This is a genomic window from Streptomyces kryoterrae, from assembly GCF_054072135.1.
This window is the reverse complement of sequence record NZ_CM133358.1, coordinates 2,350,497-2,581,182: the sequence shown is the minus strand read 5'-3', so window position 1 is coordinate 2,581,182 and position 230,686 is coordinate 2,350,497. Positions and strand designations below refer to the sequence as shown.

At 70.8% G+C, this 230,686-nt stretch carries 182 protein-coding genes, 11 pseudogenes and 1 riboswitch (1 of these 194 running past the window's edge); of the genes and pseudogenes, 120 read left to right on the top strand and 73 right to left on the bottom strand.

The genetic code is table 11. The annotated features are described in order from the left end of the window. Positions 1–22: 22 nt before the first annotated feature. From ACW4TU_RS10810 to ACW4TU_RS10795, 4 genes are all read right to left on the bottom strand, one after another. On the bottom strand, positions 23–703 hold the full coding sequence (locus tag ACW4TU_RS10810; RefSeq protein ID WP_457427005.1) for a response regulator: 681 nt from the start codon (positions 701–703) through the stop codon (positions 23–25). After that, a complete protein-coding gene (locus ACW4TU_RS10805) occupies positions 700–2,439 on the bottom strand; it encodes an ATP-binding protein (RefSeq protein ID WP_457427003.1) in 1,740 nt (579 codons plus the stop codon). Before ACW4TU_RS10805 ends, ACW4TU_RS10810 begins: the two co-directional genes overlap by 4 nt. Before the next feature lie 143 nt (positions 2,440–2,582). Beyond that, positions 2,583–3,521, bottom strand: coding sequence for a sucrase ferredoxin (locus ACW4TU_RS10800; RefSeq protein WP_457427001.1), 939 nt, complete (start codon positions 3,519–3,521; stop codon positions 2,583–2,585). 73 nt (positions 3,522–3,594) lie between these two features. Then, entirely contained in the window at positions 3,595–4,851 is a 1,257-nt protein-coding gene (locus tag ACW4TU_RS10795) for a citrate/2-methylcitrate synthase (protein ID WP_457426999.1), read from the bottom strand. A 98-nt stretch (positions 4,852–4,949) separates the two neighbouring features. On the opposite strand from ACW4TU_RS10795, the pseudogene ACW4TU_RS10790 reads away from it, so the two are divergent. Then, positions 4,950–5,081: pseudogene (locus tag ACW4TU_RS10790) on the top strand (citrate synthase/methylcitrate synthase); the annotation flags it as partial. Positions 5,082–5,406: 325 nt separating this feature from the next. On the opposite strand, the gene ACW4TU_RS10785 reads toward ACW4TU_RS10790, so the two are convergent. The 3 genes from ACW4TU_RS10785 to ACW4TU_RS10775 all read right to left on the bottom strand — a co-directional run bounded on the left by ACW4TU_RS10785 (position 5,407) and on the right by ACW4TU_RS10775 (position 7,699). Then, positions 5,407–6,183: an IS3 family transposase gene (locus tag ACW4TU_RS10785; RefSeq protein WP_457426997.1), complete on the bottom strand. Its 777-nt coding sequence runs from the start codon at positions 6,181–6,183 to the stop codon at positions 5,407–5,409. Further along, positions 6,171–6,458 carry a transposase gene (locus tag ACW4TU_RS10780; RefSeq protein ID WP_457426995.1) on the bottom strand — a complete coding sequence of 96 codons (288 nt, stop codon included), beginning with the start codon at positions 6,456–6,458 and terminating at the stop codon, positions 6,171–6,173. The genes ACW4TU_RS10785 and ACW4TU_RS10780 overlap by 13 nt, the downstream gene beginning before the upstream one ends. A 74-nt stretch (positions 6,459–6,532) precedes the next feature. Then, positions 6,533–7,699 (bottom strand): citrate synthase, encoded by a 1,167-nt coding sequence (locus ACW4TU_RS10775; protein ID WP_457430024.1) that lies wholly within the window; start codon positions 7,697–7,699, stop codon positions 6,533–6,535. A gap of 684 nt (positions 7,700–8,383) precedes the next feature. Here ACW4TU_RS10775 and ACW4TU_RS10770 point away from each other — a divergent pair. Next, positions 8,384–8,755 (top strand): DUF1330 domain-containing protein, encoded by a 372-nt coding sequence (locus tag ACW4TU_RS10770; RefSeq protein WP_457426993.1) that lies wholly within the window; start codon positions 8,384–8,386, stop codon positions 8,753–8,755. A 167-nt stretch (positions 8,756–8,922) separates the two neighbouring features. Here the strand turns inward: ACW4TU_RS10770 and ACW4TU_RS10765 are convergent. After that, a pseudogene (locus tag ACW4TU_RS10765) lies at positions 8,923–9,271 on the bottom strand (transposase); the annotation flags it as partial. Positions 9,272–9,524: 253 nt separating this feature from the next. On the opposite strand from ACW4TU_RS10765, the gene ACW4TU_RS10760 reads away from it, so the two are divergent. Both ACW4TU_RS10760 and ACW4TU_RS10755 read left to right on the top strand, forming a co-directional pair. Beyond that, entirely contained in the window at positions 9,525–11,024 is a 1,500-nt protein-coding gene (locus ACW4TU_RS10760; RefSeq protein ID WP_457426991.1) for an MFS transporter, read from the top strand. Positions 11,025–11,851: 827 nt separating this feature from the next. Then, complete coding sequence (locus tag ACW4TU_RS10755) at positions 11,852–12,421, top strand: TetR/AcrR family transcriptional regulator (RefSeq protein WP_457426989.1); 570 nt, start codon at positions 11,852–11,854, stop codon at positions 12,419–12,421. A gap of 25 nt (positions 12,422–12,446) precedes the next feature. Here ACW4TU_RS10755 and ACW4TU_RS10750 read toward each other — a convergent pair whose 3' ends face one another. Together ACW4TU_RS10750 and ACW4TU_RS10745 are read right to left on the bottom strand one after the other, a co-directional pair. After that, the gene (locus ACW4TU_RS10750) at positions 12,447–12,797 is read right to left on the bottom strand and encodes a hypothetical protein (protein ID WP_457426987.1); all 351 of its coding nucleotides are present in this window, start codon (positions 12,795–12,797) and stop codon (positions 12,447–12,449) included. Positions 12,798–12,878: 81 nt separating this feature from the next. Next, positions 12,879–13,097 (bottom strand): annotated as a pseudogene (locus ACW4TU_RS10745) (3-hydroxyacyl-CoA dehydrogenase); the annotation flags it as partial. Positions 13,098–13,344: 247 nt separating this feature from the next. Between ACW4TU_RS10745 and ACW4TU_RS10740 the strand changes: the two are divergent. The 5 genes and pseudogenes from ACW4TU_RS10740 to ACW4TU_RS10720 all read left to right on the top strand — a co-directional run. Continuing rightward, positions 13,345–14,046 (top strand): SDR family oxidoreductase, encoded by a 702-nt coding sequence (locus tag ACW4TU_RS10740; RefSeq protein ID WP_457426985.1) that lies wholly within the window; start codon positions 13,345–13,347, stop codon positions 14,044–14,046. A 98-nt stretch (positions 14,047–14,144) separates the two neighbouring features. Then, the gene (locus tag ACW4TU_RS10735) at positions 14,145–15,023 is read left to right on the top strand and encodes an alpha/beta fold hydrolase (protein ID WP_457426983.1); all 879 of its coding nucleotides are present in this window, start codon (positions 14,145–14,147) and stop codon (positions 15,021–15,023) included. 591 nt (positions 15,024–15,614) lie between these two features. After that, complete coding sequence (locus ACW4TU_RS10730) at positions 15,615–16,712, top strand: NmrA family NAD(P)-binding protein (protein ID WP_457426981.1); 1,098 nt, start codon at positions 15,615–15,617, stop codon at positions 16,710–16,712. A 377-nt stretch (positions 16,713–17,089) separates the two neighbouring features. Then, positions 17,090–17,536 (top strand): ester cyclase, encoded by a 447-nt coding sequence (locus tag ACW4TU_RS10725; RefSeq protein ID WP_457426979.1) that lies wholly within the window; start codon positions 17,090–17,092, stop codon positions 17,534–17,536. 6 nt (positions 17,537–17,542) lie between these two features. Then, positions 17,543–18,020 (top strand): annotated as a pseudogene (locus ACW4TU_RS10720) (DNA polymerase III subunit alpha); the annotation flags it as partial. Here ACW4TU_RS10720 and ACW4TU_RS10715 read toward each other — a convergent pair. Both ACW4TU_RS10715 and ACW4TU_RS10710 read right to left on the bottom strand, forming a co-directional pair. Then, positions 18,013–19,359, bottom strand: a complete 1,347-nt coding sequence (locus ACW4TU_RS10715; RefSeq protein ID WP_457426977.1) for an aldehyde dehydrogenase family protein — start codon at positions 19,357–19,359, stop codon at positions 18,013–18,015. The pseudogene ACW4TU_RS10720 and the gene ACW4TU_RS10715 sit on opposite strands and share 8 nt — an antisense overlap. Positions 19,360–19,422: 63 nt before the next feature. Then, positions 19,423–20,466, bottom strand: a complete 1,044-nt coding sequence (locus ACW4TU_RS10710; protein WP_457426975.1) for an NAD(P)-dependent alcohol dehydrogenase — start codon at positions 20,464–20,466, stop codon at positions 19,423–19,425. A gap of 150 nt (positions 20,467–20,616) precedes the next feature. Between ACW4TU_RS10710 and ACW4TU_RS10705 the strand changes: the two genes are divergently transcribed. Beyond that, positions 20,617–20,970 carry an ArsR/SmtB family transcription factor gene (locus tag ACW4TU_RS10705; RefSeq protein ID WP_457426973.1) on the top strand — a complete coding sequence of 118 codons (354 nt, stop codon included), beginning with the start codon at positions 20,617–20,619 and terminating at the stop codon, positions 20,968–20,970. Between the two features lie 584 nt (positions 20,971–21,554). On the opposite strand, the gene ACW4TU_RS10700 is transcribed toward ACW4TU_RS10705, so the two are convergent. Beyond that, the gene (locus ACW4TU_RS10700) at positions 21,555–21,773 is read right to left on the bottom strand and encodes a hypothetical protein (RefSeq protein ID WP_457426971.1); all 219 of its coding nucleotides are present in this window, start codon (positions 21,771–21,773) and stop codon (positions 21,555–21,557) included. A 108-nt stretch (positions 21,774–21,881) separates the two neighbouring features. On the opposite strand from ACW4TU_RS10700, the gene ACW4TU_RS10695 reads away from it, so the two are divergent. The 7 genes from ACW4TU_RS10695 to ACW4TU_RS10665 all read left to right on the top strand — a co-directional run bounded on the left by ACW4TU_RS10695 (position 21,882) and on the right by ACW4TU_RS10665 (position 30,625). Further along, positions 21,882–22,994: an alkene reductase gene (locus ACW4TU_RS10695; RefSeq protein WP_457426969.1), complete on the top strand. Its 1,113-nt coding sequence runs from the start codon at positions 21,882–21,884 to the stop codon at positions 22,992–22,994. Between the two features lie 220 nt (positions 22,995–23,214). Next, positions 23,215–23,940: an NADPH-dependent F420 reductase gene (locus ACW4TU_RS10690; RefSeq protein WP_457426967.1), complete on the top strand. Its 726-nt coding sequence runs from the start codon at positions 23,215–23,217 to the stop codon at positions 23,938–23,940. Positions 23,941–24,774: 834 nt separating this feature from the next. Beyond that, positions 24,775–26,523 (top strand): CocE/NonD family hydrolase, encoded by a 1,749-nt coding sequence (locus ACW4TU_RS10685; protein ID WP_457426965.1) that lies wholly within the window; start codon positions 24,775–24,777, stop codon positions 26,521–26,523. After that, complete coding sequence (locus tag ACW4TU_RS10680) at positions 26,520–28,163, top strand: AMP-binding protein (protein WP_457426963.1); 1,644 nt, start codon at positions 26,520–26,522, stop codon at positions 28,161–28,163. Before ACW4TU_RS10685 ends, ACW4TU_RS10680 begins: the two co-directional genes overlap by 4 nt. Beyond that, positions 28,160–28,954: an enoyl-CoA hydratase/isomerase family protein gene (locus ACW4TU_RS10675; protein ID WP_457426961.1), complete on the top strand. Its 795-nt coding sequence runs from the start codon at positions 28,160–28,162 to the stop codon at positions 28,952–28,954. Before ACW4TU_RS10680 ends, ACW4TU_RS10675 begins: the two co-directional genes overlap by 4 nt. After that, positions 28,951–29,709, top strand: coding sequence for an SDR family oxidoreductase (locus ACW4TU_RS10670; protein WP_457426958.1), 759 nt, complete (start codon positions 28,951–28,953; stop codon positions 29,707–29,709). Before ACW4TU_RS10675 ends, ACW4TU_RS10670 begins: the two co-directional genes overlap by 4 nt. 292 nt (positions 29,710–30,001) lie before the next feature. Then, positions 30,002–30,625 carry a TetR/AcrR family transcriptional regulator gene (locus ACW4TU_RS10665; RefSeq protein ID WP_457426956.1) on the top strand — a complete coding sequence of 208 codons (624 nt, stop codon included), beginning with the start codon at positions 30,002–30,004 and terminating at the stop codon, positions 30,623–30,625. A 633-nt stretch (positions 30,626–31,258) separates the two neighbouring features. Here ACW4TU_RS10665 and ACW4TU_RS10660 read toward each other — a convergent pair. After that, positions 31,259–32,137, bottom strand: coding sequence for an alpha/beta fold hydrolase (locus ACW4TU_RS10660; protein WP_457430022.1), 879 nt, complete (start codon positions 32,135–32,137; stop codon positions 31,259–31,261). Between the two features lie 523 nt (positions 32,138–32,660). Between ACW4TU_RS10660 and ACW4TU_RS10655 the strand changes: the two are divergent. Together ACW4TU_RS10655 and ACW4TU_RS10650 are read left to right on the top strand one after the other, a co-directional pair. Then, positions 32,661–33,435 (top strand): annotated as a pseudogene (locus ACW4TU_RS10655) (IS110 family transposase). Positions 33,436–33,536: 101 nt separating this feature from the next. Next, positions 33,537–34,584, top strand: a pseudogene (locus tag ACW4TU_RS10650) (citrate/2-methylcitrate synthase); the annotation flags it as partial. Between the two features lie 54 nt (positions 34,585–34,638). Here ACW4TU_RS10650 and ACW4TU_RS10645 read toward each other — a convergent pair. Together ACW4TU_RS10645 and ACW4TU_RS10640 are read right to left on the bottom strand one after the other, a co-directional pair. Beyond that, on the bottom strand, positions 34,639–34,878 hold the full coding sequence (locus tag ACW4TU_RS10645; RefSeq protein ID WP_457426954.1) for a hypothetical protein: 240 nt from the start codon (positions 34,876–34,878) through the stop codon (positions 34,639–34,641). 266 nt (positions 34,879–35,144) lie between these two features. Then, a complete protein-coding gene (locus ACW4TU_RS10640; RefSeq protein WP_457426952.1) occupies positions 35,145–35,642 on the bottom strand; it encodes a DUF6082 family protein in 498 nt (165 codons plus the stop codon). A gap of 380 nt (positions 35,643–36,022) precedes the next feature. On the opposite strand from ACW4TU_RS10640, the gene ACW4TU_RS10635 reads away from it, so the two are divergent. Beyond that, complete coding sequence (locus ACW4TU_RS10635; RefSeq protein WP_457426950.1) at positions 36,023–37,120, top strand: CobW family GTP-binding protein; 1,098 nt, start codon at positions 36,023–36,025, stop codon at positions 37,118–37,120. Position 37,121: 1 nt separating this feature from the next. On the opposite strand, the gene ACW4TU_RS10630 is transcribed toward ACW4TU_RS10635, so the two are convergent. Further along, a complete protein-coding gene (locus ACW4TU_RS10630) occupies positions 37,122–39,578 on the bottom strand; it encodes a DNA gyrase/topoisomerase IV subunit A (RefSeq protein WP_457426948.1) in 2,457 nt (818 codons plus the stop codon). 398 nt (positions 39,579–39,976) lie between these two features. Between ACW4TU_RS10630 and ACW4TU_RS10625 the strand changes: the two genes are divergently transcribed. The 4 genes from ACW4TU_RS10625 (at position 39,977) to ACW4TU_RS10610 (ending at position 44,764) form a co-directional block, all read left to right on the top strand. Further along, entirely contained in the window at positions 39,977–41,326 is a 1,350-nt protein-coding gene (locus ACW4TU_RS10625; protein WP_457430020.1) for a M16 family metallopeptidase, read from the top strand. After that, positions 41,323–42,711 (top strand): M16 family metallopeptidase, encoded by a 1,389-nt coding sequence (locus ACW4TU_RS10620; protein WP_457426946.1) that lies wholly within the window; start codon positions 41,323–41,325, stop codon positions 42,709–42,711. Before ACW4TU_RS10625 ends, ACW4TU_RS10620 begins: the two co-directional genes overlap by 4 nt. Positions 42,712–42,925: 214 nt before the next feature. Next, a riboswitch (cyclic di-AMP (ydaO/yuaA leader) is annotated at positions 42,926–43,093 on the top strand. Positions 43,094–43,106: 13 nt separating this feature from the next. After that, positions 43,107–43,880, top strand: a complete 774-nt coding sequence (locus ACW4TU_RS10615) for a M23 family metallopeptidase (protein WP_457426944.1) — start codon at positions 43,107–43,109, stop codon at positions 43,878–43,880. A gap of 188 nt (positions 43,881–44,068) precedes the next feature. Continuing rightward, positions 44,069–44,764, top strand: a complete 696-nt coding sequence (locus ACW4TU_RS10610) for a GntR family transcriptional regulator (RefSeq protein WP_457426942.1) — start codon at positions 44,069–44,071, stop codon at positions 44,762–44,764. 172 nt (positions 44,765–44,936) lie between these two features. On the opposite strand, the gene ACW4TU_RS10605 is transcribed toward ACW4TU_RS10610, so the two are convergent. After that, positions 44,937–45,218, bottom strand: coding sequence for an HPr family phosphocarrier protein (locus ACW4TU_RS10605; protein ID WP_006379745.1), 282 nt, complete (start codon positions 45,216–45,218; stop codon positions 44,937–44,939). Positions 45,219–45,397: 179 nt separating this feature from the next. Between ACW4TU_RS10605 and ACW4TU_RS10600 the strand changes: the two genes are divergently transcribed. The 5 genes from ACW4TU_RS10600 to ACW4TU_RS10580 all read left to right on the top strand — a co-directional run bounded on the left by ACW4TU_RS10600 (position 45,398) and on the right by ACW4TU_RS10580 (position 52,380). Next, positions 45,398–48,241, top strand: a complete 2,844-nt coding sequence (locus ACW4TU_RS10600; RefSeq protein ID WP_457426940.1) for a bifunctional acetate--CoA ligase family protein/GNAT family N-acetyltransferase — start codon at positions 45,398–45,400, stop codon at positions 48,239–48,241. Positions 48,242–48,281: 40 nt separating this feature from the next. Further along, positions 48,282–48,869, top strand: a complete 588-nt coding sequence (locus ACW4TU_RS10595; protein ID WP_006379737.1) for a DUF5998 family protein — start codon at positions 48,282–48,284, stop codon at positions 48,867–48,869. Further along, positions 48,869–50,059 (top strand): alkaline phosphatase family protein, encoded by a 1,191-nt coding sequence (locus ACW4TU_RS10590; protein ID WP_457426938.1) that lies wholly within the window; start codon positions 48,869–48,871, stop codon positions 50,057–50,059. Before ACW4TU_RS10595 ends, ACW4TU_RS10590 begins: the two co-directional genes overlap by 1 nt. A 92-nt stretch (positions 50,060–50,151) precedes the next feature. Beyond that, a complete protein-coding gene (locus ACW4TU_RS10585) occupies positions 50,152–50,802 on the top strand; it encodes a thymidine kinase (protein WP_457426936.1) in 651 nt (216 codons plus the stop codon). 195 nt (positions 50,803–50,997) lie between these two features. Then, positions 50,998–52,380, top strand: a complete 1,383-nt coding sequence (locus ACW4TU_RS10580) for a C40 family peptidase (RefSeq protein WP_457426934.1) — start codon at positions 50,998–51,000, stop codon at positions 52,378–52,380. A gap of 19 nt (positions 52,381–52,399) precedes the next feature. Here the strand turns inward: ACW4TU_RS10580 and ACW4TU_RS10575 are convergent, their stop codons facing one another. Beyond that, positions 52,400–53,203, bottom strand: coding sequence for a VOC family protein (locus ACW4TU_RS10575; RefSeq protein ID WP_457426932.1), 804 nt, complete (start codon positions 53,201–53,203; stop codon positions 52,400–52,402). A 380-nt stretch (positions 53,204–53,583) separates the two neighbouring features. Here ACW4TU_RS10575 and ACW4TU_RS10570 point away from each other — a divergent pair, with 380 nt between their 5' ends. Beyond that, on the top strand, positions 53,584–54,435 hold the full coding sequence (locus ACW4TU_RS10570; RefSeq protein ID WP_457426930.1) for a sulfurtransferase: 852 nt from the start codon (positions 53,584–53,586) through the stop codon (positions 54,433–54,435). 117 nt (positions 54,436–54,552) lie between these two features. Here the strand turns inward: ACW4TU_RS10570 and sepH are convergent, their stop codons facing one another. The 3 genes from sepH to ACW4TU_RS10555 form a co-directional block, all read right to left on the bottom strand. Next, on the bottom strand, positions 54,553–55,578 hold the full coding sequence (sepH, locus tag ACW4TU_RS10565; protein WP_457426928.1) for a septation protein SepH: 1,026 nt from the start codon (positions 55,576–55,578) through the stop codon (positions 54,553–54,555). 406 nt (positions 55,579–55,984) lie between these two features. Then, the gene (locus ACW4TU_RS10560; protein ID WP_457426926.1) at positions 55,985–57,304 is read right to left on the bottom strand and encodes a D-arabinono-1,4-lactone oxidase; all 1,320 of its coding nucleotides are present in this window, start codon (positions 57,302–57,304) and stop codon (positions 55,985–55,987) included. Beyond that, the gene (locus ACW4TU_RS10555) at positions 57,264–58,502 is read right to left on the bottom strand and encodes an MFS transporter (RefSeq protein WP_457426924.1); all 1,239 of its coding nucleotides are present in this window, start codon (positions 58,500–58,502) and stop codon (positions 57,264–57,266) included. Before ACW4TU_RS10555 ends, ACW4TU_RS10560 begins: the two co-directional genes overlap by 41 nt. Positions 58,503–58,650: 148 nt before the next feature. On the opposite strand from ACW4TU_RS10555, the gene ACW4TU_RS10550 reads away from it, so the two are divergent. Together ACW4TU_RS10550 and ACW4TU_RS10545 are read left to right on the top strand one after the other, a co-directional pair. Further along, positions 58,651–59,778 (top strand): ferrochelatase, encoded by a 1,128-nt coding sequence (locus tag ACW4TU_RS10550; RefSeq protein WP_457426922.1) that lies wholly within the window; start codon positions 58,651–58,653, stop codon positions 59,776–59,778. Positions 59,779–59,786: 8 nt separating this feature from the next. Further along, positions 59,787–60,602 (top strand): inositol monophosphatase family protein, encoded by an 816-nt coding sequence (locus ACW4TU_RS10545; RefSeq protein WP_457426920.1) that lies wholly within the window; start codon positions 59,787–59,789, stop codon positions 60,600–60,602. A gap of 202 nt (positions 60,603–60,804) precedes the next feature. On the opposite strand, the gene ACW4TU_RS10540 is transcribed toward ACW4TU_RS10545, so the two are convergent. Continuing rightward, on the bottom strand, positions 60,805–60,978 hold the full coding sequence (locus ACW4TU_RS10540) for a hypothetical protein (RefSeq protein WP_457426918.1): 174 nt from the start codon (positions 60,976–60,978) through the stop codon (positions 60,805–60,807). 434 nt (positions 60,979–61,412) lie between these two features. Between ACW4TU_RS10540 and ACW4TU_RS10535 the strand changes: the two genes are divergently transcribed. The 4 genes from ACW4TU_RS10535 (at position 61,413) to ACW4TU_RS10520 (ending at position 64,947) form a co-directional block, all read left to right on the top strand. Further along, positions 61,413–62,066, top strand: a complete 654-nt coding sequence (locus ACW4TU_RS10535; protein WP_055615445.1) for a response regulator transcription factor — start codon at positions 61,413–61,415, stop codon at positions 62,064–62,066. Between the two features lie 6 nt (positions 62,067–62,072). Further along, positions 62,073–63,323 carry a sensor histidine kinase gene (locus ACW4TU_RS10530; RefSeq protein ID WP_457426915.1) on the top strand — a complete coding sequence of 417 codons (1,251 nt, stop codon included), beginning with the start codon at positions 62,073–62,075 and terminating at the stop codon, positions 63,321–63,323. A 393-nt stretch (positions 63,324–63,716) separates the two neighbouring features. Then, a complete protein-coding gene (locus ACW4TU_RS10525) occupies positions 63,717–64,013 on the top strand; it encodes a DUF4193 domain-containing protein (RefSeq protein ID WP_006380512.1) in 297 nt (98 codons plus the stop codon). A 13-nt stretch (positions 64,014–64,026) separates the two neighbouring features. Then, a complete protein-coding gene (locus ACW4TU_RS10520; RefSeq protein ID WP_457426913.1) occupies positions 64,027–64,947 on the top strand; it encodes a hypothetical protein in 921 nt (306 codons plus the stop codon). 108 nt (positions 64,948–65,055) lie between these two features. On the opposite strand, the gene ACW4TU_RS10515 is transcribed toward ACW4TU_RS10520, so the two are convergent. Next, a complete protein-coding gene (locus tag ACW4TU_RS10515) occupies positions 65,056–65,529 on the bottom strand; it encodes a DUF3093 domain-containing protein (protein ID WP_457426911.1) in 474 nt (157 codons plus the stop codon). A gap of 58 nt (positions 65,530–65,587) precedes the next feature. Between ACW4TU_RS10515 and ACW4TU_RS10510 the strand changes: the two genes are divergently transcribed. The 7 genes from ACW4TU_RS10510 (at position 65,588) to ACW4TU_RS10480 (ending at position 72,174) form a co-directional block, all read left to right on the top strand. Beyond that, complete coding sequence (locus ACW4TU_RS10510; protein ID WP_457426909.1) at positions 65,588–66,172, top strand: PaaI family thioesterase; 585 nt, start codon at positions 65,588–65,590, stop codon at positions 66,170–66,172. An 11-nt stretch (positions 66,173–66,183) separates the two neighbouring features. Beyond that, positions 66,184–66,735 (top strand): dUTP diphosphatase, encoded by a 552-nt coding sequence (gene dut, locus ACW4TU_RS10505; RefSeq protein ID WP_457430019.1) that lies wholly within the window; start codon positions 66,184–66,186, stop codon positions 66,733–66,735. A gap of 1 nt (position 66,736) precedes the next feature. Continuing rightward, positions 66,737–67,510 carry a DUF3710 domain-containing protein gene (locus tag ACW4TU_RS10500; RefSeq protein WP_457426907.1) on the top strand — a complete coding sequence of 258 codons (774 nt, stop codon included), beginning with the start codon at positions 66,737–66,739 and terminating at the stop codon, positions 67,508–67,510. A gap of 183 nt (positions 67,511–67,693) precedes the next feature. Further along, complete coding sequence (locus tag ACW4TU_RS10495) at positions 67,694–70,306, top strand: sensor histidine kinase (RefSeq protein WP_457426905.1); 2,613 nt, start codon at positions 67,694–67,696, stop codon at positions 70,304–70,306. Then, positions 70,303–70,986 carry a response regulator gene (locus ACW4TU_RS10490; RefSeq protein ID WP_457426903.1) on the top strand — a complete coding sequence of 228 codons (684 nt, stop codon included), beginning with the start codon at positions 70,303–70,305 and terminating at the stop codon, positions 70,984–70,986. The genes ACW4TU_RS10495 and ACW4TU_RS10490 overlap by 4 nt, the downstream gene beginning before the upstream one ends. A 66-nt stretch (positions 70,987–71,052) precedes the next feature. After that, the gene (locus ACW4TU_RS10485; protein ID WP_123763560.1) at positions 71,053–71,451 is read left to right on the top strand and encodes an OB-fold nucleic acid binding domain-containing protein; all 399 of its coding nucleotides are present in this window, start codon (positions 71,053–71,055) and stop codon (positions 71,449–71,451) included. Positions 71,452–71,454: 3 nt separating this feature from the next. Continuing rightward, complete coding sequence (locus ACW4TU_RS10480; protein WP_457426901.1) at positions 71,455–72,174, top strand: DUF3159 domain-containing protein; 720 nt, start codon at positions 71,455–71,457, stop codon at positions 72,172–72,174. 159 nt (positions 72,175–72,333) lie between these two features. On the opposite strand, the gene ACW4TU_RS10475 is transcribed toward ACW4TU_RS10480, so the two are convergent. After that, complete coding sequence (locus ACW4TU_RS10475) at positions 72,334–73,011, bottom strand: potassium channel family protein (RefSeq protein ID WP_329269919.1); 678 nt, start codon at positions 73,009–73,011, stop codon at positions 72,334–72,336. Next, the gene (locus ACW4TU_RS10470; protein WP_164411214.1) at positions 73,011–73,682 is read right to left on the bottom strand and encodes an NAD-binding protein; all 672 of its coding nucleotides are present in this window, start codon (positions 73,680–73,682) and stop codon (positions 73,011–73,013) included. The genes ACW4TU_RS10475 and ACW4TU_RS10470 overlap by 1 nt, the downstream gene beginning before the upstream one ends. A gap of 442 nt (positions 73,683–74,124) precedes the next feature. Here ACW4TU_RS10470 and ACW4TU_RS10465 point away from each other — a divergent pair, with 442 nt between their 5' ends. Together ACW4TU_RS10465 and ACW4TU_RS10460 are read left to right on the top strand one after the other, a co-directional pair. After that, positions 74,125–76,173: an APC family permease gene (locus ACW4TU_RS10465; RefSeq protein ID WP_457426898.1), complete on the top strand. Its 2,049-nt coding sequence runs from the start codon at positions 74,125–74,127 to the stop codon at positions 76,171–76,173. Between the two features lie 110 nt (positions 76,174–76,283). Next, positions 76,284–77,612, top strand: a complete 1,329-nt coding sequence (locus ACW4TU_RS10460; protein ID WP_457426896.1) for a class I SAM-dependent RNA methyltransferase — start codon at positions 76,284–76,286, stop codon at positions 77,610–77,612. A gap of 247 nt (positions 77,613–77,859) precedes the next feature. Here the strand turns inward: ACW4TU_RS10460 and ACW4TU_RS10455 are convergent, their stop codons facing one another. Together ACW4TU_RS10455 and ACW4TU_RS10450 are read right to left on the bottom strand one after the other, a co-directional pair. Next, entirely contained in the window at positions 77,860–78,528 is a 669-nt protein-coding gene (locus ACW4TU_RS10455) for a nucleotidyl transferase AbiEii/AbiGii toxin family protein (RefSeq protein WP_457430017.1), read from the bottom strand. Positions 78,529–78,533: 5 nt separating this feature from the next. Next, positions 78,534–78,926 carry a hypothetical protein gene (locus ACW4TU_RS10450; RefSeq protein ID WP_457426894.1) on the bottom strand — a complete coding sequence of 131 codons (393 nt, stop codon included), beginning with the start codon at positions 78,924–78,926 and terminating at the stop codon, positions 78,534–78,536. 28 nt (positions 78,927–78,954) lie between these two features. On the opposite strand from ACW4TU_RS10450, the gene ACW4TU_RS10445 reads away from it, so the two are divergent. Beyond that, on the top strand, positions 78,955–79,605 hold the full coding sequence (locus ACW4TU_RS10445; protein WP_457426892.1) for a transposase: 651 nt from the start codon (positions 78,955–78,957) through the stop codon (positions 79,603–79,605). A gap of 447 nt (positions 79,606–80,052) precedes the next feature. Here ACW4TU_RS10445 and ACW4TU_RS10440 read toward each other — a convergent pair whose 3' ends face one another. Then, a complete protein-coding gene (locus ACW4TU_RS10440) occupies positions 80,053–80,541 on the bottom strand; it encodes a flavin reductase family protein (protein WP_457426890.1) in 489 nt (162 codons plus the stop codon). 2,377 nt (positions 80,542–82,918) lie between these two features. After that, positions 82,919–83,338 (bottom strand): annotated as a pseudogene (locus tag ACW4TU_RS10435) (FMN-binding glutamate synthase family protein); the annotation flags it as partial. A gap of 238 nt (positions 83,339–83,576) precedes the next feature. Between ACW4TU_RS10435 and ACW4TU_RS10430 the strand changes: the two are divergent. The 4 genes and pseudogenes from ACW4TU_RS10430 to ACW4TU_RS10415 all read left to right on the top strand — a co-directional run bounded on the left by ACW4TU_RS10430 (position 83,577) and on the right by ACW4TU_RS10415 (position 86,043). Beyond that, positions 83,577–83,747, top strand: a complete 171-nt coding sequence (locus ACW4TU_RS10430) for a hydrophobic protein (RefSeq protein WP_457426888.1) — start codon at positions 83,577–83,579, stop codon at positions 83,745–83,747. A gap of 170 nt (positions 83,748–83,917) precedes the next feature. After that, entirely contained in the window at positions 83,918–84,268 is a 351-nt protein-coding gene (locus ACW4TU_RS10425) for a PRC-barrel domain containing protein (RefSeq protein WP_392653497.1), read from the top strand. Positions 84,269–85,007: 739 nt separating this feature from the next. Beyond that, positions 85,008–85,391, top strand: a pseudogene (locus ACW4TU_RS10420) (LLM class oxidoreductase); the annotation flags it as partial. Between the two features lie 19 nt (positions 85,392–85,410). Continuing rightward, entirely contained in the window at positions 85,411–86,043 is a 633-nt protein-coding gene (locus ACW4TU_RS10415) for an HAD family hydrolase (RefSeq protein WP_457426886.1), read from the top strand. Between the two features lie 85 nt (positions 86,044–86,128). Here the strand turns inward: ACW4TU_RS10415 and ACW4TU_RS10410 are convergent, their stop codons facing one another. The 10 genes from ACW4TU_RS10410 to ACW4TU_RS10365 all read right to left on the bottom strand — a co-directional run bounded on the left by ACW4TU_RS10410 (position 86,129) and on the right by ACW4TU_RS10365 (position 97,767). Continuing rightward, entirely contained in the window at positions 86,129–88,510 is a 2,382-nt protein-coding gene (locus ACW4TU_RS10410) for a carbohydrate binding domain-containing protein (protein ID WP_457426884.1), read from the bottom strand. Further along, on the bottom strand, positions 88,507–89,019 hold the full coding sequence (locus tag ACW4TU_RS10405) for a hypothetical protein (RefSeq protein ID WP_457426882.1): 513 nt from the start codon (positions 89,017–89,019) through the stop codon (positions 88,507–88,509). Before ACW4TU_RS10405 ends, ACW4TU_RS10410 begins: the two co-directional genes overlap by 4 nt. Before the next feature lie 71 nt (positions 89,020–89,090). Then, the gene (locus ACW4TU_RS10400; protein ID WP_457426880.1) at positions 89,091–90,074 is read right to left on the bottom strand and encodes a glycoside hydrolase family protein; all 984 of its coding nucleotides are present in this window, start codon (positions 90,072–90,074) and stop codon (positions 89,091–89,093) included. A 44-nt stretch (positions 90,075–90,118) separates the two neighbouring features. After that, complete coding sequence (gene arfA / locus ACW4TU_RS10395; RefSeq protein ID WP_457426878.1) at positions 90,119–91,645, bottom strand: arabinosylfuranosidase ArfA; 1,527 nt, start codon at positions 91,643–91,645, stop codon at positions 90,119–90,121. 44 nt (positions 91,646–91,689) lie between these two features. After that, positions 91,690–92,763, bottom strand: a complete 1,074-nt coding sequence (locus ACW4TU_RS10390) for a lactonase family protein (protein WP_457426876.1) — start codon at positions 92,761–92,763, stop codon at positions 91,690–91,692. A gap of 46 nt (positions 92,764–92,809) precedes the next feature. Then, positions 92,810–93,784, bottom strand: a complete 975-nt coding sequence (locus ACW4TU_RS10385) for a sugar kinase (RefSeq protein ID WP_457426874.1) — start codon at positions 93,782–93,784, stop codon at positions 92,810–92,812. Further along, positions 93,781–94,452 (bottom strand): bifunctional 4-hydroxy-2-oxoglutarate aldolase/2-dehydro-3-deoxy-phosphogluconate aldolase, encoded by a 672-nt coding sequence (locus ACW4TU_RS10380; protein WP_457426872.1) that lies wholly within the window; start codon positions 94,450–94,452, stop codon positions 93,781–93,783. Before ACW4TU_RS10380 ends, ACW4TU_RS10385 begins: the two co-directional genes overlap by 4 nt. Before the next feature lie 98 nt (positions 94,453–94,550). Next, positions 94,551–95,372, bottom strand: coding sequence for a carbohydrate ABC transporter permease (locus ACW4TU_RS10375; RefSeq protein WP_457426870.1), 822 nt, complete (start codon positions 95,370–95,372; stop codon positions 94,551–94,553). Then, positions 95,372–96,415, bottom strand: a complete 1,044-nt coding sequence (locus ACW4TU_RS10370; RefSeq protein WP_457426868.1) for a carbohydrate ABC transporter permease — start codon at positions 96,413–96,415, stop codon at positions 95,372–95,374. Before ACW4TU_RS10370 ends, ACW4TU_RS10375 begins: the two co-directional genes overlap by 1 nt. Beyond that, the gene (locus tag ACW4TU_RS10365; protein ID WP_457426866.1) at positions 96,412–97,767 is read right to left on the bottom strand and encodes an extracellular solute-binding protein; all 1,356 of its coding nucleotides are present in this window, start codon (positions 97,765–97,767) and stop codon (positions 96,412–96,414) included. The genes ACW4TU_RS10370 and ACW4TU_RS10365 overlap by 4 nt, the downstream gene beginning before the upstream one ends. A gap of 498 nt (positions 97,768–98,265) precedes the next feature. On the opposite strand from ACW4TU_RS10365, the gene ACW4TU_RS10360 reads away from it, so the two are divergent. The 11 genes from ACW4TU_RS10360 (at position 98,266) to trpD (ending at position 111,892) form a co-directional block, all read left to right on the top strand. Then, on the top strand, positions 98,266–99,315 hold the full coding sequence (locus ACW4TU_RS10360) for a LacI family DNA-binding transcriptional regulator (protein ID WP_457426864.1): 1,050 nt from the start codon (positions 98,266–98,268) through the stop codon (positions 99,313–99,315). After that, positions 99,312–100,079: an SDR family NAD(P)-dependent oxidoreductase gene (locus ACW4TU_RS10355; protein WP_457426862.1), complete on the top strand. Its 768-nt coding sequence runs from the start codon at positions 99,312–99,314 to the stop codon at positions 100,077–100,079. The genes ACW4TU_RS10360 and ACW4TU_RS10355 overlap by 4 nt, the downstream gene beginning before the upstream one ends. A 404-nt stretch (positions 100,080–100,483) precedes the next feature. Further along, entirely contained in the window at positions 100,484–101,629 is a 1,146-nt protein-coding gene (dgoD, locus tag ACW4TU_RS10350; protein WP_457426860.1) for a galactonate dehydratase, read from the top strand. A 107-nt stretch (positions 101,630–101,736) separates the two neighbouring features. After that, a complete protein-coding gene (locus ACW4TU_RS10345) occupies positions 101,737–102,021 on the top strand; it encodes a hypothetical protein (protein WP_457426858.1) in 285 nt (94 codons plus the stop codon). A 957-nt stretch (positions 102,022–102,978) separates the two neighbouring features. After that, positions 102,979–103,200, top strand: coding sequence for a hypothetical protein (locus tag ACW4TU_RS10340; RefSeq protein WP_457426856.1), 222 nt, complete (start codon positions 102,979–102,981; stop codon positions 103,198–103,200). A gap of 821 nt (positions 103,201–104,021) precedes the next feature. Beyond that, on the top strand, positions 104,022–106,997 hold the full coding sequence (locus ACW4TU_RS10335) for an AfsR/SARP family transcriptional regulator (protein ID WP_457426854.1): 2,976 nt from the start codon (positions 104,022–104,024) through the stop codon (positions 106,995–106,997). Positions 106,998–107,125: 128 nt separating this feature from the next. Further along, positions 107,126–108,163 (top strand): 2,3-diaminopropionate biosynthesis protein SbnB, encoded by a 1,038-nt coding sequence (gene sbnB, locus ACW4TU_RS10330; RefSeq protein WP_457426852.1) that lies wholly within the window; start codon positions 107,126–107,128, stop codon positions 108,161–108,163. Positions 108,164–108,200: 37 nt separating this feature from the next. Then, positions 108,201–109,721, top strand: a complete 1,521-nt coding sequence (locus tag ACW4TU_RS10325; RefSeq protein ID WP_457426850.1) for an anthranilate synthase component I family protein — start codon at positions 108,201–108,203, stop codon at positions 109,719–109,721. Continuing rightward, positions 109,718–110,308 carry an anthranilate synthase component II gene (locus ACW4TU_RS10320; protein WP_457426848.1) on the top strand — a complete coding sequence of 197 codons (591 nt, stop codon included), beginning with the start codon at positions 109,718–109,720 and terminating at the stop codon, positions 110,306–110,308. The genes ACW4TU_RS10325 and ACW4TU_RS10320 overlap by 4 nt, the downstream gene beginning before the upstream one ends. A gap of 257 nt (positions 110,309–110,565) precedes the next feature. Then, entirely contained in the window at positions 110,566–110,763 is a 198-nt protein-coding gene (locus tag ACW4TU_RS10315; RefSeq protein ID WP_457426847.1) for a hypothetical protein, read from the top strand. A 49-nt stretch (positions 110,764–110,812) separates the two neighbouring features. After that, complete coding sequence (gene trpD / locus ACW4TU_RS10310; RefSeq protein WP_457426845.1) at positions 110,813–111,892, top strand: anthranilate phosphoribosyltransferase; 1,080 nt, start codon at positions 110,813–110,815, stop codon at positions 111,890–111,892. 205 nt (positions 111,893–112,097) lie between these two features. Here trpD and ACW4TU_RS10305 read toward each other — a convergent pair whose 3' ends face one another. From ACW4TU_RS10305 to ACW4TU_RS10295, 3 genes are all read right to left on the bottom strand, one after another. Further along, complete coding sequence (locus tag ACW4TU_RS10305; protein ID WP_457426843.1) at positions 112,098–113,366, bottom strand: cation:proton antiporter domain-containing protein; 1,269 nt, start codon at positions 113,364–113,366, stop codon at positions 112,098–112,100. After that, positions 113,353–114,024: a flavin reductase family protein gene (locus tag ACW4TU_RS10300; RefSeq protein ID WP_457426841.1), complete on the bottom strand. Its 672-nt coding sequence runs from the start codon at positions 114,022–114,024 to the stop codon at positions 113,353–113,355. Before ACW4TU_RS10300 ends, ACW4TU_RS10305 begins: the two co-directional genes overlap by 14 nt. A gap of 120 nt (positions 114,025–114,144) precedes the next feature. Continuing rightward, on the bottom strand, positions 114,145–115,761 hold the full coding sequence (locus ACW4TU_RS10295) for a tryptophan halogenase family protein (protein WP_457426839.1): 1,617 nt from the start codon (positions 115,759–115,761) through the stop codon (positions 114,145–114,147). Between the two features lie 286 nt (positions 115,762–116,047). Between ACW4TU_RS10295 and sbnA the strand changes: the two genes are divergently transcribed. From sbnA to ACW4TU_RS10170, 25 genes are all read left to right on the top strand, one after another. Beyond that, entirely contained in the window at positions 116,048–117,094 is a 1,047-nt protein-coding gene (gene sbnA, locus ACW4TU_RS10290) for a 2,3-diaminopropionate biosynthesis protein SbnA (RefSeq protein ID WP_457430016.1), read from the top strand. 81 nt (positions 117,095–117,175) lie between these two features. Further along, positions 117,176–117,439: an acyl carrier protein gene (locus ACW4TU_RS10285; protein ID WP_164324315.1), complete on the top strand. Its 264-nt coding sequence runs from the start codon at positions 117,176–117,178 to the stop codon at positions 117,437–117,439. Next, entirely contained in the window at positions 117,436–118,692 is a 1,257-nt protein-coding gene (locus ACW4TU_RS10280; protein ID WP_164324317.1) for a beta-ketoacyl synthase N-terminal-like domain-containing protein, read from the top strand. The genes ACW4TU_RS10285 and ACW4TU_RS10280 overlap by 4 nt, the downstream gene beginning before the upstream one ends. A gap of 38 nt (positions 118,693–118,730) precedes the next feature. Beyond that, positions 118,731–119,825 (top strand): beta-ketoacyl synthase N-terminal-like domain-containing protein, encoded by a 1,095-nt coding sequence (locus ACW4TU_RS10275; protein WP_457426836.1) that lies wholly within the window; start codon positions 118,731–118,733, stop codon positions 119,823–119,825. 46 nt (positions 119,826–119,871) lie between these two features. Further along, entirely contained in the window at positions 119,872–120,615 is a 744-nt protein-coding gene (fabG, locus tag ACW4TU_RS10270) for a 3-oxoacyl-ACP reductase FabG (protein ID WP_457426834.1), read from the top strand. 28 nt (positions 120,616–120,643) lie between these two features. Then, positions 120,644–121,363, top strand: a complete 720-nt coding sequence (locus ACW4TU_RS10265; RefSeq protein WP_457426832.1) for a 2-hydroxychromene-2-carboxylate isomerase — start codon at positions 120,644–120,646, stop codon at positions 121,361–121,363. After that, positions 121,360–122,805 carry a condensation domain-containing protein gene (locus ACW4TU_RS10260; RefSeq protein WP_457426830.1) on the top strand — a complete coding sequence of 482 codons (1,446 nt, stop codon included), beginning with the start codon at positions 121,360–121,362 and terminating at the stop codon, positions 122,803–122,805. Before ACW4TU_RS10265 ends, ACW4TU_RS10260 begins: the two co-directional genes overlap by 4 nt. Then, the gene (locus ACW4TU_RS10255) at positions 122,802–124,061 is read left to right on the top strand and encodes an FAD-dependent monooxygenase (protein ID WP_457426828.1); all 1,260 of its coding nucleotides are present in this window, start codon (positions 122,802–122,804) and stop codon (positions 124,059–124,061) included. Before ACW4TU_RS10260 ends, ACW4TU_RS10255 begins: the two co-directional genes overlap by 4 nt. A gap of 168 nt (positions 124,062–124,229) precedes the next feature. Next, positions 124,230–124,451, top strand: coding sequence for an MbtH family protein (locus ACW4TU_RS10250; protein WP_457426826.1), 222 nt, complete (start codon positions 124,230–124,232; stop codon positions 124,449–124,451). 32 nt (positions 124,452–124,483) lie between these two features. After that, positions 124,484–129,562 (top strand): amino acid adenylation domain-containing protein, encoded by a 5,079-nt coding sequence (locus ACW4TU_RS10245; RefSeq protein WP_457426824.1) that lies wholly within the window; start codon positions 124,484–124,486, stop codon positions 129,560–129,562. Then, on the top strand, positions 129,559–136,014 hold the full coding sequence (locus ACW4TU_RS10240) for an amino acid adenylation domain-containing protein (RefSeq protein WP_457426822.1): 6,456 nt from the start codon (positions 129,559–129,561) through the stop codon (positions 136,012–136,014). The genes ACW4TU_RS10245 and ACW4TU_RS10240 overlap by 4 nt, the downstream gene beginning before the upstream one ends. A gap of 14 nt (positions 136,015–136,028) precedes the next feature. After that, positions 136,029–137,009, top strand: coding sequence for an ornithine carbamoyltransferase (locus tag ACW4TU_RS10235; RefSeq protein ID WP_457426820.1), 981 nt, complete (start codon positions 136,029–136,031; stop codon positions 137,007–137,009). Then, positions 137,006–138,427: an MFS transporter gene (locus tag ACW4TU_RS10230; RefSeq protein ID WP_457426818.1), complete on the top strand. Its 1,422-nt coding sequence runs from the start codon at positions 137,006–137,008 to the stop codon at positions 138,425–138,427. The genes ACW4TU_RS10235 and ACW4TU_RS10230 overlap by 4 nt, the downstream gene beginning before the upstream one ends. Positions 138,428–138,579: 152 nt before the next feature. Beyond that, positions 138,580–139,368, top strand: coding sequence for a Tat pathway signal sequence domain protein (locus ACW4TU_RS10225; RefSeq protein ID WP_457426816.1), 789 nt, complete (start codon positions 138,580–138,582; stop codon positions 139,366–139,368). A gap of 104 nt (positions 139,369–139,472) precedes the next feature. Then, the gene (locus tag ACW4TU_RS10220; RefSeq protein WP_457426814.1) at positions 139,473–140,699 is read left to right on the top strand and encodes an inositol-3-phosphate synthase; all 1,227 of its coding nucleotides are present in this window, start codon (positions 139,473–139,475) and stop codon (positions 140,697–140,699) included. After that, positions 140,696–141,979 carry an SCO3242 family prenyltransferase gene (locus tag ACW4TU_RS10215; protein WP_457426812.1) on the top strand — a complete coding sequence of 428 codons (1,284 nt, stop codon included), beginning with the start codon at positions 140,696–140,698 and terminating at the stop codon, positions 141,977–141,979. The genes ACW4TU_RS10220 and ACW4TU_RS10215 overlap by 4 nt, the downstream gene beginning before the upstream one ends. Before the next feature lie 917 nt (positions 141,980–142,896). Next, a complete protein-coding gene (locus tag ACW4TU_RS10210) occupies positions 142,897–143,814 on the top strand; it encodes a sugar phosphate isomerase/epimerase family protein (RefSeq protein WP_457430014.1) in 918 nt (305 codons plus the stop codon). Continuing rightward, a complete protein-coding gene (locus ACW4TU_RS10205; RefSeq protein WP_457426810.1) occupies positions 143,811–144,506 on the top strand; it encodes an EboA domain-containing protein in 696 nt (231 codons plus the stop codon). Before ACW4TU_RS10210 ends, ACW4TU_RS10205 begins: the two co-directional genes overlap by 4 nt. A 30-nt stretch (positions 144,507–144,536) precedes the next feature. Beyond that, positions 144,537–145,394: a TatD family hydrolase gene (locus tag ACW4TU_RS10200; RefSeq protein WP_457426808.1), complete on the top strand. Its 858-nt coding sequence runs from the start codon at positions 144,537–144,539 to the stop codon at positions 145,392–145,394. 9 nt (positions 145,395–145,403) lie between these two features. Beyond that, positions 145,404–146,564, top strand: a complete 1,161-nt coding sequence (gene eboE, locus ACW4TU_RS10195; protein ID WP_457426806.1) for a metabolite traffic protein EboE — start codon at positions 145,404–145,406, stop codon at positions 146,562–146,564. 71 nt (positions 146,565–146,635) lie between these two features. Beyond that, positions 146,636–147,949: an alkaline phosphatase family protein gene (locus ACW4TU_RS10190; RefSeq protein WP_457430013.1), complete on the top strand. Its 1,314-nt coding sequence runs from the start codon at positions 146,636–146,638 to the stop codon at positions 147,947–147,949. A 31-nt stretch (positions 147,950–147,980) separates the two neighbouring features. Then, complete coding sequence (locus tag ACW4TU_RS10185; protein WP_457426804.1) at positions 147,981–148,796, top strand: 4'-phosphopantetheinyl transferase family protein; 816 nt, start codon at positions 147,981–147,983, stop codon at positions 148,794–148,796. A 138-nt stretch (positions 148,797–148,934) separates the two neighbouring features. After that, complete coding sequence (locus ACW4TU_RS10180; RefSeq protein WP_457426802.1) at positions 148,935–149,615, top strand: hypothetical protein; 681 nt, start codon at positions 148,935–148,937, stop codon at positions 149,613–149,615. Positions 149,616–150,288: 673 nt separating this feature from the next. Further along, the gene (locus ACW4TU_RS10175) at positions 150,289–151,068 is read left to right on the top strand and encodes an ABC transporter ATP-binding protein (protein ID WP_457426800.1); all 780 of its coding nucleotides are present in this window, start codon (positions 150,289–150,291) and stop codon (positions 151,066–151,068) included. Continuing rightward, the gene (locus ACW4TU_RS10170; RefSeq protein WP_457426798.1) at positions 151,068–153,629 is read left to right on the top strand and encodes an ABC transporter permease; all 2,562 of its coding nucleotides are present in this window, start codon (positions 151,068–151,070) and stop codon (positions 153,627–153,629) included. Before ACW4TU_RS10175 ends, ACW4TU_RS10170 begins: the two co-directional genes overlap by 1 nt. Before the next feature lie 79 nt (positions 153,630–153,708). On the opposite strand, the gene ACW4TU_RS10165 is transcribed toward ACW4TU_RS10170, so the two are convergent. Further along, positions 153,709–154,707, bottom strand: coding sequence for a TauD/TfdA family dioxygenase (locus ACW4TU_RS10165; protein ID WP_457426796.1), 999 nt, complete (start codon positions 154,705–154,707; stop codon positions 153,709–153,711). A gap of 194 nt (positions 154,708–154,901) precedes the next feature. On the opposite strand from ACW4TU_RS10165, the gene ACW4TU_RS10160 reads away from it, so the two are divergent. Next, entirely contained in the window at positions 154,902–156,095 is a 1,194-nt protein-coding gene (locus tag ACW4TU_RS10160) for a 4'-phosphopantetheinyl transferase family protein (RefSeq protein WP_457426794.1), read from the top strand. Between the two features lie 75 nt (positions 156,096–156,170). Further along, a complete protein-coding gene (locus ACW4TU_RS10155) occupies positions 156,171–156,707 on the top strand; it encodes a hypothetical protein (protein ID WP_457426792.1) in 537 nt (178 codons plus the stop codon). Positions 156,708–156,828: 121 nt separating this feature from the next. Here the strand turns inward: ACW4TU_RS10155 and ACW4TU_RS10150 are convergent, their stop codons facing one another. After that, the gene (locus ACW4TU_RS10150; RefSeq protein WP_457426790.1) at positions 156,829–158,670 is read right to left on the bottom strand and encodes an AfsR/SARP family transcriptional regulator; all 1,842 of its coding nucleotides are present in this window, start codon (positions 158,668–158,670) and stop codon (positions 156,829–156,831) included. Between the two features lie 293 nt (positions 158,671–158,963). Here ACW4TU_RS10150 and ACW4TU_RS10145 point away from each other — a divergent pair. Continuing rightward, positions 158,964–159,305: pseudogene (locus tag ACW4TU_RS10145) on the top strand (EfeM/EfeO family lipoprotein); the annotation flags it as partial. 662 nt (positions 159,306–159,967) lie between these two features. Here the strand turns inward: ACW4TU_RS10145 and ACW4TU_RS10140 are convergent. After that, entirely contained in the window at positions 159,968–162,637 is a 2,670-nt protein-coding gene (locus ACW4TU_RS10140) for an ATP/GTP-binding protein (RefSeq protein WP_457426788.1), read from the bottom strand. 85 nt (positions 162,638–162,722) lie between these two features. Further along, positions 162,723–163,547 carry a GntR family transcriptional regulator gene (locus ACW4TU_RS10135; RefSeq protein WP_457426786.1) on the bottom strand — a complete coding sequence of 275 codons (825 nt, stop codon included), beginning with the start codon at positions 163,545–163,547 and terminating at the stop codon, positions 162,723–162,725. Positions 163,548–163,662: 115 nt separating this feature from the next. Between ACW4TU_RS10135 and ACW4TU_RS10130 the strand changes: the two genes are divergently transcribed. Continuing rightward, a complete protein-coding gene (locus tag ACW4TU_RS10130) occupies positions 163,663–163,926 on the top strand; it encodes a hypothetical protein (RefSeq protein ID WP_457426784.1) in 264 nt (87 codons plus the stop codon). 108 nt (positions 163,927–164,034) lie between these two features. Further along, positions 164,035–165,828: a zeta toxin family protein gene (locus ACW4TU_RS10125; protein WP_457426782.1), complete on the top strand. Its 1,794-nt coding sequence runs from the start codon at positions 164,035–164,037 to the stop codon at positions 165,826–165,828. 308 nt (positions 165,829–166,136) lie between these two features. Here the strand turns inward: ACW4TU_RS10125 and ACW4TU_RS10120 are convergent, their stop codons facing one another. Both ACW4TU_RS10120 and ACW4TU_RS10115 read right to left on the bottom strand, forming a co-directional pair. Beyond that, on the bottom strand, positions 166,137–169,883 hold the full coding sequence (locus ACW4TU_RS10120) for an nSTAND1 domain-containing NTPase (RefSeq protein ID WP_457426780.1): 3,747 nt from the start codon (positions 169,881–169,883) through the stop codon (positions 166,137–166,139). A 401-nt stretch (positions 169,884–170,284) separates the two neighbouring features. After that, positions 170,285–171,829, bottom strand: coding sequence for a hypothetical protein (locus ACW4TU_RS10115; RefSeq protein ID WP_457426778.1), 1,545 nt, complete (start codon positions 171,827–171,829; stop codon positions 170,285–170,287). A 160-nt stretch (positions 171,830–171,989) separates the two neighbouring features. Between ACW4TU_RS10115 and ACW4TU_RS10110 the strand changes: the two genes are divergently transcribed. From ACW4TU_RS10110 to ACW4TU_RS10085, 6 genes are read left to right on the top strand one after another with little or no spacing between them, the layout of a single operon-like run. Next, complete coding sequence (locus ACW4TU_RS10110; protein ID WP_457426776.1) at positions 171,990–172,760, top strand: hypothetical protein; 771 nt, start codon at positions 171,990–171,992, stop codon at positions 172,758–172,760. Then, positions 172,757–174,652 (top strand): SIR2 family protein, encoded by a 1,896-nt coding sequence (locus ACW4TU_RS10105; protein WP_457426774.1) that lies wholly within the window; start codon positions 172,757–172,759, stop codon positions 174,650–174,652. Before ACW4TU_RS10110 ends, ACW4TU_RS10105 begins: the two co-directional genes overlap by 4 nt. Next, positions 174,649–175,467 (top strand): phytanoyl-CoA dioxygenase family protein, encoded by an 819-nt coding sequence (locus ACW4TU_RS10100; protein ID WP_457426772.1) that lies wholly within the window; start codon positions 174,649–174,651, stop codon positions 175,465–175,467. The genes ACW4TU_RS10105 and ACW4TU_RS10100 overlap by 4 nt, the downstream gene beginning before the upstream one ends. Continuing rightward, entirely contained in the window at positions 175,464–176,198 is a 735-nt protein-coding gene (locus ACW4TU_RS10095; RefSeq protein ID WP_457426770.1) for an SDR family NAD(P)-dependent oxidoreductase, read from the top strand. Before ACW4TU_RS10100 ends, ACW4TU_RS10095 begins: the two co-directional genes overlap by 4 nt. Next, positions 176,179–178,002, top strand: a complete 1,824-nt coding sequence (locus tag ACW4TU_RS10090) for an NHL repeat-containing protein (protein ID WP_457426768.1) — start codon at positions 176,179–176,181, stop codon at positions 178,000–178,002. Before ACW4TU_RS10095 ends, ACW4TU_RS10090 begins: the two co-directional genes overlap by 20 nt. Before the next feature lie 10 nt (positions 178,003–178,012). Then, complete coding sequence (locus ACW4TU_RS10085) at positions 178,013–179,101, top strand: hypothetical protein (protein WP_457426766.1); 1,089 nt, start codon at positions 178,013–178,015, stop codon at positions 179,099–179,101. Positions 179,102–179,159: 58 nt separating this feature from the next. On the opposite strand, the gene ACW4TU_RS10080 is transcribed toward ACW4TU_RS10085, so the two are convergent. Then, entirely contained in the window at positions 179,160–180,143 is a 984-nt protein-coding gene (locus ACW4TU_RS10080; RefSeq protein ID WP_457426764.1) for a TauD/TfdA dioxygenase family protein, read from the bottom strand. 178 nt (positions 180,144–180,321) lie between these two features. Here ACW4TU_RS10080 and ACW4TU_RS10075 point away from each other — a divergent pair, with 178 nt between their 5' ends. Next, entirely contained in the window at positions 180,322–181,635 is a 1,314-nt protein-coding gene (locus ACW4TU_RS10075; protein WP_457426762.1) for a Gfo/Idh/MocA family oxidoreductase, read from the top strand. Between the two features lie 5 nt (positions 181,636–181,640). On the opposite strand, the gene ACW4TU_RS10070 is transcribed toward ACW4TU_RS10075, so the two are convergent. Both ACW4TU_RS10070 and ACW4TU_RS10065 read right to left on the bottom strand, forming a co-directional pair. Continuing rightward, entirely contained in the window at positions 181,641–183,149 is a 1,509-nt protein-coding gene (locus ACW4TU_RS10070; RefSeq protein ID WP_457426760.1) for an alpha/beta hydrolase, read from the bottom strand. Positions 183,150–183,577: 428 nt separating this feature from the next. Then, positions 183,578–184,552: a TIGR01777 family oxidoreductase gene (locus ACW4TU_RS10065; protein WP_457426758.1), complete on the bottom strand. Its 975-nt coding sequence runs from the start codon at positions 184,550–184,552 to the stop codon at positions 183,578–183,580. Between the two features lie 333 nt (positions 184,553–184,885). Between ACW4TU_RS10065 and ACW4TU_RS10060 the strand changes: the two genes are divergently transcribed. Together ACW4TU_RS10060 and ACW4TU_RS10055 are read left to right on the top strand one after the other, a co-directional pair. Further along, entirely contained in the window at positions 184,886–185,557 is a 672-nt protein-coding gene (locus ACW4TU_RS10060; RefSeq protein ID WP_457426756.1) for a hypothetical protein, read from the top strand. A gap of 224 nt (positions 185,558–185,781) precedes the next feature. Continuing rightward, the gene (locus tag ACW4TU_RS10055) at positions 185,782–186,468 is read left to right on the top strand and encodes a sigma-70 family RNA polymerase sigma factor (RefSeq protein ID WP_457426754.1); all 687 of its coding nucleotides are present in this window, start codon (positions 185,782–185,784) and stop codon (positions 186,466–186,468) included. A 28-nt stretch (positions 186,469–186,496) separates the two neighbouring features. Here the strand turns inward: ACW4TU_RS10055 and ACW4TU_RS10050 are convergent, their stop codons facing one another. Further along, complete coding sequence (locus tag ACW4TU_RS10050; RefSeq protein WP_457426752.1) at positions 186,497–187,000, bottom strand: MarR family winged helix-turn-helix transcriptional regulator; 504 nt, start codon at positions 186,998–187,000, stop codon at positions 186,497–186,499. Positions 187,001–187,172: 172 nt separating this feature from the next. Between ACW4TU_RS10050 and ACW4TU_RS10045 the strand changes: the two genes are divergently transcribed. After that, positions 187,173–187,691, top strand: a complete 519-nt coding sequence (locus ACW4TU_RS10045) for a YceI family protein (RefSeq protein ID WP_457426750.1) — start codon at positions 187,173–187,175, stop codon at positions 187,689–187,691. Between the two features lie 18 nt (positions 187,692–187,709). Here the strand turns inward: ACW4TU_RS10045 and ACW4TU_RS10040 are convergent, their stop codons facing one another. Both ACW4TU_RS10040 and ACW4TU_RS10035 read right to left on the bottom strand, forming a co-directional pair. Further along, positions 187,710–189,452 carry a hypothetical protein gene (locus ACW4TU_RS10040; protein WP_457426748.1) on the bottom strand — a complete coding sequence of 581 codons (1,743 nt, stop codon included), beginning with the start codon at positions 189,450–189,452 and terminating at the stop codon, positions 187,710–187,712. Between the two features lie 145 nt (positions 189,453–189,597). Next, positions 189,598–193,743 (bottom strand): bifunctional nitrate reductase/sulfite reductase flavoprotein subunit alpha, encoded by a 4,146-nt coding sequence (locus ACW4TU_RS10035; RefSeq protein ID WP_457426746.1) that lies wholly within the window; start codon positions 193,741–193,743, stop codon positions 189,598–189,600. A gap of 294 nt (positions 193,744–194,037) precedes the next feature. On the opposite strand from ACW4TU_RS10035, the gene ACW4TU_RS10030 reads away from it, so the two are divergent. From ACW4TU_RS10030 to ACW4TU_RS10015, 4 genes are all read left to right on the top strand, one after another. Continuing rightward, positions 194,038–194,427: a cell division protein SepF gene (locus ACW4TU_RS10030; RefSeq protein WP_457426744.1), complete on the top strand. Its 390-nt coding sequence runs from the start codon at positions 194,038–194,040 to the stop codon at positions 194,425–194,427. Between the two features lie 92 nt (positions 194,428–194,519). Continuing rightward, on the top strand, positions 194,520–195,692 hold the full coding sequence (locus ACW4TU_RS10025) for an ATP-binding protein (RefSeq protein WP_457426742.1): 1,173 nt from the start codon (positions 194,520–194,522) through the stop codon (positions 195,690–195,692). 89 nt (positions 195,693–195,781) lie between these two features. After that, entirely contained in the window at positions 195,782–196,099 is a 318-nt protein-coding gene (locus tag ACW4TU_RS10020) for a nucleotide pyrophosphohydrolase (RefSeq protein WP_457430011.1), read from the top strand. A 159-nt stretch (positions 196,100–196,258) separates the two neighbouring features. Then, positions 196,259–196,732, top strand: coding sequence for a DUF6099 family protein (locus ACW4TU_RS10015; protein ID WP_457426740.1), 474 nt, complete (start codon positions 196,259–196,261; stop codon positions 196,730–196,732). Between the two features lie 139 nt (positions 196,733–196,871). Here ACW4TU_RS10015 and ACW4TU_RS10010 read toward each other — a convergent pair whose 3' ends face one another. After that, positions 196,872–197,042, bottom strand: a complete 171-nt coding sequence (locus ACW4TU_RS10010; protein WP_457426738.1) for a hypothetical protein — start codon at positions 197,040–197,042, stop codon at positions 196,872–196,874. 268 nt (positions 197,043–197,310) lie between these two features. Here ACW4TU_RS10010 and ACW4TU_RS10005 point away from each other — a divergent pair, with 268 nt between their 5' ends. From ACW4TU_RS10005 to ACW4TU_RS09995, 3 genes are all read left to right on the top strand, one after another. After that, positions 197,311–198,234: an LLM class F420-dependent oxidoreductase gene (locus tag ACW4TU_RS10005; protein ID WP_457426737.1), complete on the top strand. Its 924-nt coding sequence runs from the start codon at positions 197,311–197,313 to the stop codon at positions 198,232–198,234. 200 nt (positions 198,235–198,434) lie between these two features. Beyond that, positions 198,435–199,928, top strand: coding sequence for a 3' terminal RNA ribose 2'-O-methyltransferase Hen1 (locus ACW4TU_RS10000; RefSeq protein ID WP_457426735.1), 1,494 nt, complete (start codon positions 198,435–198,437; stop codon positions 199,926–199,928). Beyond that, on the top strand, positions 199,925–202,519 hold the full coding sequence (locus tag ACW4TU_RS09995) for a polynucleotide kinase-phosphatase (protein ID WP_457426733.1): 2,595 nt from the start codon (positions 199,925–199,927) through the stop codon (positions 202,517–202,519). The genes ACW4TU_RS10000 and ACW4TU_RS09995 overlap by 4 nt, the downstream gene beginning before the upstream one ends. A 125-nt stretch (positions 202,520–202,644) precedes the next feature. Here ACW4TU_RS09995 and ACW4TU_RS09990 read toward each other — a convergent pair whose 3' ends face one another. Both ACW4TU_RS09990 and ACW4TU_RS09985 read right to left on the bottom strand, forming a co-directional pair. Then, complete coding sequence (locus ACW4TU_RS09990; RefSeq protein ID WP_457426731.1) at positions 202,645–203,544, bottom strand: NAD(+)/NADH kinase; 900 nt, start codon at positions 203,542–203,544, stop codon at positions 202,645–202,647. Next, entirely contained in the window at positions 203,541–204,542 is a 1,002-nt protein-coding gene (locus ACW4TU_RS09985) for an SPFH domain-containing protein (RefSeq protein WP_457426729.1), read from the bottom strand. The genes ACW4TU_RS09990 and ACW4TU_RS09985 overlap by 4 nt, the downstream gene beginning before the upstream one ends. 200 nt (positions 204,543–204,742) lie before the next feature. On the opposite strand from ACW4TU_RS09985, the gene ACW4TU_RS09980 reads away from it, so the two are divergent. Together ACW4TU_RS09980 and argF are read left to right on the top strand one after the other, a co-directional pair. After that, positions 204,743–205,969 (top strand): arginine deiminase, encoded by a 1,227-nt coding sequence (locus tag ACW4TU_RS09980; protein WP_457426727.1) that lies wholly within the window; start codon positions 204,743–204,745, stop codon positions 205,967–205,969. A gap of 136 nt (positions 205,970–206,105) precedes the next feature. Beyond that, entirely contained in the window at positions 206,106–207,113 is a 1,008-nt protein-coding gene (gene argF / locus ACW4TU_RS09975; protein WP_457426725.1) for an ornithine carbamoyltransferase, read from the top strand. A 243-nt stretch (positions 207,114–207,356) separates the two neighbouring features. Here the strand turns inward: argF and ACW4TU_RS09970 are convergent, their stop codons facing one another. Continuing rightward, positions 207,357–207,809 carry an ATP-binding protein gene (locus tag ACW4TU_RS09970; protein WP_457426723.1) on the bottom strand — a complete coding sequence of 151 codons (453 nt, stop codon included), beginning with the start codon at positions 207,807–207,809 and terminating at the stop codon, positions 207,357–207,359. Between the two features lie 295 nt (positions 207,810–208,104). On the opposite strand from ACW4TU_RS09970, the gene ACW4TU_RS09965 reads away from it, so the two are divergent. Both ACW4TU_RS09965 and ACW4TU_RS09960 read left to right on the top strand, forming a co-directional pair. Further along, on the top strand, positions 208,105–208,935 hold the full coding sequence (locus tag ACW4TU_RS09965) for an enoyl-CoA hydratase family protein (protein ID WP_457426721.1): 831 nt from the start codon (positions 208,105–208,107) through the stop codon (positions 208,933–208,935). Continuing rightward, positions 208,932–211,337: a bifunctional salicylyl-CoA 5-hydroxylase/oxidoreductase gene (locus ACW4TU_RS09960; RefSeq protein WP_457426719.1), complete on the top strand. Its 2,406-nt coding sequence runs from the start codon at positions 208,932–208,934 to the stop codon at positions 211,335–211,337. The genes ACW4TU_RS09965 and ACW4TU_RS09960 overlap by 4 nt, the downstream gene beginning before the upstream one ends. Before the next feature lie 20 nt (positions 211,338–211,357). Here the strand turns inward: ACW4TU_RS09960 and cysC are convergent, their stop codons facing one another. The 3 genes from cysC to ACW4TU_RS09945 all read right to left on the bottom strand — a co-directional run bounded on the left by cysC (position 211,358) and on the right by ACW4TU_RS09945 (position 214,633). After that, complete coding sequence (cysC, locus tag ACW4TU_RS09955) at positions 211,358–211,927, bottom strand: adenylyl-sulfate kinase (RefSeq protein WP_457426717.1); 570 nt, start codon at positions 211,925–211,927, stop codon at positions 211,358–211,360. A 117-nt stretch (positions 211,928–212,044) separates the two neighbouring features. Further along, positions 212,045–212,860: a PaaX family transcriptional regulator gene (locus tag ACW4TU_RS09950; protein ID WP_457426715.1), complete on the bottom strand. Its 816-nt coding sequence runs from the start codon at positions 212,858–212,860 to the stop codon at positions 212,045–212,047. 102 nt (positions 212,861–212,962) lie between these two features. Continuing rightward, positions 212,963–214,633 (bottom strand): AMP-binding protein, encoded by a 1,671-nt coding sequence (locus ACW4TU_RS09945; RefSeq protein WP_457426713.1) that lies wholly within the window; start codon positions 214,631–214,633, stop codon positions 212,963–212,965. Positions 214,634–214,780: 147 nt separating this feature from the next. On the opposite strand from ACW4TU_RS09945, the gene ACW4TU_RS09940 reads away from it, so the two are divergent. Then, positions 214,781–215,938, top strand: a complete 1,158-nt coding sequence (locus tag ACW4TU_RS09940) for an acyl-CoA dehydrogenase family protein (protein ID WP_457426711.1) — start codon at positions 214,781–214,783, stop codon at positions 215,936–215,938. Then, the gene (locus ACW4TU_RS09935) at positions 215,935–216,333 is read left to right on the top strand and encodes a RidA family protein (protein WP_457426709.1); all 399 of its coding nucleotides are present in this window, start codon (positions 215,935–215,937) and stop codon (positions 216,331–216,333) included. Before ACW4TU_RS09940 ends, ACW4TU_RS09935 begins: the two co-directional genes overlap by 4 nt. 28 nt (positions 216,334–216,361) lie before the next feature. Here ACW4TU_RS09935 and ACW4TU_RS09930 read toward each other — a convergent pair whose 3' ends face one another. Next, complete coding sequence (locus tag ACW4TU_RS09930) at positions 216,362–216,550, bottom strand: DUF5999 family protein (RefSeq protein WP_457426707.1); 189 nt, start codon at positions 216,548–216,550, stop codon at positions 216,362–216,364. Between the two features lie 291 nt (positions 216,551–216,841). Here ACW4TU_RS09930 and ACW4TU_RS09925 point away from each other — a divergent pair, with 291 nt between their 5' ends. Beyond that, positions 216,842–217,297: a DUF6299 family protein gene (locus tag ACW4TU_RS09925; protein WP_457426705.1), complete on the top strand. Its 456-nt coding sequence runs from the start codon at positions 216,842–216,844 to the stop codon at positions 217,295–217,297. Positions 217,298–217,340: 43 nt separating this feature from the next. Here the strand turns inward: ACW4TU_RS09925 and ACW4TU_RS09920 are convergent. After that, positions 217,341–217,613: pseudogene (locus ACW4TU_RS09920) on the bottom strand (M24 family metallopeptidase); the annotation flags it as partial. Here ACW4TU_RS09920 and ACW4TU_RS09915 point away from each other — a divergent pair. Next, on the top strand, positions 217,611–218,159 hold the full coding sequence (locus ACW4TU_RS09915) for a hypothetical protein (protein ID WP_457430766.1): 549 nt from the start codon (positions 217,611–217,613) through the stop codon (positions 218,157–218,159). The pseudogene ACW4TU_RS09920 and the gene ACW4TU_RS09915 overlap by 3 nt on opposite strands. On the opposite strand, the gene ACW4TU_RS09910 is transcribed toward ACW4TU_RS09915, so the two are convergent. From ACW4TU_RS09910 to ACW4TU_RS09890, 5 genes are all read right to left on the bottom strand, one after another. Then, entirely contained in the window at positions 218,057–219,160 is a 1,104-nt protein-coding gene (locus ACW4TU_RS09910; RefSeq protein ID WP_457426703.1) for a PDR/VanB family oxidoreductase, read from the bottom strand. The two genes, ACW4TU_RS09915 and ACW4TU_RS09910, sit on opposite strands and share 103 nt — an antisense overlap. 23 nt (positions 219,161–219,183) lie before the next feature. Next, complete coding sequence (locus ACW4TU_RS09905) at positions 219,184–220,095, bottom strand: metal-dependent hydrolase (RefSeq protein ID WP_457426701.1); 912 nt, start codon at positions 220,093–220,095, stop codon at positions 219,184–219,186. A gap of 90 nt (positions 220,096–220,185) precedes the next feature. After that, positions 220,186–221,118 (bottom strand): alpha/beta fold hydrolase, encoded by a 933-nt coding sequence (locus ACW4TU_RS09900; RefSeq protein WP_457426699.1) that lies wholly within the window; start codon positions 221,116–221,118, stop codon positions 220,186–220,188. After that, positions 221,115–222,260 carry an MBL fold metallo-hydrolase gene (locus ACW4TU_RS09895; RefSeq protein ID WP_457426697.1) on the bottom strand — a complete coding sequence of 382 codons (1,146 nt, stop codon included), beginning with the start codon at positions 222,258–222,260 and terminating at the stop codon, positions 221,115–221,117. The genes ACW4TU_RS09900 and ACW4TU_RS09895 overlap by 4 nt, the downstream gene beginning before the upstream one ends. A gap of 4 nt (positions 222,261–222,264) precedes the next feature. Then, on the bottom strand, positions 222,265–223,185 hold the full coding sequence (locus ACW4TU_RS09890; RefSeq protein WP_457426695.1) for an SDR family oxidoreductase: 921 nt from the start codon (positions 223,183–223,185) through the stop codon (positions 222,265–222,267). Positions 223,186–223,337: 152 nt separating this feature from the next. Here ACW4TU_RS09890 and ACW4TU_RS09885 point away from each other — a divergent pair, with 152 nt between their 5' ends. Further along, positions 223,338–223,979, top strand: a complete 642-nt coding sequence (locus ACW4TU_RS09885) for a TetR/AcrR family transcriptional regulator (protein WP_457426693.1) — start codon at positions 223,338–223,340, stop codon at positions 223,977–223,979. Between the two features lie 435 nt (positions 223,980–224,414). On the opposite strand, the gene ACW4TU_RS09880 is transcribed toward ACW4TU_RS09885, so the two are convergent. Continuing rightward, entirely contained in the window at positions 224,415–224,537 is a 123-nt protein-coding gene (locus tag ACW4TU_RS09880; protein ID WP_457426691.1) for a hypothetical protein, read from the bottom strand. Positions 224,538–224,956: 419 nt separating this feature from the next. Here ACW4TU_RS09880 and ACW4TU_RS09875 point away from each other — a divergent pair, with 419 nt between their 5' ends. Then, complete coding sequence (locus ACW4TU_RS09875; protein WP_457430009.1) at positions 224,957–225,769, top strand: oxidoreductase; 813 nt, start codon at positions 224,957–224,959, stop codon at positions 225,767–225,769. An 81-nt stretch (positions 225,770–225,850) separates the two neighbouring features. Next, positions 225,851–226,369, top strand: coding sequence for a nuclear transport factor 2 family protein (locus tag ACW4TU_RS09870; RefSeq protein ID WP_457426689.1), 519 nt, complete (start codon positions 225,851–225,853; stop codon positions 226,367–226,369). A 236-nt stretch (positions 226,370–226,605) separates the two neighbouring features. Here ACW4TU_RS09870 and ACW4TU_RS09865 read toward each other — a convergent pair. Further along, positions 226,606–226,864: pseudogene (locus ACW4TU_RS09865) on the bottom strand (PIG-L deacetylase family protein); the annotation flags it as partial. Positions 226,865–227,103: 239 nt separating this feature from the next. Next, positions 227,104–229,446, bottom strand: coding sequence for an MMPL family transporter (locus ACW4TU_RS09860; protein ID WP_457426687.1), 2,343 nt, complete (start codon positions 229,444–229,446; stop codon positions 227,104–227,106). A gap of 155 nt (positions 229,447–229,601) precedes the next feature. Here ACW4TU_RS09860 and ACW4TU_RS09855 point away from each other — a divergent pair, with 155 nt between their 5' ends. Further along, the gene (locus tag ACW4TU_RS09855; protein ID WP_457426685.1) at positions 229,602–230,249 is read left to right on the top strand and encodes a TetR/AcrR family transcriptional regulator; all 648 of its coding nucleotides are present in this window, start codon (positions 229,602–229,604) and stop codon (positions 230,247–230,249) included. A gap of 286 nt (positions 230,250–230,535) precedes the next feature. Here the strand turns inward: ACW4TU_RS09855 and ACW4TU_RS09850 are convergent, their stop codons facing one another. Then, positions 230,536–230,686: the end of an acyl-CoA dehydrogenase family protein gene (locus tag ACW4TU_RS09850; RefSeq protein ID WP_457426683.1), read on the bottom strand. The gene runs 335 nt beyond the window's last position; 151 of the gene's 486 nt are visible here — the last part of the coding sequence; the start codon falls outside the window, past its right edge; it ends in the stop codon at positions 230,536–230,538.

The following is a 230,686-nucleotide window of genomic DNA, read 5'->3' as shown; positions in this document are numbered from 1 at the left end:
CACAACTCCGCGGCGCTCGCCCTCAGGGGCGGGTCGCCCACACATAACGGTGTTCGGGGCGGCCCGCGTCACCGTACTTGAGGGTCAGCCTGGCCCGTCCCGTGCGCTCCAGCAGCTTCAGATAGCGCTGGGCGGTCTGGCGGCTCACCCCGGTCCGTTCGGCGATCTCCTGGGCCGACAGGGGGCCTTCGGCGTTCACCAGGGCTCGGCGCACGAGTTCGGCGGTGGTGGGGGAGTGTCCCTTGGGCAGCTCGGGCTCGGGTCCGGAGGACAGGGCGCCGAAGATCCGGTCCACCTCGGCCTGTTCGGCCTCGCCACCGCCGTCGAGGGTGCGGCGCAGCTCCGCGTACGCCTCCAGCTTGGCGCGCAGCCCCGCGAAGGCGAACGGCTTGACCAGATACTGCAGCGCCCCCTGCCGCATCGCCGCCTGCACGGTCGACACGTCCCGGGCCGCCGTCACCATGATCACGTCCGTCTCGTGGCCGCGCCGGCGCATCTCCTGGACGACGGAGAGGCCCGTGCCGTCGGGCAGATAGTGGTCCATGAGGACGAGGTCGAGGTGCGGCAGCGCCTCCAACCGCCGCAGTGCCTCGGCCGCGCTGTGCGCCGCTCCCGCAACATGGAAGCCGGGCACCTTCTCGACATAGGCGGCGTTGACGCGTGCCACCCGGATGTCGTCGTCCACGACCAGGACCTCGATCATCTCGACTCCTCCTGTGTGGGGGACGCACCGGGGGCCAAGGTGATGGCCGGGGACGGTTCCGTGTCCGGGACACGCACGTGCTCCGCCTCCGGGACGTGACCGCGTCGGGGTTCCGCCGCCGGGTCCGTCTCCGCGAGTGCCTCGGGCAGTACGACCGTGAACTCCGCGCCCCCGCCCTCGGCCTCGTCCACGCGCGCGCTGCCACCCTGCCGCTCCGCGAGCCGGCGTACCAGGGGAAGACCGATTCCGCGCTTGCCGTGCGCCGGGGGCTTCTTCGTGGACCATCCCTCCGTAAAGATCAACTCGCGCTGTTCCGCCGGGATTCCGGGGCCCGTGTCGCACACCCGGAGGACCGCGGTTCGGCCCTCCGCGCGCAGTTCGACCTCCACGCGCGCGTGCGCGGTGCCGGCCACGGCGTCCAGCGCGTTGTCGACCAGATTGCCGACCACGGTGACCAGTCCCCTGGGATCGATCAGCCGGTCCGGGAGCAGGGTCCGGTCCGAGACCCACAGGGCGACACCGCGCTCCGCTGCCACGGTGGCCTTGCCGACCAGCAGTGCGGCGAGCAGCGGATCGCGGATCTTCTCGGCGACCTGCTCCGCGGTGGCCCGATGGTCGCCCACCACCTCGCCGATGAACTCCGCGGCGTCGTCGTACATCTCCAGTTCGAGCAGGCCCAGGAGCGTGTGCATACGGTTGGCGTGTTCGTGGTCCTGGGCGCGCAGGGCGTCGAGCAGACCGTGCGTGGAGTCGAGTTCACGGCCGAGCTGCTCCAGCTCGGTGCGGTCGCGCAGGGTGGCGACGGCGCCGCCGTCGTCGGTGGGCATGCGGTTGGCGACCAGAACGCGCTGGCCACGCACAGTGAGCAGGTCGGTTCCGGTCACACGTCCGGCCAGCACATCGGTCGTACGTCCGGCACCGAGCGCCTCGTCCAGGGAGCGGCCGACAGCCTCCTCGCCGATGCCCAGCAGGCGCTGTGCCTCGTCGTTGAGGAGCCGGACCCTGCCCGCGCGGTCCAGGGCGACGACACCCTCACGGATGCCGTGCAGCACGGCCTCGCGCTCCGCGAGCAACGCCGCGATGTCCGAGAAGGCCAGGTCCCGGGTCTGTCGCTGCACCCTCCGGGAGATCAGCCAGGCGGCCAGGGCGCCGACGGCCATGGCGCCGCCCGCGTAGGCGAGCAGCCCCGGAATCGCGTGGAACAGCAGGGCGCGGACGCTGTCGTACTCGATGCCGACCGAGACCGCCCCGACGACTCTGCCGCCGGTGTCGCGCAGTGGCACCTTGCCACGGGCCGAGCGGCCCAGGGTGCCGCTGTCGATCTCCATGACCTCCTTGCCCGCCAGGGCCTGGCGGGGGTCGGTGGAGACGACCCGGCCGATCTCCTTCGGATCCGTGTGCGACCAGCGCACGCCATGCATGTCCATCACCACGACGTACTCGGCCCCGCTGGCCTTCCGGATCCGCTCCGCCTCGGTCTGCACCGGCCCGTCGGCCGACGGCCTGCTCGCCTGCAGGTCCGCGGCGATCTGCGGCTGGGCCGCGGTGGTCTGCGCGATCGCCAGCGCCCGGCGCATCGCCTGGTCGTCCAGCTGATCGCTGAGCGGGGCGAGGAACAGCCCGGTCGCGAGCACCGCGACTCCCGCGGCGATCGCCACCTGCATCAGCAGCACCTGCGAGAACATCCGCCGCGGCAGACCGAGGCGCAGGCGGCGTCCAGGGGGAGTGGGGCTCATACCCATGACGGTACGGGGATCAGCGGCCCGTGCCGTAGTGGGGTGTGACGTGGATCCCTTGATCAATGTGTGTACAGGTGTGCATGGGTGTGTACGAGGTGCTTGACGGGTGGACCGCGGGCGGTACGGGACGACGCGGGCGGTCAGCGCGTCGGAGCCGTGGACTCCAGTTCGCGCACGGCCACCACGTCGATCCGCGCCGGCGAACCCAACGCCGATCCGCAGCTCTCCGGGCGAGGCGGCAGCGAGGCGCCCTGGGTCACCGCGACACTCCACCGGCGCCCGTCCGTGTGAGCGACGGTCACCTCCCAGTGCGGTGCCGAACCGTCCGTCCGTACGACGCTCAGCGCGTCCGCCGCGTACTCGCGTGCCGCTGAGCGGACGGCCAGTTCCGCGGCCTGTCCGGGTCGCTCCCAGGCGGAACAGCCGCGACAGCCCTCCACGACGACACGCCCTTCGCGCACGCCCTGGAGGACCTCCTTGACGTGCGGGGCCTGGACGCGGCCGTACGCGTATCCGTACGGCAGGACGAGCAGCGTCGGGGAGAACCGGTGGCCGCCGAGGTGCGTGACCTCCCAGGCGCCCTCGACCCCGGAGGCGGCCAGTTCGGCGGCGAGAGGGCGGCCGAGCAACGCGCAGCAGCGGTCGCGCTTGCCGTTGGTGCAGACGAGCGCGAGGGGGTCCCCGGTGTGGGGCCGCCCCTGGAGTGCGGCGTCGAAGGTCTGGGGGGCGCCCTTGCCGAGCGCGGCGAAGTCGAGGTCGAGCAACTGCTCGGGGGCGCGGGTCGTGGCGCTGTGCAGCCAGACGTTCCCTGGCGAGGTGTGGGCCGCGTACACCTGTCGTACGGCGGGTGGCCCGAAGTCGGCGTGCCGGCCGGGGCGGCGGATCAGCGCGATCCGTACGCCGGTGCCCTCCGCGGCCTTCTCCAGGGCGCGCCCGAGGGCGGGGTCCAGGTGGCTCATGGTGAGCGCCTGGGCACCCCACGGGCCCGACTGCTCCAGCAGCAGCCACGTCCTCGCGGTCGCCGCGGTTCCCGCGATGGGCTCGTCGAGGTCCCGGGAGACGGTTGCGCACCTACTCACAGAGGTGAGCCTAACCTGACTTGACGCGAGGCGACTTCCAGCCGCGCGGAACGGGTGGTTCCGGTGTCTCGGGCTACTCCGGGAGCGTTTGGGGAGGGCGCTCTCCGACGTAGATTCCGGACGGGCGCATCCGCAGCGGGCGCTCGCCGTACTCCTCCAGTGCGTGTGCGATCCAGCCGGCCGTACGGGCGACGGCGAAGATGGTCTCGCCTGCCGACGCTCCCATGCCGCAGGCGACGGTGAACACGGCCAGGGCAAGGTCCACATTGGCGTGCAGGGGGGTGTGACGGGCGGTGGTCGTCACGATGTCGCGGGCCGCGGCGAGAGCGGGCGCGGCGTGCGGCATCTCGTCGAGGAGCGCGAAGAGGGCACGCGCGCGTGGATCCTCACCGGGGTAGAGCCGGTGGCCGAGCCCGGGGACGCGGCGGCCCGCGCGCAGCTCGTCCGCGACCACGGGAGCCGCGTCGCCCTCGTCGAGCACGTCGAGGAGCATCCGGTGTGCCAGGCCGCTGGCGGCGCCGTGAAGGGGGCCTTCGAGGACGCCGAGTCCGGCCGAGACGGCCGCGTAGGGGTGCGCGCGAGCGGATGCCGCGACGCGTACGGCGAGGGTCGAGGCGGCCAGGTCGTGGTCGACGAGGAGGCCGAGTGCTGTGTCCAGGGCGTGCAGTGACGCCTCGTCGGCGATCCGGACGGTGAGCCGGGCCCAGAGGCGGTGGGCCAGCGGACCGTCGTCGCGGTGGCCGGGTGCGCGTGGCGGCAGGGCGGCGACGAGGGTGGGGATGAGGGTGCGGGCGGTGCCCAGCACGGTGCCCTCGGAGAGGTCGAAGCGGAGCGGATCGACCGCTGCCGCGGCGATGGCGGCGACCCGGAGCCGGTCGACCGGGTCACTGTGCTCCGGCAGCGCGTTGACGGAGCGGCGGGCGGCGGCGACAGAGGCCTTGGGCGCGGTGAAGATGGCACCGGGGCGCAGGGTGCCGGTCCACAGCCATTCGGCGACTTCTTCGTAGGAGTGGCGTGCGGCCAGCTCGGCGGCGTCGACGCCCCGGAAGTAGTACCGGTCCTTGTCGATGAGGGTGAGCCGGGTCCGTACGGACAGCTCGCCGCCCGAGGTCGAACTCCCCGCGCTCTCCCGCTTGTTGCGGCGGGCGAGCCCCTCCACCTCCGTGGCGTCGAAGGTGCTGCCCCGGCCCCCGGGATCACGTCGGCTGCTGAGCTGACCACGACTCACGTACGCGTACACGGTCTCGGGCTTCACACCGAGCAGTTCGGCGGTCTCCCTGGTGTTCAGCCGGCGGCTGGGGTGGTCGGGGGCGGGTTCCTGATCGCGCATGTAGGTCACCGTATCCGTATGGACTATGTATTGATTCAATCAATATTGACATCGTTTTCATCAATCATGGACAGTTGAATCAAGTTCAGGGAGGAAACATGCCGAACAATCGGGCCGCAACAGCCGCAAACACCGTTGTCGACGTACCGCGAGGACTCGCGGGCGTCGTCGTCACCGACACCCGAATTGGTGACGTCAGGGGGCGCGAGGGCTTTTACCACTACCGCCAGTAAATCTGCCGCACCCTTTCTGACCTGGGCTTATGAGGGTTAAAGCGGCTGTGACCTGCTAGGACGGGTTGCAGAGGCGATCGGAGGCAGTCAGAGGAAAACGCTCTGATTCGACCCCGGTACGACCCGGGTCGCTCGGAGGCAGTCAGAGGCAGTGCCTCTGCAAGCTGCTTCTGGGAGGCCCGAGTTGACGGAGATCGATCAGGAGCGGCGACCTCGACGGCTCTCCGCTCCTGCCTTGGTCGAGTTGCGATGGGGACGCCTGCCTCCAGAGCGGGGCCAGGCATACGAATGCTGTCAATCCCCTCGAACTGTGGAGACCTTCCTATGCAGCCAGCTCCTCGGTGAAGCTGGCCCAGTAGTCGTGTTCGTAGTCGATCGGGCTCTTCCAATGGCACACGCTGTGTAGCCGACGGGTGTTGTAGAAGTCGGTGATCCAGGTCGCGATCCTGATCCGGGCCGCGGCGCGGGTGGCGAAGGTGTGCCGGTGGACGTACTCGACTTTGAGCACGCTGTTGAACGCCTCGCTGACGGCGTTGTCGAAACAAGATCCGACGCGGCCCATGGACTGGAAAACGCTCAGCCGGTGGCAGGCCCGGCGGAACCTCCGTGAGGCGTATTCCGCCGTGGCCAGGTACAGCTTGCCCTCGCCGGTTTCGATCTCCGTCATGTCCCCGCACCAGACCAGGTCGGGTGCCTCGGCGCTGAAGTCTCGGCGCACGAAGTCCGGGGCGGCCGGCCGCTTCCCCGGGCAGGTCAGCCCCCGCCGTCTGCGTACCTTCCGCGCGGCCAGGCCGAGCTCGGCCATGATCTTCGCGATGGTGTTCACCGAGACCCGCCAGCCCTGCCTCACCAGCCTGATCCAGATCTTCGGCGAGCCGTAGGTGCCGCCGGAGTCGTCGAACTCTCCCTTCACCGCCTCGACCAGACGCTGTCTGCGCAGCTCACGCCGGGTGGGCTGGTGGGTGCGGTGTTTGTAGAACCACGACTCGCTCACGCCCAGGGCGCGGCAGGAGACGCGGTGCGAAATGCCGTGCTCGGTCCTGAAGTCGCTGATCACCCCGACGACGGACGCCGGGTCCGCCACGGCTACTTCACCCACAGGACCATGCAGCGTTTGAGGACATCACGCTCCAAGCCCAGCTCCTTGTTGTCCCGCCTGAGCTGGGCGTTCTCCCGCCGCAGACGCTCCAGCTCGTCACTTCCGCCGGCCGGTGCGGTCCCTGCCCGGCGGGCGTGGGAGACCCAGCTCGCCAGGGTGGTCTCGTTGATCCCCAGGTCTTCGGCAACCTCCGCGATCGTCTTGCCGGTCTCCATGACGATCCGTACAGCTCCCTCACGGAACTCCGGCTCGAACTTCCGTCGCTTCTCCGCCATGACTCCCAACTTCCCCTGCAGTCACGGTCTCTACGCTACGAGGGGAGGGACAGAGGCGTATTTGCGAGCCAGGGTCAGGCGACGGTCGGTACCGCCACTGGCGCTTGCGGTCCGACGTACCGTGCCGCCGGACGGATGATCTTCGAATCCTGCGCCTGTTCGAGGATGTTCGCTCCCCAGCCGACCACTCGCGCGGCCGCGAAGGTCGGGGTGAACATCTGCCGCGACAGGCCGCACAGTTCCATGACCACGCCCGCGTAGAACTCGACATTGGTGTGGAGTTCGCGGCCGGGCTTGAGTTCCGCCAGGATTGCCTCCACGCGCTGTTCGACCTCGACCGCGAAGTCGACCAGCGGACCACCGAACTGTTCCGCGATGCCACGCAGCATGCGGGAACGGGGATCCTCGGTGCGGTAGACGGGGTGGCCGAAGCCCATGATGCGGTCCCCGGCAAGGACGTGTTGCCGGATCCACGGATCGATACGGTCCCGGCTGCCGATCGCATCCAGCGTGTCCAGCGCACGGCTCGGAGCGCCGCCGTGGAGGGGGCCGGAGAGTGCCCCCACCGCGCCGGCCAGGGCGGCCGCCACGTCAGCCCCGGTCGATGCGATCACTCTCGCCGTGAACGTTGATGCGTTGAATCCATGGTCAATGGTCGAGATCAAGTACTGCTCGATCGCCCTCGCCCGGTCCGCGTCTGGTTCCGAACCGGTCAGCATGTAAAGGTAGTTCGCGGCGTACGGCAGATCCGTCCGCGGTTCCACCGGTTCGAGGCCCTGCCCGAGCCGGTACAGCGCCGTCAGCAGCGTGGGTACGGCCGCTGCGGCCGCGACCGTGTCCGCGCGCCGTTGGTCGGCGTCGATGTCGTACACCGGCCGGAACCCCTTCGAGGCGCCGAGCAGGGACAGTGCGGTCCGTAGACCGGCAAGCGGCCCGGAGGCGCCGCTCGCCGCGGCGAGGGCGGGCAATACGGCGCGCACGTCATCGGGCAGGCGGCGGAGTTGTGCTGTCTGTGCGGCGAACGCGGACAGTTGCGCAGCCTTCGGCAGTTCGCCGTGGACCATCAGGTACCAGACGTCCTCGAAGCCGCGGGTCCGCGCAAGGTCGACAGCTGAGTATTGGCGATAGTGGTAAAAGCCTTCCAGTCCTCTGACGTCACCGAGTGCGGTGTCGGTGACGATGACACCCGCGAGGCCCCGCGGTACATCGATCGAGGTGGACGCGGCTGGGTTGGTAGGCATGTTCCCTCCTTGAACTTGATTCGACTGTCCATGATTGACGTAGTGCACGTCAATATTGATTGAATCAATGTAATGCGATGTGGCGTGGCATCCGCGAGGGAGTGCGGGCTGGTGATCGCGCACATGGGTCCTCTGCTCGGCGCGCAGGACGCTCCGTAGCAGAACACTGCCGCGTGCTTGGGTGAGCCGCGGCCAGTCCAGCGCCGGTATGCCCGCGAGGACAAACCCTGTCATCGGCTACGACAGCCCGAGTTCAGGCTCAGTAGCCAGGGCGGGAGGTGGCAGCACGGCCGGCGGCCGTGGTGTCAGCCACGAACAGCCAGTCCGCGCGGACATCGGGGGCAATCGAACGGCGCTCTTCCGCTGGAACTTGCGGTCGAAAACCGATCGGTTTACGATGAGGCTGAACCGATCGGTTTTTCGTTGCGGAGGCGGGCGCGGCCATTTCATTGCTGGGAGTACGAATGGCTTCCCCGCGCGACACCGAAGGGCGGCATGCTGAGATTCCCGCGACCTTATTCTTCAGACGAGCGCTAAAAGCGTGTTCTTCATAGCCGGTCGCTGGGGTGGCGCATATCGCGACCCACGTCAACATCATCAACCATAGGCCGGCGTCCTGCTGCCAGCCCAGTGCCCGCCTAGAGCGGCAAACACCAGTTTTCTGAGACCGAAGAGAGTATTGGCATGAGTGAGAATCCGCAGAACAAGAAGTTTTACGCCCTGAATATGTTTGACGTGGTCGACGTGGAGAAGTACCTTGCGTATTTCAGCCGTCTGCCCGAAGTGGCTCCGAAGTATGGTGGCCGAATTGTGGCGTTTGGCCGATTCCGGGACAGCGTAGCCGGTGACCTCGCACCGCGGCAGGTTCTGTTTCTTGTTGAATGGGAGTCCGAAGAGGCGTTCAACAGCTTCCGGGACGATCCGGACTTGGCCGACTTGCATCCGCTGCGGGAGAACGGGACGGCGTCCTATGTCTGGCAGACGTTCGATGGTTCCGATATGAGTGACCCCGCCAGCGTTTCGCTCGATGACGTACTGGCGGTGCTCAAGCCTTGACCTCAGCATTTCGTGACGGCTCGCCAGTTGAACTGGCGAGCCGTTTCGGCTTGTTGGGCTGATGGGCGGGCAGCGTGAGGGCCCGGCTGCCGCGCCGGGTGCCCGCCGGGTTCCACGGCTCCGGTGGGGTTGTGCTGTTCGCAGGGGAGGGAACGTGCTGGCCGGCTGGGGTTCGGCAGGGCTTCGAGCTGGGCCAGGGTCTCGTTGCTCACACTGCTCCATGGCCAGTGGTGGGCGAGGCGGAGGGTGCGGCGGCGGCCGGTGGTGACCCGCCGGGCGGCGGTGGAGAACAGCCGCAGGCGGAGCTTGGCGCGGTTGCGACAGGCGAGGCTTGCCGGTCAGGGCGAGCATCGGCATTCAGGCGAGCTGGTCCAGGGCGATCTGGATGCTCTCCAGTCAGATCTGGTTCTGCGCCATGTCGTGGAGCGGGAAGTTGTGCAGGCCGGTGGCGCGGGCGGCGCAGATGCCGTCTTTGGCGCGGGCGCGCCGGCGGTGACGCAGTTCCAGGGCGGCGACGCCCCAGCGGCGCGGCACGGCATGTCGACGCGGATGCGGTCGCTCTGTTCGTGGAACGGCTGCGCGGATGTCGAGCAGCCGGTCAGGCGTCGAGACAACACCGGCGGCAGGCGCGGGCGTCGGTGCTCTCTGGTTGCTCACGGGTCAGAGACACCTCGTTCGCTTGCGTCATTGAAACCGATCTGTTTTCCTATGTGGAAACAGATCGGTTTCCGGCCAGTCTGCAGCCCATGACCAGCAGCAAAGGGAAAACATGACTACCACCTTCGACCGTGGGGCACCCGCTTCCGGGAAAACAGACCCGGGCCGCCGCGGCTCACATGCCGTGCGCTGGTGGGTGCTCGTCGTGCTTGGCGTGGCACAGCTCATGGTCACGCTCGATGCGACCGTCGTGAACATCGCGCTGCCCGAAGCGCAGCATGACCTCGGTTTCAGTGACGGCAGCCGGCAGTGGGTCATCACGGGGTACGCCCTGGCGTTCGGCAGTCTGCTGCTGCTCGGGGGCCGACTCGGTGACCTGTTCGGCCGGCGTACGACCTTCGTGACCGGCCTGATCGGTTTCGCGGCCGCATCCGTCGTCGGCGGCGCGGCCACCAGCTTCGACATACTCGTCGCGGCACGCGTGGCCCAGGGACTCTTCGCCGCGCTGCTTGCACCCGCGGCGCTCTCACTGCTCAGCGTGACCTTCACCGACCCGGCCGAAAGGCCGAAAGCCTTCGGCATCTTCAGTGCGTTGTCCGGTGCGGGCGCCGCAGTCGGACTCCTGCTCGGCGGCATGCTCACCGAATGGGCGTCATGGCGCTGGGTGATGTACGTCAACGTCGTCTTCGCGGGCGTCGCGCTGGCCGGTGCGCTGTTGTTGCTGGCCAAGCCCGTGGTCACCGCGCGACCCAAGATCGACATTCCGGGCGCAGTCGTGGTGAGCGCCGCGCTGTTCGGCATCGTCTACGGGTTCGCGCACGTCGAATCCACCAGTTGGACCGACCCGGTCGCCCTTGGCTCCATGATCAGCGGCGTGGTGCTGCTCGCGGTGTTCGTCTGGCTGGAGCTCAGGGTCGCGCATCCGCTGCTGCCGCTGCGCGTCGTGCTGGACCGGACCCGAGGCGGTTCGTTCCTGGCCGTGTTCGTCCTGGGCATGGGGATGTTCTCGATCTTCCTGTTCCTGACCTACTACCTGGAGGCCAGCATCGGCTACTCGCCGATCGAGGCCGGTCTGGCGTTCCTGCCGATGGTCGGCGGCATCGTCGCCTCGTCGACCACGGTGCCTTCGCTGCTGCTGCCCAGGGTCGGCCCGAAGATCGTGGTCAGCGCCGGCTTCCTGGTCTCCGCGTCCGGCATGGCTCTGCTGACCCGGCTCACGCTGGACAGCGCCTATGTCGCCGACATCATGCCGGGCATGATCCTGCTGGGCCTCGGTATCGGTGCGGTGATGACCACCGCGTTCCAGGGTGCGACCGCGGGCGTGCACCACGAGGACGCGGGCGTCGCCTCGGCGCTGATCAACACCAGCCAGCAGGTGGGCGGCTCGATCAGCACGGCACTTCTCACAACCGTTGCCTCATCGGCCGCGACCGACTACCTGTCCTCGCACCAGCCCGGCGCGCTGACCGCGGCCCAGGCCGGGGTCGAGAGCTACACGGCCACCCTGGCGTGGGGCGCCGGGATCTTCGTGGTCGGCGCGGTACTCACCGCGTTCCTGATGCCGAACAAGGCTCTGGCGCCATCAGAGGGCGAGCCCGTCATCGCCCACTGAGTCCGATCCGACGAGGAGCGCAGTGATCACAACAAGTGGCACTGGGAAATGTCTTGTTGCCTGCGATGACTGGTGCCCTCCAGGCGCAGATCGGCGAAGGAGGACGGGGCGTCTCCGAGATGGCCCCACCTCTGCCCCCGCGATCCGTCTTGAGGAATCTGATCATCGCAAGTAGCGGGCACTGTCCGTCAACACGGCCTCGGATCCGAGATGTGTGAATTTACGCAGCTGATGGGCACGCTGGTCATGCCGGGTGCGGTAGGCCTCATAGGGTGGCTGCCTCCTGCCTCCTGCCTCCTGCCTCCTGCGTTCTGCGTTCTGCTGCCGCTGTACTCGGCGTGCGCCATCGCGGTCTCCAGGATCGGTGCGCTGACCTCCTTGCCGTGTTCGGCAAGCCCCGGCATGTTGGTGGTCACGTCGTTCTGTGTCGCGATGCGCTGTCCGGCGGTCGGTGCCACCACTCGCTCAAGTTGCTGCCCGTCTGCTGCGCTTCCTCACGGAGTCCGAGCCGCTGCGGCGGATCACCGGCGGTGTTCGCTCGATCCTCTGCAATAGCGCCCAGGTGGCGCGGGCCTGGACCGGGGCTGGGTGAGGATGGTCGTCGGCCTCATCGCGGCCACACTCTTCCGCTTCGGGAGTGACGGGCTGGTCCCGGCCGCCAGGGGCCGCGACGCGACCCCGCCGAGGCGAAGCCCGAGAAGAGCGCAGCCCGGCGTAGCGGAACCCTACTGACATGCCCGCTCGCGGTGGGCGGTGCCACGGTAGCCCTGGCAAAGCGGCAAAACCGATCGGTTTTCATTTCGTCCGCGTCGAGTTAACCTCGCAGTATGACCACCGTAGTGAAGCCAAGTACCAGAGAGCGGCTGCTGGAGGCAGCGGCCACGCTCACCTACCGAGATGGTGTCGGCATCGGCATCGACGCCCTGTGCAAGGCAGCCGGAGTGTCGAAGCGCTCCATGTACCAGCTGTTCGAGAGCAAGGATGAACTGCTGGCAGCAAGCCTGGAGGAACGCGCCGCCGCCTTCGTGGCCGGGCTCCTGCCCCCGGCGGACGACGGCCGTTCACCCCGCGAGCGGATCCTGTATGTCTTCGAGCAATTGGAGTCGCAGTCGGGTGCGCCCGAGTTCCGAGGCTGCCGGTACCTGGCTGTCCAGGTTGAACTCAAGGATCAGAGCCACCCCGCAAGCCGGGTGGCCCACCGGATCAAGGCGAACCTGGCAGGTTTCCTCCGTGCCGAGGCCGAGAAAGGTGGCGCGAGTGATCCCGACCTGCTGGCCCGGCAGCTGATCCTGGTCTTCGACGGCGCCAGCGCCCGCGCGGGAATCGGTGCCGACAAACTGCCGGGGCTCATCGCGCCCACAGTGACCACCCTGCTCGACACGGCAGGCATGCGCTGACGCATCGCGTTTCCGGAACGCTCCCTTACTGTCCGGTGCTCAGGGGAAGCCCAATGGCCGCAAGGGCGTTGCCGAGCATGCCGCAGGCGAAGAAGCTCGCGATCTCTTCGCTATCGGCGCCGAGCGACAGGCGCATGGCCTCCCAGATCCTCATCCAGCCGGCCCGGACGAGTTCACCGATCAGGTCATCGCCCTGCGCCTCGGCGGCCGTCACGATCGCGTATCCCCGCATCTGCATCAGGAGCGTTTCGGGGTGCGTCGAGATCGGCTGGTTGTAGGCGCGAGCGGCAGAGGCCGGCTTGGTCAGAGTCCGCTGGCAGGCCAGCGGCAAGGCCCACCGAACCGACTGCCGCACGGCCTTTGCGCTCTGCATCATTCGAGGCAGGCCGGGGAAAACGTCTTCACGGCCCGGCTGCGAAGCATCCGCCTCGACGGCGCCCCGTGCCCGTCTCGTCGGTCAGCGCGGTGCCATGCGGATGGCGCCGTCGAGGCGGATGACCTCGCCGTTGAGCATGGGGTTCTCGACGATGTGTCGCGCCAGGGCGGCGAACTCGGCCGGATCGGCGAGGCGCGTGGGGTGAGGGACCTGTCGCCCGAGGGAGTCACGGGCCTCCTGGGGCAGTCCTGCCATGAGCGGGGTGTCGAAGAGGCCTGGTGCGATGGAGACCACGCGGATGAGGTGCTGGGGTGATGGCGATGCGTCAGCGCAACTCTGCGGCATCGAGTCCCGCACCCCAAGGCGCACTGCTCACCGGTTGACCGTCTGACGCTGCGGCGGCCGAACGTGATCGCACATCTACCCGAGTCCGGCCGGTGGGGGCACCCGGGAAGCAGTTCCTGCTTTGACTTGCGTCATGAAACTGATCGGTTTACTGTACGGGAAACCGATCAGTTTCCCGCCTCTTTCCACTTTGGAGTACGTCATGACTGCACTCAAGGGCGCGAACGTCTTCGTCACCGGCGGCAGCCGCGGGATAGGCAAGGCCCTGGTGGAGGAGCTCTATGCGCGTGGGGCCGGCAAGGTGTACGCCACGGCCCGCGACCCGCGCAGCGTGACGCACCCGGACGCGGTCCCGGTGGCGCTGGAGGTCACCGACCCGACCTCCGTGGCGGCGGCCGCCGCGCAGGCGGACGATGTCACCGTGCTGATCAACAACGCGGGTGCCGCGGTCGGCGCGTCCTTCCTGGACTCTCCGGTCGACGACGTGCGCCGCGAGTTCGAGACCAACTTCTACGGCCCGCTGCTGCTCACCCGGGCCTTCGTGCCGGTCATCGAGCGCAACGGCGGCGGCCACCTCCTCAACGTGCACTCCGTGCTGTCCTGGCTGGCGCTCGGCGGCTCCTACAGCGCCTCCAAGGCCGCCCTGTGGTCACAGAGCAACTCCCTGCGCCTGGAGCTTGAGCCACGCGGCATCACCGTCACCGGACTGCATGTCGGCTACGTCGACACCGACCTGGCGGCCGGCGTCGACGCCCCCAAGTCCGACCCCCGTGACGTCGCCGCACTCGCCCTCGACGGCGTCGAGACGGGAGCGTACGAGGTGCTCGCCGACGACATCTCACGGCAGGTCAAAGCAGGCCTCGCCGGCGACCTGGCCGACCTGTACACCCAGCTGGCCAAGTAGGCCGCAGACCACGGTGAGGGTTGTGGCCGCGCCCCACCCCGCCTGCCCGACCGTATCCGCATCACCCATACGCAGTTCACCCAGAAGGAAACGGCGACATGTCCGACCAGGAGTCACGTCCCACGATTCACATTCCGGGGACCACCAGCCACACCATCGCCCCGCGCGCAGGAAGCCGCAGCCGCGAGGGCACCCTGCGCTACCTCAAAGCGGGCACCGGTGCTCCCCTGGTCCTGCTGCACACTCTGCGCACGCAGGCCGAGCACTTCCGCCACCTCATCCCGCTGATCGCGGATCAGTACACCGTGTACGCCCTCGATCTGCCGGGGATGGGCTATTCGGAGATCGTGCCCGGTGCGTCGTACGAAGAGCCGGCGCTGCGCGCGGGCGTCGAACGGCTCCTCACCGAACTCGACCTCCACGACGTGACGTTGGTCGGGGAGTCGTTGGGCGGGGTGCTCGCCCTGACCACCGCGGCCGATCTCCCGGAGCGGGTACGGCGCGTCGTCGCGGTGAACCCGTACGACTACCGCGATGGAATCGCCCGCTCCGGTCTCCTCGCCCGTGTGGTGGTCGGCGGGATCATCGCTCCGGGGGTGGGTCCCGTGATCGCCAGCCAGGAGCCCAAGCCCATTCTTCGCAGAATCCTGCAGGGCGGCGTGGGTGACAAGGCCGCTTTTCGGGAGGACTACCTGGACGAGCTTCTCCAGTCAGGCAGGCGTCCCGGCTTCCCGGCCGTTGCCCGCGCTCTGTACCGGAACATGCCCAGCCTCATCGCGGCCCGCTCGCGCTACCCCGAGGTCAAGGCCCCCGTCCATCTCGTCTATGGGGAGAACGACTGGTCGCGGCCCTCGGACCGGGAAGCCAACAAGCAGCTGCTGCCCGCCGCCGACTTCATACAGGTACCGGGAGCAGACCACTTCATCGCACTGGAGAACCCGGAGGTGGTGGCCGACCTGCTGAACGCGGTCGCGTGACCGCGACGGCCTGAATGGAGCGCGCGGTCGACGGGCCCCTCCGGTCATTGACCCGGAACATGACACGGAACTGGGCCATACCATCGGACGGCGCCGAATGCCGCAGGTCGTACAGCTCCTTCGCAAGCGGCGTGTTAGTGAGGCAGGTGACGGGGGAGCGCGGGCTCTGTGTCAGGCCCGATGGCAGGGTCGGCCGTGGCGAAGGCGACGTGCTCGCCCCACGGGGCCACCGGATGCGTGTCGGCCCGATCGACCTTGCGGCCAGTCTCCAACCCGACTTCACGATCCCCAACTTCCTCATCCTTGAACTGGCCCTGGCCTCCTGGTAGTCCGCGGTTGGTCCTCTCTCCGAGCGCACAGGTGCCTCCGCGCCAGGCGATGGCCAAGATCTGGATACGGGCGCTTGCCGCTAGAAACCGATCGGTGTACCGTGCTGGAAACCGATTGGTTTCCGCTGTCCCGTGGCCCACGCCCGCGCGGCGTCAGCCAGCCGGTGCCCTTGATCGCCAAGTTGTTGTAGGAATCAGCCCCGAACGCGCCGGCAACAGCGTGCGCTGAGCGCGTCCATACTCAACCTCGGAGTCAAAGATCATGTCTTCTCATGCCACCTCGACCATCTTCGTAGTAGGCGGCACGGGGGCTCAAGGGATGCCCATCGTTCGTGCTCTCGTCGCCGACAAGAAGTACTCCGTCCGGGTCCTCACACGGGACGCCACCTCTGCCCGGGCCCAGGCTCTCCTCGCGCTCGGCAACGTCTCCATCCTCGAAGGGTCATTCGCCGACGAGGACGTGCTGCGCGAAGGATTTCGCGGCTGTGACGGGGCGTTCATCAACATCGACGGGTTCAACACCGGTGAGAAGACCGAGACCTACTGGGCCTTCCGCAGTTACGAGATAGCGATCGAAGAAGGAATCAAGTTCTTCGTCTACGGAAACCTCGACTACGCCCTCAAGAAATCAGGCTACGACTCCAGGTTCCGCACCGGCCACTATGACGGCAAGGGTCGCATGGCCGAATGGGTACTGTTCCAGAACGAAAAGAACAGGGACCGGATGGGGGCAGCGGTCTTTACGTCGGGTCCCTACATCGAGATGGTGATCTCGCCACTCACACCCATGCAACCCGCCATCGAGGACGGTGTTGTCACGTGGCGAGTCCCGCTCGGCGAGGGCGCCGTTCCGCATGTGGCTCTCGAAGACTGCGGATTCTATGTCCGCTGGCTCTTCGACCATCCGGAACGGGCCAACGGCATGGACCTCGAAGTCGCCATCGAGCACATGACCTACACCGAAATGGCCGCCGCGTTCGAGAAGGTCACCGGACATCCGGCGCAGTACATCGACACCGATCTGGAAACATACTGGAACAGTCCGGATCTGGAGGGGATCGCTGATCACCCTGCCGGATACAACGCCGATCCCAACGACAAGAGCACCATGAGCTTCCGCGACAATTTCACGGGCTTCTGGAACGTGTGGAAGCACGGAATCATCACCAGGGACTATGCCCTGCTCGACGAAATCCACCCCAACAGGATCAGAAGCGCTGAGGAGTGGTTCCGTCGCGAAGACCAGTTGGGAAGGGAACTCGGTAAGGGAAGCCTCTGGGAGAGGGTCCAGCCAGAGAACTGGAACATGGACTCCGCCGTCCTCAAGAGCAGCGCAGATTTCAGGACGGGCAAGTTGTAAGCACAAGTCGTAAACGGGAGATCGAACGGCGGCTTGGTATCCGCTGCGCGACGATTTGAATAACCGCGCACGGCCCTCGGTGAGCAGGCTGCGAGCTGCCGGCCGGTGGTGCAGACCGCAGTTCGGTGAAGCGTTTTCGGGCCGATCAGCAGTTCAGTTCCCGCACGATCTGCGTCGCCCGGGCTGGCCCGGCGTGGTCAGGAACCAGGCGATCGGGCACCCCGGTAGGAGAGTGTTCCGGGTCACTCGCGCTCGCTCCATTAGTTCAATTGAAGTAACTGGTTCGGCTGCGGAACTGTAGCCGGGGCAGCCCGCACCACAGACCATGGAGGACCTCATGACTGCGATCAGCACGGCCAGTACCTCAAGCGAGATTGATGCGCTCGGCCACGAGCACCGCGTTACCGGTCGCCGCGCGCAATCTTGAGCTGTACGACACCGGCGACGGCGCCGGGGCGGACGAGGTGTTCGCCCCGGATGTGATCGACCACAACCCCGCTGGTGACGCCGCCTCGGGCATCGACGGCATGCGAGCGCTGATCGCCACGGTCCGTGACGGATTCACCGGCACGCAGCACCGGATCCTGTTCCAGCAGGAGCTTGCCGATGGCTGGGCGGTCCTGCACTGGCGGGTGACCGGGACCCACACGGGAGACGCCTTCGGGTTCCCCGCCAGCGGTAACCCGGTCGACATCAAGGGCACCGACATCGTCCGCGTGATGGACGGCAAGATCACCGAGATCTACCACGTCGATTCTGTGTCAAGTCCAGCCGTGTTGCCCGCAGCTCTCTACGGCTTCGTGAGGGACCGAGGCGCGCAGTGAAGGCGTTCCAACGACGCCAAGCATCTGCAGTCGCTGCACGCTGGTCAGCCGGTCTTCGTCGCCGGTGTGCGCGCTGCCACCCATACCCCGCCGATCCCGTCCGGCAAGCGCGTGATCTCCGTGACGCTGCAGGACGGCTCGGGCATGATCGACTTGGCCTTCTTCGAGGACAGCCACGCGGAGCGCGCGCAGAAGACCTTCCATTCAGGGCTGCTGCTGCGTGGCACCATCGAGCGCAGCGGTAACCGCCGCACCGTGGTCGGCCAGGCGGTCTGGGACCTCGAAGAAGTCGCCGCGGCCCGCCGGGACTTGGCGCCCGAGGCGGCCCTCACGCTCCTCGGCCGCGCCGGGCCCGCGCAGCACCGCGCGGCGCCCGCCGAGCGGGCCTTGCCCGACGGGACGGCCGGTGCCCACCTCCACCCGTGGAGTGATCTTCAGCCCTGCGGGGAGCCGCTCGGTGGACCTGCGGCGCCTCGCTAGCTGAGCGGCACGTCCACGACAGCCTTGAGGTGGCTGAACGCCTCGAGGGAGTACAGACCGTGGTAGCGGCCCATTCCGCTTTCGCCGACGCCACCGAAAGGCAGGCCAGGCAGGAGCACGTGCGTCCCCGGCTGCCCCGAGGCGAGGCCGCCGGAGGACGTCTCGTTCACCAGGCGTGACTTGGTGGCCTCGGAAGTGGTGAGGGCGTAGAGCGCGAGCGGCTTGTCGCGTTCGTTGATGAAGTCGATGGCGGCGTCGAGGTCGGCGACTTCGATGATGGGGAGGATCGGACCGAAGATCTCCTCCTTCATGACCGGTGATGCGGGGTCGACGTCGGTGAGGACCGTCGGTGCGATGTACAGGTCGTCACGGTCGTGCTGGCCTCCCACCGCCACCTGGCCGGAGTCCAGCAGACGGGTGAGCCGGTCGAAATGCCGCTGGTTGACGATCCGGCCGTAGTCGGGTGCGGTCTGCGGTGTGGAGCCGAACTGGGCTTCGAGCGCCTTGCGGAGGGCGGGAACCAGCGCGGCAGCGGTGGCCGAATCAGCCAGAACGTAGTCCACTGCTCCGCACGACTGTCCCGCGTTGAAGAACTTGCCTCCGACCAGCCGCTTCGCAGCCTCGTCCACGTCGGCGTCGGGCGCCACGAAGATCGGACACTTGCCCCCGAGTTCAAGCGTGACGGGTGTGAGGTTCTTGGCTGCCGCGGCCATGACGATCCGGCCGACCGTGCCGTTGCCGGTGTAGAAGATGTGGTCGAAGCGTTGGGCCAGGAGGGCCGTGGTCTCCTCGGCGCCTCCCTCGACCACGGTGAGGACGGCGGCGTCGAAGTACTGGCGCAGGAGGCGGGAAAGCACCGCCGAGGTGCGCACCGAGATCTCGCTCGGCTTGGCCACCACGGCGTTTCCGGCGGCCAGTGCGCCGATGATGGGATCGATGAGGAGGTGCACCGGGAAGTTCCACGTGCCGATCACCAGGACGACCCCGAGCGGGTCGTACTTGGTGTGAGCCGTTGTCGTGGGACCGAAGAGGGCAGGAACCTCCACAGGGCGGGGCTGAAGCCAGTTCTCGAGGCTCGCCAGCGTCTCGTCGATGTGACCGACGGTGAGGTCGATCTCCGCCATCTTCGCGTCGGTGGCGTTCTTCCTCAGGTCCGCCCAGAGCGCTTCTAGCAGCTCCTTCTCGTTTTCGACCAGCATCGCCCGCAGCCGCTGCAGCTGGTTGACGCGCCAGTCCAGTCCGCGGGTGACGCCGGTGTTGAACGTCGCGCGAAGGCGGCCGACGACCTCCGCAGCCGGTTCGCTCTGGCGCGTCCTGGACTCGTTCGCCTTTGTTGCGGTCATGGGGTGTGCTCCGTTCTTGATGTAAGTCACATGTCAAAGCGGGTGCGGTGGGTGCGGTGGGTCTCAGATGGTCGCGTTGTCGATCACGAACCGGTAGCGCACGTCGCTGGCTTCCATCCGCGTGAACGCCTCGTTGATCTCGGACGCGGCGACGAGTTCGATCTCCGCGCCGAGGCCGTGCTCGGCACAGAAGTCGAGCATTTCCTGGGTCTCGGCGATGCCGCCCATCGCTGAACCGGCGAGGGTCTTGTTGCCGTAGATGAGGGAGAAGAGGTTGAGGGAGATCGCCTCCTCGGGGACACCGACGTTCACCAGCGCACCGGGCATCTTGAGCAGGCTGAGGTAGGCGTCGAAGTTCAGCGGCGCCGAGACGGTGGAGAAGATGAGGTCGAAGGTGCCGGCCAGTTCCTGGAAGGTGGCCGGGTCGCCGGTGGCGTAGTAGTGGTCGGCGCCCAGGCGCAGGCCGTCGTCCTTCTTGCGCAGAGACTGCGACAGGACGGTGACCTCCGCGCCGAGCGCGTGTGCGATCTTGACGCCCATGTGGCCGAGACCGCCGAGGCCGAGGATGGCGACCTTCTTGCCGGGGCCCACACCCCACTGCTTCAGCGGGGAGTACATGGTGATGCCGGCGCACAGCAGCGGCGCGGCCACGTCGAGGGAGAGGCCGTCGGGGATGCGCACGACGTAGTTCTCGTCGACGACGACCTTCTGCGAGTAGCCGCCGTATGTGACTTCGCCGTCACGGCCGATGGCGCCGTACGTGGGGGTCATACCGCCGTTGGTGCACATCTGTTCAAGGCCGGCCTTGCAGTTGTCGCACTCGCGGCAGGAGTCGACCAGGCAGCCGACGCCCACACGGTCGCCAACCTTGTACTTGGTGACGCCGGGGCCGACCTCGGAGACGACGCCTGCGATCTCGTGGCCCGGGACCATCGGGAAGATGGCCTTGCCCCAGCCCTCGCGGGCCTGGCTGACGTCGGTGTGACAGACACCGGTGAACTTGATGTCGATCAGTACGTCGTGCTCCCGGACCGCGCGACGTTCGATGGTGGTGCGCTCCAACGGAGCCTTGGCGGCAGGGGCTGCGTACGCGGCGACAGTGGTCATGCCGTGGTTCTCCTTGCAGGGAGGGGGAGGGGGAGGGGGAGGGGGAGGGGGAGGGGCACGCCCGGCGGCCTTCTTCCGGCCGGGCCTGCTCCTTCACCGTAACGCATGTTCGCGTGAACACGAACATGAAGGGGGCGTTACCCTTCCCTCATGGCCAGCCGTACCGCATCTCCGCTCGTTCACCCCGACCCGGACGACTTCGACCTCTTCAAGGTCATGAGTGCACTGACCGACGAGACGCGGCTCGCCATCGTCGTCGGACTCGCCGCCTCACCCGGCCTGGCCTGCAGTGTCTTCAGGCAGGACGTCACCGCCTCCGTGCTGACCCGCCACTTCCGCGTCCTGCGCGAGGCCGGCGTCATCCGGCAGCACGACGTCGGCACCCGTCGCTTCAACACCCTGCGCAAGGAAGAACTGGACCAGCGGTTCCCCGGACTGATCGACCTCGTCCTCAAGGAGGGCGCCGCCCGCGTGACACCCCGCGCGGACACCGACAGCGCCTGACACCCGTGCAGCCCGGCCCGGACCCGGACGGGACGGCCCGGCGACCGGCGGACACATCCCGCAGACCCGCCGGCGGGAGACGGGCCCGCCGGCTGCACCGCTCGGCGTCGTATTGACGCCGCGCTTCGCCGGAACTCGTATGACTGGCCGCCACCGAGGCGGTGGCGCACCACCTACGCCCGCCGTATCGACGGTGGGGCCAGGCCGCTAGGGAACCTCCTTGGGGCTGCCCGTCACCGCCTCGCTCCCGCCTGTGGGCCGTACGGTTTGCGAGGTCCACCAGGCCGACGGGCGATGCGCCGGGCCAGGATTCTGTGCAGTCGGCTCAGCATCAGGCTCCCGCGGAAACCTGCCCACACTGTCCGGGCGGGCAAGCCTTAGGTGATAAGCCTCATGGTTGACCCAAGGAGACGCGGTTTTCCAAACCGGCGATCCAGGCCGGCCCGCTTCGGCACACAGACCGGGATACGTTTCCAGAAAGCTGGGTCCAGCCGCTACGGAAGGCCGGATCGGCACCGGTTCGGGATGTGTCCGCCGGTCGCCGGGCCGTCCTGATCGCGTCCACGCAGGGGCGCCTCGAAGCGTCAGGCGCTGTCGGTGTCCGCGCGGGGTGTCACGCGGGCGGCGCCCTCCTTGAGGACGGTGACGTCCTGCCTGAAGACGCTGCAGGCCAGGCCGGGTGAGGCGGCGAGTCCGACGACGATGGCGAGCCGCGTCTCGTCGGTCAGTGCACTCATGACCTTGAAGAGGTCGAAGTCGTCCGGGTCGGGGTGAACGAGCGGAGATGCGGTACGGCTGGCCATGAGGGAAGGGTAATAGTGACCCATGTTCGCGTTGATGCGTACATGGGCTACAGTGAAGGACCGGAATGGCCTTCCCCCCGCTCTCCACCGCATTGCAGAAGGACACCCATGCCCGTCAACACCTCAGAAATTTCCCCTGTTCCGTCACTCTTCTCCCCGGTCACCCTCGGGAAGATCGAGCTCGCCAACCGCATCGTCATGGCACCGCTGACGCGGGTCCGGGCCGGTTCCTCCGGCATCCCCGGGGACCTGATGGTCGAGTACTACCGGCAGCGGGCGAGCGTCGGAATGATCATCACCGAGGGCACCTACCCCGACCACGCGTCGCAGGGATGGGTCGGCGCGCCGGGTATCGCCACCGACGAGCAGGCGGCCGGCTGGCAGCGGGTGTTTGAGGCGGTGCACGCCGAGGGCGGCCGCATCGTCCTGCAGATCATGCACGCCGGCCGCGCCGCACACCCCGACGTCAACGGCGGCCGTCGCGTTCTCGCCCCCAGCGCGATCGCCATCGACGGCAAGACGTTCACGGGGAAGGGCGAGCAGCCCTACCCCGTACCGGAAGCGATGACCACCGCAGAGGCCCAGGCGGCCCTGGCGGACTTCGTCGCCGCGGCTCGCCGGGCCGTCGAGGCGGGAGCGGACGGCGTGGAGATCCACGGCGCCAACGGCTACCTGCTCCACCAGTTCCTCTCCCCGGCGGCCAACCAGCGCACCGATGAATACGGCGGCTCGCCGCAGAACCGGGCTCGCTTCGTCGTCGAGGTGGTCACGGCGGTCGCCGAGGCCGTGGGTGCCGAGCGGGTCGGGCTGCGGATCTCGCCGGAGATCAGCCTCGCGGACGTCTTCGAGACCGACCGGGACGACGTCCTGGCCACCTACGGCACTTTGGTGGACCAGCTGCGCCCGCTGGGCCTGGCCTACCTCTCCGTACTGCACACCGAGCCGGGCGGCGAGCTGGTCCAGGAGCTGCGGCAGCGCTTCGACGGCAAGCTGCTCGTCAACAGCGGCTTTCTCGGAGGGCAGACCACCCGCGAGGACGCGATACAGCGGATCGAGGCCGACCACGCCGACGCCGTAGTCGTGGGCCGGGCCATCATCGCCAACCCCGACCTGGTCGAGCGCTGGCAGGGTGGCCACCCGGAGAACGAGCCGCGGCCGGAACTGTTCTACGTATCCGGCGCAGAGGGCTACACCGATTACCCCTACCTCCAGGCGAACTGAGGACTCACGGTTGCGCCTGTCCATGCTGCGGCCCGCCACTTCGGACGAGTTCGCCGCCCTCGCTGGACAGGTCCCCGTGTTTCCGGTTCGACGGCCGGCCGGGTCTTCAGGTCTGGTCTCCGCGCCGGTAAAGGCCGGTTCCGGAGCGGTATCGGTGCCGGCGCCGCCGTGACCACTGCACGACATGGCCCCCCTCCCTCAATCCAAAGCAGGAGTAGACATGACCACCCTCGGCATCATCGGAAGCGGAAACATCGGCGCCGCCGTCGCGCGCCTCGCGGTCGCGGCAGGCATCCCCGTCGTGGTGTCCAACTCCCGAGGCCCGCAGAGCCTCGCCGGCCTCATCGCCGAGCTGGGCCCGCTGGCCACGGCCGGCACGGTCGAGCAGGCGGCCCAGGCTGGTGACCTCGTCCTGCTGTCTGTACCGCTCACTGCGCACACCGCCGTCCCGGCCGCACTGCTCGCGGGCAAGACAGTGCTGGACACCAGCAACTACTACCCGTCCCGCGACGGCCGGATCGCCGAGCTCGACGATGACAAGGTCACCACCAGTGAGCTGGTCCACCGGCACTTCGAGGGAGCCCGGCTGGTCAAGGCGTTCAACAGCATCCTGGCTCACCACATCCCCCAGCTGGCCCGCCCCTCGGAGAACCCGGCGGCCGCCGACCGCACCGCACTGCCGATCGCCGGTGACGACGCCGGCGCGAAAACCGACGCGGCGACGCTGATCAACCGACTGGGATTCGACACCATCGACACCGGCTCGCTCGCGCAGAGCTGGCGCTTCGAACCCGATGCCACCGCCTACACCCGCCTCTACCTTGCCGATCCCTCTACGCCCGATACACAGATTTTCACAGCGCCTGGCCGCCCCGTTCCCGCCGCCGAGCTGCGAACCGCGCTCCAGGCAGCCGAGCGGGTACGGGTGGCCGACCGCGTCATCTGAGCCCGCGTGCAACCAGTACGCACCACTGTCGTGGCTCCGCGCGAAGCAACTGATATCCCGTGCTGACCGCGACGCCGCTGCCCGCCGGGGCGCACCGTGGAAGCGCATGACCTGGTGCGCAAGTGTGCCGCCATGCTCGACGTCCGTGATGCCCCGCATCGCCTGACTGGCTCGGCATGCTCACGACCAACGGCCTGGCCTCACTCGATGGCGTGGCACTGCACTGCGCGAGGACCATCCGGATCAAGTTCTGACCTGCATGAATGCGGGTCAGGGATTTCGCGCTGATGCCAAAACGCACATGCTCTCTTGGTCGGCGCTTTTCGCAGGTCAGACTGTTGCGACCAGTCGGTCCACTTGAAGTGTCTGCGCTGGCCGGGTGTCCTGGGCTTTCAGGCAGTCACCCTGCGGACGCTGTGTCTGACCTGCGTGAATGTGGCCCACGGTGCACCGAGATGCAAACGGTCTGGTGGGTCGTCACCCTTTTTCGGCGCTTCTCGTCCGGCTACTGCCGGCGGGCCACTGTGCGGCCATCCGCGCAGTCGCCAAAGCAGGCACACCGAGACCCGGTGCTGGAGAACTCCCATGCCTACGACCAAGGGTCCAGCGGCCACCGTTGATATCTCGACCTGGCGTGTTGCCACCCACCGTCACAACTTCCCCCTGAGGTTCCGCCGGGTGGTTCCCGTCGTTGGGCGATCTGCCGCCGGTGCCGGGCGGAGGAGCCCGCACCGGTGGTCGGTCGCAAGGCATCTTGGTAATTGACAGGGTACGAGAGTATCTCCTAACGTACCCGCACCCGCAGCAACACCGTCAGCTCAATGAGGAGCGTCGATGCAGCACGTATACGACATAGATGTCCGGGTTCCGATGCGTGACGGCGTGGCCCTGGCCGCCAACGTGTGGCATCCGGCCGAGGGGCAAGGGCCGACACTGCTGGTGCGCATGCCGTACGGCAAGGACGTGATGGGCATCACTTTGGGGGGAATCCTGCCCAATCTCCCCGCTTTGCTGGAGGCTGGTTACGCCGTGGTGGTGCAGGACTGCCGGGGCACCCACCGCTCGGAGGGCGAGTTCGTTCCTCATATGGCCGACCGGGCCGACGGTGAGGACACCGTCGCCTGGATCACTGACCAGCCGTGGTCGGACGGCACGGTGGGCATGTACGGGGCGTCCTACCTGGGGATGGTCCAGTGGGAGACCGCCGTGACCGGTACTCCCGCGCTCAAGGCGATCGCGCCGGCCTTCACCTCGATCGACAACTATGAGGCGCCCTGGTTCTCCGCGGGCGGTGCGCTGTCACTGAGCCTGGTCACGGTGTGGAACGCCATGATGTACGCGGCCGACGCGCAGCGGTCCCTGGCGGCCGGCGAGGGCTCCGTGTCGCAGCTGCAGCAGCTCGGTCAGGCGTTCCTGTTCCCGGAGCCGCTGAACGAGGTGCTGCCGACGGGTGAGGTTCCGGTCCTGGCGGAGTACGGGAAGTGGTGGGACGACTGGATGGCCCACCCGTCCCACGACGGGTACTGGGACGCCATGGAGCTCACGCCCGAGCTCAAGAACGTCACGGCCCCGGCGCTCAACATCGGTGGCTGGTACGACCTGTACATCGGGCAGACCGTGCGCACCTACACCACTGCCCGCAGGCAGGCGGGCAGTGCGCAGGCACGTGAGGGGCAGCGGCTGATCATCGGTCCGTGGGATCACATGTCATCGACCGGCGTCTATCCCGACCGCTCCTTCGGCCCGCTGGCCAGTGCGCAGATGCTGGGCCTGACCGGCCTGCATGTGAAGTTCTTCGACCGCTGGCTCCGCGACGACACCACCGCTCTGGACGACGTGGCACCGGTGAAGATCTTCGTGATGGGCATCGACCAGTGGCGCGACGAGCAGGAGTGGCCGCTGCCCGACACGCAGTGGACCGACTTCCACCTCAGCAGCACCGGCCACGCCAACACAGCCGGCGGCGACGGCACGTTGACGACCGAACCGCCTACCGGCGCCGGGCACGACACCTACCTCTACGACCCGCGCCGCCCGGTCCCCACCGCCGGCGGAGCATCCATGCCGGTGACCCTGGAACTCTGCGGCCCGGTCGACCAGCGGACCGTCGCCGGCCGTGAGGACGTCCTGTGCTTCGCCGGCCCCGTGCTGGAGGAGCCTGTCGAGGTCACCGGTCCGGTCAGCCTGACCCTGTTCGTCTCCTCCTCGGCGGTGGACACCGACTTCACCGCCAAGCTCGTCGACGTCTTCCCCGACGGCAAAGCGATCAACCTGTGCGACGGGATCCTGCGCGCCCGCTATCGAGGCGGCCTGGCCACGGAGGAGTTGATGGAGCCCGGCACGGTCTACGAGATCACCGTCGACATGACGGCCACCTCGAATGTGTTCCTGCCCGGTCACCGCATCCGTGTGGACGTCTCCAGCAGCAACTTCCCCCGCTACGACCGCAACACCAACACCGGCGGCGTCATCGCCCGCGAGAGCGAGGAGCAGATGATCCCCGCCGTCAACCACATCCATCACGGACCGAACCACCCCAGCCGTCTGGTCCTGCCGGTCATCGACCGGAAGGACCAGCGATGAGCGCCGCCGACCGGGTCGCCGAACTGACCGCGACCTTCGCGGCCCCTTCCGTGGACGCGGCCTGGCTGTTGTGCGACCAACACCCGGCCGACCGCGTCGCGTTCACCGTGGTCGACGGGGCGGGTGGAGCTTCCACGCTGTCTTACGGCGAGCTCGCTTCGGACTCGCACCGCTGTGCCCGGGCGCTGCAAGGCCTTGGCGTCGGTCCGGGGGACAGGGTGGCGGCCCTGATGGGCAAGAGCACCGACCTGGTCACGGTCATTCTGGCGATCTGGCGGCTGGGTGCGGTCTACGTCCCGTTGTTCACCGCGTTCGCGCCCCAGGCCATCGCCCTGCGCCTGGAAGGTTCGGGTGCGCACGTCGTGGTCGTCGACCCGGACCAGCGCCACAAACTCGACCCGGGCCCCGACATGCCGGACGACCCCCAGCGCCGCGTCGTCGTCACCGGAGCGGCAGCCTCCCCCGGTGACACCCTGCTGGCCGACCTCGTCACCGCCGCGTCCCCGGAACCGGTGCCCGCCGTCACCACCAGCGGGGACGGACCGCTGGTGCACATGTTCACCTCCGGCACCACCGGCAAGCCCAAAGGGGTCATCCACCCCGTCTCCTACATCGCCGGATGGCAGGTCTACCTGGAGTACGGCCTCGGCGTCACCGGTGACAGCAGCTACTGGTGCGCCGCCGACCCCGGCTGGGCCTACGGGCTGTACGCCGCGATCGTCGCCCCGATGGCCGCCGGCATCCCCAGCCTGCTGCTGTCCGGCGGGTTCTCCCCGGAGACCACCTGGCGCACCCTCCTCGACCACCAGGTCACCGACTTCGCCGCCGCCCCGACCGTGTACCGGGGGCTGCGCTCCTCGACCGTGCCGGTGCCCCAGGGCCTGCGCCTGGAACGGGCGTCCAGCGCGGGTGAGCCCCTGACTCCCGAGGTCAACGAGTGGGCCGGCGCCGCGCTCGGCCTGGCCGTGCACGACCACTTCGGCCAGACCGAGGTCGGCATGCCCTTGGCCAACCACCACCACCCCGAACTAGCCCGCCCCCTCAAGGCCGGATCGATGGGCCGCCCGGTGCCCGGCTGGAGCCTCACGGTCCTGGCCGACGAGAAGGACGAGCCCGCCGGGCCAGGCGTGCTCGGCCGGGTCGCGATCGACGTCGCCGCCAGCCCGCTGATGACCTTCAGCGGCTACCAGATCCCAGGGCAGAGCGACGCCAAGTTCACCGCCGACGGCCGCTGGTACCTCACGGGCGACGCCGGACGCATCGACGCCGACGGCGACTTCTTCTTCTCCTCCCGCGACGACGACGTCATCATCATGGCCGGCTACCGGATCGGGCCGTTCGAGATCGAGAGCGTCCTCACCCAGCACCCCGCGATCGCCGAGTGCAGCGTCATCGGCGCACCCGACGAGGTCCGCGGCGAGGTCATCGAGGCGTACGTCGTCCTGCGCGACGACCACGACGCCTCACCCGAACTGGCCACCGAACTCCAGCAGTTGGTCAAGACCCGCTACGCCGCCCACGCCTACCCGCGCACCATCCACTTCATCGACGCCCTGCCCAAAACCCCCAGCGGCAAGACCCAGCGCTACCTGCTGCGCAACAGCCGACGCACTGAACTTTCCAGCCGAGAGACACCGTGACCGACACCGACACCGAGCCCTTGCTCGTCGAACAACGCGGCACCGTCCGATGGCTGCTGCTCAACCGCCCCGAGCGGCGCAACGCCCTCGACGTCACCCTCATCGAGGCCCTGGACAGGCAGATCACCAGCGCCGAGGCCGACCCCGGCACTGCGGTCATCGCCGTGGCAGGCAGGGGGCCGAGTTTCTGTGCCGGCGGGGACTTCCACCAGTTCCTCCAGCTGCACGAGCAGGGCGACAACCCGGTCGGCTTCCTGGCCGACGTATCGGCCTGCTTCAGCCGCATCGCGGCCAGCCCAAAACCATGGGTCGCCGTCCTGCACGGTCACGCCGTCGCCGGCGGCCTCGAACTCGCCCTGGCCTGCGATGTCGTCATCGCCGCCGACACCACCCTCATCGGCGACGGCCACGTCAAGCAGCGGCTGGTACCGGCCGGCGGGTCAAGCGTCCGGCTGCCCGGTGCGGTCGGACGCGGACTGTCTCGCTGGCTCCTGCTCACCGGCGAACTGCTGCCCGCGACTGCCTTCGCGAACACCGGCTGGATCCACGCGATCGTGCCCGAGGCCGACCTCCACGACACCGCCACCCGCGTCTGCCACCAACTGGCCGACCGCAACAGCCCCGCCCAGCAACGGCTCAAGACACTCCTGCACCGCATCGACGGCCTCGCCCCCGAGCACGCCCTGCGCGAGGAACTTGCCACCTTCGCCGACAACTGGACGGCAAGCTCAGTGGCCGACGCCCTGCGGGCCTTCCTCGCACCCCGGACCACGAAAGCAGACACCAAGTGAATCGCTACCACGGACGGGTCGTCGCCATCACCGGCGCCGCACAAGGCCTTGGCCTCGCCATGGCGACCCGCTTCGCCGCCGAGGGCGCCACCGTCGCGCTGGCCGACGTCAACGAACAGGCCCTCACCGACGCCGTCGAGACAATCGCCAACGCCCACGACGCGAAACTCCGCACCGACGTGGTAGATGTGACCGACTCCGCCCAGGTCAACGCCTGGATCACCGGCGTCACCGCCGATCTCGGCCGCCTCGACGTGCTGGTCAACAACGCCGGCATCATCCGCGACAATCGCGTCGAGGACATCACCGACGACGACTGGCACGCGGTCATCGGCGTCAGCCTCACCGGCGGCTTCCACTGCGCCCGCGCCGCGTTCGGCCCCATGAAACGTCAGGGCTACGGACGTATCGTCAGCTTCTCGTCCATGTCCTGGCGCGGGAACTTCGGCCAGACCAACTATGTGGCCGCCAAGGCCGGCATCGTCGGCATGACCCGCACCCTCGCGCTGGAAGGCGCCCGCCACGGCATCACCGCCAACGCCATCGCCCCCGGCCTCATCGACACACCCATGCTCGCCTCCATGAACGGCCCCGCACGCGACAAACTCACCAACAAGATCCCCATGCGCCACACCGGCAGGCCCGAGGACATCGCCGAAGCCGCGGCCTTCCTCGCCAGCGAAGCCGCCGGCTACATCACCGGCATCGTCCTCGACGTGGACGGCGGCATCTCCATCGGATCCTCCATCCGGTAACCGCGAGCCAGGGGCGAGCAGGTGCTCATCCACTGCATCGATTCGTCGTTGTCCGGCCCAGCCACGCTGACCGGGCCGTACTGACAACGCCCTGATCACCGAGACGCCGGCCGGATCGGACCAGGAGACGCGTCCCGAACAGTTCCGGCACCCTTGCCTGAACGTCACTCACGGGGGCTCACTGTGGGTACGTTAGACGGTACGCTGGTACCCGCTAGCCAGGGTCGACTTTCCGGCGGCCTGGACAATCACTCCCCGCTTCCGGTGGGGACGCTCCTGGGAGACTGTTGTGGTGACGGCCCAAACTGACTCGCGTGACCGACGCCCGCGCCGAACGGCGCGCAGGCGGGTCGTCGACACACGTCGGCGGGACGAGCTGCTGCGCCAGGCCGAGGCGATCATCCTGGCCGAAGGCTTCACCGCGGTGACCATGGACGAGCTCGCCCAGCGATTGGAGTGCTCCAAGGCGACGCTGTACAGCCTCGCCTCCACGAAGGAACAGCTGGTCCTGGCGGTCACCCGCGCCTTCTTCCGGGAGGCGACGGCCGAGATCGAACAGGCTGTCCAGGCCGAGCCCGACCCCAGGCAGCGCATCCACGTCTACCTCGTCGGCGTCGGCACGGCCATGCGCCGGCATTCCCACGCCTTCTACGACGACATGGTCGGTTACGAACCGACCGCACAGATCTACCGCGAGAACTCCGCCGCCGCCGCGCAACGGGTCCACGAACTGATCGAGGAGGGCGTGCAGACCGGGGTTTTCCGCGCGCTCAACGGGCATTTCGCCGCCCAGGTCGTGGCAGTCACCATTGATGCCGTGCAGTCCGGGACCCTGCTCGAACGCACCGGGCTGACCGCCGGGGACGCGTTCTCCCAGCTCGGCGACCTCCTCCTCGACGGCTTGTCGGCGGCCTAGTCTCGTGCCCACGAGGACTTCCGCCGCCGACACCGGGAAGTGTCCGAGGAACGGCACCTCTCTGCGTCAAAGGTCAGACGGTCCCGAACAGCTGTGAGCGCTCAGCGAGGCCATCACCACTGCGGCCGAGACGACTCCCTCTCGATCGCCTCCGTCGAGACCGAGGGCGAGTGCACGGTCCGGCTCAACCTCGCCTCGCCGTCCCCGACCGAGCCGTTCGAGCCGGGCAGGGCGGCGGCCCACCGCACGGTGTCGTACCCGTCGCTCTCCTCGTACGTCCACGGCTCCCGCTCCCCTTCCGGAGGCGAACCGGCGACGGGTGTCCTGGATGACCACCATGAACCCGTGCCGGGCCGCCGCCAGGGGATTGAACGCCGCGGGCAGAAGGGGCATCTGCTTGCCGTAACGGCAGCCGCATCAGCAGCACCGGCCACGGTCCCACGCCCACGGGCCGGTAGACATCGGCGCACAGCACCGTGCCGTCACGCATCTCCGCCGGAACATCGAACTCGATCTGCATCTCTGCCATGTGCCGCTCCTTTGCATGCCGCGACGCTGTCACGCGACATGGTCGAACCGGTCCCGGTCATGCGCTACACCCGAACGGGGGTGGCTACAGGGCTCTCGGGGCAGTCACGCCAGCGCGGTCAGCAGGTCGGCCAGCACGTCGGGTCGTTCCAGGGCGATGAAGTGGCCGGCCTTCGGCACTTGAGTGAAGGCGGCGGCGGGCAGCAGCTTCTTGTTGGCCTCGCGGTCCGAGGGCCGGGACCAGTCGTTCTCCCCGTAGACGAGGTGGACGGGTGCCTTGACCTCGGGGTAGCGCGAGCGGGCGGCGACGAGGCTGGGCAGGCTCTGGTACACGCCCCGGGCGACGGTCGAGTAGCCGGGGCGGCCGCCCACCTGGAGGAGTTCGTCGAGGTAGTCCTCCCGCAGCGCGGTCTTGTCGACCAGCCCGCCCTGCAGGATCCGGCGGACGACGGGCTTGGGCTCCACCCCGGCGACCACCGGGCCCACTCCTGGAGTGAGGACACCGCTGACCACCACACGGGCGAGAAGGCTGGAGCGGGCGATCCCGCCGGGGAAGTCGTAGGTGTTCACCGCGACGACGCGCCGGACCCGCTCGGGCAGGTCGGCCGCGGCGGTCAGGGCGAGCACCGCCCCCATGGACTCCCCGACCAGGGTCACGTCGTGGAGGTCGAGTTCGGTCAGGAGCCGCTCGACACCCGCGCGCATGGCCGGCTCGTCGTACGAGGCGCCGGGCACGATCTCGGAGTAGCCCATCCCCGGCAGGTCGAGGGCGTACACGGTGTAGTGGTCCGCGATCAGCGGGATGAGGTGGCGGAAGTGCTCGGCCTGCGTGCGCACGGTGTGCAACAGGATCACGGGAGCCCCGGTGCCAGCCTTGAGGTAGCGCAGCGTTCCCTCGCGGCTGTGGCGTTCTGCGCGTGGGGCGATGGTGTGGCTGGTGGTCCCCGGAATGTGAATCGTGGGACGGGACTCGTGGCTGGGCATCTTGTTCTTCGATGCGGTCATGGCTACCTCCACAGGCTCGGAAACCGATCGGTTTCCAGTACAGTAAACCGATCGGTTTCCGATCGCAAGTCCAAGGGTGGCATCAGCCGAGTCGGGCCGCCGAGTAGGGATTTGAGACCGGCTTCCCCGACCGTGTCGGAGGGACGTTTCGGCATGGTCGGGGTGGGTGAGGTGTAGGGCGGCCGGCTGATGGCAGCGTATGCCTTCGCCGCCGAAGAGGGTGCTGGTCAGGTTTTCCACGTACACGGTGATCGAACCACCGCCGTGATCGTCGCGCCCGCGGGGGAGAGGGGTGGTCGGCGGAGTGAGTCCCCGGCAGGGTGCCCATTACCTTCGTTGTAGAGCCCGGTTCGGGCTCGTGGCCTTCGGGACCGGTATGACTCGTTGCCCCTGTCCTTGATGATCCGGGGGGTGCTGTCGTCATCCTGGCGGCACCGGATGGTCGCTGATGGAAGGGTGTCAGTCGACAGGCAGGGCTGCGTAATGTGGCTGCCGATCTCCGGTGCCGGGCGGGCCACCGGTGGTGACTCCGGGGAGGGAAAGCCCGGTGACCAGAAACGACTTTACCTCGATCGATGTGTTCTGCGCCCTGGATGTGGGTAAATCCGCCCATCACGGCACGGCTCTGCTGGCCGACGGCCGTACGGTGTTCGACAAGCCGCTGCCCAACGGCGAGCCCCAGCTGCGGGAGTTGTTCCCACGCCTGGGCCGCCGGGGGAAAGTCCTGGTCGTGGTCGACCAGCCCGCGTCCGTGGGGACCTTGGCGGTGGCGTGGCCCGCGCCGGCGGATGCAAGGTGGCCCACCTGCCCGGCCTGTCCCATGCGCCGACTGTCATCCCGGCACCGGCAAGACCGACGCCCGCGACGCCTACGTCATCGCCGATGCCGCCCGCACCATGCCCCACCTGCTGCACAGCATCGAAGCCGACGAGAGCGTGCGGGCCGAACTGACCATGGTCCTGGGCTACGACGACGACCTCGTCCAGGACGCCACCCGCACCTCCAACCGGCTGCGCGGACTGCTCACCTCGATCATCATGCTCGGTGGCCTAGGTCGTAGATGCCGGGCGGTCCCGGCAGGCATCTCCAGGACCAGGCCGCGGGTGGTGAGGCGGTCCGCCAGGGCGGTGAGTTCGGCGGCGTCGCGGCCGAGCCGCTTCATCTTGTACACGGTGAAGATGACCTGGCCGTGCGGGGCGTCCGCGTTGGATCGGCTTCAGGTGCGGCATGTCGTGACCCGTGCTCCGATCTGGCCGTGCCCGACGCCCCATACATGACGTGGATGCCGAACTTGTCGTTGTCTCTGACGTTGTTCGCTGACAGGACCCCAGTGCGGTCCGGTGCGGGAACGGGGGTCGGCCGAGCGAATCAACAATGACGAAAGTACTCCGCCGTCGAGCTCGCGGGGACCCGCGGCTTCGAGGATGTCTGGCACCTCCTGGTCCACGGTGAGCTGCCGGACGCGCACCGTCTCGCCGCCTTCACCGCGCAGACCGCGGCGCTGCGGCGGCTGCCCGATGAGGTCAGGGCGGCGCTGCCGGCGATCGCGGCGGCGAGCGGCCGGTCCGGACCGCTGGGCGGCATGCGCACGGCGCTGTCGCTGCTCGGTGCGGCGAAGGGTTTCCGTCCCGTGTACGACATCGACGCGGAGGAGCGGCGGGCGGACGCCCTGGTCGCCTCGGCGTCCGTGCCGACCGTACTGACGGCCCTGCATCGGCTGGGCCGGGGCCTTCATCCGGTGGAGCCGCGGGACGACCTCCCGTACGCGGCGAAACCTGTACATGTTGACGGGGTCGGAGCCGGACCCGCTGCACGCCAGGGCGATCGAGCAATACTTGATCTCAACCATTGACCACGGATTCAATGCGTCAACCTTCACGGCGCGGGTCATCACGTCGACAGGGGCGGACGTGGCGGCCTGTCTCGTGGGAGCGGTCGGAGCACTGTCGGGCCCGTTGCACGGCGGCGCCCCGAGCGTTGCGCTGGACACCCTGGACGCGATCGGCACACCGGACCGCATCGACACCTGGATCCGCGAACGCGTTCTCGCCGGTGACCGCATCATGGGCTTCGGCCACCCGGTCTACCGCACCGAGGACCCCCGCTCCCGCATGCTCCGGGGCATCGCCCAGCAGTTCGGCGGCCCGCTGGTCGATCTGGCGGTCGGGGTCGGACGACGGGTGGAGGCGATCCTCGCCGAACTGAAGCCCGGCCGCGAACTGCACACGAACGTCGCGTTCTACGCGGGCGTGGTCATGGAACTGTGCGGCCTGCCGCGCGAGATGTTCACGCCGACGTTCGCGGCGGCCCGTGTGGTGGGCTGGAGCGCCGACATCCTGGAACAGGCGGAGGACTCGAAGATCATTCGGCCGGCTGCGCGGTATGTGGGGCCTGTGCCGCCGGTGGCGGTGCCGGGAGTCGCCTGACATGCCGACGGCCCGGCACCGCGTGGAGCGATGCCAGGCCATCCTGGGACGGGTTCAGGCATCAGGAATATCGGCCTTGGCTCGAACGAGGGTCTCGCGAGTGATGACGACGATGCGCTCGTAGTCGGCGCGCGAGGCGTCGGAGGGGAGGCCGGGGTCCAGCGTCTCTGTAGCGTCCGTGCCGATGACTGCGAAGTTTCCGTCGGTCAATTCGAAGATGTCGGGGCAGTTGGCTCCACTCACGCTGCCCCGAGCGCGCGGAGATGCACCGATCCGACGGATGATCTGACTCACTGTTGATTCCCTCTGGTCTCACGGCTGAAGAGCTTGCGCACGACGGCTGCTGGGTGCGAAGGCGGCCCTGTGGGGTGCGCTCGTCCATCCGGCGGTGTGAGCAACGGTCTTGTGGAATTGCTCGACACGATCAGGCGTGAGTCAACCCCAGTTGCGCCTGGAACAACTGGGGATGTCACCTGTTCGTTATGGGCCGGGGGTGTGATTTCCCGCCACCGGGCGCGAGCGCGACGGTCCGAGACCTTGTATGCCCCAGTGCGCGAGGGTCATGAGCTCGGTAGTTCGCCGACGACCCACCACTCCTCTGTGTTCGACTCTTCCAGGTGGGTGAGAAGTTCGTCCACCATGCGTCCGAACTCGGCCTCGTCCGACTCTTCGGCGATAGTCGCCCGTTGGTGCTTGGTCGCGTACCAGTACTCGCGGACAACGGGGTTTTGTAGTATGCCTCTGATGTATCCGAAGAACTCCTCGCGGCTTATGTTGCCGACGCGGTAGTAGAAGAGAGCGTTCGTGTAGAGGGCGTTGGCAAAGAGGTACTGGCGCCGTTGCTTGGGCGATACGGGCGTCTCGTAGAGGTCCAGGACCTCGGCCAGATCGGGGTCGTCGATGGCCTTGCTCAGCAACTCCCAGTGCAGACGCTGCTGATGGGCCAGGTTGGTGTGGTGCTGGGAGTGCGCGGCCTGCTCCAGATGCTCCAGGCGAGTTCGCAGGAGTTCGAGAGCGTGGCGATGGGCGGCCACATTGACCAAGGCCCCCACCGTCATTCCGATACTGGCTGCGGCGGCACAACCCAGTGCGCGTATCCCAAAGTTCTGTGTGGCCATGTCAACCCCTGAATCAGGCGGCAGTCCGCCGGTCGTCGTAGTGCGGATCGACGGAGGGGGACCGGCGAGCGTTGGGCGGCGCTTACCGCCTCCAGAGTGCCGGGCGGATCTGATCGACGGGGGAGGCGGAGAGGAGGCGCACGGAAGGAAGCGAGGGTCGCACGCTCCGACGCCATGCCCAACGTGTGCCCCGCACCGGCTTCTGACAATCGTGCGCTCTGCGACGATTCCGCTGGCTCGTATCCTGGGGCGGCATTCGTTCCTCGTACGCGCGCGGGGCCGTGAGCCGGTGTGCGCGTCGGCGTCAGAGAGGTCGCAGATTGAGTCAGCCGGGTCCGAGCCAGAGCCTTCGGCAGATCCCCGTCATCGTTCTCGCCGGCTTCCTCGGTTCCGGCAAGACCACCCTCCTCAACCATCTCCTCCACCGCAGCGGTGGCAGTCGCATCGGGGCCCTCGTCAATGACTTCGGGGCCATCGAGATCGACGCCATGGCCGTCGCGGGGGCGCTGGGAGACTCCACGGTGTCGCTGGGCAATGGATGTCTGTGCTGCGCTGTTGATGCGAGCGAGCTCGATGTCTATCTTGATCGACTCACTCAACCCTCGGCCCGGATCGACGTCATCGTCATCGAGGCCAGTGGGCTCGCCGAACCGCAGGAACTCGTTCGGATGGTGCTTGCCAGCGAGAATCCCCGGGTTGTGTACGGAGGGCTCGTCGAGGTCGTCGACGCCGTCGAGTTCGACGACACGCGGGTGAAGCACCCCGAGGTCGATCGGCATCTCGCTCTCGCCGATCTCGTCGTCGTCAACAAGGTCGGGCGGGTCGCGGACAGCGGTGAGCGGGTCCTGGGGACCGTCCGCGGGCTGGTCGACCGTGCCGCTGTCGTCCCCGCCGACTACGGGCGCGTAGACCCGGAGTTCCTCTTCGACTGCCGGCCGACCCAGGAGCGCATCGGGCAGTTGTCCTTTGACGACCTGCACGATCACGGGGAGGACGAAGGCGGTCAGGAGGACGGCGCGGGGGACCACTCCGCTCATCTGCACGCCGCCTACGACAGCCTCTCCTTCAGCTCCTCGACCCCTCTCCATCCGCGTCGGCTGATGGACTTCCTCGACAGCCGGCCCGAAGGGCTCTACCGCGTCAAGGGGTACGTCGACTTCGGACCGCACGATCCGGGCAACCGGTACTCCGTGCACGCCGTCGGGCGGTTCCTGCGTTTCTATCCCGAGCCCTGGGCCGACGGCGAGGAGCGGCTCAGCAGACTCGTCCTCATCGGGACCGGTATCCAACTGCCCGTCCTCGGCAAGGACTTGGAAGCCTGTATGGACGACGCCCCACACGCCGACGAGCACAGCATGTGGGGCGTCCTGAGATACGTACAGGAGCAGAGCCCGGAGGGCTCCGGAGAGGCCGGCTGACCTACACCGGGCCCGTCACCACACCCACTGTCTTCGGCAACGACAGGCCCGAGCCGTCGCGGCGCGGGTCCATCTCCGGAAGCTCCGCCGGGGTGCCGTTCTTCTGGGACGCCCGCGCCGGAGAGGGGCCCGCCCAGGCCAGGGACAGACAGTCCTCGCCCTTCAGGAACCGCTGGCAGCGGACGCCGCCGGTCGCGCGGCCCTTGCGCGGGTACTGGTCGAAGGGGGTCAGCTTCGCGGTCGTCTGCACGGAGTCGTCCAGCGTGCCCCGTGATCCGGCGACCGTGAAGACGACCGCGTCCACCGCCGGGTCCACCGCCGTGAACGAGATCACCTTGGCGCCGTCCGTGAGCTTGATGCCGGCCATACCACCGGCCGGGCGGCCCTGCGGGCGGACATGGGCGGCCTGGAAACGCAGCAACTGGGCGTCGTCCGTGATGAAGACCAGGTCCTCCTCGCCCGTGCGCAGCTCGGCGGCACCGACGATCCGGTCGCCGTCCCTGAGCGTGATGACCTCCAACTCCCCCTTGTTGGAGGGATAGTCGGGGACCACCCGCTTGACGACGCCCTGCTCCGTGCCGATCGCGAGGCCCGGTGACGACTCGTCGAGCGTCGTCAGGCAGACCACCGTCTCGCCGTCCTCCAGGGAGAGGAACTCCGACAGCGGGGCACCGCCCGAGAGGTTGGGCGCCGCCATCGTGTCCGGGAGGCGGGGGAGATCGATGACGTTGATACGCAGCAGTCGGCCGGCCGACGTCACCGCGCCCACCTCGCCCCGTGCCGTCGCCGGGACCGCGGAGACGATCAGGTCGTGCTTCGCGCGCCTGCCGTCCTCGTCCGCCGGGAACGGCTCGCCGTTCGCCGTGCGCGCCAGCAGGTCCGTCGAGGAGAGCAGGACCCGGCACGGGTCGTCGGCCACCTGGAGCGGGACGCCGGCCGCGGGGGCGGCACCGGCCGACTCCAGCAGAACCGTGCGCCGCTCGGTGCCGAACTTCTTGGCCACCGCGGCCAGTTCGTTCGAGACCAGCTTGCGGAGCTCCGCGTCCGACTCCAGGATCCGGGTCAGCTCCGCGATCTCGGCGGCCAGCCGCTCCTTCTCGGACTCCAGCTCGATGCGGTCGAACCGGGTCAGCCGGCGCAGCGGGGTGTCCAGGATGTACTGGGTCTGGATCTCCGAGAGGGAGAACCGCTCCATCAGGCGTTCCTTCGCCTGCGCGGAGTTGTCGCTGGAGCGGATCAGCCGGATGACCTCGTCGATGTCCACCAGTGCGGTGAGCAGGCCCTCGACCAGGTGCAGCCGGTCACGGCGCTTGCCGCGGCGGAACTCCGAGCGACGCCGTACGACCTCGAAGCGGTGGTCGAGATAGACCTCCAGAAGCTCCTTGAGCCCCAGGGTGAGGGGCTGGCCGTCCACCAGCGCCACGTTGTTGATGCCGAAGGACTCCTCCATCGGCGTCAGCTTGTAGAGCTGTTCCAGGACGGCTTCCGGCACGAAGCCGTTCTTGACCTCGATGACCAGGCGCAGGCCGTGGCTGCGGTCGGTGAGGTCCTTGACGTCGGCGATGCCCTGGAGCTTCTTCGAGCCGACCAGGTCCTTGATCTTGGCGATCACCTTCTCCGGGCCGACGGTGAAGGGCAGTTCGGTGACGACCAGGCCCATACGGCGTGCCGTCACGTTCTCCACCGACACCGTGGCGCGGATCTTGAACGTGCCGCGGCCCGTCTCGTACGCGTCCCTGATCCCGGCGAGGCCGACGATCCGGCCACCGGTGGGCAGGTCGGGGCCCGGGACGTGCCGCATCAGGGTGTCGAGGTCGGCGGCCGGGTAGCGGATGAGGTGACGGGCCGCCGAGATGACCTCGCCGAGGTTGTGCGGCGGCATGTTCGTGGCCATACCCACGGCAATGCCCGACGCGCCGTTCACCAGCAGGTTCGGGAAGGCGGCGGGCAGCGCCACCGGTTCCTGCTCCTGGCCGTCGTAGTTGGGGGCGAAGTCGACGGTGTCCTCTTCGATCGACTCCGTCATCAGGGACGTCGCGTCGGCCATGCGGGCCTCGGTGTACCGCATGGCGGCCGGCGGGTCGTCGTTGCCCAGCGAACCGAAGTTGCCGTGGCCGTCGACCAGCGGCACGCGCATGGAGAACGGCTGGGCGAGACGCACCAGGGCGTCGTAGATCGACGCGTCGCCGTGCGGGTGCAGCTTACCCATGACCTCGCCGACGACACGGGCGCACTTCACATAGCCGCGGTCGGGGCGCAGGCCCATCTCGTTCATCTGGTAGACGATGCGACGGTGTACGGGTTTGAGGCCGTCGCGGGCATCGGGCAGGGCTCGGGAGTAGATGACCGAGTACGCGTACTCGAGGAAGGAGCCCTGCATCTCGTCGACGACGTCGATGTCGAGGATCCGCTCCTCGAAGTCATCGGGCGGCGGGGTCTTCGTGGTGCGGCGGGCCATCGCTGCCGGCTCCTTCTGATTCCTGGTCGTTCGCCTACGGGGGGCTTGTGTCGGTGTCGAGAGCCCGATCGTGCTCAGCCCTGCGGGCCTCCGCGCGCTCGCCCTCTCGACACCGACGCGCCCCTGCGGCTCACTCTTGCTGAGACATGAACGGGATCTGACGCGGACCATTGTGGACTGTCGCACTGACAACGCGGACCAAGGCCCGTGCCTGCGGCGGTGTTGGGCGACGGCCGCTGTTGCTGAAACGTACCGCCTGGCACCCGAGGAATCTCGCTGTCGGCGTACGTCCGCCGGGAACTTCGCCAGCACTCCACACGCTTGCATACAGTGGCAGGACCGGCAGGAAAACAGCGGTTGCAACAACCGCATCCGCGATCGAAGGGACGTACATGCCCATGGGTCACACGGCCACAGCCGAGGCAGGCTCCGGCGGCCTGACAGCGACCGAGCACCGCCTCGCCAACGGGCTGCGCGTGGTGCTCTCCGAGGACCACCTGACCCCGGTCGCAGCGGTGTGCCTCTGGTACGACGTCGGGTCGCGCCACGAGGTCAAGGGCCGTACCGGCCTGGCTCACCTCTTCGAGCACCTGATGTTCCAGGGTTCGGGCCAGGTGAAGGGCAACGGCCACTTCGAACTGGTCCAGGGCGCGGGCGGCTCGCTCAACGGCACCACCAGTTTCGAGCGCACCAACTACTTCGAGACCATGCCCACCCACCAACTGGAGCTCGCCCTCTGGCTGGAGGCCGACCGCATGGGCTCGCTGCTCGCGGCCCTCGACGACGAGTCCATGGAGAACCAGCGGGACGTCGTCAAGAACGAGCGCCGACAGCGCTACGACAACGTCCCCTACGGGACGGCGTTCGAGAAGCTGACCGCCCTCGCCTACCCGGAGGGCCACCCCTACCACCACACGCCGATCGGCTCGATGGCCGACCTCGACGCGGCGACGCTCGAGGACGCCCGCGCGTTCTTCCGCACGTACTACGCGCCCAACAACGCCGTCCTGTCGGTCGTCGGGGACATCGACCCCGCCCAGACGCTGGCCTGGGTCGAGAAGTACTTCGGATCCGTCGCCGGGCACGACGGCAAGCCCGCGCCGCGCTCCGGCGCCCTCCCCGACGTCATCGGTGAGGAACTGCGCGAGGTCGTCGTCGAGGAGGTCCCCGCGCGCGCGTTGATGGCCGCCTACCGGCTCCCGGAGGACGGCACGCGTGCGTGCGACGCGGCCGACCTGGCGCTCACCGTCCTCGGCGGCGGCGAGTCCTCCCGCCTCTACAACCGGCTCGTACGGCGGGACCGTACGGCGGTCGCGGCCGGGTTCGGCCTGCTGCGGCTGGCCGGAGCGCCCTCCCTGGGGTGGCTGGACGTGAAGACCTCGGCGGACGTCGAGGTGCCGGTCATCGAGGCCGCCGTCGACGAGGAGCTCGCCCGGTTCGCCGCGGAGGGCCCCACGGCCGAGGAAATGGAGCGCGCCCAGGCCCAGTTGGAGCGCGAGTGGCTGGACCGGCTCGGTACGGTCTCGGGCCGCGCCGACGAACTGTGCCGTTTCGCGGTGCTGTTCGGCGACCCGCAGCTCGCCCTGACCGCCGTGCAGCGCGTGCTCGACGTGACGGCCGAGGAGGTCCAGCAGGCCGCCAAGGACCGGCTGCGCCCCGACAACCGCGCGGTGCTCGTCTACGAACCCCTGACCGCCGACACCGCCACCGACACCGCCACCGACACCGACGAGGAGGCGGCCAAGTGACCGAGCTCGCCACGATGGAGTTCCACCCCCAGCCCCAGGCGGGCGAGGCCAGGCCCTGGGCGTTCCCGGCACCCGGGCGCGGCACGCTCGGCAACGGACTGACCGTCCTGCGCTGCCACCGCCCGGGCCAGCAGGTCGTCGCCGTCGAGGTACTCGTCGACGCCCCCCTGGAGGCCGAGCCGGCCGGTCTCGACGGAGTGGCCACGATCATGGCCCGGGCCTTCTCCGAAGGCACCGACAAGCACTCCGCCGAGGAGTTCGCCGCCGAGCTGGAGCGCTGCGGCGCCACCCTCGACGCACACGCCGACCACCCGTGCGTGCGCCTCAGTCTCGAAGTCCCCGTGTCGCGGCTCCCCAAGGCGCTCGGTCTGCTGGCCGACGCCCTCAGGGCGCCCGCGTTCTCGGACAGCGAGATCGAGCGGCTGGTGCGCAACCGGCTCGACGAGATCCCGCACGAGACGGCCAACCCGGCCCGTCGTTCCGCCAAGCAGCTGTACAAGGAGCTGTTCCCGGCGGACTCGCGGATGTCCCGTCCGCGCCAGGGCACCGAGGAGACGGTCGCGAAGATCGACGCGGCTGCCGTACGCGCCTTCTACGAGAGGCACGTCCGGCCCGCCACGGCCACCGCCGTGGTCGTCGGCGACCTCACCGGCATCGACCTGGACGCGCTGCTCGGTGACACCCTGGGGGCCTGGACGGGCTCGTCGGCCGAGCCGCGGCCCGTGCCGCCGGTGACCGCCGACGACACCGGCCGGGTCGTCATCGTGGACCGCCCCGGTGCCGTGCAGACCCAACTGCTCATCGGCCGCATCGGCGCCGACCGGCACGACCGTGTCTGGGCCGCCCAGGTCCTCGGCACGTACTGCCTCGGAGGCACCCTCACCTCCCGTCTGGACCGTGTCCTGCGCGAGGAGAAGGGCTACACCTACGGTGTACGGGCGTTCGGCCAGGTCCTGCGCTCGGCCCCGGACGGCACGGGTGCCGCGCTGCTCGCCATCAGCGGCTCCTTCGACACCCCGAACACCGGTCCTGCTCTGGAGGACCTCTGGAAGGTGCTGCGCACCCTCGCGGCCGAGGGGCTCACCGACGCCGAACGCGATGTCGCGGTGCAGAACCTGGTCGGCGTCGCCCCGCTCAAGTACGAGACCGCGGCGGCCGTGGCGAGCACGCTGGCCGACCAGGTCGAGCAGCACCTGCCCGACGACTACCAGGCGACGCTGTACCGGCAGCTCGCCGCGACCGGCACCGTGGAGGCCACCGCGGCAGCCGTGAACGCCTTCCCGGTGGACCGTCTGGTGACAGTCCTCGTCGGTGACGCGGCGACGATCGAGGAGCCCGTCCGGGCCCTCGGCATCGGTGAAGTGACCGTCGTCCCCGCCGAGTAGCGGCATCGGCGTAACGAAAGGGGCCCCGGTGACGAAAGCGTCACCGGGGCTCCTTTGTCCATGTTGATGCGCAAGTTGTCCGTATTGAGGGAGAGGTGGACTGTCTGCACTGTGGCATGCGCTACAAATCCCGTGATCGGTTTGTTGATTGAAAGACGTCCCGCTTAGCGTCTGTCCGGCTGTCCGTCATGCACCGCGCCGCACCCGCGGCACCGGACAGTCATCGCCGAGTCCCCGTACGGCGCGAGCCAGGGGAGCCGGGGACCCACCATGTGCAGTCCCTGGGGTGAATCGGATGCCCGCGCGTGCAGCGAGGGTGTCCGTAGGAGACCTTCCTGCTCCGAACCCGTCAGCTAACCCGGTAGGCGAGAAGGAAGGAAAGGACCCACCACCACATGGCGTTCACCCGCGCCACCGGGAAGCACCGTCGTCCCAGCCGCCCCAGTCTTGTCACCCGTACGACCGTCCGCGCGGCCGGCGTCGCGGCCCTCGCGACCGCCGGCGTCGTCGGCTCCCTGGCCGCTCCGGCGCTCGCCGCGGAGTCCGCCGTCGAGCAGACCGGTCTCACCCCGGTGATCTCCATCGGCGAGTCGCTCGCCGTCCAGATCGACGCGCAGGCCGCCGCCCAGGAGCAGGCCGCCGAGAAGGCCGCCGCCGAGGAGCGGGCCGTGGCCGCCGCGCAGAAGGAGGCGGAGGAGCGGGTCAAGGAGGCGCGCGAGGCGAAGGCCCGTGCCGCCCGTGCGGCCGAGCGCAAGCGCCTCACCAGCTATGTCGCCCCGATCGCCGGCTCGTACATCTCCACGGGTTACAAGACGGGCGGCGCCCTCTGGTCCTCCGGCAGCCACACCGGCGTCGACTTCCATGCCGCGTCCGGCACCACCGTCCAAGCGGTGGGCTCCGGCACCGTCGTCGAGGCCGGCTGGGGTGGGTCCTACGGCAACAACATTGTGATCAAGATGATTGATGGTACATACACTCAGTACGGCCATCTGTCGTCCATCAATGTCTCCGTCGGTCAGACGGTCACCCCGGGCCAGCAGATAGGCCTCTCCGGGGCCACCGGCAACGTCACCGGTGCGCACCTCCACTTCGAGGCGCGCACGACCCCGGAGTACGGCTCGGACATCAACCCCGTCGCCTACCTCCGCTCGCACGGCGTGAACGTCTGACGACCCTGCGCACCACTTGTCGTGGCCCCGGCTCCCCGAGCCGGGGCTTTCGGCGTTTCGGAGGGCGGTGTGTCCAAAAAATATCCACGGATTCCGGCCTGCCGTCGGAAATTCCGGTTCTCTGCAATAGAGTCACTGAACACACGTCAATCGTCGACGTTTCACGGGGATTAAAGCGGAGGTCGGACATGCGTATTCCGGCGCACTCGGTATGCACGGCGATCCGGGACGACATCGTCGCCGGTGTCTACGAGCGCGGCAGCCGGCTCACCGAGGAACTGCTCGCGCGCCGGTACGGCGTCTCACGCGTCCCCGTCCGCGAGGCCCTGCGCACCCTGGAGGCCGAGGGCTTCGTGGTGACCCGACGGCACGCGGGCGCGTGCGTCGCGGAACCCACCGAGCAGGAGGCCTCCGACCTGCTGGAGATGCGCATGCTCCTGGAGCCGCTGGGGGCCTCCCGGGCCGCCCAGCGGCGCACCGAGGCCCACCTCAAGGTGCTGCGGGGCCTGGTGAGGCTCGGTCAGGAGCGGGCCAGGAGGGGGAACAGCGAGGATCTGCGCTCCCTCGGGGGCTGGTTCCACGAGACGCTCGCCCAGGCCTCCGGGAGTCACGCCCTGACCTCGACGCTCACCCAGCTCCGGCACAAGATCGCCTGGATGTACGCGGTGGAGGCGCCGGCCAGCCCTGTCGAGTCATGGGCGGAACACGGGGCGATCGTGGACGCCGTGGCGCGCGGTGACAGCGAGCGGGCGCGGGCGATCACGGCGCTGCACACCGAGCGTGCGACCGGTGCGCACCGGCTTCGATTTCCGGGCGCCGGGGACCGGCCGGATCGTGTGAGGACTTCGCAACATCCCGTAAACATGACGGGCCTGCGTCATTAACACGGGCGCCGTATACAAAGAGGGTTGAATTCGCGGGAGATTATTTCTGCTGCCTGCGACCGGGAATTATGAAGGGCCCGCCCGATATTCGGGCGGGCCCTTCACCGTGTACTGATGATGCTTATGCGGTGGCGTCCGCCGCCACCGTCAATTGAGGACTCCGGCGGACTTTTCAGACCGTCTCGGGAAGTTCCTCGAGTCCCTCGGCCACCAGTTTCGCCAGGCGGTCGAGCGCGGCGTCGGCGCCCTCTGCCTCGGAGGCGAGGACGATCTCCTCGCCGCCCTGGGCGCCCAGGCCGAGAACCGCCAGCATGGAGGCCGCGTTGACGGGGTTGCCGTCGGCCTTGGCGATCGTCATGGGGACGCCGGCGGCCGTGGCCGCACGGACGAAGATGGAGGCGGGGCGGGCGTGGAGGCCCTCCGCCCAGCCGACGTTGACGCGGCGCTCAGCCATGTGATGCTGCCCTTCACTGTCTCAGGGTTGTCTAGACCATTGTTCCATAGCGTGAAGCGTGCCGGGCGGCGGGCCGCAACCCGTCCCGGAACCGCGTTCGAACCCCGGCCTGGGCCCGACTTCGGTCCCCCACAGACTGCCTCGCGACGTTGTCGGACGCGAGCCGTACTCTGGGGCGCATGCAGAACTCGGCGGACCGGCACGAGTACCCCGCCCACTGGGAGGCGGACGTCGTGCTGCGCGACGGCGGCACCGCCCGTGTCCGGCCCATCACGGCGGACGACGCCGACCGGCTGGTCAGCTTCTACGAACAGGTTTCGGACGAGTCGAAGTACTACCGCTTCTTCGCGCCCTATCCGCGCCTGTCCGCAAAGGACGTCCACCGCTTCACCCACCACGACTTCGTGGACCGGGTGGGGCTCGCGGCCACGGTCGGCGGCGAGTTCATCGCCACCGTACGCTACGACCGAATCGACGCCGAGGGACTGCCCGCGTCCGGTCCCGCCAGTGAGGCCGAGGTCGCCTTCCTGGTGCAGGACGCGCACCAGGGACGGGGCGTCGCCTCCGCCCTCCTCGAACACATCGCGGCTGTCGCCCGTGAGCGCGACATCCGGCGCTTCGCCGCCGAGGTGCTGCCGGCCAACAGCAAGATGATCAAGGTGTTCACGGACGCCGGGTACACCCAGAAGCGCAGCTTCGAGGACGGCGTCGTACGCCTGGAGTTCGACCTGGAGCCCACCGACCGCTCACTCGCCGTCCAGCGCGCGCGGGAGCAGCGGGCCGAGGCGCGCTCCGTACGGCGGCTGCTCGTCCCGGGCGCCGTGGCCGTCATCGGCGTCGGCCGCGCCCCCGGCGGGGTCGGCCGCAGCGTCCTCGACCACATCAGGGACGCCGGTTTCACCGGTGACCTGTACGCGGTCAACAGAGCCTTCCCGGAAGAGCAGAAGGACATCGACGGAGTACCGGCCCACCGATCGGTGGGCGACATCGGGGGCCCCGTCGACCTCGCGGTCGTCGCCGTCCCGGCCGAGAACGTCCCCGATGTCGTCGCCGAGTGCGGGGAGCACGGCGTGCAGGGACTCGTCGTGGTCTCCGCCGGGTACGCCGAGAGCGGCCCCGAGGGCCGGGAGCGGCAGCGCGAACTCGTAGGTCACGCGCGCACGTACGGGATGCGCATCATCGGCCCCAACGCGTTCGGCGTCATCAACACGTCGAAGGACGTCCGGCTGAACGCGTCGCTCGCTCCCGAGATGCCGAGGCCCGGGCGGATCGGGCTGTTCGCGCAGTCCGGGGCCATCGGGATCGCGCTGCTGTCCCGACTGGACCGGCGCGGGGGAGGCGTCACCGGGGTCACCGGCGTGTCGACCTTCGTCTCGTCCGGCAACCGGGCCGACGTGTCCGGCAACGACGTACTCCAGTACTGGTACGACGACCCGGACACCGACGTCGTCCTCATGTACCTCGAATCCATCGGCAACCCGCGCAAGTTCACCCGCCTCGCCCGGCGCACGGCGGCGGCGAAGCCGCTGGTGGTCGTCCAGGGGACCCGCCACGGTGGCGCGGCTCCCCAGGGGCACGCCGTACGGGCCACGCGGTTGCCGCACGCGACGGTGTCCGAGCTGCTGCGGCAGGCCGGCGTGATCCGGGTGGACACGATCACCGAGCTGGTCGACGCGGGGCTGCTGCTGGCCCGGCAGCCACTTCCCGCCGGGCCGCGGGTCGCGATTCTGGGCAACTCGGAGTCGCTGGGGCTGCTGACGTACGACGCGTGCCTCTCCGAGGGGCTGCGGCCGCTGGCGCCGCTGGATCTGACGACGGGGGCGTCGCCCGAGGACTTCCACCGGGCGCTGTCGGAGGCGTTGGCGGACGAGGGCTGCGACGCGGTCGTCGTCACCGCGATTCCCACGGTGGGGGAGGGTTCCCCGGGGGACGCCGCGTTGGCCGAGGCACTGAGGTCGGCCGCGGCGGAGGTTCCCGGAAAGCCGGTGCTGGTGGTCCATGTGGAGCTGGGCGGGCTCGCGGAGGCGCTGTCGGCTGCGGCCAGTACCGCCCCACAGGCAGGTTCACCGGCACCCGGCACCGCAGCGGCGGAACGGCAGCCCCGCGCGAGGGTCCCGCAGGTACCGGCATCCCCGAGCCCGCCCACCCCGGACTCCTGCTCCCGCCTCATCCCCGCCTACCCCGCCGCCGAGCGCGCCGTACGGGCCCTCGGGGAAGCCGTGAAGTACGCGCAGTGGCGGCGGGAGGCCGCCGAGCCCGGCAGGGTGCCCGGTTACGAGGACATCGACGAGAAGGGCGCCGCCGCGCTGATCGGCGGGCTCCTCGCGCGCGGACAGGGGCTCACCCTGGGTACGGACGAGACGAGCGAGCTGCTCGGGACGTACGGCATCCCGGTGCGCGGGGCCCTGCCCGCCCCGAACCCCGAGGGCGCCGTGGCCGCAGCGCGGGCCCTCGGCTACCCCGTCGCCCTCAAGGCCACCGCCCCGCACCTGCGGCACCGCGCCGACCTGGGCGGCGTACGCCTGGACCTCGCGGACGAGGAGCAACTGCGGCGGGCGTACGCCGAACTGACCGGCCTCTTCGGGAATCCGGAGGAGGTGCGGCCCGTGGTGCAGGGGATGGCGCCGCGGGGAGTCGACACCGTCGTACGGGCGGTGATCGACCCGGCGGCCGGCGCGGTGCTCTCCTTCGGGCTCGCCGGACCCGCCTCGCAGCTGCTCGGGGACATCGCGCACCGGCTGATACCGGTCACCGACCGCGACGCGGCCTCGCTGATCCGGTCGATCCGGACGGCGCCGCTCCTCTTCGGCTGGCGCGGCTCGGCGCCGGTCGACACCGGGGCGCTGGAGGAACTGCTGCTCAAGGTGTCGCGGCTCGTAGACGATCACCCCGAGGTCATCGCGGTGTCCCTGGAGCCGGTGGTCGTCGCGCAGCACGGCCTGAGCGTGCTCGGGGCGTCGGTGCGGCTGGCGCCGCCGCCCCTCCGTGACGACCTGGGCCCCAGGACACTTCCTGTGTACTGAGCGGTGCCTCGCAGTCAGTGGGCCCCCGTAGGATGGACACATGGCCAAGACCAGTACGTCGACCCAGGGGCTGCGAGCGGCGATCGAGCGCAGCGGCTACTACCCGGCCCTCGTGGCCGAGGCGGTGGAGGCCGCGATCGGCGGCGACTCCATCCGGTCGTACCTGGTCCACCAGGAGACGACATTCGACGCGAACGAGGTGCGTCGGCACGTGACCGTGCTCGTCCTCACGGGCAACCGTTTCATCGTCAGCCACACCGACGAGCAGGCCGAGGACACCACGTCCCCGACGCCGTACGCCACCACGTCCACGGAATCCGTGAAGCTGGGCCGGATCTCGTCCGTCGTCGTCAGCAGGGTCGTCGCCAACCCGGAGTCGTACACACCGGGCACGCTGCCCCGCGAGGTCGTCCTGACCATCGGCTGGGGCGCCGTCTCCCGCATCGACCTGGAGCCCGCCGCCTGCGGTGACCCCAACTGCGAGGCGGACCACGGCTACACCGGCAGCTCGACGGCGGACGACCTGAGCCTGCGCGTCAGCGAGGCCGGTGACGGCCCGGAGACGGTCCGCCAGGCCCTCGTCTTCGCACAGGCCCTCTCGGAGGCGACCGCGGACGTCACCCGCTGATGGCGCAGCCGACCGCCTGGGACCACCCGGAGCCACTGGCCGTGTCCTCGGCCCCCGTCCCGCACTACGGCACGGGTTCGCTCGCCGACCTGCTGCCCACCCTGGCCGCCGGCATGGACGTACCGGGTATGTCCGCGACGATCCCGGAACTGGCACCCGCCGACCGGAACTGCGTGTTCCTGATCGACGGACTGGGCTGGGAGCAGCTCCGGGCGCACCCGGACGAGGCACCCTTCATGAGCTCGCTCATAAGCAGCTCCCGGGGTGACACGGGCCGCCCGATCACCACCGGCTACCCGGCGACCACCGCGACCTCCCTCGCCTCGGTCGGCACCGGACTGCCGCCGGGCGCGCACGGTCTGCCCGGCTACACCGTGCGCGATCCGGCCACCGGCGAGCTGATGAACCAGCTGCGCTGGCAGCCGTGGACGGACCCGCGCGCGTGGCAGCCGTACCCCACGGTGTTCCAGCTGGCGCACGCGGCCGGTGTGCACACGGCCCAGGTCTCCTCGCCGACCTTCGAGAACACCCCGCTGACGAAGATCGCGCTCAGCGGCGGGACATTCCGGGGGAAGCTCTCGGGCGAGGACCGCATGGACCTCGCGGCCGAGCAACTGGCCGCCGGTGACCGCTCGTTGGTCTACACGTACTACGCGGAGGTGGACGGCAAGGGCCACCGCTTCGGCGTCGACTCGGACGCCTGGCGCGGTCAGCTCATGTACGTCGACCGGCTGGTCCAGCGGCTGGCGGAGCAACTCCCGCCGCGCGCCGCGCTGTACGTCACCGCCGACCACGGCATGATCGACATCCCGTTCGACGAGCAGCACCGCATCGACTTCGACGAGGACTGGGAACTGCGCGCCGGCGTCGCCCTGCTGGGCGGCGAGGGCCGCGCACGCCACGTGTACGCGGTGCCGGGCGCCGAGGCCGACGTACTGACCTGCTGGCGCGAGGTGCTCGGCGAGCAGTTCTGGGTGGCCTCGCGCGACGAGGCGATCACGGCGGGCTGGTTCGGGCCGACGGTCGACGAACGCGTGTACGGGCGGATCGGTGACGTGGTCGCGGCGGCCCGGGACGACGTCCTGATCGTCGCCTCCGAGCGGGAGCCGAGGGAGTCGGCGATGGTCGGCAACCACGGTTCGATGACCCCTGCGGAACAGTTGGTCCCACTCCTGCAAGTACGCTCCTGACGCCCGTCCCCGCCCGACAGCCTCTGCCTGGCCTTTCTGTCCCGTCCTCTCCCGGTCCTCCGCGTATCTCGCCGAAAGGTGCTCGACCTCCCATGCCCGAGCTGGTGTTCTTCTCCGGAACGATGGACTGCGGGAAGTCGACGCTGGCGCTCCAGATCGGGCACAACCGGTCGGCCCGGGGGCTTCAGGGTGTGATCTTCACGCGCGACGACCGCGCGGGGGAGGGCAAGCTCTCCTCGCGGCTGGGGCTGGTGACGGAGGCGGTCGAGGCGACCGTGGGCATGGATCTGCACGCCTATCTGGTGGACCAGATGTCCAGGGGCGGCAAGGTCGACTACGTGATCGTGGACGAGGCGCAGTTCCTCGCGCCGGACCAGATCGACCAGTTGGCGCGGGTGGTGGACGACCTGGGGCTGGACGTCTTCGCGTTCGGTATCACCACCGACTTCCGCACGAAGCTGTTCCCGGGCTCCCAGCGGCTGATCGAACTGGCGGACCGGATCGAGACCCTCCAGGTGGAGGCGATGTGCTGGTGCGGCGCACGGGCCACGCACAACGCGCGCACCGTGGGAGGCGTGATGGTCGTGGAGGGCGAGCAGGTCGTCGTCGGTGACGTGAACCGCCCGGCCGAGGAGGTCGGCTACGAGGTGCTGTGCCGACGCCACCACCGACGCCGTATGACGAGCGCCTCCGCGCACGCCTCCGTCATCTCGCCGGACGTCCTGCCGGTCAATTCGGCTTGATCGTTCTCCTGGGCGGTTCTTTCCGGCCGTTCTCGATACGATGAAGGTCACAATAACGTATCGGACATTTCGCGCTTCAACCTTCACCTGAAGTACACAAGTTGGCTAAGTTGACCCCCGAACACCTTCCCAAACCTGCTGTCCGCACCTGACAGTGGGCTGGGGAGACGTACCACGGAAGGAGCTCGTCCCGCCATGGCGCCGGAACGAACCCGAGATGATGGGCCGAGCCGTGAGGAGGTCCAGCAACGGATCAACAGCCTCTACGACCAGGCCGAGAGCTTCACCGGGACCTTCAACGCCACCCGCGCGATGAGGCTCGGGATACGCAAGCGCGTCAACCCGGCGCCCGAAACCGCGCGCAGGCGTTCCGATCCCGCACTCGACGAGGTAGCCCGACCGTGGTTCGACGTGGGGCGCGCCCAGTTGGGCCCGACCGTGCCGGCGGTGCTGCCGCCCGACAGAAGGCCGGCCCGCACGGCGGAGGCCCGGCCCACCCGACCCGCGGGCCCGCACGTCGAGCTGGCCGCCCTTCCGGTGGCGGAGTTGACCGCCGGAACTGTCGCCGCGCTGCCGTCCGGACGTATGGCCGAACTGCCGCCCGCGCCGGTCGCCGAACCGGCCGCCCCGCCCATGGTCGCGCTGCCGGCCGTGCCCGCACCGCGCCAGGAAGCTCCGGGGAGCCTGCACGCGCTTTCGGCCGAGCCCAGTTGGTTCCCGTCGCCCGCCCAGGGCGCCGCTCCGCTCCCGGCGGCCGGACCCCTGCCCGTCGAGGATGCCTGGCGCCTGCCCAACCCCGTGGAACAGGCTCGCCCCCAGCCCGCCGAGGAGTGGCAACTGCCCCAGCCGGCCGGCCTGGGCCCGGACGCCTTCCTGGACGCGGGCACACCCCTCTACGCGGGCACGCTCCGCGACGGGGACTACGCCCTTGTCACCGAACTCCCCCTCGTCACCGAACCGTTCCCGGTCGCCGACCCCTTCCCCGTGACGGACACCTCCTACGGAACGCAGACGCCGCCGCACGGCACACCGTCCTACGGAACGCACACGCCGCCGCACGGCATGCAGACGGCCTACGTAACGCAGACGCCGCCCCACGGCACGCAGACCTCCTACGCCACGGGGACCTACTACTCCGGCACCGAGTCATTTCCGGGTGCCGGGACCGGCGCGAGTATCGGCACCGGCCTCGCACTGGGCCTGGAGCCCGGAGCGAAGGCCGCGAAAGCGGTCGCCTTCGCCCGTGCGCAGATCGGCAGGCCGTGCGTCTGGGGCGCGGTCGGTCCGGGGTCGTACGACAACGCCGGTCTCATCCAGGCCGCTTGGAAGGCCGCCGGGGTCGCGCTCCCGCGTTCCGTGCACGAGCAGGCGAGCACCGGTATGGCGATCAACGTCGCCGATGTCCGGCCCGGCGACCTCGTCTTCTTCCACGGCGACGCGGGCATGGTCGGTCACGTGGGCATCTTCGTCGGCGACGGAATGATGATGCACGCGCCGAGTCCGGGGTCGAGGGTGCGCGAGGACTCGATCTTCGCGGCCGGTGAGACGGCGATCCACAGCGTCCTGCGGCCCGCGTAGGAGCCCTTCCAGGGGGCCGTCAGTGGGCTCCCTGGATCAGCGAGAACATCGCCCCCTCCGGGTCCGCCACCGTCGCCACGCGGCCGTGTGCGCTGTCGTGCGGGGGCTTGACGACGTGGCCGCCCAGGTCCACCAGGCGGGTGGCCGCCGCGTCCGTGTCGGCCACCTCGAAGTACGTCATCCAGTGCGGGCCCCGGTCACGGGGCAGGAAGTCGCCCACACCGTGGATGCCGGCGACCGGGCGGCCCTCGACGTGCAGGGTGACGTAGTCGAAGTCCGCCGACACCACGGGCTCCTCCTCGTAGCCGAAGACGCTCTCGTAGAACTTGGCGACGCTCGACGAGTCACGGGTCACCAGCTCGTTCCAGGCCGGGGTGCCGGGGACTCCGGTGATGCCCGTGCCCAGATGGGCGGCGGTCTGCCAGATGCCGAACACCGCGCCCATCGGGTCCGAGGCGATCGCCAGCCGGCCCGCCTCCGCCGCGTCCAGGGGGCCCACGCCCACGGTCCCGCCCGAGTGCCGGACCATCTCCGCCGTGTGGTCCACGTCGTCCGAGGAGAGGTACGGCGTCCACGCGACGGGGAGGTGGCGGTCCGGTGGCAGCTGGCCGATGCCGGCCACCTCCTGACCGTCGAGCAGGGCCCGTACGTACCAGCCGAGCTGCTGTGGGCCCAGCTCGAACTCCCAGCCGAACAACTCCCCGTAGAAGTCCTGGGTCGCCGTCATGCCGTGCACCATCAGACTCACCCAGCAGGGTGTGCCGGGCGCGTGCCGGGCCGGCGCTGCGCTGTTCCGGTCGGCCGACTCCCGTGCCTCGGTCATCGTCACTCTCTCCTCGACCCCTCGCGGTGGCCGTGTCACTTCCGCTGTCCGCCGCGTCGGCGGACCTGGCGTATGCCGTCGTACGGCGTGCTTCGTCGCGTACGTCGGTCGTGCCGTGTCGCGTTCTCGCGTACCCGCACGTTCCGTGCCGATGCTCGCACCACCCGCGGTACCGCGCGCCCGGGCCGCGCCGACCCCGCACGTCCTCGTCCTGAGGGTGCCTGAACCGGTGTTTCCCGCCCGTTTCCGAGCAATTGCCGCAAGGTGTCCATCGGTTGTACAGCATGTGCCCGATCCCGCACACGGCGTGATCGAACCTGTCCGGCGGGAGAGTAGCCCGCCCTGGCCGCCGCGGCCACCCCGTGGGTAAGGATGGAGCCATGAACGCCATCGTCTCCGCACCCGAACTCGTGAACGAGCTGGCCGGCTCCAACCCGCCCGTGCTGCTCGACATCCGCTGGCAGTTGAGCATGCCCAACCCGGGCGGAGCGGCGCCCTTCGACGGGCGCGCCGAGTACACCGCCGGGCACCTCCCCGGTGCGGTCTTCGTCGACCTGGACAGGGAGCTCGCCTCGGCGGCGGGACCGGCCGGCAGGCATCCGCTGCCCGACCCTGAGGTGTTCGGCGCCGCCATGCGCCGCGCGGGTGTCTCGTCCGGAGTCCCGGTCGTCGTGTACGACGGCGGACAGGGCTGGGCGGCGGCCCGCGCCTGGTGGCTGCTGCGCTGGACGGGTCACCCGGACGTGCGGGTCCTCGACGGTGGGTTGCCGTCCTGGGAGGGGGCGCTCGACACCGACGTACCGGCGCCCGCCGAGGGCGACTTCGCGCCGGTGCCGGGAGCGGTGGACCTGCTCGACGCGGACGGAGCCGCCGCGCTGGCCCGCTCCGGGCTGCTGCTCGACGCGCGCGCGGGGGAGCGTTACCGGGGCGAGGTCGAGCCGATCGACCGGGTCGGCGGACACATCCCGGGCGCGGTCTCGGCGCCCACGAACGAGAACGTGGCGGCGGACGGACGGTTCCTGCCCGCGGACGAGCTGGCGGCCCGTTTCAAGACGCTGGGCGCGGCGGACACCACCGCGGTGGGCGTGTACTGCGGATCGGGCGTCTCGGGCGCCCACGAGGTCCTGGCCCTGGCGGTCGCGGGCATTCCGGCCGCGCTGTACGTCGGCTCCTGGTCGGAATGGTCGGGGGATCCGGCGCGGCCCGTGGCTGTGGGGCCCGACCCGCAGTAGCGCGGTAGTTCGAGTAGTCGGCGAGGTTGTTCGGCCGAACGAGGGGCGCGATCGACTGTGGGGGCCGCATCCGACGGACGCGGCCCCCACAGTCGTGCGAGTAACCCGGACGGGTTACTACTCCTTGTTCTTCCGGCGTGTGCCGAACACGATCTCGTCCCAGCTCGGTACCGCCGCTCTGCGGCCGGGACGGACACCGTCCGCCTCCGCCTGGCGGTCGGTGGCGCCGACCAGGCGGTCGCGGTGGGCGCCGACCGAGCGGGGCATGAGCACGTCCGCGTACGCGGAACCGGCCGATGCCGCGGGAGCCGGGGGCTCCTCCAGCTCGGGTTCGGGTGCCGGTTCCTCCACGATTTCCGTGGAGGAGGGTCGTTCCGGCACGACCATGTCGCCGCGGAAACTCGGTACCGCTTCCAGAAGGCTGGTCAGCGAGTCGCGCTCGCTCGCGCTCACACCCTCCTCGATGAGCTCGGAGGACGGCGCGGGCAGGACCGGGCGGTCCAGCGGGCGGTCGCGCGGCAGCCGGGCGATGCGGGGTACGAACGGGAAACTGGGTTCGGGCGCCGCGAGGTCGTCCGACTCGCCGATCAGCGAGCGGGCTTCCTCGTCGACGGCCTGGACGAGCCGCCGGGGCGGGTCGTACGTCCAGCTCGCCGAGTGCGGTTCGCCGGCCACCAGATAGACCAGCAGGACTTCCCAGGTGCCGTCGTCGCGGCGCCAGGAGTCCCACTGGACGGTGTCCTTCTCGGCGCCACGGATCGTCAGCCGCTCCTGCACGGCCTCGCCGAGCTGTGGACCGGCGTTCTCACCGGGCCGACGGACCGGAGTCTTCCGGGCCCGCTCGGCCATGAAGGCTCGTTCGGCCAGCACGGGGCCCTCGAAGCGGCGTACGCGGTCCACCGGAATCCCGGCGAGCTGCGCCACCTCTTCCGCGGACGCTCCGGCACGTATGCGTGCCTGGATGTCGCGGGGGCGGAGATGACTCTCCACCTCGATCTCGATCTGGCCGAGGCGGGGACGGTCGCCGCGTACGGCGGCGCGCAGACGCTCATCGATCGGAAGCGTGTACTCCGTGCTGTCCGCAGCCTTCAGCACCAGCCGTGTGCCGTCGTTAGAGACGGCCACGACACGCAGTTCGGGCATGGGGACCTCCCGGGTGGTGCCTGCCGACGTCACGTGCGTCGCTGCTTCCGCTAGTCGAGTGTGGCCTGCCCGGGTGCAGCCTGCCACAACCTTGCCGAGTTGCCCGGCGTGTCGGGCAGGGGCCCGAGATCGCCGTTATGCCACGGTTATCTATTCGCAACGCTAAGTGACAAACTCCGTCACCCTGTGCAACGAGCCCCCTCTTGGTCGTCCCGGAAGCCCCTGGACGCCCAGGCGGGAGACCGGACCCAGGGCTCGCAACAGTACTCCATTTGGGCCACGTGCGTGGATTGGCACGCCACCCAATTCCTGCCGGAGAGTGCGAGTTGGCCGTTCCCCCGCCGGTTCCGTGACCTCGGGCGCAGCGCACTTCACGTAAACATCGGAAACGGAACCAATCGCTTCGCTACGCGCCGAGAACCCGCCGCAAGTAGTCGTTCTGGAACAGGCGTTCAGGGTCGAGCCGGTCCCGCAAGGCGGTGAACTCCCCGAAGCGGGGGTAGACCCCGGCGAAGTACTCGGCGTCCCGTGTGTGCACCTTGCCCCAGTGCGGCCGTCCCTCGTGCGCGGTGAAGATGCGCTCGGCCGCGGTGAAGTACGCCTGATAGGGGGTCCCGCGGAACATGTGGACGGCGACGTAGGCGCTGTCGCGGCCCGAGGCGGTGGAGAGCGTGATGTCGTCCGCGGGGGCCGTGCGCACCTCCACCGGGAAGCTGATCCGCATGTCCGACCGGTCGACCATCGCCTTGAGTTCGCGCAGCGTCGCCACCAGGGCCTCGCGCGGAACGGCGTACTCCATCTCCACGAAGCGCACCCGGCGCGGCGATGTGTAGACCTTGTACGGGATGTCGGTGTAGGTCCGCGCGGACAGGGCCTTGCTGGAGATATGGGCGATCGTCGGGATCGTGGCGGGCACCGTGCGGCCGACCAGCTGGGCCGCCTGGAAGACGCCGTTGGACAGGAACTCGTCCTCGATCCAGCCGCTGATCCGGCTGACCGGCTTCTCGGGGCCCGCGCTGCGGTTGTTGCGCTTGGTGTTGGTGTTGCCGGTGTGCGGGAACCAGTAGAACTCGAAGTGCTCGTTCTCGGCCCAGAGTTCGTCGAAGGCGCTGGTGACTCTGTCGAAGGTCATCGGCTCCTCGCGGGCGGTGAGCAGGAAGATCGGCTCCACGGCGAACGTGATCGCCGTGATGATCCCCAGAGCGCCGATGCCGACCCGGGCCGAGGCGAAGACCTCCGGGTTCTCCTTCGCGGAGCAGACGAGCACCGAACCGTCCGCCGTCACCAGCTCAAGTCCCTTGATCTGGGCGGCTATCGAGCCCGACTCGCGGCCCGTGCCGTGGGTGCCGGTGCTGGTGGCGCCCGAGACCGTCTGCTCCATGATGTCGCCCATGTTCGTGAGCGACAGACCCTCGCGGGCGAGGGCCATGTTGAGTCTCTTGAGCGGAGTACCTGCCTCGACCGTGACCGTCATGTTCTCGCGGTCAATATTGCGGATACCGGTCAACAGTTGAGGGCGGATCAACACCCCGTCCGTGGCGGCCGTCGCCGTGAAGGAGTGTCCGGTACCCACGGCCTTCACCTTCAGGCCGTCCACGGCTGCCTTCCGCACGGCCTCGGACAGTTCCTCCACCGAAGCGGGCGTGACCTCCCGGGCGGGCCGGGCGGTGACGTTGCCCGCCCAGTTACGCCACGTGCCGCTCTTGCCGCTCACTGTGCTGTTCAACGGTGCCTCCCCGACACGGAGCCGGTCTGTTCAGCCGGCGGTACCCGAGGAAACCGACCGCGACCGCGACGGCCCCGGACGCCACCGGAACCCCGTACCCGGCGCTCGCACCGGCGGCGTCGATCACCCAGCCGGACACGGAGGAGCCGAGCGCGACGCCGACCGCGAGCCCGGTGCTCACCCAGGTCATGCCCTCGGTCAGTTGCGCGCGTGGTACGTGCTGTTCGATGAGGGACATCGTCGTGATCATCGTGGGAGCGATGGACAGACCCGCAACGAACAGCGCCACGGCCAGAGACGGCAAGTTTCCGACCAGTAGGAGGGGGATCATACTCACGGCCATCGCACATACGCCCAGCAACCACCGACGTTCCGGAGCTCCCGGGAGGTGCAGCAGCCCGAACACGACTCCCGCCACGCAGGAGCCCGCCGCGTAGACGGCCAGCACGACGCTCGCGGCGCCCTTGTGCCCCCGTTCCTCGGCGAAGGCGACGGTGACCACGTCGACGGCCCCGAAGATCGCCCCGGTCGCCGCGAAGGTGACCACCAGGACCTGGAGACCGCGGGAGCGCAGCGCCGAGCCGCTCCTGTGCTGCGCGAGCGGATGCGGCTTCGGCTCGGTGTCGTGCTGGGAGGTCAGCCAGAAGACGCCGGCCGCCAGGAAACACGCGGCGAGCAGCGGTCCCGACTCCGGGAACCACGCCGTCGACAGCCCGATCGAGATGATCGGCCCGAAGATGAAGCAGACCTCGTCCACCACGGACTCGAAGGAGTACGCGGTGTGCAGCTGCGGGGTGTCCCGGTAGACGGCCGCCCAGCGCGCCCGGGTCATCGCGCCGACACTCGGTACACAGCCGATGCCGGCGCTGCACACGAACAGCACCCAGTCCGGCCACCCGAAGTGCGCGGCGAGCAACAGCCCGGCCGAGGCCAGCAGGGCGCAGAGCGTCACGGGACGCAGCACGCGGCGCTGCCCGTGCCGGTCGACCATTCGCGAGACCTGCGGGCCCACCACCGCGGCGGCCAGGGCGATGGTCGCCGCGAGCGCGCCCGCGAGCCCGTACCTGCCGGTGAGCTGGGAGACCATCGCGACCACGCCGATGCCCATCATCGACATCGGCATCCGGCCGAGGAACCCCGCGGCGGTGAAACGCCTGGAGCCGGGGGCGGCGAAAAGGGCGCGGTAGGGGCTGGGCACGGCGGTCTCCGGTCGATCCGGGTGTGTGACGAACACGCGGGTAAGGCGTGAAGGGGGTCGATACAGCTTACGTGTCGGGCGTATCCGGCGCACCCGCGGGGACGGGCCGGGATCCCGGCTGTCAGAGGGGGGTGGCAGGATCGGAACCATGCGAGATGCGCTCGACGCCACCCCCTACGACGCCCTGCTCCTGCTCTCCTTCGGCGGCCCCGAGGGCCCGGACGACGTGGTTCCGTTCCTGGAGAACGTGACGCGTGGGCGGGGCATCCCCAAGGAACGCCTCAAGGAAGTCGGACAGCACTACTTCCTGTTCGGCGGGGTCAGCCCGATCAACGACCAGAACCGCGCCCTCCTGGACGCCCTGCGCAAGGACTTCGCCGAACACGGACTGGCCCTGCCGGTCTACTGGGGCAACCGCAACTGGGCCCCGTATCTGACCGACACCCTGCGCGAGATGGTCCAGGACGGCAGACGCCGCATCCTCGTCCTCGCCACCAGCGCGTACGCCTCGTACTCGGGCTGCCGCCAGTACCGCGAGAACCTCGCGGACTCCCTTGCCGCCCTGGAGGCCGAGGGCCTCGAACTGCCCGAGGTCGACAAGCTGCGGTACTACTTCAACCACCCGGGCTTCCTGGAGCCCATGACCGAGGGCGTGCTCACCTCCCTCGCCGACCTCCCCGAGGACGTCAGGGACGGCGCGCACCTCGCCTTCTCGACCCACTCCATCCCGACCGCGTCCGCCGACACCTCCGGGCCCGTCGAGGACCACGGGGACGGCGGCGCCTACGTGAGGCAGCACCTGGACACCGCGCGGCTGATCGCGGACGCGGTGCGTGAGCGGACAGGCGTCGACCACCCCTGGCGGCTCGTCTACCAGTCGCGTTCCGGAGCCCCGCACGTCCCGTGGCTGGAGCCCGACATCTGCGACCACGTCGAGGAGCTGCACGGCGCCTGTGTCCCGGCCGTCGTGATCGCACCGATCGGGTTCGTGTCGGACCACATGGAGGTCCTGTACGACCTCGACACGGAGGCCAGGGCGAAGGCGGCGGAGCTGGGCCTGCCCATGCGCCGCTCAGCGACGGTGGGCGCCGACCCGCGCTTCGCCGCCGCGATCCGTGAACTCGTCCTGGAGCGCGCGGCCACCGAGAGCGGGCAGGACATCACGCCGTGCGCCCTGGGCGCGCTCGGCGCGAGCCACAACCTGTGCCCCGTGGGCTGCTGCCCGTCCCGTGCCCCCAGGCCCGCCGCCGCGGGCGCCGACAGCCCGTACGCGTGAGGACCCCTGTGAGCGACTCCTTGCTGCCCGAACTGCTCCGGCTCGCCCAGGAGGCGGCCCGCCGCGCGGGAGAGCTGCTGCGGGACGGCAGGCCGGCCGACCTCGCGGTCGCCGCCACCAAGTCCAGCCCCATCGACGTCGTCACGGAGATGGACATCGCGGCGGAGAAGCTGATCACCGACGTGATCTCCGACCACCGCCCCGACGACGGCTTCCTCGGCGAGGAGGGTGCCTCCAGAGAGGGCAGCAGCGGTATCCGCTGGGTCATCGACCCGCTCGACGGCACGGTCAACTACCTGTACGGGCTGCCTACTTGGTCCGTGTCCATCGCGGCCGAGCAGGACGGCGAGCGCATCGTCGGCGTGGTCGCGGCGCCCATGCGCGGCGAGACCTTCCACGCGGTGCGCGGCGGGGGAGCCTGGGCCTCCGGGGCCTGGGAGGGCGAGCGCCGGCTCGCCGTCCGCCCGGCCCCGCCCCTGGACCAGGCACTGGTGTCGACGGGCTTCAACTACGTCGCCGAGGTCAAGGCCCACCAGGCCGAGGTGGCCCGGCGGCTGATCCCGCTGCTGCGCGACATCCGGCGCGGCGGTTCGGCGGCGGTCGACCTGTGCGACGTGGCGGCGGGCCGTCTGGACGGCTACTACGAGCGCGGTCTCAACGCCTGGGACGTGGCCGCCGGTGACCTGATCGCCCGAGAGGCGGGCGCGCTGACCGGTGGACGCCCCGGAGAGCGCCCGTCACGTGATCTGACGGTCGCGGGCACGCCCGGGGTCTTCGAACCCCTCCAGCACCTCCTGGAGGACTTCGGCGCCTGGCACGACTGATGAACGGCGACACCCACACCAGGGACACCGGTGAGGCAGCGGCGCGAGCCCACCGAGGCCCGAAGAGGCGGGCACGATCGGCGTCTCGACACCGGCTTTGGCGCCCCGAAGACGAACGATCAAGAAAACGAACAAGAAAAGGAGGAAACCCCGGCACTGGATCGATGCCGGGGCTCCCCCCTTTTTCTCTCCTGCGGACTGATCAGACGCTGGCCGCGCCGACGTCCACGCCGTGTTCGGCGGCCAGGCGGCGCAGTTCGTCGAGGTCGGCTTCTTCCACCTCGACGAGGAAGTCGTCGCCCTCGTTGCGAGCCCGCGTCAGATCGGTCTCAGTCGCCCTTATGCGCTGCAGAAGTCCTGCGGTGAATGCGTCCATGCTGCGCCCCCTCGTCCTGGGTCGTGGGTCGACGGCACGGGGGTGTGCCGTCCGGAAGGGGCGATCACGTCTCCAACCGGGTGCCCGGCGTTGCCCTGCCGGGCGGCCACGGTGCCGGACACCCACGCCCGCTCCGCGGAAAGCGGTTCGTTGTACCACTAGGTGTCATGGCACACGCAGAGCGTGATCGCGGGGTGTAAAGCCGTCCTCCCCGCGCTCCCCGCGGAGGAAACCTCCGCCCGCCAAGATTTCTTCCGCCCACTGTCGGCAGGAGCGACCCGGGTCGGCCGGGAAGGAACCCTGCAGTGATCGTCCAGGGGCCTCTTACAACCGGTTTACGGCCCAAAGCGGCAGGATGGAGGCCTGACCGCAGGAAAAGTTTCCGCCAACGTGCCGTCCCGGCCCGCGGGCGACCCCGAGGAAGGACAAACGACGTGCGCGTACTCGTCGTCGAGGACGAGCAACTGCTCGCCGATGCGGTGGCCACCGGACTGCGCCGGGAGGCCATGGCCGTCGACGTCGTGTACGACGGCGCGGCGGCCCTGGAACGCATCGGCGTCAACGACTACGACGTGGTCGTCCTCGACCGGGACCTCCCACTGGTGCACGGCGACGACGTCTGCCGCAAGATCGTCGAACTCGGCATGCCCACGCGCGTGCTGATGCTCACGGCTTCCGGGGATGTCAGCGACCGGGTCGAGGGCCTGGAGATCGGCGCCGACGACTACCTTCCCAAGCCCTTCGCCTTCAGCGAGCTGACGGCACGCGTGCGTGCCCTCGGCCGGCGTACGAGCATGCCGCTGCCGCCCGTCCTGGAGCGCGCCGGGATCAAGCTCGACCCGAACCGCCGCGAGGTCTTCCGCGACGGCAAGGAAGTCCAGCTCGCGCCCAAGGAGTTCGCCGTCCTGGAGGTGCTGCTGCGCAGCGAGGGCGCGGTGGTCTCGGCCGAGCAGCTCCTGGAGAAGGCCTGGGACGAGAACACCGACCCGTTCACCAACGTCGTCCGGGTGACCGTGATGACCCTGCGCCGCAAGCTGGGCGAGCCGCCGGTGATCGTCACCGTGCCGGGTTCCGGCTACCGGATCTGACCTCCGATGACCACGACACCCGCGCCCCTGCAGGCGCCCCCGAAGCCCACCTGGGACCCGAGGAAGCCGCAGCAACTGCCGCTGCCCTGGCTGCGCCCGACCATCCGCATACGGCTCACGCTGCTCTACGGCGGCATGTTCCTGATCGCGGGCATCCTGCTGCTGTCGATCATCTACCTGCTGGCCGCGCAGGCAATCCGTGAGGGTAGCGGCAGCCAGTCCTTCCAGATCAGCAGCAGCAGCACCATCAAGATCACCAGTGACACGTGCCCGGTGCTGAACGTCGCGAACACCGACGAGGAGCGCACCGCCGCCCTCAAGGCGTGCAGCGACACCCTGCGCCAGCACGCCCTGGACGGCCTCCTCAGCCGCTCCCTGCTCACGCTGCTGGGCCTCGCCGTGATCGCCTTCGCCTTCGGCTACGCCATGGCCGGCCGGGTCCTGACCCCGCTCGGCCGGATCACCCGCACCGCCCGTGCGGTGGCCGGCTCGGACCTGTCCCGCCGGATCGAGCTGGACGGCCCCGACGACGAGCTGAAGGAGCTGGCGGACACCCTCGACGACATGCTGGAGCGTCTCCAGCGGGCCTTCACCGCCCAGCAGAGGTTCGTCGGCAACGCCTCGCACGAACTGAGGACGCCACTGGCGATCAATCGCACGCTTCTGGAAGTGCATCTGTCCGACCCGGCGGCGCCGCCGGAACTCCAGCAGCTCGGCAAGACCTTGCTGGCCACCAACGAGCGCAGCGAGCAGCTTGTCGAGGGCCTGCTGCTGCTCGCCCGCAGCGACAACCAGATCATCGAGCGCAAACCGGTCGACCTCGCCGAGGTCGCCGAGCAGGCCGTCGACCAGACGCATGCCGAGGCCGAGGCCAAGGGCGTCGAGTTGCGCGGGAAGCGCGATCCGGCGGTCGTCCAGGGCAACGGCGTACTGCTGGAGCGGATCGCGCTGAACCTCGTACAGAACGCGGTGCGGTACAACGTGCCGGAGGACGGCTGGGTCGAGGTGACCACGGCGGTCCAGCACGGGCAGGCGGTGCTGGTCGTCTCGAACACGGGTCCCGTGGTCCCGGCGTACGAGATCGACAACATCTTCGAGCCCTTCAGGCGGCTGCGTACGGAGCGTACGGGCAGTGACAAGGGTGTGGGCCTCGGGCTGTCGATCGCACGCTCTGTGGCGCGCGCTCACGGCGGCCACATCTCGGCCCTTCCGCGGGAGGGAGGTGGACTCGTGATGCGAGTCGCCCTGCCGATCTGAGATCATGTCGCCGACACGCGAGGATGTTCGCTTTGCGCGGAATTTCCGGGGTACCCTCCCGGCGACCTCGTGTGTGATCGATCACAAAGGCGAATTTACGGCCATCCACTCTCCGTGATTGCACAAGTCGTCGTAAGGCCCGGTAGATCCGGGTTTTCGAAGGTCTTGATCACGGGAAGTACACGGTGGGGGCCTTTGAAGTATGGCATTCGGACCGTGTACGGTCCCGATCGCCATCCATGCCGATCTCTCTCAGAGGGGCCGGTTGGGTGTCGATCGAGTAACAGACCTTGATGTGAGGCAAAATCTCCGCCTCAGGTCGGGCACAAGTCCGGCCTCTCACGCGTTACCTGCGCTGAGACACCGCAGACACCCAGAGGGGGAGAGCGCGACATGGCAACGGATTACGACACCCCACGCAAGACCGACGACGACGTCGACTCGGACAGCCTTGAAGAACTGAAGGCCAGGAGGAACGACAAGTCGACTTCCTCCGTCGACGTCGACGAGTTCGAGGCCGCCGAGGGCCTCGAACTGCCCGGAGCGGACCTCTCGAACGAGGAGTTGGCCGTCCGGGTACTGCCCAAGCAGCAGGATGAGTTCACTTGCATGACCTGCTTCCTGGTGCACCACCGCAGTCAGCTGGCCCGCGAGAAGAACGGTCAGCCGATCTGCCGCGACTGCGACTGAGGAAGGGTCGGCCGTGACTGGCTCGACCCCACCTTGGAAGCGCCGCTTCCCCCTGCGGGGAGCGGACCAGGGGCCGCAGGACGGCCCTCACGGTGTGCGTGACGACGAGCGGGGCTCATCCGATACCGGATCGGCCTCGCTCGAACCGGCCGCCAGGCCGGCCGACCACGGGGATGACCTCCCGGTGCCGGCCGAGCCTTCCGCACCCGTCACCGGACGGGCGGCCACGATCCGGGAGAAGGCCAGGGAAGGCGTCCGCAAGGGCGGCAGCCGCGCAAGGGCGGGCCTGGCTTACCTCACCGACCGGATCATCGAGAACGCCCCTCGTATCCCCGTACGCGACCTCGCCACCCTCCGCCGGCAGTTCCCGGGTCTCGGTCCCGAGCAGCTCGCGGACAAGCTCGTCGCGGGCGCCGCGAGCGCGACGGCGACCGTCGGCGCGGGCATCGGGGCGGCGGCGATGCTGCCGGTGCCACCGGCCATGCCGACCGAGCTGGCCGCCGAGATCACCGGTGTGGCCGCGATCGAGCTGAAGATGATCGCCGAGCTGCACGAGGTCTACGGCGTACGGCCGCCGGGCAACCTGAAACAGCGCAGTACCGCGTACCTGAACTCGTGGTCGGGTGAGCGCGGGATCGACGTGACGAAGCCGTCGACGATCAACTCGGCCCTCGGGGGCCAGATGAAGCGCGAACTGCGCCAGCAGATCATGAAGCGGACGATCCGGGACCTGCCCAACCTGATGCCGTTCATGGTGGGCGCCGCCGTCGGCGCGGTCATGAACCGGCGCGACACCAGAAAACTCGCGGACCGCATCCGCAAGGACCTGCGTACGTTCCAGGTCCCCTGGAACCAGCTCCCGGAACTGCCCCCGCTGGAGCCGCCCACGGACGCGCTGAGCCTCGGGGACGGGCCGAAGGAACTCGGGAAATAGGGGCTTCGAAGGGCGCGCGCGACCCTGGACACAGGTGCGGCGGACAGGTTTTTGCCCGCCGCCGAAGAAGAATTTGCCGACGCGCGCCGAGCCGCCGCTCCGGCCGGTTCAGCCCGCGTCGCGCACAGCCGCCCGCGCCGACTCCAGTGCCGCCACCAGCTGTTCCGGCTCCCGCGTCGACAGGTACAGGTACGGGGTGGGGTCCTTCGGGTCCGTGACCTGGACGCGCAGCGCCGTCGGGATGTAGGAGCGCAGAAGCATGAAGGCGCGGGTGTCCGCCTTGTAGGTGCGCCAGGCGCGCGCCTCCTCCGCGTCCAGGATCTCCGCCTCGCCCAGTGCCGCCACCGGGATCTTCGCCTCGCCCGCGATCAACGCGTCCCCCACGACCCGGATCCGGATCGAGCCGTACGAACTCGCCGCCACCGCGGCCACCGCGGTGCCGCCCACCAGACCGCCGAGCAGGGGCAGCGTGCCGAACGGGAGCAGGATCAGGGCGAAGGAGACGCCGACCAGGAACGAGATCAGCCACCAGGAGCGGGGGGCCGTGAGGCGTTCTTCGTACGGGGAGGCGGAAAGCTGCATGGAACCAAGCTTGGCATGGTGTCGGCCGACGGCCGACTCGCGGGTAAGGTCTGCGGCTGTGAGTGGTACTTCCGCAGCTCTGAAGCCCCCCGTCGACGCCGTGGCGCCCGTGCGGCATCCGGACGCGCCCGCACCCGGAGAGCTCCTCGGTGCCCACTACGAACAGTGTTTCGGATGCGGCGGCGGACAGGCCCACGGACTGCACCTCGCCGCCCGCGCCGGAGACGGTGTCACGGTCACCGCCGAGTTCACCGTGCGGGAGGCCCACCAGGGCGCGCCCGGCCTCGCCCACGGCGGCGTGCTCGCCAGCGCGCTGGACGAGACACTCGGCTCGCTGAACTGGCTGCTGCGCACCATCGCCGTGACCGGACGGCTGGAGACCGAGTTCGTCCGGCCCGTGCCCGTCGGCACCCTGCTGTATCTGGAGGCCGAGGTCACCGCGGTGGCCCGGCGCAAGATCTACTCGACCGCCACCGGACGCATCGGCGGCCCCGACGGGCCCGTCGCGGTGCGCGCCGAGGCCCTCTTCATCGAGGTCAAGGTCGAGCACTTCATCGACAACGGCCGCCCGGAGGAGATCCAGGCCGCCATGAGCGACCCGGACCAGGTTCGGCGCGCCCGCGCATTCGAGGTGAACCCGTGAGCCCCGCACCCATGGGCCGTGAGCCCCTGGACGTACTCATCCGCCGCGTCGATCCGGACGTACCGCTTCCGGCGTACGCGCAGCCGGGCGACGCCGGAGCCGACCTGCGGACCACACAGGAGTGCGAACTGGCGCCCGGGGAGCGGGCTGTTCTGCCCACCGGGGTGTCTGTCGCGCTCCCGGACGGGTACGCGGCCTTCGTGCACCCTCGTTCGGGCCTCGCGGCCCGGTGCGGTGTCGCTCTGGTGAATGCCCCGGGGACGGTTGATGCCGGGTACCGTGGGGAGATCAAGGTGATCGTGGTGAATCTCGACCCGCACGAACCCGTGCGATTCGAGCGCTTCGACAGGATTGCCCAACTGGTCGTGCAGCAGGTCGAGAAGGTCCGCTTCCGGGAGGTCGCGGAACTTCCGGACTCGGCGCGGGCCGAGGGGGGCTTCGGGTCCACCGGCGGTCACGCCTCGGTGGGCGGTGCGAGCGGTCACAGCGGTCAGGCCGCAGTAGGCGGCACAACGGGTGGGAATCGATACGCTTCGGTCGTAGCCGACCGGGAAGGACAGTGACGTGTTCGGACGTCGCAAGAAGAAGGGTGCCGCCGAGGACGCGGCCGGCGAGGCCGAGCAGGTCGTCGACAGCGTCGGCACTGAGGCGGACGAAGCAGCGGGCGGCCGTGGGCGCGTCCGGCTGGAGCCGGAGCCGCGTCCCGACGGACCCTGGGACGACACCGAGGTGCGCGAGCCCGGCGAGGGCCGGGTGGACCTGGGCGGACTGTTCGTGCCCGGGGTCGACGGCATGGAGCTGCGGGTAGAGGTCGCGGGCGACGCGATCGTCGCGGCGACCGTCGTGCTGCGCGACAGCGCCGTGCAGCTCCAGGCCTTCGCCGCGCCCAAGCGTGAGGGCATCTGGGGTGAGGTGCGCGAGGAGATCGCCAGCGGCATCACCCAGCAGGGTGGCATCGTCGACGAGGTCGAGGGGCCGCTGGGCTGGGAGCTGCGCGCGCAGGTGCCGGTGCAACTGCCGGACGGCACGGGCGGTTTCCAGGTCGTGCGGTTCGTCGGTGTGGACGGTCCGCGGTGGTTCCTGCGAGGGGTCATCTCCGGGCAGGGCGCCGTGCAGCCGCAGGCCGCCGGTCTTCTGGAGCAGATCTTCAGGGACACGGTCGTCGTCCGTGGCGAGGGGCCGATGGCGCCCCGCGACCCGATCGTCCTGAAGCTGCCGAACGACGCGCAGATGGTGCCCGAGGGCGTCTCGCAGGTCGAGGAGGAGGAGGCGGGCTCCCGCTTCGGCGGCGGCATGGGCCAGCTCCAGCGCGGACCGGAGATCACCGAGGTTCGTTAGCCGCGTCATCTTTCACGGTACGGGCCGTACTCCTCACCGAGGAGTACGGCCCGTACTCCGTTCGCCGGTGCGTCAGGGTTGCGTCAAAGACGTGCCCCGGCCTGCCTCTTGTCCCTTTTGTCGACTTTGTTGGACGTAGGGTCGACGCTGCGCAGTCAGCGGGCACGGGAAGACAATGAGGCCATGGGACGCGGCAAGCTTCGGATCTACCTCGGTGCGGCACCGGGCGTCGGCAAGACGTACGCGATGCTGTCCGAGGCGCACCGCCGTGTCGAGCGCGGGACCGACTGTGTGGTGGCCTTCGTGGAACACCACAGCCGGCCGCGTACGGAGGTGATGCTGCACGGGCTGGAGCAGATCCCGCGCAGGGACCTGCCCTACCGCGGATCCGTGTTCACCGAGATGGACGTGGACGCCGTACTCGCCCGTCGCCCGCAGATCGCCCTGGTGGACGAACTGCCGCACACCAACATTCCCGGCTCGCGCAACACCAAGCGCTGGCAGGACGTGGAGGAGCTGCTTGCCGCGGGTATTGACGTGATCTCGACTGTCAACATTCAACATCTTGAGTCGTTGGGTGATGTGGTTGAGTCGATCACTGGTGTACGTCAACAGGAGACCGTTCCCGACGAGATGGTCCGGCGGGCGGATCAGATCGAGCTGGTCGACATGTCCCCGCAGGCGCTGCGGCGGCGGATGGCCCACGGCAACATCTACAAGTCCGACAAGGTCGACGCGGCTCTCGCCAACTACTTCCGGCCCGGAAACCTGACCGCTCTGCGGGAGCTGGCGCTGCTGTGGGTGGCGGACCGGGTCGACGAGTACCTGACCGAGTACCGCAGTGAGCACCAGGTCTCCAGGATCTGGGGCTCGCGTGAGCGGATCGTCGTCGGACTGACCGGGGGACCCGAGGGCCGCACGCTGATCCGGCGGGCCGCGCGGCTCGCCGAGAAGGGCGCCGGCGGCGAGGTCATGGCCGTCTACGTCGCCCGCAGCGATGGTCTGACCAACGCCTCGCCGAAGGAGCTGGCCGTCCAGCGCACCTTGGTCGAGGACCTTGGCGGAACGTTTCACCATGTGGTCGGGGACGACGTCCCGGTGGCGCTGCTGGACTTCGCCCGGGGCGTGAACGCCACGCAGATCGTGCTGGGCGTCTCCCGGCGCAAGACCTGGCAGTACGTCTTCGGGCCCGGGGTCGGCGCGACCGTGGCCCGGGACTCGGGGCCCGACCTCGACGTCCATCTGATCACCCACGACGAGGCCGGCAAGGGGCGCGGGCTGCCCGTGGCCCGGGGGGCCAGGCTCGGGCGGGCGCGGATCGTGTGGGGCTGGCTGGTCGGTGTGGCCGGTCCGGTGTTCCTCGCGCTGCTGCTCAACGCCGTCGACCTCGGTCTCGCCAACGACATGCTGCTGTTCCTGGCGCTCACGGTGGCGGCGGCCCTGCTCGGCGGCCTCTATCCGGCGCTGGCCTCGGCGGCCGTCGGCTCACTGCTGCTGAACTACTACTACACGCCGCCGTACCACCGGCTCACCATCGCCGACCCGAAGAACATCGTCGCTCTCGTGATCTTCTTCGGGGTCGCCGTGTCGGTGGCGTCCGTGGTGGATCTGGCCGCCCGGCGCACGCATCAGGCGGCCCGGCTGCGGGCGGAGTCGGAGATCCTCTCCTTCCTCGCGGGCAGCGTCCTGCGCGGCGAGACCAGCCTGGAGGCCCTTCTCGACCGGGTCCGGGAGACCTTCGGCATGGAGTCCGTGGCTCTGCTGGAGCGCGTCTCCGACGTCGATCCGTGGACCTGCGCGGGCAGCGTCGGCACCCGGCAGGCGGTGGAGCGGCCGGAGGACGCGGACGTGGACATGCCGGTCGGCGACCACATGGCGCTCGCGCTGTCCGGCCGGGTACTGCCCGCCGCCGACCGGCGCGTGCTGGCCGCGTTCGCAGCCCAGGCGGCCGTGGTGCTGGACCGCCGGCGCCTCCAGTCCCAGGCCGACCAGGCGCGTACCCTCGCCGAGGGCAACCGGATCCGCACGGCGCTGCTCGCCGCCGTCAGCCATGACCTCCGTACGCCACTGGCCGGGATCAAGGCGGCGGTCTCCTCGCTGCGGTCGGACGACGTGGCGTGGTCCGAGGAGGACCAGGCCGAACTGCTGGCCGGCATCGAGGACGGCGCCGACCGACTCGACCACCTGGTGGGCAACCTGCTCGACATGTCCAGGCTCCAGACCGGCACCGTCACCCCGCTGATCAGGGAGATCGACCTCGACGAGGTGGTGCCGATGGCGCTGGGGGGCGTACCCGAGGACAGTGTCGAGCTGGACATTCCCGAGACCCTGCCGATGGTCGCCGTCGACCCCGGACTGCTGGAGCGGTCGGTGGCCAACCTGGTCGAGAACGCCGTCAAGTACAGCCCGGCCGGGGAGACGGTGCTGGTGGCCGCCAGTGCCATCGCCGAGCGGGTGGAGGTACGGGTGGTGGACCGGGGTCCGGGCGTGCCGGACGAGGCGAAGGACCGCATTTTCGAGCCCTTCCAGCGGTACGGTGACGCTCCGCGCGGGGCCGGGGTGGGGCTGGGGCTCGCGGTGGCCCGGGGGTTCGCCGAGGCGATGGGCGGCACCCTGCGGGCCGAGGACACGCCCGGGGGCGGGCTGAGCATGGTGCTCACGGTGCGGGCGGCGAGGGCGGGCGCAGGGGATGAGTTCCTGCGGCGTGGTGGGGCAGGGGCGACGGAAACGGGAACAGAAGTGCCGACGGTGGCGGCAGGGACAGTGGCGGCAGAGTCGGAGAGGCAGGTTTCATGACCCGGGTGCTGGTGGTCGAGGACGAGCCGCAGATCGTGCGTGCCCTCGTGATCAACCTCAAGGCACGCAAGTACGAGGTCGACGCGGCCCCCGACGGTGCCACCGCTCTCGAACTCGCCGCCGCCCGCCATCCCGACGTGGTCGTGCTCGACCTGGGGCTGCCCGACATGGACGGCGTCGAGGTGATCAAGGGGCTCCGGGGGTGGACGCGGGTGCCCATCCTGGTCCTCTCGGCCCGGCACTCGTCCGACGAGAAGGTCGAGGCGCTCGACGCGGGCGCCGACGACTACGTCACCAAGCCCTTCGGCATGGACGAACTGCTGGCCCGGCTGCGGGCCGCCGTCCGCCGGGCCGAGCCCACCGGGAGCGCCGAGGACGACGTCATGGTGGAGACCGACGAGTTCACCGTCGACCTGGCCGCGAAAAAGGTCCACCGCGACGGGCGTGACGTACGGCTGACGCCCACGGAGTGGCATCTGCTGGAGGTGCTCGTGCGCAACACGGGACGGCTGGTCAGCCAGAGACAGCTGCTCCAGGAGGTGTGGGGGCCGTCGTACGGGACGGAGACCAACTATCTGCGCGTGTACATGGCGCAGCTGCGGCGCAAGCTGGAGGCGGATCCCTCGCATCCGAAGCACTTCATCACCGAACCCGGCATGGGGTACCGGTTCGAGCGGTAGGGCCGTCCCCGGTGAGGCATGGTCCCGGGGTACGTCGGTGTCGGTGGGCGCCGGTACGCTTCAGGTATGAGTGCTGTTCCTCGTTCCGAGAAGCCGGTGGGCCGGTTCCGGCGCATGCTCGACCGGCTCTCCTCGTCGCAGGAGGACCTGGAGTCCGAGGAGCTGCGCGAGGACACCGAGACCGCGGGCTGTACGCGCATCGGTGACTGCCACGACCGACAGATAGTGACGGTTACTGGTACCTTGCGCACGGTCACGCTGCGGCCGAGGGCGGGGGTTCCGGCCCTGGAGGCCGAGCTCTTCGACGGTTCGGCCGCGCTGGACGTGGTGTGGCTGGGCAGGCGTTCCATCGTCGGGATAGAGCCGGGGCGCAAGCTGATCGCGTCGGGGCGGATCTCGATGAGCCGGGGCCGCCGCGTGCTGTTCAATCCGAAATACGAACTGAGACCCCTCGGACGGGAGTAGCCGGTGACGTCGCTCGACAAGCCGACCGAAGACGCCCAGCAGGATTCCAGGGCGGTGACCGAGGCCGCGCTCTTCGAGGCGTTCGGCGGTCTGCGGGGCATGATCGAGACGGTCCTGCCGGGGCTGCTCTTCGTCACGATCTACACGATCAACAAGGACCTGCACTCGTCGGCCATCGCGGCCCTCGGTGTCTCGGTGCTCCTGGTCGTGGTGCGCCTCGTCATGAAGGACACCGTCAAGCACGCCTTCAGTGGTGTGTTCGGTGTCGCCTTTGGTGTCGTCTTCGCGATGATGACGGGCAATGCCAAGGACTTCTATCTGCCCGGCATGCTCTACACGCTGGGGCTGTCGCTGGCCTACATCATCACGACGTTGTTCGGTGTTCCGCTGCTCGGGCTGATCCTCGGCCCGGTCTTCAAGGAGAACCTCTCCTGGCGTACGCGGAATCCGGGGCGCAAGAAGGCGTACGCGAAGGCCAGTTGGGCGTGGGGGCTGATCCTGCTCGCCAAGTGCGCGATTCTCTTCCCGCTGTACTGGTGGGCGGACACGGCGTCGCTGGGGTGGGTGCTGGTGGCGTTGAAGATTCCGCCGTTCCTGCTGGCCGTGTGGCTCACATGGGTGTTCCTGGCGAAGGCGCCGGCGCCGATCGATGTGTTCGCTGAGATGGAGGCGGAGGAGCGGGCGGCTGAGGAGCGGAAGGCCGCGGCTTCTTCTTCCGAGTAGGTTCCCAGTGGGGGAGTGGGGGCGGGCGCGGGCTTGTTTCGCCCCCGCCGCCCCTACCCGTCCCGTTCCTGGGGGCTGTGCCCCCAGACCCCCCTTTCGCGCTGAACGCGCTCGTCCTCAAACTCCCCCAGAGGGGGGACCCCAGACGGGCTGAATCGATCAGCTCGGGGCTTCCTCCTTGCGTACCGACAGGAGGTCCTCCAGTTGTTCCTCCCTGGCCTGGGCGGCGACGAACAGGAGTTCGTCGCCGGCTTCCAGGGAGTCCTCCCGGGTCGGCGTCAGGACCCGGGTGCCGCGGATGATCGTCACCAGGGACGTGTCCTCCGGCCACTCCACATCGCCGACCTGGGTACCGGCCAGCGCCGACTCCGGGGGGAGGGTCAGTTCGACCAGGTTCGCGTCGCCGTGGCTGAAGCGGAGCAGGCGTACCAGGTCGCCGACGCTCACCGCCTCCTCGACCAGGGCCGACATCAGGCGGGGGGTGGAGACCGCCACGTCCACGCCCCAGGCCTCGGTGAACAGCCACTCGTTCTTGGGGTTGTTGACGCGGGCGACGACGCGCGGAACGCCGTACTCCGTCTTCGCGAGCAGGGACACGACCAGGTTCACCTTGTCGTCGCCCGTCGCGGCGATCACGACGTTGCAGCGCTGCAGAGCCGCCTCGTCCAGCGAGGTGATCTCGCAGGCGTCGGCCAGCAGCCACTCCGCCTGGGGGACTCGCTCGACCGAGATGGCCGTGGGGGCCTTGTCGATCAGCAGGATCTCGTGGCCGTTCTCCAGCAGCTCGCCCGCGATCGAGCGGCCGACGGCACCGGCACCGGCAATGGCGACCCTCATCAGTGACCGGCCTCCTCTTCAGGGCCCTCGGCGAAGGACGCCTCGACCTTCTCGACGTGGTCCGTACGCATCATCACGTGTACCAGGTCGCCCTCCTGCAGCACCGTCTGCGAGGTGGGCAGAACCGCCTCGCCCAGGCGGGTGAGGAAGGCGACACGCACGCCGGTCTCGTCCTGCATCTTGCTGATCTTGTGGCCCACCCAGGCGGACGACGCGTGCACCTCGGCCAGCTGAACGCCACCCGTGGGATCGCGCCACAGCGGCTCCGCACCGGACGGCAGCAGCCTGCGCAGCATCTGGTCGGCCGTCCAGCGGACCGTGGCGACGGTCGGGATGCCCAGCCGCTGGTAGACCTCGGCGCGGCGCGGGTCGTAGATGCGGGCCGCGACGTTCTCGATGCCGAACATCTCGCGGGCCACCCGGGCGGCGATGATGTTCGAGTTGTCACCGCTGGAGACGGCGGCGAACGCGCCGGCGTCCTCGATGCCCGCCTCGCGCAGGGTGTCCTGGTCGAAGCCGACCCCGGTGACACGACGGCCGCCGAACCCGGAGCCCAGTCGTCGGAAGGCGGTGGGGTCCTGGTCGATCACGGCGACCGTGTGCCCCTGTTGCTCCAGGGTCTGCGCGAGAGCGGAACCCACTCTGCCGCAGCCCATGATGACGATGTGCACGACCGTCCTTCCGATCCGATGTCGAAGCCCGCCGTTGTCGACCTGGCTTGAACAGGGTCTCAGACCCCCGCCCAAGCTATACACGCACGGTGGGCGCGGGGCACCCCCGTGTGCGGTCCATGTGTACCTGTGGGCCGCTTACCTGCGGCTGATGCTGCGCACGCTGGCAGCGGTCAGCAGGGCGAGGAGGACGAGTGCGACGGCGGCGCCGATCAGCTCCGCGGCGAGTTGCGGCATGGGTTCTCCCGGGCAAGAGGGGAAGCGGTGAGGCCGTAAAGATGACTGAAGAGGGCATAAGGGGTGCTGTGGTTTCGTCATATAGCCATGAGGACGCGGTGCCAGGGGTGTTCGCCTGTCTCGGATACCGGGATTTCACTCGGCGGACCGTCGGGTTTTCACCCGGATGTGCCCAGAACAAGGTGGGGAGCTTACGATCCTGTCCGTGTCCAAACTGACCGACGTGCCCAAACGGATCCTGATCGGGCGCGCACTGCGCAGTGATCGGCTCGGCGAAACGCTCCTGCCGAAGCGCATCGCTCTCCCCGTCTTCGCCTCCGACCCCCTTTCCTCCGTGGCCTACGCTCCCGGGGAAGTGCTGCTGGTCCTGTCGATCGCGGGCGTGTCGGCCTACCACTTCAGCCCGTGGATCGCGGTCGCTGTCGTCGTACTGATGTTCACCGTGGTCGCCTCCTACCGGCAGAACGTGCACGCGTACCCGAGCGGCGGCGGCGACTACGAGGTGGCGACCACCAACCTCGGCCCCAAGGCCGGCCTCACGGTCGCCAGCGCGCTGCTCGTCGACTACGTGCTGACCGTCGCCGTGTCCATCGCCTCCGGTATCGAGAACCTCGGCTCCGCCGTCCCCTTCGTCGTCGAGCACAAGGTGTCCTGCGCGGTCGCCGTCATCGTGCTGCTGACGCTGATGAACCTGCGGGGCGTCAAGGAGTCCGGGAAGCTGTTCGCGATTCCGACGTACGTGTTCGTCGCGGGCGTCTTCATCATGATCGCCTGGGGCGCGTTCCGCGGCCTGGTGCTGGGCGACCACATGCGCGCGCCGACGGCCGGCTACGAGATCAAGGCCGAGCACCAGGGGCTGGCCGGTTTCGCACTCGTGTTCCTGCTGCTGCGCGCCTTCTCCTCCGGCTGTGCCGCGCTCACCGGCGTCGAGGCCATCTCCAACGGTGTGCCGGCCTTCCGCAAGCCCAAGTCCAAGAACGCGGCGACCACACTCGCGGCGATGGGTATCCTCGCCGTCACGATGTTCTGCGGGATCATCGTGCTGGCCATGACCACCAAGGTGCGCATGGCCGAGAACCCCGCGCACGACCTGCTGGACAAGGGCGTCGAGGTCGGCTCCGGCTACGTCCAGAACCCGGTGATCTCGCAGGTCGCCGAGGCCGTGTTCGGTGACGGCAGCTTCTTCTTCATCCTGTTGGCCGCCGCCACCGCGCTGGTGCTCTTCCTGGCCGCCAACACCGCGTACAACGGCTTCCCGCTGCTCGGCTCGATCCTCGCGCAGGACCGCTACCTGCCGCGCCAGCTTCACACGCGCGGCGACCGGCTCGCCTTCTCCAACGGCATCGTGCTGCTCGCCGGCGCCGCCATCCTGCTGGTGTGGATCTACGGGGCTGACTCGACCCGCCTCATCCAGCTGTACATCGTCGGTGTGTTCGTGTCCTTCACGCTCAGCCAGACCGGCATGGTCCGGCACTGGAACCGCCACCTGGCGACCGAGAAGGACCAGACGAAGCGCCGGCAGATGGTCCGCTCCCGCGCCATCAACACCTTCGGCGCCTTCTTCACCGGGCTGGTGCTGGTCGTCGTACTCGGTACGAAGTTCACGCACGGTGCCTGGGTGGCGCTGCTCGGCATGGTGATCTTCTACGCGGTGATGACGGCGATCCGTAAGCACTACGACCGGGTCTCCGAGGAGATCGCCGCCCCGGAGGGCCCGAGCGACGACAGCGTACGGCCGTCGCGGGTGCACTCGGTCGTCCTGATCTCGAAGATCCACCGGCCCACGCTGCGCGCGCTCGCGTACGCGAAGCTGATGCGTTCCGACACGCTGGAGGCGCTCAGCGTCAACGTCGATCCGGCGGAGACGAAGGCGCTGCGGGAGGAGTGGGAGCGGCGGGGGATCACCGTCCCGCTGAAGGTGCTCGACTCGCCGTACCGGGAGATCACCCGGCCGGTGATCGAGTACGTGAAGGGGCTGCGCCGGGAGTCGCCGCGCGACGTCGTGTCCGTGATCATCCCGGAGTACGTGGTCGGCCACTGGTACGAGCAGTTGCTGCACAACCAGAGCGCGCTGCGGCTCAAGGGGCGCCTGCTGTTCACCCCGGGCGTCATGGTGACGTCGGTGCCCTACCAGCTCGAGTCGTCCGAGGTGGCCAAGAAGCGGGCGCGCAAGCGGTCGGAGTGGAACGCGCCCGGATCCGTCCGGCGCGGGCCCGCCGAGGAGCGGCCACGCGAACCCAGCACGAAGAAGTGACGAGCCGGGGGGCCCGCTCGGGCTTGTGGTGAGTGGTCGGGCGGCGCCCACGTAGACTGGTGGGCTGTTGTCCGGCCGTTCCCTTTTCCCTCCCTTGGAGTCACCCCGCCATGCAGGCAGAACCGAAGAAATCGCTGGCGGGGCAGGAGTACGAGGTCGAGGTCGGTCCCGTCGCCCATGGCGGCCACTGCGTCGCCCGTACGGATGACGGGCAGGTGCTCTTCGTCCGGCACACGCTGCCCGGTGAGCGGGTCGTGGCCAGGGTGACGGACGGCGAGGAGGGCGCGCGGTTCCTGCGCGCCGACGCGGTGGAGGTGCTGACGGCGTCCAAGGACCGGGTCGAGGCCCCCTGTCCGTACGCCGGACCCGGCCGCTGCGGCGGCTGCGACTGGCAGCACGCCAAGCCGGGCGCCCAGCGCCGCCTCAAGGGCGAGGTCATCACCGAGCAGCTGCAGCGGCTCGCCGGCCTGACCCCGGAGGAGGCCGGCTGGGACGGCACGGTCATGCCGGCCGAGGGCGACAAGCTGCCGCCGGGCGAGGTGCCCCAGTGGCGTACGAGGGTCCAGTACGCGGTGGACGCGGACGGCAACGCCGGGCTGCGGCACCACCGTTCGCACGAGGTCGAGCCGATCGAGCACTGCATGATCGCGGCGCCCGGCGTCAGCGAGCTGGGCATCGAGAAGCACGACTGGTCCGGCATGGAGTCCGTCGACGTGATCGCCGCGACCGGATCCCAGGACCGCATGGTCATCCTGGAGCCGAAGCCGGGCGCCCGTCTGCCCCTGGTCGAGCTCGACAAGCCCGTCTCCGTCATGCGGGTCGAGGAGCACGACGGTGGCATCCACCGGGTCCACGGCCGCGCCTTCGTCCGCGAGCGCGCCGACGGCCGTACGCACCGGGTCGGCAGCGGTGGCTTCTGGCAGGTCCACCCGGCGGCGGCGGACATGCTGACGAAGGCGGTCATGCAGGGCCTCCTCCCGCGCAAGGGAGACATGGCCCTCGACCTCTACTGCGGCGTCGGCCTCTTCGCGGGCGCCCTCGCCGACCGGATCGGCGACAAGGGCGCGGTCCTCGGCATCGAGTCGGGCAAGCGCGCGGTCGAGGACGCCCGGCACAACCTCGCCGCCTTCGACCGCGTCCGCATCGAACAGGGCAAGGTCGAGGCGGTCCTGCCGCGCACGGGTATCACCGAGGTCGACCTCATCGTCCTGGACCCGCCGCGCGCGGGGGCGGGGCGGAAGACGGTCGAGCAGCTGGTGAAGCTGGGGGCGAGGAAGATCGCGTACGTGGCGTGCGACCCGGCGGCGCTGGCGCGGGACCTGGGGTACTTCCGCGACGGGGGGTATCGGGTGCGGACGTTGCGGGCTTTCGACCTGTTTCCGATGACGCACCATGTGGAGTGTGTGGCGATTCTGGAGCCGGTCGCTAAGGGGTCCTGACCTGCGGTTTCGTCGATTGCTGGCTGGTTCGACCTGTTTCCGGTCAGCCATCAGGTTGAGCAGTCGGCTGCTTACCTCTGGCGCTCTGACCTGCAGGGTTTCGCGCTATCGGCGACCAGGCTGGCAGCGGTGCCACTCTGCCACCCAAAAACATTGACGCTCAAACGACGCTCGTCTTGAGGGCATGTCAGGCGCGCAGGTGTATCCGTTCGAGCGAGCGTCACGCTGTGTCGATGTGGCTACGCCATCAGTCGGCGTCCGGCTCTTCGGATTCCTCAAGAAGCAAGGCCGCAAGGGCGTCGGCCCAGGCCACGGCCCAGGCGCGCAGTGCGGTGATGGTGGAGTCATCGAGACCGTAGGCGGCGAAAGCCTCGTGGTCGGTCCACTCGGCTCCTGTGAGGCTGGCCTGTAGGTCTTCCCGCTCAAAGCGGCCACGGGCGTGCCGACGGCCGAATTCTTCGAGGTCGGCCGTGCTCCAGCGGTGGGAAGCCGCGAAGACGTCGATCAGGTCGCGGGGCGCACCGCGGTCGGCGAGTGCCCGGACCTTGGTCCCGATCACGTCCTCTTCCGCGAGGACGGGTCCGTACGCACTCTGGACGACTGGCCGCCAGAAAATCTCCTTGAGGATGTCGACCTCGCAGTCCTGCCCGGTGACCGGGTCGGACACGGTGAAGCGGGCGGACAGCGGGGCGGTTTCCAGCGCCTGCACCTGCCAGCCTCTCGATTCCAGGCCGGTGCGGAGCGTGGCGGCGATATCGGCCATGGGCGCCGGGTTCTCAGTGGCGACGTCGAGATCCTGGCTGGGGCGGCTGACCAGGCGATGGGCCCGCACTGCGTATCCGCCAGTGAGAACTAGTGGGTAGGGGGAACCGAGGGCGATCACATCCGCCAGGAGCCGTGCATGCAGCTCCGGCATGTCCGTCACGCGGCTGCTCCGGTGCGGGCGGCGAGCTTGGGGAACGCGTCCTCCCACACAGTGCGCACGGTGCGCCCGACGAGGGTGCGGAGCACCGGCCACATCTGCAGGAGTAGGTCCTGATTGAGGTAGTGGGGCAGGTCGTCGCTCAGGCCCTCGTGCAGGACGGTGCGGTACAGGCCCATTCGCTGACGCGGCTTGCCCAGATCGTACGAGGTCATCCCGGACCAGGCCACGTGCAGTGGGAGCTCTACGACTCCCCGGGTCGGGCCGTGCAATTCGTCCAGCGATTCCGGCAGACGCCGCCGGAACTTCTCCCGGTACAGGGCGAGGTCTTCGGCGTACGCGCTGGAGAGGTCTTTCCGTACCGATGCTGGGGATTGGGGGCTGGTGGCCATGACTTCATTATGGAGGGCCCGAGTCGTGATGCGGGGCGCGATTTGTGACGTACGGGCCGTCCTGGCCATCCCCGACGCCGCATGGCAGCAGATCACGTACCCCACCGCAGTGGCCGACCCCGACACCGGTGAGCTCATCTCAGGCGCCGAGGTCGCCGAGATCCTCGCCTACACCGCGTTCACCGGCCGCAAGAAGGGCGAGCAGGTCACCGCCCGGCTGATCGTGCGCCGCGTCCGCGACCTGGCCAGACCCGCCACCGTCGGCGAGCAGGGCGAGCTGTTCCCCGCCTGGCGCTACCACCCGTTCTTCACCGACAACCCTGCCGAGACCCTCCAGGCCGAGCGGGAACACCGCCACCACGCCGTCGTCGAGCAGGTCATCGCCGACAGCAAAGCCTCCGCCCTGGCCCACCTGCCGTCGGGGAAGTTCAACGCGAACGCGGCATGGCTGACCCTGTGGGCGATGGCCTACAACCTGCTGAGGGCCACTGGCGCGCTGACCTCCGCCTTCCACGCCAAGGCCACTACCGCCACCCTCCACGCCCACCTGGTCCAGGTCCCTGCCAGGATCGCCCGCTCCGCACGGCGCATCACCTTGCACCTGCCGCGCAACTGGCCCTGGCGAGACGCGTGGACACAACTGTTCGACACCGTCCACCGCCCACCCCAACCAGCCTGACAGCCCCTGCCCGACCCGCCCACCGAGGCCCAACCGAAACCGAAACGTGGAAAAGCTGGGCAGACCAGCGGATACCACCTGCCCACACCCAGCCAGCAGTCAAGAACCCACCCCGCAAACCCTCGGAGACCACTTCAAAACCGCGTCGGTGGATCAAGGCTTAGGCGCCCTTGATGGAAACTGACGCATCCCCGGATGCGGCCGGTCCTGGCGCAGGAGGTGAGACAGCCACGGCCCGTTGGCCGTCCCGCAAGCAGTACTACGTGGGCGCGCCCGCCCCGCTGAACCACTGTCTCGGGCGCACGGGGTACGCGTCGCAGCAGACCGACCACAGCGAACCCGGCGTCCGGACGACCGACCTCCGGCACCCCGCGGACGAAGCCCGGGCTCGTGACGGAAGCGGTGAGACGGCGCGGGCGACCGGGTTGGCCCGGGAAGGGGCGCCGGTCAGTTCGCAGGGTGGCCCGGGGTGATGCCATGGGTGTCGTCGAGCGTTAGCACGGGGGTGCGGCTGCCCGCGAGGTTTTCCGCCGCCTCCGGAGCGAGAAGGAAACCGACGTGGTCGCCGCCGTCGATCCGGTCCTCCACACGACCGACGAACCAGGCGGCGGCCTCGTCGAGGATCAGTGCTCCGCCCGGTCCTGGATGCCACGGGACGTCGGTGAACTTGTCGGTGCGGTCGCCGGTCTCGCCGCCGAAGAGCCGGGCCGACCGGTCCTGGTCGCGGCGGAGAAGGTGGACCGCGAGTCGTTCGGCGTGCTCGGCCACCCGGTACGTCCGGTTGGCCTTGGACAGCCAGACCATGAACCGGGCGGGCCGAATCGAGCACTGCGAGGCGAATCCGACCAGGCAGCCGGCTCTTTCCCCGCCGGCCCGCGCGGTCACGATGTACATCGGGTAGTCGAGCAGGTCGGTGAAGGGATCGAGATCGGTCACGGTTTCGCTTCCCGCCTCGGGATCGGATGTCGGCCAAGTGTTCAACGGTTCCGTGCCCCGGGCGGCTCGCGACGTGCCGTGCGGTCGCGGAGGGACGACACCCGCCCGCGCCCGTTCGAGGCGGGGGGCAGTTCGATGCGGACCTGACTGTCATGGAGCTGCTACCGAAAGTGTTCGTCGCGATCGTGCCGACGAGGTTCGTCGTGGTCCTCGGCGGATTCCCGGCTCTGATCCTTGTCGCCGTCCCTGCAGCCGTACGGCGTCGGCCCGGTCCTACAGCGCTCCTGCGGTCGCCCGGACGCCGGGCGCCTGAAGCGACCCGAGGCGGGTACGCGGAGCGCTGGCGATGACCGGCCCGTCGGCGCGCGGCCGTTCCGCAGGGTGTGCGCACCCGCAGCGGCTCGGTGTGGAGGGCCAGCTTCTTGGCCTCAGACGGCGGGAGCCCTTCGGTTTCGACGAACGCCACGTCGGCGGAGACCCCTGGTTGTAGTCCGGCCAGATCATCGAGCGAGGTCAAGAGACGTGAGAGGTGCGGGTCATTCTCTACGCCGGCCCTTCCTCCCAGCCCTACTGGCAGCTCCGGGCTGTCCACCTGAACAGGGACACGGACGGGGTGCTTGCGGGCGGCACGCTCGAACTCCTTGGCAATCTCGTGCCGCATTCGTGGACTCATCGGCGCGCGGCCGCTCAGGCCGCTCAGTATGAAGTGCCACCTCGCGTACGCGACTTGGACCTTATTTGCCCGGATTAGGGCACACGGAGGGCGCGGCACCGGTGGAAATGGTCTAGATAACAAACAACCCCAGGCCGCCGACCTGGGGTTTCAATATGGAGCGGGTGCGAGAATCGAACTCGCACTCTCAGCTTGGGAAGCTACGGCACTTGCCGGGTTGGGCAGCTTCTGGCCTGGTCTTATGTGCTCCCGTGGCGCCCAGAGGTGCGGAAGCGTACCTTTGTTGACCGTGGTTTACCGCTCTTAAGGGCACGCTATGGGCATGCCGTCGACTCGGAGGCGTGTAGGGCCCCTCTGGTGGCCGACGGGCGGCCGAGGTTGGGAAGCGAGCGTTGGCCGGAAGGTCGCCGTTGCAGGAACACATGGAGATTGGGCCGACTTCGGTGGGGGTCCGCGAGGGGATGTCGGTCGTCCAGGTGCGTGAAGGCCCATGAAGCACGCTTGGGCCGGCAGGCGTTTGTCGACCTCTTTCGCTGCCTCCTGGCTCTCCGCCGGGTTGTCCGAGGCCGAGAGGGGCCTGGCAACCGCAAGGGGTATGACGAACGCCCGCTCGGAGTGCGGCACGTACCGAAGTGGCCGTCGCAGGTCTCAGCGTGCCCGTGATTGCCACTTCGGCGCATTACTGTTTTCGGTCGTCCATCGGGCGAAGGGGAGACCATGAACGACCTTTTTTCGGCCTGCCCGTAGGCGGGCCGAACTATGAGGAGGCGGCGGAGAAATGTGCAACTGAGGACTTCAGTGGCGGATAGCAGTTGCGGGTACATGTCACAGTGGGGCAACAGACTCACTGGAGTGGGCTGAAAGGCTTTGACGGGGGCACTCGGTTCTTTGCGGCACCGATGGGTGCTGCTCCCTGAGAGAAAGAGAAGCTCGTGTATATAGGTCTGGGTACCGTCGTCGTCATCATTGTCATCGTCGCTATCGTCCTGATGCTCCGCCGCCGCTGAGCCGTGCCTCTCGTGCCGCACGATCAGCCATGACCACAGCCCGCCCTGGATTTCCTTCCCCGGATCCCTGGGTGGGCATGGTCACGATTCGGTGGAGGACGGCGGCAGTGCTGTGCGAGCTGTGCGGCCCGCTGACTACATCGAGCCTGTGCGCAAGGTAAGGCAGTCTCGTTCTCGTGCGCCCGGCCCCCTTTCCACTCCCCCCACATCGGGTCGTCGAGGGCGTCCTCACCGAACGCCGGACCGGCGCGGCACGGCACGGCGCAGGAACTCCACGACATCGTGGTCGGAGTGGGCCAGGCCGACGATCTCACTGCGCACGACGGCCGGGCGACCGCCCGTCTTGAGCGGCCGGGCACGACTGCCTGCGCCCCAGCCATGACTCCGGCGCGTAGCCGTACGACTTCGTCGGCCAACTCGGATCTCGTCCCAAAGGCGAGCCACGTGCACCGGCGCCACTACCGTTTCATGGTTGTGCCGTCCGTTGCTCTTGCCGCTTTGACAGGCAGCACGAGGAATCGCTGCAACGGCACATGTGGTCAGTGGAGCCCCAGCCCTGTTCGACGGTGGGTTTGCCGAGGACGGCAATCTCGTCCGGGTTGGTGAGTACGTCGCGGAGGACGGAGCCGGGGTGGCGAAGACGCAGCGTACGAGTCGTCGTGGTCGGCTGGGTCGGTGACGCGGATGCCGGTGATGCCGGGCCTCCGATCCGCACGCGCGGCGGGTGCTCGGGCACCGGGCGCGGAGCCATCGAGGGAACCAGGTACTCGCAGTCCGCCTGGTACACGTCGCGCTCGGTGCCGAACGGCTCCTCTGCGGCGGTGTCCTTGGCCCGCTCGTAGACGATGCTGCGGATGTCCCGGTCGAAGGGGCGCCGGTCGAAGTTCCGCTCGACGAAGTACCATCGCAGCTCGGGACGGATGCGCTCCAGCGGGAAGCGGGCGTGCCCGAGCACCGGATAGTTGCGCAGCACCGAGTGCTGCCGCTGGGTCAGGTCCCACATGCCGATCACGCCGAGCATGGCCGGCGGCACCGCCGCCGTCCGCCACCAGGGCGACACCGCCACGGCCACACCGACCACTGCGAGGGCGGCGGCACCCGCGACCACCGCGACCATTCTGCTTCTCAGCACGACCCACGAGTAACCCGCTTGGCCCGTCTCATGCGGACCGACCGCGTCGACCGGGCGTTCCTGGACATCGCCGACGCCCGGCACGAGGGCCGGATCGACGCCCGTGGCGGACGGGAGGTCTCGGCGGACGGTCGGCGCCGTACCGTGGAAGCGAGGCCGGATAATGCCCGCATGTCGTACGGTGCAAGGTGGGTATTACGGCTTTTTGAAAAGGGGAATCGACATGGCTGTGTTGATTCTTGCACTTCTCCTCGCCCTGATATTGGTTGGCGCCGGATTTTCCCTTCACATTCTGTGGTGGATCGCCGCCGTCGTAGCCGTTCTGCGGCTCCTGCGATTCGTCTTCCGGAGTGCCGGAACCGGTGGAGCGAGGGGCCGCTGGTACCGCTGGTGAGCCAGCTACCCGTATCGTCCCTCGCGTTGGCCGTCGTGCCCACGGATGCGCAGACCGAAAAACACATTGTGTGGGGCGGGAAACGGTGGGCACTCGACCCACCGAGGGACGCCCACTGAAATATCGGACGGGCTTCCTCGGTATTCACGCACTACAAGGGGAGGTTTTGTATGACGGACAACATGTGGGGCTACACGGCCGAGTTGGGCCACCAGACGGGGACGGACCTGACCGGATTCAAGGTCGAGGCGAGCGACGGCTCCATCGGCAAGGTCGACAAGCACTCCGAGGACGTCGGGGCCGCCTACATCGTCGTCGACACCGGAGTGTGGATCTTCGGCAAGCAGGTTCTGCTCCCTGCCGGTGTCATCTCGTCCATCGACGTCGCGGAGCGGACGATCCATGTCGGCCGTACCAAGGACGAGATCAAGAACTCCCCCGAGTTCGACAAGGACAAGCACGTCGGTGACCCCGGCTACCACGAGCAGGTCGGCGGCTACTACGGAGACCACCGAGCCTGACCGTCACTCCGCAGCACACGGGGCGGGCACCGGCGTTCTGCCGGTGCCCGCCCTTCGCCGTGCCCGGCAGTCCCCGCGGTGGCCTGGACGCCCGCACGGTCCGGAACCCTCTACGTCCGGGGTGTCGAGGTCCGCATCATTGTCGGCCGTCGGGGTACCTGCGCCTGACACCCGCCCTGCGCGAGGAAGCGAGAACGCCGTGAGCGGCGGCGTCCGGAAGCCTCCGGAAACAGAGGGGGCCGAAACCGAAGCCGATACCGAGGGACCCGCCCGATCCGCAGGCCGGCGCCGACGAACAGCGCGAGCCCGAGGGCCGTCATCCAGACATCCCCGACCCGGAGATCCCCGACACGGACGAGGCCGGCACCGGGAGGACGGGCGCCGCGATTCCGGCAGTGCACGTCCGGGGCATGGCTGACGTTCCGCGCGCCGTGGGAGCCGAGGCGGCCGACGCTGGAAGGGGCGCTCCGTGACTGTCACCACGGGACGGACTGGCGGAGAGGACACAGGATGGATGCGCGCGTCGGCCCGGTGCACGGCTGGTCTCTCGACAGCCGACAGGATCGCGTCGCCGACACGTGACCGTGCAGCCTGGTCCACACGCCCGCGGCTGGTCGGGCCGGGTGCCGACCCCGTGAACGGGTGCGTCTGATCATCCACGTCCCGTCGTATGCAAGGAGAGTGAGCCTGATCGCCACCGAACCCCGGCCGGAACTGATCTCCGCGCGGGCAAGCCCAAGGACTGATCTCCGCGTTCGACCGGCACGGCGGCACGGGCAAGCCCAAGGTCGGCCAACTGCCGATCTGTTACGACACCGACCGCGACGCGGCGATCACCCGCGCCCACGACCAGTTCCGCTGGTTCGGCGGCGGCCGGCCGGTCAACTCCGAACTTCCCGGGCCCGCCGCGTTCGCGGGCGCCACGCAGTTCGTACGGCCCGAGGACGTGGCCGAGTCCATTCCCTGCGGCGACGACGTGGAGGCGGTCGTCGAGGCCGTACGCCCTTACGTCGACGCGGGGTTCACCGAGGTCGCGCTCGTCCAGATCGGCGGCGAGCACCAGGAGTCGTACCTGGAATGGGCCGAGCGGAAGCTGCTGCCCGCCCTGCGCTACGAGCTGTGAGAGGGCGAGGGCACCCGTCATGACCACGAAACGCGCCGCGATCTTCGACGTCGACGGAACGCTCGTCGACACCAGTCACCTGCATGTCGTCACCTGGTGGGAGGCGCTCCGGCAGGCGGGCCACCATGTCCCCATGCGGGAGATCCACCGTGCCGTGGGCCTCAGCGGCAGCGATCTGCTGGACCATCTGCTCGGCGATCCCGACGACCGCGATCCCGATGAGGACGAGCAGCTCGTCGCGGCCCACCACGCTCTCTACGCCACGTACTTCGAGCGGCTGTCGGCGCTGGACACGGCGGGCGACCTGCTGCGCACGCTGGCCGGGCGGGGCTGGAAGATCGTCCTGGCGACCTCGGCGAGCGGCGCGGAACTCTCCGCGCTACGGAGGGCCATCGGCGCGGACGACGTCATCCTCGGGGCGGCCAGCGCGGACGACGTCGCCGAGGGCATACCCGTCCCCGATCCTGTCCGGCAGGCCAGGGAGCTCGCCGGTGTGCCCAGTGAACGGGCCGTGTTCGTCGGCGACGCCGTCTGGGACATGGAGGCAGCCCTACGGGAGCTCGAACGCTTCAACACCGCACCGGTGGCACGCGCGCTGCCCCGGGCTTTGCCGATCCTGTGGGGAGCGGCGGAGCCCGGGGCAGTGGAGTGAGTCGGTGCAGTGCACTTTCCGCACCAGGAGGCGTGGGTGTCCGGCCCGTGGCCGGCCGGACACGTCCACGCCCACCGGGTGTTGTTCACTGCTGGGTCAGGGTGACCTCGTCGCAGTAGCCGTCGCCGCTTCCGGAGACGAGGTGGCAGTAGACGCGAGCGGAGGTCACGCCTGCCCCCGTGGTGAAGGTCGTCGACTGCTTCGAGTAGGTGTTCAGCGTGGTCGAGGCACTCGCGACGGCGGAGCCGTTGTAGAGCTTGGCCTCCAGTGCCGTCGTGGTGCCGGCGGTCTGGCTCGCGAGCGCGCCGGTCAGCCGGTAGGTCGTGTTCGGCGTGAGGTTGTAGACGATCTGCCACAGGGAGCCGCTGCTCAGGGACGAGTTCGTCAGCGCGGCGGCGTTGCCGTTGGACGCGGTGCTCGTGAGCGAGTAGTCCCCGTTGCGCCAGGGCACGGTGTGGCCGGACTCCAGGTTGCCGTTGACCACATAGTTCTTGACGGGGGTGACGGCGAGGTCGTCGCAGTAGCCGTTCCCCGTGCCCGAGCTCTTGTAGCAGTACAGTCGCGCGGTGTTGGCCGTCGCCCCGGTGGTGAAGTCGGCGGAGACGTACGTCCAGGCGGTGCCACTGGCGCTTGCCGTCGTTTCGAGGCCGCCGGTGTTCTTGACGCCGACGTTCATGACCTCGCCGGCGACGGCGGACTTCACCCAGCCCGAGACGCGGTACGTCGTCCGGGGCGCGACCGGGACGGACTGTTCGACGGAGGCGGGCGACGGCCCGACCCGGACGGCGTAGGTTCCGGTGTGGGCGCCGGAGTTCACCACCGAGGCGGAGTTCCACGGGCTCCACGCCGTGAGCGAACCCTTCTCGAATCCGAGGTTCTCGTTCGCGAGGCAGGTCGCGTCGGAGGGCGTGCTGTACTGGTCGGCGCCGATGTCGGGTGCGCAGACCGAGGGGACGGTCGAACCCCAGTAGTCCTGGCCGCCGTTGCCGGGGACGACGACTCCCGCGCCGATCGCCGGGGACGATGCGGTGAGCTGGTAGCCCGCGACGCTGCCGATGCCCGTGCCGCCGCTGCCGGGCGAGACCAGAAGCGGATCCGCGGTGATCTTTCCCGGGTCGGACGGCTCACTGGCCGGGTGGTTGCCGTAGAAGAGGTTGTTCCGCCAGGAGAAGTTCGAGGCGGGCTGGCCGGTGGTGTAGACGTATCCGCCGCTGCCCAGGTTGTAGATGATGTTGTTGGCGAGCGTGAGGTCGTTCCAGGCGCCCGTGACCTCGAGGATGTTCGCGGTGGATCCCGAGGGAAGGTAGATCGTGTTGTTGTAGAACGCGGAGTCCTGCGATCCGTCCATGGTGATGACGCGAAGACGGTCGTCCTCGCTGACGTTGTAGCGGACCGCCGCGTTGCTGGCGAGATGTGACCCTCCGCCGCAGCCGCAGAAGAGGATGAATCCGCCCGCGTTGTCGTGGCTGTAGTTGTACTGGACGACGGTGCCGTCCTGACCGTAGTCGACGTCGAAGCCCTGGCCGTCGGTGTTCCCGGAGTTCTTCTGGGTCCCGTACGCCTCGTTGTACTGGATCACGGTGCCGTCGGAGTCCCAGGCCCAGATGCCCGCGTTCGCCGAGTTCGCCTTGGCCGCGTTGTAGACCACGTTGTGCTCGATGACGGCGTTCTGCGACATCTGCACGACGATGCCGTCGCCGTCCGTGTCATGGACGGTGTTGTTCTCGACGACGACGCCGGTCCAGGGTGTCCAGGCCGGAGTGTTGCAGCCGATGGACGGCCGGCACAGCCATGTGCTCGACATGTTGATACCGCTGCGGGCGACGTTGGCCACCGTGTTGCCGTCGATGTCGACGTCGTTGAAGACGCTGGGCGTCGTGGTCCCGAGAACGGCGAAGAGAATGCCGGCGCTGCCGTCGACTTCCTTCGACTGGTTTCCGTTCACGTCGTGGATGTTGAGGTTGCTGATCTTGTAGTGGTCTCCGGTGCCGTAGTTCTCGAGCACCACGTAGACACCGCGTCGCGCGTTCGCCCCCTTCACGGCGCCGGTGTTCGTCACCTCCAGGTTGGATATCTCCCAGTACTCCTGGTTGTAGAGGTAGACCGCGTCCGTGCCGCCGCCTCCGGCGATGACCGGCAGGGCGCCGGTGCCGTAGGCGTCGATGGATATGGAACCGCCTGCCGCGCTGCCCGAGCCCAGCGGGTGCAGGGTGCCGGAGCAGGTCGTCCCTCTCTTCAGCAGCAACTGGTCGCCGGGGGCGAAGGTCGTCGCGTTGGGGCCCGCCAGTGAGTTCCACGGCGATCCGGAGGTGCCGGTCCCGTTGGCCGGCGCGGAGCAGTCCACGTAGTAGGCCGTGCCGGCCGCGTAGGCCGGCGCGGCGGGCGTCAGCGCTACCGCCGCGCAGGCGAGCAGCATCGTGACGACCGCACCGACTATGAACCGTTGCGTCTCTCTTACTTGTCTCATGGTGACTCTTTCCGTACGACGTTGTCGGAAGGGGCGGACGGGCTCGTCGTGGCCTTGCGGAGCGCGGCGACGATCGCCTGGGTGGGAGCGGGGTGGTTCGACCAATCGGCGGCCACGTGTCCGTCGGCGCCGATCAGCAGTGTGTGGAGCTGTCCGTCCGCGGACAGCTGTGTTCCGGCGGAGGCGGAGTCCGCGGCGACCACGAGTTCGGGCCGCAGGGCCCAGTTCGCCGCGAAGTTCTGCAGTGCGGCATCGGTCGTATGCCCGTCCGAGTCGCTGATGAGGACCCGGACACCGGGATACTGCAGCGCCACGCTCTTGAGCGACGGGATCTGGCTCCGCGCGGCCGCCGCGTCGACGTCACCCTGGTCGTCGATGGGAAGGGCGGACACGACGGTCGGGCCCGATACGGCGATCCGTTTCCCGTCGAGCAGGGTCACACCCGAGTCGGCCGGCGCGTCGGCCTGGCATGCGGTGACGAAGAGCAGCGCGGCGGCGAACGGGATCACGCGCACGAGGTGTGCTGCCGAATGGAAGGGCGGGCGTCGGCCTCGCGCGATCCGAGGGCGATGGACGTGTGTCACCGGACCGGCCCTTCGAGAGGCAGGACGGGGGCCTCAAGGGCTTCGTCGCGGTCGCACACGAGGGTGTCCCCGTTCACCCGCAGGCGGGCGACCTGGATCGAGCTTCGCCGGTCGGCGTGGCCGCCGCCGGCTACCGCGCCCTCGGCTACCGCGCCCTCGGCTACCGCGCCCTCGGCGGATCGCCCCGGGTGCGTGAAGTAGAAGACGAAGGCGCCGAGTTCGCTGGTGACGACATCGGCGTGGAACCCGTAGGACGCGTCGTCCGTGCCCTGCCCGGGGCGGTCGAGAACGAGTCCTCGCGGTTCCCACGTCTCCAGGTCCCGCGAGTGAAGAACCCGCTGGCCGTGCCATTCGTCGACGAGCATCCAGTAACTGCCGCCGAGCTCGAACACGTTCGGGCCTTCGTGCGCCGAACACTCGACGGCAGGGCCCCGGACGCTCCACCGCGCCAGATCCTCGCTGTCCGCCGCATAGGTGTGTGCGTGATCGGCCTCGTCCTTGTACCACATGCGGTAGCCGCCCGAGGGGAGCCGCAGGACGCAGGCGTCGATCACTCTCTCGGACGAGAGCGACAGGGTGGAGCGGTAGGTCCAGGAGAAGAGGTCGTGGCTCGTGTAGTGGCGGATCACACGTGCGTGGCCCTCCCACCGGGTCGGGACACCGCGGATCACGCTGACGAACATGTGGTACTCGGTTCCGTCGTCGACGATCTCCGGGGCCCAGTAGGTGTGCCGCCCGGGCTCGATGGCCAGCCCTTCGGCGATTCCCCGGTACAGCCAGGTGGCTCCGCCGTCCGAGGAGGACGCGATCCCGATGTCGGTCCCGTGCACCCAGCTCACGTCGTTCATCGGTGGCGCGTCGGCTCGTCGGCTCGTGTAGAACATCCACCACTCGCCGGCATGCCGGTTCCAGATGACGGTGGGGTCGGTCGCGCCGTCGTGCACAGGGTCTCGGAACAGAGGTTGGGGAACGGCTGTCATGGTTCTTCCCGGGCGTGAGTGCGGTGGCGTCCTATGACACCGAATCAGTTCTGACGGTTCGTCAGGCGGATCATGTTCCAGGAGAGCGGCTCGAGTTCGGCGTGGAGGACGCCGCCGGTGAGGGTTGTGCCGGTGGCGGCGTGCGGGGTGACACGGTCGGGCCGGTCCGCGGTGTTGACGGCCTCCGGATCGCCGTCGGCCAGGGTCAGGTGTTCGACGACGGTGCGGGCGTCGGTGCCGCGCAGGTCGATCTCCAGCGGCAGGACCGTGTCCTGGCCGCGGTTGACGGCGAACACGGTGATGTCGCCGGTCTCGTCGTCCAGCACGGCGGTGGCGTGCAGCAGCGGTACGTCACCGAAGCGGTCGGTGTGGTACGTCGGGCTGTCCGCCTCGACGCGCAGCACCCGGCCGCGTCCGTGCGCCGACGCCTGGGCGAAGGGGTAGAACGTGGTCTGCCGCCAGGCCGCGCCGCCCGGCTCGGTCATGATCGGCGCGATGACGTTGACGAGCTGGGCGAGGGAGGCCGCGGTGACCCGGTCGGCGTGCCGCATCAGGGCGATGAGCAGTGAGCCGAAGACCACGGCGTCGGTGACGGTGTAGACGTCCTCCAGCAGGCGCGGCGCCTGCTGCCAGTCCTCCACGTGGTGCGGGTTGGGCCGCTTCTGGTACCAGACGTTCCACTCGTCGAAGGAGAGGTTGATGTGCTTCTTCGCCTTGAGGCGGGCCCGGACGTGGTCGCAGGTGGCGACGACCGACTCGATGAAGTGCTCCATGTCCACGGCCGAGGCCAGGAAGGAGTCGCGGTCGCCGTCGATCTCCTCGTAGTAGGCGTGCAGGGAGACGTGGTCGACGAGGTCGTACGTGGCCTCCAGCACCGTCGCCTCCCAGGAGGCGAAGGTCGGCATGGAGGAGCTGGAGCTGCCGCAGGCCACCAGCTCCAGGCCGGGGTCGACCTGCCGCATGGCGCGGGCGGTCTCGGCGGCGAGGCGCCCGTACTCCTCGGGCGTCTTGTGGCCGGTCTGCCAGGGGCCGTCCATCTCGTTGCCCAGGCACCACATCCGGATGCCGTACGGCTCCTTGCCGCCGTGGGCGACTCGGCGGTCGGACAGTTCGGTGCCGCCGGGGTGGTTGCAGTACTCCAGCAGCCGTACGGCGTCCTCGACGCCGCGGGTGCCGAGGTTGACGGCCATCATCGGCTCCATGCCGGTCTTCCCGCAGAAGTCCATGAACTCGCCGAGGCCGAACTCGTTGGTCTCGGTGGACTTCCAGGCCAGGTCCAGCCGGTTGGGCCGCTCCTCGCGCGGGCCCACGCTGTCCTCCCAGCGGTAGCCGGAGACGAAGTTGCCGCCGGGATAGCGGACGGTGCTGACGCCGAGCTCCCGGACCAGCTCCAGGACGTCCTGGCGCAGGCCGTCCGCGTCGGCGGTGGGGTGGCCGGGCTCGTAGATGCCGGTGTAGACGCAGCGGCCCATGTGCTCGACGAACGATCCGTACAGACGGGGGTTGACGTTGCCGACGGCGAAGGCCGGGTCGAGGGTGAACCGTGCGAAGGAGGTGCCGGGGTGGGACATGACTGCCTTTCGAGCAAGTGTTTCGAGCACGTAGGGGAGCGCGGTCAGAGCGCCAGTGCGCAGACCACCGAGGGGGACGGGACCGGGGGGTGGGGCTGGGTGAGGGTGCCGCCGTCCCCGACCCGCAGGGCGGCGAGGGTGCCGCTGTGCTGGTTGGCGACGAGGAGGTGGCCGGCCGCCAGGGTCAGACCGCGTGGCCAGGAACCGCCTGCGGGGACCTCGCCGACCGGTTCCAGGGCGGTGCCGGTGAGGCGGAACGCGGCGACCGTGTCCGCGCCGCGGTTGGTCACCCAGACGAAGTGTCCGCAGGGTGAGGCGACGATTCCGCCGGGCTGGTTGGTGGCGTCCGGGGTCGCCGTGGCGGGTACGGAGGAGAGGGCCGTCAGGATGCCCGTGGCGGCGTCGTAGCGGTGGCAGGTGATGGTCGAGGACAACTCGTCCGCGCTGAACACCAGGTCACCGTCGGGGGAGAAGGCGAGGTGGCGGGGTCCGGAACCCGGGCTCGACGGGTTCACCGCGACCCGCTCCAGGATTCCGGTGCGGGTGTCGAGCCGGTAGGTGAACACCGCGTCCGCCCCGAGGTCGGTGGCCAGGACGAAACGGCCTGCCGGGTCGAGCAGGACCTGATGGGCGTGGCTGCCCGCCTGCCGCCCGGTGACCGGTCCCGACCCCTGGTGCATGACCAGGTCGGTCGCCTCCAGCAGGCGTCCGTCCGGGCCGAGCCGGTGCACCGCCACGGTGCCCGGCGCGGTGTCGCTGCCGTAGTTCGCGGTCAGCAGCCACCCGCCGCCTGGGTGGACGGTGAGGTGGCACGGGTTCGCCCCGCCGCTGTTCACCGGGTCGCCCAGCGGGGACAGGGTGCCGTCGCCGTCGCGGGAGACGGCGCTGACGGTGCCCGTCTCGCCCTCGTTCGTGCTGTAGACGACGTCGAGCGACGGGTGAGCCGCCAGGAAGGAAGCTCCGCTGACGGGCAGCGGCTTCACCTCGTCGTCGTACGTCAGCCGGCCGGTGCCGGGGTCGAGGTGCACGGCGGCGATGCCGGGGCCTTCGCCGCCGGAGTCCGGAGTGTAGGAGCCGGTGAGGACGGGGATCGCGTCGGTGGAGGGGCTTGAGCGCATGGGTGGTCCCGAGAGTGCTGGTGCGGTGGCGTACGGGGAGGGGGTGTCAGCGGACGATGTCGTCGTGGTGGTCGAGCAGGCCCAGTTCGGAGCGGCGGGGCAGGCCCTCCCAGTCGCCGGCGGTGCTCACCGCGAAGGCGCCGAGCAGGGCGGCGGTGTGCAGCCGCCGCTCCGGGGGCTCGTCCGCGAGGAGTTCGGCGAGGTACCCGGCGGCGAAGGCGTCTCCCGCGCCCACCGAGTCGTGGACGCGGACCGGTACCGCGGGTTGCCGGTAGGACTGTCCGTCGAGGAGTGCGTACGCCCCTTCGGCGCCGAGCTTGATCACGGCGCCGGCGGGTCCGAGGGCGCAGATGCCCTTGGCGAGTTCCTCCGGCCCCTCGGTGCCGGGCACGACCAGGGCGGCCTCGTGCGGTCCGGCCAAGACCAGGTCGCTCCTGCGCAGCAGGGGCAGCAGGGTGCGCCGGGCTTCGTCCTCGCTCCACAGCAGGGATCGGAAGTTGATGTCCAGGGAAACGGTCACCCCGGCCGCGGCGGCGATGTCCACGGCGCGGGTCACGGCCGAGGCCGGTCCCTCTCCGAGCGCCGGGGTGATGCCCGTGATGTGGAGGATCGCCGCCCCCGCGACGACGTGCTCGGGGATGTCGGCGGCGGTCAGCCGGGCCCCTGCTGTGTGGGTGCGGTAGTAGCGCGTACGGCTGTGGGTGGTGGTGCGATGTTCCTTCAGCAGGAGGGAGGTGGGGGCGGGGTCGCGCACGGCGACGGTGGTGACACCTTCGGCCCGCAGTTCCCGCAGGACGAGGTCGCCGAGTTCGTCCTCGCCCACCCGGCCGATCCAGGTGGCGGATCCGCCGAGGCGGCTGACGCCTATGGCGACGTTCGACTCGGCGCCGGCGATCCCGAGGCGCAGGGTCGCGCCGAGCGTGAACGGGCCGGGGCCCCGGGCGCCCATGACGGCGAGGACGTCGCCGACGGTCACGAGGTAGGACTCGGGCTCGGAGTCCGGGGGCGAAGTCGTGCTCACGCGGTCGCCTCCCCGGCCCGTGCGGTGATCCCGACCGCGTCCAGCAGTGCGCGCGCCCTCGCGGTGAGGGCGTCCAGCGGCCCCGGAGCCGGGTCGCGGTCCGCCCCGCGCAGCAGCGGGGAGCCGATGCCGACGGCGCAGGCGCCCGCGTCCAGGTAGTCCCGCGCCTCGTCGATGCCGACGCCGCCGACGGCGACGAGCGGGATGTCGGGGAGGGGTGCCCGCAGCTGGCGCAGATGTCCGATCCCGCCCGTGCTCGCGGGGAAGAGTTTGACGGCGGCGGCGCCCGCCTGCCATGCCTGGGACACCTCGGTCGGCGTCCAGGCGCCCGGGTAGCACGGGATGCCACGGTCCGCCGCGTGCCGGACGACGGCGGTGTCCACGACGGGGGCGACCAGGAACTCCGCTCCCGCCGCCAGGGCGTCCCTGGCCTGGGCGCCGGTGATCACGGTGCCGGCGCCGATCGCGACGCCGGGGCCGAGTTCCGCCCGGATGCGGGTCAGCGCGTCGAGTGCTCCGGCGGTGGTGAGGGTGACCTCCAGGCAGGTGACGCCGCCGGCCGCGAGCGCCCGGGCCACGGCGGGCAGCCCGGAGGCGTCGGCCGACCTGAGGATGGCCATGACCCGGGTCCGGCCGAGCTGCGGGGTGAGGGCGGGACGCTCGGTCATGCCCCCACCGCCGCAGGTGCCATGGCGTTTGCCTGGGTGTCGGTCATGCGAAGTTCCTTTGCGGCGGGGTGTGTTGGTGAACACGAGTCAGACGTAGGTCACTTGAGTCCGGAGGTGGCGACGCCGGCGACGAAGCCCCGCTGCAGGATCAGGAACAGCGCCAGCACCGGGACGACGTACATCACCGCGCCCGCGGCGACCAGGTTCCCCAGCGGTGAGCCGTGCGCGTTGACGTAGCCGTAGGCGAGCTTGACCGCGAGGGTGGTGTGGGCGTCGTCCAGCAGCAGGGCGGGCGCGATGTAGTCGCCCCAGGTCCAGCTGAAGGACAGGATCAGGCTGGTGGCGATGACCGGCCAGGACTGGGGCAGGAAGATGCGCCAGAAGATGCGGATCTGTCCGCAGCCGTCGATGATCGCGGCCTCCTCCAGCTCCTTGGGCATGTTCGAGAAGAACTGCCGGAACAGGAAGATCAGGTACGGGGCGCCGCACAGGCCCCACAGCACCCACGGCACATAGGTGTTGGTGAGGTGCAGCTTGGCGAAGAGCAGATAGGTCGGGATGAGGGTGAGGATCTGCGGCAGCATCATCGTCGACAGCAGAACGTTGAAGACGAGTTTCTTGCCGGGCGCGTGGAGGCGGGCGAATCCGTAGCCCGCCCACGCCGAGGCCAGGGTGACCAGTACCGCGTACACGGTGGCGATCGTCAGGGAGTTGCGGGCGTAGCCGAAGTAGTCGATCTGGGTCAGCGCGTCACGGAAGTTGCTCAGGTTGGGGTGGTGCGGCCACCAGTGGACGGGCAGGGCGCGCAGCTCGTCGGGGGCTTTCAGAGCGGTGTCCAGCAGCCAGGCGAACGGGCCCAGGAAGAGGACGAGGGCGCCGACCAGCAGCATGTAGACGGCACTTCTGCGGCGGAACACCATCACTTGCCTCCGAGCGTGCGTGGCCGGGACTGCTTGTCCGGCTCCGGGTCCACGGCGTAGAAGACCGCGCCCTTGCTGAGTTTGAAGACCAGGAAGGTAATGGCGACGATGATCAGGAACAGCACCCAGAGCATCGCGGAGGCGTATCCGTAGCGGCCGTTGGCGAAGTACTGGGCGAACACGTGGATCATGAACAGGTAGTTGCCCTCGGGGACGGCCGTGACGCCTCTGGGGGTGGGGTCGAGGGAGATCAGCAGCGGCAGGAAGCTCTGCACGGCGGCGATGATGCCGGTGATGACCTGGAAGAAAAGCACCGGGGAGAGCAGGGGCAGGGTGATCCGGGTGAAGGTCTGCCAGGTGTTCGCCCCGTCGATGCGGGCGGCCTCGTACAGCTCTTTGGGGACGTCCTGCAGCCCCGCGAGTGAGACGATCATGGCGTTGCCGGCGCCCCACAGGGTGAGGGTGACCAGGACCCAGCGGGCGTAGGGGTCCATCAGCCAGCTGATGCCGTCGAGGTTCAGGGCGTCCAGGGCGCCGTTGGCCGCGCCCGAGTCCCGGTCGAAGATCAGCTTGAAGGTGAGGGCGGCGCCGACCGGCGGGACGACGGCGGGCAGGTACAGCAGGGTGCGGAACACTCCGCGAGCCCGGATCGGCTGGTTGACCAGGATGGCGAGCAGCAGCCCCGCAGCGAGCGTCAGCGGCACGGTGATCGCCGTGAAGACGCCGGTGCGGGCCAGGGAGGACATCGTCTCCGGGTCGGTGAAAACCTCCCGGTAGTTGTCCAGGCCGACGAAACGGGAGTTGTTCGACAGACCGTCGGCGTTGGTCAGGCTCAGCCACAGCGCATAGCCGAGCGGAAAGGCCGTCAGGGCCAGGAAGCCCAGCACCCACGGGCCGGCGAACACGTAGAAGGACAAGGCCCGGCGGCTGGACAGCGAGCGGCGTCTGCGGGCGCTGTGCGCGCCGGTGCGGGGCCCGGGCCGGGCGGCCGTCTCCCTGGAGGGGGACGGCGCACCCGGCGCGGTGATCTGTCCGGTGCTCACCCCACGAGCTCCTTGCCCTGGGCGAGCTGCTCGTTCATCCGGGAGTTGAGCGTGTCGGCGACCTTGCCGGCGGGCGTCCCGGACTTCACGGCGCCCGGCAGGACCTTGGTCAGCACGCCCTCCAGGGCGGCCTGCTGGGCGTACGGGGTGAAGCTGAGCACCGAGAAGTGCGGCAGCTCCTGCTCCTGCACCTGGAACGCCTGCTTCTGGAAGGCGTTGGTCTGCGGCATCTTCGAGCGCAGCGACGTCAGCGAGGGAATGCCCCAGCCGCTCGCCGCGCGGTCCTGGGCGGGCTTGCCGCCGAAGTACCACTCGAAGAACTTCCAGGACGCGTCCTTGTTCTTGGCGTCCCTCGGGATCCAGAAGCCGGTGGCGCCGAAGCAGGAGCTGACGCGGTTGCCGCCGAGCTGCGGGGCGGGCGCGAAGCGGGAGGCTGCCGCGAGTTTGGGGTCACCGCCGATGAGGCCGCCGAACCAGTAGCCGTTGCAGCTCATCGCCATGCGGTTGGCCTGGTAGGTGGGGCCGTCCCAGCCGTCCGGGTTGGGGTTGGTGACGCTCGGACCTATGTCGGCCTTCGCGTAGTCCAGGTACCACTGCAGCGCCTTGAGCGCTTCGGGGGAGGAGAAGTCCACCGTGGCCAGGTCCTCGGCGAACAGGCTGCCGCCGGCCGACGCGGTCATGCCCATGAGCTGCGGGAAGACGCCCATGCCGGTGGCGTTGAGACCGTAGACCTTCACCTTGCCCAGGCGGCGCTTGACCAGCTTCTTGCCCAGGTCCAGCCACTCGTCGTAGGAGATCGGCTCGGTCGCGCTCGGCACGTCCAGTTTCGCGGCCTCGAACAGATCGGTGCGGTACCAGAACATGGAGTCCTGGGAGTAGTCCTTGGCCATGCCGTAGCGCGGTCCGGCGCCCTGCTTCTTGCCGTCGTAGCGCCACACGTCGTTGACCGGGTCGAGGTCGGAGACCTTCAGTGCCGAGCTCTTGGCGAAGTACGGGTCGAGGTCCGTCATCAGGCCGCGGGCAGCGAAGTACGGGGTCTCGGTCGCGCCGAAGCCGCGGACCACGTCCGGCGGGTTCTTGGCGGCCAGCATGGCGTTGAGCTTGGTGGGGTCCCAGATGATGACGTTGATGTTCATCCCCAGCGCCTCTTCGGCGGCCTTGAGGGCCGCCTTGTCCGGCCACTCGTTCTGCACCGTCATCACGGTGAGCGTCGTCTTACCGCTCCCGGACCCGTTCGCGGTGTTGCCGACCGAGCCGGCGCAGGCGGACAGTGCGGACGCGCCGAGCGCGGCACCGGCGGAGACAGCGAGGAAGCGCCGCCTGTCGAGAGATGTCGTCTTTGACATGGGCATGCTGAAGAGCCTTTCGTGCGGGACGTACGCGAATGCGGGACGTACGGCGGCTGCGGGACGTGCGAGGGGCATGGCGGCATGAGGGACTGCCGCGGGAAGTGAACGGCAGGGCGGGCGGCCGGTGGAACGCCGGCGCGCTCGGCGGTGGTGCGAGATGCCCCGGACCGAGCGCATCCGTCTGCGTGGACGGGTGGGCGGACCGGAGTGGCGGGGACCGCGGGTGCGACGGTGGTCGCGTTCGCGGTGAGCCCGGGGGCGGGGCGGCTCCTCGGCCCAGTTGACTGAAGGTGATCTGTGGCCGACATCTTGCGGTTTCGGTATGACCGGTTTCTGGGGCTCTGCTCAGGCTTATGGCTTATTTCGGCCTGAGGAAACCGGTTGACTGAAACTTTGGCGAACGTTAGGTTGCGTCACCAGAAGGTGTCAAGAGGCCAGAACGCGTCATTCCGGGCCGCAGCAGCGCGGACCGGAATGACGCCCACCGGGGAGGGGGAGCACGTGTCGGAACAGCCCGTCCGGGCCAGGCTCGTGGATGTGGCCCATGCGGCCGGAGTCTCCAAGGCCACCGTGTCCAAGGTGCTCAATGGCCGCCCGGACCTGTCCGTCCGGCCGGAGACGCGCCGGCGCGTCCATGAGGCCGCCGAGGCACTCGGCTACCGGCCGCACTCCGGTGCACGGGCCCTGGCAGGCGCCAGCACCCACGCACTGGCCCTGCTGGTCCCCGCCCTCGCGAACCCCACGTACGTCACCATCGCCCGCGGCGCCTACCAGCGGGCCCGCGAACGGGGCTATCTCTCCCTGCTGGCCGAGGACTTCGACGGGCAGGAAGCCGACGAGTCCTTCCACGACCTGGTGCAGGAGGGCAGGGTCGACGGGCTGCTCATCGCCTCGGCGCGCCCCGGCCATCCCCTGCTGGACGCGCTGAGCCGCAGCGCGGTCCCGCACGTCTTCCTCAACCGCTCGGTCGAGGGCTCCGGCCGCAACATCACCATGGACGTCGCCCGCTCCAGCGTGACCGCGCTCGACCACCTGCACGGCCTCGGCCATCGAGTGGTCGGCCACATCGCGGGCCCTCCCGGGATCACGCCCAGCGATGTCCGCAAGGAGGCGTTTCTGCGCCACGCCGACGCACTGGGACTGGACGCGGCTCCGGTCGCCTCCGGGGAATTCACCGAGGACGGCGGCGGATCCGCCGCACGGGAGCTGTTGCGCCCGCCCGCCGATGGTGCGCGCCCTCCGGTCACCGCCCTCTACACCAGCTCACTCGCCCAGGCGATAGGCGCCATGGCCGCGATCAGGGACCTCGGCCTCAGGATCCCGGAGGACGTCTCCGTGGTCGGCAACGACGACCTGCCCGTGGCCGCGCACCTCCATCCCCCGCTGACCACCGTCGCGATGCCCCTGCACGAGCTGGGAACCGCCGCGGTGGACGCCCTGGTGGCCACTATCGAGGGCACGCCTGTGGGCGACGTCGTCGTACCGACCGAGCCGCGGCTGGTGCTGCGCGGCTCCACGGCCAGACCAGCACGACCAGGAGAAACGCCATGACCGTCGCCGCCGCACCGGCACGTTTCACCGGCCATACGGCCCTGCTCACCGCGGCCGCCTCCGGCATCGGGGCGGCCACCGCCCGCCGGCTGGCGGCGGAGGGAGCGTCCGTCCTGGTCACCGACGTGGACGCCGGGGGCGCCCATCGCGTGGCCGAGGAGATCCGCGCCGACGGCGGGCGGGCGCGGGACCGTCCCCTCGACGCCACCTCGCCGACGGAGTGGGCCGCGGCCGTCGCCGACGCCGAGTCCTGGACCGGACGCCTCGACGTGCTCCACCTCAACGCCGGGCGCAACCTGCCCGGAGCGGCACACGAACTCGACGACGCCGCCTGGCACGACCAGCTGCGGCTCTCCCTCGACTCGGTGTTCTACGGTGTCCGTGCCGCAGTGCCCCTGCTCAGGACGGCCAGGGGCGCGGTGGTGATCACCTCGTCCGTGCACGCGGCCCTCGGCTTCAAGGGCTATCCCGCGTACGCGGCGGCCAAGGGCGGGATCGACGCCCTCGTACGCCAGCTGGCGGTCGAGTACGGCGGACAGATCAGGTTCAACGCCGTCCTGCCCGGAGCCGTGGTCACCGCCCTGTGGGCCGGGGTACCCCAGGAGTACAAGGCGAAGACCGCCGCGCGCACCCCTGTCGGCCGGCTCGGCGCCCCCGAGGACATCGCCGCCGCCGTGGCCTTCCTCGCCTCCGACGACGCCTCCTTCGTCACCGGCCAGAACCTGCTCGTGGACGGTGGCCGCAGCATCAGCTCCCAGGAGTAGGCCGCCGCGCCCTGGCCGTTCCGGGCCGGCAACACGCTGCCGCGCTCCGGCCGTTCCGACCGACCGACCGACCGACCGACCGACCGACCCGACCGCACGCCCGGCCAGCGCCGGGCACGACCCGACGGTCGAACGTCGGCGTCGCACCCCGGCTCACCCCTGCCGGGCACGACCCGACGGTCGAACGTCGGCGCCGCACCCCGGCTCACCCCCGCCGCTCACCCCCGGCGCCGCACCCCCGCCGCGCGTCCTGCGCAGCAACCTTTGCGTGCCTGACCCCTCTGCCTCCCCGCCCGAGCGGGCGCTTGCCCGCGCTCGCTCCCACCATGACCGCCCCACCCTCCATCCCCACGTACCGGCCCCCCGCCCCGCCGTGCCCAGCACAGAACCCGGAGACCCACCCCATGAAGATCACTGGATACGAACTCTTCCTCGTCGAACCGCGCTGGCTCTTCCTTCGCGTCGACACCGACGAGGGCATCTCCGGGTGGGGCGAACCCATCGTCGAGGGCAAGGCCCACACCGTCGCCCGCTGCGTCGAGGAGATGTTCGACTACCTGGTCGGCCAGGACCCGGCGCGGATCGAGGAGCACTGGCAGGTGCTCGCCAAGAGCGGCTTCTACCGCGGCGGCGTCGTCCTGAGCAGTGCCCTGTCCGGCATCGACCAGGCCCTGTGGGACATCGCGGGCAAGACGCACGGTGTCCCCGTCCACCAGCTGCTCGGCGGCCACGTGCGTGACCGGGTGCGCGTCTACGGCTGGGTCGGTGGCGAAACCCCCGAAGAACTGGCCGAGTCCGCGGCCGCGCAGGTCGCCAAGGGCATGACGGCGGTCAAACTGAACCCCTGCGGCCAGCTGGAGCCTCTCGCCACGCCCGCCGCGATCAACGCCATCGTGGACGGGGTGAGTGCGGTCCGCGAGGCCATCGGACCGGAACGCGACCTGGCGCTGGACTTCCACGGCCGCTTCAGCGGGGCGATGTCGCGCCGTGTACTTCCGCTCCTGGAGCCGCTGCTGCCGCTCTTCGTCGAGGAGCCCGTGCTGCCGGAGTTCTCCAGGGACCTCGGCGCCGTGGTGCGCTCCACCTCCATCCCGATCGCCACCGGCGAACGGCTCTACTCACGCTGGGACTTCCGCTCGGTGCTCTCCGACGGCATCGCGGTGGCCCAGCCGGACATCAGCCACGCCGGGGGCATTTCCGAGAGCCGCCGGATCGCCGCGATGGCCGAGGCGTACGACGTCATGGTGGCCCCGCACTGCCCGCTCGGTCCGATCGCCCTCGCGGCCAGCCTGCAACTCGACTTCGCGATCCCCAACTTCCTCATCCAGGAACAGGCACTGGGCATCGGCTACGGCGACAGCGGCGGACTGCTGGACTACCTCGCCGACACGACGCCCTTCACGTTCCATGACGGCTACGTCGACCGTCCGACCGCGCCCGGTCTCGGTATCACGATTGATGAGAACGCGGTCCGCGCCGCCGCCGAACGCGGCCACCGCTGGCGCAACCCGGTCTGGCGCAACACGGACGGCTCACTGGCCGCCTGGTAGTCCCTGACAGCCCCAGGAGCAGGTACCCCATCACGGCAGCCTGGGTCACCTCCCCTGAGTCGCGCGCGTGAAGGCGTCGTCCCGCGGCCGTCCGAAAGGGGGAAGCGGTGCCCACCGTCGTGCAACTGTGGGCCGGGAAGGCGTGGACCGTCCGAGGGGCGGCCGACGCCTTCCTCGACTCGCTCCCGGCCCGGTGTTCGTCACCCGCCGCTGCCCGGCCCTGGAACGTCGTCAGCCCGCGCGGCGTGTGCCCGGACACCGGCCTGGTGCGGCTGTCGTACCGGCAGACCCGTGCCCTGATCGACTCGACGGGCACACCGCCGTGCGCGGGCCGGGGACCGGATGTGGACCCAGCGTGGTCGAAGCCACTGGCAACCGGTGAGAAGCTTTGATGAACGTCGCGGGTCTCACGGTCCAGGAACGCCGTCTCTGGTAATCAGAGATCGACTCCCAGATTACTCAATCCTCGGTGCGTCCATGTCGTGCGTCCATGCCGGTGCGCCGAGGGGAGCCGAGTGCGACCGCAGTTGCTCCGTCGGAGGCGGATGGGTTCTGGGCCGTGACGCTCATTTGACGCTCGTGACGCCTTCTCGAAGGGAGGCGAGCTAGAAAACCGCCTCTCACCTGGGGTTTTCCGGGCCCCGTTCAGGCCGACAACTTTCCGATGACGCATCACGTGGAGTGCGTGGCGATTCTGGAGCCTGCTGCCAAGGGTTCCTGACGTGCTGTGTCGTGGCTGACCCGGGATGCTCGACCTGTTTCCCTTCATGTATCCGGTCGAGCACACAGCTTGTCTGCCGCGGCTGTCCTGACCTCCGGTTCATCGTGAATCGGCGAGCCTGCTCACCCAGGCGGTACCGGATGTCCCATGACTCCTGACGCTCGAATGACGCTGATCTGAGGGGCGATCGGAGCCGTATGCGCCAGGCGGCTGGTACGCGCGGTGAAGGCATGTCCGACTGGGCCCGCCAGCGATCGACGTCCGGGAACTTCTCCTGGGTGGCTTCCAGGTCACGGGGTGCGTCGTCGAATCGGACCCGGTGAACGTGGTGCACCGGCCTTCTCGCATGTGCTGCCCCCTCTCTTGATGCCGTCCCTGGTCACTGTCCGTTCGTGGCTCTCAGGCCGAGGCGTCCTTCTGTGCGCGGACGCCCGGAAGTACCGTCGCCTGCTCTCGCGGCGCGGGATTTGCCCGAGCCAGGTCGGCCTCACGGCACCGGCCTGGGCATCCTCCGCGTCGCCGCCGGCCCGATCGCGGGCATGTCCCTCGCCTTCACCGGTGACGTGGGCGTCGGCCGGCTGCTGCCTCCCGCGCTGCGGCCCCGCTCGGGGTGCCGCTGCTCGTGCTGATGGCCACGCCGTACTTGCTGTTCGCGCTGCACCCGGCGCTGCCGGCCACCGCGGTCCGCGCCGCCGTGGCGCCGGTCGGCTTTGGCGCGAGCATGGAGCGGCAGGAGCGCCTGATGACCCTTGTGCCGGACGAACCGGCGGTCCAAGCCTTCGAGTTGCGCTCCGCGGGGCTGCTCACCCTCCAGGGCGTGAGCGCCACGTCGGCGGTCGCGGTCGCGTAGTTCACCTCGTCGGCTGCGGCGATCGCCGTGATGGCGGCGTCGCCTGCGGTGGCCTCGGCCCTGACTCGGGGGCTGCGGCGCCGACCTCGGCCGCCGCACCCGTCTGTGCGGTTGCGACGTTGTACCCTTCTGCCCGATCAGATCCAGAAGTGTGCCCATCGTGGCGCGACAACCGGCCGCCGGTTCGGGTCCGGACCGGGCGTCGGCCGGTCCCGCGGGCCCGGGTCGCCGGTCTCCGTTCCCGGCTCCGGTCGCGCCGCGAGGAGCGAAGGGTACGGGCACCGGACGGGCGCCGAGAGGCCGTTCACGCCTCCGCGGCCTGATCGTTTTCGGCCAGGGTGCCGGTTCCGCGTCCGCCTGTGGGGCGGTGGACATCGTAGAACCGGCCATGGGGACCATTGTTTTCCGGCTGCTCCCACCTGCTCCCTGGGCCCGGTGGGTCCGCCGAACAAGGCGGTTGCCCGGTATGGCTTGATCGGAACGTCTGTGCGATTGTAAATCGGCCATCCGTGCGGGCGGTGCGGCCGGATCCCGGGGGTGGAATCCGACCACTACAGGTCCCGGGGAGTGTCACGGTTACCGGGTGTAAGGGTCAACGGGTTCTCGGGGGCGGTATTCCATTCCGGATTACTCGATGCGAATTCGCACACGTGATCCTTTGTGTGGTCCAGGAAAAGGAAAGATGATTCCCGATTCCGCGCCATCGAAGCCCCTGACCTCAGGGACGGCTGGAAAACACCAGGGAGTCGGCCCGGCCGCTCAGCTATTGTCGTCTAGGCGCTCAGGCGAGGATGGTGAGCGGAGTTCTGGGGGGAACGTCCGTGGTTGAGCGGCTCAATTTCAAGATTTTGGGGCCCCTGTCGGTGACGGCGAACGGCCGTGCACTCACCGTCGGCGGTGCGCGCCAGCGAACGGTCCTGGCTCTGCTGCTGCTCAACCCCGGCCGGATCGTGCCGGTCGACACTCTCGTCGACGCTGTCTGGAACAGCGGCCCTCCCGCCACCGCCCGCACCCAGATCGCGATCGTGATCGCCGCCCTGCGCAAGACCTTCAAGGCCGAGGGCGTCACCGAGGACATCATCGTCACCGCCCACCCCGGTTACGTCCTCAGACCCGAGGGCCACGCGGTCGACTCGGTGGACTTCGCCCAGCTGGTCAAGGACGCCGAGACGGCAGTGGAGCAGGGCCGACACGCCGACGCGGCCGACAGCTACGCGCAGGCCCTCGACCTGTGGACGGGCCCCGCCTTCGCCGGCATCGCCAGCCCGGTGGTGGAGGACGAGGCCGCCCGGCTCGAAGGACACCGTCTCAACGCCTACGACGACGCCACCGCCGTCCTGCTGGAACTCGGCAGCCACCAGGACCTCGTACCGGAGCTGGCGGCCGTCGTGCGGGAGCATCCGCTGCGCGAACGCACCCGGCACCATCTGATGCTCGCGCAGTACCGGTCCGGGCGGCGGGCCGAGGCGATGGGCACCTTCCGGGAGGCGCGCGCCCAGTTCATCGAGGAACTCGGCATGGAGCCGGGCCCCGACCTCCAGGAACTGCACGACGCGATCCTGCGCGACGACCCCTCCCTCGCCCCCGCGCCGCCGGTTTCCACCACCGATGCGCTGCGCTCCGACTCCGTCATCGTCCCCTCCGAACTCCCGCCGGACGTGCCCGGCTTCACCGGCCGCGGGGCTGAACTGGCGTTACTGGACCTGCTGGTGGCCGACCGGGACCGGCAACAGGGGCCCGCCTTCGGGCTGATCACCGGCATCGCGGGCGTCGGCAAGACCGGCCTCGCGGTCCGCTGGGCCCACCGAGCCGCCGCCCGCTTCCCGGACGGACGGCTCTTCGCCGACCTGCGTGGCTACGACGAGGAGCACGAGCCGACCGTCGCCGCCGACGTCATCAGCCGCTTCCTGCGCTCGCTGGGCGTGCCCAGTGACCAGATACCGCCGGAGACGGAGGCGCTCGTCGCGCTGTACCGCAGCGTGCTCGCCGAGCGGCAGGTGCTCGTCGTTCTGGACAACGTCCGCTCCTATGCGCAGCTGCGCACCCTGCTGCCCGGCAGCGGGCGCTGCGCCGTGCTGGTCACCAGCCGGGACCAGCTGGAGGAACTGGTCACCTGGCCGCAGGAGGCCCGGGTGCACCTCGGCGTGCTGCCCGAGCCGGAGGCGGTGGAACTGCTCGGCCGGATCGTCGGCACCGAACGCATCGCCTCCGCCCGCGCCGACACCGTACGGCTGGCCGAGCTGTGTGACCGGCTGCCGCTGGCACTGCGCATCGCCGCCGCCCGGCTCGCCTCCAAACCGCACTGGACCGTACGGCATCTGGTGACCCGGCTCAACGACGAGGCACGCCGGCTGGACGAGCTGAGCCAGGGCGCTTCCCGGGTGCGGGCCAGCTTCGCGCTGTCGTACCGCTATCTGCCCGAGGACGCGGCGCTTCTCTACCGGCGGCTCGGCCTGCTCGACGTGCCGGACTTCGCGGCCTGGGTCGGCGGCGCGCTGCTCGACATCGACGTGCTGGACGCCGAGCGGATCATGGAGGATCTCGTCGACGCCCAGTTCCTGGAGGTCGTCGGCGTCGACGCGACCGGCCGGCTGCGCTACCGGCTGCAGAACCTGATGCGCCTCTACGCCCGCGAGCGGGCCTACGCCGAGGAGCCGCCGGACGCCCAGCGGGCCGCCCGCGAGCGCGCTTTCCGCACCTGGCTGACGATCGCGGAGGAGGCCCACCGGCGGGAGTTCGGCGGCCACTTCAGCGTCGTGTACAGCGAGGTGGCGCGTCGGCCGGTCGACCCCATCCACCTCGACGAACTCCTCGACTCGCCGCTGGAGTGGCTGGAGGCGGAACGCCTGTCGCTGGTCGCCGCGGTCGAGCAGACGGCCGCCCTGGGCATGGACGACCTCGCCTGGGACCTCACGGTCTCGGCGGCGGTGCTCTTCGAGACCCGGCACTACCTGGACGACTGGCGGATCTGCTCCGAGGCGGCGCTGGCCGCGACCCGCAGGACGGGCAACCTGCGCGGGCAGGCCGCCATGCTCCACCAGCTCGGCGGTGTCGCGCAGTCCTACCGTCGGCTGGAGGAGGCGCACGCCCGCTACAGCGAGGCGCTGGAACTGTTCGAGCAGGCCGGCGAGGAGCACGGGCAGGCGCTGAACCTGCGCAACCTGTCGATCCTGGACCGGTTCCGCGGCAACCTGGACCTCGCCATGGAGCGGCTGCGGACGGCCCGGGACATCCTGCGCCGGGTCGGCGACACCTCCTCCGAGGCGCACACGCTCGACAACATGGCGCAGATCGAACTGGACCGTGGCTCCACCGAGCTGGCGATGAAGCTGAGTCTGGAAGCGGTGCAGCTCATGGAGTCGATCGGCGGCGGCGGCCGGCGCGGCGCCGCCCAGACCCTGCACCGGCTGGGCCGGGTGCATCTGGCCCGGTCTGACTTCGACCTGGCGGAAAAAGCGTTCCAGCAGGTGGTCGCGCTGGTCACCGACAAGTCCGACCGGGTGGGGCTCGCCTACGCCCTGCTGGGACTCGGGGAGAGCCGTCTGGGCGCGGACGAGGTGGACGCCGCCGCGACCACGCTGACCGAGGCGCTGGAGATCGTCGAACGCATCGATGCCCCCCTCGTCGACGGCCGGATCAACCTCGCCCTCGGCGACGCGCTGCGCCGCCTGGGCCGCCACGACGCGGCGCGTGAACGGCTGACCGCCGCCCACGACGTCTTCGTCCGCGCCGACGCCCCGCAGTGGCGCGCGGAGGCGGAACGCGCGCTGGCCCGGCTGGAGAACGAGGAAGGCTGACGCCGGGCGGCAGCGGGCCGGGAAACCCGGGTCCCCGTAGGTGCCGTTGTAGACGACCGATACCCCGGCGATAAGCGGGCTGCCTACGTTCGGCCGGTACCACTGTCAGCCGAAATGTGGAGTACACGATGCCGCCTGTCGCCAAGGCGCCCACCTTCGCCGTGATCTCCGGGGCCCAGGTCCAGCGGGTCCTGGCCGGCCGGCACCGGGAGGTGGTGCGTCTGATCGAAACGGCGTACCGCGTCCACGGTGCCGGTGACACCGTCAATCCGCCGTCCTACTTCCTTCGCTTCCCCGACCGGCCGGCCTCCCGCATCATCGCGCTCCCCGCGTCGATCGGCGGGGGCATCGGCGTGGACGGCCTGAAATGGATCTCCAGCTTCCCCGACAACGTGGCGGCGGGCCTCCCGCGCGCCTCCGGCGTGCTCATCCTCAACGACCCGGACACCGGCTATCCGCTGGCCTGCCTGGAGAGTTCGATCATCAGCGCGGCTCGTACGGCCGCCTCCGCGGTGCTGGCCGCCGAGACCCTCGGCCGGGCGCGCGGGGACCTGCCGCGCCGCGTCGGTTTCTTCGGCACCGGTCTCATCGCCCGGTACATCCACCAGTATCTGGCGGGTACCGGCTGGGAGTTCGACGAGATCGGCGTGCACGACCTGTCGGCGGAGCACGCCGCCGGGTTCGCCGGACACCTCGACCGCTCCGGGTTCGGGGGCCGGGTCACCGTGCACGGGTCGGCCGAGGACCTCGTCCGCGGCAGCGACCTCGTCGTCTTCGCCACCGTCGCCGGCACCCCGCACGTCACCGACCCCGGCTGGTTCGGCCACCACCCGCTGGTGCTGCACGTGTCGCTGCGTGATCTGGCGCCCGAGGTGATCCTCACCGGCGCCAACTTCGTCGACGACGTCGACCACTGCCTGAAGGCCGACACGTCCCCGCACCTGGCCGAACGGCTCAGCGGCGGACGGGAGTTCATCGACGGCACCCTCTACGGCGTGCTGACCGGTGCGGCCGGTGTGCCCGCCGACCGGCCCGTGTTCTTCTCGCCGTTCGGACTCGGTGTCCTCGACCTCGCCGTCGGCAAGCACGTCTACGACCGGCTGCTCGACTCCGGTGAACTCGCCGTCGAGCAGGACTTCTTCCACGAGCTGCGCCGCTACGGCTGACCATCGCCCACAAACCCTTCGAGGATGGGGTTCACCTGTGACCACACTGCTCGACTCACCGCCCCGAGCGGCCGGCGCACCACGCCGGTCCCTCACCGTCCGTGTCGACGAGACCGTCCTGCCCCCGCACGACCCGCTGGACCTGTACACGGCCCTGCGCGCCCGCGCCGGTGACGAGGTGTTCCTCCTGGAGAGCCTCGCCGCCCCCGAGGAGGACGGCAACGGCGCCGTCGTCGGCCACGGCCGGCTCGCCGAACTCCAGGTGCATTCCGACCGCGTCACCGTCGACGGAGCGCCCGCCGTCACCGAGGCGCTGCACGCCGCCGCCGTCGACCTGGGGCTGGCCGAACTGCCGGACGGGGCCCGCGCCCTGGCCGACTCCGACCAGGTGTGGGCGCTGCTGCGGGCCGCCCAGCGGGCGTTCACCCTGGAGAGTTCGGTGCCCGCGGACGGATACGCCTTCGGCTTCCTGGCCACCGTCGGCTACGGAGCCGCCTGGCACATGGAACGGCTGCCCGAGCGCACTGCCGACGGCGGCCCCGACCTCGTCCTGACCCTCTTCCGCGAGGTCGTGCGCTACGACCTCGACGCGGGCACCGCCCGGCTGCTCACCGCCCGCTCCCCGGACTTCCCACCCGCCGCGGTCCCCGGCCTCGTCGCCGCGGTCGCCGCCGGGCTGCGCCCCGCGGCGGAGCCCGCCCCGCTGCCCGAGGTGCCGGCCCCGCGCACGGTCCGCGACAGCACCGATGAGCGGACCTTCCTCGCCCAGGTGGAACGCTGCATGGCACACATCGGCGTCGGGGACATCTACCAGATCCAGATCGGCCATCGCATCGACGTGGACACCGAGCTGACGCCGCTGGACGTCTACCGGCGGCTGCGGCACCGCAACCCGTCGCCGTACATGTACCTCGTCCCGCGCGACGGCTCCACGCTCATCGGTGCCAGCCCCGAGGTGCTGTTCCGCACCGAGGGCGACCGGATCGTCATGCGGCCCATCGCCGGCACCACCCCGCGCAGCGGCGACCCGGCGGTCGACGGGCCGCGCATCGAGGCACTGAAGGCCAGCGAGAAGGAACGCGCCGAGCACGTCATGCTGGTCGACCTGTGCCGCAACGACATCGGCCGGGTCAGTGTGCCGGGCACGCTGGACGTGCAGCGGCTGATGACCGTGGAGACGTACTCGCACGTCTTCCACCTGGTCTCCACCGTCGAGGGTGTCCTCGCGCCCGGCGAGGACACCTGGTCGGTGCTGCGCGCCACCTTCCCGGCCGGCACGGTCACCGGCGCCCCGAAGATCCGCGCCATGGAGATCATCGAAGAGCTGGAGAGCGCGCCCCGGCGGATGTACGCGGGCGCGGTGGGCCTGGTCGACGTGCGCGGCTGGTCCCGGCTCGCCCTGTGTATCCGCACCATCACCCACGACGGGACGGCGTACTCCACCCAGAGCTGCGCCGGCATCGTCGCCGACTCCGAGCCGCTCGCCGAGTGGCACGAGACGCTGCACAAGATGGGCGCCGCCTACTGGGCGCTGACCGGTGAGGAGCTGCTGCCGTGAAGGTCCTGCTCGTCGACGCCTACGACAGCTTCACCCACATCATCGACCAGTACCTGCGCACGCTGGGCGCCGAGACCGACGTGGTGCGGTCGGGCACCCGCACCCCGGAGCAGCTCGCGGCCCGGGGGGCGGAGGCGGTGGTGCTGGGGCCCGGGCCGGGTCATCCGGCCGACTCGGGGCACGTGGAGCTGGTGCACGCCTTCGCCGGGCGGGTGCCGCTGCTCGGCATCTGCCTCGGCCACCAGGCGATCGGCCTCGCCTACGGGGCACGGATCGCCGTCGCCGCCCGGCTCAAGCACGGCAAGACCAGCCCCGTCACGCACGACGGCGCCGGGGTTTTCACCGGCCTCGGCGACGAGGTGACCGCCACCCGGTACCACTCGCTCGTCGTCGAGGAGCCGTTGCCGCGGGAGCTGACCGTGACGGCACGGGCCGCCGACGACGGCTATGTCATGGGTCTGCGGCACCGCGCGCTGGCGGTGGAAGGGGTGCAGTTCCATCCCGAGTCCATCACCACGGTGGGAGGAATGCGGCTGCTGGAGAATTTCCTGCGGATTCCCGCAGGGGACGTCATACCGACTTCCTGAGGGTCTGAATTCTTTCGGGTATGGCCCGTGTGGGCTGTGGGGAGATCCTCCGCAACCCCCGCGCGACCCTTGGAATCTATGGGTCCGTATTCCTCTTTGACCCATTGTGACCTGCGAGTATATCGTCGTTATTGATCCAGAACAGATCGGTGAAGCGCCTCCGATAATAAACTAAAGCCGTAGCTCCGTAATTTTCTCGGTGTCGGGACGGAACGGGCCGGACCGAAACTGCGAGAACAATTAACGGGGAGACGGAAATGCAGCTCACTCAGATCAAGAAGTCCGGGATCCAGGCCCTCGTCGTAGCCACCTTCACGGCCGGCGCCCTGTTCACCAGCGTGGCGGTTGCCACCGAGGGTGTGGACCCGTGGAGCAATGTGGTGGCCGGCGGCGAGGGTGTGGACCCCTGGAGCAACGCGGCCGCCGGTACCGACGATGTGGATCCCTGGAGCTGACGCCCGCGAGGCACTGGTCCCCGGACCGGATGACTGAAGGAGAACCGGAGTGAACGCAAGGACTGCATCGGGTGGGCCGCAACGGTCCTGGCCCGGGCTGCTCGGCTCCGTCCTGAACGGTCGCGATCTGTCCGAACCGGACACCGCGTGGGTGATGGACCAGGTGATGCGGGGCAAAGCCTCCGACGCCCTGATCGCCGGCTTCCTGGTGGCGCTGCGCGCCAAGGGGGAGACGGTCGGCGAACTGGAAGGGCTGGTGCGGGGCATGATGGCGCACGCGGTACGCATCGACGTGCCGGGGAGGACCGTCGATGTGGTGGGCACCGGAGGGGACGGGGCGAAGACCGTCAACATTTCCACGATGTCCGCCCTCGTGGCGGCGGGCGCGGGGGCGCGCGTCGTCAAGCACGGCAACCGCGCCTCCAGTTCCGCCTCGGGCTCGGCCGACGTACTGGAGAAGCTCGGGGTGAGTCTGCGGCTGCCGCCGGGACAGGTGGCGGCACTGGCGGAGGAGGTCGGGATCACGTTCTGCTTCGCCCCGGACTTCCATCCGGCGATGCGGCACGCGGCGGTCGCCCGGCGCGCGCTCGGCATCCCCACCGTCTTCAACGCCCTCGGGCCGCTGACCAACCCGGCGTCGCCCGCGGCCCAGGCGGTCGGCGTCGCCGACGCCCGGCTGCTGCCGCTCGTCGCCGGGGTGCTGGCGCGCCGGGGGGCCGACGCGCTGGTGTTCCGCGGCGACGACGGGCTGGACGAACTGACCGTCACCACCACCTCCACCGTTTTCACGGTGGAAGGCGGCACGGTCCGCCAGGAGTCGTTCGACCCACGGGCCCTCGGTTTCGGGTACGCCCCGGTCGAGGCGCTGCGTGGGGCGGACGCCGGATACAACGCGGACGTGGCGCGGCGGATCCTCGACGGTGAGCGGGGGCCAGTGCGGGACGCCGTCCTTCTCTCGGCCGCCGCCGCCCTGGCCGCGCTGGAGCCGGCCGGCGGACGGACGGTCACCGAACGCCTCGCCCCGGCCGTCGGCCGGGCCGCCGAGGCGATCGACTCGGGTGCCGCCCGGTCCACCCTCGAACGCTGGGCCCTGGCCAGCGGCACCTACGCCCTGACACCGGCGGCCTGACCATGGGCATCCGTACGACCGCGACGTCTCCGGTCCCCGCCGTCACGGCGGGAACCGGAGACACGGGGTCCGGGCGGGGCGCGGGGCCGCGGATCCGGACCGGCGTGCGGTGGGGGCTGTGGCGCGCGTCCGGGCGGACCCGCACCGGTCCGGGCAGGAGCGGCCGGGGCGGCCTGTCGGGCGGACCCGCCTGTGGCGGGCCGCGTCACGCGGCGGTGACCGGCTGGGGGACCGGGACGGTTGGTTCCGGGGCCGGTGTACGGCGGAACCAGGTGAGGGCGGGGGAGGTCATGGCCGTGGTGATCAGAGCCATCAGGACCAGGATGGTGAACAGGTCCGGGCCGATGACGCCCAGTTCCAGGCCGACGTTGAGGACGACAAGCTCGGTCAGGCCGCGGCAGTTCATCAGCGCGCCGACCGACATCGCGTCCCGCCAGGACTGGCCCGACAGCCGTGCCGCCGCCGTACTGCCGCCGAACTTGCCGAGCAGGGCCACCGCCAGGACGGCGCCGGCCCACAGCCACTGGGCGGCGTCACCGGTGAGCAGCGAGACGTCGGTGCGCACGCCGGTGCTGACGAAGAACAGCGGCAGCAGCACCGGGACGGTGAACGCCCGCAGCCGGGCGGCGGACAGCTCGACCGCCCGGGAACCGCGGGGCATGACCACGCCGAAGAGGAACGCGCCGAACAGGGCGTGGATGCCGATGCCGTCCGTGACGAAGGCCGACACGCACAGGCCGGCGAAGACGAACACCAGGACCGAGCTCTCCGCGGCCTTGCCGGTCTGCCGGGCCAGCCGGGCCAGCACCGGCCGGACCAGGCACATCATGCAGGCCACGAAGACCAGCGACCAGGCAGCGGTGACGGCCGCCTGCTCCGCCGAGCCGCTGGTGCTGACCGCCGCGACCAGCGCCAGCAGGCACCACGCGCTGACGTCGTCCACGGCCGCGCACGCCATCGCGAGCGACCCGAGGGGAGTGGTGTAGAGGCCGCGGTCGGTGAGGATCCGGGCCAGCACCGGGAAGGCGGTGATGCTCATCGAGACGGCGACGAACAGGACGAACGGCAGCCGGCCCACCCCGGCCGGAGCGAACGGGCCGTACATCCCGAGCGCCAGCAGCGCGCCCAGCAGCAGAGGCAGCGCGATGCCGACGTAGGAGACGGTGACCGCTGTACGGCTGTGGCCGCGCAGGGCCGACAGGTCGAGCTCAAGGCCGACCAGGAACATGAAGGCGAGCAGGCCGAGATTGCCCAGCACCAGCAGGTGGGGGAGGATCTCCGCCGGGAACAGCCAGTGCTGGGCGGCGGGGGAGATCCAGCCGAGCAGCGACGGGCCGAGCAGGATGCCGAGGGTGATCTCGCCGATGACCGGGGGCTGCCCGATCCGGCGGAAGAGCAGCGCGCCGATACGGCACACGCCGATCACCACGGGTACGGCGACGAGCAGGCCGGGCAGGGGGTCAGGAGCCGACACGGGCTTCTCCTTCCAGGGGTGAGGGTGAGGGTGAGGGTGCGGCGAGCGCGGCTGCGGGCAGGGCGGGGGCCGGCGCGGGCCGTGCCTCCGGCGCCGGGGCCGACGCGGCCGCCGACCAGCGGGCGTACCGGCGTCTGCCGTAGAGCAGCGGTGATCTGCCGTCGGTGTGGGTGACACGGGTGACCCGGCCGAAGACGGCCGTGTGGTCGCCGACCTCCACGGCGTGCACCACCGTGCAGTCCGCGACGGCGAGGGCGGCCTCCGTCAGGTGCGGCCCCGCGGCACCCAGCGGGAGCCGCCACTCGGCGTGCGCGAACCGGTCGGTGCTGCCGGAGGCGAACAGGTCGGAGACGGTCCGCGCGTCCTCGTGCAGCAGGTTCAGAGCGAAGTGCCCGCTGTCCAGGGCTGCGCGCAGGGTCGGGCCGGCGGTGCGCAGGCAGACCACCAGGGTCGCCGGGTCCAGGGCCACGCTCGCCAGCGAGCTGCACGTCATCCCGCGCGGGGCGGAGTCGGCGCCGAGCGCGGTCACCACGCTGACCCCGGAGGGGAAGGACGCCATCAGGGAGCGAATGCCGGTGGAGTCGGATGCGGCGGCCGGCGCCGCCGAAGGGGTCGAAGTGGTCGAGAGGGTGGTCGTCGTCTCAGCTGTACCAGTCATGCGGTCGGCTCCTGTCGGAAGCAGGATCGGGCCCGGAAATCGGGACGGTGCGGGTCTGGCCCGGCGGGCTGCGGTGGCTCAGCGCCGCCGGGCCGATCCGTGGTCGGGGGCGGTCGGGGGCTACTTTCCGTGCAGGCTGCGCAGGTAGTCGTAGGCGCTGGGCAGCGTGTCCAGCAGGTGCTGCTGCTCCTGCTTGACCTTGTCGAACAGCGGCTGGGCGCCCGCGACGGACTCCGGTTTGTGGGCGAGCGCGGGCAGCGGCGTGTCCGGCTCCAGGCCGAGGCCGGCGAAGATGCAGTAATAGCTGCCGTTGGTCCAGAAGTTGCGGAACTCGGCCTCGAAGTTCCCGTAGTACGTGGACTCGTCGGCGATCGGGGAATTGACCGGGAGTCCCGCCTTGTACTCCTCGATCTTCCGCTGGATGTTCTCCGGCAGCTTCAGCTCCTTCTGGGCCTGCCAGAACGGCGAGTCGTTGCGCGGCGCGTAGTAGAAATGCGCCTGGATGAAGTCACGGGTGTCGTCGAACATCACCTCGATCTCCTGGTTGAAGCTGTTCACCAGGGCCGGATTGAAGGTTCGGTCGGGGAAGTGCTTGGCGAGCTGGTAGATCGCGGCGGTGATGAAGTAGATGCCGGTCGACTCCAGCGGCTCCAGGAAGCACGAGGAAAGGCCTATGCTCACCACGTTGTTGACCCAGGCGCGGCGGTTGCGGCCGACCCGGAAGCGGACGTGGTTGAACTGCGTCTCCGCGGGGTCGAGTCCCCACAGTTCACAGAACTCCGCGGTCGCCTCGTCCTGCGAGGTGAATCTGCTGGAATAGACGTAACCGGACCCGAAACGGCCCAGCATCGGAATCTTCCAGGCCCAGCCGGAGGACATCGCGATGGCCGAGGTGTACGGCTCGACCCCGTTCGCCTCGTCGTCGTGCGGCACGGCGGTGGCCACCGCGCTGTCGCACATCAGGTGGTCGCTCATGTCGACGAACGGCTCGCCCAGCGCCTTGTTGATCAGCAGCCCGCGGAAGCCCGAGCAGTCGACGAACAGGTCGGCGTCGAGCACCCGGCCGGACTTGGTGTGCAGGGCCGTGACATAGCCGCGCCCGTCCTGCTCGACGCGCACCATCTCGTCCTGGATGTGCTCCACGCCTTGCTTGTCGGTGGCGAAGCGGCGCAGGAAGTCGGCGACCAGGGCGGCGTCGAAGTGCCAGGCGTACCGGGTGGACTCGGTGCCGTCGAGCCACTTCGGTGACTTCTTCGCGTCCATCACCGGCGGCTCGCGGAAGCAGGCGTAGTCGAACGGCTCGTCGGTGCGGCCCTCGTGCCGGTTCTTGTACCAGTAGTGGGACAGCGGCGTGTTGTCGTGGTCGGGCAGGATGCCGAACGGGTGGTAGAAGTGGTCCGGCCGGCCGCTGTCCAGCGTGCGCGCCCCCGGCTCGCCGCGGCCCGGGGTGCGCCAGTTGACGAAGCGCACGGCCATCTTGAAGCTGGCGTTGCACTCGCGCATCCACTCCTCCTCGGATATGCCGAGGTAGTCGAAGAGCACGCGGTGCAGATTCGGCACGGTGGCCTCGCCCACGCCGATCCGGGGAATGGCCGGGGCCTCCAGTACCTGGATGTCGACGGTGCCCTGGAGCGCCTTGCCGAGGTAGGCGGCGGTCATCCAGCCGGCCGTGCCACCGCCGAGGATGACGACTTTGCGGATGCGGGAGTCGGTGTCGGTCGTACCGATGTCGGTCATAGGGGAGCTCATTTCTCCGGTCGGGTGCGTCTGTGCGCCTTTGTGTGCAGCGACTTTTCATGCTGTCGAGTGCGTTTACACGCCAGAATCGGCTGGCTTGCTATGCGGCATCTATAGGTGTCCGGAATTGCCGCTTGAGCAGGTTCGTATGGGTGAGGTATAGGCGGCTCGGCGATTCTCGGTTGGCATCGAAAACCGCCCCGCAACTCCCAGCAGAGGATGGCTGCATCAGATGCCGTACGAAGACGGGAATGCCGTTGCCCAGGGACCGGGCGGACTTCCCGGTATGCCGCCTGCCGAACTCCGGGGAATCCTGGCCGTGGTGGGGAACACCCCGCTCATAGAACTGGAACGGCTCGCACCGGACATACCGGTACGGCTGTTCGCCAAGGCCGAGCGGTTCAATCCCGGCGGCAGTGTCAAGGACCGGTCGGCGCTCTCGATGGTGCTGACCCGGATCCGCTCCGGGGAGCTCGTACCCGGTCGTTCCACGGTGATCGAGTCCAGTTCCGGGAACCTCGCGGTCGGGCTCGCCCAGATCTGTACGTACTTCGGACTGCGCTTCATCTGCGTGGTCGACGCGCGCACCACCCAGCAGAACCTCGCGATCCTGCGTGCCTACGGCGCCCGGGTCGAGGTCGTCACCGACCCGGACCCGGTCACCGGGGAGCTGCTGCCCATGCGGCTGCGCAGGGTGGCCGAACTGCTGGCCTCGACACCCGACTCGTACTGGCCCGACCAGTACGCCAACCCGCTCAACCGGCAGGCGCACCTGACCACGATGCGCGAGATCGCCGAGGCGCTGGACGGCAAGGTCGACCACCTGATCCTGGCGGCCGGCACCGGCGGCACGCTGGGCGGTTGCGCCGAGTACATCCGGCAGAGCGGTCTGACGACGACCGTGCACGCGGTGGACGCCGTCGGCAGCGTGCTGTTCGGCCGGACCACCGGCTGCACCCGGCTGGTGCCGGGCCACGGCGCGTCGATCCGGCCCAAACTGCTGCGGCCCTCGGACGCCGATCACGTCGTCCATGTCACCGACCTGGACTGTGTGGTGGGCTGCCGCCGGCTCGTACGGCGAGAGGCGATCCTCGCGGGCGGCTCCTCGGGAGCCGTGGTCTCCGCGCTGGACCGCATCGCACCGGGCCTCGAACCCGGCTCCAACGTCGTGCTGATCCTGCCTGACGGCGGAGACCGCTACCTCGACACGATCTACGACGACACCTGGGTGCGCCGGCACTTCGGCGAGGTCGCCGAGCTGTCGCAGGACAGTGTTCTGCCACCCCAACTCGTCGCCGATTTAGAGGAGTTGGCGAATATAGGGCTCGGATAGCGGGCCCCGCCACCATGGACGCATCCCCGAACACCACCACCCGAGGCCCGCGCGGCCGACACCGACGCACGGAGGTATCCGATGACCACTCAGCTCCCCGCCCTGGACGACGGGCAGAAGACGGAGATCAAGGAGATCGTCTGCGACATCCTCGAGCTGGAGCTCGACGAGGTCACCGACGTCAGCCTGTTCAAGGAGGAGCACGACGCCGACTCGCTGCGCACCATCGAGATCCTCTCCTCCCTGGAGCGGACCTTCGGCATCACCCTGACGCAGTCCGAGCTCAGCCGCATGGTCAACCTCGCCGGCGTCTACGCCGTGGTCGCCGAGGCGCAGGCCAAGTGAGCGGGGACGCGACGCCGGGCCGCGGCGGGCGCGGCGCCCGGCACCGGGTGGTCGTCACCGGCCTCGGCGTGGTGACGAGCATCGGCACCGGTGTCGACGCCTTCGCCGCCGGCCTGCGGGCCGGCCGCAGCGGCGTGAAACCGATCAGCGCCTTCGACACCACCGGCTTCGCGTACTCCAACGCCTGCGAGATCACCGACTTCGACCCGTCGGCCTGGCTGGCCACCACGTCCCCGGACGACCTGGGCCGGGCCGCGCAGTTCGCGGTCGCCGCGAGCCGGATGGCGGTCGCCGACGCGGGCCTGACCGCACAGCAGGTGCGCGACGTGCGCTCGCTGGTCTCGGTCGGCACCACCGACGGTGAGTCCCGCGACCTCGACCACCTCACCGCGCTCCAGGTCGCCGGGGGCGAGGACACCCTTGACGAGGTGGCGGCCCGCCGGGTGTGGCCCGGCCGGCTGTCGGCCGGCATCGTCCGCGAACTCGGCCTGGAGGACGTGGAGACCGTCACGGTGCCCACCGCCTGCGCGGCCGGCAACTACGCGGTCGGCTACGGCTATGACGCGATCAGCTCCGGAGACGTCGAGATGGCGCTGTGCGGCGGCGCGGACGCGCTGTGCCGCAAGACCTTCACCGGCTTCTACCGGCTCGGCACGATCGCACCCGACGTGTGCCGACCCTTCGACGCCGACCGGCAGGGCATCCTGACCGGCGAGGGCTCCGGCATCCTGCTGATGGAGTCGCTGGAGTCCGCGCTCGCCCGCGGCGCCCGGATCTACGCCGAGGTGCTCGGCTACGGTCTGTCCTGCGACGCCAGCCACCCGGTGGCCCCGGACCGGGACTCCATCGCCCGCTGCATCACCGCGGCACACCGCAACGCCGGCATCGAGGCCGCGGACGTCGACTTCATCTCCGCGCACGGCACCGGCACCAGGGCCAACGACGTGACCGAGGTCGGCGCGATCCGGCAGGTGTTCGGCGACACCCTGCCGCGCACGGTCTCCATCAAGTCGATGATCGGCCACACCATGGGCGCCGCCAGCGCCCTCGCCTCCGCGGCCTGCGCGCTGGCGCTGCGGGACGGCTTCATCCCCCCGACGATCAACCACCGTTCGACCGACCCCGAGTGCGCGGTCGACTGCGTGCCCAACGAGGCGGTCGAGGCGGAGCTGAGGGTCGTTCAGAACAACGGGCTCGCCTTCGGCGGCAACAACGCCGTCCTGGTGCTCGGCAAGTGGGAGCAGGCGGCGTGAGAGCCGGCGGCCGCAACCTTGAGAGGAGTTGACTGAGCATGGCGCTCCAGGCGAACGCAGCCGCGCCCCGGCTGGCGATATCCGGCTGGGCCGTGTCCTCGCCGTACGGACTGGGCAGGAACGGCTTCACCGAGGGCCTCAGGTCCGGGCGGCGGGCGGTCGCGCCGGTGGACGCGGACACCTGGCCGGTCCCCTACCCGGAGGCCGGGCTGATCCCCGGCTTCGACATCAGGGCCGTCCTCGGCCGCAAGGGTACCCGTTCCATGGACCGGGTCACCGGCATCGCGGCCACCACGGTCGGCATGCTCCTCGACGAGTACGGCACCGGACTCGCCGCCGACCCGGAGCGCACCGGCCTGGTGCTCGGCACCTCCGGCAGCGTCCAGTCGATCATGGACTTCACCCGGGACGCGCTCACCGGCGCCAAGCCCTACCTCGTCGATCCGGCGCGCTTCCCCAACACCGTCATGAACTGCCCCGCCGGCACCAGTGCCATCCGGCACACCCTCAAGGGCCCCAACGTCACCGTCTCCGGCGGCGCCGCCACCGCCCTGCTCGCCCTCCAGTACGCCTCCCGGCTGTTGCGCGGCGGACACGGCACGGCGCTGCTGGCCGGCGCGGCCGAGGAGTTCTCCGTACAGCGGGCCCGGCTGGAACGGGTCGCCGACCACGGCGGCGCCGAACCGCAGCCGCTCGGCGAGGGCGCCGCGCTGTTCCTCCTGGAGGAGGCGTCGGCCGCCCGAGAGGGAGGCCGGCCCGTGCTCGCCTCGGTCCTCGGCTCCCGTTTCCGCGCCTTCCAGGACACGGGCCGGGCCGGAGCGGCGCTGGAACGCTGCGTCGCCGACGTCCTGGCCGACGCGGACGCCGCTCCCGGCGACGTCGAACTGATCGTGCCCGGCAACCCGCCCGGCCTGCTCGGCAAGCAGGAGGAGTCCGCCCTCGACGGGCTGACCGGCAACCGGCTCCCGGTGCGCTCCCTGGTCGGCGACGCCGGCGCGGCCTCCGCCGCCTTCCAGCTCGCCGCCGCGCTCGCCGAGGCGGAGAGCGACCCGAGCCTGGTGGACCGGCTCGCCCTGATCACCGCGGCCGACCGCGACGGCACCGTCGGCGCGCTGCTGCTGCGGCTGGCCTGAGGCACCCGCGCCACCCGTTCCGTCACCGAGGAGAAAGGCACGTCACATGTCCGACACACCGAGGCCGGTTGCCCTGGTCACCGGCGGTTCGCGCGGGATCGGGCGGGCCGTCGTGGAGACCCTGGCCCGCGACGGCCATGACGTCGCGCTGTGCTACCAGTCGAACGAGGAGGCGGCCGCACTCGCCGCCAAGTCGGCCGCCGCACACGGCGCCCGCACCCTGGCCCGCCGCGTCGACGTGACGGACCGGGCCGCGGTGGCCGCGTTCGCGGCCGAGACCGAGGAGCTGCTCGGACCGGTGGACGTGGTGGTCACCGCAGCCGGGATCGTCCGCGACAGCCACCTGGCGATGATGGCCGACGAGGACTGGGACGCCGTGGTGCGCACCAACCTCGACGGCACCTACAACGTCGTCCGCACGCTCGCCTTCCCCATGCTCAAGCGCCGCCGCGGCACCGTCGTCACGCTCTCCTCGGTCGCCGCGGCGGGCCACGCCACGCAGACCAACTACTCCGCGTCCAAGGCCGGGATCATCGGCTTCACCGCGGCCTTCGCCAAGGAGGCAGGACGCTCCGGCATCCGCGCCAACGCCGTCGCCCCGGGGTTCATCAGCACCGACATGACCGGCGGCCTCTCCGAGAAGCACATCAAGGAGATGACCCGCCGCATCCCGCTGGGCCGCTTCGGCGAACCCCAGGAGGTCGCGGAACTGGTGTCCTTCCTGGCCGGCGACCGCGCCGCCTACATCACCGGACAGGTCTTCGCCGTCGACGGCGGACTGGTCGTCTGACAACCCCACCCGCCCAAAGGAGTCAGCCATGCCACGCGCCGCCCGGCCGCCGCGGTTCTACTTCAACCTGCGCAGCCCCTACAGCTTCCTCGCGCTGCGCGAGCTGCGCGAGAACCACCCCGGCCTGCTCGACCGGCTGGAGTGGCGGCCCTTCTGGGAGCCCGACGAGACCAGTCGGAAGCTCCTGGCCGAGGCGGGCGCCGAATTCCCCTATGTCCCGATGTCCCGGGCCAAGCAGTTCTACATCCTGCGGGACGTGCGCCGGCTCGCCGCGGCCCGCGGGCTCACCGTGACCTGGCCGGTGGACGCCGACCCGTGGTGGGAGCCCGCACACCTGACGTGGTTCCTCGCCGAGCGCCGGGGCCTGGGCAAGGCGTGGGTGGAGAGGGCGGGCACGGCCCGCTGGCTGGAGGGCCGCGACCTCTGCGATCCGGCCACCGTGCGCGAACTGGCCGTCTCCATCGGCCTGGACGCCGGAGAGGCCGGCGCCGTCACCGACGACCCGGAGATCCGGGCGCAGGGCGCCAAGGCCCTGGTGGACGTGGACCGCGACGGTGTGTTCGGGGTGCCGTACTTCATCCACGGCTCGGAGCCCTTCTGGGGCCTGGACCGGGTCGCCGACTTCGCGGCGTCCTTCCCCGAGCCCGCCCCGGCGTCCGCCGCAGAGAACCCCGAGCCCGCCGAGCCCGGCCTCGCCCTCGTCGGCGGCCCCGCCTCCGACCAGAGCCACGCGGGAGGCTGCGGATGAGCACCGCCGTGCCCGCCCTGCCGCTGACCTCGATCCAGGAGGCGATGTGGACCGCGTACCGCATCGCCCCGGACAGTGCCGCCTACAACATCGTGATGCCGCTGCGGCTGAGCGGCCGGGTCGACCCCGTCGCCATGGACGCCGCCGTCACCACGGTCGGCGAACGCCAGGAACTCCTGCGCTCCGTCTTCGCCGAACACGGCGGACGCCCGGTCCGTACGGCCTCCGACGCACCCGTCGTACGGCTGGAACTGCGGGACCTCGACGGAATCGACGAGGACGGGCTGCTGCGCGCCGCCGAGGAGGCCGGGGCCCGGCCGTTCCGGCTGGAGTCGGGGACCTTCCGGGTGGTGCTGCTGCGCCGCGCCGACGACGACTGGGCGCTGGTCACCTCCGCCCACCACATCGTCAGCGACTTCACCTCCCGCTGGCTGCTGGTCCGTGACGTCCTCGACGCCTACGCGGCCCATGCCGCCGGCACCGCGCCCGGCTGGCGCCCGCTGAAGGGTTCGTACACCGAGCACGCGGCGGCGGAGCTGGCCCACGCCGCCTCCGAGGCCGGTCTGCGGGCCGCCGACGCCTGGCGGGAGTCGGTCGCCGGCTCGGCCCCGGCCGAACTGCCGCTGGACCGGCCGCGCCCCCGGGTGCGCTCGCTGCGCGGCGACACGGTCGTACGGCGGCTCGCCCCCGAGGCCGCCGACGGGATCGGCGCGGCGGCGGGCGCGGCGGGCGTGACACCCTTCGCGTACCTGCTCGCCGTGTTCCAGTCGCTGACCCACCGCTGGACCGGGCAGGACGACTTCCTGCTCGGGGTGCCCGCCTCCAGCCGCTCCGGCCGCGGTCAGCGGGACGTGATCGGCTGCTTCCTCAACACCATCCCGGTGCGGGCCGAGTTCGGGCCCGGCGCCACCTTCCGGGACACGGCCGCGCAGGCCGGTGAGCGGATCATGCGGGGCATGCTGGGCGTGCGCTACCCGTGCGGCCTGGCCTTCCCGCAGGCCACCCTGTTCCGCGCCGCGCTGTTCCTGGTCCACATGGACCGCATGGAACCGCCGGTGCCCAACGTGCCGCCGGGCCAGGCGGTCGGCCGTGTCATCCCGTACGCCGGTCTCGGCATCGCCCTGATCGACGTACCGCAGCAGGAGGGCCAGCTGGACCTGCTGCTGCGTATCGAGCAGACCCCCGAGGGCGTGACCGCGGTCTTCTCCTACGACACCGACGTCCTGGACCGGACGACCGTCGAGCGGTTCGCGGACGGCTACGAGCGGATGCTCACAGCCGCCGTACGGGACCCGGACGCCCGGATCACGGATGTCGAACTGGCCGCCGAAGCCGACCTGGACGCCGTGCTCGCCCTCGGCTCCGGCGAGACCGGCGCCTTCGACGACTTCAACTCCTTCGGCTCCTTCGACTCCTTCGAGAAGGCATGGGACCACCGATGACCACCACCACGATCGCGGTGATCGGCGCGGGCATCGGCGGACTCACCGCCGCCGCCGCCCTGCACCGCCGCGGCATCGATGTCCACGTCTACGAGCGGGCCGACACCCTGCGCGAACAGGGCGTCGGCATGCACCTCGGCCCCAACGGCACCCGGCTGCTGACCCGCATGGGCCTGGCCGGACAGCTCGCCCGGAAGGCGGTGCGGCCCGAGGCGCTGGAGGTCCGCGCCTTCCACGACGGCTCCACGGTGGCGCGGCAGGAGATGGGCGTCGCCTGGGAGGAGCGGTTCGGGGCCCCCTACCTGACAGTGCACCGCGGCGACCTGCACCGGATGCTCGCCTCGCTGCTGCCCGCCGAGCGTGTGCACACCGGGCGTGAGCTGACCGGCTACGAGGAGGGCGCGAAGGGCGTCACGCTCCGGTTCGCGGGCGGCACGGTCACCCGGGCCTCCGCGCTGATCGGCGCGGACGGCGTGCACTCCCTGGTCCGCCGTCGGCTGGCCGGGCCCGAGCGGCCCGTGTACTCGGGCAACTGCGCGCTGCGGGGTCTGGTGGACGCGGCCGTGCTGCCGGACCTCGACCCCGCGCTGATGTACATGTTCGCGGGCCCCGCCGGGCGCGTACTGCTCTACCCGGTCCGCGGCGGACGGCAGTTCACCTACGTCGCCGTCACCCCGGCGCCCGAGGGGCTCGACGAGTCCTGGACGAGCGCGGCCGGGCCCGCCGACCTCGACGCGACGCTGGCCGGATGGGCGCCGCAGGTGCGGGCCCTCGTCGGCGCGGCGCGGGAGGTGCGCCGCTGGGCGCTGTACGACCGGGCGCCGCTGGAGCGGTGGAGCACCGCCCGCACCACGCTGCTCGGCGACGCGGCCCACCCGATGCTCCCGCACCACGGACAGGGAGCCAACCAGGCCATCGAGGACGGGGTGGCACTCGCGATCTGCCTCAAGGAAGAGGCATCGGGAGCCGCGGGCATCGCCGCCGCGCTCCGCCGCTATGAAGCGACCCGCCGGCCGCACACGACCCGTGTGCAGCTGGGTTCACGGGACGGACAGCCCACCACAGAGAAAAGGAACCCCTCTATGAACAACAACCTCAACAACAACGCGAACAACAACGTGAGCAACAACAACGCGAACAACAACGGCAACGTCAACAACCAGGCCGCCAACGTGGCGTGGATCCTCGCCAACGACGTCGAGGCCAACCTGAACAACAACAACGTCAACAACAACCTGAACAGCAACGCCGCCTGATTGTTCGTCAGCGACCAGTCCAGGACAACCACGAGCCCCCGGCGCCCCTCGGCGCCGGGGGCTCGTGGTTGTCCACGGCGTCCTCGGCGGGCGTATAGGCGGCCGATAAACCCCCGATAGCGCTGCGTTCGACCATGGGCACACCTCACCGCGCAGAAGGGACACCCCATGACTGAACACATGAGCGACGAAAACGTGTACCGCGTCGTGCTCAACGACGAGGAGCAGTACTCGATCTGGTGGGCCGACCGTGCCCTGCCCGCCGGCTGGCACGCCGAGGGCACCGAGGGCAGCCGCGCGGAGTGCCTGGAGCGCATCAACGCCCTGTGGACCGACCTGCGCCCGCTGAGCCTGCGCCGCCGCATGGCCGAGGCCGGCGCCGGCAGTTGATCCGTACCGCCGATCCCGATGGAGGAGAGATCGTGAACGAGCCTGCGAAGTCGGGACGCGTCCCCGGCCATCTACTGATACTCCCGCTGTTCCGCGCCCAGGCCGCCCGCACCCCGGCCGCACCCGCCGTCGTCCGCGCCGACGGCACCGCCGTCACCTATGCCGAACTGGACGCGCTCGCCGACCGGTTCGCGGCCGGGCTGCGGTCGGCCGGGGTGCGTCCCGGCGACTTCGTCGGGGTGTGCCTGCGCCGCAGCCCGGAGCTGGTCGCCGCGTTCCTCGGCGCCTGGCTCGCGGGCGCCGCGTACGTGCCGCTGGACCCGCGGCACCCGGCGGCCCGCCTGGCGGCGGTCCTCGCGGACACCGGGGACCCGGTCGTCCTCGCCGAGCGGGTCACCGCGGACAGCCTGCCCGGCACCGTCCGCACACTGACCGTCGAGGGGATCCAGGGCGTCAAGGGCGTCCAGGGCACCGAGAGCGCCGAGGGCGAACTGCACCACGAGGGAGTGCAGTTCGCGGCCGACGCCGACCAGCCCGCCTACGTCCTGCACACCTCCGGCTCCACCGGCCGCCCCAAGGGCGTGCTCGTGCCGCACGGCGGGATCGCCAACCGGGTGCGCTGGCTGGCGCACCGGCACCGGGTCGGCGCGGGCGACCGGATGCTGCTGAAGACGACCGTCGGCTTCGACGCCGCCGGCCTCGAACTGTTCTCCCCGCTGATCGCGGGCGGCACCGTGGTGCTCGCCCCCGAGGGCGCCGAGCGCGACCCGGCCGCCCTGCTGCGGGCCGTCACCGACGGCGGCGTGACGATCCTGCAGGGCGTACCGTCCGTCTACCGCCGCCTCGTCGAGGAGCCCGGCTGGGAACGCGCCGGCGCCCTGCGCCTGCTCTTCAGCGCCGGAGAGCCGCTCCACGCCGAGCTGTGCCGTGCCCTGCACGACCGGGTGCCCGAGGCGGAGATCTGGAACACCTACGGACCCACCGAGGCGTCCGTCGACATCACCGAGCACCGCTGGGACCCGGCGCAGGACACCGGCGCCGTGCCGATCGGGCGGCCCATCGGCAACATGCGCGTCCTCGTCCTGGACCAGGCCGGGCGCCCGGTGCCCGTCGGCGTCCCCGGCGAGCTGCACGCGGGCGGCATCGGTCTCGCCCTCGGCTACCTCGGCCGCCCCGACCACAGCGCCGAGCGCTTCGTGCCCGACCCGCACCGGCCGGGCGCCCGCCTCTACCGCACCGGCGACCGGGCGCGCTGGCGGACCGACGGCGTCCTGGAGTATCTGGGCCGCCTGGACCACCAGGTCAAGGTCAACGGCGTCCGGATCGAGCCCGGCGAGGTCGAGGCCGCGCTCGCCGCCCACCCATGGGTGCGGGCCGCCGTCGCCGCCGCCGTGCCCGACGGCCGCGGAGGACACCGGCTGGTCGCCTGGGTGCAGTCGCGCGGCGAGCAGCTCGGCCCGCAGGAGCTGCGCGCCTTCCTGCGCCGCTCGCTGCCGGAGCCGCTGGTACCGACCGCCTACGTGCCGGTCACCGAGTTCCCGCTCACCCCCAACGGCAAGATCGACCGGTCCGCGCTGCCCGACCCGGCAGACGCCGCCGCCGAGACCGCGCACATCCCGGTCCGCACCCCTGCCGAGCGGGTCGTCGCCGAGGAGTGGGCGCGGCTGACCGGCACCCCGGCCGCCGAGATCGGCGCCACCCACGACTTCTTCCAGCTCGGCGGGTCCTCGCTGATGCTCAACCAGCTCGCGGCCGGCCTGTCCCGGGCCGCCGGACGGCACCTCCCGGCGACCGCGCTGCTGACCGCCACCACCGTGGAGCAGCAGGCCGCGCTGCTCACCGCCGGTCGGGCGGCGGACGACACCGCCGTACCCGCGGAGCAGCGGTCCGTGACCCCGGTCGCCCGCGACCCGCACGGCCTGCCGCTCTCGCCCGGCCAGCAGAGCATGTGGCTGCTGGACCGGCTGCGCCCCGGCAGCGCCGAGTGGAACGCGCCGGTCTTCCTCACCCTGCCCGCCGAGTACGACGACACGGTCGTACGCCGGGCGCTCAGCGCGCTCGCCGCCCGCCACGAGATCCTGCGTACCCGCTACCTGCTGCGCGGCACCGAGCCGGTGCAACTCGCCGACCTGCCGGCCGAGTGGGACGTCCGCTTCGCCCGCGCCGACACCGCGGACGAGCTGAACGCGCTGGTGCAGGCCGACTTCGCCGTCCCCTTCGACCTGGCGCGGGGGCCGGTGCGCCGGGCCCTCGCGGTGCGCGGCCGGGGCACGCTGACGCTGCTGCTGAGCATCCACCACATCGCCTGCGACGGCTGGACCTCCGTCGTCCTGGAGCGCGACCTCAAGGCGCTCGCCGAGGCCGTGCACACCGGCACCGACGCGCACCTGCCCGCCCTGCCCGTCCAGTACGCCGACCACGCCGCCCACCTGCGCGCCCGGCTGACCGACACCTTCCTCACGGCCGAACTCGCCCACTGGAAGGACACCCTGGAGGGCATCACGCCGGTCGACCTGCCCGTCGACCGGCCCCGCCCGGCCACCCGGGACGCGGCCGGCGCCGCGCATGTCTTCACCGTGCCGGCCCCGCTCGCCGAGCAGGCCGCCGCGCTCGGCCGCAGCTGCGGGGCCACCTTGCAGCAGATTTTGCTGACCGCGTTCGCCGCGCTGGTGGCCCGGTTCAGCGGCAGCTGGGACGTCCCGGTCGGGGTGCCGGTCGCCGGACGGCACAGCGACGAGGTCGCCGAGGTGGCGGGCTTCTTCCTCAACACGCTGGTGCTGCGCTGCGACGCGCCTGCCGGCACACCGTTCCGGGAGGCGCTGGTCCGGGTCCGCGACACCGCCCGTACGGCCTTCGCCCACCAGGAGCTGCCGTTCGACCGGCTGGTGGCGGAGCTGGTCGACACCCGCGACCCGGCCCGCACCCCGCTCTACCAGGTGATGTTCGACGTACACGAGGAGGGCCGCACCGGCACCGCGGTCGACGCCGGTGACGTGGCCGCCTTCCGCGGGGCCTGGCGCACCGCCCGCACCGACCTGACCTTCGTGCTCCAGCGCCGCCCCGACGGCTCGCTGCTCGGCCTCGCCGAGTACGCCACCGCCCTGTTCGACGCGGCCACCGTCGAGCGGCTGGCCGACTGCTGGATCCGGCTGCTGGAGTCGGTCACCGCCGACCCGGACCGCCGGCTGGCCGACGTCGACCTGCTGCCCCCGCCGCTCCGCGCCGAGCTGCTCGGCCGCGGCCCCGGCCGGCCGGAGCCCGGCGCGGTCACCGGACCCGAGCGGACCGTCGACGCGGCGATCGCCGCGTCGGCCCGGCGCGCACCGCAGGACACCGCGGTGGTGTGCGGCGGCGAGAGCTGGACGTACGAGCGGCTGCAGCGCCGGGCCGACGCGTTCGCCACCCGGCTGCGGGCCGCGGGCGCCGTCGAGGGCTCGGTGGTCGCCGGTCTCCTTGGCCGCACCCCCGACCTGGTCGCCGCGTTCCTCGGTGCCTGGCGGGCGGGCGCCGCCTACGTGCCGCTGGACCCGGCCGCACCGGACGAGCGCACCGCGCACGTCCTGGCGGACGCGGCGGCGGCGGTCCTGGTCACCGACGGCACGCACGCCGCCCGGCTCACGGGCCGCTTCGAAGGCCGGGTACTGGACGTCGGCACGGTCGCGGAGACCACGGAGACCGCTGCCGGTACGCAGCCCGTCCCGGCGGTCGCCGACGATCCCTCCCGCCTCGCCTACCTCATGTACACCTCGGGTTCCACCGGGCGGCCCAAGGGCGTCGCCGTCGAGCACGGCTCGCTGCTCACCATGCTGCGCGCCTCCCAGGCCCACCTGGACTTCGGCCGGGGCCCGGACGACGCCTGGCTGGCGCTGGCGCAGGTCACCTTCGACATCTCCTGCACCGAACTGTTCATGCCGCTGGTGGCCGGGGGCCGGCTGGTGCTCGCCCGGGAACAGGAACAGCGAGACCACGCGGCCCAGCTGCGGCTGATCGACGAACACGAGGTCAGCCACCTCCAGGTGGCCCCGACGCACTGGCAGCTGCTGCTGGACGCGGGGCTCGGCCGCCGTCCGATCGTCGGCCAGACCGGCGGCGAACCCTGCCCGCCCGCGCTGGCCCGCGAACTCTCGCGCCGCCTGATGCGGTTCATCAACGAGTACGGGCTGACCGAGACCACCATCGCCGCCACTCGCTGGGACGCCGACGACGCCGCCACCGGTGTGCCCGTCGGCCGCCCCTACCCGCACGTGACGGCGTACGTCCTCGACGACCGTCTCCAGCCCGTGCCGTACGGCGTCACCGGCGAACTGTGCGTCGGCGGCGACGGACTCGCCCGCGGCTACCACGGCCGCCCCGGCCTGACCGCCGCCGCCTTCGTACCCGACCCCTACGGCCTTGCCGGGGCGCGGCTGTACCGCACGGGCGACCGGGCCCGGATGCGGCCCGACGGCACCCTGGAGTTCGCGGGCCGCGCCGACGGCCAGGTCAAGATCCGCGGCCGCAGGGTGGAGACCGGGGAGGTGCAGTGCGTCCTCGTCGAGCACCCGGCCGTCGCCCAGGCGTTCGTCACCGTGCACGGCTCCGGGCCCGAGGCCGCCCTGGTCGGCTACTGGACGCCCGCCGCGCACGCCGAGCCGACCACCGACGGCGAACTGCTCGACCACTGCGCCCGTCGGCTGCCCGACTACATGCTGCCCGCCCTGCTGGTGGGCCTGGAACGGCTGCCGCTGACCCGGCACAACAAGGTCGACACCGCCGCCCTGCCCGTGCCCGACCTGGCCGCCGCGCTCGCCGACGAGCCGTACAGCGCGCCCGAGGGACCGGTCGAGGAGGCCCTCGCCGAGATCTGGTCCGAGGTGCTGTTCGGCGATCCCGCCGCCCGGCCGGTCGGGGCCCGCCAGGGCTTCTTCCGCATCGGCGGCAACTCGGTCCGCGCGGCCCGGGTGATCGCCCGCATCCAGGAGGAGTTCGACGTCGAGCTGCCGCTGAGCGCCGTCTTCGAGCGGCCCACCGTGCGCGGCCTCGCCATCGCCGTGGAAGAGGCCGTACGCGCCGAGATCGAATCGCTCACCGAGGCCGAACTGGCCCTCGCCCAACGGGAGTACCAGCCGTGACCGCACCCACCGCACCGAAACGGGAAGAGCTGGCGGCCGAACTGCTGCGCCGCAGGCTGGCCGCCCGCACCGGAGGCCGCCGCGCGGTCCCGGCCGGAATACCCCGCGCCGACCGCTCGAGACCCCTCGTCCTCTCCGCCGGACAGCGCAGCCTGTGGTTCCTGCACCAGCTCGACCCGGACAGCCCCGCGTACCTGCTGCCGATGGTGTACCGGCTGCGCGGCCCCCTCGACACCGGCGCCCTGCGTCGCGCCTTCGACACGCTGGCCGCCCGCCACGAGATCCTGCGCACCCGATACGTCCTCGACGGCACCGAACCCCGTCAGGTGATCGACCCGGCCGGCCCGGCGGACTTCGCCGTCGTCCACGGCGGCGCCGGCGCCGACGCCGACGGCCGCGCCGTCGCCTTCGCGGAGGAACAGGCCGCCCGGCCCATCGACCTCGCGGCACAGCAGCCGCTGCGCGTACGGCTGCTGCGGCTCGCCGCGGACGACCACGTGCTGGTGGCGGTGGTGCACCACATCGCCTGCGACGCGATGACCAGACCGCTGCTGCTGTCCGACCTCTCGGCCCTGTACACGGCCGCCGCCGAGGGCCGCGACCCGGCGGGTGCGCTGCCCGAGCCGCCCGTCCAGTACGCCGACTACGCGGCGTGGCTCACCGAGCGGGACCGCTCACCGGCCGCGGCCGCCGACCTGGCCTGGTGGCGGGAGCGGCTGGCCGGGCTGGCTCCGCTCGGGCTGCCCACCGACCGGCCCCGGCCCGCCGTCCGCGACGGCGGCGGCGCCATGACGCGCTTCGAGGTGCCCGCACCGGTCGCGGAGAGACTGCGCGGACTCGCCCGGGACGAGGGCGTCACTCCTTTCATGGTCCTGCTCGGCGCATGGCAGCTGCTGCTCGGCCGCTACGCCGGCACCACCGACGTGTGCGTCGGCACCGCCGCCTCCGGCCGTACCCGGCCCGAGCTGCGCCAGATGGCCGGCTACGCCTACAACACCCTGGCGCTGCGCGCCGCCTGGCGGCCCGGGACGCCGTTCCGCCGCTTCCTCGCCGACAGCCGTACGGCCGTGCTGGCCGCCTTCGACCACCAGGGCACCCCTTTCGACCGGATCGCCGACGAGGTGGAGTCGGAGCGGGACCTGTCCACCACCCCCGTTTTCCAGGTCATGTTCGACCTCGTTTCCGGCGAGGGCGGCCCCGAGGGCCCGGAGCTGCCCGGTGTGACCGTCGCGCCCGTACCCGCCGAGAGCGGCGTCTCCCGCTTCGACCTCACCCTGCACCTGGCCGAACGGCCGGACGGCACCCTGCACGGCAGCCTGGAGTACGCCACCGCGCTCTTCGACGCCGCCACCGCCGAGCGGATCACCCGCCACTACCGGACCCTGCTCGCGGCGATCGCCCGGGCCCCCGGCACCCCGGTCGCCGACCTCGACGTCCTGGACGCCGCCGAGCGCGCCCTGCTCCTCGACGGCCCGGCCACCCCCGTGGGCACCGACCGCCCGCTCGAACTCGCCGCCCTGCGCCCGGTCTTCGAGACGATCGCCGCGCAGATGGCGGCCACCCCGGACGCGCCCGCACTGCGGCACGACGGCACCACCGTCACCTACGCCGAACTCGACGCCCGCGCCGACCGGTTCGCCCGCCGCCTCACCGAGCTGGGCGCCGGTCCTGAGGCCATCGTCGCCGTCCTCCTCGACCGCGGCCCCGACCTGGTCGCCGCGCTGCTGGGCATCTGGCGGGCGGGCGCCGCCTACCTCCCGGTCGACCCGGCCCACCCGGACGACCGCGTGGCCCACATGCTGGCCGCGACCGCGACCGCCCTGGCCGTCACCGAAACCCGGTACGCCGACCGCTTCACCGGCGTCCGCACGGTCGTCGTCGACGACCCCGCCGAACGGGCCGCGCTGAGGACGGCCGACGCCGAGCTGCCCCCCGCCCACGACCTGGACCGGCTCGCCTACGTCATCTACACCTCCGGCTCCACCGGGCGCCCCAAGGGCGTCCTGATCAGCCACCGCGGCCTCGCCAACTACCTGGGCTGGACGGTCCAGGCCTACGCGAGCGCGGGCACCGGGGGAGCGCCACTGTTCTCCTCCGTCGCCTTCGACCTGGGCATTCCCGACCTGTTCGCGCCGCTGATGACCGGGCAGCCGGTGCACCTGCTGCCGCAGGACTTCGACATCGCCGACCTCGGTGACCTGCTCGCGGCAGGCGGACCGTACGCCTTCATCAAGCTCACCCCCGGCCATCTCGACCTGCTGGAACAGCAGTTGAGCCCGGAACAGGTGCGCGGCCTGGCCGGACTCGTCATCGCCGCCGGTGACTCCTTCACCGCCCGGCTCGCCGAACGGTGGGCGACGGCGGCGGGTGAGGGCGGCACCCGGCTGGCTGCCGAGTACGGGCCCACCGAGATCACCGTCGGCAACTCCGCCTACTTCCTCGACGGACCGGTCGCCACCGAGCTGGTCCCCATCGGCCGGGCCGTCCCGCACACCACGATGTACGTCCTGGACGACCGGCTGCGCCCGCTGCCCACCGGCGTCCCCGGCGAGGTGTGGATCGGCGGCACCGGACTGGCACGCGGGTACGCCGGCCGGCCCGACCTGACCGCCGAGCGGTTCGTGCCCGACCCCTACGGTCCGCCCGGCAGCCGCCTCTACCGCTCCGGCGACCTGGCCCGGGTGCTGCCCGACGGTAACCTCGACTTCCTCGCCCGCGTCGACCACCAGGTCAAACTGCGCGGCTACCGCGTCGAGTTGGGAGAGGTGGAGTCCGCGCTCACCGCGCACCCGGCCGTCGCCGAGGCCGTCGCGATCGTCCGCGAGGACACTCCGGGTGACAAGCAGCTCGTCGCCTACCTCGTACCGGCCCCCGGCGCCGGCGCCGACGACCTCGGCCCGGCCGCCCTGCGCGGACACCTCGGCGCGTCGCTGCCTCCGTACATGCTGCCCTCCGCCTACCTCACCCTGGACGCGCTGCCGCTGACCGGCAACGGCAAGCTCGACCGGCGCGCGCTGCCCGCGCCCGGCCGCGCCGCCACGGCCGTCGGCGCGCACGTCGAGGCCCGCACCGACGCCGAGCGGGCCATGGCCGCCGTATGGGCGCGGGTGCTCGGCCTGGACACCGTCGGGGTGCGCGACAACTTCTTCGACCTGGGCGGCGACTCGCTGCGCGCGGTCGGACTGGTCGGGGCGCTGCGCGCGGCCGGCTGGGAGACCAGCGTCCGGGACGTCTTCGAGCACCGGACCGTCGAACGCCTGGCAACGGCCGTCACCCGCACCGGCGCCCCGGCCGCCGACACACCCCGGACCGTCGCACGGTTCGCGCTGATCGACGCCGCCGACCGGGCGGTCCTGCCCGCCGACGTCACCGACGCCTACCCGGTCTCGCGCATCCAGGCCGGGATGCTCGTCGAGATGCACGGCGGCAGCGGCGAGAACCGCTACCACAACATCACCTCCTTCCGGATCCGCGACGAACTCCCCTTCGACCCGGCCGCGTTCCAGCGGGCCGCCGACCTGATCGTCGAGCGGCACGAGGTGATGCGCACCTCCTTCGCCCTGGCCGGGTACTCCCAGCCGCTCCAGCTGGTGCACGCCGCCGCCCGCATGCCCGTCGTCCACGAGGACCTGCGCCACCTCCCCGAGGACGCCCGGCAGCAGGCGCTGTGGGACTTCGCCGACCGGGACCGGGCCGAGCTGTTCGACCTGACCCGGGCACCGCTGATGCGGATGGCCGTGCACCTCCTGGACGACGAGAGCTGGTGGCTGTCGATCACCGAGTGCCACCCCGTCATCGAGGGCTGGAGCTACCACTCCCAGCTGATGGAGATGCTCCGCGCCTACCGCGCCCTGCGCACCGGCGGCGAGCCCGCCCCCGCGCCGCCCGCGCCCGCCGTCCGCTACGCCGACTTCATCGCCGGTGAGCTGCGCGCCCTCGACGACCCGGCCGACCAGGAGTTCTGGCGCGGGATCGTCGAGGGACACGACAAGTTCACCGTGCCGCCCGGCTGGGCGGGCGACCCCGGGGGACCCGACGAGCGCTACCGCGTCGACCTGCCGCTGACCGACCTGGAACCCGGCCTGCGCGCCCTGGCGACCGCCGCCGAGGTGCCGTACAAGAGTGTGCTGCACGCCGCGCACAGCAAGGTTCTGTCGCTGCTGACCCGCTCTGCCTCCTTCCGCGGCGGCATGGTCGCCGACGCCCGGCCCGAGGAGGCCGGCGCCGAGACCGTCTCCGGCATGTACCTCAACTCGGTGCCCTTCCCCTACGAGCGGACCGCCCGCACCTGGGGCGAACTGGCCCGGCAGGTCTTCGCGCACGAGGTCGCGCTGTGGCCGCACCGCCGCTACCCGATGCCCGCGATGCGGGTGCCCGGCGGCGAGGCCCACCTGATCGACGTGCTCTTCCACTACCTGGACTTCCACCAGGTCGACACCGAGCTGATCGACATCATGGCCAGCCGCGACGACAGCCCCAACGAGTTCCCCGTCGTCGTCGGCACCCCCGTCCGCGGCCACCTCTCCCTCGCCTCCCGCACCCGCACCCTCTCCCGGTCCGCCGCCGACCGGCTGGCCGGGCTGTACCGCACGGTGCTCACCGAGATGGCCCGCGCGGGCGCCGACGGCGACAGCACCGGCGCCTTCCCCGACCGCTACGAACGCGCCCGCCTCAAGGCGCCCGCCCTGCCCCACCCCGAGACCCCCGCCGACGTCCTCGGCGCCTTCGAGGCGCAGGCCGCCCGCACCCCGGCGGCCACCGCCCTGCACGGCGAGGACTTCCGCCTCTCCTACGGCGAGCTCGACGCCCGCGCCAACCGGATCGCCCGCCGGCTGCTCGCCCTCGGCGCCTGCGCCGAGACCCGGGTGGCGGTGCTGCTCGACCGCGGCCCGGACCTCGTCGCCGCCCTGCTCGGCGTGTGGAAAGCGGGAGCCGTGCAGGTGCCCCTCGACCCGTGCGCGCCGGACCTCCGGCTCGCCGGGACCGCGTCGCGGATCGCCGTCACCCAGCGCTCGCACCGCTCCCGGCTGCCCGTCGCCGACGTGCTGCTCGCCGAGGACGCCGCCCACGACGGCGACGGCTCGCCGCTCGGTCTGCGCCACGACCCGGACCGGCTCGCCTACGTCCTGCACACCTCCGGCTCCACCGGCACCCCCAAGGCCGTCGAGGTCTCCCACCGGGCCGTCGCGCACTACCTCGACTGGGCCGTACGGCAGTACACCGAGGCCGGCCGGGGCGGAGCGCCCTGGTTCACCCCGGCCGGCTTCGACCTCGGGATACCCGCGCTGTACGCGCCGCTGATGACCGGGCAGCCGGTACGGGTGCTGCCGCAGAGGTACGGCACGGCCGAGTTCGGGCCGCTGCTGCTGCGCGGCGCGCCGTACGCGTTCGTCGGTCTGACGCCGGGCCATCTGGCGCTGCTGGAACACCAGCTGACCGACCGGGAACTTGCCGGGCTGGCCGGGCTCGCGGTCTGCGCCGGGGACGCCTACCCCACCGCGCAGGCCGACCGGGTCGCCGCTCGGATCCGCGCCGGCGGCGGGGGCATGGCCCTCGGCGCCGAGTACGGGCCCACCGAGGCCACCGTCGCCGCCACCTACGGCCCCGTGCGCGCCCGGTCCGGGCGCGCCCTGGTCCCGCTCGGCGCCCCGCTGCCCGGCGTCCTGGTCCGCGTCCTCGACGCGGAGCTGCGGCCCGTGCCCGACGGCGTCACCGGCGAGGTGTTCCTCGGCGGCGACGGACTCGCCCGCGGCTACGGCGGCCGTCCCGACCTGACCGCGCTCGCCTTCAGGCCCGACCCGTACGGACTGCCCGGCAGCCGTCTCTACCGCACCGGCGACCTGGCCCGGCGACTGCCGGGCGGGCTCCTCGAGTTCGCGGGCCGCACCGACAGCCAGGTGAAGATCCGCGGCCACCGGGTGGAGCCCGGCGAGGCCGAGGCCGCCCTCACCGCTGACCCGGCCGTACGGGAAGCGCTGGTCACGGCCGTCCCGGCCGCCGACGGCGGGAAGCGGCTCGCCGCCTGGGTGGTGCCCGCCGAGGGCCGCACCGCGGAGGTGGCCGCGCTCCGGGACCGGCTGCGCACCCTCCTGCCCGCCGCGCTCGTCCCGGCCGTCGTCGAGGTCGTCGCCACCCTGCCGCTCACCTCCCACGGCAAACGTGACCGGGCCGCCGTCGTGGCCCGCGAGGCGACCGGCGCGGGCGCGGCACCGTACGCGGCACCGCGCACCGCCACCGAACGGCGGCTCGCCGCGGTCTGGGCCGAGGTGCTCGGCCTCGAACGGGTCGGCGTCGACGACGACTTCCGCGAACTGGGCGGCGACTCGCTGCTCGTGCCGCCGCTGCTGGTCGCCGCCCGCCGCGCGGGCTTCGCCCTCGACCTGGCCACGGCCCTGCGCCACCACACCGTCGCGCGGCTCGCCGCCGCCCTGGACCACTCCGCAACCAGCTAGGGAAGGCTGATCCCATGGACGTCCCCCGGGACGTGCGCCACGTGCGCCACCTCATCTCCGTCGACGACCTCACCGACCACGAACTGCACCGCGTCGTCGAACGCGGCGCCGCGTTCTCCGCCGGCCTCGCCGACCCGGTCCGCCCGCTGGACGGACTGGTCACCGGGGTCTACTTCGCCAAGACCTCCACCCGCACCCGGACCGCCTTCTCCTCCGGCGCGCTGCGCCTGGGCGCCTCCCTCGTCTCCTACGGGCCCGGCGACCTCCAGCTCAACACCGGCGAAACCACCGAGGACACCGGCCGGGTGCTGTCCGGCATGCTCGACGTGCTGGTGGCCCGCACCGCGGGACCGGAGGAGGAACTGCGCGGCTGGGCGAGCCAGCACCGGATGGCCGTTGTCAACGCCATGAGCGCCGAGGAGCACCCCACCCAGGCGCTGACCGACCTGACCACCCTGCTCCGGCACTTCGGCCGCATCGACGGCCTGCGCGTCCTCTACGCCGGAGAGGGCAACAACACCGCGGCGGCCCTCGCCCTGGCCCTCAGCCGCTACCCCGGCGTTCACCTCGACCTGCGCACCCCGCCCGGCTACGGGCTCACCGCGTCCGTCGCCGCGCGGGCCGCGGCCCACGCCGTCCGCAGCGGCGCCCGGATCACCGAGCGGCACGACATGGCCGCCCTCGCGGGGGCGTACGACGTCGTCTACACCAGTCGCTGGCAGACCACCGGCACCAGCAAGCCCGACGCGGACTGGCGGGAGATCTTCGCGCCGTTCCAGGTCGGCCCGTGGCTGTGGGACGGCTCGCCCCGCGCCGTCTTCATGCACGACCTGCCGGCCCACCGCGGCGAGGAGGTCACGGCGGACGTCCTGGACGGCCCGGCGAGCATCGCCTTCGCGCAGGCCACCAACAAGATGCACAGTGCCATGGCGGTCCTGGAGCACGTGTGCGCCCCGCAGACGGCCCGGGTGCCCGAGATCGCTGCCGCCCGATGAGCGGCACCACGCGTCCGGCCACGGACCCCTCGGAAGTGCCGTGGCTGATGGCGGAGGAGACGCGCGACGGGAGCGGGAGCAAGGTGGGTACGGTCACCGAGGAGCCCGAGCCGACACCTGGGCCCGCACCGGATCCGGCGCCTGCCGAGTCCGCGCCCCTGCACCCGCCCCTGCGCCGCAACCGGGACTTCACCCTGCTGTGGGGCGGCGCCGGGCTGTCGCTGCTGGCCGGGCGGGCGACCGCCGTGGCGTATCCGCTGACCGTGCTGTGGGCCACCGGATCGCCAGGGGACGCCGGACTGGTCGGCACCGCGCTGCTGCTGCCCATGCTGCTGATGCAGCTGCCGGGCGGGGTGCTCGTCGACCGCTACGACCGGCGGCGCATCATGATCGGCGCCGGGCTCGGCCAGGTACTGGTCGCCGTCGTGGTGACCGGGCTGCTGCTCAGCGGACGCACCTGGCTGTGGGCGCTGCTGGTCGCCGCGTTCACCGAGGGCGCCCTCGGCGTGCTGCACCAGCTCGCCGAACGGGCCGCTGTGCCGTCCGTCGTCCCCCGCGAACAGCTGCCCGCCGCGCTCACCGGCAACGAGGCCCGCACCCGCGGCGCCGCCATCGCCGGACAGCCGCTCGGCAGCGGACTCGTCGCGCTCGGCGCCTCGCTGCCCTACGCGGCCGCCGCCGTCAGCCAACTGGCCTCCGTCATCTGCCTGTTCGGAGTGCGGGGAGAGCTCCAGCAGAAACGCACCGGACCGCCGGCCCGGCTCGGCACCGAGATCCGCGAGGGCCTGGTGTGGATGTGGCGGCAGCCCTTCCTGCGGGCCGTGATGACCGCCGTAGCCGTCACCAACGTCCTCTTCCAGGGCCTCAACCTGGCCGTGATGGTGGGCATCCAGGAACGGAACGGCACCCCCTTCGAAGTCGGCCTGGTGCTCTCGCTCAGCGGCGCCGGCGGGCTCGTCGGAGCGATCACCGGCGGCTGGTGGAGCACCCGGTTCCCGCTGCGCACCCTGGTGCTGGGCGGACTGCTCGCCTGGACCGCCTTCATGGTCCCGGTCGCCGCCGCCCTGAACACCCCCGTCCTGCTCGGCGCCCTGTTCGCGGCGAGCGGCTACGTCGGCGGCGTGTTCAACGTCGCCGGCGGGGTCCTCCTCGTCCGGGCCGCGCCCGACCAACTGCGCGGTCGCGCCAACTCCCTGGCCAACTTGGTGGGTTCGGGCGCCATGGCGGCCGGGCCGGTCGCCGCCGGCTTCCTCCTGGAGTCCACGGACGCCCTGCGCACCGCCCTCGCCCTCAGCGCCGTCATGGCACTCACGGCACTGGTGGCGCTGGCCTCGCCCGGACTGCGCGAGGCGCCGTTCCCCGAGCCGGGTGACACCCCCGCCGACGGCCCCGGGAACACCTCTCAAAAGCGTCCCTGAAACCGCCCGGACACCGGCCCTGACCTGCCAGCTTCCGGTATAGGTCGCCGATAGGGCCGTACGCGAGAGTCGTAACACGAAACAGCTGCGGCACCGGCCCGCGACCCCGCCCGACACACCCCGTGCATCCGCCCCCTGTAAGGAGAACGCGCATGACGCTCAACACCCTGGACCGGAGAAGTGCCCTGCGGGCCGCCCTCGGCGTCGCCGGAGCAACCGCCACGGCGTCTCTCCTCGGCGCCACGCCCGCCGAGGCCCACGGCCGCCGCCATCCCTCCCTGCCGGAGGTCCCCGGCATGGTCGGCGACCGCTGGGCGAACGAGTTCTGGTACCAGTACGACGAGATGTCGTACTACACCCCGTCCCAGGAGATGAAGGACGCGGTCGGCGCCATCGTCACCCCCTTCGGCGGCTTCACCAAGACGTACGACGCGTGGGCCGAGACCCGCAAGAGCGGCCGCTACCCGCGCAGCTTCTTCGAGCTGATCCAGCCCAACAAGGCCGCCTTCGAGGTCCTCTCCCGCGAGCAGATCAAGGTGTACGACCAGTTCTACGGCAACGACCCGCACGGGCTGGTCCTCGCCTTCCAGGAGTACGGCCAGGGCACCCTGTTCGACCCGCGCCGCCCGGTCGGCCAGAAGGTCCACATGATGAACTACACGCCGCCGTCGCCCACCCACGCCTACCACCGCTGGCACCCCTTCCTGGCCGGCTTCGCGCTCCTGGGCATCGAACGTCGCTACTGGACCCACATCAACCGCCTCGCCGGCACCGCCTGGGAGCTCCAGTCGCTGGCCCAGCCGATCACGGACCACCCGGACAACCCGCACCTGCCGCGGCACACCGTCCGGCACGTCACCGCCAAGTGGCTGTGCCGCGACCGCCAGGAACTCGACACGGCCTTCGACGTGTCGCCCTTCCCGGCCGACCTCGGCGAGTAGCCGCCCGTACCGCTCGCATCACCCGCACCGCCCGCGTCCGCGGGCCGGGGCGTCCCCGGCACCACCCGGCCCGGCACCACCTCAGCCCAGGAGGCAGGCTCACCATGCAGGACACCGCCCGATCCCACGGAGACCCCCGGTCCCTCGGCGACTCCCCGCGCGTCGGAGTCTGGCTGGTCGGCGCACGCGGTTCGGTCGCGACCACCGCCGTCGCCGGGGCGGCCGCCATCGCGGCCGGCCTCGCCTCCGCCACCGGCTGCGTCACCGAGTCCCCGGACTTCACCGCGGCCGCGGACTCCCTCCCCGCCCTCGCCGACCTCGTCTTCGGCGGCCACGACGTCGTCGACGTGCCGCTGACGGCGAGGGCCGGCGAGCTGGCCGACGCGGGCGTGCTGCCCGGCGCCCTGGCCGCGGCGGTGCGCCCCGCCCTGGAGGCCGCCGAGCGGGAGATCCGCGACGGCTCCCCACGCGCCGGGGAACCCCAGTACACCGCCGCCCGGCGGTTCGCCGCCGACATCACCGACTTCCGCACCCGCAACGGCCTGGATCAGGTCGTCGTCGTCAACGTCTCCTCCACCGAGCCGCTGCCCGACCCCGACCCCGCCTTCCTCACCCTCGCCGACCTCGACAAGGCCCTCGCCGCCAGCACCGGCCTGCTGCCGCCCAGCTCCCTGTACGCCTACGCCGCCTTCCACGCAGGCTGCGCCTACGTCAACTTCACCCCCTCCGCCGGTGCCGCGCTGCCCGCCCTGGAGGAACTCGCCCGGCTGCGCGGGGTCCCGCACGCGGGCCGCGACGGCAAGACCGGCGAGACGCTGGTCAAGAGTGCCCTGGCGCCGATGTTCACGCAGCGCGCGCTCCGGCTGCGCTCCTGGTCCGGCACCAACCTGCTCGGCGGCGGCGACGGCGCCACCCTGGCCGACCCCGCCGCCGCGCGCAGCAAGACCGAGTCCAAGCAGCGCGCCCTGGAGGAGACCGTCGGACACGCCGTCGAAGGCGTCGTGCACATCGACAACGTGCCGGAGCTGGGGGAGTGGAAGACCGCCTGGGACCACATCACCTTCGAGGGGTTCCTCGGCGTGCGCATGACCCTCCAGTTCACCTGGCAGGGCTGCGACTCGGCGCTGGCGGCACCGCTCGTCCTCGACCTGGTCCGGCTCGCCGCGCTGGCCCGCCGCCGCGGGGAGAGCGGGGCGCTGCCCGCGCTCGGCTTCTTCTTCAAGGACCCGGCGGCCTCCTCGGAGCACAACCTGACCTTGCAGTACGGAGCCCTGACCGAGTGGGCGGCCGTTTCCGCCGAGCCCGCACGCCGGTCCGAGGTGGCGCGATGACCACCGCGACCGCCGCGCCGCCGGCCGCCGGCGCTTCCGGCGCTTCCGGCGCTTCCGGCGCTTCCGGCGCCTCGGCACCCCGGCAGCCGGGTTCCCGCCGCCGTACCCCGCGTGACCTGACCCGCGGCGCCCGCGACACGCTCACGGCGTGCCGCGCGGCGGCCCGGGCGGCGTCGACGGCGTTCCGGACGGCGTGGGAGACCCCCTCCGGTCCACCCCGCCCCCGGTACGACACCGGGTACCGGCCCCGTTCCGTCGCGGTCCGGCGTCATGCCACGGCGGTCGCCGAGCTGGTACGGGCGCCCGCCGCGATCACCGTCCCCGGTGACGTACTGGCCGGTGCGCTCAGCGCCGGCCGCCCGGCGGGCGGCCGGACCCTGCTCCTCGCCGCCTCCTCCGTCAGCCTGTACTGGGCCGGCATGGCTCTCAACGACTGGGCAGACCGCGAGGAGGACGCCCGCGAACGCCCCGAACGCCCGGTGCCGTCCGGGCGGATCAGTGCCGGGGCCGCCCTGGGCATCGCCGGCGGGCTCACCGCCGCGGGCCTCGGCCTGGGCGCGCTCGCCGGCGGCCGCCGCGTCCTGCTGCGCCGGACCCTGCCGCTCGCAGCCACCGTGTGGGCGTACGACCTCGGACTGAAGCACACCCCACTGGGACCCGCCGCGATGGCGGCGGCCCGTGCCCTCGACGTGCTGCACGGGACCGGCCCCACGCCGGCCGGTCCCGCGCTGCGCGCCGCGGCCACGGTCGGCGCCCACACCTGGGCACTGACACGCCTCAGCCGCCACGAGGTGAACGGCACGGCGGGCCGGGAGCCCCTGTTGTCGCTGGCGGCGACGGCGGCGGTGACCCTGGCGGCGACGGCCGGCGGATTACGAGCCCCCGAGCGTCAGCGTCCCAACACCGCGTCCGTCGCGGCGTGGCAGGCGTCGAGCGGCCCGCCGGACACCACGTCGGCCGGGGCGCGTCACCTCCTCGGCTCCGCCGCGCGGTCGGGCCCCGGCATCGGAACCGACGCGCCACGGCTGCCCGGCCGCTCCATCGCCGTGACCGTCCTGACCGCCACCGTCTACGCGGTCACCTGCGCCCGCGCCCAGTGCGCCGCCCTGCGCGACCCGGACGCCGCGCGGACCCGGGCCGCCGTAGGCGCCGGCATCCACGCCCTCCTGCCCCTCCAGGCCGCCCTCGTCTCCCGCACCGGCTCTCCGAGGCTCGCCGCCCTGCTCGCCGCGGCCCTCCCCCAGGCAGCCCGCCTCGCCAGGAAGGTGTCCCCGACGTGACAGCCCACCAGGGCCCCGAGCCCGACACCCACCCGGCACAGACGCAAGCCCGCGCAACCGCGGCCGAACGCGACCCGGCAGTCAATGGTGCCGGAGCGGCTGCGCCCGACGCCTGCCCGGGCATGTCCGACGCCGCTCGGGTCGCGGCCGACGCCGCTCCGGCTGTGGCGGATGTTGTCCCGGCTGTGGCCGATGGCCGCCCGGGTATGTCCGACGCCGCTCGGGTCGCGGCCGACGCCGCTCCGGCTGTGGCGGATGTTGTCCCGGCTGTGGCCGATGGCCGCCCGGGTATGTCCGACGCCGCTCGGGTCGCGGCCGACGCCGCTCCGGCTGTGGCGGATGTTGTCCCGGCTGTGGCCGATGGCCGCCCGGGTATGTCCGACGCCGCTCGGGTCGCGGCCGATGTTGTCCCGGCTGTGGCCGATGGCCGCCCGGGTATGTCCGACGCCGCTCGGGTCGCGGCCGATGTTGTCCCGGCTGTGGCCGATGGCCGCCCGGGTATGTCCGACGCCGCTCGGGTCGCGGCCGATGTTGTCCCGGCTGTGGCCGATGGCCGCCCGGGTATGTCCGACGCCGCTCGGGTCGCGGCCGATGTTGTCCCGGCTGTGGCCGATGGCCGCCCGGGTATGTCCGACGCCGCTCGGGTCGCGGCCGATGTTGTCCCGGCTGTGGCCGATGGCCGCCCGGGTATGTCCGACGCCGTTCCGGTCGTGCCCGACGCCGCCCCGGTTGCGCCCGACGCCGTCCCGGGAGTGGCCGATGCCGCCCCGGCAACCGACGACGCTCGTTCGGCTGTCGCCGATGCCCGCCCGGCCGCGGCCGTCCAAGGCCCGGTTGTCGCCGCCTTTCGTCCGGCAGGGGCCGACCCCCGTCCGGCAGGGGCCGACCCCCGTCCGGCCACCGCCGACTCGCACCCGGTGCAAGCGGAGCCCCTCCGCTTCGCCTACGGCACCAACGGCTTCGCCGATCACCGGCTCACCGACGCCCTCGCGGTCCTCGCCGACCTCGGGTACGACGGGGTCTCGCTCACCCTCGACCACCAGCACCTCGACCCGTACGCTCCTGGCCTGGCGGCCCGCGTCCGGGACGCCGGGCGGGCGATCCGGCGGGCCGGGCTGGCCGTGGTCGTGGAGACCGGGGCGCGCTATCTGCTCGACCCGATGCGCAAGCACCGGCCGACACTGCTGAGCGCCGAGCCCGAGGGGCGGGCCGCCCGGCAGGAGCTGCTGCGGCGCGCGATTGTCATCGGGGCCGAACTGGGCGCCGAGGCCGTGCACTTCTGGAGTGGCACGCCCGACCCCGGCACCACCCGGGACGAGGCGTGGCGGCGGTTGGAGGAGGGCTGTGCGACGGCCCTTGCCGACGCCGAGCGGGCCGGGGTCCGGCTCGCGTTCGAGCCCGAGCCGGGCATGCTCGTCGCCGACCTGGCCGGGTACCGCAGGCTGTTGCGGGCGCTGGGCGCGCCGGACCGGCTGGGGCTGACCCTGGACATCGGGCACTGCCGGTGCCTGGAGCCGTACCCGGTGCGGCGGTGCGTCGAGCTGGCCGCCGACCGGCTGGCCCACGTACAGATCGAGGACATGCGGCGGGGCGTGCACGAGCACCTGCCGTTCGGGGCGGGGGAGATCGACTTCCCGCCGGTCCTCGACGCGCTGCGCGCGGCCGGCTACCGCGGCCTGGTCTCCGTGGAGCTGCCCCGGCACAGCCATGCCGCGACGGCGACGGCCCGCCACAGCATCGAGTTCCTGCGCGCCGCGGCGGCCCGTACCGCCGTACCCGCGCCCCGTACGCCCCGTGCGCCCGCATGCCTCTCGAAGGAGGTCACACCGACATGACCGCACCCACACTGACGCAGACGCCCGAGGCCGTCCACAACGCCCTGACCGTGCGCACGCTGAGGGAGTCCCTGCTCTCCGTCCTCTCCCCGGACCAGCGGAACCGTTTCGTCCGGGACACCGCCGCCGTTGCCGAACAGGGCGCCACCGCCCTGGACACCCGCTTCCCCGCGGCCGGCCGGTACTACGGACGCGGCCGGCTGCCCGGCTGGGCCGACTGGAGCGTGGAGGACGGCATCCGTACCGTCCTGCTGGTGCGGCTGCCGCTGCAGGGCGGCGATCTGGCCGCGGAGGCGGCCGCCCGGTACGGCGGCGGCGACGCAGCCGAGCGCCGGGGCGTCCTGCGCGCCTTGCCGTTCCTGCGCATCGGCGCCGCCGGGCTGACGATCACCGACGACGCGCTGCGCACCAACGACACCCGGCTGATCTCGGCCGCGCTCGGCCCGTACGCGCGCGTCCACCTGGACCAGTACCGCTGGCGCCAGGCAGTACTGAAGTGCCTGTTCACCGGTATCCCGCTGCGCCGGGTCGCCGGGCTGCACGAGCGCCGTGACGCCGAACTCGCCCGCATGGCGCAGGGGTTCGCCGCCGAACGGCGGGCCGCCGGCCGGACCGTACCGGCCGACCTGTGGCTCGTCGCGACGCAGGAAGCCGCGTACGTCATCGCGGACCAAGCCCCGCACGACGCCTGACCTCACCCACCCCGAGCGGAAGCCACGGCCATGCGCATCTTCGATCCCCACATCCACATGACGTCCCGTACGACGGACGACTACAAGGCGATGCACGCCGCGGGCGTCCGCGCCCTGGTGGAGCCCGCGTTCTGGCTCGGCCAGCCCCGCACCCACCCGGCGAGCTTCACCGACTACTTCGACTCGCTGCTGGGCTGGGAGCCCTACCGGGCCGCCCAGTTCGGCATCCGCCACTACTGCACGATCGGTCTGAACCCCAAGGAGGCCAACGACCCGCGCTGCCTGCCGGTCCTCGACCTGCTGCCGCGCTACCTCGCCAAGGACGGCGTCGTCGCGGTCGGCGAGATCGGCTACGACACCGTCACCGACGCCGAGGACCTCGCCTTCGCCCGGCAGCTGGAACTCGCCGCGGAGCACGGCCTGCCCGCCCTGGTGCACACCCCGCACCGCGACAAGGCGGGCGGCACCCGGCGTTCCCTGGACGTGGTCCGCGCCTCCGGCATCGACCCGGCCCTGGTCGTCCTGGACCACCTCAACGAGATCACCGTCGGCGAGGTCGCCGACAGCGGCTGCTGGATGGGCTTCTCCATCTACCCCGACACCAAGATGACCGCCGAGCGCATGGTCGCCGTCCTGAAACGGTTCGGCACCGAGCGCGTGCTCGTCAACTCGGCGGCCGACTGGGGCCACAGCGACCCGCTGCTGACGCGCGCCACCGCCGACGCGATGCTCGCCGCCGGCTTCGACGAGGACGACGTGGACCGGGTCCTGTGGCGCAACCCCGTCACCTTCTACGGGCAGTCGGGCCGACTGGACCTCGACGGATACAACGACACCCAGGCCGCCGGCCTGTTCGCGGGCAACTCCGTCGCCCGCGGTGGGAGCTGAGGACCCCTCATGCGCTTTCGACACCCTGACGGCACCACCGTCCACCTGGCGTACTGCACCAACGTGCATCCCGCCGAGACCCTCGACGGCATCGTCGGCCAGCTCGCCGCGTACGCCGAACCGGTGCGCGTCGCCGCCGGTGCCCGGCTGATCGGCATCGGCCTGTGGCTGCCCGCCGAGACGGCCGGCGCGCTCGCCGCCGACCCGGCCGGCGTGGCCCGGCTGCGCCGCGAGCTGAGCACCCGCGGCCTGGAGACGGTCACCCTCAACGGCTTTCCCTACCGCGGCTTCCACGCTCCCGTCGTCAAACGGGCCGTGTACTACCCGGACTGGTCGGAACCGGCCCGCCTGGAGTACACGCTGAACCTGGCCCGGGTGCTCGCCGGACTGCTGCCCGACGGCACCTCGCGCGGCTCGATCTCCACCCTGCCGCTGGCCTGGCGCACCGTGTGGACCTCGGCCCAGCGCACCACAGCGGCTCGGCAACTGGACGCGCTCGCAGAGGGGTTGAAGCAGATCGCCGCCGACACCGGCAAGACCGTGCGGGTCGGCATCGAACCGGAGCCCGGCTGCGTGGCGGAGACCACCGCGCAGGCCGTCGAAGCGCTGGCCGGCACCGACCCGCAGTGGATCGGCGTCTGCCTCGACGCCTGCCACCTCGCCGTCGCCCACGAGGAACCGGCCGCCGCGCTGGCCCGGCTGAGCGAGGCGGGCATCCCGGTGGTCAAGCTCCAGGCGTCCACCGCGCTGGAGGTCCCCGACCCCGCGGAGAACTCCGTACGCGAGATGCTGGCGCCCTTCGCGGAGCGCCGGTTCCTGCACCAGACCAGGGAGGCGGGCCCGGACGGGTCGCTGCTGGCCTGCGACGACCTGGGGGCCGCGCTCGCCGGCGCGCTGCCGGGCCGGGCGCCCTGGCGCATCCACTACCACGTGCCCCTGCACGAGGAGCCCCCGCCGCCGCTGGCCAGCACCCGCGAGGTGCTGCGCGCGACCCTGCGGACGCTGTTCGCGGGGGAGCGGGCGGTCACCGACCACGTCGAGGTGGAGACCTACACCTGGTCCGTGCTGCCCGGCCACCACGACGACGCCCTCGTGACCGGACTGGCCGCCGAAATGACGTGGATGCGGAACGAGTTGCTGGCCCTGGGTCTCACGCAGGTGACGTCGTGACCGGCGACCGGACGGGCCGGCAGGTCGCCGTACTCTGCACGGTCGGCCTGACCCGGCGGCTGCTCGACGAGATGCCGCACGTGCGCTCGGTCGGCGAACAGGGCTTCACCGCCCGCCTGGACACCGTCTTCCCGGCCGTCACCGCGACCGTGCAGGCCACCTTGACCACGGGATCGCTGCCGCGCGAGCACGGGGCGGTGGCCAACGGCTGGTACCACCGCGACCAGGGCGAGGTCATGATGTGGCGCCAGCACAACGGGCTGGTGCACGGCGAGAAGGTCTGGCAGGCGGCCCGCCGCCGCGACCCGGAGCACTCCACCGCCTATCTGTGCTGGTGGTGGGCGATGGGCGCCGACGTCGACACCGTCCTCACCCCCCGCCCCGTCTACCATCACGACGGCCGCAAGTCCCCGGACTGCTACACCGTCCCGGCCTCCCTGCGCGACGAACTCACGGTCGCACAGGGCGACTTCCCGCTCTTCCAGTACTGGGGCCCGACCGCGTCGATCGCCTCCACCCGCTGGATCGCGGGCGCCGCCCGGTACGTCATCGACCGCCGCCGCCCCGACCTCACCTTCATCTACGTCCCGCACCTCGACTACGACCTCCAGCGGTACGGCCCCGACAGCCCGCGGGCCGTCCGCGCCGCCCGGGAGACCGACGCGGCCCTCGCCCCGCTCCTCACCGACCTGCGGGAGCGCGGCACGACGGTGGTCGCGCTGAGCGAGTACGGCATCACCGCGGTGAGCCGGCCCGTCGACATCAACCGCGCCCTGCGCCGTGAGGGACTGCTCTCGGTCCACACCCAGCGCGGCATGGAGTACCTCGACCCGCACACATCGCGGGCGTTCGCCGTCGCCGACCACCAGGCCGCGCACGTCTATGTCGCCGACCCCGCCGACGTTCCGCGGGTGCGGGACGTGCTGAAGGCACTGGACGGTGTCGACGAGATCTGGGACCGCACCCAGCAGGCCGACCACGGCATCGACCACCCCAACTCCGGGGAGCTGGTGGCGGTCTCGGAACCGGACGCCTGGTTCACCTACTACTACTGGCTCGACGACGCCCGCGCACCCGACTTCGCGCGCGGTGTCGACATCCACCGCAAGCCGGGCTACGACCCCGCCGAGCTCTTCTTCGACCCGTCGATCCCGGCGGTGAAGGCGAAGGCGGCACTGACCGTGCTGCGGAAGAAGGCCGGGATGCGCGCACCGCTGACCGTGGTGCCGCTCGATCCCGGCCTGGTCAGGGGCAGCCATGGACGGCTGCCCTCGGACGACCGGGACGGGCCGCTGCTGCTGTGTTCCGACCCGGTCCAGGAACGGGACCGCTACCACGCCACCGAGGTGAAGGAACTCCTCCTGCGCCTCAACGGACTGGCCTGAGACCGGCCGTGACGAGAAGAGAGGAGGAGGAATGGCATCGCTACCGACCCCGGCCGCCGCGCACATCGATCACGCGGCGGACATCAGCGACGTGTACGTGCCGGAGACAGCACGCACGGCGGTGGCCCGGCTCGAGGAGAACGGTGCGGCACACGTGTGGTGGTGGCCGCTGGACGAGGCCGTGGACCCGGTCGACTTCGCGCTGCTGGACGAGGCGGAACGGGCCCGTGCCCGCCGCTTCCACGCGGCGCGGGACGCGGCGGCCTTCACGACCACCCGGGCCGGCGCGCGCCGCGCGGTGGCGGAACTACTGGGTGTGGCCCCGCAGTCCGTCCGCTTCGGCCGGCGCATCTGCCCCGGCTGCGGCGACGCCGAACACGGTCCGCCCGCGGTCGTCCGGCCGCCCGTCGCGCTCGCGGTCAGCCTGTCCCGCACCACCGGCTGCGGTGTGCTGGCGGTCCGGGCGGGCGACTGGGTGGGCGTCGATGTGGAGGCGTACCGCACGGTGGAGTCCGCAGCACTGGCGGAACTGGTCCTGACGCCGAACGAACGCGAACAGATCCTGTCCTTCGCCGAGGGCCCGGAGCGCACCAGAACCTTCCACCGGGCCTGGACCCGGAAGGAGGCGGTCGTCAAGGCGGTGGGCCTGGGCCTGATGGGCATGCCGCTGAACACCCTGGACGTGAACCCGTCCACGGACGGCCCGCTGACCGTGCGCCACGTGCACCGCGACCGCGCCACGACCTGGCACGTCGAGGACCTGCACCTGCCGGGCCCCTGGTCGGCCTCCCTGTCCCGCCCGTCCGCCGGCCCGCTGGGCCCGATCCACGTCCATCCGCCCGCCTGACCCCCGTATCGACCCGTCGGTACGGGCCCAGCCCGGGGAGCGTCCCCCGGCTCCCGGTGCACCGCGGTTCCCGGCCCCGGCCCTCCCCGGCGGAGGCCGGGAACCATCCCGGTCGGCATACCCCGTGAGGGAGAAACGATGACCCGCACCACCGGCACCGGCAGCCCGGTCCTGGCTCCGCTCCCCGAACCCCCGCCGGCCCGCAAGAGCCCCCCGCACACCCCGCCTCCCGGCGCCGCCCTGATCGGCGGCGGACTCGCCGCGGCCGGCACCGCCCTGTTGACCGGCGTGCTCGCCGCGGGCGCCCTGCGTGACTTCCTGGACCACATGGCCGGCGTCATCGCCCTGGTCGCCCTGTCCGCGGCCGTCATACTCGGCCTGGCCACCACCCTGCGCGGACTGCTGCCGCCCCCGGTCCGCTCGCACGCGCAGCGCCTGCACCGCGCGGCCGGCGCGGTGGGCGTCGGCGCGCTGCTGACCCACATCGGCGTGAAGGTGGCGGGCGGCCGGGTGGACGCCGCGACCGCCGCGCTCGGCTGGGGCAGCGGCGACGCCCTGGTCGGCCTGGGCACCCTCGCCTGCCACCTCTTCCTGCTCGCCCTCGCCACGGGCATCTGGCGCGGCATCTTCGCGCCACGCCACTGGGTCCGCCCGTTCCGCATCCTCCACGGAGCCGCCTACGCCGCCTGGGCCGCCGCCATGACCCACGGCCTCACAGCGGGCCGCCCCCCGGCCCCCTGGGTCGTAGCCGCCTACACGACAAGCGCCGCAGCGGTAACAGCAACCCTGATCCTCCGCTGGGCCCGATCCCGCACCTGACGGGAACGAGGCCGACCCCGACAACGGCGCCCCACCGGTCCGGCCGAAGGCCGTCACCGGCGAGGCGCCGCAGCCGGTCCGTGCCCGCGTCCGTGCCCCGGCCGGGGTCACCGGTCAGGCGTACTGCGCGGGTCGCGGGGCCGGATCGCGTACGCCGCGGGCGGTACGGCGTACGCGGTGGCGGCGGTGGGCAATTGGCATGGGGCGCCGGGGCGTTGGTGTCCCGGGTGGGTCCGGTGGAAGCTCCCGGCCAGGAGCGGACGCCGGCGGTGATGGCGGCACCGGTGGCGCCACCGCCGGTCGGTCCGGCCAGGGCTCTCTGCCGGGAACGCGTCCGCGGGTCGGGCGGGAGTGCCGCCCGGCGGGCAGCTGCCTCCGGCTCGGGCACCGGGGCTCCGGCGGCCTCTGCGGCGCTGATCCACCGTTGCGCGCGAGGGAGTTCGTGACCGGCCGCCGCTACTGGTCCGGCCCGAGCCCCGAGCCACCGCACCTGCCCACTTTCGGACGATTCTCCGCGTCATCGGCTGAAACCCATGCCCCGGTCCACCCGTCCGGCCCGTTCCCATAGGGCAGATATAGATCGGGCGGCCAGGTTCGATCCGGTTGCATCTCCGCTGTCGGCGGAGGCGCTCACCGCCCCCACGCGACGATGGATGGAGAGGACTGGTCACGCATGATGACCGAGAGGACCAACACCGAGCCGCACAGCGGCACCGTCACCCGGAGCCACGCTCTGCGGCTGGACGAGGTCAGCAAGGTCTACGGCAGGAACGGCCGTGGCGTCAGGGCCCTCGACGGCGTTTCCGTCAGCATCGAGCGCGGCTCGTTCACCGCGGTCATGGGCCCGTCCGGCTCCGGCAAGTCGACCTTCCTGCACTGCGCGGCCGGCCTCGACAAGCCGACCTCCGGCCGCGCCTGGATCGGTGACACAGAGCTCGGAGGGATGAACGAGACCCAGCTGACCAAGCTGCGCCGCCAGCGCATCGGCTTCGTCTTCCAGGCGTTCAACCTGATCTCCTCCCTCTCCGTGCGACAGAACGTCGAACTGCCCCTGCGCCTGGCCGGCGAGCGCTTGGACAAACGGTGGCTGGAGGAGATCCTGTCCCGCGTCGGCCTCGGCGGCCGGGCGGCGCACCGCCCCGCAGAACTCTCCGGCGGCCAGCAGCAGCGCGTGGCCATCGCCCGCGCCCTGATCACCCGTCCCGACGTCATCTTCGGCGACGAACCGACCGGCGCCCTGGACACCGTCACGGCGAAGGAGATCCTCTCGCTGCTGCGGTCCTGCGTGGACGACACCGGTCAGACCGTCGTCATGGTCACCCACGACCCCATGGCCGCCTCGTACGCGGACACCGTCCTGTTCCTCGCCGACGGTCGTCTGGTCGACCGTATGCACGCCCCGACCGCCGAGCGGGTCGCGGACCGGATGACGCACCTGGGAGCGTGGGCCTGATGCTGCGTTACGCCTTACAGACCCTCAGGGCCCGCAAGGGCGGATTCATCGGCGCGTTCCTGGCGCTGATGTGCGCCGCCGCCCTGGTCACCGCGTGCGGCATCCTTCTGGAGACCGGCCTGCGCGGCACCATCGGCACCGAGCGGTACGCGGCGGCCCCGGTGATCGTCGGCGGCGACCAGAACGTCCACCAGACCACCGTCAAGGAGAAGAAGGGCAAGACCAAGGTCAAGCACAAGGCGAAGCCGCTCGCCGAACGCGTCTGGCTGCCCGGCTCCACCGTCACCGCGCTGGAGCAGGTGCGCGGCGCACGGGCCGTCGTACCCGAGATCACCTTCCCCGCCTACGCCATCAGCCCCGAGGGCCGCGTCGTCGACGGCGTTGACGGCAAGGACTCCTACGGGCATGCGTGGGCCTCGGCCGCCCTCACCCCGTTCACGCTCGTCTCCGGCACCGAGCCCGCGTCCGCCGCCGATGTCGTCGTGGACCGCGAACTCGCCGAACGTACGGGCCTGAAGGCCGGTTCGAAGCTCACCGTGCAGTCGACCGACGCCCCGCGCACCTACACCGTCAGCGGCATCGCGGCACCCGCGGGCGGTGACCTGAAGCAGCAGACCTCGCTGTTCTTCTCCACCACCGAGGCCCAGCGGCTCTCCGGCCACGACGGCCGGATCACCGCGATCGGCGTGCTGCCCGCGAAGGGCGTCGGCACCGCCGAACTGGCCGCTCAGGTGAAGAAGGCACTGGACGGCACCACCGCGCAGGTCGTCACCGGCGGCGACCGCGGTCCGGTCGAGTTCCTTGACGCGGCCAAGGCCCGCGTCAAGCTCGTCTCGATGGGCGGTGCCATCGGCGGCACCTCGCTGCTGGTCGCGATCCTTGTGGTCGTAGGCACCTTCGCCCTCTCCATCCAGCAGCGTTACCGCGAACTCGCCCTGCTGCGCGCCATCGCCGCCACCCCCAAGCAGGTACGGCAGCTGATCGGCCGCGAGGCCCTGATCGTCGGCCTGCTCGCCGGAGTGCTCGGCGCCGTCGCCGGACTGCCGATCGCGTACTGGCTGCACCACAAGTTCGTCGGCTTCGGCACCATCCCCGACACCCTGGAGGTCACCTTCGGCTTCTTCCCGTTCGCCGCCGCCGTCGGCGCCTCCCTGCTGGGCGCCTGGGCCGCGGCCCGCATCTCCGCCCGCCGCACCGCCCGTATCCGGCCCGCCGAGGCGCTCGCCGAATCCGCCATGGAGCGGACCGGCTTCGCCTGGGGCCGCTTCCTCGCCGGAGCGCTCACCCTGGCCGGCGGGGTGGTGCTGCTGGCCGTGCTGAGTGTGCTGAAGACCGAGCCGGCGTCCACACCGGTGACGTTCCTGACCGTCGTGGTGCTGGCGGTCGCGGTCTCCCTGCTCGGCCCGGTCATCGCCCGGCTGGCCGTCGCGGTCCTGGGCGTCCCGCTGCGCACCTCGCGCGTCGCCGGCCACCTCGCCACGGCCAACGTCCGCGCCAACACCAAGCGGATGGCGTCCGCGATCACCCCGCTGGCCCTGCTCATCGGCATGGCCTGCACGGTGCTGTTCGTGCAGACCACGATGGGTGACGCCGCCTCGGCCCAGGCCAAGGACGGCAACCGGGCCGACTGGGTGGTGGCCTCCTCCGGCCCCGGCGTGCCTGAGCGGGCCGCCGACGCGCTGCGCGGCACCCCCGGCGTCACCGCGATCACCGAAGTGGTCCGTACGACCGTCCGCGTCGGCCTCGACAAGTACCCCTCGCAGGGCCTGTCCACGGACGGCCTGCAGAAGAACTGGGACCCGGACGTCAGCGAGGGAACACTGGCCGGCTTCGGCAGCGGCAGCGTCGCGCTCAGCGAGGTCGCCGCCGACCACCTCGGCAAGAAGCCCGGCGACTCCCTCAAGATCACCCTCGGCGACGGCACCGTCGTCACCCTGAAGGTGGGCGCCGTCTACGCCCGCGGACTCGGCTTCGGCGACCTGACCATGGCCCACGACCTGGTCGTGCGGCACGTCGACAACCCGCTCGCCTCCTCCGTCCTCGTCCAGACCACCGACGACGGTACGGCGGGCCGCGAGCAGCTGCAGAAGGCCGTCGGCGCGTTCCCGGGCGTCGGCGTCCTGGACCGCGGCCAGGTCGAGGACCTCCAGGCCGAGGTGCAGCAGTCCAACGCCGAGGTCAACTACGTCGCCATGGGGCTGATCATCGCGTTCACCGCGATCGCGGTGGTCAACACGCTCGCCATGTCGGTCTCCGACCGCTCGCGGGAGTTCGCCCTGCTGCGCCTGGTCGGCACCACCCGCCGGCAGGTCATGGGCATGCTGCGCATCGAGTCCCTGGTCGTGGTGGTCATCGCCGCGGTGCTGGGCAGCGGCATCGCCTTCGCCGTCCTGACCGCGTTCAGCATCGGCATGACGGGCACGGCGGCACCCTCCGTCGACCCGTGGATGTACCTGGGCGTCCTCGGCTTCGCCGGCGCCCTGGCCCTGCTGGCGACGGTCGTACCGGGCCGGCTGTCGCTGACCGGCCGTCCCGCGGAAGTCATCGGCTCCGGCCAGTGACGGCACCGCGCCGCGGCACTCACGGCTGAAGGGCCGGCCCCGCGGGGCCGGCCCTTCAGCCGTGAGTCGCCGTCCTGTCCTAGTCCAGCACCGCGCCACCGCCCTTGCGGTCCACCCGGCTACGGCGGTTGTCCAGGTGCGCGTAGACCCGCTCCAGCCAGCGGTCCGCGCCGTCGTAGCGCGGTACGAAGGAGGTACGGCCGTGCACCGCGACCCGGTTGTCCACGACGGCGAAGTCGCCGACCCGCAGCCGGTGCGTCGTCATCGTCTCGACGAACGCGTCCCGCAGCCCGGCCATCGCCGCCTTCGCCGTGTCGTCCAGCGGGTGGGTGGCGGCGAAGTCGATCAGCACGTTGGGGTCCTCCGGGTCGCCCAGGAGCACCGGGTGCGCCGACCGGACGCTGGCGAGGCTGCCGAACGACGGCGGCGGCTCGGTCAGGAACCGAGGCTCGGCGAGCACCCGGCGCGTCTCCTCCGACAGCAGCGGCAGCGCGCGGCGGACGGAGGAGGTGCACAGTTTCGCGTCGCCGGTCGGGTCCTCCCGTATGCAGAGCAGCCCCACGTAATCGGGCCGGTTGTCGTGGAAGGCGTTCTCCACGTGCAATTCCAGGAGTACGGAACCGGCGTTGCTCTGCGATTCCTCCCGGCCCGGCACCGGCACCACGTTCTGCACCAGGGCGCCGTTCTTCTCGCTCCGGAAAGAGATCACCTCGCCGAGTTGCAGCATCAGCGAGGTGATGACGGCGGCGGCGGTCGTCGGAACGCGCTCGACGGAATTCGGCACGCTCGGCGTCGGCGGCAGCGGATCGCCCGCCACCACCGGCAGGTTGCGCAGCAGCAGCACCCCGTCCTGATTCGGATCGTGCCGGAACGCGCGCAGCGTGGCCAGCAGCGTACGAGGCAGCAGCGAGGAGGTGGCGAGGGCCGCGCCCAGCCACTCGGAGCTGTCGATGAGCGGATGCCCCGGGCCGGTCAGCCGGCCGGTCAGGGCCACCAGCTGTTTCCTTTCCCGTTCGCTGAGTTCATGCCCGGTCACCGTGTTCGATGCGGCCGGAACCAGCATCTGAATCTGAGTCATAGGAAAGATTCCTCAGGTTGTCGGCAATTTCCCGGGCAATTCTGGAAGCCCGGCCTATCGCGCCCCTATGGGCGTCGGTATAGGCCGTCAGTAGTCCTGGGGAGGAGGCTCGGGAACAGTGACCGTAGACATCTGCGCACATCTGAATCAGCCCGGTCGCCCCGGCGGACGGGTGCGGAAAGGAGACGCGGGACATGACGCTCCCACGCGATCGAAGCCGGGCGGACACCCCGGGCAGGGCAGAAGAAGAGCCCCGCATCACCGCGGGTACCACTGCGCGGGGCCGGGGGAGTGGAGGGTCGGAGCCAGGTGACGCAGCCGAGGGGGAGGGGGCGCCGGGTGCGACCCGGCCTGGCGAGCGCCCCCGGCTCGGCGCGGGGGGTCCGCCCGGTGGGGATGCCCGCCTCGGGGACGGCCGTACCGCGGGCGGGTTCCGCCGGCCCGGTGAAGCCCGTACCGCTGACGGAGGTGCCCACCCCGGCACGGATGTTGACGCCCGCGGCGACGTTGCCCGCCGGGGCGGCGGCCGTACCTCCGACGAGGACCCCCGTCTCGGCGACAACGTCCCCGCGGCCCCCGGCGTCGTCCGCCCCGGCGTGCGCGCCGGCCCGGATCAGGGCGCGGACCCGGCGGCCGGCATGACGGCCGCCGCCGTCGACCGGATCATCGCCCGAGGCGAGGCGCACGTGTGGTGGTGGCGCTGCCCCGAGCGGGTCGACCCCGCCGACCTCGCGCTGCTGGGCACGGAGGAGTTCCGGCGTGCCCTCGGCATGCTCGCCGAACGGGACGCCGCCGAGTTCGTGCGCACCCGGGCCGGAGCCCGCCGCGCGCTGGGCGAACTGCTCGGCATCTCCCCGGCCACCGCCCGGCTGGGCCACCGGCGCTGCCCGGGCTGCGGCGCGGACGACCACGGCCCGCCGATGCTGGTGCGCCCCGCGCTCCCGCTGGCGATCAGCCTGAGCCGTACGGGCGGCTGGGGCGTCTTCGTGGTCGGCGCCGGCCTCGGCATCGGCGTGGACGCGGAGGCGCTGCGCCCGGTGCGCGAGACCCTGTTCGCCGGGTCCGTACTGACCGCGGCCGAGCGGCGCCATCTGGACGCCAGGTCGCCGGGCCCGGCCAGGCACGCCGCGTTCCACCGGGTCTGGACCCGCAAGGAGGCCGTCGTCAAGGCGGTCGGCGTGGGCCTCGTCGGCACGGAGCTGGACCAGCTGGAAACCCACCCCGACCAGGACGGACCGCTGCGCGTCACCCACCACGGCATCGGCCGCCCCACCGAGTGGACGGTGGAGGACCTGCGCCTCTCCGACCGCCTCGCGGTGGCCCTGGCCCGCGCGGCCGGCCCGGCGGCCCGCGGCCCGGTCCACCTCCACCCGCCCACCGGCCCGTGACCCGGCGGCCCACCCCCGGCAGCCCGGGGTCCGACCGCAGTCCCGACCGCACTCCGAGAGAGGACGTCACGCATCATGACCACGGAATCCGTCGCACCGCCGGCCCGTCGCGCGGACCTCGACACCACACTCCGTAGGCCCCGCACAGGTCAGCTGTCCGCCGCCGAACTGACCACGTACTTCGACACCCTCGCCGAGGCCGTCCAGCGCGTCGACCCCGGCCCGTCCGCGCCCGGCGGCTGGGAGAACCGGGAACGGCTGTGGTTCTCCACCTGGGTGCGCGCGGCCTACGAACACCCGCTGTCGGCAGCTGTGTTCGGCCACCCCGACGCCGGTGTGGCCCGTTCCGCGCAGCACCGCCAGGCCGCCGAACTCGGTCTGCGCATGGACGTCTCGGGCACCGGTATCCGCCCCGCCCGCCCAACCCCCCACGTCCGCGCGGCCGCAGCCGTGGCCGCGGTCTGGTCGGTCACCGCGCTGGCCGTCACGCAGTCCCCGCGGCCCCCGCGCGAGCGCGTCGTCTCCGACGCCTGGCTGATCGCCCAGGAGATCATCGCCCCGGCCCTGCTGACGGCCAGGCCCGGCCTCACCCGCGCTCGCGGCGCGTGGTGACGTGACCGGCTCACCGGACACCCCGTACGAGGGCGAAGCCGGGCCGGAGACCGCGTACAGGCACCCGCACACGGGAAGCGCCACGTACAGGCACAGCGACAGGGACAGCGACACGGCCGGCTCACCCCGCCCCGGTGACCGGCGTGTCCCGCGGTGCCGCGGGCGCGAGCGCCAGCGCGGACGCCTGCTCCCGCGGTGCCCGCGGGGCCGCCGCCGCGAGCAGCCGTATGAGCTCGTGGCAGCGGTACAACGGCCGTCCCTGGTCGTCGAGTCCGGACAGTTCGAGGAGCGCGGCGTCGACGAGGGACTCCAGGGCGTTCTCCGCCGTGTCCTCCGACAGTCCGAGCCGGTCCCCGGCCCACCGCGCGGGGAACGGCTCGCCGTCCGCTCCGCCGAGCGTCCCGAACACCGACCGCTCGACCGCTCCGAGCTGCTCCACCGAGGACCCCAGGACCCGGCTCAGGTCGAGGTCGCCGAAGGCGAGTTCGGCCAGCCGGGCGGCGGGGTCGGCGAGCCGGTCGGCCAGCCGGGCCGCCGTCCAGTGCGGCCGGGCCGCCAGCCGGGCGCCCGCGATGGCCAGCGCCAGCGGCAGCCCGCCGCAGTACGCCACCAGGTCCTCGGCCCGGTCCGGGTCCTCCAGCAGCCGCTGCCGTCCCGCGCGGGCGGCCAGCAGATCGAGGCCCGCCTCCTCGTCCAGCAACGGCAGTGCGAACGTGTCGCCCGCCGTCACCCGGGCCAGCCGCCGCCTGCTGGTGATGAGGACGGCGGCCGGTCCGGCCGGCAGCAGCGGGGCGAGCTGCCGGTCGCCGGAGACGTTGTCCAGCACCAGCAGCAGCCGCCGCCCGGCGGTCCGCGTCCGGTACAGCCGTACCAGCTCGTCCAGATCGCCGGCCGGCAGGTTCGGGTCGCCCTCGCCGAGCGCCCGCAGCAACTGCGTGAGCACGGCGCGCGGAGCCCGCGGGGCGCCGTCCGAGCCGCGGAGTTCGGCGAAGAGCAGCCCGTCGGGGAAGTGCTCCCCGTTCTCGGCGGCTGCCCGTACCGCGAGCGCGGTCTTGCCGATGCCGGCCATGCCGGTCACCAGGATGCGCCGCTGCGCGGGCTCCTCGTGCCCCAGCCGCCTTCGCAGCGCCCGCAGTTCGTGCTGCCGTCCGACGAGTTCCCCGTCGGAGGCCGGCAGCATCGAGGGCACCGGACCGGTCCGCCCGGCTCGCGCTCCGGCGGTCCGCCCGAGCCCCAACTCTCCGCCCAGCACGGCCTGGTACGTCCATCCGAGCACCTCGCCGGGATCGATGCCGAGCTGCTCGGCGAGGACGCCGCGCCCCTCGTAGTAGGCCTGCAGAGCGTCCGCCTGTCGGCCGCACCGGTACAGCGCGGTCATCAACTGGGCTCGCAGCCGCTCCCGTACCGGGAACGCGGCGACCAGCCCGGTCAGCTCCGCCGTCACCTGCTCGTGCCGCCCCAGCTCCAGATCGGCCTCGATCCGGGACTCCAGGGCGAGCATGCGCTCCTCCTCCAGCGGCGCCAGCTCGGCGTCGAGCAGGTGCTCGGTGACGTTCGCGAGCGCCGGCCCCCGCCACAGCTGCATCGCCCGGCGCAGCGACTCCGAGGCTTCCTCGAACCGCCGTTCCGCCAGCGCCCGCCGGCCGTCCCGCTCCAGCCGCCGGAACTCGACCAGGTCGATCAGGGCGCCGGGAGCGCGCAGTACGTACCCCGGAGGCTGCCGTACGATGTCGGCCTCGTCGCCCAGCTGCTTGCGCAACCGGGACATGTACGTGTAGATCTGCGCGCTCGCCGTCGCCGGCGGATCCCAGCCCCACAACAGTGAGCTGAGCCGCGCGTCGGACACGACCCGGTCCTGCGCCAGCAACATGGCGGCGAGCACCGTGTGAATCTTGGACCCGGAGAGGGCGATTCGTTCGCCGTCCTGTACAGCCTCCACCGGCCCTAGGACCAGGAACTCCATGGGGCACCCCCCTTCTGGTGCGGCCTTTCCTACAGTTGAGAAGGTAGGAGGCGCCGTTATTGGTGGGTTATCGCCGCGGCGCGGTCCGCTCCCCGGGCCTGTGTGCCGTGATCTCCACCGCAGTTCAACCGTCCTTCTGTCCGCCGCTCTCCGCGGGGCCCGGCACCGAGTCATGAACGCACCTCCCTCGGCGCCGGCCGGCCCATCGGCCCGGGCCTCTCCGACTGCCGGGCTCCGGTGCTCCGCCCGGGGTCACCGGGACACCCGGCGAACAGCAGCCGCTCGGCCCGTTTACGGACCGGCTGACCGCCCACCGTACCTACGCCTCGCTCGGCGCCGCGTACGGCACCTTCCAGGACTTCGACCAGAAGATCAACGGCCGGCCCGACGGGCTGCCCGGGGGAGTGCACGACAAGGACTTGACCGGGTTCCACCGGATCGAGTAAGGGCTGTGGCACGGACGGCCCGCGAGTGGGCTGAAGGCCCCGGCGCGTCAACTCGCCGCGGACTCGGCGGGGTTGGCGAAGTCCTTCCCCACCCAGGACTTCGACCCCGGTGATCTGCCCCTGCGTACGCGCGAAATCATGGAGAACACCCTCCAGTTCGAGCTGACGGGCGGCACCGACCAGGGCAGCCCGGTCCGCAGGGCGGCCTGATCCTCACCAATGACAAGGTGATCCACGAACGAGTGGAGGTCCTGTCGAAACTCCGCCCGCTGGGCGGTCCGACACTCATCTGCACCCCGCACCCCGCACCCCGTGGACGGCTCCCTTCGCCTGGGGGTGCCGGAGATCACGCGGCTTGGCTTCACCGCCGAGGAATGCGCGGAACCGGACCGAGTCATCGCCGCTCTCCTCAAGAACGAACGCGATGTTCCCGTTGAGATCGACCGCCGAATACAGGACTTGATCGAATCGCATCGGGATGCCGTTCTCCGAGTACGCCGAGGAGGTGTCCTCGGAACCCGCGGCGAACGTGATGCGGTGATCATTGTGGCGGGGATCGGCGGGCGGGGGTGTTCGCCGGACCTGCGGGGCCGGCGCACGGGGAGGACGGCGCGAGGCCACGGGCCGAAGGCGCGGGAGTTGATCGAGCGGCTGGTCACCGAGGGGCGTGCCCGCCTCGCCGACCCCGATGACGACGAGGTTGCGGAGTGGACGCGGTCGTCGACGGCTTCGCGCACGCGGTCACGGTCAGGCAGGGGTTCCCCCGGTCCACGAACCCGGAGCGCTCCGCGCGTCTCGTCGGGCTTGACCAGGGCCGGTCCGACCGGCTGGGCGTCAGGGATCTGCACGCCCTAAGTGCCGCGCCTTTCGGTGACGAGTGTGCGCCAGCGTCGGCGGATGGTCTCGTGGCTCTCCAACCACAGGACAGGCCATGTGTCTGGTGTGATGGGCCGGTCGCCCATGAAGTGCGCGATGTCGGCGAGGTAGGCGTGGTCGCCGTTGTTGGTGAGCCGACGCAGCCGGTGGATGGCGGTGGCGAGGAGTTCCCCGTCGTTGCGGACGGCGTGGTGGAAGCAGACCGCGAGCTCGAGCAGAGGGAGGACGGAGGCCAGACCGGCGGTCTCGATCTCCGTGCGCAGGGCCTGGGCGCGTTCGTCGATGTCCGTGCTGCGGCCCGCGTCGCGGATGAGGTCGGCGATGTGAACGGTCAGGGTGGTGGCGTGGAGCGTGAGATCGGTCAGGAGGTGGTGGGCGAGGACGATTTCACTTTCCGCGGTCGTGGGATCGGCGAAGGCCAGTGCGAGTGCGCGGTGAGCCTGGGCGGTTGCGCGTTCCCCTGCGATGCCGTGTTGTTCGGCATCGTTGCGGGCATGTTCGTAGTCGTCGGCGGCTCGGGTGATGTCGCCTTGAGGCCAGTGGATGTCGCCGAGCACACGGTTCTGGCGGCCGGCCCACCCCAGGGTCTCGGCAACGGTCAGGGCGGTGGGGAAGTCGCCGGCCAGGCGGGCGAGGTGGGCCAGGCCGCGGCGGGCGGCGGGGGCGAGGCGGCCTCCTCCGTCGGAGACCTGCTGCATCCCTGTTCGGGAGGCCGTTGAGTGGCCGAGGTCACGGTGGGCTTTGGCCAGGTAGTAGACCGCCATCTGCCCCAGTTCCGCCGGCAGCAGGCCGGTGTCGATGACGGCTGCGAGCCGGTTGGCCGTGCTACGGCGGTGTTCGTGCTGTCGCCGGCCGAGAGTGTTGAGCAGTTCGACCAGGGCGTCGGCCGGCGTCTGCAGATGTGCGTCGTCGTCGGTGTCCCGCCGGGTGACGGTGACGGGTTCCCACACCGAGTCGCTGACGTACTGCCAGGCCGCTTCGGTCAGCCAGCCCAGGTCGAGGTGGAACTCGGCGGCGAGGGTGAGACCTTGACGTAGGCAGGCGATCAGCAGACGGCGGCCGGGGCCGGTGTGCTCGGCCCACTGTCGGCCTACGGCGCCGTGGGCGCGTTCGGCCGCGTTTCGCCAGTCTCGGGGTGACCAGCGGTCGTCCGTGGTGTCTTCGGCGGTGCGCAGGGTCGAGCGGATGAGGGCGTGCAGGTGGTAGGGCCAGAGGCCGGTGTGGGTGTGGCGGATGAAGGGCCGCTCGAGCAGGCGAAGGACGGGGGCGTCGCGGCCGATTCCGGAGCCGGCGGTGGCGAGGGGGACGTCGAAGGCGTCCAGGAGGCTGACCGAGCGCAGAACGTGGCGTTCGTCGGGGGTGAGGTCGGTGAGGGTGCGGGAGATGAGGGCGGGGAAGTCGACGTCGAAGTCGGCCGGTTGCGGGGTGAGGCCGGTGCGGCGGATCTCGAGGAAGCGCATGGCGGCCAGGTCGAGGTACAGCGGCAGGCCGTGGGAGCGCTCGGCGATCACACGTCGCAGCGTGGGGTCGATCAGAGGCCGGCCGTCGGTGGCGAGCCGGTGGGTGAGGTAGTCCTCGCGGTCCTCGTCGCTGAAGTCCCCGATGAGGAATTGACGGCGACCGACCGGATCGGCTGCGGCGGTGCGGGGTGCCGGCAGGCTGCGGTTGGCCAGCCCCGGCCAGGCTGCCGGGCCGGTCCAGTCGAGTTGACCGTGCAGGGCCGGGTCGGCCCACTGCAGCCGGTTGCGTCCGGTAACGACGAAGAAGACGTTGGGCATGAGCCACACCACGTGCTGCAACAGCCGCTCCATGTCGCGGCGGGTGCGGTCCCCGATGTCCTCGAAGGTGTCCAGCAGTACCACCGGGGCGATCTGCTTGCGGGCGGGTAAGCGGGCCAGCTCCCAGGCGAGCAGGTGCGGATAGTACGAGAGCGCCTCCAGGTCGGTGTCGGCCTCCAGCAGGTCGGCCAGCCGCGCACAGCCGGCCAACGCGCTCACTGAACGACGGTGTTCGCGCAGCGCCCTCACCAGCGCCCCGGTGACCTGTCCCACTGCGGAACCGAGCATCCCGGGCAGTGCCAAGCCTTGGGTGATCTCGCTGAGCGCCGCCTGCATCTGCGCCGGAAGCACCTGGCCGAAGCGGGCTACCAAGCCGTCACGGCGCAGGTACTCCTCCAACGGCTCGCCCGGGTGCTGCTGGTCCCAGTAGCGGCGCAGCGCGATGTCGAAAGCGGGCATGGGCCGGCCGACCGCGGATGCGATGGCGAGCCGGATCGTCAGGACGATGCGCTCGAAGTCGGTGTTCGCCGAGCGCGCCAGGTCGAGCCGGACGGGGACGATCCGCTGCCCGTGCCAGGTCGGTTCGTTCCATCGCGCCGGCCTGTGGTCGGCATTCGCCAGCGCGGCCTCCAGCCTCCGTGACAGCGTGGACTTGCCGATGCCGCTGACACCGTGGAAGACGAGCAGGTTCCGTCGCGGTGCCTCCAGGTCGGCGGCGTCGAAACTCTGACCGGCAACGTGCTGCAGGTGTCCGTCCAGGGCGCTTACGAACACCCGCCACTGGCCGTCCCGGTTCGTGAACGCCTCGTCCGCCCCCACTTGGTGGTCGTTGGAGCCGAACAGAGCCCTCAAGTCCCGACCCGCCACGCCAACCCCCTGATGGTCAACCGATCTCTGCCTGTGACTGCCGGTCCGCCTGGCCGGCATCCGTTCACCACGTGCCCCACAGCGGTCAGCGCCCGCGGGGGGTGCCGCTCTGTCTGATCGGTCGGGTCCCGGCAGCGTGACCATCGGCTCCCGGTGAGCGAATCTCGTCGCCGACGGAATCGCAGGCCGGTACCGGGACGTCGTAGACCAGTTCCCAACGCGTCTGCGGGAGAAGGAAAGTGGCGGTTTCGACCGGCTGCCCCGTGTCGGTCAGGTGGGTCCGATCCAGCCTGACGATCAGCGTGCGGCGAGTGATCCCGAGCCGCAGCGCCTCATGGTCGTTCGGGTGCCGGGCGTGTGTACGGACCTGGGCATGGCCAACCCGGACGCCGACCGAGGCCAGCCGGCGAGCCACGCCGGTACCGGCCAGCGGTCCGTCCTCCGGCAGCAGAACGGGCGTGCGATACGTCAGGGCCATCGGCTCCCACGATTCGCCGAGGGCCAAAGGTCGGGCGTCGCCCAGATACTCGTAGCGGGTGCGGACACACAGGGTGTCGATGTCGACCGACAGCCGCCGGGCGATCGGCTCCGGAGCCGGGACCTTGACGTCCGACCGGTACTCGACGCCCGGGGTGAGCCCGGCCTGCCGGATCGCGTCCGGAATCGACAACAGCACGGGCAGCGCCATGCGCGCCTGTGGCTCGCGTACGAAGACGCCGACGCTTTTGCGCCCCTCCAGCACACCGGTGTCGATCAGCAGTTCCTGGCCCCGCTGGATCGCGGCCGGACTGGTCCGGTACTCGTGAGCCAGCTGGGCGCGTGGCGGCAGTTGCTCACCTGGGGACCATTCCCCTTCCGCCAGTCGCCTGCGCAGGTCTTCGGCGATGCGTTGATAGTCCGCAGTGGGCACTGCCTACTCCCGGAGAGGAACGCGCTACTCCTTGCAACCCTTGACACGCTAATCGGTTAACGGCACGCTAATCGATTAGCAATACTCTCAGTAGTCATTGGTGTGAGGGGGAGGAGTGGATGCGGTCCTGGCAGGGCGGGCAGCGGCACTCGCCGCCCGGCTCGCGGACCTCACGGGCAGCGCCCCCCGGATCCAGGAAATCCATCGGGGCGTGCTTGTCCTGTGCACCATCGACCCGATCGGATCCGAGGACACCTGGGTCGAGGTCCAGGACGCACTCGACGACGCCGACACCTGGAGCGTGCAAGGCCGCGGCCCCGGTCCCGAACCCCGGCTCCTGCGCGCCGAACTCCGCTCCGCGGACCCCGGTACCCGATGACTGCCGCGCTTCAGCGGTCGCGCTCGTCAGTCCCCGACGCCCTGCCGCTCTGCGATTCTCGGAGTTGAGTCCGCGTCGCGCGGTGGCGCCCGCACCATGGGACGCCGTTTGACGCGGCCACGTGGCGGTGAACGAGGGTTCGTCCCCGCTGTACTGACCGAAGAGCGACACCGCGACCTACTCGTCACCACGATCTTGCCGGCCGTCGCCAAAGAGGCCATCGCCCGGATTTCCCCGGTCGCGGTGTTCGTGGCGGGCCAGCCCGGCGTCGGCAAATCCACCTGCGCGGATCTGGTGCACCACGCACTGGCCCACCGCGGAGGCGCCGTGCGCATCGGCAGCGACGACTACAAACGGGTCCACCCCTGTTATCCGACGCTTCTGGCGATCGACGATCGCAGCGCCGGAGTGCGAACGCGCCCAGACGCACGCCGCTGGCAGGCCGAGGTGGAGGACCACACCCGCCGCCACCGGCTGAACGCCGTCATCGAAACTGCTCTGGCCGACCCGGAGGAAGCCCGCACCACGGTCGGCGCCTACCGACGCGCCGGCCACCGCGTCGAACTGGCCGTGCTCGCGGTTCCGGAGGCACTGAGCAGCCTGGCCGTACTGCACCGCTACCTCCAGCAGGTACAGGCCACCGGGACCGGCCGCTACGTGTCGGCGCAGAACCACGACCACTGCTCCCAGGAGCTGCCCGACGTCCTGCGCATCATCGAAGCCGAGCGACTGGCGAACCTGGTGACAGTGATCGGTGCCAACGGCATCCGATACCTGAACCACCTTGATTCAGAAGGAAGTTGGTCGCGCCCACCGCGCGCCGCCCAAGCGCTGGGCGCCGAGCGGACCCGGCCGTGGACTGTCACCGAAGCCCAGCGCTTCCGCACCGACCTCGGGCGCGTCGAGGAAATCGCGGGCAACACCCCTGGCTCGTCGCGCCGGACGGCCGTCGCCGAGGACATCCGCCACAGCCTCCGATGGGCCGCACCACTGCTCCGCCGGAGCCGCGTCGATCCGGCGGCTCCCCGAGCACCCGGCTCGCCCCGGCTCCCACCCGCAGAACACCAGCGCATTTTCACAGACCTGATCGTTCCGTTCCATCTCGGCGATCCCGAGCCCCGACGCCACCCGGTAGCGGTCTACGTCGTGGGGCAACCCGGCGCCGGGAAGACAGCAGCCTCCACCCAGGTGCTACGTGCCATGCGTCCAGGCGCTGTCCGCGTCTCCAGTGATGACTTCCGCGCATTCCACCCCGACTACACCCAACTGCTCGCCAGGCATCCACGCACAGCGGGAACCTTGCTGCGAGCCGACTACCGGGCATGGCAGGACGCGGCGGAGGAGTGGCTCCGACGACGGAGGGCCGATGCGGTGATAGAGGCGGCGCCGGCCACCGGCACGGACCTGTTGACCGCAGCCTCCCGGTTCCACGCCGCAGGCTATCGGGTGGAGATGCTGGTCCTGGCGGTACGTGCGGCCGACAGCCGCCAGGGCACCGCGCACCGGTTCGCCCTCGGCCTGGAACACGGCACACCCTCCCGCTTCACCACCCCGCATGGGCACGATCGCTGCTACCGAGCGCTCGCCGCACTCGCAGCGGTCCTCGACCGCCATCCCGCAGTGCACACGGTCACGGTGACCGACCGGGACGTTCGCGCGTTACGGAACCGGCAAGGCGGTACCGCAGCCGTCCTGGAAGGGGAGCGGCAGCGCCCGTACACGAACGCCGAGGCGCATCGGTTCGCGGCAGCGCAGCGTCGGCTGTGGGCATCGCTACCGCGACACCGCTCGGAACTCTCGGACATCACCGCCTTGGCGGCGCCCCTGCTACCACCGGGCTTCCCGCTTCGCGGACTGACAAAGGGAACTACGGAACACCGCTTGCCGCCGGCGCAACCCTGAACGTCGCCGTGGTCGTCGGCAGGTGACGACCATCAGGGATCGGACACGCCCACCCGCCTTCCAGGCTGGCGGAGAGCAGCGGCGAGGTCGGCCGCAGAGGCGGGTCCGGGCACGGTGGCCGCGACGTTGAGCAGGCGCGCACCGTCCTGCAGTCGGTCGAGGCGCCCGGCCTCCCGTGCGGCATCGCCATCCACGGGTCCCTGCCGTCGGCGCCCTCGAACGTGGCGAAGACGGCGACGGGGAACTCCCGGCCCTGGAAACGGTGTGCCGTTCCCACCCCCGCGAGCGGGCCGCCGCCGCTCTCGGTCTCACCGGCAGGTGGATACCTCGGGGACCGAGGGGAGGAAGCGGCGCCACTCGGACGCGGTGAGCGGATCCCCTCGTGTTTCGCACAGCCGGGCGGCTGTGGCGTCCGCGTCGGTGTCCCACAGCCGGACGGTGTGGTCCTCGCCCCCGGCCGCCAGCGTGGTTCCGTCGGGGCTGAAGGCGACCGCGTACACATGGCCGGTGGCCGCGGTGAGGACCGCGTTCAGGTCGGGAGCCCGGGGGTCGGAGACGTCGAAGAGCCAGACGGTCGTGTCCGTACTGCCGGCGGCCAGGGTACGGCCGTCCGGACTGAAGGTGACCGAATAGACGTAGCTGGTGAAGCCGGTCAGATCGGGGCCCACCCGCACCGGACGGCGGATGGCGCGGACGTCCCACAGCCGGACGGAGCGGTCCGCGCTGCCTGCGGCCAGGGTCGAGCCGTCGGAGCTGAAGGCGACCGACCACACGTAGCCGGTGGGGCCGCGGAGGGTGACCAGCGGGTCCGTCGTCTTCCCGGACACGTTCCACACGCGCACGGCGCGGTCGATACTGCCCCCCGCGATGTGCCGCCCGTCCGGGGTGAAGGCCACCGACAGCACCGCGTCCGTCGCCCCGGTGAGAGTGCGCAGAGCCCTGACCTGGTCCGGTCTGCCGGTGTCCCACAGGCGTACGGTGGCGTCGTCGGCCCCGCTGGCCAGTACCGTTCCCTTCGCGTTGAAGACCAGGGACTCGACCGTGCCGCTGCTCGCCACCCGGAACGGCCTGCCGCGTGCGGTCAGTTCGCCGGTGAGCGTGTAGGAGAACAGACGGACCAGGCCGTCGCTGTAACCGACGGCCAGGATCCGGCCGCGCGGCGAGAACGTCACCGACTGGACGAAGGTGTCGCCGCCCGGTGTCCAGGACCGGCCGACGCGCTCGTGCCGGGCGAGGTCCCACAACTGCAGCTCCAGGGTGCCCACGGCCATCAGCCGGCTGTCGGGGCTGTAGGCGAGGGCGTTGACCCCCTGTGCCGACGCCAGCACGGGGGAGGGCAGTGACCACAGCCGGATGACGCCGTCCGAACAGCCGGTCACGAGCGTCCGCCGGTCGAACCACGCCACCGACGTCACCGCTCCCGGGTGTGGCAGGGTGGCGGCGTTGTACCCGGCCGCGCGATCCCACAGCCGTACGGCGTCGTCGCTGCCCCCGGTGGCGAGCATCGCTCCGTCCGGACTGAACGCCAGGGCGTTGACCCAGCCGTCGGCCTTGTCCTCGGGTGAGGCCGACCGTCGTGGACGGCCGGGGTCCGAGATGTCCCACAGGCGAATGGTGCGGTCCTGGCTGCACACGGAGAGGAAACGACCGTCCGGGCTGAAGGCGACCCCCAGAGCGGGCCCTTCGAACTTCCCCAGCGTCGCCAACGGGACCGTACGTCCGCTGCCGTGTGTACGCCACAGCCGGGCACTGCCGTCGCGTCCGGCGGCGGCGATCATGGAGCCGTCCGGGCTGAACGCCACCGACTGCTGGTAGTCGTCGCCGCGGTACACCACGGGTGTGCCCACTGTTCCCGCCGAACGTGCGTTCGGCCACAGTCGTACCGTGTGGTCCGAGCCCGCCGCGGCCAGACCGTTCCCGTCGGGGGCGAACACCAGCGCGTAGACGGTCGCGTCCGGGCTGCCCGGCAGATCGGGCAGCGGGTGCGGACGACGAGGATCCGAGACGTCCCAGCGATGCAGCAGCCCCTTGCCGCCGCCCGCCACGAGCGTGTTGCCGTCAAGGCTCAACGCGACGGCGAACACGGCCAGTTCATCGGAAACACGCAGCCTTGTCAGCGACCGGGGCCGGGTACGGTCCGCGGTGCTCCACAACCGCACCGAGCCGTCGGACGAGCCGGCGGCCAGCAGGGTGCGGGCGCTGTCGAAGGCCACCGCCTGGACCAACCCGGTGAAGCCGGTCAGCCGTGTCGCCGAGGGAGAGGCCGAGGAGTCCATCAGGCCCGCGCGCGCTTCCTGGGTTCGTGCCGTCCGGTAGGCCGCCAGCGCGAGCTGGGCGCTGACGGAGGGGTCGTGCTGACCGATCCGGGCCGCTTCCGACGCCAGTTGGCGTGACTCCGCCTCGGCCCGGGACCGGTCGGCCCGGTCTCGCTCCCGCTGCGCGTACAGGGACAGCCCGCAGGTGACGAGCAGGAGCGCCACCGCCGCGCTGAGCAACTGGTACAGCCGCCGTGTGCGGTTGCGGGCGGCCCGGCGCTCCTGCTCCTGGTGGTGCAACGAAGCTTCCAGGAAGGCGCGTTCGTCGGCGTTCACAGCGTGGCTGTGGACGGCGTCGGCCGCCCACTCACCGGTCAGCGCGAGAGCGGTGCCGCGCAACAGCAGACCGGGGTCACGCTTCGCGTCCTTCCAGTGGTGTGCGGCCTCGGTCAACCGCCGGTGGATCCGTAGCCCGGCATGGTCCGCACCGATCCATTCCCGTAATCGGGGCCACGCCGTGAGCAGCGATTCGTGTGAGATCTCGACCGTGTCGCTGTCGGCGGTGATCAGCCGCTGCTCGACGTATGCGGCCAGGACGGCGGTGGGTTCCCCGGCCTGTGGACCGTCCGTGTCGAGCAGCTCCGCGAGGTGAACCCGACGCCTGGTGGTCAGGGCGTCGTCGGAGACGTTCACCAGCCGGAGGAAGACCTGGCGGGCGATGTCCCGTTGCACGTCGGAGAGATCGGCGAACACCGTTTCCGCAGTGTGGGCGACGGCGTCGTGAATGCCGCCGCTGCTGCGGTAGGCGGCGACAGTGAGGCGACCGCTGGGCGCACCCTGCCAGGTGGCGAGCAGGGCGTGGGACAGCAGGGGGAGTGCACCGGGGTCATGGGCGGCATCGCCCATATCGGTGCCGTCGCCCGGTGAGGAGCGCGGAGTCAGGTCGCGCAGCAGCAGTTCCACCAGGCCACTCTCGACCTCCACCCCGGCCTTGTGGGCCGGTCCGACGATGGCCTGGCGCATCTCGTCCTGTGCCAGGGGACCCACCACCAGCTGCTGGGTCTGCAAAGCCTGGGCGAGCAGCGGGAACCGGAGGGCCTGTGCATAGAAGTCGGCCCGCAGCCCGATGACGACGAGACCGGGACGCGGACGGCCCAGCAACTCCATGAAGCGGGCGCGTTCGGAGGGTTGCGGGCACATGGTGAACAGCCCCTCGAACTGGTCCACCACGATCAGCGGAGCGGGGTCGTCCAATGCCTGCAGCAGGGCGGTCAGTTCGTCCGTCGGGTGACTGCCCGGAGTCATCAGGACCACAGGGCGGGCACTCTCCCCCGCTCCGGCGTCGCTCCCCAGCACCCCGCGGCGGACCGCGGGAATCAGCCCGGCGCGCAACAGCGAGGACTTACCGGAGCCCGAGGGGCCGACCACGGCCAGTAGACCGCCTCCGGACCCGGCAAGCACGCGTAATCGCTCGACCAGCGTGGCCGTCAACTCGTCCCGGCCGAAGAACCACTCCGCCTGTTCCTCCTCGAAGGCACGCAGTCCCCGGTAGGGAACAGGCGCGTCGGCCCGTGGCCGACCCGGCGCGATCCGCAGCCGCACCAGCGCCTCGTGCCAGTGTTCCAAGGCGTGGGGATCGTCGACACCGCAGGCGAGAAGGATGTCGGTGAGCAGTTTCGTCGCCCGTACCGGTGGCAGATGGCGGCCCGAGAAATAGTCGCCGGCCGTGCTCGGCGCGATACGTACCACGCGGGCCACATCGCGCACGGTGAGCCCCGCGCGCACGCGTGCCTGAGTCAACTGGTGGGCGAAATCCGAGACCGATCCGATCGTTCCCGGGCCGGACTCCTCGTGGTGTCGATGGCGTCTGCTGTGCCCCTTCGGCATCCGTCCCCCCGACGGTGTCCGGGCCGGTGGCGCAGGCCGTGGCCCTGTCCGACTCTGTCCGACCACTGTCGGGGATCGTCCGGTGTTTGGGCAACAGGCTGTCGTCCGCCCAGGACCACGGGTTTGCTCATGTCCGGAGGCCGCCGCGCCGCCCGGTGCCTGGAGGGGAGCCTTGCCGGGCGGTGGCGGGGGTCACGCAGGACTCGACCAGGACGGAAGGGAGGGGAGAGCATGCACAACGCCCGTCACAGCGGGGCTGCCGATCCGGAAGAGCCCGACGACATCCGTTGAGCTGCCGGCCGGTCGTCCGCCTCTCACCGGGGCATCAGCGAGGACACACCCGGATCGTCTCGGAGAGTGGGCGCCCACTCCGACAGCAGCCCGGGCCGCAACATCCCGGAGAGTTTCGGTCCCCGCCGATGGGCCGTCAGATCGAGCCATTCCAGCACCGCCCAGGCCAGCCTGGGCTGGAGGTCGGCCACGATGTCCGGCCAGCCCCAGCCCCGTACCCGCAACGGGCTCGTCGGCTCGGGTACCCGGATGAGCAGGGTCCGATCCGCAGGCCGCGCGCTCAGCACCGTCTCGATCCTGTCGTACGCGCGCAGTTCCCGTGCGACCCATGCCCGCGCCTCCGCGTCCCCGGCGGTTTCCGAGCCCGTCCGGCGTGAGGCCCACCAGCGCAGTGTCGTGTCGGACGGCCGGACGGACACGACGTGGGCCGGCAGCCGGCGTAACTCGTCCAGCGCCAGCTCGGCGTCGTGTCCCTGCCCGGCGAAGACGTAGGGACGCGTCAGGATGACCGCGGGCCAGGGATCCCCGGCCGTCGATCGGGTGCGCAGATGCCTCATCACGGACAGCCAGGCCTCCACCCGACCCGGGACCGGGCTCCGCAGGACCGGCAGGAACAAACCGTCGGCGACGATTTCCTCGCCGGACCGGGGCAGGACGTACTCCAGCCCCAGCGCCTCCGCGAGCAACGCGGCGGCGCCCCCTGCCAACGGGCGATGACCGATCACGACGATCGGCGGGATCGCCCGGTCGGCCCACTGTCTGGCCGCCGCCGGAACGGGTTCCCGGCGTACTCCGGCGATGCGGTCCTGCACGAGCAGATGGCGGGGCCGGTATCCGTCGTCCGCGTCCAGCCAGAGTCGCGCACCGGGCTGGCCCTGCCAGCTGTACTCGCCTCGGTACTGCAGCGCCCTCTGGGCCAGCGCGGTCAGTTCGAGCCGCACCGACCAGTAGTCCGGGTGCTCGGCCATCTCCTGGCGGCGGGCCGCGGCCAGCGTGCCGCGCAGCAGTCCGCCGTCGGCGAGGGCGACAGCCCGGTCCAGGGGCAGCGGCCGCACCCCCGGTCGAAGATGGAACTCGGCGACGTCCATGAGGGCGCAGCTGTAGCGGTCGCCCGACTCGACCGCCGACAGCGACACCGTGTACCGGCGGGCGCCGTCCTCGTTCGTCAGAACCGCCGCTGCGGCGGCCGCCGGGGCGCGGTCGAACCATGGCTCCGCCGCCTCCCGGGCGAGTTGCCCGGCCGCCGTGATGCCCGTACGCAGCTGCCGCACCAGATGGAGCACGCTGGGGTCGGCCGCCTCCTCGGGGGGCAGCCAGCCCAGGTGCGCGAACACCTGGGCCACCGGAACGTCGGCCAACCGGGCCAGACGGTGCACGAAGTCCGGCTTGGGTTCCCTCGTGCCGTTGATCATGGACCTGACCATGGAGTCGGACAACTCGTAGTCCGGGTAGGTCGTGCGAAAGGCACCGACCGCTGCCATGGTCCCGGAGATGCCGCGCTGGTGAAGGGCCGCCAGGCACAGCTCGATCCCGGCGGGAGTCCCCGATCCGTTGCGCCACTTCGTCATCCGCCGTCTCCTCGGTCGCGGCCACCGACCGGAGACTAACCGTGCGCCGGATACAACGATGCCCGATGCGGACACAAACGTGCCTTGCCGCAGTTCGGCGGCAGCCGCTTCAGTCGGAGGGACACCATCCGGCACGACCCATGTGAAAGAGGACAAGCGAGTGAACACCTTGCGCAGGCGCTTCGGTGTCGTCGTGCACGACGTACGACGTGGCCGCCACATCGAGGCGTACGTGCTCTTCCTTCTCGGCCTGGTGCTCGTCGGACTGGGACAGTTCGATGTGGTCGACAGCCGGCGTCTGCTGCAGTTCACCGCGGCCGCCTTGGCGTTTCTCGTCTTCCGTACGGCAGCGCCGTCGGAGCCCGGGCCGGCCTCGGCCGATGACGTGCTTCACAAGCGGGAGGACCTCGGTCCGCTGCGAACGCTTCTCGAACACGCTCGGGATCTGCGGGTGTACGGGCCCACCGCGATCAACGTCCTGGCCGGCGCGGACGATCTGAGGCGGATGATCCTCCAACGCGGGGGAACCGTCCGGTTCGTCGTCCTCGATCCTTCCCGCGAGGCCGTCACCGACGCCGCCGTGCAACTCGACGACAACCTCGACCTCGAACTGGCGCTGCGCGGCTCCCTGCGCACCCTGCGCCGCCTCGAAGGCATGCCCGGGTTCGAATTTCGCCGGCTGCCGTTCAACCCGGGCTTCAGCCTGCTCATCGTCAACGGCGACAGCCCGGACGGCATCCTTGTGGTGGAGTTCCACGGTTTCGGCGACCGCACGATCAACGAACGCATGCATCTGCTGCTGACCCGCCGTACGTCCCCGCACTGGTACGACTACTGGCTGCACCGATTCGAGGCGGTCTGGGAGGCGTCCCTGCCCGGTTCCACCGGTTCGACGTCCGACGACGTCGACCCCGAGACGGTCCCGCGGTGAGCGCCCCGGACTCCGTCGTGGCCGACGCCACGGGGCTGCTCGCCGGGCTGCGGCCGGACCAGGTGCTGCTGTGGTCCGGAGCCGGGATCTCCGTCGAGGGACCCACCAGCCTGCCGAGCGGCCCGGAGCTGACCCGGCGAGTCTTCGACACCTTCTTCGAAGCGGGCGCTCTCGCCACGGTTCTGACGTACCACCAGGTCGTCGGCCTGCGCACGAGTCCACTGTGCGCGTACGACACCAGCCTGCCCGCCCCTCAGCTGCCGAGGCTCGAGACGGCACTGGACGCCGCCGCGCGCGCCCGTCCGGACGGCTCGCCGGACACCTTCGACATCCTGGACGACGTCAGGAAGGCGGCGCCGAACCGGCTGCACGCCTTCGCGGCCGACCACATCGCGCTGGGCGGCCGCCACGTGACCGCCAACTTCGACACCTGCATCGAACACGCCTACGAAACCCGGCAGGGAAGGCCGGTACCCGACGGAGCGGTCCACCACTTCCACGGCTCCTTCGCGCATTCGCCCGACAGCAGGGACCTCGGCGCCACCCTGAGCCGCATCCAGACCGGCTTCCCCGAGGAAGAGGCGGAGCACCTGTACCGGCTGTTGCGCGCTCACCGGGCGGTGATCGTCATCGGCTACAGCGGCAGCGACTACTTCGACGTGGACCAGCTCGTGGCCCGGCTCCCGTCCGACGGACTGCGCGGACTGCGCCTGCTGTGGGTCATGCACTCCGGACACCCGGCGCACGTGCCGGACCAGGACACCGTCCCCCTCCAGTCCCTGCTGCGCAAGGCGGGAGCCGACGTCCACATCGTGTGCGGCCGCACCGATCAGCTGCTGACGCAGGTCGCACGGGACTGGGGCCTGCCGGCGCCGGCCGATCCGCTGCCCCGGGCCCCGGCGGATCCGCAGCTACCGGTCACCGACGCGGAACGGCACCGGGCCAGCTTCCTGCTGTACCGCTCGCTCGGCCTGCACCGCGAAGTCCGCAGACTGCTGCGCGCGGGCGGTACCGGCGCGGACGACCCGGTCGAACAGCGCGCCGTGCGTTCGCAGTTGCTGTGGGAGGCCGGCGCCTGGAACACGCTACGGCGGATGTGGTGGCACGCCCCCGCCGACGGGCCCGACCGGCATGTGCGGGCGGAGCGCATCGGCGCCTGCCTGTGGGCGCAGGGGCGACTGTTGCCGGCCTGGCTGTGGCTGCGAAGGCAACGCCTGAAGGTCGTCGTCGACGATCCGAAGGGCATCAGGGATCCGGAGGCGTACGCCCTGGAGGAGACCATGAACCGCGTGATCGAGCACATGCACCGCACCCCTGACCTGCGCTTCCTCGGACGCCGACTGCTCACCCGGATGCCCGCTGCCAGGACCCACGACGGCACCGGTCCCGACAGCGACAAGCAGCAGCGCTACGAAAACGCCTTCCGCGCACTCCAGGACGTCCGGGACAGTCTCGACGCCCTCCGTCGCGGTGCGCCACGGGCCGACGACCGTCACGCCGAGCAGTCCTCCACGTGGTTTCGGGAGTCCGGCGATCTGCAGGGGATGCTGAGCTACCGCCACCGCGTCCTGCGCGACGGTTACCCGCCCGACGAACGCGATGTCGGTGACGAGGCGCTGCGGGAGAGTTACGGGCAGCTCCTCACCGCCAACCTCTTCCTCGGCTCGACGGCGGGCGCCTGGCGCACCGCTCTCCTGCCCGGCGCGCACCGGGTGTTCAGCACGCACGAGTACCTCTTCGCCCTGGCCACTCTGCAGTACGGCTGGTGGCACCGGTTCCGGCTGCTCGCCTGGTATCTGCCCCGGCGTCTGAGGCATCGGTCGAGTGGGCGCGTCGCCTCCACGTCCGGTCGGCGGGGACCGGTACACGCCATGCGACGGAGGCTGCGATGAGTCTCACGGCACAGCAGACACGGCACTTCAGGGACAGCGGATACCTTCGCCTGCCGGACACCGTCCCGGCGCCGCTGGCATCGAGACTACGAGGGCTGGTCCGCGACGAGACGGCCGTGTCCCCACCCGGGGCGGACGCTCCCGGAGCGCAGCCCAAGCTGTACCGGCTCTACCAGCGCCATCCGGAGCTCCTGCACGAGCTGATCACCCTGCCGCAGCTCGTCGCACCGTTGTGCTCCCTCCTCGGTCCCCATGTCGTCTACGTGCTCAACCGCCACAACCAGGCGGCCATCAACCGTCCGGGAACCGCTGAACCGCGACTGCATCGGGACATCCTGCAGTGGACGCGTGGCCTGGTCACCGCTGTCGTGTACCTGGAGGAGTCCACGGTTCTCAACGGCTGTACGCATCTCGTTCCGGGCTCGCACCACCTGCCCTTGGTCGGGGTGCCACAACCTGACGGCGGAGGCACCTGGATGGACGAGCACGCCGAGTTCACGGACCTCCTGGACCAGGCCCTGCCGATCCCCATGTCGGCCGGTGGAGTGCTGCTGTTCGACGCACTCGCGTTCCACACGGTCAGCGCCAACACCAGCAACCACACCCGGATGAGCCTGGTCCTCGGATTTCGCAGCGCCGACGAACTCGACCACGACCCGGACCACAGCCGTCAGGTGCTGGTGAGCGGCAGTCACCTCTACCGGGGAAACGACCGGCCGTCCGGGCAGCGCTCCGGAGCACTGCCCGCCCTGATGCCCCCGTCGCCGCGAGACATGGTCCCGGGTGGCTCGGACTGCTTCGGCGCGCGGCGATGATCCCGGCCGGCGAGGAGACGACGCGGGACGGGGCCAAGCCGACGGCGATTGTCACGGGAGCAGCTCGCGGCCTCGGATTCCACCTGGCCGACGAACTCGCCGACCGTGGCTTTCGTACCGTATGTGTCGTACGGAACCCCTCCGACGCCGTACGGCTGCGCGAACTCGGGGACATGGTGCGTCCCGTCGTGGGCGATGTGACGGACGTCGCCGTGGGACGGAGCGTCGCACGGGAGGTGGGGGACGGGGCGGTGGGCCTTCTGATCCACAACGCCGGGGTCGGCCACCCGCCGCAAAGGCTGCGGGAGTTGGCCGTGGACGATGTTCTGGACTCGTTCGTCACCCACTGTCTGGGTCCGCTGCGGCTCACCCAGGCGCTCCTGCCCGCCCTGCGCCGCTCGCCCTGCGGCACCGTCGTGCACGTTTCCTCCCGGTGGGGCTCGTTCGCCGCCGCCGCGAAGGACGACGGCCCCGATGGCAAGCACTACGCCTACCGGATCGGCAAGGCCGCGCAGAACATGATGAGCCTCTGCCTCCGGCAGGAACTCGCCGGTCTCGGCATCCGGGTCGTGGCGGTCCACCCCGGTGCGCTGCGCACCGCCCTGGGCGCTCCCGACGCACACGACACTCCCGCGACCGCCGCCGCCGATCTGGTGCGACTGCTGCTTACCGATCCACAGAAAGGGCTTCCACCCTTCACGGCGAGAGCGGGTGATCCGCATCCTTGGTGACACGACCGATGCCCTGACCGCGTCGGCCGGGACGTGCGTTCCGGCCGCGCTGCCTCTGGAGAGGCTGGCGGACATCCCGGTGACCGCGTGGGAACTGGGCAGGCGGCTCACCGTCCCCGGACATGTGCGCCGGGACCCTCTGGACGAGGCCGGCTTCCGCTGCGGTTTCCTCGCACCGACAGGGGAGATCGTCGCGGTCCACCGCGACCACGGACTGCGAGTGCTGGCGGCCGGACGGCACTGGGAACGGTGTGCGCCCGACGTGACGTTTGCCGCCGCCGACCGGGACGGGATGGTGTTGACGACACCAGCGGGGATGTTCCTGCGCCGGCCGGACGACACCGATACGGCGTTGCTCGCCCCCCGTGACCTGCCGCCCAGGGCCTGGCCACCGGCCGCCGCCGGGGTCCTGGGATCCGGCGACCTGGTGGTGGCCCTGCCGCTGCTCGGTGAGGTACTGGTCCTGACGGCCGAAGGCCGCCTCCGTCACCGGCTGGGCGCGGCGGAGGGGCTGGAGGAGCCCAGGGGGGTGTGCGTCGACCCGGACGGCGCCGGCTTCCTGGTCGCCGACGCCCGTGCACACGTCGTACTCCACGTATCGACCGGCGCGCGGTCGCCCCGGGCGACCCTTGTCCACGGCCGGCCCGGCAGGGCGGGCAAGGGACCGGGAATGCTCAACGCCCCCCGCTGGGCCTCCTTCACCCGCTCGGGCAGCGTGCTGATCGCGGACACCAAGAACAACCGGGTCGTGGACGTCGCCGAAGGTACCGCGTCCCGTACCTGGGGCAGCACCGACGCCCACGCGCAGTCCACGCTCAGGCTGTGGCACCCCAACAGCGCGCAGGAGGGCCCCGACGGGACCGTGCTCGTGGCAGAGGGCCGCGGTGACCGGCTGCTGCGGCTGGGGGCGGACGACACCTGCACCGTGCTGCTGGGGCGGTGCGACACGACGGCCACGGAACTGATCCAGCCCCGCGGCGCCCACTTCACCCACCGGGGCACCGTGATGGTCGCCGACTGCCACAACGACCGCGTGATCGAGGTCACGCTCACCGGAGTGGTGAAGCGCGTGCTTCCCGGCCCCCACGCACCGGACTCTACGCCGGACGCGGCGCTGGACTGGCCCCGGTTCGCGACCCCCGTCCCGGAGGGCACGCTAATCGCGGACGGACGTCGCCGACGGCTGCTGTGCCTGGATCACGCGGGCTCTCCCCGCTGGCAGTTGACGGCGTGGCGCCCGCGGGGGACGTCGGATCCCGTCCCGTTCGCCGACCCGCACCACGTCGTGGTGACGTCCGGGTCACCGCTCGAACTGCTGGTGACCGACAGCGCGAACGGGACCGTCACCCGGATCGACCGGCACGGCGAGGCGAGCTGGTGGCACGCCGGTCTGTCCGATCCGCACATGGCCCTGCCCCTGCCGGACGGCGGTGTCCTGGTGTCCGACACGGGTGCCGACCGGCTGGTGCGGATCTCTCCGGACGGTCGGTGCGGCACATGGCTCGGAGCGGAGGAGGTACGCGCCCACACCGGTGCCTCCCTGCGGCAGCCCCGCGCGATGGCGCGTCTGAGGAACGGTGCCCTGCTGGTCGTGGACACGGGTCGGCACAGGGTCCTGCTGATGAGTCCCGACGGTGCTGTCCGCTCGCTGTCCCCGCTCCTCGACAGCCTCGTGGGCAGTCTGTTCTTCCCGCGGCACGTGGATGTCGACCGTGACGAACGGACGCTTCTGCTGAGTGACTTCGACAATTCCCGTCTCGTCCTCGTCGATCTTCCTTCACTTCTGGAGCTGCTCGGTGGCTGAGCCATGGACCATGGATGTTCCCGCGTGGAGGTCCGGCACGCCGGTACCCGCGCTCGGTGGGTTCGCCGACCGAGGGGTGCGGTACGCCGACAAGTTCCGGACGCGGGACGGGTGGGTGTACAAGGCCGTGGGCGACCTGCACCCCGGCAACGGCGTGCTGGTCGTACCGGACTGGGCGCCCGTCGACGACGCGCCGCGGCGCGGCTACGAACAGCGCGACGGGCTCGTGAAAGTGCGTGATCACCGCTGGCCGGACGGCACACCCGCGCGACGGCGTCTCCCTTTCGTCGACGTGCCGTTCTACGGACGACGCTTCGAACTGCTCGCACCGGCCGACATCGAGGCCACCATCGTGCCCGAGGAGGCGGGCCGAAGGACGATCGCACATTCCGGATCTCGGCGTGAGCGGCTGGTCGCCGAGCTGCTCGTCTCGATGACCGAGGCCGCCGGAGTGAACCCCGAGCAGGTCGGGCTCAACGGGTCGTACGCTCTCGGTCTGTCGAACGAACGTTCCGACGTCGACCTCGACGTCTACGGTGCCGAGGCGGTCGCCGCGATGACGCGGGCGATTCACGAACTGCTGACCTGCGCCGACTCGCGCTGGCAGCGGCGCTGGCCACCGGACGAGCAGACCAACCTCTACTACGTCTGGCGGGCCGCCTATCCCACCGTGTCCTCGCACCGGATGTACGCCGCGTTCGAAGCCGGTCGCAGAAATCGGTTCAACCTGCGATACCGGGGCGTGCGCGTCTCGGTTTCCTACCACTCGCGCGGTCGCGGGGAACTCCACCCGGAGGCGCCACCCCTGCGCGGGCCGCTGGGTGCCGCTACCGGGGTGCGCGGTGTTCTCGTCGAGGACGGTCCACCGGGGCACCTCGACCTGCCCGCGGTCTTCCGGGTGAGGGATGTGGTGGCCGGCTCGGGGCTGAGATGCGCGACGGCCACCGTGGTGAGTTACTCCAAGGCGTTCGGCTTCTGCCGGGACGGAGACGAGGTGGAGTTCACGGCCTGCCCGGTGGCCGGCGACGACGGACCTTACCTGGTCATCCCGTCCTACGGTCCGCGATGGCCGGTGCGGCCCCTGCCGATTCCCGAGTGAACCGATCCTTCGACGGGAGGCCCGGATGGGCGTCGCATCCTTGCTGGTCCGGTGGGTTTCAGCCGTCCGCCGACTGGTCCGCCGCTTGGTAGCGTGCCCCGGAGACGGCGGTCGAGGTCCGGCCGGCGGGGCCGAGCGCGGGGGAGCCGGCCACGAAGACGCGGTACATCGTGCGTGCCTCACCCAAGTGCTCGTGATCCTCCGGGGCGATGTGCGCGGTGGCCCGGTTGTCCCAGATCGCCACGTCACCCGTGTCCCAGTGGTGCCGGACGGTGAACTCCGGCCGGGTCATGTGGGTGAACACCAGATCGAGGATCCGTCGGCTCTCCGGCGGCGACAGCTCGTTGATGTGACTGGTGAACGCCGGGTTCACGAAGAGGGCGCGCATGCCGCTCTCCGGCAGCACTCGCACGACGGGGTGATGTGCGACGAGCCCTGCAGCCGCCGCTGTCCGCGAAGCGCTGTCGGTGACGCCGAAGGACACGTATCCCACCAGGTAGCGGTGTTCGGCCGTCAGTTCGTCCAGAAACCGCCGCAACGGCCCGGACAACTGCTCGTAGGCGGTGACCAGGTCGGCCCAGGTCGTGTCGCCGCCTCGGGACGGCACCTCTTCGGCCCGCAGAATGCCGAAGGACGGCGGGTCGACGGCGGCGGTGATGTCGGCGTGCCAGCCGGAGAGGTAGTCGGGGGTGCGCCAGCGGGCGCGGTGGTGTTCCTCGTCGTTCGTGGGCTGCCGGCCACCGGTGACCAGGCCGTGCACGAACGGGTGTCCGGGTACTGGCTCCTGCCATGGGTGGGCCGGAGCGAGCGGGCCGAACTGACGGGCGAAATCGGTCTGTTGTCCGTGCGTCAGGGACTGCCGCCGGAAGAAGAGGACACGGTGGCGCCGCAGGGCCAGCCGGAGAGCGGTGAGCGTGATCGGGGTCAATGGGCCGTCCAGGCGCACCCCGGAGACGTCCGCACCGAAGTGCCCTGTGATCGGCGATACGACCAGTTGCTCTCGGGATTTCCCCGTGGGGGATCGATCGGAAGCGCGATCCATGGATTGTTCCCCTCCCTGCGTCATGTCGTTTCGTGGTCGAATTCCACTGAAGGGATAATTGCTCATGCCTGGTGCGGACGTCCCGCGAATAGTCCTGGCGGGGCTCGGTCCATATGCCCGGAAGCTGTACTATCCCCTTCTCGAACGATACCAGTCGGCCGGGCGGCTCACCATAGACATGGTCATCGACCTCGAATCCCAGCGACGCGTCGTGGAGAAATACCTGGCGGCGCGTTCCGTTCAGCCGAGGCGTGTCGTTCTGGTGGACGACGGTCTGGATTCCGAGTCCCTGGCGACTGTTCTGGAAAAGGAGGATGCGCTGCGCGGAAATCCTGCCTGGGGATGCATTGTCGCGACCGAGCCCCGAGCGCACCGAACCTATGTCGAGTGGGCGGTCCGGCAAGGAATGCACGTGTTGTTGGAAAAGCCGGTGACGGCACGGGATCTGCGGACGGACGGGCCGGACGAAGCGCTGGGTCTCGTGGCAGATCACCACCATCTGACCGCGCTGGCAGAGGAAAAGGGAGTGACCGTCGTCGTCCAGGCGCAACGACGGGTCCACCCGGCCTACCGACTGGTGAAGGAAATCCTCGGCGACATCGTCAGCGAGTTCGGCATTCCCATCACGTACATGGATATTCATCACTCCGACGGCACATGGAACATGCCCTGGGAATTCGTCTCGCGTGAGGGTCATCCCTACAAATACGGCTACGGCAAGCTGTTGCACTCCGGCTATCATTTTATCGATCTGTTCTGCTGGTTGACCGAGGTGAACGAGAATATCGGGCGCCCGCCGGATCGGCTCGGTCTTGACGTTTTCGCGGTGGACGCACACCGTGTCGACGCGCAACTGACCGAGGCCTCCTACGAGCGGCTTTTCGGCAGGGATCGGTGGCAACGCCACAGCGGTCTTCCTCGGCCGGCTTCGCTGCCCGTTCAGCCATGGGGGGAGACCGACGTGGTCGTGCTGGCACGGCTCATGAACGGCTCGGACGTTTTGACGACGGCGGTTCTCTCGCTCCTGCAGTCGTCCTTCTCGGGGCGGTCCTGGCTGGAACTGCCCGAGGACACGTACAAGGGAAACGGGCGCATCCGGCACGAGCGGGTGACGATCCATGTGGGACCGCTCATGGCGATTCAGGTGCACTCCTACCAGGACGGGCTGCTCGACGGGTCGAGTCCCTTCCAGGTCGTGATCTACCGAAACCGTGAGCTTGTCGGAGGCGAGGCCGTCACCCGTATGACGATGCGATCGGGGGCGGAGGGATCGGCTGTGGCATCGGACAGTCTGAACAACCGGGCCCGCGAAGAGATCCTGGAGGACTTCCTGGCCGCGGACGGTCGTCGCAGCGGACTCGCGCTGCATCGGACGACCGTCCGAGCCGTCTCGGCGGCGGTGGCGGGAGTCGCCCGGTTGGCGCAGGGGGGATCGGGCCGCTCCGTCGTGGCCCTGGATGCCTCGGCGAGCGAGTGGTACCGCCCGCAGTGACGTGTTCAGGACGGCAGGGACCCAGTGGCTCCCCGCCCGGAGCTCCGGATCATCGCGACCGGCGTATCGCCAGGCACCCCGCCTCCGGTTCCCCGCGAGGAACCGGCCGGGCGGGTTTCCTGCCTCAGCGGGCCGCCGCTCCCCTCAGGAACTCCGCGAGTGTCCGCGTCAGGGTGTTGTGGGCCGGGGCCGCGAAAAGCGGGTCGAGGTGGTTCATGCCGGTGTCGGTCTCGTATGCGGCGTACGGGATACGGGAACCGGCCACCACCCTGCGCGCCGCCTCCTCGATCGTGCCCTTGGCGTAGCTCGTCCCGAAGGCGTACAGGGGGGACGTCGAGACGGTCGGCGTGGAGCAGGCGCAGGCCCAGTGAGCGGGTGAGCGCCGAGTCGGTGTAGGCGTCCGTGACGTCGAGGCCGACGGAGAGCCGGGCGGGCCAGTACCACTCCCAGACGGCCGGCACCGGACCGGCGTACGCCGCCGCGACCCGGCTCATCGGGGTGATGCCGGCGTCGACCCAGCCGCGTACGTCCCCGCTGTCGGCGAGGTGTCCGGAGTGCACGGTGATGGAGTTCGGCCAGCCGAAGCCCGCGTCCACGAAGAAGCCCAGCAGGCCCGCGTTGGTGACGGTGTACGGCAGGCGCAGGGCGTCGGGCAGGCGGGGCTGGAGGACGGAGACGCTGTCGGGGTCGTGGAGCGCGTAGTGGCCGGCGAGCTGGTACCAGATCTGGGTGCTCTCCGCGCGGCTGCCAAGACCCACGCCGCTCAGGGTCAGGTCGAAGACCGCCCCGGCGTCGATGGCCGCCAGCCGCTCCCGTACCTCGTCCGGCGAGTCGAGGACCGGCTCGCCCGTCCCGTCGAACGCCCCGAGCACACCGCCGTCGACGACCACGAGCCCCGCGACGTCCCGGTAGCCGGGGCAGCCGTCGAAGTCCCAGGCCGCGTACGCCATCGCGGTCGTCGCTCCCCAGGAGTGACCGCCGAGCACCACGCGTCGGCCACCGCGCCCCGCCGACCGGACGACGGCCCGGAGATCGTTGAGCGTCAGGGGCAGGCCCCAGTGCGCGGCGAAGGGGGAGACGGCCGGGTCCTGGGTGCGGTAGTGGCCGTCGAGGTAGTGGGTGAGGGGGTCGGGGCCCGTGAATCCCGTCCGGTCGGCGAGGTTCTCCTCCCGCCGGTCGAGGGCCCACACCTGCAACCCTGGCACGGCCGCGACCAGGTCACGGGCCAGCAGCCGGAAGTCGTTGGCCGCCCCGAACATGCCGGGCACCAGCACGAGGACCGTGGCCGCCGTGTCGGGGCCGACCTTGAGGACATGCACCCGGTCCGACCCGGCGGGCCCGCCCCCGGCGCCCACGGCCACCGGCACATACGGCTCCGGGCCGACTGCCTGTCCGCCGGCGCCCGGTGTGCGTCCTGCGGCCAGTGCGGATCCGGCCCCCGTGCCGGCCACGGCCAGCGCCACACCGCCGATCATCCCGCCCAGCACCGCACGGCGCGGCAGACGGCTCGTCATCTCACGTACCTCCAGGGAGAGTTGGTCGAGACCAGCTTCCCTCCCACCCTCGACGGCCCACGCACCAGGGGTCACCTGCGCGACTCCACGGCGACTCCTTGGCGGGCCCGCTGTCTGCTGCCCGCTGTCAGTGCGCGGACGGGCGTTGTAAACAGCTGCGTCGGGGGCGGGGACGCGAGGGTGGTGGTCCGCTCCTCGGTCACCCGGTCACCCGGTCGGCGGTCGGGGCCAAGTCGGGACGCAGGTCGGTGCGGTCCGACTCGGCCGAGGTCGGTGACCGGGTGGTGGCGACCGTTCCGCCCAGTGCCCCGACCGCTCGGTTGCCGTCTGAGCCCGGCCGGCGTCCGTCTCCGGTTCGCCCTCATCGTCGCGGCGGCCGTGCCGTGCGACCGGACGGCCCGTCACCGCCCGTCCGCCGCTCCCGTCGTCTACAGCCGGGCCCGGGTTCCGGTGCCCGTCCTGGCTCTGTCGCGCACCCGGCGTACGAGGTCGGTGGCGGCCTCCGGCCACTCGGCGTGGTCGAAGGTGAAGCCCGCGTCGAGGAGTCGGCCGGGGACGACCCGGCGGCTCTTCAGCAGGAGTTCGGTGTCCGAGCGAAGCGCGAACGCGCCCAGCTCCGCCATCCACCGCGTCGCGGGCAGGCCCACCGGAACGCCCGACGCGGTGCGCAGCGCGTGCATGAACGCACGCTGCGGGACGGGATGGGGAGCGGCGAGGTTCACCGGTCCGGTGAGGTCGTCCCGGTCGGCCAGGAACTCGACGGCGCGTACGAAGTCGTGGTCGTGGATCCAGGACACGTACTGCGCGCCGCCCGCGACCGGGCCGCCGAGGCCGAGCCGGGCCAGCCGCAGCAGGACGTCGAGGACACCGCCGCGGTCCGGGCTCATCACCATGGCCGTCCGCAGGGCGACCTTGCGCGTGGCGGGGGTCGCCGCCTGCTCCTGGGCCGCCTCCCACGCCTTGGCGATGTCGACGCTGTAGGCCCAGTAGTCCGGCACGCCGGGTTCGGAGCCGCCGATGACACCGGTCGCCTCGTCGTTCGGGGCGTCGAAGCGGTGGGCGTACACGGTGGCGGTGCTCATCTGGAGCCAGAGCAGGGGAGGCCGCGCGGCGCCCGCGATCGCCTCGCCGACGACCCGGGCGGAGTGCACGCGCGAGTCCATCATGGCCCGCAGGTTGGCGGGCGTGTAGCGGCAACTGACGCTGCGGCCCGCCAGGTTGATCACGACGTCGCTGCCGTCGACCGCCTCGGTCCAGGGGCCCAGGGTCTCGCCGTCCCAGCCGATCTCCCGGTCGTGTGCCGGCCGTCGGGTCAGGACGGTGACCTCGTGACCCGCGGCGCTGAGCGCGCGGTTCAGGATCCCACCCACCTGACCGGTTCCTCCGGGTATGACTACCTTCACGGCTCCCCCTAGGGCTTGGAACGTGGTGGTGTGAGAGTAGCGCAGATATTTGAACGCGTTCAAAATGTGCCCGGGAGTGCCGTCGGCAGGCCGTCCATGGCGGCTACGCGGTGACAGGAACTGTGGGTTCGATCTGAGTGTGGGGGCCGGAGTTCGACGGAGAGGCGTTCCGCGTCACGCCTCCGGACCGGGAACTCGCAGGTCGGGTGGAGTGTCCGCCGGGTGTCCGGGGGAACGTCGACGACCGGCCGGGGGTACTCCGCCGAACGGTTGATCGGTACTTTGCGTACCTACCAGTGACGTGCGAGCCCGGATGGGAGGATGAGGGCCGTCATGACTGCCGGGTGGGGTGCGCGCACGCTACGGGCCGCGGTGTTCGCGGCCGTCTGCGTGCTGCTCGCCGCCCTCGGTCACGTGCTGATGTCCGGCTCCACCGTCGCCTGGTGGACGCTGGCCGCCGGGGCCCTGGTCACGGGCGGCGCGGGCTGGTGCCTGACCGGCCGCGAGCGCGGACTCCCGCTGGTCGTGGGAGTGGTGGTCGTCGCCCAGGGCGCGCTCCACTCGGCGTTCTCGCTCACCCGGAGCACGGGCACGGGTGCGGGCACCGGTTCCGCCGACATGGCGATGGACTCCATGGACATGGCCCACACCAGCACCAGCATGGCTATGGGCATGGACATGGGTGCGCGCGTGGGACACCTGGCCCACGGCGGCCACGGCATGGACGTCCTGTCGTCCTCGTACGGCATGCTCGCCGCCCACACGCTCGCCGCACTGCTGTGCGGTCTGTGGCTCGCGTACGGCGAGCGGGCCGCGTTCCGCATCCTGCGGGCGGTGGCCGGTCGGCTGGCCGCTCCGCTGCGGCTGGTGCTCGCGCTGCCCGCGACGCCGGACCGGCCCCGTCCACACCTGCGGCGCAGCGGCTCGGACCGGGCGCCGCGGCTGCTCCCGCTCGTCCACGCGATCACTTCTCGGGGCCCGCCGACGGGGATCGCTGTCGTCTGAGACAGCTGGTTCCCCGGAGCCGCTCCAGGTGGCGCCGACGCACTCCGCGCCGGCCGCCGCAGGAGCCCCGGGCCTCGGCCGTACCACCTACGCGGACGGCCGTCCTCCCTCTGCCGGTAGCGGTGTGCGCCGACCTCGCGCGCATCCCGCCGCCCTCGCCCCGCGCTGCCTCGCATCGCGTGGGCCGCCCTGCCGGATTCCGGATGATCCGAGAAGGACACCAGGTGATCACTCCTGTACTCCCCGCCCCGACTCTCCCGACCGCCCCGACCCTCACGGCCTCCCCGGCCGTCTCGGTCGACGAGTCGATAACCGCCTGGGCGCTCGCCGCCCGTGGTGGCGATCCGGTCGCCGTCGAACGCTTCGTCGGAGCCCTGCACCGCGATGTGGTGCGCTACGTCGCCCATCTCTGTGCCGATCCGCAGGCCGCCGACGACCTCGCCCAGGACACGTTCCTGCGGGCGCTCGGCAGCCTGCACCGTTTCGAGGGGCGCTCCTCGGCCCGCTCCTGGCTGATGGCCATCGCGCGGCGCGCGGTGATCGACAGTTTCCGGCACGCCGCCGCCCGGCCCCGGCTGTACGACTGCGAGGACTGGCGGCTGACCGTCGAACTGGCCCAGCCGCGCGGGCTGCCCGGCTTCGACGACGGGGTCGCGCTCCTCGACCTGCTGGCCGCGCTGCCCGACGAGCGGCGTGAGGCGTTCGTCCTCACGCAACTGATGGGGCTGCCCTACGCGGAGGCGGCCGAGGTCAGCGACTGCCCGGTGGGGACGGTGCGTTCACGCGTGGCCCGGGCCCGCGCGACCCTCGTGGACCTGCTCACGGAGGCCGAGAGCCAGGCGGCGGCGGAGGTACCGGAGTCCGCGTCCGAGGCCGCGAAGGAGCGCCCGTTGGCCGTTCTGGCCGCCTGACGAGGGGGGCGCGACAGGGGACTGGGACTCACCGCTTATCCCCGCCCGCGTCCGCCTCCTCGGGCAGCAGCCCGCACATCGTCTCGCGCTCCTCGGGGCCGATCTCCGCGAGCCCCGACGCGACGGTGCCGGCGAGCGTCGGCGAGGCCTCCGTGAACAGGCGGCGGCCCTTGTCGGTGAGGGCCACCTCGACGCCCCGCTTGTCACCGCACACGGAGCGGCGGGTGACCAGGCCGGCGTGCGAGAGGCAGGCGATCTGATAGGTGAGCCGGGTCTTGGGGCGGCCGAGCAGCTCCGCGATCCGGGTCATCCGCAGCCCACCGTCGGGCCGGTCCGCGAGCAGGCACAGCACCAGGAACTCGTCGTGGGAGACCCCGAGCGTGTCCTTGAGGACGGGCCCGAGCCGCTGCTCGATCGCCCCGGTCGCGGCCAGCAGGACCATCCAGCCCCGTAGCTCGGCCGGGAGCAGCCCGCCCTCCTGCGCGGCGGGACATCGGGTCGGCTCTGCGGAGGGTTCGGGAGGGGCGGCCATGCCGTCGATTCTACCGGTTGTCCAATTTTGCACGAGGGGTTGTTCATATTTGGATAACGGACTAGCGTGGCGTTGTCGCCCCGTCGTCCAAATTTGGATGACTGGGGCCGGTCACGTGACCGGCGCGACCCGCACAACTCGCACGACCCTCGTTCCTGTCAGGAGACAGCTCATGACCGTTGCCGTGGAAACCGGCCTGTGGCAGCTCGACCGGACGGCGTCCACCGTCGCCATCGGGCACAAGACGATGTGGGGCCTGGTCAACGTGAAGGGCACCTTCGCCATCACCGGCGGCGGTGGCGAGGTCCTCCCCGACGGCTCCGCCACGGGCACCCTGACTCTGGACGCCGCCTCCCTGGACACCAAGCACGCCAAGCGTGACAAGCACCTGCACGGAGCCGAGTTCTTCGACGCCGAGAACCACCCCGAGATCACCTTCGCGGTGCGTGGCGCCGAACTGCGCGACGGCGGCACCGTCGACGTCAACGGTCAGCTGACCGTGCGCGGCATCAGCCGCCCCACGACCCTCACCGCGCGTCTCACCGACGCCGGCGCCGACGCGCTCACCCTGGACACGGAGTTCACCGTGGACCGGGACCAGTTCGGCCTGGGCTGGAACCAGCTGGGCATGATCCGCGGCCTGACGACGGTCACGGCCACCCTCCGCTTCACCCGCACCCCCGCCGCCTGAGGGGAGTGCGGCGGGGCTCTACGACCGCTCGCCCGGCAGCCTGACGTCCATGCTCGACAAGGTGTCCGGCGACGCCGTGAAGACGCGCAGCCGGATCCGCGTACCCGGGCGCCGGGGCACCTGGAACACCGGTCCGGGCGGCTGGAGCCGGTAGACGGCGCTCGCGCGGGCGGGCAGCGTGGCCGGGCCCTGGACCACCTTCCACCAGCGGCTCATGCCCTGGCCGGTGGTGAGGGTGAAATGGGGGGCGAGGGCGCTGTCGTCCACGTTCGTGACCCTGAGGGTCAGTTCCGACACGGCGCCCGGCCGGACCGCGAGCACCCTCGTCACCCGCATCCGCAGCGGCGGCGAGCCCGTCGCCGCCACGGCGGCACTCGCCAGCGCCGGTACGAGGAGCAGTACGGCCGCCGCGACCAGCGCCGGACGCCCGCGCGGACCCGAAAGGAAGCGCGGCCGGGGCTGCCACGCACCGGCGAAGGACGCGGCAGGCGCGGTCACCGCGGCGGCCAGCCACAGTGGGGTCATCAACAGGTAGTAGCCGTCCTGTGAACGCGTCGCCAGGAAGAAGGCGCACCACGGCAGCACCGTCGCCGCCGGACCGAGCCGCCGCACGAACAGGACGAGCAGCGCCAGCAGGGCCCCCGTCAGCAGCATGCTCGCGTGGCTGTACCAGGCCAGCCGGTCGCTGCCGGAGGTGTAGTACAGCGCGATGCCCACCAGGCCCTGTCCGTGGATCGTCGCGTTCTGCGTCAGCGGCAGCGCGACCCCGGCCGCCCAGGTGCGCGGCTCGCTCACGACGAAGTACGTGTTGATCAGCAGCCATACGGTGACCGCCGTACCGGCGATCCGCAGCACCACCCCGGCGGCGGGCCGGGCGCCCAGCTCGCCCCGGCGCACGGCGTAGATCCCGGCCAGCAGGAACGGAACGAGGAACCACGGCAGTTGCTGCGCCGCGCAGGCCGCGCCCAGACAGGCCGCCCGCGCGAGGCCGCCCCACCCCAGCCGCCCGCCCGCACCGAGCCGCGGCCACCGCACCACCACCGGGATGAGCAGCGCGAGCCCGAGGATCGCCGGGTAGCCGAGCCGCGCGTAACTCGGCAGGAAGCCGAAGCCCAGGCACGCCATGGTCGCCGCCGACCGCCACGGCACCGGCAGCAGCCGCCACAGCGTCACCGCGCCGACGAGCAGCGCCCCGGTCGTCACCGCGGTCGCCGCGAGCGCGCCGTGCCCGAGCCACAGCAGCGGCGCGGTCAGCAGCAGGGCCAGGGGCGGGTAGCCGTACGTGAGGTCGTAGCCGCCGCTCATCGTCGGAGTGAGGGCGACGTCGGGGTTGTGCTGGAAGAGCCACGGCCAGGGCTGCCCGTACACCGGGTGCCCGGCGACCAGTTCGCGGGCGGCCTGCGCGGTGAGGACGCCCTCGTCGCCGCCGGCGTGGTTCAGGGCGAACGTGCACAGGGTCAGTGTCACGGCCGTGACCAGGACGGACAGGTCCAGTCGGGCGAGCGAAAGCGTCCGGCGGACGGTCAGCGCCAGTACTCCGCCGGCCAGGATCGACAGATAGCAGAGCGAGATGACGGCGGCGACGACGGGCCGGTGACCGGCGGCCTGCGTCCACACCGCGCGCGTACCGATGAACAGGCTGACGGTCGCGAGCAGCGTCAGGACGCGATGCCACTGCGCGGGGGCGTCCGCCTCCGGGACCCGGGATCGCGGGGTGCCGGTCTTCGCCGTGACGGTCGGCGTTGTTTCTGCCAAGTGCACGACATCGGAACGTAATCGTGCCCGGTGTGCCGCACGTGGGTGGAGGTGAAAGGTCCGGTGTGAGGCCGGTAAGAATGTCCGTCAGTAGTTATTTATGGCGATTCATGCGGCCTCGCGTCCTTCAATGGATCAGTCAGTCATTCATTCAGTACACGTCTCGTACATAGCGCTTCGCCGCCGTGAGCTGCTTCACGTACAGACCCGCCTCGTCCTCACTCAGACCGCCGTGCGCCACCGCGATGTCCCGCAGTGCCCGGTCCACGTCCTTGGCCATACGGGATGCGTCGCCGCAGACGTAGAAGTGGGCACCCTCCTGCAGCCAGTGCCACAGCTCGGGTCCGTGCTCGCGCATCCGGTCCTGGACATAGACCTTGTTGCGCTGGTCACGGGAGAACGCGGTGTCCAGGCGGGTCAGTGTGCCCTCGGCGACCAGGCCGGCCAGCTCGTCCTCGTAGTAGAAGTCGGTGGCGCGGTGCTGCTCGCCGAAGAACAGCCAGTTCGGCGCCGCGTGCCCGAGCGCCCGCCGCTCCTCCAGGAACCCCACGAACGGCGCCACCCCGGTCCCCGGCCCGACCATCACCATCGGCGTCGAGGCGTCCGCGGGGGGCCTGAAGTACGGCGAGCGCTGCACGAAGACGGGCACCGCCGTGTCCGGCCCGGCGTCGGCCAGGAAGGGTGAGCAGACCCCGCCGCGCGGCCGGCCGTGCAGGTTCTCGTACCTCACCACGGACACCGTCAGCGACACCCGCGCCGGGTCGACGAGCGGGCTCGACGATATGGAGTACAGCCGGGGCTGCATCCGCCGCAGAACCGACACCCACTCCTGAGGGGACGCCCGCACCCCGTACTCGGCGACCACGTCGACGGCTTGGCGACCCCACGACCAGCGGGCCAGCCCGTCCTTGTTGTCGGACCGCATCAGCTTCTTCAACTCACGGTTGTCCCGGGCCCGTTCGGAGACGAAACGCAACAGGTCGGGCGTGATCCGGGTGATGTCGAGCTGCCGGTGCAGCGCCTCGGAGAGCGAGAACTCACCGACTCCCTCCACCTGCACGCCGGTTGACGCGTCCAGCCCGGTCACGGCCAGCCATTCCGCCACCAGGGACGTGGAGTTGACGGGCCGCACCCCGAGCGCGTCACCCGCTTCGTACGTCAGTGCCGTACCGCTGGTGTCGAAGGTGAACCGGCGCACCTCCTTGGTCGCGCCGGGCAGGCTGAGCAGCCGGTTGCCGACGAGCCGGGCGGGCGAGGGGGCGGGCTTGACGGGCCGGGCTGCGGAAGAGGGAACGGGAGCGGAGGCCGGGGCGACCGTACTCCCCGCCCACTGCTCCTGTCCGGACCCCGCGCCCGTGGTGGTGCCCTTCGTTTCCTTCGTGTCGCTGCCGTCCAGCACGTCGAGGACCTGGTCGAGCCACGCGTCCGCCGACGGCTCGAAGTCGGGCTCGCAGTCGGTGCGGGGCGTGATCCGCACCGCCCCCAACTCGTCGAGCCGTGCGTCCAGCCGGCGCCCGTGCCCGCAGAAGTCGTCGTACGAGGAGTCGCCCAGCGCGAGGACGGCGTACCGCACACCGTCCAGCCGCGGTGCCTGCTCCCCGGAGAGCGAGTCCCAGAAGCCGGAGCCGTTGTCGGGGGCGTCGCCGTCGCCGAACGTACTGGTGATGAAGAGGAGATCGGCACTGCGCGCGAGGGCGGTCACATCGGCCTCGTCCATGCCCACGAGCCTCGCCCGGTGCCCGCCGGCGTTCAGCCGCTCGGCCGCCGCGCCGGCGAGTTCCTCGGCGTTGCCGGTCTGCGAGGCCCACAGCACGACGACTTCGCGCCCGCCGGCCTCGACCCCGACACCGACCCGTTCCTGCGGTGGGGCCTCCACGGCCCTGGAGTACATGCCGGCGAGCATCCCGTTCACCCAGTCGGCGTGCTCGGCGCTGAAGGGAGCGGAGACGGGCAGCACGGGGATTCCCGCGGCACCGGTGGGGATTCCGGCGAGGAAACCCGAGAGGTACTGGCGTTCCTGCGAGCTGAGAACGGGCGGGGGAGCGGGCGTGAACGCGAACTCCGGCACGGCGACCGGCACTTGAGGGAGGGCGGATGGAGGGGCTTCAGGGCGCTGCACCTGAGCCTCGGGCCGGTGCACCTTCACCAGGGACACCGCGCACACCTTGAACTCCGGTTGCAGGGACAGCGGATCGACCGCGTCGCTCGTCACCGCGTTGATGCTGAGGTATTCACCGAAGAGGTCGTTCCAGTGGAAGGGGGCGAAGACGCACCCCCTCCGCACCCGGTCCGTGACAACGGCCGGCAGCACGGCCCGCCCGCGCCGCGAGGCGACCTCGACCGAGTCGCCGTCCACGACCCCCAACTCCCGCGCGTCCTCGGGATGTACCTCCACGAACGGCCCGGAGTTCAGCTTGTTGAGCTTGGCGACCTTCCCCGTCTTCGTCAGCGTGTGCCACTGATGCTGCACGCGCCCGGTGTTGAGGGCGAACGGGAAGTCGTCGTCGGGCAGTTCGGCGGCGGGCAGATACGGCCGGGCGTGGAAAACGCCACGCCCACTGGCGGTGGGGAACCGCAGGCCCTCGCCCTCCTTCTCCCGGTACCGGATGGGATTGCGCGCGGGCCCGTCCACCGAGGCCGCCGGCCACTGCACGGGAGTCTCCCGCAGCCGGTCGTACGTGACCCCGCGAAGATCCCAGCCGGTCTTCGGGTTCCACGCCCGCTTGAGCTCCTCGAAGACGTCCTCCGCGCATGCGTAAGCGAACCCCTCGAACCCCATCGCGCGGGCGACGGCCGCGATGATCCGCCAGTCGGCCATGGCGTCGCCGGGCGGATCGACGGCGGCCTGGGCGAGGGTGAGACCGCGCTCGCTGTTGACGAGGACGCCCTCCGCCTCGGTCCACATCGCGCCGGGCAGCACGACATCGGCGTACGCGTTGGTCTCGGTCTCGGCGAAGACGTCCTGGGTGACGACGAACTCGGCGGCCTCCAGGCCCTCGATGACCGTACGGCGGTTGGCGACCGAGGCGACCGGGTTGGTGCAGATGATCCAGCAGGCCTTGATGTGCCCCTCGGCCATCCGCCGGAACATCTCGATCGTGCCGTGCCCGGCGCCGTCCTTGCGGAGCGTGCCGGCCGGCAGCTCCCACAACTCCTCGACGAACGCCCGTTCCTCGTCCACCAGCACGGACCGCTGCCCGGGCAGCCCCGGCCCCATGTACCCCATCTCCCGGCCGCCCATCGCGTTCGGCTGCCCGGTGAGGGAGAACGGCCCGCTGCCGGGACGGCAGATCGCACCGGTGGCAAGATGCAGGTTGACCAGGGCGTTCGTGTTCCAGGTGCCGTGCGTGGACTGGTTGAGTCCCATGGTCCAGCAGCTCATCCACTCACCGGACGCACTGGCTTCCCCGATGATCCGCGCCGCTTCCCGGATGTCGTCCTCGGGAATGCCGGTGATCGCTGCGACGGCGTCCGGCGCGTAGTCGGCGAGGAAGGCCGGCATCTCCTCCCAGCCCTCGGTGTGGGCGGCGATGAACTCCTGGTCCGTGTACCCGCCGGCGTGCAGGAGGTGGAGCAGGCCGTTGAGGAAGGCCAGATCCGTCCCGGGCCTGATCTGCAGGAACAGATCGGCCTTGGCGGCGGTGGCGGTACGCCGTGGGTCGACGACGATGAGCTTCGCCCCGGCCGACTTGATCCGGTCCATCATCCGCAGATACAGGATCGGATGGCAGTCGGCCATGTTCGACCCGATGACGAGGAAGGCGTCGGCGTGGTCGAAGTCGTCGTACGAGCCGGGCGGCCCGTCGGCGCCCAGCGAGAGCTTGTATCCGGTGCCCGCGCTCGCCATGCACAGCCGGGAGTTCGACTCGATCTGGTTCGTGCCCACGAACCCCTTGGCCAGCTTGTTCGCCAGGTACTGGGCCTCCAGGCCCATCTGCCCGGAGACATAGAAGGCGACGGCGTCCGGCCCGTGCTCGTCGACGACCGCGCGCAGCCGCCGAGCGGTCTCCGCGATGGCGTCCGCGACGGGCGCGGGCACCAGCTCCTCGCCCCGGTCGTCGAGGCCGTCCCGGACCAGCGCGGTGGTCAGCCGGCCGGGCGCGCTGAGCATGTCGGCGGTGGTCGCGCCCTTGGTGCACAGCCGCCCGGCGTTCGCGGGGTGCGCCTTGTCCCCGGACGCCTTGAAGACCGTACGCCGTCCGTCGGGTCCGAGCCCGACGTCCAGCACGATTCCGCAGCCCACCCCGCAGTACGAGCACACGGTCCGCACCTGCGTGGTCGTGGGGGTGGTGGTCACGTGCTGCCTTTCTCCGACCTTCTCCGACTTTCGCTGTCTCTCGCTGGTCTTCTCCGTGCCGGGACCGCTACCGCCGAGTGTACGAATTGCCCGTTACGTCGATGTCACGTGATCCGATCATGAGTGGTTACGCCCGCTGCACAGCCGGAGTGTCAGTGCTGTGAGGTACGTATAGGTGTTCGGATATTTCTCATACAGGAGGTCGCTGAGCGTGTCGTATTGGGCCGATCGGGTGACCATGAGTAAGAATTGGCTGATGCAGACAGTCAGTGCGAGCCAGGGCGGAGTGTGCCGATGAACAGCCACGATGTCACCGACGAACAGTGGGAGGGGCTCGCCCAGGTCGTACCGCTGAGAGGCCGGGACGCCTGGCCGTCCGCGGTGGGCCACCGGTCGATACCCGAGGCGGAGACCGAGGCCAGGCGCCGTTTCGTCGTCCTGCGCGTCAACGTCTTCGCGGACGCGCGCGAGGTCGCCGAGACCCTGATGGCGGGCATACCGGTGCTCCTCGACCTGACGGGCGCCGAGCCGGACACCGCCAAGCGGGTCCTCGACTTCAGCACCGGTGTCGTCTTCGGCCTCGCGAGCGGGATGCACCGCGTCGACCGGAACGTGTTCCTTCTCACCCCGCCCGGCACCGAGGTCGGCGGACTCATGGGGGGAGCGGGCGTCCCGGGGCACTGAGACCGGCCTGACCACGAGATCCGTCCCCCGTTCGTAGGAACGTGCGGCGGGCGGAACGGTTCGCCTCGCGTGCGGAGGCCTACGGTCCGGATATGACCCTGTCTCTGGACTTACCGCCCACCCCGGCCACCGCAGCGCAGCGGGCGGCGCGTCCCGACCGGCCGAGCGTCATCGAGCTGAGGCTGTCCGCCTACGCGGGGCACCGCCGGGCCAGGTTCCCGCTCGGGCGCCTCACCCTGCTCGCCGGGCCGAGCGGCGGCGGCAAGTCGACCGCGCTCAGGGCGTACGAGTCGCTGGCCCGCCTCGGCTCCGGCGCCACCGTCGGGGAGGCCTTCCCGGACCCGGCGGCCTGCGTACCGGAACGCGCCCGCCCCGACGCCCAGCGCCGGCGCGGCTTCCGCATCGGCTGTACGGCGGACGGCCCCGAAGGCCCCGTACTGCTCGACGTCGCCGTCCAGGCCGAGCCCGAACTGCGCATCGTGGGCGAGCGGTTGAGCGCCGGCGGGGTGGTCCTCCTGGAGACGGCGCTGCGGGATCCCAGCCGGCGCACCGTCCAGGCCGCCTGGCACACCGCCGGTTCGGCATCGGTCACCCGCGCCCCGATGCCGGACGACCGCCTCGGTACGGCCCTGCTGCCGCTGCGGGTGGCCGGGAGCACGGACGGGCAGCGCCAAGTCATCGCCGCCGCCGAGCAGATGGTGGTCGCCCTGCGGTCCGTCTTCGCCTGTGATCCCCGGCCCGACCGGATGCGCACGGCGGTGCCGGTGGAGAGCGGGCGGCTCCTGCCGGGCTGCGACAACCTGGCCGAGGTCCTCTGGCGCACCCGCTCCGAATGCACCATCCGCCACGGGCTGTTGGTCGCCGCCGTCCGCGAGGCCTGCACGGGCCCGGTCGCGGACGTACGGGCCGACGAGGTCGCCGACGGCCGTGTGCGCGCCGTACTCGACCGGGGCGACGGTCCGCTCACCCACTTCGGCAGGCTGGGCGACGGCGAGTTGAGGTACGCGGGCCTGGCACTGGTCCTGCTGACCGGCCCCGGTGTGCTGGCGGTCGACCGGCCCGGCGAGGTGCCCGACGCCCTCCAGACACTCACGGTCCTGGCCGACGGCTTCGACCGGTCCCTGGACGTACGCCAGCGCGAGCAACTCCTGCGACTGGCGGCCCGTATGTGCGACCGGGGGCACATCCGCCTCCTCGGCACGGTGAGCGACGCGTCCTGGGCGGAGGGGGTGGAGGGGGTGACGGTGGTACACCTGGAGCCGTGACGGATCAGGAACATGCTGAAGGCGCTGAAGGCTTCGAGCGGCCCGAGCACCAGGAAGCACAGCCCGAACACCGGGAGCGCGGCGACCGGTTGGACGTGGCGAAACTCCAGCGCAGGCTGGCCGACTTCGCTGCGGCGCGGAACTGGGGGCCGTTCCACACCCCCAAGAACCTCGCCACCGCGCTCAGCGTGGAGGCGTCCGAACTGGTCGAGATCTTCCAGTGGTTGACGCCCGAGGAGTCGGCACGGGTGATGGACGACCCGGACACCGCCCACCGTGTGACGGACGAGGTCGCGGACGTGCTCGCCTATCTGCTCCAACTGTGCGAGGTGCTCGGGATCGACGCGCTGACGGCCCTCGACGCGAAGATCGACCGCAACGAACAGAGGTTCCCGACAAAGGAATAGTTACTCTACGGAGTCAATCTGCTGTCCGTTCCCTATTTGTTGTCCGCAGATTTCCGCCTTCCTCTGGCTTTTCGTCCCACAGCACTTCACTCTGGGTAGTGGACGGTGGAGTTCGGGCGGACGTGCGAACAGCGCGTCGGGGACAGACTGGGGCAGCGCATGGACGCGGTGCGGCTCATCCTGACGAGCAGACGTGCCCTCGCGAACAGCGAGGGTGTGTCTCAGACCCTGACGGAGGTGTGGCAGGCACAGGCCCTCGCGCAGGCGATAGGCAGCCGCCTCGCAGTCAACGGGCCACCCGAACTGCGGGGCGAGGCACTGGGGTTGACCGAACTGGCGGGCCGGGGCTGCGGCGTACTGGACGAACCGCGCCTGGCCGCCGGCGCCTTACGCGCGGCCCAGCTCACCGAGCTGGGCGACGCCCGCCAGGCCCTCCTCTGCCTCTGCGCCCTCCTCGGTGAGGCGGGCATGGCCCTGGTCGGCATCGCCAGCGCGGCGGACGACGAGACGACGTACTGGCAGTGCATGGAATCGATCGACGCGGCGGACGAGTCCCGCGACCGGGTCCTGGAGATGCTCCGCAAACTGGCGGCCAGGGAGGCGGCGGGGGGAGCGGAGCGGGTGGCCGGTTAGCGGTTTGCTCGTCCCGCTCTCCCTTGTGAGGGCCGACCCTTGCAGCTCGGCCCGGGACTCTCAGCCCGTCCGGCGTTTGAGGACGAGGCCGTTCAGGCCGAACGGGGGTCTGGGGGCGGAGCCCCCAGGAGGGCCGGACTCAGCCCGCCTCAGTCTCCTCCGCGGACGCCGGCGACACCCCCGCCGACTGAAGGTCCGCGTCGAGCGCGGACAGATCCGCGTTCAGTGCGGCCATCAGTTCCTCCATCTGCTGCAGCAGCCCCTTCGGCTGTGTGGGCCCCGCCTGCTGCGGCACGACTTCTTCGGACAACGGACGGCCTCCTCGGCCACTGGCTCCCGGGGGAGCCGACGCTGGTGCGCCCCGGAGCGAGCGGGTCGGCACGGGAACTGACCGACCGGTCGCCGCCGGCGCGGGCGCCGGTCGGGCCGGCTCCGCCCGAGCCAACGATCATCGTCGTGGCGGGTCACTGGTACGGACCCGCACCTCACGAGCGGTTGACGGTTTTTCACCCGACCGGGGAGGCGTGGGGCAGGGGGCGCCGGTGGGGTTGACCGAGGTCCGAGTGCAGGATGGGGGCATGGATCTTCGCATCTTCACCGAACCCCAGCAAGGCGCGACCTACGACACCCTGCTCGCCGTGGCGAAGGCCACCGAGGACCTTGGGTTCGACGCTTTTTTCCGCTCCGACCACTACCTCCGCATGGGCGACGGAGACGGCCTGCCCGGCCCCACCGACGCCTGGATCACCCTTGCCGGGCTCGCCCGTGAGACCAAGCGCATCCGCCTCGGCACCCTGATGACGGCCGCCACCTTCCGCCTCCCCGGCGTCCTGGCGATCCAGGTCGCGCAGGTCGACCAGATGTCCGGCGGGCGGGTCGAACTCGGCCTGGGCGCAGGCTGGTTCGAGGAGGAGCACAAGGCGTACGGCATCCCGTTCCCGCAGGAGAGGTTCGCCCGCCTCGAAGAGCAGCTGGCGATCGTCACCGGCCTGTGGGAGACGAAGGCCGGTGAAACGTTCAGCCACCACGGCACGCACTACGACCTCACCGACTCACCGGCCCTCCCCAAGCCCGCGCAGGCAAAGATCCCCGTGCTCATCGGCGGGCACGGCGCGGCCCGTACCCCGCGGCTGACCGCGCAGTACGCCGACGAGTTCAACATGCCGTTCTCGTCGGTCGAGGACACCGAGCGCCAGTTCGGCCGGGTGCGTGCGGCGGCCGAGCAGGCGGGCCGGAAGGCGGACGAACTGACGTACTCGAACGCGCTCGTGGTCTGCGTCGGCAAGGACGACCAGGAACTGGCCCGCCGCGCCGCCGCCATCGGCCGCGAGGTCGACGAACTCAAGGCCAACGGACTGGCGGGTTCCCCGGCCGAGGTCGTGGAGAGGATCGGCCGGTACGCGGAGGCCGGCTCCCAGCGGATCTACCTCCAGATCCTCGACCTCGACGACCTGGACCACCTGGAGCTGATCTCCTCGCAGGTGCAGTCGCAGCTGTCGTAACCCCGGTATGCGGGGCCGAGGCGAGCCACCATCGGTGGCGTCGGCCCCGCGTACCGCACGTACGCCGCCGGCACCGGCCCGCCGAGGTGTCGACCGAGCCGGTGCCGAGGAAAAATGCCCGAGTACGCCGGGGGCGTTCGCTGTAGTTTGACGCACAGGAAGTATCCCCAATTCAGACCCTTCATTGAGGCCTACCCACCGTGTTCCTGACGATCAGTACCACCGGCACCCCCGAACGCCCCGCGACCGACCTCGGATACCTGCTGCACAAGCATCCCGACAACGCGCAGACGTTCTCCACCTCCTACGGCACCGCGCACGTCCTCTACCCCGAGGCGTCCGACGAGCGCTGTACGGCCGCGCTGCTGCTGGAGGTCGACGCGGTCGCGCTGGTCCGGCGCGGCAAGGGCAAGGGACGCGGTGGCGCACCCGACGCGGCACTCGCGCAGTACGTCAACGACCGTCCGTACGCGGCCTCTTCGCTGCTCGCGGTCGCTCTGAGCGCCGTGTTCAGAAGCGCGATGCAGGGTCAGTGCCGGGCGAAGCCCGAACTCCCGGACCAGGCGCGCCCGTTGAGGGTCGAGGTGCCCGCGCTGCCGGCCCGGGGCGGTGCCGACCTGGTACGGAACCTGTTCGAGCCGCTCGGCTGGTCGGTGACGGCCGAACCGGTCGCGCTGGACACGGAGTTCCCGGAGTGGGGCGACTCGCGGTATGTGCGTCTCGTCCTCGAATCGGAGACGCTGACCCTCGCCGAGGCGCTGCGCCACCTGTACGTGCTGCTGCCGGTCCTCGACGACGCCAAGCACTACTGGGTGGCGCCCGACGAGGTCGACAAGCTGCTGCGGGCCGGCGAGGGCTGGCTGTCCGCGCACCCGGAACAGAAGCTGATCACCAGCCGCTATCTGTCGCGCCGTTGGTCGCTGACCCGGCAGGCGATGGAACGACTGGAACTGCTCCGGCTGGCCGAGGCCGACGACAGCGAGGTCGAGGAGATCGACAACGCGGTCGAGGACGAGACGGAGGCGGAGCCGGAGGAGAAGCCGACCTCGCTCGGCGTGCGGCGCCGGGACGCGATCATCGCGGCGCTGAAGGCGGCCGGGGTCGCCCGGGTGCTCGATCTCGGGTGCGGGCAGGGCCAGTTGGTGCAGGCGCTGCTCAAGGACCCGGCGTTCACCGAGATCGTCGGTGTGGACGTGTCGATGCGTGCGCTGACCATCGCCTCGCGGCGGCTGAAGCTGGACCGGATGGGGGAGCGGCAGGCGGCGCGCGTCAAGCTGCTCCAGGGCTCGCTCGCCTACACGGACAAGCGGCTCAAGGGGTACGACGCGGCCGTGCTGTGCGAGGTCGTCGAACACCTCGACCTGCCCCGTCTGCCGGCTCTGGAGTACGCGGTGTTCGGCGCGGCCCGCCCTCGCACGGTCCTCGTGACGACGCCGAACGTCGAGTACAACGTCCGCTGGGACTCGCTCCCGGCCGGCCACAGCCGTCACAGCGACCACCGCTTCGAGTGGACGCGGGAGGAGTTCCGCTCCTGGGCGGGCGCGGTGGCCGAACGGCACGGCTACGAGGCGGAGTTCGTGCCCGTCGGTCCGGACGACCCGGAGGTGGGCCCGCCGACCCAGATGGCCGTGTTCACGATGAAGACCGAGACCGAGAACGACATCAGGGAAGAGAAGGAGGCGAAGGTCGCATGAGCAGCGTCGAGAACGTCACAAGTGTCGAGAACAAGGGGCGCGTGCTGCCCGTCACCGACCTCTCCCTCGTCGTTCTGATCGGGGCGTCCGGTTCGGGCAAGTCCACGTTCGCGCGGCGTCACTTCAAGCCGACGGAGATCATCTCGTCGGACTTCTGCCGGGGCCTGGTCGCCGACGACGAGAACGACCAGAGCGCCAGCGGGGACGCTTTCGACGTCCTGCACTACATCGCCGGCAAGCGACTCGCGGCGGGCCGCCGTACGGTGGTCGACGCGACCAGCGTCCAGGAGAGCAGCCGCAAGCAGCTGATCGAGCTGGCGCGGCAGTACGACGTGCTGCCCATCGCCATCGTCCTCGACGTGCCCGACGACGTCTGCGCCGAACGCAACGCCTCCCGCACCGACCGGGCAGACATGCCCCGCCGGGTCATCCACCGTCACATCCGTGAACTCCGCCGCTCCCTGCGCCACTTGGAGCGTGAGGGATTCCGCAAGGTGCACGTCCTGCGCGGTGTGGAGGAGATCGAGAGCGCCGAGGTCCGCACCGAGAAGCGCTTCAACGACCTGACCCACCTCACCGGCCCCTTCGACATCATCGGCGACATCCACGGCTGCGCGGCCGAACTGGAGTCCCTGCTCGGCAAGTTGGGCTACGAGGACGGGGTGCACCCGGGCGGCCGTACCGCCGTGTTCGTGGGCGACCTCGTCGACCGCGGCCCGGACAGCCCGGGCGTGCTGCGCCGGGTGATGTCCATGGCCGCATCGGGCAACGCGCTGTGCGTACCCGGCAACCACGAGAACAAGTACGGCCGGCACCTCAAGGGCCGCAAGGTCCAGCACACCCACGGACTCGCCGAGACCATCGAGCAGATGGATGGCGAGAGCGATGAATTCCGGTCCCAGGTGCGGGAGTTCATCGACAGCCTGGTCAGTCACTACGTCCTGGACGGCGGGCGGCTGGTGGTCTGCCATGCCGGTCTGCCCGAGAAGTACCACGGCCGTACGTCGGGCCGGGTGCGCTCGCACGCGCTGTACGGCGAAACGACCGGGGAGACCGACGAGTTCGGCCTGCCGGTGCGCTACCCGTGGGCGGAGGACTACCGGGGACGGGCGGCGGTTGTCTACGGTCACACTCCGGTTCCGGAGGCCAGTTGGCTGAACAACACCATCTGCCTCGACACCGGTGCCGTCTTCGGCGGCAAGCTGACCGCGCTGCGCTGGCCGGAGCGGGAACTGGTCGACGTACCGGCGGAGCAGGTCTGGTACGAGCCGGTGAGGCCGCTGCGGTCGGAGGCGCCGGGCGGGCACGACGGCCGGCCGCTGGACCTGGCGGACGTCCACGGCCGCCGGGTGGTGGAGACGCGCCACGCGGGCCGGATCACCGTCCGGGAGGAGAACGCGGCGGCGGCCCTGGAGGTCATGAGCCGGTTCGCGGTGGACCCGAGGCTGCTGCCGTATCTGCCGCCGACGATGGCTCCGACGGCTACTTCCCATGTCGAGGGCTACCTGGAGCACCCGGCGGAGGCGTTCGAGCAGTACCGGGCGGACGGGGTCGAGCGGGTCGTGTGCGAGGAGAAGCACATGGGTTCGCGGGCGGTGGTGCTGGTGTGCCGTGACGCGGAGGTGGCTCGGAAGCGGTTCGGTGTGAACGGTGGCAGCGGTGGCGGAGAAGGTGCCGGTGACGGCCCTACGGGGGCGCTGTACACGCGTACCGGGCGTCCGTTCGTCGACGATCCGGCGGTGACCGAGGAGATCCTCGGCCGGATACGGGTGGCGGCGGACGGGGCGGGTCTCTGGGAGGAGCTGGGCACCGACTGGCTGCTGCTGGACGCCGAGTTGATGCCGTGGTCGCTGAAGGCGTCCGGGTTGCTGCGGTCGCAGTACGCGGCGGTCGGCGCCGCGTCCGGGGCGGTGTTCCCGGGGGCGCTGGCTGCGCTGGAGGGTGCGGCGGCGCGGGGTATCGATGTACGGGACCTGCTTGCGCGTCAGCGTGAACGGGCCGCGGACGCCTCGGCGTTCACGGCCGCCTATCGGCGCTACTGCTGGCCGACGCAGGGGCTGGACGGGGTCCGCCTGGCGCCCTTCCAGGTCCTCGCGACGGAGGGGCGCAGCCTGGCCGGCCTGCCCCACGACGAGCAACTGACGTTGCTGGACCGGCTGGTGGAACACGACGGTACGGGTCTGCTGCAGACGACTCGGCGGCTGTACGTCGAGACGGGGGACGCGGAGTCGGTGCGGGCGGGCGTGGACTGGTGGCTGGAGATGACCGGGCGGGGCGGTGAGGGCATGGTCGTCAAACCGCTGGGCGGGGTGGTGCGGGACGGGAAGGGGCGGCTGGTGCAGCCCGGGATCAAGTGCCGGGGGCGTGAGTACCTGCGGATCATCTACGGTCCGGAGTACACCCGGCCGGAGAACCTTGCCCGGCTGCGGGGGCGGTTCCTGAACCACAAGCGGTCGTTGGCGATCAGGGAGTACGCCCTGGGGTTGGAGGCGCTGGACCGGTTGGCGGAGGGGGAGCCGTTGTGGCGGGTGCATGAGGCGGTGTTCGGGGTGCTGGCGTTGGAGTCCGAGCCGGTGGATCCGCGGCTGTAGGGGGTGGCAGGGGGGTTTTCGCCCCCGCCGCCCCTACCCGTCCCATCCTGTTCCTGGGGGCTCCGCCCCCAGACCCCCCTTCGGCGTGAACGGCCTCGTCCTCAAACGCCGGACGGGCTGGTTGGTCAGCCCACCAGCCGCAGTCGCTCCCCGCACACCCCCACCCGCACCGTCTGTCCCCACGTCAGTTGCACCGCATCCCCCTCCATTCCGTCCCCGAACGCCACCAACCGCTCCGACTCCACCGTGAGGCGAAGTCCCGACCCGGCCGTCAGCTCGCCCGCCACCAACGACGTTCCCGTGACCGGTGAAGGCCACGCCTCCCGTACGAACCACAGCAGGCGGTCGTCGGTGGGGCGGGGCAGGGACAGGGCGCCGCCCCGTTCCTGCCACACCGACCGCAGCCATCCACTGGCGCCGGTTCCCGTTCCCACCAGCACTCCGGACGAGGCCTGGGCCTCGACGGCACCCCTGTCGTCGTCGAGGCCCAGGCTGTACCGGACCGTCTGGTGGCCGGGTGCCCCGAGGTAGATCTCGTTGAGGGCGACCAGCCGCTGTGTGTCGTCCGCGACCGCCTCGACCATGGTGAGTTCGTCGACGCCGGTGTCCCGGGCGAGCACCGCGGGCAGCAGGCCCGCCATGTCCCCCGGCCGGTGCCGCACCAGCACCCCGGGATTGCGCCCGGGATCGGTGTCGACGCCCAGAACCGGCTGCCCCGTCAGGTACTTGGCGACATTCGCCACCAGCCCGTCCTGCCCGACCACGACGACCACGTCCTCGGGCGCGAAGAGGAATCGGTCCAAGTCGGCTCGCTCGACCCGGGTCTGACGCCAGGTCAGAGGAATTGCCGCCGTCACCTCCGCCATGGACCGGCGGTTGCGGCGGTGGCGTTCGGTGACCTCCTCGATGTCCTGTCCCCGGGAGCGCAGGAAGTAGGCGGCCTGGCCGTGCGTGCCGTGCCGGGCCACCAACTCCTCGTACTCCGTGGTGCGGTGGACCAGGACGGCCCGTGGAGCGAGGCTCACTCCCGCGCTCCTCCCAGCCTGGCGAGCAGGCCGGTCAGTACGTCCGGTGACACCGTCAGGCTGTCGATCCGGGGCAGGTTCTCGGCGAGCCGTGTGCCTGTCAGGGCGTGCAGCATCGCCAAGTCCGCGTCGGCGTGGGCGTGCAGCCACGCCGTCTGGGCCTGGGCCCGCGCCTCGCCCACCCCGCGCACGCTCGCGGCCTCCGCCTCCGCCAGCCGTACCACCCGCGCCGCCTCCGCCTGGGCCCGTACCGCGTCGGCCGCCGCGTACTCCTCGGCCTCCCGGCGGGCGTTCGTACCCCGCTGGTCGACCAACTGCTCTTCCCTCCGGGCGAGTTCGATCTGGCTGGCCAGTTCGTTCTCGGCGATGGCCCGTTCGCGCTCGACGGCCACCGCACGGCGTTCGTACGTCGCCCGGTCGGCCTCCTGCTGGATCTGTTCACGGGCGGGAGTCCGCAACGCCCGCTCCACCTCGGGCTCCGGCCGCAGTGCCACCACTCGTACGGCCACGACCTCGATGCCCGTGGCCGGCAGGCGTGGCTCGGCGGCCAGCCCGGCCGAGACCCGTTCCCGCACCGACGCCACCCCGTCGACCAGCGCGGACGACAGTGTCGTACGGGCCAGGACGTCCAGGGCGTGCTGCTGGGCCGTCTCCGTCAGCAGCGTCGCCAGCTGCTCCAGGGGCGCGCTTCGCCAGACGCCCGTGTCCGGGTCGACGGAGAAGTCGAGGCGGGTGGCGGCCAGGGCGGGGTCGCTGACGCGGTAGGTGACGGTCGCCTGGACCGCGACGTCCTGGAAGTCGGACGTACGGGCGTGGAAGGTCATCGCCAGCTCCCGGTCGTCGACCGGGACTTCGGAGAGTGTGGCGGTGAGGGCACGGAACCAGAAGCTGAGCCCGGGGCCGTCGTGCGCAGGCCGTCCGGAGCGGTGGTGGCGGATGTGGGCCGTGGGCGTGCCGCGCAGATGGCGCCAGCCGAGGCGCCGGGTGATGTCGGCCATGTGTCTGTCGTCCATCCCCTCGTTCGGTGCGGGAGCGTCTGCTCGCAGCTACTCCCGCACCCCTTGTCGTCATGTGGACGATATCCGGTCCGCCCGCTTATCGTCAAGGGGACGAGATGGGGCGGAGGGGCGAGGAGGGTTATCGCACATATACCGCCGACCAGCGGGTGAACAGGGTGCGAAGTGGTCAGGATGGAGGCATGGGATTCCATGTCGACTCCGAGGCCGGGCGGCTGCGCCGCGTCATCCTGCACCGGCCGGATCTAGAGCTCAAAAGGCTCACCCCCAGCAACAAGGACGCCCTTCTCTTCGACGACGTCCTGTGGGTGCGCCGTGCGCGCGCCGAGCACGACGGCTTCGCCGACGTCCTGCGCGACCGGGGCGTCGTCGTCCACCTCTTCGGCGACCTGCTCGTCGAGGCCCTGGCGATCCCGGCGGCCCGCACCCTCGTACTCGACCGTGTCTTCGACGAGAAGGAGTACGGGCCGCTGGCCACCGACCATCTCCGGGCCGCCTTCGAGGGCCTGCCCGCCGCCGAGTTGGCCGAGCTGCTCATCGGCGGCATCACCAAGCGCGAGTTCCTGGCCGCGCACGCGGAACCGGCCTCGGTCCGCTTCCATGTCATGGACCTGGACGACTTCCTCCTCGGCCCGCTCCCCAACCATCTCTTCACCCGTGACACCTCGGCCTGGATCTACGACGGCGTCTCCATCAACGCGATGCGCTGGCCGGCACGCCAGCGGGAGACCGTGCACTTCGAGGCGATCTACCGGCACCACCCGCTCTTCCGTGACGAGACCTTCTCCCTCTGGTCGGAGGGGCAGGCGGACTACCCCTCCACCATCGAGGGCGGTGACGTCCTCGTCATCGGCAACGGCGCCGTACTCATCGGCATGAGCGAGCGCACCACGCCCCAGGCGGTCGAGATGCTCGCGCACAAACTCTTCGCCGCCGGTTCGGCCGAGACGATCGTGGCGCTCGACATGCCCAAGCGGCGTGCGTTCATGCACCTCGACACCGTGATGACGATGGTCGACGGCGACACCTTCACCCAGTACGCCGCACTCGGCATGCTCCGCTCGTACACCATCGAACCGGGCGTCGGGGACAAGGAGTTGAAGGTCACCGACCATCCGCCGGAGCACATGCACCGGGCGATCGCCGCCGCGCTCGGCCTGAGCGAGATCCGCGTCCTGACCGCGACCCAGGACGTGCACGCGGCCGAGCGCGAGCAGTGGGACGACGGCTGCAACGTCCTCGCCGTCGAGCCCGGTGTGGTGGTCGCGTACGAGCGCAACGCGACCACGAACACGCATCTGCGCAAGCAGGGCATTGAGGTGATAGAGATCCCGGGCAGTGAGCTGGGGCGGGGGAGGGGTGGTCCGCGCTGTATGAGCTGTCCGGTGGAACGGGACGCTGTGACGTAGAGGGGCAGGCAGGGCGGGGCGGGGCGGGGCTTGCGAGGTGGTCTCGAAAACCTGACCGCATAGAAATGTAATGAGTCGTATAGACTTCCATTCGTCTGTGTCCTGTACGCCCTGCCGGATCACCTGGAGCGCCCCCATGGCGACTGTCCCGACCGCCCTCGCCGGGCGTCACTTCCTCAAGGAGCTGGACTTCACCGGCGAGGAGTTCCGTGGGCTGCTCGACCTCGCCGCCGAGCTGAAGGCGGCGAAGAGGGCCGGGACCGAGACGCGGTACCTCGCGGGGAAGAACATCGCGCTGATCTTCGAGAAGACCTCGACGCGTACGCGCTGCGCGTTCGAGGTCGCGGCGGCGGATCAGGGCGCCTCGACGACGTACCTCGACCCGTCGGGCTCGCAGATGGGGCACAAGGAGTCGGTGAAGGACACCGCGCGGGTGCTCGGAAGGATGTACGACGGGATCGAGTTCCGGGGCGACAGTCAGGCGGCGGTGGAGGAGCTGGCCGCGTACGCGGGCGTGCCGGTGTTCAACGGCCTGACCGACGACTGGCACCCCACCCAGATGCTGGCCGACGTGCTGACGATGACCGAGCACAGCGGCAAGCCGTTGCCGGAGATCGCCTTCGCCTACCTCGGCGACGCGCGCTTCAACATGGGCAACTCGTACCTGGTCACCGGCGCGCTGCTCGGCATGGACGTACGGATCGTCGCGCCGCGGGCCTATTGGCCGGCCGAGGACGTCGTCGCCGGTGCGCGGAAGCTGGCGGAGGCGAGCGGGGCGCGGGTGACGCTGACCGAGGATGTGCCGGAGGGTGTGCGGGGCGTCGACTTCGTCGCCACCGACGTGTGGGTGTCGATGGGGGAGCCGAAGGCGGTGTGGGCCGAGCGGATCGCGGCGCTGGCTTCGTATGCCGTGACGATGGACGTCCTGCGGGCGACGGGGAACGCGGATGTGAAGTTCCTGCACTGTCTGCCGGCGTTCCATGATCTTGGTACGAAGGTGGGGCGCGAGATATACGAGACGTATGGGCTGGAGTCCCTGGAGGTCACGGACGAGGTGTTCGAGTCCGCGCACTCGGTGGTGTTCGACGAGGCGGAGAATCGGCTGCACACGATCAAGGCGGTGCTGGTCGCTTCGCTGGGGTAGGTGTCGCGTTCCGGGCTGTGCTTTCTCGCCCCGCCGCCCCTACCCGTCCCGTCCTTCTGGGGCTCCGCCCCAGACCCCGCTCCTCAAACTCCCCCGAGGGGGGACCCCCAAGAGGGCTGAATTTCCCCGGCCGGGCTGAAATACCGGCGCCGGCCCGCATTTCCAGCCAGTCCGGCGTTCGAGGACGAGCGCGTTCAGCGCGAAAGGGGGGTCTGGGGGCGCAGTCCCCAGGGGGCGAGACCCTTACGCGCGGCGCCACTGGGCCGGTACCACCGGTACCCGGAACCACACCGCCTTGCCCGAGTCCGTGGTCCGGTGGCCGCACGACGAGCTCAGGGTGCGGACCAGCAGCAGCCCCCTGCCGTGTTCCTGCCAGGGATCCGGCTCCTCCGCCAACGGCCGCGTGAGGTTTCCCGGCGGCGCCGGGTCGGGATCGTGCACCTCGACCTGGCAGCTGGTCGGCAGCAGCTCCACCACCAGCTCTATCGGCGTGTCCCCGGCCGTGTGCTCCACGGCGTTCGCCACCAGTTCCGCGGTGAGCAGCTCCGCCGTGTCGCAGTCCGCCGCCGCATGCTCCAGCTCGGTCAGGGCCGTGCGGACCAGCGCGCGGGCGACAGGCACCGCCGCGGCGGTGTGCGGCAGGGCGATACGCCAGGAGGCCGGGGCGGGAGGTTCTTGCACGGCGGTTCCGTTCATGGAGCAGGTTGTCCTGCTTTCAACAAGAGGAATGGTACGGCGAGGTCCGGCAGAGGCACTGGTCGGGCGCCGCACGGGACTTTCGGCCCCGCTCACCGTTCGGCTTACCCAGACCAACGGCCCGTCTCCCCTGACCGCTCCCACTGTTACCGCGTTATTGACACCTCGTGACCCGGCCGGATCACCGAAACGGACCCGGACCGTCCTCGTCAGACGTATCGCGCACTCCTGACGACAGTCACAGATGAGTGATAACTTCGTGTGAAGTCGTCCCCGCTCGACGAGGAGGCCGCGCATGAGTCCCTTCACCGGCTCGACCCCCCGCACCTCCACCTGGCACCACCTACGCCTCGACCTCGCCCCCACCGGCGTGGCCACCGTCACCCTCGCCCGCCCCGAGAAGCTCAACGCCCTCACCTTCGGTGCCTACGCCGACCTGCGCGACCTGCTCGCCGAGCTGTCCAGGGAGCGGTCCGTACGGGCGTTGGTGCTGGCCGGAGAGGGCCGCGGCTTCTGCTCCGGCGGCGACGTCGACGAGATCATCGGCGCCACCCTGTCCATGGACACCGCCCAGCTGCTCGACTTCAACCGGATGACCGGGCAGGTCGTGCGGGCCGTAAGGGAGTGCCCGTTCCCGGTGATCGCGGCGGTGCACGGGGTGGCGGCGGGCGCCGGAGCGGTTCTCGCGCTGGCCGCGGACTTCCGCGTCGCCGACCCGTCCGCACGCTTCGCGTTCCTCTTCACCCGGGTCGGCCTCTCCGGCGGCGACATGGGCGCCGCCTACCTGCTGCCCCGGGTCGTCGGACTCGGCCACGCGACCCGCCTCCTGATGCTCGGTGAGCCGGTCCGGGCGCCCGAGGCCGAGCGCATCGGCCTGATCAGCGAACTCACCGACGAGGGCCGTGCCGACGAGGCGGCCCGGACGCTGGCCCACCGCCTCGCGGAGGGCCCGGCACTGGCGTACGCGCAGACGAAGGCCCTCCTCACCGCCGAACTGGACATGCCGCTGGCGGCAGCCGTGGAACTGGACGCCACCACCCAGGCCCTCCTCATGACCGGCGCGGACTACGCGGAATTCCACGCGGCGTTCACGGAGAAACGCCCTCCGAAGTGGCAAGGCCGATGACACCGACCTCGCCTGTCACGCCGACCTCAGGGGCAGCGGACCCAGGGGCGCGGGGCGGTATCGATCTGCGGCTCCGCCGCGGGGCGCGACCAGCCACCGGCAACCCGCAGCCGCCGACAAGGACCAGCCACCCCCACCGCATCGCGATCATCGGCGGCGGCCCCGGAGGCCTGTACGCCGCGGCCCTCCTCAAACGCCTCCGACCCGATCGGGAGATCACTCTCTGGGAACGCAACGCCCCCGACGACACCTTCGGCTTCGGAGTCGTCCTCTCCGACGAAACCCTCGGCGGCATGGAACACGCCGACCCCGTGGTCCACGAGGCCCTGCGGCAACACTTCATCCGCTGGGACGACATCGACATCGTCCACCGGGGCACCCGCCACACCTCCGGAGGACACGGTTTCGCCGCCCTCGGCAGACGCCGGCTCCTGGAGATCCTGCACGCCCGCTGCCGCTCGCTCGGGGTCGAGCTGCGCTTCCGTACGGAGGCGCCCTACCCGGAGTGGCTCACGGAGGCGTACGACCTGGTCATCGCCGCCGACGGCGTGCACAGCACCACCCGCGAGGCCTACGCCCAGGAGTTCCGCCCCCGGCTGACCACCCACCGCTGCCGCTACCTCTGGCTCGCCGCCGACTTCGCCTTCGACGCCTTCCGCTTCGAGATCGCGGAGACGGCGTACGGCGTGATGCAGCTCCACGGATACCCGTACTCCGCCGACGCCTCGACCGTGATCGTCGAGATGCGGGAGGAGGTGTGGCGGGCGGCGGGCTTCGACGAGACCGACGTACCGGCATCCGTCGACCGCTGCGCCAAGATCTTCGCGGACGCCCTCGGCGGACGGCCGCTGCGCGCGAACAAACCGGCGTGGACCACCTTCCGTACGGTCGTCAACGACCGCTGGTCGTACGGCAACGTCGTTCTCCTCGGGGACGCCGCCCACACCGCGCACTTCTCCATCGGCTCCGGCACCAAGCTCGCCGTCGAGGACGCCCTCGTGCTCGCCGCCTGTCTGGAGGAGCGCCCGACCCTCGCCGAGGCGCTGGCGGCGTACGAGGAGGAGCGGCGGCCCGTCGTCGCCTCCACCCAGCGGGCGGCCCGCGCCAGCCTGGAGTGGTTCGAGAACCTGCCCCTCTACCTTGACCAGCCGCCCCGCCAGTTCGCGTTCAACCTCCTCACCCGCAGTCGCCGCGTCACCCACGACAACCTGCGGCTGCGCGACCCGCACTTCACCGCCGCCGTCGAGCGGGAGTTCGGCTGCCCACCCGCGACCCCGCCGATGTTCACGCCCTTCCGGCTGCGCGGACTGACCCTCCGCAACCGTGTCGTCGTGTCCCCCATGGACATGTACTCGGCCACGGACGGCGTACCCGGCGACTTCCACCTCGTCCACCTGGGCGCCAGAGCACTGGGCGGCGCCGGCCTGGTGATGTCCGAGATGGTGTGCGTCAGCGCCGAGGGACGCATCACCCCGGGCTGCGCCGGCCTCTACACCGACCAACAGGCGCAGCTGTGGCGGCGCATTGCCACCTTCGTGCACTCTCAGGCCCCCGGCACCGCACTCGGCATCCAGCTCGGCCACTCCGGCCGCAAGGGCTCGACGAAGCTCATGTGGGAGGGTATCGACGAGCCGCTGGAGGCGGGCAACTGGCTGCTCGTCGCCGCGTCCCCGATCCCGTACGGTCCGCACAGTCAGACCCCGCACGAACTGACGCTCACTCAACTCGACACGATCCGCGCGCAGTTCACGGCAGCCGCCCGACGGGCCGCCGACGCGGACTTCGACCTCCTCGAACTCCACTGTGCCCACGGCTACTTGCTCTCCGGCTTCCTCTCCCCGCTCACCAACCACCGCACCGACGCGTACGGCGGCCCGCTCGCCGCCCGTCTCCGATTCCCCCTCGAAGTCTTCGACGCCGTACGGGAGGTGTGGCCGGAGGACCGCCCCATGACCGTCCGTATCTCGGCCACCGACTGGGCCCACGGCGGTACGACGGCCGAGGACGCCGTCGCGATCGCGCGCGCCTTCGTCGCCCACGGAGCCGACGCGATCGACGTGTCGACCGGCCAGGTGGTGGCCGACGAGCGTCCGGAGTACGGCCGTTCGTACCAGACACCGTTCGCGGACCGCATCCGCCACGAGACGGGCGCCCCGGTGATCGCGGTCGGCGCGATCTCGTCCTGGGACGACGTCAACTCCCTGATCCTGGCGGGCCGTACGGATCTGTGCGCGCTGGCCCGCCCACACCTCTACGACCCGAACTGGACCCTGCACGCGGCGGCCGAGCAGGGGTACGAGGGTCCGGGCGCCGTCTGGCCGGCGCCGTACCGCGCGGGCAGCCGACGCCCGCGCGCCGGACGCACGGACGACCCCAAACCCCGGCTCACCCTGGGAAGTTGACCCTCAAAGGCCGAATCCGCTCACACGAGCCCTCGCTCCGCCAGCACCGCGTACACGGCGTCCGCCGACTCCGCCGGGGTCTGCTCCTGCGTCCGCAGGGTCAACGCCGGTTCGGCAGGCGGCTCGTACGGGTCGTCGACGCCGGTCAGACCGGTCAGCCGGCCCGCCGCCTGGCGGGCGTACAGGCCCTTCACGTCCCGTTCGCCGCACACCTCGACCGGGGTCGCGACATGCACCTCGATGTAGGGCGTCCCGCTCGCGTCGTGCCGTTCGCGCACCGCCTCGCGGCTGTCGGCGTACGGGGCGATCACCGGGACGACGGACAGGACGCCGTTGCGGGCGAGCACCTCGGAGACGAGTCCGATGCGCTGGACGTTGGTGTTGCGGTCCTCGCGGGAGAAACCGAGGCCCGCGGAGAGGAAGCGGCGGACCTCGTCACCGTCGAGGATCTCCACCCGGCGTCCCTCGGCTCGCAGCCGGTCGCCGAGCACCTGGGCGATCGTCGTCTTGCCCGCGCTCGGCAGCCCGGTGAGCCAGACGGTGGCTCCCCGAGTCCTGGTGGGTCCCGTGGGCCTGGCCGTGGTGGTCATATGCGACAGTCCTCGTCTCTCTCCCGGCGTGCGGCCCCCCGGACGTTAGGTAAGAAACTTGAGAAGAGGCGAAGAGGAACCTGAGGGTTGCGTGAGTGACCCCTGATGTGGCTGAGGTCACACACCTGCGAACGTCGCCCCCGCGTCCCGAAGCCGGGCGTGCAGCCCCTGGAAGACGGCCGCCGAGCTGACGCCCGGCCAGTTGGCCGGGAGCAGGTGGGCGGGCAGGCCGGGGTCGGTGTACGGCAGGTGGCGCCAGGAGTCCAGGGCCAGCAGATAGTCGCGGTACGCCTCCTCGGGCGGGGTGTCCGCGCGCTTCTCCCAGTCGTGCAGCACGCGCGCGTGGCGGTCGAGGAACGCCTCGTGCTCCTTGGCGATCGCGGCCAGGTCCCACCAGCGGGAGACCGACTCCACCGTCGCCGCGAAGCCCAGATGCTCGCCGCGGAAGAAGTCGACGTACGGGTCCAGGCGCAGTCGCTCCAGGGTGTGACGGGACTCCTCGTAGAGGCGCGCCGGGGCCACCCACACGCCCGGGGCCGCCGTGCCGAAGCCGAGTCCGGCCAGCCGGGAACGCAGGACATGCCGCTTCTGGCGCTCCGACTCGGGCACGGAGAACACGGCGAGGACCCAGCCCTCGTCGGGCGGGGGCGGGGCGGCGGCGTACACGCGCCGGTCACCGTCGTCGAGCAACTGGCGGGCGTCCGGCGAGAGTTCGTATCCGGCCGCGCCCTGCGCCGTTCGGGCCGGCAGAAGCAGGCCGCGCCGCTTCAGGCGGGACACGGACGACCGTACGGAGGGCGCGTCGACGCCGACGGCGGCGAGGAGCCGGATCAGCTCGGCGACGGGTATCGGGCCGGGCATGAAACGGCCGTACGCGCCGTAGAGCGTGACGATGAGAGACCGCGGGGCGTGCTGTTCGGACACGTTGATCATTTTAGGCCGCCGGAATCGCTGCTGCTCGCCATTTCCGCTGGTCAACTACCTTCAGGGAATGACTTTCGGTCAAGATCACTTCAGTTCGGCGCCAGGTCGACGTCAGGTCGGCGTCGGGCCGGTGCGCAGCCGGAAGCGCTGGAGCTTGCCCGTCGCCGTCCGCGGCAGGGCGTCCAGGAAGACGATCTCGCGCGGACACTTGTACGGCGCCAGTTCCTTCCTGACGAACGCGCGCAACGCCTCCGCGTCCCGTCGTACGCCCTCCCTGAGCACGGCGTACGCCACCACGACCTGCCCGCGTGCCTCGTCGTCACGCCCCACCACGGCCGTCTCCACGACGTCCGGATGGCGGAGCAGAGCCTCCTCGACCTCGGGGCCCGCGATGTTGTACCCGGCCGAGATGATCATGTCATCGGCCCGGGCCACATACCGGAAGTAGCCGTCGCTCTCCCGGACGTACGTGTCCCCGGTGATGTTCCAGCCGTCCCGCACATACGCGCCCTGGCGCGGATCGGCGAGATAGCGGCACCCGACCGGGCCGCGCACCGCGAGCGGCCCCGGCGTGCCGTCCGGCACCGGCTCACCGTTCTCGTCCTGCACGCGCGCGTGCCACCCCGGCACCGGAATCCCGGTCGTACCGGGCCTGATGTCCTCGTCGGCGGCCGAGATGAAGATGTGCAGCAGTTCGGTCGCGCCGATGCCGTTGATCAGCCGCAGGCCGGTGCGCTCGTACCAGGCCCGCCAGGTGGCCTCGGGCAGGTTCTCGCCCGCCGAGACACAGCGGCGCAGCGAGCCGGTGTCGTAGGCGTCCAGTTCGTCGAGCATCGCGCGGTACGCCGTCGGCGCCGTGAACAGCACCGACACCCGGTGCTCGGCGATGGCCGGCAACAGCTGTTTGGGGCCCGCCTGTTCGAGCAGGAGCGTGCTGGCCCCGGCCCGCATCGGGAAGACCACCAGACCGCCGAGCCCGAAGGTGAAACCGAGCGGCGGACTGCCCGCGAACACGTCGTCCGCGCGCGGCTTCAGCACGTGCCGCGAGAACGTGTCGGCGACCGCGAGCACATCCCGGTGGAAGTGCATGCACCCCTTCGGGCGGCCGGTGGTGCCGGACGTGAACGCGATCAGCGCCACGTCGTCGGCCGCGGTGTCCACGGCGGGATACGGGGTGCCGGGCACCGGACGGTTCAGCAGGTCGTCGAGGCCGTCGCCGCCGTACGTCGTGATCCGCAGCCCCGGTACCGCCGCCTCGACGAGGTCGCCGAGGGCCCGGATGTCGCACAGCGCGTGCCGTACCTGGGCGATCTCGCACATCGTGCTCAGCTCGTGCGGACGCTGCTGGGCCAGCACGGTGACCGCGACCGCGCCCGCCTTCAGCACCGCCAGCCAGCAGGCCGCGAGCCAGGGTGTGGTGGGGCCGCGCAGCAGGACACGGTTGCCGGGTACGACCCCGAGATCCCGGTTCAGGACATGGGCGACCCGGTCGACGCGGGTGCGCAGCTCGCCGTAGGTCCACACCTCACCGGCGGCGTCACGGAACGCGGGGCGTTCGGCCGCGGGCCCGCTCAGCAACTCGTCCGCGCAGTTCAGCCGGTCGGGGTAGCACAGCTCGGGCAGGTCGAGGCGGAGCTCGGGCCACTGGTCCGGGGGCGGCAGATGGTCGCGCGCGAAGGTGTCGACGTGGGCCGAGGGGATCCGCCGGGCGGCGTCGGCGCGCTCCTCGGGAACACTGCCGTACCCGGGCTGCCTGGGCTGCCTGGGCTGCCTGGAGTCCATGGGGTCCAAGGCGGGTCGCCCCCTTGCCGTGATGGGCGTACTGGTGGGCTCGCGGAACGAGCGTATCGTGTTGGTGACGACAGTCAACGGTGCGCGATACCGTCGGGGGAGGGGCCGCGACCGGTGGCCTCGGAGGGAGGACCGGCGATGCCCGCATTCTCGCTCGAACCGGCACAGGCCGCCTGGTGTGCCGAGCTGCGCACGTTGGCCGCAGACCGGCTGCGCCCGCTCGCGGAGAAGGGCGAACCGGGCCGTGTCAACCGTCCTCTCGTCGCCGAACTCGGCCAACTGGGGCTGCTCTCGCGGCTGTTCACCTCCGGGGCGCTCGACCTGTGCCTGATGAGGGAGTCTCTCGCCCACTCCTGCACCGAGGCGGAGACCGCCCTTGCCCTCCAAGGCCTGGGCGCCCATCCGGTCCACACCCACGGCACCCCGGCCCAGCGGGAACGCTGGCTGCCCCGGGTGAGCGAGGGCAGCGCGGTGGCCGCGTTCGCGCTGAGTGAGCCGGGCGCGGGCTCCGACGCGGCGGCCCTGTCCCTCACGGCCGCCCCCGACGGCCCCTCCGGCTGGCGCCTCACCGGCGAGAAGTGCTGGATCTCCAACGCCCCCGAGGCCGACTTCTACACCGTCTTCGCCCGTACGACAGCGGGGGCGGGGGCCCGTGGAGTCACGGCGTTCCTCCTCCCCGCCGACCGGCCCGGCCTCACCGGCACCGCCCTCGACATGCTCTCCCCGCACCCCATCGGCACCCTCGCCCTCGACGCCGTACCGGTGACCGCTGACGACGTCATCGGCGAACCCGACCGTGGATTCCGGGTCGCCATGGGCACGTTGAACCTGTTCCGGCCGAGCGTGGGGGCCTTCGCGGTCGGCATGGCCCAGGCGGCCCTGGACGCGACCCTGGCCCACACCGCCCAACGGGACGCGTTCGGCGGCAAGTTGAAGGACCTCCAGGCCGTCGCCCACCAGGTCGCCGAGATGGCCCTGCGCACGGAGGCGGCCCGGCTGATGGTCTACGCGGCAGCGGCGGCGTACGACGAAGGTGCCCAAGGGGTCCCGGGGCGCGCCGCGATGGCGAAACTGCTGGCCACCGAGACCGCGCAGTACGTCGTCGACGCGGCCGTCCAACTGCACGGCGCGCGGGCGCTGCGGCGCGGCCATCTCCTCGAACACCTCTACCGGGAGGTGCGGGCACCGCGCATCTACGAGGGGGCGAGCGAAGTCCAACGGACGGTCATCGCGAAGGAGTTGTACAAGGACGTGAAGAGTTTGAAGAGCCTGGACCAAGGGGCGGGTGCCGGGTGAGTGTCGAGCGCGTCAACCCGGCCGGTCTCTCGCCGCCCGCCGGCTTCTCGCACGCCGTCGTCGCCACCGGCTCCCGGCTGGTGTTCCTCGCGGGGCAGACCGCTCTCGACGCCGACGGGAAGGTCGTGGGGGACACCCTGCCCGAGCAGTTCGAGCGGGCCCTCGGGAACCTGCTCGCCGCACTGCACGCGGCCGGCGGTACGCCCGCCGACCTGGCCCGGGTCACCGTGTACGCCACGGACGTCGCCGAATACCGCGCCCAGGCCCGTCAACTCGGCCGTGTCTGGGGGAGGTTGGCGGAGCGCGACTATCCGGCGATGGCGGTCGTCGGGATCGTCCGGCTCTGGGACGAACGGGCCCTGGTCGAACTGGACGGCTTCGCGGTGCTGCCGTAGCGAGTCCGAGGCCCGGGGCCCGGGTCGTTCAGGCCGCAGTCATCAGGCGGTGCGGGGTGATCACGCTGCCGTCGGGCAGCAGCTCGCCGGTGTCGTCGAAGACGATCGCACCGTTGCACAGGAGGTTCCAGCCCTGCTCGGGGTGGAAGGCGACGATGTGCGCGGCGTCGCGGTCGGGGCGGTCGGACGAGGGGCACGGGGGCTGGTGTGAACACATGGTGTGCCTCCGGATCGGATGCTGGTGCTCGGGTGCGATGCGGCGATGCTGTGCAGCTGCGCTGCGATGGTTCCCTGCCACTTCTGACGATGCCCGTGCCGGAGGCTCCGCGCCAAGTCGTGTCGGGGAAGCGTGACACCACGCGGACGTGCTGTGACACCACCCTGACATTCGGAAATGATCCGAAAAGCGTGGCAGTCGGAGCGCGCGACTCGCCGACGAAGGGGTGATGATCACGCGCGCGGGCGCGTGGGACCAGTACCTGTGGAGTCCCCCCAAGGAGGTTTCCCCATGTCACTGTCCTTCGCGCCGTCTTTCCCGGCCCTCTTCCGCGCCGCGGCCGTCGCCGCCGGCGCCGTGCTGCTGACCGTGGCCCCGGCCGCGACGTCGGCCCAGGCCGCGGACGAGGGCTTCGACCAGGTGACGGTCGAATCCGGCAGCATCACGTCCGACGGCGAGCTCACGCTCTCCGGCAGCTACCGCTGTCTCAGCACCGGCGACTCCGTCCGCGTCGCGGCCTCGATCGAGCGCGCCGAGAACGTCTGGCACGGCATGGACAGCATCCCCGCCAGCTGTGACGGCTCCTGGCACCAGTGGTCGAACACCAAGGCCACCGAGCCGGGCGCCTACGAGCCCGGCCCGGTGCGGGTCAAGACCAGCCTGGTGGAGTTCCGACGCACCGGTTTCATCCCGATGCCGACCGTGCACTCGGAGCAGATCCAGGAGGTCGTCCTCACGCAGGCCTGACCCGCGCACCCGGCCCAACGGGGCCGACGGGGGCCGGCCGGTGCTACGCGCCGGTCAGCCCCCGCATCCATGCCTCGACCTCGTCGGACCTACGGGGCAGCCCGGCCGACAGGTTCTCGTGGCCGTCCGCCTTCACCAGGATGTCGTCCTCGATACGGACCCCGATGCCCCGGTACTCCGCCGGCACGGTCAGGTCGTCCGGCTGGAAGTACAGGCCCGGCTCGACCGTGAGGATCATGCCGGGTTCGAGGGTGCCGTCGACGTACAGCCCGGTACGGGCCTTGGCGCAGTCGTGCACGTCCAGGCCGAGCATGTGCGCATCTTGCCGATCTCCCAGTCGTCCTTCACCGGACGCAGGTCGGACAGGACCCGACTTCAGCTCGGTGTCACGTTCCTCGTCCGTCGCCACGACGGTTTCCAGTCCGGCGTCGTAGCCGCGCATGATCCGGGTGGGGACGGCGGGGGCGGCACGCAGCTCGTCGGCGGCCTCGCGGACGGCACGGAAGGGCAGGCCGAGGAGCTGCTCGGCCTCCGCGAGGGAGTGACGGCGGCCGACCCACAGCTCGCCCTCGGCCGCGGCCTGCCAGAACTCGCCGCTCTCCCGGTCGGAGCGGGGCAGGAGGTAGGCGACGAGGATCTGGCCGGTGTCCCAGACCCTCTCATCGTCCAGGCGGTGGGGCGCGCCAAGGGTCGGGTATCAACGCTGCCGCTGAGGTTCCTCGCGGCGACGGCCGCGCTCTACGGGCGTTCGGCCATCGCTCACACCTCCAGCACCAACCGCTCTCCTTCCGGTGCGCGCGAGACACAGGGCAGCATGGCGCCGGCCGCACGTTCGGTGGCGGTGAGCCGGCGGTCACGGTGATCGACATGGCCATGGGCCACCCGTACCCGGCAGGTGCCGCAAAACCCCTGGCGACAGGAGAACGGCAGGTCCGGCAGGGCCTCGTGGAGAACATCCAGGGCGGAGCGGTCGTACGGCACCGGCAGAACCCGTCCCGTGTCGCCCAGCTGGAGTTCGAAGGGACGGCCGTCCGTGATCGGGGCCGGGGCGAAACGCTCGAAGTGCAGGGCTGACGCGCGGCTGCCACCGAACGCGCGCCGAACGCCGTCGATCATGGGCGCGGGCCCGCAGCAGTACACCGCACCCGCCGCCGGACTCAAGCTCAACAGATCGGCTGCTTCGGGCACGCCGGACTCGTCGTCAGGACGGATGGAGACCCGGCCAGGGGCTGCGGCCGCGAGTTCGGCCAGCTCTGCCGCGAAGGGCATCGAGCCGCGGCTGCGGCCGGTGTGCACAAGCCTCCAGTCCAGCCCGCGTCGGGCGGCTTCCCGGGCCATCGGCAGGATCGGGGTGATTCCGATGCCGCCCGCGATGAGCAGGACGGACGCTTCGGCGGCGAAGGGGAAGGCGTTCCGGGGCCGCCCGGTGATGGCGACCCGCATACCGTCTCCGAGAGTGCCGTGCACCTCGGCCGAACCGCCTCCGCCGTTGGCGATGTGGCGCACCGCGATGCGGTACCGGTACCGGTCGGCGGGGTCGCCGCACAGGGAGTACTGCCGTTTGCGGCCGGAGGGCAGGCGCAGTTCGATGTGGGCGCCGGGCTGCCAGGGCGGGAGTGTTCCCCCGTCGGGTGCTGCCAGCCGCAGGGAGACGACATCCTCGGCCTCCTGGTGCCTGGTGGCGACCACCAGTTCCCGGATCGCGGGAATTCCGGTGGCCGGCGGGCGCCCGGGAGGAGTGCCGCGCCGCGTGAGGCGCGTGACCGCGTTGTCGCTGAAAGCCGCCAGTTTCCGCATGAAGGAGTCGCCGCGCGGTCTGCCGTACAGGTCCGGCGGCCGGGTGAGGGGTGTGCTGATGTCCATGGGAGGCCTCACTGGCTGTCGGGTCATCGGGCAGCTGTCCGGGCAGCGGGGGACGCCGCCAGGTAGGCGACCGCCTGCTGGGTCGAGCCCTCCTGGGTCGGGTGGTAGCCGGGGCGGAAGTAGCCCAGTACCGAGCGGGCGAACGCGACCGGCGGGGGCAACAGGTCCTTGCGGGCCGCGGCCAGGTAGTCGCGGAAGCGGACCTCGACCCGGTCGTCGAGTTCGGGGTCGGCGCTCATCAGGAAGCGGACTCCGCGGATCCACAGACGGGTCAGCACCGGAGCGGTGACGAGCATGCCGGCCACTCGGCGCCGGTACCGGGGATCGAGGTGCACCAGCAGGTCGAACGCGACCGAACGGTGTTCGACCTCCTCCGCGCCGTGCCAGCGGAACAGATCGAGCATCGCGGGGTCCGCGCCGGCCCGGTCCAGGTGCCCGTTGCTGAGAATCCAGTGACCCATGTACGCGGTGAAGTGCTCAAAGGCCGCTATCAGGGCGAGCCGTTGGAGGAGGTGCGCGTGGGTGGCGGCCGGCGTCAGCTCCGGCCGGTCTCCGAGCACCCTTCGGAAGATCCATTCGGACTGCCGGGTGTACGGAGCCGGGTCCAGCCCCTTGGCGAGCAGGTGCTCCAGGACCCCCTGGTGCGCCTCGGCGTGCATCGCCTCCTGGCCGATGAAGCCGCGTACGTCCTCGCGCAGCCGGTCGTCGGTGATCAGTGGCAGTGCCTGTTCGAAGGTGCGTACGAACCAGCGTTCGAGCTCGGGGAGCATGAGGTGGAGCACATCGAAGGTGTGGGTCGCGAAGGGTTCACCCGGCAGCCAGTGCAGCGGGGTGGTACTCCAGTCGAAGGTGACGTCCCGGGGTTGCAGCACCAGGTCGTGGTGGTCGATGGGCTCGGACGGCCACTCCGGGTGGGCATGTGCGGCTCGGAACATGACAGGTTCCTCCTCCGTCGGTGATCGGTGGGTGCGGAAGGGCGGTCAGGCAGTCGTCCAGTACCGCCGGCCTGTTGGGTTGTTGGGCTGTCAGACCGGGTGCGCGGTGTGGTCCGGACTGCGGCGGGAGGCGTCTTCGATGCGGCGGGCGAATTCCGCGATCCGGGACGCGACCTCCTCGGGGTGGCTGAGCTGTACCCAGTGCCCGGCGTCGATCGGGCGCCGTTGTATCTGGCGCGTCCAGTGCTCCACTCCGTACGACAGCACCGGGGTGACGCAGAAGTCGCGGGTGGGGATGATGAGTTGAACCGGGACGGTGGTCGGCCGGTCCCGGGGACGCAGCAGGCGGGGCAGCATGTTGGCGCGGTACAGCGCGGTGCCGACCACAGCGTCGCGGGTCAGCGTCGGCGCGGGGTAGGGGGTGTGCCCGGGCACGCCTTGGGAGCCGGTGAGGAAGGCGCGCCAGCGGTGTCCCAGTGCTCGCCAGGTCAGGGCGGGCAGGAGCGGGAAATGGAAGTAGGCGATGTACCAGGACCGTGCGGCCTGCCTCAGCATCTTCGGCAGATCCGGATGCCGCGGCCGAAGGCGGGCCCGGATCAGGTGGCCGACGTGGTCCAGGCAGGGTCCGGAGATGGAGGTGAAGGAGGCGATCCGCCCGGCCAGGCGGGTGTCGGCGACCGACTCCCAGGAGTGGATCGATCCCCAGTCGTGTCCGACCAGGTGCACCGGGCGGTCGGGGCTCACCGCGTCGAGGACAGCCTCCAGGTCGGCTTCCAGCCGGGACATCCGGTAGGCGCGCAGACCCCTGGGCCGGTGGGAGGCACCGGCTCCCCGCACGTCGAAGGCGGTGACGTGGAAGCGGTCGGCCAGGCGTTCGGCAACCGGGCGCCATACGGCGCTGGTGTCCGGATAGCCGTGGACCAGCACCACCGGAGGAGCCGTGGACGCTCCCCATTGACAGGCGGCCAACGCCACGCCGTCCGCGCCGTCCACGGCGATCCGGTGGGCGGCCGGGCCGGTCACCGGTCACCACTGGCAGGAGTCAACTCGCCGTAGTTCAGACCGCCGTGGAGGAAGCTGGGCACCACCGGCCAGTGCCGCTTGAAGGGGGCCAGCTCCGAGGAGGGCAGGATCTGCAGCCAGCGCGGATCGCGCCGGCTGGGGTCGGCGAGGGTCTTCTCCTTGACCATGGAGTCGTACTGGTCGAGGGAGTCCTCCAGCGTGTTGGCGTTGGGCACCACCTCATGGCCGTAGAACGCGGCGTGGCGGCGCACCCCGGGGATGCGGGAGAGGTCGGGCTGCCAGTTGTCGGCCGAGATGCCGTTCTCGGAGGAGACCCACACCCCGTCGGGGGTGTTCAGCACCAGGGAGTGGTTGCCGTCCGTATGGCCGGGGGTCCACAACAGGCTGACGCCGACACCGAGTTCGACATCGCCGTCGAAGGCGGTGACGCGCTCGGGCGGTACCCCGTCCATGCCTCCGTCGACGTACCAGGCCCACTGCATCGGATGCACCGATTCGAAGGTGCCCAGCTCCCTGCGGTGCACCAGCAACCGGGCGCGCGGGAACAGCGCTTCGCGGGGCGCCCGTTCGCCGGGAATGGTGCTGGTACTTCCCATGATCATGCGCACGTCCTGGACGTGCAGATGGTCGAAGCTGACGAAGTCCACGTCCTCGGGCCGCAGACCGCAGGAGGGCAGGACGGTGTTCGGGTCCTGGTAGAAGCGGGCGAAGACGTGCTCGGTGAGAAAGTCCCCCGCCAGCCGCTTGAGCTGGGCGTAGAACGGCGCTTGAGCTGTTCCGGCGGCGACGGTCGGCTCCCACACCAGTGTTTTCGGCTCGCCGTCGAAGCCGTCGAACTGCACGACGAGCATCCGGTTGACGATGCTCACGAAGGGGTTGACGGCGCGCGCGGCGCCGTGGAAGCCGAACCGGGTCGGGTACGGGGCGGCGGCGATGTCGAAACTGCGGACGGCGTGGATGCGGCCCTGCTGGACGAACCGCTCACGGTAGGTGGCCGCGGCGCCGCGCACGGCGCGCAGCCGGTCACCGCGGGGCCATACGGCGTGGACACCTTCGAATTCGGGGATGGGACGCGGAGCGGCGGCGTCCTGGACCTTCTTGGCCTTCTTCGCGCTGGGCGCCGGCTTGGGCGTGGTGGTCACGGGCTCAACCTTCGGGATGGCGGGCGGTCCGGGTGCGCTGCTCGTAGGCCGCGCGGACCGACCGGTCGGACAGGGCGGCGAGCTGGTCGGGGACGAGGAGGTGATGCAGGGCGTCGCGGGCACGGCCCGGCAGGACCGCGGCCAGCCGGGTCAGGGCGGCCACCTGGCGGGGAACGAAGACCTCGAACCGAGGGCGCAGCACGACGTCGAGCACCGCGTCGGCCACCTGATCCGTCGTCAGGCGCCGGGTGGGGCCGGTCGCGGTGCCCACGGCCAGCTCGGTGTCCACGACGCCGGGCATCACCAGGGACACGTGCACGCCGGTGCCGCGCAGTTCGGCGCGGACGGCTGTGCTGTAGCCGTGGACGGCGTGCTTCGTCGCCGCGTAGGTCGCCTCGCCGGCCGGGGCGACCTTGCTGGCGGCGGAGGCGATGTTCACCACGTGGCCGCGACCGCGTTTCCGCATCCCCGGGATCACGAGTTTCATCCCCCGCAGTACGCCGTGGACGTTGACGTCGAACTGGCGCAGGGCGGCTTCCTCCGGTTCCTCCTCGAAGGGGCCCACCCACATGATTCCGGCGTTGTTGACCAGTACGTCGATCGGGCCCAGCCGGGTCTCGACGGTGCGCAGGAAGTCTTCGAAGGAAGGTGTGTCGGTGACGTCGAGAGACAGCCCGAGCAGCCGGCCACCGGGATGCGCGCCGATGGCACCAGCAGCCTCCACGGCAAGGTCCGCGTCGAGATCGCCGATCGCCACGGCGGCCCCGGCGGCGGCGAGCCGGGCCGCGACGGCCCGCCCGATTCCGCGGCCCGCCCCGGTGACCGCGATCACTCGGCCGGTCAGCGGCTGTGTGCGTGGTGTGCGGGGGAGCCGGTCGCGGTCTCTTGGGCTGGACGTGTACGGGTTTTCGGGCGGTGCTGCCACGGTCGAGCCCCTTTCTTGCCCTGGGCATGAGCGGAACGCCGAGCGGCAGGCGGCCCCCACGCGTGTCTGACACGATGCCATGTCAGATGAACTGACAAGCTAGAGTGTCAGTTCGGAGCACACCGGTGTCAACACCTCTGCGAAGGGGAGAAATGACCGGCACACAGACCGCCGGGCGGCGCTACGGCGGACGCGATGCGGCGCAACGACAGCAGGAGCGCCGCGCCCGCCTCGTCCAGGCGGGCCTCGACCTGTTCGGCACGGCCGGATACGCCTCAGCCTCCGTCAAGCAGGTGTGCTCCCATGCCGGACTGACCGAGCGCTACTTCTACGAGTCGTTCCGCGACCGCGAAGATCTTCTCGCCGGGGTCTACAACGAGCTGATCGCTGCGATCCAAGCCGAAACCGCGCAGGCCGCAGCCGCCGCCGCACCCGATGTCGACGCCCAGCTGCGCGCCGGTCTGGAGGTGTTCATCCGCACACTGGCCGGCGACGCCCGCATGGCCCGCCTGGTGCTCATCGAGGTCGTGGGCGCCAGCCCCCGCCTCGAAGTACGGCGCCGTGAGGTCCTGCACGAATTCGCCGCCATGGTCGGCGCCGTCGTCGCACCGCTCCCCGGCTCGGAAGCCTCCTCCAGCCGGCTCACGATGACCGCGATGAGTCTGGTCGGCGGAGTCAACGAACTCCTCGTGGACTGGAGCCTCGGTCACCAGAACGCCACCGTCGAAGAACTGATCGACCTGTGCTACACCCTGTTCGTCGCGGCCTACCGAGCCATCAGCGATCGGCCCTGATCACGTAGGCCCGGATTCCTCGGCGAGCCTCCGCACCGGACGGAAGCCCACGCCCCCTGCTCCGGCCCGGCGCACACGGCGGCCCCTTTTTCGATCAGGGCGGACGGCGAGAAACCTTGCGCGGAGAACGCGGGTGCGGCGCACCTGCCGGCTGTCGACTGTCGGACGGGGTCCACACCCGTCATCCCTCCGGAAGTGACGCGGGGCGATCGGGCTGACGGGCCGCGAACCATGACGGCCCGTTGCTTCGCGGGAGCTGCTGAGCGATGAGGGATCACTCGCCGCCTGCGCCCCGCGCCGTCCCGCGCCCGGGGGCCGGCCCGCGCCGGGCGGACCCTGCCGCTGCCGCCGGGTGCCCGCCGATGCCCAAGCCCGCCAAGCGCCTGTGTCTCTCGACCGCAGTCACTGTCCGTATGTGCACGATGGACGCATTCGTCAGAACGAGTACTGCGCCCCGCCGGTGATCATCGTCGGCGGCATCGGGCTCGTGCCCGTCTCGCTGGACGCCGCCGAGGGCTTCTGCCGCATGGTGGCTGCCGCGACGGCGTATCCCTGCATCTGCGTCTGGAGCGTTTCGGGGTGTGGCGAGATGGGCCGCAGGTACGCCGCAGGTAACCGGTCGCCTTTGAGCTGCTGATGGCGCGGGAGGCCCGCTCGTGCTCCTCACCCTTGGCCATGTTCTCGAACGCCGGGCGGGCGTTCTTCCGTGCTCCGCGTCAAGGTGGCGGCGATCGCCTTCTCGTCCGGGAGGAGTAACTCGTGATCGCGGCGCGCGGATGGCGCTGTCGCGTCTCTCCTGCCTGCTCGTCCGGCGCGTGCCGCCATGGCGGCGGTCGCCGGACGAGCTGAACCTGAAGCCGGCCGGTGACGCGGCCCGGGATCGGTTCCATGTTTGAGCTTGCACATCGGAAACCGATCGGTTTACAGTGAGGCCAAGGAGAAACCGATCGGTTTCCAGATGGGTTCGGGAGTTCATGATGACGACAAATCGGCCGGTGGCCCTCGTGACGGGCGCGTCCTCCGGCATCGGCAGGCAGACCGCGCTCGCGCTGGTCGCGGCGGGTTTCGAGGTGGCCGGCACGGGCCGCGACACCTCACGCGTCACCCCGCTCCAGGGCGTGACGTTCTTCGACCTCGACGTGGTCAGTGACAAGTCGGTCACCGCCGTGGTCCAGCAGGTGATCGAGCGGTTCGGGCGGATCGACGTGCTGGTCAACAACGCCGGCATCGGCTCGATCGGCGCGGCGGAGGAAACCTCACTCACGCAGGCCCAGGGCGTCTTCGACATCAACGTCTTCGGGGTCATGCGCATGGTGAAGGAGGTCCTGCCGCACATGCGTGCCCAGGGACGCGGTCGCATCATCAACCTCTCGTCCGTACAGGGCTTCATCCCCGCCCCCTACATGGCCGTCTACGGCGCGTCCAAGCACGCGATCGAGGGCTACTCCCAGTCCCTGGACCACGAGGTCCGCCAGTACGGCGTCCGCTCGCTCCTCGTCGAACCCGCCTACACCAACACCGGATTCGAGGCCAACAGCGCCAAGCCCGACACCCCCCTGCAGACCTACGCCGGCCAGCGGCACGTCTTCGACCGCCTGATGACAGAGGCGATCAAGAGCGGCGACGACCCCGCCGTGGTCGCCAAGGCGATCGTCACAGCCGCCACCGACACCAAGCCGAAACTGCGCTACGCCGCCGGTCCCATGGCCGGACGCGCACGCATGCTCCGCTTCGTTCCCGCCTGGGTCCTGGACAAGCAGATCCGCACGATGAACAAGCTCACCGGCTGACACCCACCACCCGCACACCCCGTCCACCAAGCACGTCGGCACCCGCACATCCCATCGCGCCGCTGATACCGGGAGAGATCCATGTCCGAGACCCTGCACTCCGCCGCCGCCACCGTCGCGAGCTGGCGCTCCGCCGAGGAACGCGGTGACGTCGACGCCGCGGTCGCGTGCCTGAGCCGGGACGTCGTGCTCGGCTCGCCGCTCACCGAGCAGTTCCGCTTCGAGGGATCCGACCAGCTGCGTGACTTCCTGACTTCGGCGTTCACGGTGGTCAAGGACGTCCGCTACCACACCCAGACCGGCGAGCGCGACGTGTACGCGCTGGTCTACCGGGCGCGGGTGGGGTCCCAGTCGTTCGAGGAGGTGCAGTTGCTGCGGCTCGACGACGAGGCGAAGATCAAGGAGATCACGCTCTTCGGGCGTCCGATGCCGGCCCTCACCGCCCTGATGACCACCCTGGGGCCCAAGCTCGCCCGCCAGCAGGGCCGCCGGGGCCTCGCCGCGCTCATGCGCGCCAGCACCATACCCATCCACGCGATGGTCACCCTCGGGGACGGCGGCATGGTCGCGAAGACCCGGCCGGCCGCCCGGCAGACCTGAGCGCACCAGGTCCACCGGCCGTTCGGCCCCGTTCCCCTTCCAGGAGTCGGCGGCAGCCGCAGGCGATGTCCCCGGCGGACGGTTTCAGGTCGCAGGAACGCACGGGGTACCTGCCGTCCAGACGGGCTCCGGCAACCAGCTCAACCGGCTGTCGCCCTTCCACGAGGGCAAGGACCTGCGCCGTAAGCCCTGTCTCCTGGTCCGCCTGCCGATCGACGCCGGGCCGGTCAGGCTGGTGTGACAAGATGACCGACCCTCAGGACGTCACAGCTCGCTTCGAGTTCGCCTCGACGCAGCACGGCAACGGCAGCCGGATCATGCCCGGGGTCGCCCGGCTTCGCACCCCGGACCGTCACCGCAGCCACCGTCGGTACACGTGACAAGCACCGTGCCAATGCCCTCTGCCGCATATCGCCCCAGGACACCCCCCGGTCCCGTAGCCTCGTCGTCCGGATGGGCGCGCACCGCCATCAGTGTCAAAGGCCGGGCCGCCATGAAATACATCCCCTGGTCGGCCAAGCGATCGGTGCCCAGTCTGCGGCACAGCGGTGTGTGACGTGTGGTGGCCCCACCCCGTAGCCATACCTGCGGGCGGGCGGCAGCGGGGCCACCTCGGGAGACCGTCATCGAACGCCTGCCGGCGCCACCGTCGACCGCGGCGGGATGGCACCGGCACCGCGGCCGACGACCGGGGGCTCGGCGTTACCGGCAGGCACATGTTCGCCGACGGAGCGTCAGGTCTGCCGCGCTGTGGCGTGCTGCCGGGGAGCGGCAGGATGGGGGAGCGGGATCTTCTGCGCGAGTTTCTCGCCTTCGACGTCCAGATCGGGCAGGAGACGGTCCAGCCACACGGGAATCCACCAGGCCTTCTCCCGCGCGAGTGCCATGGTGGCAGGGATGAACGTCATGCGGATGACGAACGCGTCGATGAGGATGCCCACCGCCAGCGCGAATCCAGCCTGTTTGATCATGGGCTGGGCGTTGAAGATGAATCCGGCGAAGACCGAGACCATGATCGTGGCCGCGGCGACCACGACGGCACTCGCCCGGGCGAAGCCGGAGACGGTCGCGTCGAGCGGGTCGGCACCGTGCATGCGGGCCTCGCGCATCGAGGTGACCAGGAACACCTGGTAGTCCATGGCGAGTCCATAGAGCACGCCGGTGACGATGATGGGCAGCAGACTCACCACAGGTGCGCTCGCGTCGAGTCCGAACAGCGCCTGCAGCCAGCCCCATTGGAAGACGGCCGTGGTGACGCCGAAGGTGGCGGCGATGCTGAGCAGGAAGCCGAGAGTGGCCATCACCGGGACGACGACCGAGCGGAAGACCAGGAGCAGGACGATCAGTGAGAGCCCGAGAACGGTGGCCACGTAGAGGGGCAGGACGTCCCCGAGGCGGTCGGACACGTCGATCGCGAGGGCGGTGAAGCCGGTGATGCCGATGCTGACGCCATGGGTTTCGCGGATCTCCCGGCTCTTGTCCCGCACGGAGGTGACGAGGTCCTTGGTGCCGTCGTCGTTCGGACCGTCGCCGGGAACGAGGCTGAGGACGGCCACGGTGCCGGCGGTGTTCATACCTGCCAGAGAGATCGAAGTGGCGCCCTCGGTGTCCTTCAGCTCGGAGACGACCGCGGCAAGGGCCGTGGGGGTGAGCGGCCGCCCGCTGTCGGAGGAGCGGGCGACGAGCATGAGGGGTCCGTTGTAGCCGGGGCCGAAGGTGTCGCTGACCTCCTCGTAGCTCTGGCGCTGTGCGGTGTCGGGGTTGTAGCTGGCGCCGGACGGCAGGCCCATCCTCATGTCGAGGGCGGGCAGCGCCAGAACCAGGGGAATCAGGAACGCCGCCGCGAGAGCGGGGTACTTGTGGCGGACCAGGTGTGATCCCCAGCGGGTGGCCCGTGTCCGTGCGGCGGCGGAGGCCTGCTGCTGCGCGGTGCGCCGGGTTTTGGCCGAGCAGATGCGCTCCTTGACCAGGCCCAGGAGCGCCGGCAGCAGGGTCAGGGCGAGCAGGACGGTGATGGCGATCGTGGCCGCGGCGGCGATGGCCATGGTGCTGAGCAGCGTGATACCGACCACCAGCAGTCCTGTCAGGGCGATGATGACGGTGCTGCCGGCGAAGAAGACCGCGCTGCCGGCGGTGCCGATGGCGCGGCAGGTCGCCTCGTGCGCGTCCAGGCCGGTGTCCAGGATGAGCCGCCGTTGCCGGTTGACGATGAACAGGGCGTAGTCGATGCCGACGGCGAGCCCCAGCATCAGGGCCAGTACGGCGGTGAGCGAGTGGATCTCGAAGACGGTGGAGAGGGTGAAGGCGCCGCCGACGCCCAACGTGACACCGACCAACGCGATGATCAGGGGCAGGCCCGCAGCCACGACCGACCCCAGGGTGACCAGCAGGACGATGGCCGCCACCACGACGCCGACGATCTCACCGGCGCCCACGATCTCGGGTATCTCCAGCATCGCCGCCGACGGCAGGACGTCGAGGTGGGCTCGGTCGGCCTGCTGCTCTGCGGCCTCGACGGTGCTGTCGATCGTGCCGGAGGGCAGCTCAAAGGTCTGCTCGTCGAACTGGAACTGCATCAGGGCGGTGGAGCCGTCGGCCGAGACGATGACCCCGGGCACCGGTCGGCCGTCCTGCAGCAGCGGGGTCGGCACCTTGCCTCCCGTCGGCTGCCCGGCGGCTTCGGCCACCGCCGCCTGGGTCCGCAGCAGCGGACTCTTCTCCCCCTTGGACAGCTCGTCGGCGAGGACCTTGCGGGCGTCGATGACGTGGTCGTGGCGGTAGACCGCGTCCACCGCGGCGATGAGGGCGGCGCGGCTCTCCTCGCCGTCGACCCGCGTCCCGTTCTGCGCGCGGAACACCAGCATGCCCTGCCCGCCGGACGCCTCGGGAAGGGACTTCGCCAGATCGTCGATGACCTCCTGGGCGGAGGTGCCGTCGATGCGTACCTCGTTGCTCAGCTTGACGGGGTTGACCACGAGCAGCGCCACCACGGCGGCCACCACCGCCAGCCAGCCGGCGATCACATACCAGGGCCTGGCGTAGGCGAAATGCCCCAGCCGGTACAGCAGCACAGACACAAGCCGTCTCCCTTCTCCGGCGCACCCTGTTGGGCACGCACATCCGAACGAAGTGAGAGGGTACTACCAAAACGATAGGGGACTATCAAAGCGATAGGGTGCTATCGTCGCGCAGGTGATCGAGTAGTCTGCGGTGCGGAACGGGAGGTTCGGAGATGCCGAACGGCGCACCGCGCACACGCCGGCTCCGCAGGGTCGACGCCCGCTCCAGCGTGGAGCGCATCATCGCGGCCGGACGTGATGTCCTCGGCGCGGGTGAGGGCTCCTTGGAGCAGATCGCCGCCGAGGCGGGCGTGGGCATCGCCACGCTCTACCGGCACTTCCCCAACCGGGAGGCCATCGTCCGGGCCGTCCTCGACGACATCCTCGAGACCGACCTCCTCCCGCTGATCAACGACGCCACGGCCTCCCGGCACCCGCGCCAGACCCTCCTGGACATTGCCACCCGGCTGCTCGACCTGATCACCGAGGAGCGGGGACTGGTCACCTTCGCCGCCAACTTCGCCGACGTCGCCGTGGACGCCCTCCAGCGGTTCAGCGAGTCCCTCCGCCCCCTCCTCGAGCACGCACAGGAGCAGGGTGAGATTCGTACCGACGTCACCGCGGACGACATTCCGCACTTCCTCGTCATGGGCATCGCGGGCCTCGCGCTCCCCGGCACCGCACCGTCCATGCGCGCACGCTTCATGGCCCTGCTCTTCGACTCGCTCAACCCCGCCGGTGCGTCCCCTCTCCCGCCGGCACGCGCGGAAACGGAGGATGACGACCTCCGCGCCGCGATCAGCGGCGTCGTCCGGGACTGACTCCCGGAGCCGAGGCCGCCCGCCCCGAGGGCGCCTGATGTCCGCGAGACCGAGAAGCCCCTCCGCGACAGTCCGGGCTCCCGGAGGTTGGGTGGGTGCGGGGTGAGGGTCCGGCCGGCCAGGTGCCCGGCGGTGCCGGACCGGCGGGGACTGCCCCGGTCGGCGTCTGCCGGTGGAATCCGCGGGTCACGGACCGCCCTACGAGCCGGCGAGGGTCGGTTGGGTTCAGACGCCCGTCTCGCCGGGGTCCGCTGCCCGTCTGCCGGGTTCGTCGCTCCAGTCGCGTTCACCTGGCCACGGCGTCGCGCCACGCCCGCAGCCGCCGGGTGACGTGGTGCAGTGCGTACTCCTGGGTGATGCCCATGGCACCCTGCAACTGGTGTGCCGGGCGCGCGACTTCGGTTGCCGCCTGGGCGGTGGTGATGCGGGCCACGGCC

Excerpts from the sequence above, each read along its gene's own strand:
- ACW4TU_RS10275 (WP_457426836.1), top strand. The coding sequence starts at position 118,731 with ATGGCGCTCCAGGCGAACGCAGCCGCGCCCCGGCTGGCGATATCCGGC.
- ACW4TU_RS10220 (WP_457426814.1), top strand. The coding sequence starts at position 139,473 with ATGCAGGACACCGCCCGATCCCACGGAGACCCCCGGTCCCTCGGCGAC.
- ACW4TU_RS10200 (WP_457426808.1), top strand. The coding sequence starts at position 144,537 with ATGCGCATCTTCGATCCCCACATCCACATGACGTCCCGTACGACGGAC.
- ACW4TU_RS10300 (WP_457426841.1), bottom strand. The coding sequence starts at position 114,024 with ATGACTGGTACAGCTGAGACGACGACCACCCTCTCGACCACTTCGACC.
- ACW4TU_RS10080 (WP_457426764.1), bottom strand. The coding sequence starts at position 180,143 with ATGGATCGCGCTTCCGATCGATCCCCCACGGGGAAATCCCGAGAGCAA.
- ACW4TU_RS10660 (WP_457430022.1), bottom strand. The coding sequence starts at position 32,137 with ATGCCCAGCCACGAGTCCCGTCCCACGATTCACATTCCGGGGACCACC.
- ACW4TU_RS10725 (WP_457426979.1), top strand. The coding sequence starts at position 17,090 with ATGCGCTCGGCCACGAGCACCGCGTTACCGGTCGCCGCGCGCAATCTT.
- ACW4TU_RS10515 (WP_457426911.1), bottom strand. The coding sequence starts at position 65,529 with ATGCAGCTTTCCGCCTCCCCGTACGAAGAACGCCTCACGGCCCCCCGC.
- ACW4TU_RS10755 (WP_457426989.1), top strand. The coding sequence starts at position 11,852 with ATGACCACCGTAGTGAAGCCAAGTACCAGAGAGCGGCTGCTGGAGGCA.
- ACW4TU_RS10585 (WP_457426936.1), top strand. The coding sequence starts at position 50,152 with ATGCCCGAGCTGGTGTTCTTCTCCGGAACGATGGACTGCGGGAAGTCG.
- ACW4TU_RS10250 (WP_457426826.1), top strand. The coding sequence starts at position 124,230 with ATGACTGAACACATGAGCGACGAAAACGTGTACCGCGTCGTGCTCAAC.
- ACW4TU_RS10170 (WP_457426798.1), top strand. The coding sequence starts at position 151,068 with ATGCTGCGTTACGCCTTACAGACCCTCAGGGCCCGCAAGGGCGGATTC.
- ACW4TU_RS10455 (WP_457430017.1), bottom strand. The coding sequence starts at position 78,528 with ATGCCGGAGCTGCATGCACGGCTCCTGGCGGATGTGATCGCCCTCGGT.
- ACW4TU_RS09940 (WP_457426711.1), top strand. The coding sequence starts at position 214,781 with ATGCCCGCATTCTCGCTCGAACCGGCACAGGCCGCCTGGTGTGCCGAG.
- ACW4TU_RS10150 (WP_457426790.1), bottom strand. The coding sequence starts at position 158,670 with ATGGAGTTCCTGGTCCTAGGGCCGGTGGAGGCTGTACAGGACGGCGAA.
- argF (WP_457426725.1), top strand. The coding sequence starts at position 206,106 with ATGGCGACTGTCCCGACCGCCCTCGCCGGGCGTCACTTCCTCAAGGAG.
- ACW4TU_RS10265 (WP_457426832.1), top strand. The coding sequence starts at position 120,644 with ATGCCACGCGCCGCCCGGCCGCCGCGGTTCTACTTCAACCTGCGCAGC.
- ACW4TU_RS10075 (WP_457426762.1), top strand. The coding sequence starts at position 180,322 with ATGGTCATCGACCTCGAATCCCAGCGACGCGTCGTGGAGAAATACCTG.
- ACW4TU_RS10780 (WP_457426995.1), bottom strand. The coding sequence starts at position 6,458 with ATGGCGGAGAAGCGACGGAAGTTCGAGCCGGAGTTCCGTGAGGGAGCT.
- ACW4TU_RS10640 (WP_457426952.1), bottom strand. The coding sequence starts at position 35,642 with ATGACGGTGGGGGCCTTGGTCAATGTGGCCGCCCATCGCCACGCTCTC.
- ACW4TU_RS09880 (WP_457426691.1), bottom strand. The coding sequence starts at position 224,537 with ATGCAGGGATACGCCGTCGCGGCAGCCACCATGCGGCAGAAGCCCTCG.
- ACW4TU_RS10490 (WP_457426903.1), top strand. The coding sequence starts at position 70,303 with ATGACCCGGGTGCTGGTGGTCGAGGACGAGCCGCAGATCGTGCGTGCC.
- ACW4TU_RS10460 (WP_457426896.1), top strand. The coding sequence starts at position 76,284 with ATGCAGGCAGAACCGAAGAAATCGCTGGCGGGGCAGGAGTACGAGGTC.
- ACW4TU_RS10775 (WP_457430024.1), bottom strand. The coding sequence starts at position 7,699 with ATGCCTACCAACCCAGCCGCGTCCACCTCGATCGATGTACCGCGGGGC.
- ACW4TU_RS10375 (WP_457426870.1), bottom strand. The coding sequence starts at position 95,372 with ATGGTGTTCCGCCGCAGAAGTGCCGTCTACATGCTGCTGGTCGGCGCC.
- ACW4TU_RS10735 (WP_457426983.1), top strand. The coding sequence starts at position 14,145 with ATGTCCGACCAGGAGTCACGTCCCACGATTCACATTCCGGGGACCACC.
- ACW4TU_RS10295 (WP_457426839.1), bottom strand. The coding sequence starts at position 115,761 with ATGACCGACATCGGTACGACCGACACCGACTCCCGCATCCGCAAAGTC.
- ACW4TU_RS10705 (WP_457426973.1), top strand. The coding sequence starts at position 20,617 with ATGGCCAGCCGTACCGCATCTCCGCTCGTTCACCCCGACCCGGACGAC.
- ACW4TU_RS10530 (WP_457426915.1), top strand. The coding sequence starts at position 62,073 with ATGACCACGACACCCGCGCCCCTGCAGGCGCCCCCGAAGCCCACCTGG.
- ACW4TU_RS10810 (WP_457427005.1), bottom strand. The coding sequence starts at position 703 with ATGATCGAGGTCCTGGTCGTGGACGACGACATCCGGGTGGCACGCGTC.
- ACW4TU_RS10685 (WP_457426965.1), top strand. The coding sequence starts at position 24,775 with ATGCAGCACGTATACGACATAGATGTCCGGGTTCCGATGCGTGACGGC.
- arfA (WP_457426878.1), bottom strand. The coding sequence starts at position 91,645 with ATGTCCCACCCCGGCACCTCCTTCGCACGGTTCACCCTCGACCCGGCC.
- ACW4TU_RS10285 (WP_164324315.1), top strand. The coding sequence starts at position 117,176 with ATGACCACTCAGCTCCCCGCCCTGGACGACGGGCAGAAGACGGAGATC.
- ACW4TU_RS09950 (WP_457426715.1), bottom strand. The coding sequence starts at position 212,860 with ATGATCAACGTGTCCGAACAGCACGCCCCGCGGTCTCTCATCGTCACG.
- ACW4TU_RS10070 (WP_457426760.1), bottom strand. The coding sequence starts at position 183,149 with ATGACGAGCCGTCTGCCGCGCCGTGCGGTGCTGGGCGGGATGATCGGC.
- ACW4TU_RS10115 (WP_457426778.1), bottom strand. The coding sequence starts at position 171,829 with ATGACGAAGTGGCGCAACGGATCGGGGACTCCCGCCGGGATCGAGCTG.
- ACW4TU_RS09970 (WP_457426723.1), bottom strand. The coding sequence starts at position 207,809 with ATGAACGGAACCGCCGTGCAAGAACCTCCCGCCCCGGCCTCCTGGCGT.
- ACW4TU_RS10180 (WP_457426802.1), top strand. The coding sequence starts at position 148,935 with ATGACCCGCACCACCGGCACCGGCAGCCCGGTCCTGGCTCCGCTCCCC.
- ACW4TU_RS10165 (WP_457426796.1), bottom strand. The coding sequence starts at position 154,707 with ATGACTCAGATTCAGATGCTGGTTCCGGCCGCATCGAACACGGTGACC.
- ACW4TU_RS10390 (WP_457426876.1), bottom strand. The coding sequence starts at position 92,763 with ATGCGCTCAAGCCCCTCCACCGACGCGATCCCCGTCCTCACCGGCTCC.
- sbnB (WP_457426852.1), top strand. The coding sequence starts at position 107,126 with ATGCCGCCTGTCGCCAAGGCGCCCACCTTCGCCGTGATCTCCGGGGCC.
- eboE (WP_457426806.1), top strand. The coding sequence starts at position 145,404 with ATGCGCTTTCGACACCCTGACGGCACCACCGTCCACCTGGCGTACTGC.
- ACW4TU_RS10770 (WP_457426993.1), top strand. The coding sequence starts at position 8,384 with ATGAGTGAGAATCCGCAGAACAAGAAGTTTTACGCCCTGAATATGTTT.
- ACW4TU_RS10340 (WP_457426856.1), top strand. The coding sequence starts at position 102,979 with ATGGCCACGCCGTACTTGCTGTTCGCGCTGCACCCGGCGCTGCCGGCC.
- ACW4TU_RS10445 (WP_457426892.1), top strand. The coding sequence starts at position 78,955 with ATGCGGGGCGCGATTTGTGACGTACGGGCCGTCCTGGCCATCCCCGAC.
- ACW4TU_RS10695 (WP_457426969.1), top strand. The coding sequence starts at position 21,882 with ATGCCCGTCAACACCTCAGAAATTTCCCCTGTTCCGTCACTCTTCTCC.
- ACW4TU_RS10045 (WP_457426750.1), top strand. The coding sequence starts at position 187,173 with ATGACCGTTGCCGTGGAAACCGGCCTGTGGCAGCTCGACCGGACGGCG.
- ACW4TU_RS09870 (WP_457426689.1), top strand. The coding sequence starts at position 225,851 with ATGTCCGAGACCCTGCACTCCGCCGCCGCCACCGTCGCGAGCTGGCGC.
- ACW4TU_RS10235 (WP_457426820.1), top strand. The coding sequence starts at position 136,029 with ATGGACGTCCCCCGGGACGTGCGCCACGTGCGCCACCTCATCTCCGTC.
- ACW4TU_RS10095 (WP_457426770.1), top strand. The coding sequence starts at position 175,464 with ATGATCCCGGCCGGCGAGGAGACGACGCGGGACGGGGCCAAGCCGACG.
- sbnA (WP_457430016.1), top strand. The coding sequence starts at position 116,048 with ATGCCGCCTGCCGAACTCCGGGGAATCCTGGCCGTGGTGGGGAACACC.
- ACW4TU_RS10805 (WP_457427003.1), bottom strand. The coding sequence starts at position 2,439 with ATGAGCCCCACTCCCCCTGGACGCCGCCTGCGCCTCGGTCTGCCGCGG.
- ACW4TU_RS10595 (WP_006379737.1), top strand. The coding sequence starts at position 48,282 with ATGGCCAAGACCAGTACGTCGACCCAGGGGCTGCGAGCGGCGATCGAG.
- ACW4TU_RS10740 (WP_457426985.1), top strand. The coding sequence starts at position 13,345 with ATGACTGCACTCAAGGGCGCGAACGTCTTCGTCACCGGCGGCAGCCGC.
- ACW4TU_RS10600 (WP_457426940.1), top strand. The coding sequence starts at position 45,398 with ATGCAGAACTCGGCGGACCGGCACGAGTACCCCGCCCACTGGGAGGCG.
- ACW4TU_RS10215 (WP_457426812.1), top strand. The coding sequence starts at position 140,696 with ATGACCACCGCGACCGCCGCGCCGCCGGCCGCCGGCGCTTCCGGCGCT.
- ACW4TU_RS10795 (WP_457426999.1), bottom strand. The coding sequence starts at position 4,851 with ATGCGCGATCAGGAACCCGCCCCCGACCACCCCAGCCGCCGGCTGAAC.
- ACW4TU_RS10610 (WP_457426942.1), top strand. The coding sequence starts at position 44,069 with ATGCGTATTCCGGCGCACTCGGTATGCACGGCGATCCGGGACGACATC.
- ACW4TU_RS10475 (WP_329269919.1), bottom strand. The coding sequence starts at position 73,011 with ATGAGGGTCGCCATTGCCGGTGCCGGTGCCGTCGGCCGCTCGATCGCG.
- ACW4TU_RS10205 (WP_457426810.1), top strand. The coding sequence starts at position 143,811 with ATGACCGCACCCACACTGACGCAGACGCCCGAGGCCGTCCACAACGCC.
- ACW4TU_RS10225 (WP_457426816.1), top strand. The coding sequence starts at position 138,580 with ATGACGCTCAACACCCTGGACCGGAGAAGTGCCCTGCGGGCCGCCCTC.
- ACW4TU_RS10450 (WP_457426894.1), bottom strand. The coding sequence starts at position 78,926 with ATGGCCACCAGCCCCCAATCCCCAGCATCGGTACGGAAAGACCTCTCC.
- ACW4TU_RS10255 (WP_457426828.1), top strand. The coding sequence starts at position 122,802 with ATGACCACCACCACGATCGCGGTGATCGGCGCGGGCATCGGCGGACTC.
- ACW4TU_RS10315 (WP_457426847.1), top strand. The coding sequence starts at position 110,566 with ATGCAGCTCACTCAGATCAAGAAGTCCGGGATCCAGGCCCTCGTCGTA.
- ACW4TU_RS10690 (WP_457426967.1), top strand. The coding sequence starts at position 23,215 with ATGACCACCCTCGGCATCATCGGAAGCGGAAACATCGGCGCCGCCGTC.
- ACW4TU_RS10380 (WP_457426872.1), bottom strand. The coding sequence starts at position 94,452 with ATGACCGAGCGTCCCGCCCTCACCCCGCAGCTCGGCCGGACCCGGGTC.
- ACW4TU_RS10580 (WP_457426934.1), top strand. The coding sequence starts at position 50,998 with ATGGCGCCGGAACGAACCCGAGATGATGGGCCGAGCCGTGAGGAGGTC.
- ACW4TU_RS10710 (WP_457426975.1), bottom strand. The coding sequence starts at position 20,466 with ATGACCACTGTCGCCGCGTACGCAGCCCCTGCCGCCAAGGCTCCGTTG.
- ACW4TU_RS10025 (WP_457426742.1), top strand. The coding sequence starts at position 194,520 with ATGACCCTGTCTCTGGACTTACCGCCCACCCCGGCCACCGCAGCGCAG.
- ACW4TU_RS10230 (WP_457426818.1), top strand. The coding sequence starts at position 137,006 with ATGAGCGGCACCACGCGTCCGGCCACGGACCCCTCGGAAGTGCCGTGG.
- ACW4TU_RS10590 (WP_457426938.1), top strand. The coding sequence starts at position 48,869 with ATGGCGCAGCCGACCGCCTGGGACCACCCGGAGCCACTGGCCGTGTCC.
- dut (WP_457430019.1), top strand. The coding sequence starts at position 66,184 with ATGGGCCGTGAGCCCCTGGACGTACTCATCCGCCGCGTCGATCCGGAC.
- ACW4TU_RS10100 (WP_457426772.1), top strand. The coding sequence starts at position 174,649 with ATGAGTCTCACGGCACAGCAGACACGGCACTTCAGGGACAGCGGATAC.
- ACW4TU_RS10625 (WP_457430020.1), top strand. The coding sequence starts at position 39,977 with ATGGGTCACACGGCCACAGCCGAGGCAGGCTCCGGCGGCCTGACAGCG.
- ACW4TU_RS10260 (WP_457426830.1), top strand. The coding sequence starts at position 121,360 with ATGAGCACCGCCGTGCCCGCCCTGCCGCTGACCTCGATCCAGGAGGCG.
- sepH (WP_457426928.1), bottom strand. The coding sequence starts at position 55,578 with ATGCCCGAACTGCGTGTCGTGGCCGTCTCTAACGACGGCACACGGCTG.
- ACW4TU_RS09965 (WP_457426721.1), top strand. The coding sequence starts at position 208,105 with ATGAGTCCCTTCACCGGCTCGACCCCCCGCACCTCCACCTGGCACCAC.
- ACW4TU_RS09910 (WP_457426703.1), bottom strand. The coding sequence starts at position 219,160 with ATGGACATCAGCACACCCCTCACCCGGCCGCCGGACCTGTACGGCAGA.
- ACW4TU_RS10030 (WP_457426744.1), top strand. The coding sequence starts at position 194,038 with ATGAACAGCCACGATGTCACCGACGAACAGTGGGAGGGGCTCGCCCAG.
- cysC (WP_457426717.1), bottom strand. The coding sequence starts at position 211,927 with ATGACCACCACGGCCAGGCCCACGGGACCCACCAGGACTCGGGGAGCC.
- ACW4TU_RS10425 (WP_392653497.1), top strand. The coding sequence starts at position 83,918 with ATGACGGACAACATGTGGGGCTACACGGCCGAGTTGGGCCACCAGACG.
- fabG (WP_457426834.1), top strand. The coding sequence starts at position 119,872 with ATGTCCGACACACCGAGGCCGGTTGCCCTGGTCACCGGCGGTTCGCGC.
- ACW4TU_RS10060 (WP_457426756.1), top strand. The coding sequence starts at position 184,886 with ATGACTGCCGGGTGGGGTGCGCGCACGCTACGGGCCGCGGTGTTCGCG.
- ACW4TU_RS10160 (WP_457426794.1), top strand. The coding sequence starts at position 154,902 with ATGACGCTCCCACGCGATCGAAGCCGGGCGGACACCCCGGGCAGGGCA.
- ACW4TU_RS09925 (WP_457426705.1), top strand. The coding sequence starts at position 216,842 with ATGTCACTGTCCTTCGCGCCGTCTTTCCCGGCCCTCTTCCGCGCCGCG.
- ACW4TU_RS09995 (WP_457426733.1), top strand. The coding sequence starts at position 199,925 with ATGAGCAGCGTCGAGAACGTCACAAGTGTCGAGAACAAGGGGCGCGTG.
- ACW4TU_RS10630 (WP_457426948.1), bottom strand. The coding sequence starts at position 39,578 with ATGGCCCGCCGCACCACGAAGACCCCGCCGCCCGATGACTTCGAGGAG.
- dgoD (WP_457426860.1), top strand. The coding sequence starts at position 100,484 with ATGAAGATCACTGGATACGAACTCTTCCTCGTCGAACCGCGCTGGCTC.
- ACW4TU_RS10750 (WP_457426987.1), bottom strand. The coding sequence starts at position 12,797 with ATGATGCAGAGCGCAAAGGCCGTGCGGCAGTCGGTTCGGTGGGCCTTG.
- ACW4TU_RS09980 (WP_457426727.1), top strand. The coding sequence starts at position 204,743 with ATGGGATTCCATGTCGACTCCGAGGCCGGGCGGCTGCGCCGCGTCATC.
- ACW4TU_RS10365 (WP_457426866.1), bottom strand. The coding sequence starts at position 97,767 with ATGCCCATGTCAAAGACGACATCTCTCGACAGGCGGCGCTTCCTCGCT.
- ACW4TU_RS10190 (WP_457430013.1), top strand. The coding sequence starts at position 146,636 with ATGCCGCACGTGCGCTCGGTCGGCGAACAGGGCTTCACCGCCCGCCTG.
- ACW4TU_RS09885 (WP_457426693.1), top strand. The coding sequence starts at position 223,338 with ATGACCGGCACACAGACCGCCGGGCGGCGCTACGGCGGACGCGATGCG.
- ACW4TU_RS09905 (WP_457426701.1), bottom strand. The coding sequence starts at position 220,095 with ATGTTCCGAGCCGCACATGCCCACCCGGAGTGGCCGTCCGAGCCCATC.
- ACW4TU_RS09875 (WP_457430009.1), top strand. The coding sequence starts at position 224,957 with ATGACGACAAATCGGCCGGTGGCCCTCGTGACGGGCGCGTCCTCCGGC.
- ACW4TU_RS10680 (WP_457426963.1), top strand. The coding sequence starts at position 26,520 with ATGAGCGCCGCCGACCGGGTCGCCGAACTGACCGCGACCTTCGCGGCC.
- ACW4TU_RS10400 (WP_457426880.1), bottom strand. The coding sequence starts at position 90,074 with ATGACAGCCGTTCCCCAACCTCTGTTCCGAGACCCTGTGCACGACGGC.
- ACW4TU_RS10760 (WP_457426991.1), top strand. The coding sequence starts at position 9,525 with ATGACTACCACCTTCGACCGTGGGGCACCCGCTTCCGGGAAAACAGAC.
- ACW4TU_RS10615 (WP_457426944.1), top strand. The coding sequence starts at position 43,107 with ATGGCGTTCACCCGCGCCACCGGGAAGCACCGTCGTCCCAGCCGCCCC.
- ACW4TU_RS10185 (WP_457426804.1), top strand. The coding sequence starts at position 147,981 with ATGGCATCGCTACCGACCCCGGCCGCCGCGCACATCGATCACGCGGCG.
- ACW4TU_RS10495 (WP_457426905.1), top strand. The coding sequence starts at position 67,694 with ATGGGACGCGGCAAGCTTCGGATCTACCTCGGTGCGGCACCGGGCGTC.
- ACW4TU_RS10430 (WP_457426888.1), top strand. The coding sequence starts at position 83,577 with ATGGCTGTGTTGATTCTTGCACTTCTCCTCGCCCTGATATTGGTTGGC.
- ACW4TU_RS10575 (WP_457426932.1), bottom strand. The coding sequence starts at position 53,203 with ATGACCGAGGCACGGGAGTCGGCCGACCGGAACAGCGCAGCGCCGGCC.
- ACW4TU_RS10570 (WP_457426930.1), top strand. The coding sequence starts at position 53,584 with ATGAACGCCATCGTCTCCGCACCCGAACTCGTGAACGAGCTGGCCGGC.
- ACW4TU_RS10700 (WP_457426971.1), bottom strand. The coding sequence starts at position 21,773 with ATGGCCAGCCGTACCGCATCTCCGCTCGTTCACCCCGACCCGGACGAC.
- ACW4TU_RS10155 (WP_457426792.1), top strand. The coding sequence starts at position 156,171 with ATGACCACGGAATCCGTCGCACCGCCGGCCCGTCGCGCGGACCTCGAC.
- ACW4TU_RS10015 (WP_457426740.1), top strand. The coding sequence starts at position 196,259 with ATGGACGCGGTGCGGCTCATCCTGACGAGCAGACGTGCCCTCGCGAAC.
- ACW4TU_RS10005 (WP_457426737.1), top strand. The coding sequence starts at position 197,311 with ATGGATCTTCGCATCTTCACCGAACCCCAGCAAGGCGCGACCTACGAC.
- ACW4TU_RS10730 (WP_457426981.1), top strand. The coding sequence starts at position 15,615 with ATGTCTTCTCATGCCACCTCGACCATCTTCGTAGTAGGCGGCACGGGG.
- ACW4TU_RS10085 (WP_457426766.1), top strand. The coding sequence starts at position 178,013 with ATGGATGTTCCCGCGTGGAGGTCCGGCACGCCGGTACCCGCGCTCGGT.
- ACW4TU_RS10485 (WP_123763560.1), top strand. The coding sequence starts at position 71,053 with ATGAGTGCTGTTCCTCGTTCCGAGAAGCCGGTGGGCCGGTTCCGGCGC.
- ACW4TU_RS10540 (WP_457426918.1), bottom strand. The coding sequence starts at position 60,978 with ATGGACGCATTCACCGCAGGACTTCTGCAGCGCATAAGGGCGACTGAG.
- ACW4TU_RS10715 (WP_457426977.1), bottom strand. The coding sequence starts at position 19,359 with ATGACCGCAACAAAGGCGAACGAGTCCAGGACGCGCCAGAGCGAACCG.
- ACW4TU_RS09945 (WP_457426713.1), bottom strand. The coding sequence starts at position 214,633 with ATGGACTCCAGGCAGCCCAGGCAGCCCAGGCAGCCCGGGTACGGCAGT.
- ACW4TU_RS09855 (WP_457426685.1), top strand. The coding sequence starts at position 229,602 with ATGCCGAACGGCGCACCGCGCACACGCCGGCTCCGCAGGGTCGACGCC.
- ACW4TU_RS10605 (WP_006379745.1), bottom strand. The coding sequence starts at position 45,218 with ATGGCTGAGCGCCGCGTCAACGTCGGCTGGGCGGAGGGCCTCCACGCC.
- ACW4TU_RS10550 (WP_457426922.1), top strand. The coding sequence starts at position 58,651 with ATGCGAGATGCGCTCGACGCCACCCCCTACGACGCCCTGCTCCTGCTC.
- ACW4TU_RS10525 (WP_006380512.1), top strand. The coding sequence starts at position 63,717 with ATGGCAACGGATTACGACACCCCACGCAAGACCGACGACGACGTCGAC.
- ACW4TU_RS09930 (WP_457426707.1), bottom strand. The coding sequence starts at position 216,550 with ATGTGTTCACACCAGCCCCCGTGCCCCTCGTCCGACCGCCCCGACCGC.
- ACW4TU_RS10410 (WP_457426884.1), bottom strand. The coding sequence starts at position 88,510 with ATGAGACAAGTAAGAGAGACGCAACGGTTCATAGTCGGTGCGGTCGTC.
- ACW4TU_RS10355 (WP_457426862.1), top strand. The coding sequence starts at position 99,312 with ATGACCGTCGCCGCCGCACCGGCACGTTTCACCGGCCATACGGCCCTG.
- ACW4TU_RS10415 (WP_457426886.1), top strand. The coding sequence starts at position 85,411 with ATGACCACGAAACGCGCCGCGATCTTCGACGTCGACGGAACGCTCGTC.
- ACW4TU_RS09960 (WP_457426719.1), top strand. The coding sequence starts at position 208,932 with ATGACACCGACCTCGCCTGTCACGCCGACCTCAGGGGCAGCGGACCCA.
- ACW4TU_RS09985 (WP_457426729.1), bottom strand. The coding sequence starts at position 204,542 with ATGGCCGACATCACCCGGCGCCTCGGCTGGCGCCATCTGCGCGGCACG.
- ACW4TU_RS10175 (WP_457426800.1), top strand. The coding sequence starts at position 150,289 with ATGATGACCGAGAGGACCAACACCGAGCCGCACAGCGGCACCGTCACC.
- ACW4TU_RS10050 (WP_457426752.1), bottom strand. The coding sequence starts at position 187,000 with ATGGCCGCCCCTCCCGAACCCTCCGCAGAGCCGACCCGATGTCCCGCC.